This is a genomic window from Cellulophaga sp. 3_MG-2023 (genome assembly GCF_030546975.1).
Lineage (GTDB): Bacteria > Bacteroidota > Bacteroidia > Flavobacteriales > Flavobacteriaceae > Cellulophaga.
On record NZ_JAUOPS010000002.1, the window covers coordinates 865,073 to 1,088,521 of the forward strand.

Below are 223,449 nucleotides of genomic sequence, written 5' to 3' on the forward strand. Positions count from 1 at the left end.
GGTCATACCTTTTGCTTCGTCTTGTGTAAATACAGAACTGGACAAGCCGTAATCCGTAGCATTTGCTAAGCGTAAAGCATCATCGGTGTCTTTTGCTCTTGCAATAGAAACTGCAGGTCCAAAAATTTCATTTTTAAAAAGCGGGCAGTTTTCATCTACATCAACAAAAATATGTGGAGGCATATGCAATCCTTCAGCTTCACCTCCTAATGCCATTTTGTAACCTTGCTCTTTTGCATCGTCTATTAAACCCTTTACGGTGTCAAATTGATTTTGATCGATTATTGGACCTATAAAAGTATCCGGGTCGTTCATATCCAGACGTTTTAAGCCTTTTACTTTAGTTATAAACTTTTCTGTAAATTCATCATAAACTTTATCTTCTACAATAATTCTGTTTATAGCCATACAAATCTGACCTTGGTTCATAAATTTACCCCAGGCAGCTGCTTCTACAGCTTGATCAATATCTGCATCTTCAAGTACTACAAACGGACTGTTACCGCCTAATTCTAATTCAACATTTTTAATTATATCAGCATCTATCGCATTTTTACCTACTTCTCTACCTACCGGTGTTGACCCTGTAAACGAAATTAACTTTGAAATAGGATGCTTGGTAATAGCCGTACCAATTGTGCTTCCGCCACCAGGTAAAACACTTAATAAGCCTTTGGGGAAACCTGCTTCTTCAAGAAAGGAAGCAAAAATTAAACCTCCGGTTACAATAGATGTAGATGCGGGTTTTAAAACCACTGCATTACCCACTGCCAGCGCAGGACCCAAAGTACGGGCGGTTAACTGTCCCGGAAAATTCCAAGGAGAAATTAATCCTATTACTCCTAATGGCTGTCTTACTGCAAGTGATTCTTTTCCTTCTATATCTCGTGGTAGTATTTTACCTTCTACCAGTAATGGTAAATGTACTGTGCTTTCAAAAACACTTGCCACCAGCTCTGCTTCAAAATATCCTTTGGCAAGTGTTGCACCTACTTCTTTTCTTGCCCATTCTGCAAATTCTTTTTTTCGGTTCCTCACCACTTCGGCAAGTTTTTGCATCATTCTACTTTTTTCAGGAGGCAATACGGCAGCCCATTTTTTTTGGGCGATTGCTGCTTGCTCAAAAGCTTCATTAACATCATCTGTAGTTGCACTTGGTAATGTGAAAAGTTCTTCTTGATTCCAAGGGTTTATATTCTTTATAGCGGGTCCACTTCCGTCTTTCCAATTTCCTGCAACAAAAATATGCTTTGTGTAATTTGGTAATTCTTCTTGTGTTTTCATATATCGTGTTTTAAATTTTTAAATGCTCTTTTTCAATTCTAGTTCTCAATCTCATTTACAAAATAGACTTGCTGTGTACCATCAATAACAGCCTCTTTCATTATGCTATTGGTTTCTTGTGCGTATTCTTGTTTTCTGTGAAACGCACCGGCTTCTTTGTTTTTCCAATGTTCTTGAAGCACAAATTCATTATCCTTTGTACTATAAAAATCAAATCTAATATTGCCTTCTTCTGCTCTAGTTAACTCTGTATGCTTGATTAATTGTGCTATAAATTCTTCCTTATACTCTTCCTTTACTTTAAAAATGGAAAACAGTATAACTTCATTATTACTTACATCAGTTTTACTAAAATTATAAGTAGGTAAAGGTTTTTCATTGGTTAAAAACAATGTTTTAGGAGCTTCTGCCAAAGCAGATTCCACTTGGTCTGCTATGCCTCTTTTGTCAACAGCTTTGGTATGTGATTGTAATGTTTGTTTACTCTCGTTTATACCAAATACTATAAAATTGCCCGGCGTATTCTGGTCTTGATATAACTTCATTTCTAAGGTGCCTTTCTCTTTTCTGACCACGTCTTGATTTGCAAGCATTTTCTTTTTGAAGAAATCTATTTTCTCAGGTTTAATCTTAAAGGATGATAAAATGGTGATTTGTGGGTCTTTCTTCTTATCATAAACCACAGACATTCCTGTTCCTTTATTTAAAATTAAACGCATCTTAGTAGGGGTAACATCAATTTGAATACAGTCAGAACCTAAATCCATTGTTCCTAGGGTACTTGTTCTGCAAAAATATTCACCTTGCCAGTCCCAAGTTCCAGATAACTCTTGTCCATCAAAATTCCCCATAATAATCCCATCTCTTGTAGCAATAGATTCGCCTCCTGCATCGCCATAGTAGTTGTCTGCGCCTTTTAATATATACTCTTCCTTTGTGGTAATTCTATCCCACGGAACAGGTGTAAAAGCTACCAGCTTATTATCATAAAAATAGGGTGCATATATAGTTGTACCATCAGAGTTTATATCTGCTAAACCCTTAATAGAGGTATCTATTAGATAGCTTTTGGAATCGGTAAAGGTGAACAATTGCCCGGTTGGATTACTACTTGCCAGTAACGTTCCATTTATAGAAGTAACACCATCAAAAACCCCTTTTTTATCGGTAGAAGTAATAAGCTCTACTTTTTTAGAAGTAATGTCGATATTGTACAATGCCCCAAAGTCTTTGGGCTTCCATTCTTTTCTTAATAAACCTTCGCCGTTTTTAAGCCCGTAATTAGCCACAACCAAAGTGTTGTCTTCCACTAGAACACCATTTGGAAACGGAATTTTATCAGACTGTAACCATACTACCAACTTATCATTTTCAATAGTATAAATTTTACCACCGGGTACATCAGAAATAAATACTTGTCCGGTTTTCTGATTAATTGTCAAATCGTTTAAAGAACCAGCTTCATTTGCGGTATAACTTTTTGTGATGTTTCCGTTATCAAGATTTATAAGATGTACCTGCTTTTGATCGGCAACGTATAACGTGTTCTCGTAAATATCAGAGCCTGTAGGAGCTGTCAACCCAGTAACCCAATTTAAGTCATCAATTACTCCGTCTTTAGAAACACGACTTATAAAACCTGGCTCTGCACCATTGGTGTTGGAGACATACAACCACTTATGATTTGGCGATGCATATACGGATTCTGGCATTTTAAAACCGTCTAATTCCCATTTTACCACTACTGAAAAATCGTTTGTAATAACATCTGCAGTTTCATTTGCTGAAGTAAGGCTTGTTACTTTTGAGGTCGTTCCGTCTTTGAATCCAGAAAGAATGACCACAAAAAGAATTAATATAAACTGGAGTGAATTTTTCATAAAATTAGTTTTATAGGGTTACAATTACTTTTCCCACAGTTCTTCCTTTTTCTACCTCAGTATGTGCATCTGCCATCTTTTCAAAAGGGAACGTTTTATATATATGAGGTTTTATTTCTCCGTTTTCAAGCATCCCTTTTAATGTATTCATATCTTGGTCACTAGAATGCACTAGAATATTAGAAACCGTTTTATTTTCTTTTTCAGCTAAAGCTTTCTTTTTATCTGATAAATCTGGTGCTACAGTAGTAATAACTGTTCCTCCATTTCTTAAAACATCAACTGAATTTTCTAAAACTTTTCCGCCTTGCGTGTCTAGCACAAAATCTATATCAGTTAAAATATCTTCAAAATTTTGAGTATGATAATCAATAGCCTCATCTGCACCTATAGACATTACAAAATCTTTATTTTTAGCCGAAGCTGTTGTAATTACATAGGCTCCCATAGCTTTTGCAATTTGAATAGCAAAATGACCAACACCACCAGAACCAGCTTGAATTAACACTTTATTTCCTTTATTTATTTTTCCTGATAAAATTTGTAATGCGGTTAATGCTGCTAGCGTTGTTGCAGCAGCCTCTGTAAAAGAGACATTGCTAGGCATTACAGCCAAATGTGTTTCTGGAGCTGCAACAAATTCTGCATATGCATTACCAACACCAGGAAAATTGACCATACCAAAGACATTATCTCCTACCTTAAAATTGGTAACTGCCGTACCAACTTCTGTAACTGTACCAGCAATGTCCCAACCTAAAATTATTGGTCGCTCTTCACCATACATCATACCCAACATTTCATCGTTGTATTTTGGTTTAACATCTGCCGGATTTAACGAAATTGCTTTTACGGCAACCAATACTTCGTTTTCTTTTATACTTGGCTTATCAATATTATCTACATAAAGATTCTCTGGTCCGCCTGCTTGTTTTAATAATACTGCTTTCATTTTTATATATTTTTTTAATTTGTTTATTTTCCGTTTTGTTTAGCTGTAGCTTTTGGTGCTGCACCTTGCTTTAAGTCTTTATTTCTAAATTTTTCTGTTTCCGGAAGCTGAAGATTTACTTGGTTTACTTCCTGAATTTCAACTTCTAGTTTATCAAACTTAATATCTTCTAAATGCCCGCCAAGTGTTATATCTTCTGATAAAAAGTGAAAATGCATTCCCGGTATTACTATATTTCCTAGATAATCTGGTGTAAACAAACCAACTAAAGTCCCTTTTATATTTTCTCTTGTGTACATTACACGAGTGTCTAAATATTCAAATAATGACACATCTTCGTTTTCTACTTTATGAGCAGATGCCATTTTTAAATACTTAAATTCTCCTTTAATACGGTAAGCATAAAAGCTATTTTTAGAGGTTGAATATTTTTGAAGTTCTTTAGTTAAATCTTCATAAGACGTAATATTTTCAACGATAACTGTTTTTTTTGGCTGAAAATTTATCATTGTCATATTTGGAGATTCTAAGTCATTTGGAGCTTCAGCTATTCCGCCTTCGGCATCAATAGTGTAAACAACACCATCTACAGCAACCAATTCGCCTGCCAAATGATTTACTGTTCCAATACCAATAGTACCTTGCTGCACCATTTGTTGTGGAGTTATATCGCCTTCGTAAATACTATTTAATAAGGCAACAGTTGGCGCGTATTGGTGAATAGTGTTTTCTGTATGTGGGGCTAAATGGTTGCCATCTTTATCGTGAGAGTGTCCATGTTCAGATGTTGAAACTACTTCTTTTTTTGTCTGATTTCCGCAACTTGCTATAAAAGCTAGGGAAAATAATAGAATTATTTTTTTCATAATAGTGCTTCTTAGTTGATTATTAATTTCTCTTAAATTTCTTTCACAAAATTCATATACTGTTTTAAGTCACCAACAACAGCTTCTTCCATAAGTTTACCTGTTTTAACTGCGTATGGTTGATTAAAGTGAATATCCCAAACATCAGATTCTTTTCTCCAATGCTCATAAACAGCCAACGTGTCTTCTTTATCATCTACTGTGTATAAGTCAAAAAGAATGTTTCCTTTTTCCTCTTTTCTGGTATGTGTAATGTGGTCTTCAAACTGATTTAAAAGTTGACTTCTAAATGCTGTTTTTAATTTGAAAATGAAGAAGATTATAAACACATCATCTTCTGGGTTTGCAGATTTTGAGTGGTCTGGTAATGGATGTGTATCGCCTAGGAAATAAAAATCAGGTTCAGTCTTTAAGGCAGTTTTACCTACCTCCATAAGTTTTTTGGTGTGTGGCTCATTGTCGTGAGATGTAATTGCAGCTTTATCTGCCCATCGTTCATAAACAAAGAAAATGTTTTCATCATCTTTAGAAACATAGACTCTTATTTCAATGTTACCTGTTTCTTTTTTTGTAGCCTCTTGCGCTTCCTTTAATGTTTTAGCAAATGAATCTCTGTGTTCTGGTTTTGCCGTAAATTTTACTATAGTGCTTTTCATAATATGACTTTTTATGTTATTGATTTACAATACTATCATTTGTATAGTGACAAAAGTATGTATAGTATAGCAACTGCACAATAACGGTCAAGAAGTATAGTACAAAAACAAAATGCCAAATATTTGATAATCAATTAAATATAATAAAAAATATTTACTATAAAAAATATAGTTGCATACTAAATTAAAGCTCTTTAATTTTACACTTTAATAATTTTTTTTAAAAATGGACAGAAAAGAACTGTTTAAAAAGAAACCTAAGATTAAGATTAACGATAAAATATCTTTTTGCCCTACGAGTGCTGCAATGGAACTTATTGGCGGAAAATGGAAAAGCGTTATACTTACACATTTAATTGGAGATAAAAAACGGTATAACGAATTACGTAAAGAAATTCCTGGTATTACAGAACGCACACTAAGCTTACAACTAAAGCAGCTAGAAGCTGATGGTATTGTAAGCAGAAAGGTTTTTACTAAAAAGCCTCCTTTAAAAGTGGAATACAGACTTACCGAATTTGGACAAACCCTTACGCCTATTTTGAACTTAATAGTAGAATGGGGCTTACACGCTGCAGAAACTAAGGGTGAGTTTATTTTTGAAGATTAAATAAATAAAAAAAGGCTACCAAACGGCAGCCTTTTTTATTTATTTAGATAGGTAATTAAAATTTCCCATTTTCATTTTTCCAATCTGCTTTAGCAGGTATATTCTGAATAACATCCCAGTGTTCTGCTATTTTTCCTTCTTCAATTCTAAATAGATCATAAAAAGAATTATGTTCTTCTCCTAAATTACCTTCACTCACAGTAAGTACAAAATTACCTTGCCCTAAAACCATATGTATTTTACTATACTTCATAAAAATACCTTGTTGGGCCATAGACTCTAGAGCCGCACCTAATCCGGATAACTTATCTCCAATGTTAGGGTTATGCTGTATATAATTGTCACCATCAAAATACTGAGCTAATTTGCTCATATCTCCATTAACAAGTATATCTGTAACAAATTTAGCAACAAGCTCCTTATTTTCTTCCGTTTTATCTAAACCCTTAATTTCAGTGGCACCATCTATCATTGTACGTCCACTAGGATTTGGTTGCGCTGCCGTTACTTGCAAATTATCCCAATGCTCAACTATTAATCCGTCTTCAAATCTAAAAATATCAAACCCAATTTTAGGGCCAAAAAAATTATAATCTGTGTGCGTAAAAACAAAATTCCCATCTTCAAAAGCACGCACAGTATTTACTTTTGCAGAATTAGCAGGCAACGCCTTTAAGGTTTCTACAAAGCCATTTAACCCATCTGCAACATCTAAATTATGTTGTTTATAATTAGTGGGATTAATGTAAGTTGCCGGTTTTTGATCTCCTGTTTCTATAGATTTTAGCAGAGCTACTACTTTATCTTTGTTAGAGATTTGTTTTGTTGCATCGTCATCTTGACCATTACAAGATATTGCTGTAAGCCCAAGAGCTACAGTTGCATATAAAATTGATTTTTTCATAATTAATTAATTTTTTTATGCAAAGATGCAACCAGTAAATTGCTTTAAAGTGATACAAAAAATCCAAAAGATGGTAATTTTTGTCCTATATTAAAAAGTGATTATACTTTTAATTTTGGCTTAACAAAATAGCGTTCTCTTTTTTTGGTTTTGTATATGGTTAATGAAGCCATTACACACCAAATTAAATTAGAAACAAATGATGGTATGGCATTATAATAATAACAGTTTATGGCTATTAATAGTGCTCCAAAAAGATTTAAGTACTTAGCATAGTTAACGTACTTATTATTTTCTATAAGTGTAATCCCGTAAGCAAGGATTAAAAAGCCAGAACCTGACCAACCTAATACATCAATTAACAATTTCATTTTTACTAATTTGTTTCATTTATTGGGGTTAAATTATGAAGCAAATTTGCGCTATCAGGAGTTATGTATTATGATACAAATACGGCTAAAAATGGTAATTTTACGCCAGTAGTATTTTTTTTCTAAATTCGGTTGGTGTAAAGCCTTGATGCTTTTTAAAATATTTTACAAAATTTGTAGGCTCCTCAAAACCAATTCCGTAACCTATTTCTTTTACACTGTCTTCTGTATGTACTAATAATCGTTTAGCTTCTAATATTACTCTAGCATCTATCATTTGCTTTGGTGTAATATCCATAACTTTTAAAGTAGCTGCATTTAAACGTTTTTGAGTTACGTTTAATTGGTCTGCATATTTACTTACAGATTTTTGATTGATAAAATTTTTATCTAACAAGTCTCTAAACTTAATTACACAATCTATATCTGGACCTTTATTTATTTTTTTACTATGCTGATTTTGCCTTTCTCTTTCTGATAAAAGTAAAATATTTTGAAGGTAATTTCTAAGTATATCAGACTGGTAATTATCTATAGCCGTCTGTAGTTCTTCTTCAATAAACTGAAAAAGACCAGTGTAAATAGGTGTTAGTTTATTAACCTGTATGGTAGATATAGAATACAGGTCGTTAAAAAGCATATTACTTCGTAAAAACTTAGTGTCCTCATCTGTCTTACAAAAAAAATTATCTGTAAACAGTAAAACTACACCCTCTACTGCCACATCCTCATCAAAACACTGTACACTGTTTTTATCTACAAATAAGATAGAGTTTGGCTTAATGTCTATAGGATTAAAATCTACCATATGACGCGGACTGCCCTTTTTAAACCATATAATTTGATAAAAATCTGCCCTATGAGGCACTATTAATTCATCAAAAAAATTATTATACAAGTCTGCTAGGTTTACCAACTCAAACTCGTGCGGCAAACCCTCCTTAAATCCGTGTTTTTGAATATCTGAAGCCAATTGTTTATCTCTTAATCTAAAAACTCAAATGTATGCTAATTATTTTTTAGCTTAAACATTTAAAATTAAATACAAGAACAAACTTACTTCTTTAATAGAATTACTACCTTTTTAGGGATAACATTTTTAACGCATATCGTTTTCCTAGCTCTCTAACTCCATTAGAATTAAAATGCACACTATCTTTACGAACCTCACACCCTTTAGAAGATATTACGTAAGATGTTGGTATTGTTTGTGGCAAAGTGTTTACTATAGGGTTCATACTTGCACACTTACCACCTTGCTCTTCATGTACCATTTCACCAGCAAGTAAAGGAACTTTAGTAGCATCTAAATTAAGGTCTGCTAACATATTGTTGTAGATGGTTGCTACGTAAGATGGCCACTGTTTATCACCTGTATTACTTTCTCCTTGGTGTAAGAGAATACCTTTTATTACACCTTTTTTCTGAGCTTCTTTGGCAAGTTTTATTAAGTGTTTATAGGGGTTACTACCATATGCTTTTACTTTATTTGTAAACCAATCTTCTTTGTAAGTATCATCAAAATTGGTATACATATCTTTATCAAATAATCTAATATCACAACCACCAATAGCAACACTAACCAAACCTACAGAGATACTGTCTGGTAAATTTTTAATCATTGTTTTACCAAAATAATCTGCAGGAGACAAACCTGTGTAGCATTGGGTTAAAGGAGGTACAGCCGTATACCATTCCCCTTTTTTTCTTTTAAGATTATCACAATCTAAAGACTGTAATACTTTAAAACGGCTGGCCTCTTTTAAATCCTCTTCTTCTATTGTTGCAGAGCCTTCCATATTAGACTGTCCAAAACATAAATAAATATGAAAATTGGGGTCAAAATCTATAGTATTAGACTCTGTAGTGTGTGTTGTATTTTTAGTGTTAAAAGTAGTTGAAGTTGATGATGCTGGTAAAAATGCTTTGTAAAAAGTAAACAAAAATGCAGTTAAAGCAATGTACTTTATAAATGTAAATTTCATTGTTTCAATATTTTAAACACCAATAACTTCAATTATTAGTAACAACGAATGTAAAAATTTTAACAATTAAAAAATTAGTAAATTATGCGATATATTGATACTTTCATGAAATAACAAGTGTCCAAATTAAACTTTTTAAGTCAATTTGGACATTTACAAAACAGGTTTTAAGCAATTCTAATCTAACAAACCTTTGGTTTTACTCCAAAGTCCTTCTCCTTGTTTCATTAGTTCATCTCCTGCTTTTTCTAAGTTTTCTGAGCTAGTATATTTATTGTAGTTTTCTATAAAGCTTTTAAAATTATCTACAGTAGCAAACATTTCCTTAGTATATGGTACGTTTTGCTCCTCCATTATTTTTTGCCAATCTACCTTAGCCAGTAAAGAGAACATATACTTAGTTGCTATTTTACTTAAAAAATATTTATCATAGAATCCGTTTAAAACTTTTCCAGGCTCTCTATTTTCTACGTATTCTATAGACTCTCCCAATCTTGCTTTTTCGTCAGAAGAAAGCAAGTCACTTCCTTTTAATTTTTTTAATGCAGCAATTGCCTTATCATTTTTCTCTTTTTTTAGATATAAATAAGATTCAATAGACCAAATAATTTCATTATCTAATCCTATTTTTTTAGAATCTTCTAAAAACATTTCAAAATCTTCTAGTGCACGTTCCTCATCAATATCACGGTCCATCATTAACCTATCAAAACCTCTAAACAAATGATTTAACGAATGAAAACCAATATGAGTTTGCTCATTATTTAAGTTTCCCCACTCAAACATTGCTCTTGTGTATGGCAAGTCTATATCTGGGTTAGCATTTAACCAATCTATGTTTCTAGATATTTCATCTTCAGATAAATAATACAGTTTTTTCTCAAAAAACAAAAAACCTCTGTAGTATTGTAAAAGTGCTTTTATTTCTGAATCTGGCAGTAGTTCTGGCTTAGTTTTAGAGCACTCGTATAAAGACACCTCTTTACCTATATCTCTACTTAAAACTACAATTGCACTTAAAACTGAGTGCTCTATATTTTGTACATAATCTTTATCCTCTCCTTGTAAAAACTCTTGATTAGATGTTCCTTGCTTCGCATTTGCCCTAGCAAAAACCTCTAACAAAGTAGGAAACTCATCTTCATCAGTCTCCATTATAAATTTCTCCATCTTTTTATAATCTCTGTAAATAGATATATAATCTAAAACAGTTAAGCTTTCAGAATCTTTAGCGTCATACTTAGAAACCTTATCAAAAATTCTATCTAAATCTGACTTAAATTCGGCGTACTCAGGATTAATATCACTTTCTCCTGCTGAAGCCCTAATTAAAATTTTAGCAAATTTATAGGTCAAGACTTTATCAGAATCTATACTTTCAACTAGCGTTTCTTTGTCAATAGCCAATAGTTCTTCGTCAGTTTTATCTCCACCAAAACAGCTATTAAATAGTATTACAATTAATAGTAGTTGTATTTTTTTCATAGATAATTTTTAAGGTTGATGCAGTAAAGTGTAAAATTAAAAGAATAGTTTATACAATTATACCCTGTTTAACGGGATTATTAAGAGTTTCCTTCTCTAAGGACATCAGATAATTGAGTAATACCCATAACATTGACTATCTCTCCTTCTTCAACCACAAAAAGATCTTCACATAATACTTCAAGGTTATGTTTATCAGATAAGATAGCATATGCATGTAAATTCATAAAATGTGCAATATGTTCTTTATCTAGTAAATTAGAACACACAAAAATGAGTCCTTTTCTTGGTATAGAAACCAAAAGTTCTTTAGAATTTAGCATTTTATGTGCCTCTAACATATGTTTTTTACTTAGTATTTTTTCACTAGCAAGTGCAGCTATTTTAACTGATAAAATATCATACTCTATTTTTTCATCAGAGAAATCCCAAAACACAAATGGCAATTCTAAATTATCTAAATTGATTAGACTATGCTTATCAAGCATTTCGTAATCTTCTTCAGTTTTATTACTTGTTTTTAAATGAAAAATATCTACTTCTCCGTTTGCGCCCTCTTTATTTTTATCAATTATTACAAAAGCCTTTACAATAGGAGCATAAATATCTTCTGTTTTATGAAAAACTGAGACTAATTCGTCTACCAAATCTAGCTCTTGTGTTTTTTGAGAAACCAAATACGGATAAACCATAGTGTAATCCACTTTCAACTCATCGTTAGCCATCTCCTTCACCACAGATTTAACTGCTGGTTCGTCTGGCTTTTTACGCAATTTTGTTGGTTCTGCAGGGCCAAGTCCTAGAATGTTTCTTAAAAACTGTATCATATATAGTTTGGTTAATAGGTTATTTATAAAACTAAACTATATAATATTTGTAGAATACTACAGTGTGTATGTATTTCTGGTAGACTTGAACCTTTATTCGTTGTAAACGCAAGTATTTTTTAAAGTTAAAACAGACTAATTTGTCCCTTTTTTTGAAGTATAAAAAACCTGCTGTAGTGCTGGTCTAATATTTAGTGTATATAAGTTTCTGTTGGTTCTGGTTGGGTACACTCTGTTTGACAAGAAAATAAAAACCATATTGTTTTTAGGATCTGCCCAAACAAATGTTCCTGTAAAACCTGCGTGTCCAAAACTCTCTTTACTAACCTCTGGTGCAGGATATGCTTTTGCCAAAGGCAATGTGTCATTGCCCAATGTAGGCTTATCAAAACCTAAACCTCTTTTATTATTATTTTCTGGATACTGTACGCGTGTAAATTCTTTAACTGTAGCATTAGAAAAATAGCGCTTGCCATTATACACTCCGTAATTCAAATACATCTGCATAATTTTAGCCAAATCTGTTGCAGAAGCAAACAAAGCTGCATTACCAGATATACCGCCTAAAAGCGCTGCATTTTCATCATGAACAAAATTACGAGTAAGTTCTTTTCTAAAAACTGTATCTATTTCTGTAGGTACAATTGTATTAGCATACTTCTTGTTTTTAGGCAGAAAACCCATTGTATTTAGCCCTAAGGGTGTATAAAAATTTTGCTGTAAATATGTGTTATAATCTAAACCAGTTATTTGTTTTACCAATTCTGGATACAGCAGAAAAGTAAGTCCAGAATACTTGTACTTTTTTTCTTTTGATACTTTAGACCTGCTTATTTTACGGTACATTTTGTACTTAAATCTATCTTTTACGTACAAACCGTTGTATGCTTCTCTAGAGAATTTTTTGCTTGGTTTATTTTTAACAAACCTATGTTTTAGCTTCCCGTTTTTCTTTAAAACATCATTTAAAAAAACAATATAGGGAGCTAAACCTGCTTGGTGCGCTAGTATTTCTCTTAAAATAATATGTTTTTTATTTGCTTTATGCCTCCAAGGCTTCCAATAAGTACTAAAAGGCACATCTAAATCTATCTTACCCTCATCATACAGCTTCATTAAAGCTGGCAAAGCAGCTGTAATTTTAGTTACCGAAGCAACATCATAAATATCTGTTAGCTGTACTTTTTGCAAACTATCATACGTATGGTAACCATATGCTTTATGAAAAATAATTTTAGAATCTTTTGCTACTAAAAGTTGTGCTCCAGGAAAGGCGGTATTCTTAATTCCTAGTTTCATAATAGAGTCGACCTTCTTATAAACTAAAACCGAATCTAAACCCACCTTAGTTATACTAACTTTAGGTAACTCTTGTGCAAATGAAAACAGCACACTAAAAAGTAGTATTGTTAACACTATTTTAGTCTGCTGTTGTTTTTTCATAAAAAGTGTAATATTATCCTAAAATACGAATTGCATCTTTAGCAAAGTAACTGGCAATAATATTTGCACCTGCTCTTTTTATTGCGGTAAGTTGCTCTATAACTACTGCATCATGGTCTAACCATCCTTTTTCTGCTGCTGCTTTTACCATTGCATACTCACCACTAACTTGGTAAACTGCCACTGGCACATCTACTTCGTTTTTAATTTCGCGTACAATATCTAGGTAACAAAGTCCTGGTTTTACCATTACAATATCTGCACCTTCATCTATATCCATTTCCGTTTCTCTAATTGCTTCAAAACGGTTGGCATAATCCATCTGGTATGTTTTTTTATCCTTAGGTATGTCTTTTACGTCTACTGGAGCAGAATCTAAAGCATCTCTAAAAGGACCATAAAAAGCAGAGGCATATTTAGCACTATAACTCATAATACCAGTATTATGAAAACCATCATCCTCTAAAGCTTCACGTATGCTTAAAATACGACCATCCATCATATCACTAGGTGCAACAAAATCTGCGCCTGCTTCTGCATGCGATACACTCATTTCTGTTAATACCTCAACAGATTCATCGTTTAAAACTAAACCATCTTCTATAATACCATCATGACCATAAGAAGAGTAAGGATCTAAAGCAACATCTGTCATTACTAACATAGCCGGACATGCGTTTTTTACTGTTTTTACAGCACGCTGCATTAATCCGTCTGGATTTAAAGCCTCTGTTCCTTTATTATCTTTTAAGTTATCTGGAACTTTTGCAAAAAGCAAAACCGACTTTAAGCCCATTTTCCAAAGCTCTTTAACTTCTTTCTCTAACAAATCTAAACTATACCTAAAGTAATTTGGCATAGACGGTATTTCGTCTTTTACACCTTTACCTTCTACCACAAAAAGTGGCACTAAAAAATCGTCTGGAGATATAATGGTTTCACGAACCAAAGAACGTATTGCCTTGTTACTACGTAATCTTCTGTTTCTAATAATTGGATACATAATTATTGTTTACTTTAGTAGAGTCAAAGTTACTTAATATCAACCAAAAATCAAGAAACCATAGCCTTCAATTGAGTTCTATTAACAACATTTTACAATTTAAATTTACTTGGCGTACTTATCAACAAAAATTCTTAGATAATTTTGACACGCACATTAGTGACAAACACCTACATGTGGTTGCTCCTCCTGGGTCTGGAAAAACTATTTTGGGGCTAGAAATGTTAAAACGGGTAAACCAAACTACTTTGGTATTGTCACCTTCTTTAACCATTAGAAACCAGTGGAAAGACAGGATGCTTAGCTTTTTTTTAGAAGACACTAATTATACTAATTACTCTTTAAACATAAAAAAACCAAAGCAAATTACCTTTACAACCTACCAGGCTTTGCACGCTTTACATAAAGATTTTAAAAAAGCAGACAATCCTGAAACTCTAATAAATTTTATAAAGAAGAATAATATTAAAACCATTGTTTTAGATGAGGCTCATCACTTAAAAAATGAATGGTGGAAATGCTTGTTTGAAATAAAAAAGGCAGATGATATAACTGTAATATCATTAACCGCAACACCGCCTTACGATAGTGAAGCTAGTGAGGTAAAAAAGTATTTTGATTTATGCGGACCAATAGATGATGAAATTGTGGTTCCGGATTTAGTTAAAAACGGAGATTTATGTCCGCACCAAGATTATGTACATTTTTCTAAACCAGACAAAGAGCAAATAAAGCACATTGTTACCTACCGTGAAAACATTTTAAATTTTATCAATACCCTTGTAGATGATACCGATTTTAGGAATATTTTACAAGAGCATCCGTTTTACAAAAATACAGAAGAAGAGCTTGAAAATATTTATAGTAAACCACTATTTTATTCAGCTATAATTATATTTTTAAATGCCGCAAAAATAACTGTCCCAAAAGAAAAAATAGCAATTTTAGGTTTTAAGGATGATAAAATTGAGTTTCCAAACTTAAACTATAACTGGCTACAAATACTATTACAAGAACTACTTGTTGTAGAACGAGAATTACTTTTACCTTTTGAAGAAAAACTACACACCATTGAAAAAGATTTACGAAAAATTGGTGTTTTTGAGAAAAAGCGGGTAGATTTTGTTGGTGTTGAAGACTTATACAGAACATTAGCTAACAGCCCCAGTAAATTAAAAAGTATAAATGCTATTATTACTGAAGAAAGCAACAGTTTAAAAGAGAATTTAAGAGCTGTTGTTTTAACAGATTTTATACGAAAAGAGTTTCTTTCTTTTAATAGTACTAAGCTTGAAGAATTAAATAAATTAGGTGTTGTTTCTATTTTTCAATACTTACGTATAAAAAGTGAGCACAAAGAACAACTAGGTGTTTTAACTGGCTCTATTGTAATTTTACATAAAAGTGCTGTAATCAATCTAAAAAAAATAGTAAACCAAACAGAATTTACAACTAAACCCCTAGAAATTGATGAAGATTTTGTTACTATAACTTCTTTTGCCAAAGGAAAAAACACTGTAGTTTCTGCAGTTACGGCTCTTTTTGAAAACGGAACCGTAAAAATATTAATTGGCACAAAAGCATTACTTGGAGAGGGTTGGGATGCTCCTGCAATTAACACATTGGTATTGGCCTCTTACGTTGGCTCGTTTGTATCGTCCAACCAAATGCGTGGCAGAGCCATTAGAACCCAAGCTACTAATAAAAATAAAACAGGCAATATTTGGCACTTAGCCTGCATAGATCCTACAGATCCAGAAGGCGGTAAAGATTTAGAAAAATTAACCCGTAGGTTTAATGCTTTTATGGGTGTTTCTCTAAAAGGGGAGCCCTATATTGTTAATGGCTTAGACAGGTTAGGTTTGCCTTTGCAGTATTCATCAGAAATAGACATAGAACAATTAAACAAGGACACTTTTGCTATTGCAACTCAAAGAGATTTAATTACTAAAAGATGGAAAAAAGCAATTGGTAAAGGCGATGTTTTTATTAGAGAGTTAAACATTTTATACCCCTATAAAGAACCTTATACAAAACAGAAAAAATTAAAAAGTGTAAACGCTACTAAATATCTTGTTTTAGAAGTATTAATTGGCACATTTGCTATAATACCAGAGTTTATTTTAAAAAATGTTGGCATACTCTTAAGCAAGGGCGTAATGCAGTTTATATCGTTATTTTTTGGAGCTGTTTTTTTAGGTTTTGTACCTAAAGCATATAAAGCGATTAAGCTCTACTTTTTGTTTGGAAATATGGAGCGTAAAACACAGAAAATAGCACAAGCAGTATTACACTCTTTAGCAGCATTACATAAAATAACAACACCATTAGACAACATAAAACTAGAAACCGACCGCTATAGCAATGGTGTTTTTGCATTTTACATAACAGGTGCAACTACTAATGAGAGCTCTTTATTTATTACTGCACTAGAAGAAATTATTGCTCCAGTAGAAAATCCAAAATACTTAATAGACAGTAGTTCTTGGTTAAAAAGAAAGTGGAATTTACGAACCTATTACGTTGTGCCTACCATTTTTTGTAAACGTAAAGCAGAAGCTAAAAGATTTCATTTTTATTGGAAAGAGTTTGTTGGTAATTCTGCCTTAATATACACCAGAACAAAATACGGCAGAGAACAGTTAATTAAAGCAAGGCTAGCCCATATTGTGTATCAATTTAAAGACGCATCTAAAAAAGCTATTACCTGGAGATAAAAAAATAGTAAGAGATTTCTTAAAATAACTACACAAAAGTGTAACAATTTAACAAATCTGGTTACTAACCTAACAACATCACTAAAAATTAAAAAAATACATATGCTATCTATTAAAGACCTTAACAAAACGTATCCTAACGGAACAAAAGCGTTGAACAATGTAAATTTAGAAATTAGCAAAGGTATGTTTGGTCTTTTAGGTCCAAATGGCGCTGGTAAATCTAGCTTAATGCGTACTATTGCTACATTACAATTAGCAGATAGTGGCAGTATAGAGTTTAACGGTACAGATGTATTTAGCAAGCCTGAAGAATTACGTAAAGTCTTAGGTTATTTACCCCAAGATTTTGGTGTATACCCTAAAGTTTCTGCTGAGATGATGCTAAATCATATTGCAAAAATAAAAGGAATACAAAATAGTGGTGAACGCAAAGCATATGTAGCAGACTTGCTAAACAAAGTAAACCTATACAAGTTTAGGAAAAGAAATTTAGGAGATTACTCTGGTGGTATGCGTCAGCGATTTGGTATTGCACAAGCACTTATTGGCAATCCAAAATTAATAATTGTAGATGAGCCTACTGCTGGTTTAGATCCGCTAGAGCGTAACCGTTTTCATAACCTATTAAGTGAGTTAGGAGAAGAGGCTGTTGTTATTTTATCTACACATATTGTAGATGATGTTATTAATCTTTGTACAAATATGGCTGTTTTTAATGAAGGGCAAGTGCTAGTACAAGGTCATCCTATGGAGCTTACAAACTCTTTAAATGGCAAGGTATTTAGAAAAAGTATTAAGAAAGAAGAAATTGCTACTTACGAAGAAAACTACACTGTTTTATCGTCTTATTTACGTGGTGGAAACCTAAATATAAATGTATATGCAGACAATAACCCTGGAGAAGGTTTTGAGGTTATAAGTAACACTTTAGAAGACTTTTATTTTTACAGTATTAACCAAAAGGCTAAACAAACTGTGTAATTATGAAAGAGATATTTTTATTTGAACTTAAATACAGACTACGCAGACCGGTAACATACATTTACATTTTTTTAATGTTTATAATTCCGCTGTTAATTTCCGTTTTTGAGGATTCTGGAACAGCTCAATTTACTAACAGTCCTAATGCAATTGCTGGCGTTTTAGGTGGCTTAAGCATTCTTGGTTTGTTTTTTTATGCTGCAATTATGGGCGTACCAGTGTACAGAGACGAAGAGCACAAAACCGCACAGACTTATTTTTCTTTTCCTATAACAGAGAAAAATTACATTTTAGGCCGCTTTTGGGGTAGTTTTACCATAGTTACTATTATGAACATTGGCGCTATACTTGGTGCAATGATTGGTTTTACTATTGGTGCAATGCTAAACAGACCAGATTATGGTACGTATACAGACTTTGACTTTACAGCATACTTACTTCCATTTATATTTTTTCTAACGCTTAATTCGCTTTTTATTGGCGCGTTGTTTTTTAGTTTGATGACGTTTTTTAAAAGAATGTCTATTTTATATCTAGGCGGAATTTTAATCTTTATTTTAAGTAATGTGGCTGGCACATTATTAGGAGATTTAGATAGCCAATGGCTAAGTATTTATTTAGATCCGTTTGGATCACAAGCGTATAGATTTATAAAAAAATATTGGTCAATTAACGAAGTCAATACGTTATACCTGCCTATTTATGGTGAGTTTTTACTAAACCGTATTATGTGGTTTGCAGTAAGTATTGGAATTTTTGTTTTTACGTTATTCAAATTTTCATATCCAAGTTTTTTAATTCCTAAAAAGGCAAAAAAACTTAAAGAAGATACTATAGCACCACAAACTTCTGTAGCCATTGACAATATAAAACAAGTATTTTCTAAAAAAGCCAATTGGGGTAACTTATGGTCTTTAAGTAAAATTGAATTTTTATCTATTGTTAAAGAAAATGCTTTTAGAATTCTTATTCTAATTGGTATTATTTTCTCTGTATTTATAGCTACACAGTCTACACAAACATATGGCACACCATCTCTACCATTAACTCGTTTTATGGTAAAAGAGTTAAGCTCTGGCTTACTTGTTTTTTCTATTATAATACTAGTTATTTATGCTGGTGAAGCCGTGCATAGAACAAGAAACAATAAAACATTTGAGTTTTATGATGCCCTACCGGTAACAAACGCTACACTTTATATCTCTAAAATTATTGCTTTAATAGGTGTTTCTGTAGTACTTACACTAATTACCATATTGGTTGGTATGTTATACCAAACATACAATGGCTATTTTAATTATGAAGTAGGAATGTATCTTACATTTAATTTTGCAAACATATTTCCGGCTTACATAACAACGGTATTACTTGCCTTTTTTATTCACATATTGGCAAACAATAAATTTTTAGGACACTTTTTAGTTATTGTAATTTCTTTAGGTTTACCTATACTAATTGCATTAGTTTTTAAAGTGAACAACCCATTATTTATATATGGTGGTGTGCCTAGTAGTTTTTTAAGCGATTTAAATGGGTTTGGCCATTATTTAATTGGCGGATTTTGGTTAAACTTATACTGGATATTATTTAGCTGTATTTTAGCTGTAGTTGGTTACGTTTTTTGGAACAGAGGGTTTTACTCTTCATTTAAAGAAAGATTACGCTTAGCCGCTAGTCGTTTTAAAGGAAAAACAACAGCTGCATTTTTGGTTTTTACTATTGCATTTATAGCAGTTGGCGCTTATAGTTATTACAACTTACAAGTACTAAACAGTATAGGAAGTGCAGATTATAGCAATAAAATTGCGGCAGATGCAGAAAAAAAATATGCTAAATACATTAACAAGCCACATATACAAATTGTAGACCTAAAGGCTAAAGTAGATATTTACCCAGAAGAAAGAGACGTTTATGCAGAAGGTAATTTTACTGCCGTAAATAATTTTGACACTCCAATAGATACACTCTTAATGGAAGTAAAATTTGGCGTTGCAGATACTAAAATAACTAAAGTTGTTTATAACGGAAAAGAACTACAACCCTTTTTAAAAGATAGTATTTACAGGTTATTTATATACAAACTACCAAAACCTTTGCAACCAAAAGATACTGCTTCTTTAGTTATAAACACCAGAGCAATTACCAAAGGTTTTGCTAACGGATTAGAAACAAATGTATTAAATAACGGTACATTTTTTAGAGATGATATTTTTCCTTCTTTTCATTATGAAATTGCCTTAAATGACAATGGCACTCGTAAAAAGTACGATTTAGAGGAAATGGATTATCTATTGTCTCCTAGAACAGATAGTGTTGCATTGCGTAAAAATTTATTTAATGAAGATGCAAACTATATGAATTTTGAAGCCACAGTAAGCACCTCTAAAGGACAAACAGCAATTGCACCAGGTAAGCTTATTAAAAAGTGGGACAAAGACAATAGAAGTTATTTTACCTATAAACTAGGAGAAAAAACAGATTACTTTTTCAACTTTGCTTCTGCCGCTTATGATGTTAAAGAGGATAGTTGGACAGCCCCAAGTGGTAAAAAGGTAGCTATAGAAATTTATCATTCTCCTAAACATAAAAGAAACTTAGAGCATTTTATAAACGGTATAAAAGTATCTTTAGATTATAACTCTAAAAACTTTTATGAGTATCCTTATTCTATTATTAGAATAGTAGAATTCCCTGCTTACTCAACTTTTGCTCAATCTTTTGCTACAACAATACCTTATTCTGAAGATTTTGGTTTTGTGGCCGATTTTTCAAAAGCTGAAGATTTTAATTATGCATTTAGAGTAACATCTCATGAGGTAGCACACCAGTGGTGGGGACATATTGTAACACCAAGTAAAACATCTGGATCTAATATTATTTCTGAAACTCTTGCAGAGTACGTGTCTTTAATGACAATGAAAAATGAATATGGAGAAAACGGAATAAAATCGTTCTTAAAAAATTCTTTAGACTCTTACTTAAGTGCTCGCCAATTTAGCTTTAAACCAGAACGTTCTTTGCTAAATGTAGAAACTGGTCAGCATATTTGGTACCGTAAAGGTTCTATGGTAATGTATGAGCTACAAGATGTTATTGGCGAAGACAAAATTAACAGCGCTTTAAAACAATTTTTAAACGAGTATAAATACTTTAACAAAGGTGTTTATGCAACATCAGAAAATTTATATGATGCTATTTACAAAGTTGCACCAGACTCTTTAAAGTATAAGGTTACAGACGGTTTTAAAGAAATTGTTTTGTACGAAAATAAAGTTACTGAAGCTAAAACTAAAAAATTAGATAACGGCAAATGGGAAACCACGTTTACTGTAAATTCTTCTAAAATTTATTATGATGACAAAGGAAAAGAAAGAGAAACAGATACTAATATGAATTTAGTTGATATTGGACTTTTTGGACCTGATGTTAAAAATGATGAGAACGTAACCATTAAAGATCCATATTATTTTGAACTAAAATGGTTGGCTCCTGGCGAAAATACATTTACAATTGTAACAGATAAAAAACCTGAAAAAGCTGGTATAGATCCATACAATAAATTAATAGATCGTAAGTCTAGTGACAATTTAAAAGAAGTATTAGAATAAATAAAATACATTCTTTCTTAACTATTAAAACGCTCCTTTTGGGGCGTTTTTTTGTTTTTCAGAATAAATAATACATCAATATAAAAAAAAGACAACTTTTTTAAAACCCTCTTTTAGTTTTTGCCGTAGGTAAGGTCGTAATCACATATTAAAACACACAAAAATGAAATTATCTAAATTTTTAAAATCGACTTCACTAGCTATTGTTCTTTTAATTGGAGCAAACACATTTGCACAAGATAAAATGATGAAAGCTGAAACAAAAATGGTTGGCGGCGCAGAAATGTACCCATCAAAAGATATTGTATCTAACGCCGTAAACTCTAAAGACCACACCACACTTGTTGCTGCCGTAAAAGCTGCAGATTTAGTAAAAACGTTACAAGGAGAAGGTCCTTTTACTGTTTTTGCTCCAACAAATATGGCTTTTGAAAAATTACCAAAAGGTACTGTAGAGACTTTATTAATGCCAGAAAACAAAGCAACATTACAAAAGGTACTTACCTACCACGTTGTTGCAGGTAAATATTCTGCTGCAGATATAATGAAAGCAATAAAAATGGGTAAAGGAAAAGCAGAATTTACTACTGTTGCTGGCGAAAAATTAACTGCAATGGTTACTAAAGGAAAAGTACAGTTAAAAGATGTTGCTGGTAACGTCTCTACAGTTACAATTGCAGATGTAAACCAGTCTAACGGTGTTATACACGTAGTAGACACTGTAGTTTTACCAATGAAATAGTTTTTTATTAGTTTGATTGATTGTTCCCCAAATGTAAAAAGGTGTCTAAAATTATATTAGACACCTTTTTCTTTGTTATTCTTATTCTAAACCCACTCTTTAGGTGTTTTTAAAACCTGAAGCAATTTTTCTTCTTCACTACCTTTCTCTGGGGTATGATCATAAACCCATTGTACGTGCGGAGGCAAACTCATTAAAATACTCTCTATACGTCCGTTAGTTTTTAGTCCAAACAACGTTCCTTTATCGTGCACCAAATTAAATTCTACATAACGGCCACGTCTAATCTCCTGCCAATCTCTTTGTTCTTTCGTATAAGGCAATTCTTTTCTTTTTTCTACAATGGGCACATAACACGTTAAAAAGCTGTTACCAACCTCGGTTACATAATTGTACCAATCTTGCATAGACATAGCGTCTGTTGCCTTACAGTAATCAAAAAATAAGCCTCCAATACCACGCGCTTCATCTCTATGAGCGTTCCAAAAATACTCATCACAACGAGCTTTGTACTTGGCGTAAAACTCTGGATTGTGTTTATCACAAGCAGTTTTACATACGTTATGAAAATGAGTAGCATCTTCATTAAACAAATAATATGGCGTTAAATCTTGTCCGCCACCAAACCACTGGTCTACAATGTTACCTTCTTTGTCATACATTTCAAAATAACGCCAATTTGCATGCACTGTAGGGACCATTGGGTTTTTAGGATGCAATACTAAGCTTAATCCACACGCAAAAAAATTAGCATCTTTAACACCAAAATACTGTTGCATACTCTGTGGCAACTCACCATGTACACCAGAAATATTTACACCACCTTTTTCAAAAACAGCGCCATTTTCTATAACTCTAGTTCTACCACCTCCACCTTCTGGGCGTTTCCAAATGTCTTGCTTAAATTTAGCAACACCATCTACAGCCTCTAACTTAGCGGTAATAGTATCTTGCAGTTCTTGTATGTATGTATAAAATTTGTCTTTCATTTTAAATCATTGATTTATTACAATAAGTTTCCTTTTCAAAATCTCTAATATTAATAGCTATAAAAGGGACTTCTGGGAATAACTGGTATAATTTTCGTGTTATTTCTTTTGATAAGCTTGCTTTTTGCTCTTTAGTTCTGCCTTCCATAATATTAGCAAAAACGTGAATAAAAGGCTCTTGCTTGCCCCCTACCAAATAGTGTTTTTTAAAAGGATTTAAACGTACTTTTATATCTGCTTCATCAAACAAATTAGAAGCTACTGCTACAGTATGTATTGACTCTAAAACCTCTGTTGGCCTTTGCAGTTTTAAAATATCACTAGAACAATCTATAACAAAGTGTGGCATACTAATTATTTTTTAACAGCTAAAGTGTCTTTCTTTAAAATTTCTATTGTTTTTACCGTTGCTGCAGTTACAGACAAAGGTAAAACAAGAATAATACCTACTAATGGCACAAATAAAAACAGCATAAAAATGATACCATTACCAATTGCTAAACCTCTATTTTTACGCACCAGAACAATACTTTCTTTATATTTTAAATGACGTTCTAAAGTATAGTCCATATTACCAAAACCTGCGTAATATGCTTGCATTAAAAATAACAATATGGTTGAAGCTATACCAACAACTGGTATAAGGCCAAGTAGTAGAATTGGTATGGTAAATAAAATTTCTTTAACCAAGTTTCTTACATTTATACGTATACCTCTCCATAATTGCTCACTAAAAGATGTGTTTGTATGACTATGTGCCGGTACACCCGTTAAGTGTGCTTCAATTTTTTCTGATACCGGACTCATAAACGGAGCAGACAATGCCATTACAATATGCTTGTATAGCAATAAACCTATTACAACAATTATGGTTGCTCCTAAAAAATTAGATACTGTAGTAAAAACCTCTTTACCCCAATCCCAAATCCATATTTGAGCTATAAAGCCACCAATACTACCAGACAACCAAATAGCTAACAACACAACAATAGCTGCCGTTAATACACTAATTAGTATAGGTACAAGAAAATATTTCCAAAGTTTTAACTTAGAAATTAGAGCAAAAGTACCTGTATAGGCTTTTATTCCTTTTAAGATATTTTTGAGCATTTTTTTTGTTTTAAAATTCTTAGTAAACTAAGGTACAATATATACCATATTTGCAGGGTATAGTTTTATATCTTTTGCACTTACTATTTTTTCTGCAACCTTACTTTTTTCAAAAATAAAGTCTATTAATTCTACTTGGTCTTTATCAATAAAATTGAAGAAATATAATCTACCTACTGCATTATTTTGCAAATCCATAAGCTCATCTAACTCATTATTATTAGTAACTTTTTCATACAAATTGGTTACTTTTTGAGCCCAAAACACGCTTTTTTGCTTGTTTTTGGTTCGTTTTAATGAATAAGAACACAAAAGAGCATTCCACACTGCGTGCCTAAATGCATTGCCTTTATTACTTTTACTATGACCTCCTGGGTAATACGTATTGCAAAGTGCAAATGTTTGTTTTGTAGCCTTTATACTAGGAACTAACAACAATGGATGTTTAAAAAACAGCAAAGACAGTTTAAAAAACTGTCTTATGCTTAAACTTTTTATTCTGGTCCAGATTTTCACTAGTTAGCCTTATACTCTTTTACAGCATCTATAAATGCTTTTGCATTTTCTAGCGGTATGTTTGGTAAAATACCGTGACCAAGATTTACTATGTATTTGTCTTTACCAAAATCATTAATCATTTGGTGTACCATTTTTTTAATCTCTGCTGGTGGTGACAATAGTCTAGATGGATCAAAATTACCTTGCAACGTAATATTACCACCTGTTAAGTAGCGTGCATTACGTGCAGAGCAAGTCCAGTCTACACCTAATGCAGATGCACCAGATTTAGCCATATCACCTAAAGCAAACCAACACCCTTTACCAAAAGCAATTACAGGCGCTTCATCTTTTAAAGCATCTATAATTTGCTGTATATACTGCCAAGAAAACTCTTGATAATCTGTTGGAGATAGCATACCACCCCAAGAGTCAAAAACCTGAACTGCATTAACACCTGCCTTAACTTTCTCTTTTAAGTAAGCAATGGTAGTGTCTGTAATTTTTTGTAATAATTGATGAGCTCCAACAGGGTTTGTAAAACAAAACTCCTTTGCTTTATCAAAATTTTTGCTTCCCTGACCTTGTACACAGTAACATAGAATTGTCCAAGGAGAACCAGCAAAACCTATTAAAGGAATATCATCATTTAGTTTCTCTTTTGTCATTTTAATAGCATCCATAACATAACCAAGTGTGCTATTTATGTCTGGTACAATAACAGATTCTAAATCTTTAGAGGTACGAATAGGATTTGGTAAATATGGCCCAAAATTTGGTTTCATTTCTACCTCAATATTCATTGCCTGTGGAATAACTAAAATATCAGAAAATAAAATAGCTGCATCCATACCATATCTGCGTATAGGTTGCACTGTTATTTCTGATGCCAATTCTGGTGTCTGACAACGTGTAAAGAAATCGTATTTCTTTTTGATTTCCATAAACTCTGGCAAGTATCTACCAGCCTGACGCATCATCCAAACCGGTGGTCTGTCTACAGTTTCTCCTTTTAAGGCTCTTAAAAATAAATCGTTTTTTATCATATCCTCTCCCTAACCTTCTTTAAAACAGAAGGAATTTGTTTAACTTAAACTCAACTTTATAACAAACAAAAGCTAAAAACCAATAGCCAACAGCCAAGGTTAAAAGTTAGCTATAATGCTCATTTACTAAATCTATAACACTTTCTACAGTTGGTAGTTTTGCTACTCTAACATCTGAAAAATGCTTTTTTGCCTCTGCAGCAGTTGTATCTCCAATACAAAAAGCAATTGCATTGGCTTTATTTTCTTTTAAAAAGCTTTCTATACCAGACGGACTATAAAATAACACTGACTCTACGCTATCTGGTGCTTTTTTAGTATCAAACTTTGTTTGGTATGCTTCAATCTCATTAATCTTAATATTGTTTTTTTCTAAGATTGTAGGCAAATCATCTAATCTTAAATTTCCCGAGAAATAAGTTACTTCCTTTGTATCTAAGTTATCTGCTAAATAATGTGCTAATTCTGTTGCGCTTTTTTCAAAATGTGCAACAGGACCAATATTATTTTTTATAAAACGTCTTGTTTTACGACCAACACAGTAAATATTTTTAAATTGTAATTCTGAACCTGCATAATTTGTAATTACAGATTCTACCGCATTTTTACTTGTAAAAACAACGTTTTCAATTTCATTTTTAAAAAAACGAGGCGCAATTCTATTAGAGTTAATTTTTATAAAATCGTTACTCTCTACAGTTATTCCGCTTGTAAATCTATCTTTTTGGTCGTTGGTTAGCAATTTGGTAGAGTAAACAGTGGTCTTTTTATCCTCACTATGTAGTCCTTCCATTATATATTTACCACCACGCTCTAAAACAAACTCTGCAATAGTCTCTGCCAGGTCTTGATGTTTACCTAGTTTCACAACTCTGTCAGTTTCAATTTTTTTAGATCCGTCAGGACTTAAAAGTACAACTCTAAAAACTACTTGCTCGTTCTTTATATAAGCCAATGCACCAATTGGTGCAGTACAACCACCTTCTAATTTATTTAAAAATGTACGCTCTATTGTAGTACATATTTCTGTTTCTTCATGATTAATTTCTGAGCAAATAGCCAAAATATCCTCATCTATTTCCCTAGCGGCAACCATTATTGCACCTTGTCCTGGAGCAGGCACCATCCAATCTAAATTTACAGCTTCTTCTGGTCTTAAATCTAAACGACCAATACCAGCAGCAGCAAATATAGCTCCGTGCCAAGTTTCTGAATCCTCTAGCTTTTGCAAACGTGTGTTTACATTACCACGTATATCTTCAACCCTATGCGTAGGGTAACGGTTTAACCACTGTGCTTTACGGCGTAAACTGCTCGTAGCAATAACACCATCTCGTGCACCTAAAAATTCTTCGTTGTTTTTGTAAACTAACGTATCTTTTACATTACCACGTTCTAAAACAGCAGCTTGTACAATACCTTTTGGTAAAACAGTTGGCACATCTTTTAAAGAGTGAACGGCAATATCTACATCTCCTTTTAACATTGCTATGTCTAAAGTTCTTGTAAAAATACCTGTAATTCCTAACTCGTAAAGTGGCTTATCTAACTCTAAGTCTCCTGTAGATTTTACAGCAACAATTTTTGCTTTGTGACCTAATTTTTCTAGTTCAGATTTTACTCTGTTTGCCTGGTATAATGCAAGTTCACTATCTCTGGTACCAATGCGTATTATTTTGCTCATTTTGTTGAATTCAATTCTAATTGAAAAACTTTCTGTATTAAATCTAAACTATTGTTTGCATCTGTATTTTCATCTTTTAAATGATTAGCAAACTGTTTTGTAATTTTTTGTATAATACGGTCTGTTATAATATCTGCTTCTTCTAAGTTAAAGTTAGCAGCCTTTTTGCTATGAAAATCTAGCTCTTCTTCTTTAATTGTATTAAGCTTTTGCTTTAATGCTTTAATTACCGGAGCAAATTTGCGGGTCTCTAACCACTTTATAAACTCGGTTTTAATTTCATCGTTAATAGCTTCTGCCTGGGGTATAAACTGTTTTCTTTTCTCTAAAGTTTCATCTGTCATTTGCGATAAATGATCTAAATGAATTAAAGATACATTGTCTAACTCCTCTACATTATCTGCCACGTTTTTAGGAATAGAAAGATCTAAAATTAAAAGTGGTTTTTTAGTATAAATTAACTCTTTAGAAATAGTAGGTTGTGCAGCACCAGTAGCAACTATTAACACGTCTGTATTTCTAATTTCGGCCTGTAAATCTCCGTAATCCTTAACTACTAAATTAAACTTGCCAGCAACTTTTTCTGCCTTGTCTTTGGTTCTGTTTATTAAAGTTATGTGAGAGTTTTGTGTGTGTTTTATTAAATTTTCACACGTATTACGTCCTATTTTACCAGTACCAAAAAGTAAAATATTTTTATCTGATATATTTGGAACGTTTTTAATAATGTACTGTACAGATGCAAAAGCTACAGATGTTGCTCCGCTAGATATTTCTGTTTCGTTTTTGATACGTTTACTTGCACGTATAACTGCATTGCACAAACGTTCTATAAACGGGTTTGCTAAATTGTGTTTTTTAGAACGAACAAAACTTTGCTTAAGTTGACTTATAATTTCAAAATCGCCTAGAATTTGACTATCTAAGCCTGTACCTACTTTAAATAAGTGACTAATAGCATCGTTATTTTTATATACATATGCTACTTCCTGAAACTCTTCAACCGTACCCAAAGCATTATCGCACAACAATTTTATTAATTGAAATGGATGCTTTGCAAAACCGTGTAATTCTGTTCTGTTACACGTAGAGGTTACCAATAAGCCATCTATACCTTCCTCTGCTGCCTCTACTAGCAATGCATTCATTGCTTTTTCATCTAAACTAAATTTACCTCTTACAACTGCATCTGCCTTTTCGTAATTAAGACCTATAGTGTAAAAAGAGTTATGTTTAGAAATATGATAATTCTTCATTGGGAATTTTTCAAATCGGTTACAAAAATAATTCTAGCATTACAATAAAAGTAACGCTAGAGGAACAATAAGTATCGATAACCGCTTTTTACACCAACATTTACGCTAAAAAGGTGCTAAATGCTTATATTTGTTGCTATAACAATGATTTTAAGATTTCTATTTAGAACCTTTCTAAATAGGTGTGAGTTGTAATAATTTTTAATATGGAAGCAAAAAATGCCGCTAAAGGTTCATTTGAAGAAGTACTGATTGAAGACGGGTTTTACGTACTTAAAATACAAAACGATAGTATTGAAAATCAAAAAGTTGAACGTGAAATAGACAGTTCTTTCATACAGTTTCATTACTGTTTAAAAGGCAACGGAAAGTTTATTTTTAATGACAGTAGTTATGCTTTAGAGGTTTCTGAAGAAAACTCTCTTTTACTATACAACACACAAAAAGATTTACCTTTAAATTTAGAGCTAAGCCCTAACTCTTGGATGGTTTCTGTGGTAATGACAATACGTAAGTTTCATTCTTTATTTTCTAAAGAAGCAGAATATATCCCTTTTTTGAGTTCCGATTTTAAAGACAAAAAATACTACTCACAAGAAAATGTGAGTCCGGCTACAGCAATTGTTCTTAGTCAGATTATGAACTACAACCTACACTCGTCTATTAAAAGTTTATATATAAAAGCAAAGGTTTATGAACTTATTGCGCTATATTTTAATATGAGTGAAGACGCAGATATAGAACAATGTCCGTTTTTGGTTGATGAAGATAACGTACAGCGAATTAAAAAAGCAAAAGAAATTATTATTGCAAGAATGGCAGAACCACCAACGTTAGCAGAATTGTCTGATGAAATTGGCTTGTCTTTAAAAAAGTTAAAAGAAGGTTTTAAACAAATTTATGGCGACTCTGTCTACAGTTTTTTGTTTGAACATAAAATGGATTATGCACGCAAAATGTTAGAAACGGGCCAGCATAATGTAAACGAGGTTGGTTTAAAGGTAGGTTACAGTACAGCCAGTCACTTTATTGCCGCCTTTAAAAAGAAATATGGTACAACACCTAAAAAGTATCTAATGTCTTTAACTAATGGCTAATTTAAATTGGCCTTGCAACCATAACACCAATATTACTTTTTATCTTTTTAAGATAACCTACCAATGGTAATTTTGTTATCTCTACTTGCATAGACCCTGTGGAAGCGTGCAACATATGTATGCGCCCATCTTGAGCACGTATAGCAATACCTGTATGCGTAACGTCTAATCCTTTAATAGAGGTTGCCAACGCAATAATATCACCAGTTTGTATTAAGTGCTCATTAGCTGCAATATCATCTGCAGATAATACACAAAACTCGTTTTGTTTTAGTACTTCTTCAGACTCTAAAATAGTATTATAATTAACATCATCTTTTAAAAACGGATACAAATCTCTGTGTGTACCCATAAAGTTAATTTCCTTTTTAACAATTTTACCTCCAAGGTCGTTTGTTATATTTTTAACCAAGCCTTTAGTTTCATTATTAGAAATCCACTCTGTAAAGTAATGCAGTCTAGAGCCATAACCATCTAAATTACCATCTCTATATCTAATTTTTTTTAAGGCGTTAGTAAAGTCTAAAAACTTTAAATTATCTGCTCTAGAAATTAATCCAAAAGCTAAAACATTTTCTACAAAAGTGGTACAATCTAAACCTTGTAAATTAACAACCAAAGATTCTTTTTTTCCAATTTCTAGCGTTTTTGCTACATACGGAATTTCTAAAAAAGTTTTTCCTATAGCCGTTAAACTATCTCCAAAAGTATTAGATTTTGGCAAGGCCTTTATCTGCATTATTTTTGCATTAAAAGCAATACTATCTTTTGGAGAGCAGGTAATATGTTGTGCAAAAGAAACTACCGAAAATAAAAGAGTACACAGTACTATTAATTGTTTTTTCATCATCATCAAAAGTAATTAAAAATTAATAGTTGTAGTTCATAAACTGTGTACTGTAAGCATTAGGTCTATAAACTGCGGCACGTTTTCTTTCTTTTAAAATAAACTCCTCTGTAACCATATCTAAAACCTCATCTTGTGTATAAACATTGTCAAGAATTTTACCGTTATTCTGATAAAAAGGCTGATCTCCAATTTCTTCATCTTTAGGATATACTAAAAGGTATAATTTCTTAGTTTCATCATAAGTTGTTTTTTGTGAAAACTCATAATAATAACCTTCATAGATTACACCATTGTAGTATATATCTTTTGTAGTCACAAAGGCTACTTTATACTTATTGGTATTATACCTGTTTCTAATGTATATTAAGCTCTCACCTAAACTTTCTTGTGTATAATACTCCTTAGGAAAAATATTTAATTTTTCAGCAACTTTAAGCTTATTAAACAACAGCTTTCTACTTTCTGGATTAGCAGCTAAAGAATCTAAAATACCATTTGGTATAGGAGAGTTAGACCTAGCCAACAAGGCTGTATATGTTGTTTTTACGGCTGCATCATTACTTAGTAAAAGTTTGGTATAAAACCACTGTACTTCTTTTTCTTTTCTAAAAGGAAAAAGCAAAATTGCGTAATCTTCTAATGTATTATAAGCTATATTTCTAGAACCAAAACCTCTTGGTATACCATTTTTATTATCCTTTCCTAAATGTCTTTTAAGCTGAATTTTAGCATCGTTCAAAATCTGTTTTTTATACTTTTTATAACTGTTAGACTTTATATGAGAATGCAATTGCAAGCGAGCTAAAATAGAAAATATGGGTGCTTTGTATTCTTCAATAGCACTATACTCTAAAATTTTAGGGAATAAATGCTTTGCTAAAGAGAGACTATCTAAATACGGTTTAAAAATGGTATTAATTTCATAATCGTTACTCACTAGTGGCAAGTCTTTAGACATTAAATCTAGTAGCGTATGAACAGATTTCTCATTTGCTTTTGAGGCTACAGCTTGTAGTATTTTTGTTTGAGCATTAGAGTTGTTATAAGAGTCCTCATAAAAAGAAGTAAAAAAAGGTGTAACTCTACTGCTGTTAAGTTTACCCATTTCTTCAATTAAATAGGATTGTATTTTCTTTTGACTATCGTTAAAATCAAAACTAGTAACGTAATAGGCAAGTGAATCTAAGTGCTTTTCGTCAAAATTTAAAAATCGATATCCATTAAGCGCTATACTATCATTTTTACGCAATGCTTCAAAAAACAAAGGTGTTTTATCTTCTAAAAACGATTTGCCAATAACGGTATCCTTAGGTGTAAAGTTGTTTATAAATGCAGTTATAAAACCGCTAGATTTTTGCACGGTATCTACAACCGCTTTAATCTCGTACAACAAACCATCTTTGGCTATGTTCCTCACAAAAATACCTCTTGTACTAGCTGTATCTGTTAAAATCAAATTTAACTGCTCATACCCTTCTGGTGTTTTAGATTGCTGTTCTTTGTACAAAATAAAACTCTTTTTTTGATACATTTTTTTACGTAATCTCCAAAGAGAATCTACACTTGGTAGCATTAGAAAATCGTGCGCTTTATTTACTGCAACACTAATAATTTCTCCATTAGCATTTTGGTAAAGATTAGTTTTTGTGTACGGATTATAAGCTTTTGGCTTTTTTCTTCCACTATTATAACTATAATTATTTACTGAAAAACTCGGCGGCTTTACGGTAGATTTTGTTGTAAAATACAATGCGGTGTCTTTTACAAAGGTGAATTCTTTTTTATAGCTTGGCGCTTGTATGTTAAAAGAATTAAAATAAGTATTAGCAATAGCAGAGTCTTTACTAACAACACCTAACAAATAATAATTTACACCGTTTACAACCGATTTTAAAAACAGTTTTTTATTAGAAATAGAATCTAAAACTCCGCTAGACACTAGCATATTATTTTTAAAGTTCTTGTAAACTGGTTTTACTTTTAATTGCTGATAAAAACGCTTTTGAATTTGTTTTAGCTCAAACGTATCTTCCTCTATAAAACGCAAATCGTTTTGACTAACCTTTTTAAGAAAATAATAGTCATCTGTTTTTGTATTTACGCCCTGTACAAAACGATTTCCTTTTCTGTATTTATTAGTAAACGTATGGTTTGATGGCATTTGTACAGAAAAATCTTTAAAGCCAGAAGTTATCTTAACATTTTTTAAAAGATCTTTTTTTAATGTAATTGTATTAAAAATAGTATCTGAATATTGTTGCACATATGTACCCTCACCTCCCATTTTAAAAATAATAATTTCTAGTGGTGTTATATAAATTTGGTACCGTTGGTAGTCGCCATTTTTAAGTAAGTTTTTAATCTCAAAAAAGGGAACTCCGTCTTTTTCTTTCTTATTTTTTTCTAAAATTTTTCCAGGAATATTCTCAAAAAGCAACTCATCAATCTTGTCAAAATCAAAAGTTCTATCATTTTTTAAATAAGAAAAAGTAGGTATGCGGGTAATCATCACATAACTACCATTTGCCAAATCTGGCACTATATAACTTGTATTGTTACTATCTGTTACTGGATATAATTTATTAGGTAACAAAACTGTAAAAGCATCATCATCTGGAGACTGTTTTTTATAGGTATTCTGCTTAAATGTTTTAACTATTTTTTCTTTTAACTGCTTGCCTTTATAACCAACTTTAGATGTTAAGGGTTTAACAGTATAACCCTTATTACGCAAAAGCGCAATTACGCCTTTATCACCTGGCAAATGTGCTGCGCCAATACCCGTAAATACTTTATTATTTTGTAAAAGAGAATCTAACTTTACAACCATATTGTGGTTGCGTATGTAGAGCATATTTTTTAAATAATGATCGGTATAAATTCCAGAATCTAAAGAGTCAATTAAATTTATATTACGCTCTCTGTAAGCATCTTGCAATAGAAAATCCATTCCTTTTTGCTGCATTTTTTTAAGCAGCCAATCGTCTGGTTTAGCTTTCATAGGGTTTAAATTTGCCCTACCTACTAGTATTCTAGATTCTTCTAAACCTTCTAAAGCAACTATTTTTTTATTAAACTTTTGTCCCGCTTGGTATATAAACATATCTAAGTATGTTTCTTCTTCAAAATCCTGACTAAAAGAATTGGTTCTATATAGTAATCCATTTAAAATACGATCCTCAAAAGCCAAGTAAGAACTCACTTCTTCAACCTGTGGATTATTCATTAAAAAAGAGTTAGCATAAAAACCCTTTGGCACATAATTATAACGCGTAGAAGTCTGGTTCATATCATCCTCTAACCAAGTAGCTGGGTCAGACTCCAATGCAACAACATCACTCTTTAGTAAAGACTCATAAAAAACATCATCTAACCTAAAAGCTATTTTTTTGCTTACGTGCATTGTTCCGTATAAGTAAGACGTTTGCTTTAAGCCATTGCCAGAAATCTCCCAAAGCAAACTATTTTTTTCTTGAGCAAAACCTAAACAAGAAAAAAAAAGTAAAACAGAACCAATAAAAATGCGCATAAACATTTGTTTTTTTATAAAATATCAACGTAAAAATTAGTTGTAAGTTGCACTAAAAAAAATTACCGCAAAAAAAATACGGCTTAGTTAACATTACATTATGAAGATACTAAACTTTTAAAAACGATTCTAGTTATTAAAGAATAAGTATAAATTATAGTCAAATGTGTTAAAGTTGAGTTACAAGCCCTATTTTTGCATTTCTAAAGAGATACAATTGTGAAAGGAGTTTTATTAGTAAATTTAGGGTCACCAGATAGTCCAACTGCTAAAGATGTTAAACCATATTTAGATGAGTTTTTAATGGATGAAAGAGTTATAGATGCACCTAATTGGTTGCGTAATATTATTGTACGTGGTATTATTTTACGCACTAGACCTAAAAAATCTGCAGAAGCTTACAAAAAAATTTGGTGGGAAGAAGGATCTCCTCTTGTTGTAATCTCAGAACGTTTTACTGCTAAAGTAAAAGAACAAACAAAAATGCCTGTTGCTTTGGGTATGCGTTATGGTAGTATGACTATTAAAAACGGATTACAAGAACTTAAAAGCAAAGGTGTAGACGAGGTATTACTAGTTCCTTTGTATCCGCAATATGCTATGTCTTCTTTTGAAACCGTTGTAGTTAAGGCAATGGAAGAAAAAGAGCAGCATTTTCCTGAAATGAAAATTACTACATTACAGGCTTTTTATAAAAATGAAGCCTATTTAAAAGTACTATCTGATAGTATTGCTAAAAACTTAGAAGGTTTTAATTACGATCATATATTGTTCTCTTACCACGGTATTCCAGAACGTCACATAAAAAAATCTGACCCAACTAAATTTCATTGCAAAATAGATGGCTCTTGTTGTAGCACAAACTCTGTTGCACACAATACGTGTTACCGTCACCAATGTTATGAGACTACAAAAAGAGTTACTGCCCTTTTAGGTATACCAGAAGATAAAATAAGTGTATCATTCCAATCTCGTTTACCAAACGACCCTTGGTTAAAACCGTATACAGATTTTGAGTTTGAACGTTTTCCTAAAGAAGGTAAAAAGAATTTAGCTGTAATTACACCTGCCTTTGTTGCAGACTGTTTAGAGACTTTAGAAGAAATTGCTATGGAAGGTAAAGAGCAATTTACAGAAGCTGGTGGTGTAGAGTATAAACATATACCTTGTTTAAATACTGATGAAAACTGGGTTGCTGTAATGGCAGACTGGGTAAATAATTGGGAAAAAGATGGTAGCTTACCAAGCTAAATAAACTAGTGTACTAATGGAAGAATACTACCTGTATATAAAATCGCTTCACTTAATTTTTGTAATTACGTGGTTTGCTGGTTTGTTTTATATACCTAGGTTATTTATTTACCATATTGAAGCCAGTTTTAAACCTTCACCAGAAAAAGAAATTTTAACAACACAGCTTAAATTAATGACCAAGCGTTTGTGGTACATTATTACTTGGCCATCTGCAATTTTGGCTGTGTTATTTGCCCTATTGCTACTTATAATTAACCCATCATTTTTACAACTGCCTTGGATGCACGTAAAACTTGGGTTTGTTTTTTTACTGATTTTATATCATTTAAAAAATCATCAAATAGTTAACCAATTACAAAAAAACCAAATAAAGTACAGCTCCAAATTTATGCGTATTTGGAATGAAGCTTCTACGCTTATTCTTTTTTCTGTGGTATTTTTAGTAATAGTAAGGAACGCTATTAACTGGGTTTACGGTGTGCTTGGTATTTTTACCTTGGCACTACTTTTAATGCTAGGTATTAAATTATATAAGCGCATTAGAAGTAAAAATCCTAATGCATAAATTATACTACCAACACAAACCACTAGTGCATTAATTTCTTTGGTTATTAGTTTTTTTCGCTATTTTTAGAGAGACTAATTACAACCAAGAACATTATGAAACTCAATCACCTAAAAAACAGCACGTTTTTGTTGCTGCTTTTATGCATTTCTCAAATTTCTTTTGCTCAAAAAAGAAAACAAAAATCTACAACAGACCAATACCCAGAAGCTTTATATAGCAGTATGCAATACCGCTTAATTGGACCCTTTAGAGGTGGTAGATCTGCGGCAGTAACTGGGGTACCAAACAAACCTAACTTATTTTACTTTGGAGCTACTGGTGGTGGCGTTTGGAAAACCGAAGATGGCGGAAGAAGCTGGGGTAATATTTCTGACGGCTTTTTTGGCGGTAGTATTGGCGCTATAGAAGTTGCACAAAGCGATCCTAATATTATTTATGTTGGTGGTGGAGAAAAAACACTACGTGGTAATGTTTCATCTGGTTATGGAATATGGAAAACTGAAGATGGTGGTAAAACTTGGACCTCTGCTGGCTTAAGTAAAAGCAGACACATACCACGTATAAAAATTCACCCTAAAAACCCTAACATTATTTACGCTGCAGTTTTAGGTAATATATACAAACCTACAGAAGAACGTGGTGTTTATAAAAGTACAGATGGCGGTAAAACGTGGCGTAAAACACTATTTGTTAATAGCAGTGCAGGCGCTGTAGATTTAACGTTAGACCCAAACAATCCTCGTGTTTTATATGCATCTACGTGGCGCGCAAAAAGAACACCGTATAGTTTAAGCAGTGGTGGAGACGGTTCTGCTTTATGGAAAAGTACAGATAGTGGAGAAACTTGGACAGAAATCTCTAAAAACGAAGGTTTTCCTAAAGATACATTGGGGATTATTGGCGTTACTGTTTCGCCTAAAAACTCAGAACGTGTATGGGCAATTGTAGAAAACAAAGAAAAAGGCGGCCTATACCGTAGTGATGATGGCGGTAAAAAATGGACGCAAGTAAATGCTGAGCGTAAATTACGTCAACGTGCTTGGTACTATACACGTTTGTATGCAGACACAGAAGATGTTAATACTGTATATGTACTTAACGTGCAATACCACAAATCTACAGATGGCGGCAAAACGTTTAGCACATTTAATGCACCACACGGAGATCATCATGATTTATGGATAGCTCCAGAAAACCCAAAGAGAATGATTATTGGTGATGATGGTGGCGCGCAAATTACCTATGATGGTGGCGATACTTGGAGCACTTACAACAACCAACCTACAGCACAGTTTTACAGAGTAACTACAGACAATGCATTTCCGTACAGAATTTATGCTGCACAGCAAGACAATTCTACCATACGTATAAACCACAGAAGTGATGGGCGTTCTATTAGTGATAATGACTGGGAGGAAACCGCAGGTGGCGAGTCGGCACATATTGCTGTAGACCCAACAAATAACGATATTGTATACGGTGGTAGTTATGGCGGATTTTTAACTAGAAAAAACCATAAAACAGGTACAACAAGAGCTATAAACGTATGGCCAGACAATCCTATGGGATATGGTGCAGATGGGATGAAATACCGTTTTCAATGGAACTTTCCTATACTATTTAGCAAACACAACCCTAAAAAACTATACACCTTCTCTAACCACGTACATGTTACAGAAAATGAAGGTCAGTCTTGGAAATTATTAAGTGATGATTTAACTCGTAATGATCCTAGCAAACTAGTTTCTAGTGGCGGACCAATTACACAAGACAATACAAGTGTAGAGTACTATTGCACCATTTTTGCAGCTAATGAGAGTCCGCTTAAAGAAGGCTTACTTTGGGTTGGTAGTGATGATGGTTTAATACACGTATCTAAAAACGGTGGCGAAACTTGGGAGAATGTTACACCTAAAAATATGCCCCAATGGTCTATGGTAAATAGCATAGAACCTTCTGCTTTTAATGAAGGTACGTGCTATGTAGCTGCTACAAAATACAAGTTGGGCGACTTTGCACCTTACTTATACAAGACTACAGATTACGGACAAACCTGGACAAAAATAACAAACGGTATAAACAATGAGCACTTTACACGTGTAGTGCGCGAAGATCCTAAACAAAAAGGATTGTTATACGCTGGTACGGAAACAGGAATGTATATTTCTTTTAACGATGGTGCTAGCTGGAAACCTTTTCAGTTAAACCTACCAATTGTACCAATAACAGATTTAACAATTAAAAACAACAATTTAATTGTTGCTACACAAGGTAGAAGTTTATGGATTTTAGATGATTTGTCTGTATTGCATCAATTAGATGAAAATACAAAAAATGCAACATCAATATTATACAAACCAAAAGATACTTATAGAACAAAAGGCGGTAGCAGTAGCAGACCATCTAAATTAGCCGGAAGCAACCACCCAAACGGTGTAATTACGCATTTTTATATTAACAAACTAGAAGAAAACGATAACGTTAAACTAATCTATTTTAATAAAAAAGGAGATACTTTAGCTACGTTTAGCAATAAGGCCAAAGAAAAAAACAAGAAATTAAAAGTTAAAAAAGGAGGCAACACCTTTGTGTGGGACACGCGCGGAAAGGGAGCCGAGAAACTTAAAGGTATGATTTTTTGGTGGGCTAGTTTTAACGGACCAAAAGCAGTACCTGGAGATTACAACGTACAATTGGTGGTTAATGGCGCTACACAAAGTAAAGACTTTACCATTGTGCCAGACCCAAGAGCAGAAGCTAGCATTGCAGATATGCAAAAGCAGTACAATTTTATAACAGAGGTAAATGAAACGGTAAACAAAGCACATACTTCTATTAAAAAAATGCGAAAAATTACAGCACAACTTTCTGCTTTTGAAAAACAATATAAAGATACTGAAGCAACAAAAGAACTGGTAGAAAAAGCCAAAACAATGCGAGAAAAGCTAGAGAATATAGAAAAAGAGCTGTATCAAACTAAAAACAGAAGTAATCAAGATCCGCTTAACTTTCCTATAAAATTAACCAACAAATTAGCGCATATAAATAGTTTAATTGGCTTGGATGATTTTGCACCAACAGACCAAGATATTGCCGTTAAAAATGAACTAACAGCAAAAATTAATACACAACTAACTGCTTTTAATAAGGTGTTAGATGATGAAATAACCGCTTTTAATACTGCCTTTAACAACCTAAAGTTAAATTATTTATTTGTTGAAGAGTAGGCATATGTAACCCTAAATAATGTTCTAATGACACATCTATCAGAAGACGCGTACAACATAGGATCCTATAAAAGAAAATATGCGTTTGCAGAATACCCTTCTGTAAAAATTTACAAATCTTCTGATGGTAGGTCTTGGGGCAATCATCTTTTATTTGGTGATTATATAAAAATTTTAGATACCAAAATTGTAAATAATAGAGTATTTGCCAGAAGCAGAAATACCAATGGTTGGGTAAAAGTAGATGAACTTAGAAAAGAAAGGTTATTAGAGGTTAACTTTGTAGATATTGGCCAAGGAGACGGTTGCCATATTGTTACTCCAAATGATAAACACATACTTATAGATGCCGGAAAAACGGATAATATGAACCGGTATTTATCATGGCGTTTTAATTTGTATGACCATAAATCTCCCTTATCTTTTCCGTTCACAACAATTATTAGTCATTCTGATGCTGACCACTACCAAGGTTTTGGGTATGTTTTTGACAATGATAAAATAAAAATAGACACTATTTACCATAATGGTTTAGTAGAACGCCCTGGTGCTAACAGGTTAGGCACTAAAAAAGATGGCTATTATACAAATGTAATAACAACTACAGCGCAAATGCTGCACTTAATTACAGACGCTAAAAACAGAAAAGGTGCAGGTTCTACCTATTGTAAAACACTGTACAAAGTATTAAAACATAACCCTAATGTTAGTTTTAAAGCGTTAGACATTAGCGCTAATTATTTGCCCAATTATAGTAAAGAAAGCACTGTAAATAATACTAAAAACTCAATAAAAATATTAGGGCCAATTACTAAAAAAATTGAGGGTAAAGATGCACTAAAAAGTATTAACAATTTAGGAAAAGATAAAAACGGACACTCTGTTATTTTAAAGTACGAGTTTGGTAAGTCTAAAATTCTTTTAGGAGGAGATGTTAACACAGAGTTTGGCCAAATACTACAAGATTATTACAAAAATAATGCTCAGTTACATGAATTACAAGTAGATGTAGCCAAGGCTTGCCACCATGGCAGCAATCATTTTCATTATGGCTTTATACAAGCAATAAATTCTAGTGCCACAGTAATATCTTCTGGTGATGATGAAAGTTATGCTCATCCAAGGCCAGATACTATTGGTGCGTTAGGCAAATGTGGTTATGGAGAAAAACCACTTATTTTCTCTACCGAATTGGCTAGGTCTACAAAAGAAATAACGTATATTAAACTACAAGGTATTTCTAAAATGTTTGAAGACTTAAAAATCATAAAAAAGAACTATAAAGAAGAAACCGAAGAAGCGCAAAAAAAGAAGTTTTTAAAAAGTATAAAAAAAATTAATAAAGAAATAAACTCGTTTTTAACCAAATACGGAATGATTAACCTTAGAACAGATGGTGAGCGTATGATAATTGCCCAAAAACTAGAGCGTAATGCAGGCCATAGCAAATGGGACATACACAAACTAAAGTATTCTAAAACTACAAAAAGGTTTGAGCAAGAATAGTATTTTTACGTGTTAAACCTTATTTAAAAACAAGCCTTATTTAAACCAAAAAACAATGAACCTAAACCAGGTAACTGTACCCTCTTTAGATTTAACAAAGTCTATACCGTTTTATGAAAAATTAGGGCTAAAACTAATTGTAAAAGCATTACCGCATTACGCAAGGTTTGTGTGTCCAGATGGCAACTCAACTTTTTCTGTTCACCAGACAAAAGAATTGCCAAAAGGAGAAGGTATTTATGTTTATTTTGAATGCAAAAACCTTGACGAGCAAGTGAATACTATACAACAAAACGGAATTAATTTTGACCTACTACCAACAGACCAAAGTTGGATGTGGAGAGAAGCCAGGCTAAAAGATGTAGATGGAAACCAACTGATATTATTTTATGCTGGTGAAAACAGACTAAACCCACCTTGGAGAATAGAAAACTAAATTACAATTTATACAAGCCTCTTTTTAGAGGCTTTTTTATTACATATTACTCAAATTTTTATTTTCCAGTAAGAAAAGAAATATTAAAAAAAAGTTTTATCCTACAAAAAATAATTAATATATTGCTCGAATAAATAATTAGACTATGCAGCTAGCTACGTGCTTAGGTGGTTCTACTAGCGTAGTAAATTGCGTTTATTAACTAGTTGGCAGACATTTGAGCACCTAAACAGAGTAATTTAAAGACCATCCGACTTACGGAGTTTGAATGAAAAACGTAAATTGACTCTCTGAAAGTGAAGAATAAAAGCCAACAGGTCTAAAGTGGAAAGGCCACGAACTAAACAATAATGACCTTAAACTTACAGAGTTTAGATTTTTAATCATCAAAAACTAAAAAGATGAAAAATGTATTTTTTGCTCTAGCTTTTATGCTAGTAGGAACGTTTGCTTTTGCAAACGAAAACTCTTATGTATTGGATAAAGACGAATCTTTAATCAAAATCGAATCGAATTACTATAACAACATTGATATTGATGTTCAGAATTTTATTCCTTTTAAACAATGTAAAGTTAAAATAGAAGGAACTGTCAATGGTAAACCTGTGGAAGTTTCAGTTGAATTCACAGCCGATGATTGTATTGAGGGTACAGTTAAAATCCTTAAAAGTGTTATTAAAGACATAATGGACAAATAATAAATGAAAGTATTATGAAAAAAAGTATTCTATATTTATTTTTAATGACTTTTGGGTTCTCTTTTGCAGGTAATAGTGCATATAATATGAAAAAAGAGGAATCTTTACCCAAAATAAAATTTGATAACCTAACAACAGATAAATATTCATTTTCTGACAAAGAACTTATAGATTGTGCTGTTAAAGTTAAAGGAACTTTTAATGGTGTTGAAGTAGAACTAGAAGTTACTATTTCAGATGTTTCTTGGTTGAAATGTCAAGCCGTTAAATTACTAGCAAAAAAGAAAATAGCTGAAATGGCGGACAAATAATCTCTTATTTGACAAAAAGCGGAATAAATAAATATTCCGCTTTTTAAATAACTTAAATTATGATAAAAAGACATATTCTTATATTAAAAATAATACTCTTAACTGCATTAAACTTTTCTTATGGGCAAGAAAATCAAAATATTCAAGCACATTATACTTATAGCAATTACGGTACAAATCAAAAATATGATATAAAATTATTTACAGATAACACTAAAGCCATTTCAATATTTAACAAAAAAAAGAAAGATAGTGTTTCTATCAATGAAGAAGATGAAAGTGTAAATTTTAATAAAGAGTACTATGACGATGAGGGAAAAAAATTCTTCGTTGACTTAAATCAACAAGAGTTAATATTTAGAGATTTTGTATATGATGGAGAAGATAAAGCTGTTTTAGTCTCTGAAAAATTAACTAATTTAAAATGGGTACTGAAAAACAAAACCAAAACTATAGGAACTTATCAGTGTTATCTTGCTGAATTATCTTTCAGGGGAAGAACTTTTAACGTGTGGTATTATCCAAAGATAAATACCCCATTTGGTCCTTGGAAATTTTATGGTTTACCAGGCCTAATTATGTCAGTACAATCAAAAGATAAAAATATATTTATGAGTCTAGATAAATTTACAATATCTAAAAATAATAATATAGAGATTGTTAAACCATCAAACGGCGAAGAAATCACTTTTGATAAATATAAAGAATACAAAAAAAATGAAGTTCAAGAATTTGTTAAGAAGTTACAGAGTAAATTACCTCGAGGAGCTAAAGTAACAATAAATAGTAGTAATGAAAATTACAGTTTAGAAAAAGTAATTGACTAGCTTTGATTAAATTTTATAAGTTTTTTATTATAGTTATTGTTGGTTATTTACCAACAAATTTTATCTATTCACAATCCAGTAGCATTTATGGTATAGTCAAAAATAGTAAAGGAGAACCACTAAAATATTCAAGTGTAATTTTAAAAGATAGTTTATCTGAATTTATTGTTGCTTATACATATACTGATAGCATTGGAAACTACAGACTCAAAATAAATAAATCAGGCAACTTCAATTTAGTATTCTCGTTTATTGGTTATGAAACTAAAAACATACCTATAACATATTCAAAAGAGAAAAAATTAAATTTAAATGTCTTTTTGAAAAATAAGCCTATGATTTTAAATGAGGTAATAATCCAAGCAGAAAAACCAATATCCTTAAAAAAAGATACTATCAATTTTAAAACGAAGTTCTTTGTAAATGGTACAGAGCAAGTCGTTGAAGATTTACTTAAAAAAATACCAGGGCTTAATGTAGATAGCGAAGGAACAATAAAAGTAGGTAATCAAGAAATCGAAAAAATAATGGTAGATGGCGATGACCTTTTTGAAAGAGGATACAAAATTCTTTCCAAGAATATGCCAGCATATCCTATTGAAGAGGTTGAAGTACTTAAAAACTATTCCAATAACCGTTTATTAAAAGGAGTTGAGGCAAGCGATAAAGTAGCACTAAACCTAAAACTCGATGAAAAATCGAAACGCATTTGGTTTGGGAATATAGAAACAAGTATTGGGAGCAATAGTTATTATCAACTTAAAGGTAATTTGATGAATTTTGGCAAGAAAAATAAATATTACTTTTTAACCAATCTTAATTCAATTGGATATAATGCCACAGGAGATATTGAAAACTTAATTCATCCATTTCGTATGAACGAGCCAGCAAGTATCGGAGACAATCAAAGTGTAAATTCATTATTAAACCTATCTCCTAATAACCTCAATTTTAAAAAAAGTAGAACCAACTTTAATAATGCCGAGTTAGTGTCGCTAAACGCTATTTTTAATCCAATTGAAAAATTAAAAATTAAAACGCTAGGTTTTTTTAATTGGGATGAAACTAACTTTTTTAGAAATTCTACTGACATTGTATCTGTGAACAGTACAAATTTTACAAATAAAGAAGATTATCAATTACAAAACAATAAACGCATAGCTTTCGGTAAATTAGATGTTACGTACAATATCTCTAAAACTAAAATGTTAGAAGCCACAACAAAATATAACACTGGCGATTTTAACGACGCTTCTAATTTAGTATTTAACGGTAATTCTACCTTAGAAAACTTACAGCATCAGAACACACTTTTTGACCAAAAAATAAACTACACCAATAAATTTAAAGACAAAAAAGTATTTTTGCTAACAGGTCGTTTTATCGATGAAAAAACACCACAAAACTATGCTGTAAATCAATTTTTTTATGAAGATTTATTTCCTTCAAATACTACCGCAAACAATGTAAGTCAACAAAGCACTAATCAAATGCAATTTGCAGGAGTAAATGCACATTTATTAGACCGTAAAGATAATGGACACTTATTAGAATTACAGTTAGGTAACGAGTTTAGAAAAGATAAATTACAATCTACATTTTCACTTTTAGAGAACAATACCGTTTTAGAACAGCCAAACGGTTATCAAAACGAAACAAATTATCAAGTCAACGACTTGTACCTTAAAGGCAAGTACAGATTAAAAATTAAAGATTTTGGAATTGTAAGTAAACTAGATGTTCATCAACTTTTGAACCGTTTAGAAAACAATAACCTAAGCAGTACGCAAAATCCCTTTTTTATTAATCCAAGTTTAGGTTTTGATTGGAAGATTAATGATAAAAATAAAATTACGTCTTCATACTCATACAATACTACAAATGCAAAGGTTTTAGATGTATTTAGTGATTTTGTATTAACTGGTTTTCGTTCCTTTTCAAAAGGTACAGGCAGTTTTAATCAACTAGATGCTTCAAATGTTGTTTTTAACTATCAATTAGGGAATTGGAGCGACCGCTTTTTTGCAAATACTTTTATTATATACAGTAAAAATCACGACTTCTTTTCAACAAATACAAGCATACAACAAAACTTTACCCAAGCAGAAAAAATATTGATTAAAGACCGTGAGTTTATAAGTATAAATTCAAAATTAGATTATTACTTTAAATTTATTTCATCAAACTTAAAAGTAGATTTAGGCTACACAAAAAGCGAGTTTAAAAATATTGTAAACAATTCTAATTTAAGATTGGTAACGTCTAATAATTACAATTATGGTTTAGAATTGCGTTCTGGTTTTAAAGGCATTTTCAATTATCATATTGGCACTAAATGGACGACAACAGAAATAGAGACTACCATAAATAATTCTTTTACTGATAACGTTAGTTTTTTAGATTTATCGTTTATTTTCAACAAAAGCCTTGATTTTCAGCTACAATCCGAACATTACTATTTTGGAAATTTACAAACCGATAATACTTATCATTTTTTGGACTTTGATGCAAGATATAAACTCATTGAAAACAAATTGACTGTTGGTCTTACTGCCAAAAACTTATTCAATACGGAAAGATTTAGGAATTTTTCAATAAGCGATATAGAAACGTCAACGACCGAATATAGACTTTTACCAAGATTTGTGTTATTGAAATTGGAATACAGATTTTAACATTAGAACGGAATAAAAACGGCTAATAACAAAGTACCGTGGTAAAAAACAAGTAAAAACTCATTAATTTTTAACTAAAGTACTTCTATAAAAATCATCATATATTAGTCCTGATTTTGCGATAGCAAAAGCTTAGTGCTCGCCTACTTACGAATCCCTAAGCGTCGGGACTAGCGGACTTTCTTGGTCGGTAAACATTTACTAAATTAGTTGCTTAAACCACGCAATGAAATCATACACTAGACCGTTACCACACATTTGAGGAAAATCGAAACACTGAATGAAAAAAGTAGTAATAGTTGGAAGTTCGAGAAACGATGGAGATACTGCCAATCTAACAAAGAAATTGATTGAAAAATCGAAATGGGATTTAGTAAATTTAAATGATTATGAATTTAGCTATTTTGACTACAAGCACGAAAATCGAAACGATGACTATCTGAATTTAATGAAAGAAATTATAGAAAAATACGAAACGCTGATTTTTGTAACACCAATTTATTGGTACTCAATGAGTGGAATAATGAAAGTGTTTTTCGACCGATTTACTGACTTGCTAACCATTGAGAAAGAACTTGGACGAAAATTGCGTGGAAAAAAAATGGCTGTAATGAGTTGCTCAGTCGGAGAAAATCTTGGAGAGAATTTTTGGCTTCCATTTTCGGAAACTGCAAAATACTTGGGAATGAAATATGTTGGAAACTCACATACAATAGCAGGAGAAAAAAACGAATTGAAAATAACTGATTTTATAAAGCAAATTGAAAAATAAAAACGTGTGGCAACAACGTGTATAATTAATGGCTAGTTATAGCCTACTTACGAATCCCGAAGCGTCGGGACTCGTAGATTGTAAATTAGTGTTCTATTCTCTAAATTAGTTGCTTAACCACACAACTAACCATACACAAAACCGTTGGCATTCATTGGCGGAACGAACACAAAATAAAGAAATATTACTTATGAAATACAAAATTGGATTTAGATTAGATTGGTTTGAAATGGTATTTATTTTAATTATGGTATTTGTTGCTGGAGTTTTTGTTACCAGTCAAATGGATGATAAATTTATATATGTTGGTTTATTAATTATTGGAGCTGGTGGAATTTTAATTAAGAAAAGAGTGAAAATGCCTTTAAAGAATGGTAAACCTGAATAAGGAAGTGAATTGTGTGTTGGAGTAGCTCATTTAGCAGATTAAAAATTTTAAAGGATGAATTGGAAGTTTAGATTATTTTTAGATATACCATTGGGGAGTATCTAAGAAATTGGATTTCTCGGAAGCAACACTTAAAAAAGAAAAAATAACTGAATTTTTACCTTAATGCATAATTGCACATAACAATGGCTATAAATAATTGTTTGGTTCTAGCCTACTTACGAATTCCGAAGCGTCGGGAATCGTAGATTTTAAATTAGTGTTCTATTCACTAAATTAGTTGCTTAACCATACACAAAACCGTTGTAAGTAATTAAACCCAAAAATGAAAATGGAAGAAAAAATAATAGAAATAAATAAGATTAAAATAATTGGATTAATTGGACTATCTCTAATTTTCGTATTGTTAGGAATATGGGTTGCATATTATGCGCCAATTGTTAATATTGAGATACTAAATAATAATATTTTTCGAAAATCAATTGGATTTCTTTCTATAATCTTCTTTGGAGGAATGGGAATATTGATTGCAAAAAAACTCTTTGAAAATAAATACGGAATAAAAATTAATGATGAAGGAATATATGACAACTCAACCTCCATAAACTCTGGACTTATAAAATGGGAGAATATTGAAAGTATTGAAAAAAGTAAAGTCGTAAATCAAAATTTCATACGAGTAATTGTTAATAACCCGAACGATTTTATCAACAGACAAAAAAATATTCTAACAAGAAAAAACGTTGAAACTAATTTTAAAAAGTTTGGTTCACCGATTCAAATATCAACAAATGGGTTGAAAATTAAATTTGAGGAATTATATGAAATAATGACATCTGAATTGAATAAAAGAAAATAACTACTTACAACAAAGTACTGAGGTAAAAAACAAGTAAAAACTCATTAATTTTTAACTAAAGTACTTCTATAAAAATCATCATATATTAGTCCTGAATTTGCAATAGCAAAGGCTTAGTTCTCGCCTACTTACGAATCCCGAAGCGTCGGGACTCGCGGACTTTCTTGGTCGGTAATTAGTTGCTTGAAACACGCAACTACTCATAGCCGAAACCGTTACCCACAAGCAAAATCCAGAAAAATGTAGAACAAAAAATAAAGACATAATTATGAATATACATAGATTTTTACTTACTCTTTTTATTCTTACAACTGTAAATGTGTTTGCATGTGAATGCAGTTATATAAAATCCGTTGAAAAAGAATTTAAAAATGTAGACTATGTTTTAACAGGAAAAGTCATTTCTAATGAATTTTTACAAATTGTTAAAGTAGATAAAAGAAAATCTACAATAAAAACCTCTAAAACTCTTGATAAATTAGATGTTTTTAAAGGAAGTGTGTGGTCAAAAATTACTCTAGAAACTATAGAAGTCTTCAAAGGTAAAAGAAGAAAAAAAAATCAAGTTATTTATACTGGAACTAGTGGTGGAGATTGCAGTTTTTATTTTAAAAAAGGGGAAGAATATCTTATCTATGCATTTAAAGATAGTTGGGAAACTAAAGAATTAAGAGAAAGTAAAAGAAAATACAAAAATATTATTTATACAAATACTTGTACCAGAACAAAAATAATTGACAACAAAGAAATTGCAAATATTAAATTAATAAATAATTAAAAAAAGATTTGCCACTAACAATGCTAAACGTAATCCCTAGCTCTGGCCTTACTCCCTTATTCTCCTATCAGTTAATTTTTTAATACCGAATATAAATTGAAAAACCACGAATATATATTGGTGGTTACTTTAGTATAAAATAATCTTAATATTTAGACTGTTATAAATTTGAAAAGATTACAGTTATGATTAAGAGTACTCACATATTAAGCCTAGTGTTATTATTTGCTTCTTTTTCTTGTAAAAAAGTCATTACCCCACAAAAGAACCAAATTAGTAATGAAAAAAAAATATTAGCAAACGATGAAGCTTCTATAATTAGTGCGGCCAAAACAGCAACAAAAAACACAGTAGATTTAGACATAATATCTTCAAAAGGAGTATCTATTATGAGTAAGCATATAGTTACATTTGATTTTGGTCATGATAATTTTTTAGATGCGCTAGTGTTTTGGGGGTTTAAAAATAACTCAGACAATTCATTTTATAAGTCAAAAATTTTATTCTTAAGAAATAACGGGAAAGAACTAATAGCTACAGATTCTTTAACTTCTACAAGTAAATACATAATACCTTCCCAAAGCAAAACCTTTTATTCTAATAGAGGTGATGGTATTATAATTGAAAAATATTCTTCTGATGCTTACGGTAAACTATCAGATACTATTAGCAGTAGAGGAATAGTTATTTATCTTAAAAATTCATTAAATCTTGATTATATATCTACCAACGATATCAAGTTCAACTTTACAAGAACAAACCATTGGAAATACGTATCTGCAAAAAAAGGTCTTTATTGTAGAGATCAACCTGGAAAAAAAGGAAAAGTAATTCATACATTAAGTTACGGAGAAGCTGTTAACGTTATCCGAAGAACAAATAAAGAATTAACAATTTATAATGAGGATATAAATGAATACATTACTGGAAACTGGGTGTGTATAAAATTAAATACAAACAGTACATATGCTACTGAAGGTTACGTTTTTAATGGTTATTTAACAGACGACAATCCTAATTAAAACACAGTAAATAATAAAAGTTAGAACAATTTAAAAGCTAAAAATATGAATTTTAGAAAACACATATCAAAACTATATTTAATAGTTCTTTTATTTGCTTTATACTCTTGCAATAATAAAACTGAAGAACAACAACTTCAAATTAATAATTTACAAAGACAATTAACAGCTAAAGACTCTATTATTAATGTTATATCTGAGGATTTAGACAAATCGAACCATAAAATTGAAAATAGTAGCGCTGAAATTTTAACTTTAGAAAACCAAATTAATGCAGAAACTCTAATTAGTTTTACTGATGAATCTACTCCAATTATAAATACCAAAAACTTTATAAAATTTGCTTTTAAATCTCATGATCTTGATAATATAAATATTATGACAAGTATATGGAGCAGTCAAGCGTTGGTAAATAGAAAAATTCTTGGAAAAGTAAACCCCACCCTAGATGAGTTTTCTGTTGTAAATCATATCTGGAGCAGTATAGATAGGAGTCCAGAGAACTTAGAGAAACTTATAACACCTAAGGAAAAACAAGTACTTTATTTATTATTTAAAAACAACAATTTATACAAAGACTCAGGTGCGTCGTCAATAGTAAAAGCCTTATTAACTGCTTATACTGAAATAGAAAATAATGAATCTATTAGGTACGAAAACGACTTAACCAATAAAATGTATTCTCAAGACCCAGACGCAGATAACTATTGGGATGTATATGAAGAAATTGAGAATACAATTAATGATTTTGCTAGCGAAGAGGTTAAAGGTATTTTGTCTGATGAAAATTACTCTCCTAAAAAAGACCAAGGCAGTAAATTAAGCAACAGAGTGTTTTTTGTTTATTCATTTTGGATAAGAAGGTATAAAGAAAAAAATCAAACACTAGTTTATGAATTACTAAAAGAACTTCATGAAAACGTATCTAAGGAAAGCTCTAATTCTTTTTAAAATATTCCATTGTATTCATGTCCTACATTAGGCACTTAACCTCTCTACTAACCATATACGAATATGGTTAGCAAATATTAAAAAAATGAAAAAAAGAAGATTAAACATACTTACATTATTTCTATTATGTAGTTTTTGTTCGTATAGCCAAAATATAGTAGACCTATTTTATATGTTACCTGAAGAATATATAATTATAGGTAAACAAGAACGAAAATCTTTAGTGAAAAATAAAAAAATATCGGATGGTGAGATGAATCAAAATATCTTTATTGATAAAAAAAATGGTTATTTATCAATAAAGACTTCTTTCGATTCCAATATTAATACAGAAATTAGATTTGAAATGTGTTACTGGAATTTTGAAAATAAAAAACTGATTGCTATCTCTACTTATGGTGGAAATACAAGAACATATAGTTATGGTCAAAGTGATTTTAAATTTTTTATCTATGATAATGACCTAAAAATTTCAGACAAACCTATATTCAAAGAGTATTATACAAATTTAGAGGTAACAAAAAGGTTAATAATTACTGATTTTTATTCTAAAATGACTCGTAAACAAATTTTAGAATACGAATCTCTCCATCCTTCACTTACTTTTTCATTACCCAGAAAAGGAAAAAATATAGAAATCAAATATGAAAATCAAAAATCAGAAAGTGATTCTGGACCATTCTTTGATACACCTACAAAAATTTTAAAATGGAATGGAGATGGAACATTTAGCGAATAACGTTTGCTAATACCGTATGTAATTAATTACTAGTGCTCCCCTCCTTTAGAATCCCGAAGCGTAGGGACTTGCGGATTTTTTGCATATTATTTATTTGTTAACTTTATTGCTTAAACTATATAAATACGTTGCCATTAATTATGAAGAACATTATTCTAACGATTATATTTATTACTTTTTCAAACTCTACGGTTTTTGGACAAGAAAATTCTATTGTCGAAATATTAGACGAAAATGCTTTTGAAATTCAGGAAACAAACCCTAAAATCGAATTTAATAAAAGTGATAAATTGGATAGTATTTTTGAGAATGTGAGAATATTTGGATTTGGTGAGGCAACTCACGGAACTAAAGAATTTTTTGACTTAAAAATTAAGTTCTTTAAATATTTAGTAAAAAACCAAGGGGTGAAAAATTTCGCAATTGAAGCAAGTTTTGGAAATTGCATTGAGATAGATAATTTCATAAAAGGAAAAGATGCTGACCCAAGAAAATTAATACGTAAAATGGGCTATTGGATTTGGAATAACGAAGAGGTTTTATCGCTAATTGAATGGATGAAAAAATATAATATTGGTAAAAAGAAATCCGAACAACTTAATTTTTATGGAGTAGATATTATGGATGCAACTAATTCAGCGAAACTAATGTTAGATTTAGTCAAAAAAAATAATATCAAAAACAATGAGGGTTATTTAAATACTTTAGTTCATTACCAATCGAGAAAAAAATCTGAAAATTTAAAAAAGGAAGAATTAAAAAAACATTTAGAAATAATGTTTGAATTAAAACAATACATCATAAAAACTAATATTCAGAGTAAAAAATTATATTTAGGAATACAAAACTCTTTAATTCAATATATAAATTTTCGTTTAGATTTTAATCAGGAAAACAGAGATAAAGGAATGTCTGAAAACGTTAGCCAAATAATAAATACATCTGAAAATAATAGCAAAGTTTTTGTTTGGACACATAATTTCCACGTAAAAAAGAATAAAATAACTTATACAAACGATTTTTCAATGGGTCATTTTTTAAAAGAAAAATATGGAGAAAAATATTACAGTATTGGTTTTGATTTTGCAACGGGCAATTTTTATGCTATAAATCCTAAAAAAAATAAAATAGAAAAATACACTATTAAAAAACCACTGAAAAATACAAGTAGTGAATTATTTAGCAAAAGTAATTTAAGAATATTTTTTTTTGATTTTAATTCTATTTCCAAAAATAAATTAATGAATGAATTTTTGAATACAAAAATAAAGTATAGAGGAATTGGTTCTACTTATAGTCCAAAAATGGTTGAAAAAGAAAAATTACTGAATGCTTATGATGGAATTATATTCGTAAACAAAACAAATGAATCAACATATTTGAGAAAATAACTAATGGCAACAACGTTAACACACATAAATATGAGTGAAAAACTTAACAAAATTAAATTAGAAATTGATAACTACGCAAAGGACTCTAATTTAACTGAATTACAAATAGTTGAAAAATTAGAAAAATATTACTTTAATAAAAAAGTAAACGATAATTTAAAACTGTATAAAAAACGAAAGAAAAAAGTAAGTGAAATTACAAAAGACCTAAAAATATCTCCCCGAAAATTTTATGCAATTTTAGAAAAAAAGAAAATAGAGCATAAAAAATATAAAAAAGACTAAAGCAACAAGAGCAAAAGTATTCCTAAAAATTCTTCGTTTTAGTACACTTACAATGGCAATAGTTTTAAAAAGTGAGTAACAATATATGAAGTCAGAAAACGCATCTGTTTTTTATCAATCTAAAAAAGAAAAAGCTACACTATTGCTTGTGTTAACTGTTCTTCTTCTTATTTTTATAGGGCTATCTACACTGTCAGTAACTATATTTTTTAGTTTTTTTGACGACAAAACTATAACTGATGCAAAATCTATATTTTTCTTGGTATTTATGTCTGTAATATTACTTTCTCCTGTAATAATTTCAATTTATTTAGTGCTAATGATTTACAATCAGTTTAAACAAAATAAAATAATATGTACAATTAACAATAACAATGTATACTTTACTGACTACACTATCTGGATAAGAAAAACAACAACCATTCTTAATAAAAAGACAATTCCTATCTCTGATATAAAAAGTGTAGAAACTAAAAAAGTACTTTTTATAACCATTATAAAGTTAAATTTTACTTTAGATAAATACAATATGCTTAAAGGAGGAATAAACTCGTCTTTAAATAGAATATCTGATAAAGACAAAGAGCTCTTTAAAAACAAAGTTGAAACTATACATAATAACAACCAAAACCTATGAATGCACTTGTTATTGACAAAACCTTTACTAAGGAAGACTACAAAACAAACAGGCTGGCTCTTGCAGAGTATGATAACTGTACTTTTGTAAACTGTAATTTTACGGAAGCCTACCTGTCTGATGTTAATTTTATAGAATGTACATTTACAGAGTGTAACTTTACCAACGCAAAAACTAAAAACACTTCTTTTAACACCGTTACATTTAACAATTGCAAATTACTAGGTGTACAGTTTACTAGCTGTAACCCATTTTTATTGTCTTTTACTTTTAATGATTGTAATTTACAACTAGCATCTTTTTATCAGCTAATTATAAAAAAAATGCTTTTTAAAAACTGTAATTTAGAACAGGCAGATTTTTCTAAAGCAACATTAACAGAGTCCGTTTTTGATAATTGCAACTTAAAAAACACTACTTTTAGCAACACTATATTACTTAAAACCGACTTTACCACCGCCTATAACTTTAGTATAGACCCAGAAGATAATGCAATTAAAGGCGCTAAGTTTTCTAAAGACGGTTTGTTTGGCTTACTCACAAAATATAAAATTAGCATTAGCTAAATTTAATATAACAGTTTTATTTGTAACTTGTTAAGCATAAAAACATTAAAAAGTTACTTTTAAATTTGGAGACTACTTGCCTAGAATGCGGAAAAAAACTTGTTGGCAGAGCAGATAAAAAATTCTGTGAAGACTATTGCCGTAATGCCTACAATAACAAAATTAACAAAGACAGTAAAAACCTAATTAGAAACATAAACAATAGGCTGCGTAAAAACTACCGAATTTTAGATAGTTTTACTTTAACCGAAGGCAAAACTAAAACTACACGTACCAAGCTAATAGATAAAGGTTTTGACTTTGAGTTTATAACTAGCAATTACACCACCAAAAAAGGAACTACTTACTTTTTTGTGTATGACCTTGGGTATTTACCCTTAGATAATGATTATTATATGATTGTGAAACGCGAGTAGCTCTACTCCTTTTTAAACAAAAAAATAGGTATGTATTAAAATACACACCTATTTTTATAAAAGCAATATTGTAACTTGTTATGAAATTACTGTTCCTTTTTTTATTTTATTGATATATACTTGCCTACCAATTAAAATAAATATCACAGAAAAAACAAGCAATACTATTACCTTAAATAAAACTAAATTATTTTTAGGAGCCTTGTATTTAAAACTAGGAAGCTCTTTATAATCTTTAGTTGTAAAATTCTTATTTCCGTACAACATAGGTTTAAAAAAGTTACGCCACTCCTTAGAAAATTTAAAAACCTGATTTCTGTAACTTTGATAGTGACTTGTAGAGGTATGCGCTAAATTATTAAAACTTTGCTGCATAAGTATTGCTGGCGAACTATACTGCCACAATCTAACCCAGTCTTGCTGTTTTGTTAGCTGATCTTCATAAGAGCTTATTAAAGGCTTTAATTCCTCTTCTACGAGCTCTTGAGATGCAATATATTTATGCCAAAAAGAATAATTGTTATTCCCGTCTTTTGATGCATACTCAGGATGGTCTCTTAAAAAGTTATCTAGTATTTTATCTTGTTTACTAGATAACTCTTCTTTTAACTCCCTCACTTCTGTAATCATTTTAGTTCTAGATGGTATTGGGTAAAACGAGTTTGCCAACTGCCCAACTACTGCCGGAACAATTAAAATTACAAACACCCATATTGCCAATAAACTAACTGCATTTTTAGCCGAGTTATTTATTACTAAATTAACAAGCAGCACAATGGTAAACCAAAAAAGTATGTAAGCACAGACTAAGGACACTAGCTGTAAAAACGCTAAAAAATTAGCACTAAAATTATACCCAAAAATTAACAGTGTAATTGCAATAACAGCCATAGTTATTAAGGTTAACCAAAAGAACCTTAGTGCTGTTTTTTGCAATATCCATTGGTAAATAGATATTGGTTGTGACGCCAATAATTTTAAAGATCCATACTCTTTTTCTTCAGACAAAATATTGTAACTAAACGCTATAATAATTAAGGGCAAAATGTAAATAATTACAAAAGACAAATCAAAAGATCCAAAAAGCAACTGTATAGGATTTGCAAGTTCAGAGTAATCTAAACTAAAACTATCTCCATACGCACTTGGCTTTATAAAATGCGTAAAAAGATCACTTTGTCCTGTAGATATAAATGTTAAAGGTGCTGCCGGTATTGCTGCTACCCTAGGGTAATTATAAGCAACATTCATTGGAGCATTAGGCATTCTCCTTGGGTTAACACTTACCTGCAATCCTTTTTCTATAGAGTCTAGCACTTTTGCCATTGTAGCATCATTAGTATTTGCCTCTAAAACAACTTTATCTAACTGTTTTACGCGTTCATTTACTTTCTCTTTACCATTATAGCCTGCAAATAAAACTACAATTAAAAGTAGTAATGATAATAGTAAAAGCCACCTACTACGTAGCAATGACTTTAGTTCATATTTAAAATTATATCTAAACATTTTAATACTTTTTATTAGTGAAAAATAATAGTGCAGCTGTAAGCACAAACCAAATTACAAGCACAGAAAAAACACCTGTATTTTGCTTGTAGACTTCTGTAAAAGTTGGACTCTCATAACTAAACTCTTCCAACTTACTCCAAGTGTCTGCTGGCGCAACATAACGCTCGTTATATTTCGCATTTTTTTCTGTAGTACCATTTAAAAATCGTTGTACACCTACTCTATACTCTTCTGCTGCTTCTGTAAAAGCCCAGTGAGACTCATAATCTGTATTAGCAATTGCCATAGATAAAAAACGAGTTGGTAAAAAAGGTGATATAGAAGATAAAGATTTGTACACGCCACCTTGCTTTTTAGCTTTTTCTTTTAAAAGACCATAATGTTTAGCATACACCTGCGATTGGTATTCTTCTCCTTTTTGCATTAAAAATGCATTAAAATTAAAAGGCAATTTATGCACACTATCTACTTTATACTCTTTTAGTATTTGTATGCGTAACTTTTGCGATTCTTCATTCCAAGGATTATGTCCGTCTAAACCCTGCTTGCTTTCATTTGCAATTTGCTCATTAAACTCTTGGTGAGAAGGGTACGGATACTTAGCATCTGCCAAATTACTAGCTACTTTAGGCGCTACAAAACAAGCTAAAACCCAAAATACCAAGTTAATTACAAGCGCAATACCAGATTTTTTTACTTTTGATGATATAAATAATACCACATTAGTAAAAATTAAATAGTAAAGTAAATACACAAAATACAGTGCAAAAATCTCTTTCCACTCAAACAAACCAAAATCGTTTAAGCTAGTTAATGCAATAGCAGCTACAGCAAATAAAACGGTTGCAATGACCATAGTAGGTATTAGAGCTGCAAGCCATTTACCAACAAACAATTTCCAGCCTACCACACCTTGACTTTTTAGAATAAAGAAAGTATTTCCTTCAACCTCTTTTGAAAAAATATTATAACCAATTAAAATAATTATTAATGGTATAATGTATAGCAGAATAAAATCTGGTGTTAATGCTCCAAACCGAGACAATGCTGTTTGGTCTGCAGCATCACTAAAAGCAGCTTCGTTTCTATTATGTGCTTCTAAAAACACAGAAACACCTGTATATTTATCTACACCTTGGTCTATTAAAGATAAAGGAGATTTTGGTTTAAAAACATAATTGCCATAATGTGCGGCAGAATGCGGATTTTTAGCTCCTTGTGACTCCCAAACTTTACGCTCGTTTACTTTAGCTTCGTTATACTGTGCTGCTGTATTTTTATACTGTTTAAAAGTGACAAAAAACGCCACTAATGCCAATAAAAATACTATTGCTGCAGAAATTTTAAAACGTCCGTCTCTAAAAATTTCTTTTAGTTCTTTTTTAATTATATACCGTATCATATAGCTTAGTTAGTTAAAGTCATTGTTTCTAAATACACTTTTTCTAGATCTTGTAGTGTAATTTCATCATTAGAAAAATGATGCTTTAAAACGCCTTGTTTCATAATACCAATATGCGTACCTATTTCCTTGGCTCTAAAAATATCGTGTGTAGCCATAAGTATAGCTACTTTGGCATTTTTCATACTTTTTAGCAATTCACCAAACTCATTACTAGATTTAGGATCCAAACCAGAGGTTGGTTCATCTAACAACAATACTTTAGCGCCTTTTGCAATTGCTAGCGCAATACCTACTTTTTGCCTCATTCCCTTAGAAAAAAACTGCACACGCTTATTAAAAGCTTCTTGTTGTAAACCTGCCTCATCTAAAAAGTTTTTTAGCTCTGCTTTTGAAAAACTTTTACCACCTATACCAAGAAAATAATCTAAATTCTCTATAGCCGTTAGTGTAGGATAAAGCATTAGATTTTCTGGTATGTATGTTAAAAACGGCTTAGTTTTTTTGGGATTTTTCACCACATCTAAACCATTAATAAAAGCGTTACCAGACGTTGGTGTTATAAAGTTAAGTAGTAAATTAATAGTGGTAGATTTTCCTGCTCCGTTAGCACCAAGCAGACATAAAATTTCGCCTTCTTTTATTTCTATATTTAAATTATCTAAAGCGGTAAAATCACCGTATTTCTTAGTTAAATTAGTTGTTTTAATCATTTTGAATATTGTTGGTTTTATAATTTTTAATTGTGTGTTTTTTCAAAAAAATGGGATAAGAAAATAGCAATGCAGTTACTTTAGTGAATACTATAGCATATATAAATACTAGGTGTTTAGATACAACACATACCTATGCTAGCTATGTATTGTATCTAAGACACTTAATTAATTCTTTTAAAAAAATTACGCTGCTAAACTTACAGTAGGAGGTGCCCTAAGAGAGCTGTTGCTTAATAAATAGAAAAATGTATACGGTTCTACATATTCTATTTTTAAGTAGTGAGTTGCAATAGGCTCTTTTACTTTTAGCTTATTTTCATAAGCTATAATTACTTTTGTTAACTTAAATTGATGACATAAAAGACAGTCATAAATAGCAGTACTAAATTCTGCTGTCTCTACAGCCAAAGGTGTAAAATCTACCGTACTAAATTCTAATGTATTATTTGTGTGGGTATGATTATGTGGCTCTAAATATGTATGAAATACATAGCTTGCCTGACTTACCAAAAATAGCAAGCAAAAGAACAACGCAATATGTTTTTTAAAGAATTTCAAGAAATACACAAATTAGACCTAACTATAAATTTGCGTGCCAAAATAGACAATTAAACAAAGGGCATTTTTTAAATCTTGTTAATATTTTCTAAAAATTTGAGAAAATGACAACAAAAAAGAAGAATAGTAATTTATCTGCTAAATAACAGAGGTATATTTTGTAATATTATGTTAAAAATAAAGCAATAGCAAAAAATGAAACAAAAAAATGGTTTCTGGGGACAGAAACCATTCATAAATTAAGAGAAATCATAAGGTATGCTATTTATAATTTTGTCCATTTAATTTTAAAGCTGCTATTACCACATCTTTACGGCTCAATTGCCCTACTAAAATATCGTTTTTAAGCACAGGAAGCCTACGCCTGTTATGACGCACAAAAATACCTGCAGCATCAAAAATACTTATGTCCGGAGAAATAAACTCTACATCTCTAGTCATAAAATTTTCTACACTTTTGTTTAGTATTGGCTGGTTAAAATAACGACTTTCAGATATTTGTTTCATACAATCTGCCTCAGAGATAATACCAACTAAAAATCCGTTATTATCTAATACTGGTCCACCAGAAATATTGTGCTTGGTAAACAGCTCCATTACTTCTAAAATAGATTGGTCTGGACTAAAAGTTATTAACTTTTTAGTCATATAATCTTCTACTAATATTGGCGCCTCAAATTCTTTTTTTAAGGTCTTCCGCACTCCTTGAAAGCTTTTAATTCCCATAATATTTGGTTTTAGGTTAATTTTAAACTTAGTGATTTTTAATGAATTATCTAAATAAATTGCGTTAAAAGCATCAAATTTGTATAATTTTAAGGCATACAACCAGAAATACGCAACAAAATGAGCAGAATAGCAAGAATTTTAACTTTAATACTTTTACTACTAGCCATTTACTTTAGTTTTACAGCTATAATGCCAACCTATTCTGCTGATAAAGACTCGGCTCTCACAAATTTTTCTACAGACAGAGCATTAAAACACGTTGCAGAAATTGGCAAAGAACCACATGCAATTGGTTTTAAAGCACACGCAGATGTTAAAAATTATATTGTAGCAGAACTACAAAAATTAGGATTAAAAACCACCGTACAAGAAGGCTATACTGCTGGCGATTGGGGTAACTTATCTTATGCCAGCAATATTTTAGCAAAAATTAAAGGCAAAACAAGCAATAAGGCTTTGCTATTACTATCTCATTATGACAGTAACCCACATTCATCTCTTGGGGCTAGTGATGCAGGCAGTGGCGTTGCTACTATTTTAGAAAGTATACGTGCATACCTAGAGGAAAATAAAACACCTACAAACGATATTATAATTTTACTTTCTGATGGCGAAGAACTTGGCCTTAACGGAGCCGAACTGTTTGTAAATAAACATCCGTGGGCAAAAAACGTTGGTTTGGCATTAAACTTTGAGGCACGTGGTAGTGGTGGACCTAGCTATATGCTTATTGAGACCAACCAAGGTAATGGTAAACTTATTGAAGAATTCACTACTGCTAACCCAGAATATCCTGTGGCAAATTCTTTAGCTTATAGTATTTATAAAATGCTTCCTAATGATACAGATTTAACTGTTTTTAGAGAAGATGCAGATATACAGGGTTTCAATTTTGCTTTTATAGACGATCACTTTGACTATCATACCGAAAAAGATAATTATGAACGTTTAGATAAAAAGACTTTGGCACACCAAGGAAGCTATTTAATGCCGTTGTTACATCACTTTGCAGATACAGACTTATCAGCCTTAAAAACTAATGAAGATGCAATTTATTTTACCGTTCCTGTATTTAAAACAGTGTCTTACCCTTTTAGTTGGATATGGCCAATGTTTGCCATTGCTGTAGTCCTGTTTATTGTTATTACAGTACTTGGTTTAAAAAACAAAACACTAGATGCTAAAGAAATCATAGTTGGGTTTGCACCTTTACTTATTTCCATACTTATTACTGGGTTAGTGGGTTATTTTAGTTGGACTCTTTTAAAAGTTATGTATCCGCAATACAAAGATATTTTACACGGATTTACCTATAACGGGTACACATACATTGCTGCATTTACCCTATTAGCACTTGCTATTTGTTTTTATATTTACCATAAGTTTAAAAAACTTAAAACACCCAATTTAGTAGTTGCACCACTTTTTATTTGGCTGGTAATTTCTGGTTTAGCTGCAGTATATTTAAAAGGAGCTAGCTATACTATTGTACCTGTGTTTGCGCTATTGGTTTCTTTTACAATTGTTAGTAACCAAAAAAAGCCAAATCCATACCTATTGTTCTTTTTAACCCTACCCGTGATAACTATATTTACACCTTTTGTAAAAATGTTTCCTGTAGGACTAGGTTTAAACATGTTAGTTGCCAGCACAGTTTTAACAACACTTTTATTTGTTGCTATTACTCCAATATTTGGCTTTTACAAACATAAAAATAGATTGGCGTTACTATTATTTATACTAAGTTTAAGTGGTTTTGCAATGGCGCATTTTAATTCGGGTTTTACTAAAGACAACGCAAAACCAAGCAGTTTACTTTATGTTTTAGATGCAAACACCAACACTGCTAAATGGGCAACTTATGACAGTTATTTAACAAAATGGACTGCACAATATGTAGACGATACCAAAACAAGTCCAAAAGAGTTGGCCAACACAACAATTAGCAGTAAATACAACTCTAGCTTTAATTATGTTGCCAATGCTGCCATAAAAAAAGTAGCTGTACCAAAAATTGAAAAAACGCAAGACACGTTAATAAATAACAAAAGACATTTAAAAATTTGCATTACGCCACAACGCAATGTAAACCGTTTGGATATTTACAAAAACAATGTTGCATTAGAGCAAGCAATTGTAAACGGTGTAGCATTACCAAACTATTCTTTATTAGATAGCACTAGCAAATTTATGACGCATTATATTAGCAATAATAATTATACAGAAATTAGTCTAATTTTAGAACCTAACACTACTTTAGAACTTACTTTTTTTGAAGCTTCTAATGATTTGTTAACTAATGAACATTTTAGCATACCAGCAAGACCAGAAAATGAAATACCAATGCCTTTTGTTTTAAACGATGCTATACTAATTATAAAAACAGTGAAATTTTGAAAAATAAAATAGCAGTATTTGGCTGCGGATGGTTAGGCTTACCTTTAGCTACTACATTACAAAAGCAGGGATATACAATTAACGGTAGCACAACCTCTAAAGATAAATTGGCTCTCCTAGAGGAGCAGTCTATACACCCTTTTTTGGTTAATTTAAATGATGAAGATTTTACAACACAATTAGATTTGTTTTTAAGTGATGTAGAGGTGCTTGTTATTAATATTCCACCAAGAATGAAAACTGGCGATGCAAGTAACTACCTTAACAAGATGCAAATTGTGCACAAACAATGCAATATTGCAAACGTTAAAAAAGTAATTTTTGTAAGTAGCACATCGGTATACGGTAATTTAAATGGCGAAATAACCGAAAAAACAACCCCTAAACCTGCAACAAGCGCCGCAAAACAATTAGTTGCTATAGAACAGTTGTTTTTAAATGATAACAGCTTAAAAGCTACCATAATACGTTTTGGAGGTTTAATTGGTAATGGCAGACACCCAATTTATCATTTGGTAAAAAAAGACGAAGTAAGCAATGGCAATTATCCTATTAACCTAATAGATATTACAGACTGTACATCAATAATTAGTCTAATAATTGAAAAAAACTACTGGAACGAAATCTTTAATGCCGTATATCCTTTTTATCCTACAAAAGAAGAATATTATACTCAAATAGCTAACAATAAAAGACTTAAACCACCTGTATTTACTAGAAACAAGAGCGAAATTGGAAAGAAAGTAATTTCCCACAACCTTATTTCTGTTAAATTTTATGAATTTAACACATCAATATAAATAACTTTCACAACACTTTTTTAACGTTTCACAACAAAGCCATAGACCAAATGTTAATTACAGTCGTTGATTAACAGGTATTTGACGATTATTTGGTAATTTAGGAGTATCAATTAATCAAAAAATAGAATGAAAGATTCAGATATTAAATCGAAGATAGAGAACAACATCTATAGTTTAATTTCTTCTACTTGCTCACAAAGAATAGACGATCAATCTAGAGCATTACATATAGCAATTATTAAAAAACATTATAATGCTACAGATGTTACTATAGATTACTTTAGAAAAAGATTAGTGATGGATTTGGTTATAGACGATACTGTTTACAATCCCAACACTATAAATATGCACATACCTACTTTTAAAGCTAATTTTTACTATTTAGACTTACAAGATTTTTTAAAGTCGTGCATACAAAGAGATGATAGGAGTATTGCTTTTTACGCAAGCTTGTTACGGTCCTTAAATTTTTTGGACGAACATCATAAACTCCTAAAGAGTGCTTAAGTATAAAAACAAAAAAGACCGCAATTGCGGTCTTTTTTTATATTGTTACTTTAGGTATTAAAATGCGTAGTTTAAACCTAACATCCAAAAAGATTGTAATTTGTTATCTACATCATCAAAAGAAGTCGCTGTAGCTGGTGTTTGAGCTAAAGAGTAGTTTAAAGCTTCTTGCTTATTACTTCTTAATCCAAAATCAAAACCAACACCAATCATTTTCCAAAGCGTGTACCCAAAAGAGTTTGTCCAAGTTACGTTAGACAAATCTGAGCTCTTGTAGCTTTGAAACATAGATAAGTTAGACTTAAAGTTTACTGCACCAATTTTTTTAGTATAATCTGCAACTATTTTAGCACCTAAAGATGACTCAAAAACAGCATCGTTATCTGCAAATACAAAGTTGTAGTTTAATGGGTGTATAACTACTACTAAATCTTGTATTGGAGTCCAAGTAGCACCAACACCTAAATCTAAATAACCAGGATTATTAAAGTTATTTAAAATTGTAGTTCTGTATTCTGCTAAACCAGAAATTGCAAATTTCTCTGATAATTTACGCCCGTACAAAGATGTTAATGTAAATACATCTGTAGTTCCTTCAAACTTATCACTATCAGCTGGGTTATCTTTATTATCTAACTTTACCCAAGCAAGGTTTACGTTAGCAGAGTTTCTCCAGAAAAATTTATCTTGTTTTAGGTTAGCAAAAGCATTTACTGTAAAACCTATGTTACCAGAGTTGTTGTTTGGTGTTCCTTGCGCATACCAGTTGTCAAAACTAGAGATAGTACCACCAATAGTACCAAAAGCTCCTATTTTCCAACCTGGCATAGCATCTAACTTAGCTTGTATAGCTCCAATTCTTGCTTGTATAGCCGCTACAGAATCTTTTTTTACAGCTTGTTCTGCTTTTAACTCTTCTTCTGTTTGCGCAAAAGATACAGTTGCAACAAATAATAGCGCAGCTGTTAAAATAATTTTCTTCATTTTATAGTTTATTTTATGGTTTAATGAATGGCAAATGTAAGCATAGTTCTTTAAAATAAAAACCAACTTCTATTTTCTCTTGTACAACGGTACAGAAGAACAAGCCTCACCGTACATAATGCTTTTTGCAAAAGATTGCATTTTAGCAGTAGCCCATAAGTATGCATTTGGTGGCACAGGTTTATTGCTACACCCTTTTATAATTACTGGTTTATCTTTATAAACAGAAAAATCTAATTCTGATATAATAGATTGATAAACAGAAGAGTACAGCTGCTCCAAATTTCCCTGAACAATGTATTTTGCATGCGGTTGCAAGTGAGCAGTAACCAACATATATGCCCAACCTGGAACTATGGCATCTGTAGAGCAATATACAGCTACATAAGCGTTGTTGTATTGCTCCCAATTATGATTTGCTATGTGCTCCCTGAAGTCTTTTTCTTTTAAAATAAAGCCCTCAAAAAGCCAATTTTTTATATCTAAAAGCACTTTTTCTCCTTTTGGAAAGTAGTCTTCCAAGTCAAAAGTAACCAGTTTAGAACTAGCTACTCTATTAATTATTTCGTTGGATTGTGCCATAAACTATAATTTAAAACTACTTAAAACCAGTACTAATTATAAAAGGCCAAGCTCTAACTTAGCTTCTTCACTCATTAATTCTTGTGTCCAAGGCGGATCAAAAGTAATCTCTACTTCTGCACCTTTAACAAGATCTAAAGACTTCACTTTTTCTTCAATCTCTACAGGTAAAGATTCTGCAACAGGACAGTTAGGAGACGTTAATGTCATTAATATTTTAACATCGTTATCTTCATTTACAAAAACATCGTAAATTAAACCTAACTCATATATATCTACAGGAATTTCTGGATCATAAATAGTTTTTAAAACCTTTACAATTTCCTCTCCTAAATTGTGTGTATCTAATGCTTCACTCATAACTTGTATAACTATACTTATTGTTATTTTAATTGTGTTTGGTATGCAATGGCGTACATTTTTATTTGCTTTATCATACTTACCAAACCATTTGCTCTAGTAGGAGACAAATGTTCTTTTAAACCAATTTCATCTATAAAACTGGTGTCTGCGTCTAAAATATCTTTTGGGTGCTGACCACTATAAACTCTAATTAAAATAGCTATAATTCCTTTGGTAATAATAGCGTCACTATCTGCTGTAAATGTAAGAGTATCACCTTCTAAATCTGCGTGCACCCATACCTTACTCTGGCAACCTTTTATAATATTATCATCAGTTTTATACTGCTCATCTATTAAAGGTAACGACTTTCCAAGATCTATCATGTACTCGTAGCGCTGCATCCAATCATCAAACATAGAAAACTCGTCTACTATTTCTTCTTGTATTTCTTTAATTGTCATAGTTACTTTTTAATCTTCACAAAAACCGAAGAATTTATTTAAAACAAAAATACGATAACAAAGGTGCTTATCAAATTAGCGTGTAGTAATTAATTTTTATTGTAGCATTGCTACAGCTCTTTTTACACCTGCAACTAGGGCATCTACCTCTGCTGTAGTATTGTAAAAGCTAAAACTAGCTCTTACGGTACCAGGAATGCCGTAAAAATCCATAATAGGTTGTGCACAATGATGACCTGTACGTACTGCAATACCTAATTTGTCTAAAATAGAACCAATATCATAAGGGTGTATACTACCTACGTTAAAAGATATAACCGATGTTTTATTAGCTGCTGTACCGTAAATTTTAAGTCCGTCTACAGTTAATAATTGCGCTGTTGCATATTCTAGCAGCTCATGCTCGTAACCTGCAATGGCGTCAAAACCAATTGTATTCATATAATCTAGTGCAGCACCAAAAGCTATACCACCGCAAATGTTAGGCGTACCAGCCTCAAACTTATGTGGTAAATCTGCATAGGTTGTTTTATCAAAAGTAACCTCAGCAATCATTTCTCCACCACCTTGGTAAGGCGGCAATTTATTTAACCACTCCTCTTTACCATATAGCATACCTGCACCAGTTGGACCACACATTTTATGAGCAGAAACTACGTAGAAATCTACATCTAACTCCTGTACATCTGCTTTTATATGCGGTGCAGCCTGTGCGCCATCTATTAAAACTGCTGCACCCACTTTGTGTGCAGCATTTATAATTTCCTTTATTGGATTAACCGTACCTAAAGCATTAGAAACGTGATTACAAAAAACAAGCTTTGTTTTGTTAGACAATAACTCGTAATAAGCATCTAGCTCCAACTCTCCATTTAGGTTCATTGGTATTACTTTTAAAACCGCACCAGTACGCTCACACAACATTTGCCAAGGCACAATATTAGAGTGGTGTTCTAATGCAGAAACAATAACCTCATCTCCTTTTTTTAAGAGTGATGAAAAACCGTTTGCTACAAGGTTAATACCGTGTGTTGTACCAGCAGTAAAAATTACTTCATGCGCAAATTTAGCATTAAAATGATGCTGAATTGTTGCTCTTGCCTGCTCGTATTTATCTGTAGCTTCTTGAGAAAGTGTGTGTACACCTCTGTGAATATTTGCATTGTAACCACTGTAATAGTCTACAATAACATCTAACACCTGTTTTGGTGTCTGCGATGTTGCTGCATTGTCTAAATACACTAAAGGTTGCCCATTTACAGTTCTACTTAAAATAGGAAAGTCTTTACGTATTGTTTGAATATCTAGGGTTGTTTTCTGCATAATTTTTAAGCTAACAGATTTATTTTTACAAATCGAATCCTAAATTAACACCTAATTTATTAGCTATTAATTTATTAATTCTAACTTTTAATTCTGGTATACGTACACTTTCTAAAACGTTGTTTGCAAAGGCATACATTAGTAATGCTCTTGCTTCTTTTTTAGGTATACCTCTAGATTGTAAGTAAAATAAAGCTTCTTCATCTAACTGACCAATAGTACAACCGTGAGAACATTTTACATCATCTGCAAAAATCTCTAATTGTGGTTTTGTGTTAATAGTAGCTTTATCACTTATTAATATGTTGTTGTTTTGCTGAAAAGCATTTGTTTTCTGAGCAATTTTATCAACTATAATTTTACCGTTAAATACACCTGTAGCGCTATCTGCGTATATACCTTTATAATCTTGGTGACTTTCACAGTTTGGCTCTATGTGGTGCACTAGTGTATGGTGATCTACGTGTTGTTTATCTCCAATAATAGTAATTCCCTTCATGGTAGAATCTATACGCTCACCATTTTGATAAAAATTAAGGTTGTTACGCAATAACTTACCACCAAAAGAGAATGTATGTATTTTTACGTGACTACCATCTTTTTGGTCTATATATGTATTGTCTACCAAAGAAGCAGAATCTACATCATTCTGAACTTTGTAATAATCTACAATTGCATTTTTAGCTGCAAAGATTTCAGTAACACAGTTTGTTAATACCGCATTGCTAGTTAAACTCTGGTGACGCTCTATAATTTGCATTTCAGAATTTTCTTCAGCAATAATTAAGTTACGTGGTTGTAACATTAAAGCGGCATCATTACCTGTAGAAAAGTGTATAATTTCTATTGGCTTTTTAGGCACTTTATTTTTAGGTATGTAAATATATGCACCTTCTCTACTAAACGCAGTATTTAATGTAGTTAAAGACTCGTCTTTAGAAGCTACTTTGTTAAAGTAAACATCTATAACAGCTTTGTACATTGGCTTAGTTAAAGCAGAGCTCATTAAACAAATATCTACACCATCATGGGTAGTTTCAGATAAGTTAGAGCTAAACACACCATCTATAAATACTATTTTGTAAGTATCTATTTGGTGAATAAAGTACTTTTTAACATCCTTATATTCTAAAGAACTTTCTTTTTTAGGAAAGATGCTAAAGTCTATTTTTTGTAAGCTGTTTAATGAAGTGTATTTCCAAGCTTCCTCTTTTTTTGAAGGAAAACCTTTAGTTTCAAAATTTTTAATAGCCTCTGTACGTACATCATGCACAGGGTTGTGCACGTCTACGTTGTTCTCGAACGCTAAAAATGAAGAAACTAATTTATCTTTTAAATCCATATTCTTTAATATTGAGTAGTAAGTAATAAATAATGTAAGCGTTACATTATCCTAAAAATTAACTTAATACTTTTTTAAACTGCCGCTTCTTGCTTAATCCAATCGTATCCTTTCTCCTCTAGCTCTAAAGCAAGCTCTTTAGTTCCAGATTTTACAATTTTACCATTATAAAGTACGTGTACATAATCTGGCACTATATAATCTAACAAACGTTGGTAGTGTGTAATAACAACAATAGCGTTGTCTTTGCTCTTTAGTTTGTTTACACCGTTAGCTACAATACGTAAAGCATCAATATCTAAACCAGAATCTGTTTCATCTAAAATAGCTAGTTTAGGCTCTAACATTGCCATTTGAAAAATCTCGTTACGCTTTTTTTCACCACCAGAAAAACCTTCGTTTAAAGAACGAGATAAGAACTTACGGTCTATCTCTAACAACTCAGACTTATCTCTAATAAGCTTAAGCATATCTTTGGCAGGCATATCCTCTAGACCTTTAGCTTTACGAGACTCGTTAATAGCTGTTTTCATAAAGTTAGTTACAGAAACACCAGGAATTTCTACAGGATACTGAAATGATAAGAAAACACCATTATGAGCTCTTTCTTCAGGAGAAAGGTCTTCAATATTTTCTTCATTTAAAAAGATGTCTCCTGCAGTAACCTCGTAAGTTTCATTACCAGCTATAACAGAAGCCAATGTACTTTTACCAGAACCGTTTGGTCCCATAATAGCATGTACCTCACCAGCACCAACCTCTAAATTAATTCCTCTTAGTATTTCTTTGCCATCAACATTGGCGTGTAAATCTTTAATTTTAAGCATTTTATCGCTACTTTAATGTTCTTTATTTTTCTTTTCTTTTTTAGGGCGATTTTTTTATCAATCTAAAAACACCCAGCGTTTCTTTATTAGAGAAACAAGTTTATCCTACAGAGCCTTCTAAACTAATTTCTAGTAATTTTTGAGCTTCTACAGCAAATTCCATTGGCAACTTATTTAGTACTTCTTTACTAAATCCGTTTACAATTAATGCAATTGCTTTTTCTGTATCTATACCACGTTGGTTACAGTAAAAAATTTGGTCTTCACCAATTTTACTTGTTGTAGCCTCATGCTCTATCATTGCAGATTTGTTTTTAGCCTCTATGTATGGGAACGTATGTGCACCACACTCATTACCCATTAAAAGAGAATCGCACTGAGAAAAGTTACGTGCATTGTCTGCACGGCTACTAACTTGTACTAAACCACGGTAGCTATTTTGAGATTTACCTGCAGATATACCTTTAGAAATAATAGTACTTCTAGTGTTTTTACCTAAGTGAATCATTTTTGTACCTGTATCTGCTTGCTGGTAGTTGTTTGTTACAGCAATAGAATAAAATTCTCCAATAGAATTATCTCCTTTTAAAATACAAGAAGGATATTTCCATGTTACTGCAGAACCAGTTTCTACTTGTGTCCAAGATACTTTTGCGTTTTTCTCACATAAAGCTCTTTTAGTTACAAAATTATAAACACCACCTTTACCCTCTTTGTTCCCAGGGAACCAGTTTTGTACGGTAGAGTATTTAATTTCTGCATCATCCATTGCAATTAACTCTACAACGGCTGCGTGTAATTGGTTTTCATCTCTAGATGGTGCAGTACAACCCTCTAAGTAACTTACATAACTACCTTCATCTGCAACAACCAAAGTACGCTCAAACTGACCTGTACCTGCTTGGTTAATTCTAAAATAAGTAGATAGCTCCATTGGGCAACGTACACCTTTAGGAATGTAACAGAAAGACCCATCTGTAAAAACAGCTGAGTTTAGTGCAGCATAAAAATTATCTGTAGTTGGCACTACAGTACCCATATACTTACGCACCAATTCTGGATGTTCTTGTATAGCTTCAGAAATTGGCATAAAAATAATACCTTTTTCTGCTAATGTTTTTTGAAAAGTAGTAGCAACAGAAACAGAATCTACAACAATATCTACAGCAACATTTTGCAGTTTCTTTTGTTCGTCTACAGAAATACCTAATTTCTTGTACATTTCTAACAACTCTGGATCTACATCCTCTAGCGTTTTGTTAGGATCTGCCTTTTTAGGAGCAGAGTAATAGCTAATAGCCTGAAAATCTGGTTTCTCATAATGAACATTTGCCCAATCTGGTTCTTCCATTTTCTCCCAAACACGATACGCTTCAATTCGCCAGTCTGTCATCCATTGTGGCTCATTTTTCTTTTTAGAAATAGCTATCACAATTTCTTCACTTAATCCTATAGGAAAAGTATCAGATTCTATGTCTGTATAAAAACCGTATTCGTATTCTTTGGTTTCTAGCTCTTTCTTTAACTCTTCTTCTGTATATGCCATTTTCTTCAATTTACCAATGGTGTAATTTTGCTAAAGCAACTTTACCTCATTGTTTCATTTTTTCTATTTTCAGTTTCGTTATAGCGAAAAACTTTCACCACAACCACATGTTCTTTGTGCATTTGGGTTATTAAACACAAAACCTTTTCCGTTTAATCCTCCAGAATACTCCAAAGTAGTTCCTACTAGATATAAAAAACTTTTTTTATCTACTACAATTCGTACTGCGTTATCTTCAAAAACTTTATCTGTTTCTCCGGTAGTTTTATCAAAATCTAACTCGTAAGATAAACCACTGCATCCACCGCTTTTTACGCCAACACGTACAAAATCTTTTTCAGCATCAAAGCCACCTTCGGTCATTAAATCTACGACCCTCTTCTTTGCTGTTTCTGAGACTTTTATCATACTAATCTTAATTTAAATTAGACCTCCACTCAAATTTTATTTGGTTTAGTTCTAAACAATTTACAAATATAGTGTATAAGTAGGGTTTTACCATACTTCCTAACATTATTATAACGAATGATAATATAAGATTTCTCTATTTACTATAAAAGTTAAAGTATATTAAGATTCTTTTATGTGTAAAAAACACATTTTGTACAATATCCTTATTATTTTTGCAGCATGTTAGACGATAAAAATCCAAAGAGAACATCTCTTGAAGAATTAGGCGAGTTTGGTTTAATTAATCACCTTACTAAGGACTTTGCCATAAAGCAAAAATCTACCCTAAAAGGTATTGGTGATGATGCTGCTGTTTTAGACCTTGAAGATAAAAAAATGGTAGTTTCTACAGATTTATTGGTAGAAGGCGTACATTTTGATCTTAGCTACGTACCCCTAAAACACTTGGGCTACAAGGCGGTTATGGTAAACTTATCAGACATATATGCAATGAATGCTACCGCTACACAAATTACAGTTTCTATTGCTGTATCTAACAGGTTTCCGTTAGAGGCATTAGAGGAGTTATACAGTGGTATTGCATTAGCTGCAAAAACGTACAATGTAGATTTAATTGGTGGCGACACTACCTCATCTACTAAAGGAATGCTTATTAGTGTTACCGCAATTGGACAAGCTAATGAAGAAAACTTAGTATACAGAAACGGAGCAAAACCAAACGATTTACTTGTTGTTACAGGAGATTTAGGTGCTGCATATATGGGGTTACAGGTTTTAGAACGCGAAAAAGAGGTTTTTAAAGTAAACCCAAACAGCAACCCAGACCTATCTATGTATACATATATTGTAGAAAGACAATTAAAACCAGAGGCTCGTAAAGATATTGTTCCTTTACTAGATGCCTTAGGTGTTAAACCAACGTCTATGATAGATATTAGCGATGGTTTATCTTCAGAAATTTTACATTTATGCGACCAAAGTAATGTTGGTTGTAATTTGTACGAAGACAAAATACCGTTAGACCCAACTGTAATTAGCTCTTGTGAAGAGTTTAAAGTAAACAGTACAACTGTTGCATTAGGCGGTGGCGAAGATTATGAGTTATTGTTTACTATAGACCAAAAAGAATTCCCAAAAATAAAAGGTAACCCTAACTTAACTGTCGTAGGGCATATGACAGATAAGAATGAAGGAGTTCACTTAATTTCTAGGAATAATACTAAAATTCCGATTACCGCACAGGGCTGGAATTCACTTACTGAAGAACAATAACACTAAGCCGCGTGCTGCGGTGCGTGTTGGTGTTTTTTTCTGTATACTTTTTGTAATGTATTGTTAATGTCTTCTAACTCTGGGGTTAGCTCAGACAAATTACCGGTTACGTCTGTAGTTACTTGTTTTTTGCAATGTATGCACTCGTACTCATTTATATGAGATGTTACTTTTTTTGTTACCGTATAATAATGACCAAAAATTCCGCAACATAACGCGTTAAATACTGAGCCAAGAGTGGCTAAAACTTTTTTCATAGCTTGTAGGATTTAAACAATGTTTGGTGGGGACCAGGCACTGTAATTATTTTTTAAAATTTGATGAAAAACAACTTTTATTTGTCATCAGTTTTTATTTAACGTTGACTTGTTAAAAATATTGAGTCTCTGTAAATTTATTTTACCAAAAACCATTTTTTTCGATGAAATGCTTAAAAATTTATGAACAATTAGCCGTTTGACGGTAATTTATAATATCCTATCTTTCCATCATAATACAACATATACCCAATGAATAATACCAAAGAAACTCTAGTATCTGCCTTTGCATTGTTTTCGCTCTTTTTTGGTGCAGGAAATTTAATATTACCACCGTTTATCGGTTTTAATGCTGGCGATTGGTGGTGGCTTATGGCAATAGGCTTTTGTTTGTCTGCTATTTTAATTCCTATTTTAGGCATTTTTGCACACGCAAAATTACAAGGCACTATTTTTGACTTTGGCAAAAAAGTATCTACCTCCTTTGGTTTAATTTACTCTTTACTAATTTATGCCATTGCAGTTGCACTACCCTCTCCCAGAACAGCATCTGTTACCCATGAAATTGGCATTGCTCCTTTTTTTGATATACCATCTATATACACCAGTATTGTATATTTTGGTTTGGTACTGGTTTTTGCATTAAACAGATCTAAAATTTTAAATATACTGGGTAAATTTTTAACTCCCGCTATACTGTTAATACTACTAGCTATTATTGGCATTAGTATATTTTCTTTTGATTTTAATTTTGGAGCATCAACCATAAGCAATCCTTTTACGGATGGTATTTTAGAAGGCTACCAAACTTTTGATGCTATTGCAGCTGTTGTAGTTGGGGGTGTTTTAATTATATCAATTAACATAAAAAATAAAGATATTTCTTATACAGACCGCAAAGCTCTAATTAGAAATGCAGGTATTTTTGCTGGCGTAGGTCTATTATTTGTTTATGGAGGCTTAATTTTAACTGGCGCTCTAATGCACGGTAATTTTGAAACTGGTATTAACCGTACAGATTTGCTTAATGGAATTAGTAGAACTCTTTTAGGTAATGAAGGAAATAAATTTTTAAGTATTTTGGTAAGTTTAGCGTGTTTTACAACAGCTATTGGTATAGTTACAGGTACAGCAGATTTTATAAAAGACAGGTTTAACAACTCTAACAAAGCCTATACAATTACAGCCATTATTAGTTGTTTGTTGGGTATAGCTATGGGGCAATTTAATGTAGACCATATAATTGTGGTTGCCATACCTGCTTTAATGTTTATTTACCCTATTACAATAATTTTAATAGTGCTTAATGTGCTACCAGATAAATATACAGAACCTAAGGTCTTTAGAGCAGTTGTATTTACTACTATTTTATTTAGTGTACCAGACTTTTTAAACAGTATTGGCATTACAAGTGTTGCTAATTTTACAGCTGCATACCTACCATTAAGTAAATATAGCCTTGCCTGGGTTTTACCAGCTGTTATTGCATTAATTGTTGGAAATTTAACTCACAAAAAAACCACAACGGTATAATTTTTGAATTTTATTAAATATTGATAGACATCTGGTTACCATACCATTTGTTTTTTTAATAATTTTACAAACGTATGAAGAGTATTTGCAACTATTTTTTAAGAACTACCACCTTACTTACTTTTTTAGTGGTAAGTTTTAGCTATGCACAAGAAATAGAAAACAGTGCAGATGTTTTTTTAGAAGACTACTCAGACAATTTTCAGGAAGCTTTTTTTGAAGGATTAAAGCAAAAAGGAATAGAAAATTATGACCGTGCCGTTAATAGCTTTTTAACCTGCCAAAAATTAGAACCTAAAAATGCCGCTGTAGCTAATGAACTAGCCAAGGCATACATACAAGGCAAACAATATAGCTTAGCACAAGAACAGGCAGAGTTGGCTCTTAAAGTAAACCCAGACAACATGTGGTATTTACAGAGCTTGTATACCTCTTTAAAAAAGCAATATAAAAACCTAAGCCACTTAAAAGAAATAGTGCCTTATGAAAACGAAAAATTAAAAGAGAATTTAGCACACATTTTATATTTAGAGCGTAATTACAACGAGGCAAAAAATGTACTTATCGAGGTAAAAGATAGTCCGTTTAAAACTGATTTAAGTACAAAGGTGCAAGCTGCAATAGACCAAAGAGGAGCTAGTAGCAGTAGTTTTACTTTTACAAGCACCACAACAACCAACAACACAACAAAAAACACTACTACTAAGCAAACAACTAACAGCAATAGTAACTCTGCTTTTAATTATAAAAGCAGGCTAAAATTTACCTTAAAGCAAAAAAACTTTGTTTTTTTAGAAACAACGGCAAAAGAAGCCTTAGAAGCTTACCCTTCACAACCTTACTTTTACTATGCTTTAGGAGCAGCATATAATGGCAGAAAAAAACACAGAGCAGCTATAGAAACTTTAAAAACAGGTTTAGACTATGTGTTAGATGATATTAGACTTGCAGATGATTTTTACAGAGAAATTGCAGCAGCATATACAGCAATGGGTAATCCTGCTAAAGCAAATATGTACTTAATTAAAGTAAAATTTAAAAAATAAAAAATGATTAAAAATCTTCAAATAACACCAAAATTAGGACTTGTATTTGTTATTGCGGTGTTTTTTGTATCGTGTAAATCTAAAAAAGTTATTGCAGATGGTACATCAACCTTAAAAAAACTAAACACAAAAACTTTAGTAAAAAACCATTATGCAAATGCGCTAGACTTTAAAACGTTACGCGGAAGGTTAAAAATAGATTATACAGACGGTAAAGATGAGCAAGGCTACACGGTTAGTTTTAGAATGGAAAAAGACAAAGCCATTTGGATTAGCGCTACGCTTGGTGTAGTAAAAGCATATATTACACCTACTAGAGTTAGTTTTTACAACAGGTTACAAAACGAATATTTTGATGGTGATTTTACGTATTTAAGTAATTTGCTAGGTACAGAATTAGATTATGAAAAAGTGCAAAATTTGCTTTTAGGACAAGCACTTTTTGATTTACGAAAAGATAAATACAACACTACCGAATTAAACAACCAATACCAGCTAACCCCTAAAAAGGCAAACCAGCTTTTTAAAACACTTTTACAAATAGAACCTACAAATTATAAAGTTGCTGGTATGCAATTAACCCAGCCAGAAAAAAATAGAGTTTTAGATGTACAATACAAAAACTACCAAGTTGTAGATAAAAAATTGGTACCTAATATTATAGATATTTACGTAAAAGATAAAAACAAGACAGATATTATTGCTTTAACTTTTAAGAATATAGAACTAAACAAAAAGTTTAATTTTCCGTACAAAATACCAAATGGTTTTAAAAAAATTGTTTTAGAATAATTAAAATTACACAATGCGCCAATTTAAGTTAGTTACGTTATTTTTAGTACTACTCTCTACCAGTTTTTTGCTTGCACAAACAAACGAGCAAAAAGCGTTAGAAAAAAAACGTGCGCAATTACAAAAAGATATTAGAGCTATAAACCGACTTTTATTTGCTGAAACAAAGGAAAAAGGCAATGTACTAGACCAAATGGAAAGTTTAGAACAAAAAATAAACGCCCAACAGCAATTGGTTAGGATAACCAACCAACAAAGTAACTTGTTAAACCGACAAATAAATGCCAATGTGCGTAATATTGGTACACTTAAAAAGGATTTATTGACCTTAAAGGACGATTATGCCCAGATGATACAAAAATCATATGAGAACAAATCTCAGCAAAATAGACTACTATTTTTGCTGTCTTCAGAAAACTTTTTACAAGCCTACAAACGTCTTCAATATATAAAACAATATACCAATTACAGACAAGAACAAGGCATAGCTATTGTTGCTAAAACCGATACACTTAAGTTAAAAAACCAAGCTTTAATAGACCAACGTAAATTAAAAGAACAATTATTAAAAGAAAACGTTGCCACTAAAAGAGAACTAGAGAAAGAAAAAAAGGCAAAAGACATACTTTTAAGCACTATAAAAAAGAACGAAAGCAAATATACAGCTAGCATTAACAAGAAAAAATCTGAAGCTCGTAAAATAGACCAGCAGATTGAAAAATTAATACGTTCTGCCATAGTAGCTACCAATAAAAAAACTACAGGCAAAACCACAACAAAAACAAGCAGCACTAAGTTTGTTTTAACTCCAGAAGCAAAAATTGTTACCAATAACTTTACAGCCAACAAAGGCAAGCTAATTTGGCCTGTTTCAAAAGGATTTAAAAGTAAAGGCTTTGGAGTGTATAAAGATGCGGTTTACCCAGGAATTAAACACCAAAATAATGGTGTAATTATAGCTACAGACAAGGGCTCTAAGGCTCGTTCTATTTTTGAAGGTGAAGTTATAGCTGTACTTGCTGTACCTGGTGGAAATAAGGGCGTACAAATAAAACACGGTAATTACATAACCACTTACTACAACCTGTCTAACACCTATGTAAAAAAAGGAGACAAGGTTACTGCAAAACAAGAAATAGGAGAAGTTGCTACTAATAAGTTTAGCGGACAAACATTACTTAAATTCTACCTATACAAAAACGTTAGTAAGTTAAACCCAGAAGAATGGATTTACCAGCTGTAAAGTATAGATTTTATTTAGTTGTATTGATTAAAAAAAAGTTTGATTTACACATCACTTTATAATTTTAATATCCCAAGGACTGTACGTTAATTTGCTCATATACTCTTGTTTGTGCACAATTAACATTTTATCTACTCCGTTTTCTTTTATAGGAAGATACCCAAACTCATAACAAAAAAAATAGGCTCCCGTTTTAAACGGATACATATGCGTAAACAAGTCTAAGCGATAACCTAATTTTAGCAATACCTCTTTTTTAACTGTACTTTTTCCGCTTGGGCAAAAATGCGCTAGTAGGCTTCGGTTTTTTCTTAACGCACTATTTATCTTTTGTATACTTATTTCATGTAACGGTCTGTTTGTATTGTGGTACGTACTTCTGCATTCTGTATCACAAAATTTTTTATCGGACCTACCCACAAGCTCTTTATTACAGGATAAACAAAATTTCATTTTCATAAAAAGTATTATTAGACGTTTATACACGTATATAAACGCTTAAATATAAACTTTTTAACTCTATTTTATTCATTTTTACACAATGAAACCTAATATAATAGCCACACAATTGCTGAAGACCGAAGAAATTAAACCAGATTATGCACTGGCTATATCTTTAATGCACGAAAAATTACTACTTAAAAACTATAGCAAAAACACCACTAAGACTTACTTACATATGTTTAAGCAGTTTTTAAAGTATACTTACCCAATGCCTTTATACAAAGTAAGCACCGCGCACATAACACATTACCACAAGGAGCTTATTACTAAGCAAAATATTTCTGCATCATACCAAAACCAAAGTATTAATGCTATAAAATTTTATATTGAAAAAGTACTAAACTTACCAAAAGTACAGTACGATTTTTGCAGACCTAGAAAAGCTAAAAAATTACCTAAAGTATTATCGTTACATGAGGTTGATAGTTTACTTAAGTGCACGTACAATATAAAACACAAAACTATTTTTATGATTATATATAGTTGTGGCTTACGCATATCTGAATGTTTAAATTTAAAAATTGAAGACATAGACTCTAAAAATATGCGGGTGTGGATAAGAAATGCAAAGGGTAATAAAGATAGAATTACATTATTGTCACCCACTATGCTACTACAACTAAGGGCGTATTACAAGTTATATAAGCCTAAAGAGTGGCTATTTGAAGGTGTAGAAGGCAAACAGTATAGTGCATCTAGCATTAGGCAAGTTTTTAACAGATCTAAAAGAAAAGCAAACATAAATATACCTGCAACCGTACATACTTTAAGGCATTCTTTTGCCACACATTTACTAGATGCAGGCACTAATTTAAGATTTATACAGCAATTACTTGGCCATAACAGTTCTAAAACTACAGAAATTTATACTCACGTAAGTACTACTAATCTTATAAATATTACAAGTCCTTTAGAAATGTTACCTAAATAATATTATATTTGAAAGAGAAATAAACGCAATAAACTGCGTTTACTAACTAGTTGGCAATAATATGACTGAACACAACGAAAAAACGAACAAATTGAATAAAACTGAAATTCTGACAAATCTATTGTGGACAGCATTCGGAATAATTGGCGGAATTAGTTATTATTCAAAATCGGAATATTTAATTTGCGGAATTATGTCTTTAATCGGAATTTTATACGCGTACAAACTGATTAAATCAATAGCGTGAAAATGAAAAAAATACACTTTGGAAATTTGAATAAAAAGGGTCGTTGGATTTTATTACCTCTGATTTTAATTGGGTTATTTCTAATAATTAATGGAGCCTTTGATTTTATTGAATTTACAAACCCTAAAACGAATAAATATTTGAACGCAATCGGATATCTAATAGTTTTCGGATTTAGTACTCAAATGTTCTGGTATCAGAATTATGTTCAGTGGAATAAAAGAGGAATCTTAATCAGAATAAAATCTTTCTTTGGGAAAAACATAAAATTTAAAGAAATAAAATCATCTCAATTGGTTGATAAAAAGTTGATTATAACTGAAACTTATGGAAATAAAATTGAGATTGACTTAACTCACATTGTCGAATCTGATGTTACTAAATTATACGAAATAGTAAAAGAAAATACTATTGCCAACACCGTGTATAATTAATTGCTCTGTTCTTCCCTACTTGCGAATATTCCTGCGGAATATTCACGGGTTCGTACAAGTTTGCTAACTTAGTTGCTAAACCACGCAACTAACCATACACAATCACGTTCTACACCATTTGAAAAAAACATTCGTCATATCATTAATATTCGGATTTCTAATTGGACTTCAGTCGTTGTCCGCTCAAATGACGACGAAATTTAACAGCGAAATTCATAAAAACATCTATCGAATTGAAGTTGATAATTACCAGTTAGTTGAACTAATCGAATTTAAAAATGGCGAATTTAAAGGCTCATTAAATCACAAAGTATTTAAACTTAATCGAAAAGAAAAAATTAAAGATAGTGTCTTCAATAAAATTACAATTCCAAGTAAAATGGTACAATCTCTAAGATTTAATTTGAATATTGGAGGATTTGAAAACCTAAAAGATTGTAATGAAATTGAAAATTGTATTTCAGGATTGGACGGAACAACAATATTATTTCAAACTGTGAAAAAAGATTTTGAAAATAATGCTTACTACTGGGAATTGACATCAGATTACTATTATAAACAAAACGATGTTGAATTACCAAACGAAGTAGTAAAAGCGAGAAGGTTACTTTCAAAAATTAATGAGCAATTTGATTTGAACAAACAATTTCAGAACTTTTTAAATAGACTTCCGAATGGCAGATATTTATACGGAATGATAATTATGAAAAAAGGACGTAGATAAAACGGTGTAGAACAACGTATATAGCTCATAGCTAATTAGTTGATTACCTAAAGTTATGACATATTTGGAAAGTCGCCAAATTTTAAAATTTGACGATTTCTAAGAAAAAAATAAATAGTGAAATTTAAAAATCTGGCTTGTGCTCAACCGAAAAATAATCGCTACTTATCACGCTACAAGCCATATACAAGACCGTTAGCAAACATTAAAAACCAGAAATATGAGAAAATGGAATTTTAAAATGAAAACTAACCCTAAAGAGGTAGCTTCAAAGTTAGAATCTGAACTGGGTTCAATTAAAAGTTTTGTTTTCCTAATAAATGGAACTGAGGATAATTCGTTCACTTTCAAAGTTCGAAAACGTATTTTATTTGCGTGGTATTTAATATTTCATAATCACGTTTCTGTAAAAGGCAATCTATCCAAAAGCAAAGAAGAAAACGGAACAAATGTAAATATTTCATTTGACCGACATCTTCTTACAAAAGCCGTTATTCTCACATACCTATTTATTGGATTATGTTGGACAATTTTACTGTTGACTAGTGCCAATAATAGTTTTTATATGTATCTAGTTGGAGGGATTGCATTGGCAGTGGGAATCATATTATGGCTTTATGAAAGAAAGGTGTTTGACAATAAAGTTGAGGAATACAGAACTTTGATTTCAGGTATTTTGAAAGCAAAATAACGTTTGCTAACAATGGCTATATCAAATAGGGCTTAAAGTGCTGAATTTAAAGGCTTGGGCTTGTTTACCAAATCCGCCAAATCTTTTGGATTTGGCAATTAAAAAAGAAAAAATAATTACAAAACAAAAAGCTCTGGCTCGCAGACCAGACGGAAACGAAAAGTTTCCTTGCCTGCCCTACTTGCCATAGCCGAACCGTTAGCAATAATTAACACCAACTATGAGTAAAACTACAATAGAAATATTATCATATACATCATTAGTTTTAGGATTAATTTTTAGTGTTATAGCAGTAGTTTGGTGGTATATAAAAATACGTGATCGATTGAATAAAAGTGTAGAAAGCAGTCGGACTATCAATGAAATCGGAATGAAAAGTCTTTTCTATAATCTTCCATCACTTATTGCTCTATGCATATTTATGATTCCCACTATTTACTTTTTTGGAAAACTTAAACAATTCAATTACTGCAAAGATGTTATTAAAGTCAACTCCAAAAGCAGTATTGGTTTCAACGAAAATTCACCTGACTTTATTGAAGATTGTGGATGTTATAACTTGGAAGAACTAAAAAAAGAAGCATTAAAATAAACAGCAAAATGGATATAAAAAAAAGACTTTTACTTGGAGGTGCAATTTTGGTAATTTCACTAGGAATTGTATTCTTTTGGTTCAAATCAAAATTAGATGCCATCGAAAAAGATACCGATAATAGCATAGCACTTTCTCAACATATAAAATCCGTTTTTAAATCTGGTTTTCCAGATTACGAATATGAACCAAATATAATAGAATGGGAAAATAATTTTCTAGTTTTAGAGTTAGCAGCAAATGCGAACTTTGATGTAAAGTATCGTACAAAAGTAAACGAACTTTTAGGAGTAGATAAAAATTATCCAGGAAATACAATTGATAAACTTATTGTCTTAGTTAATGCTAGTATCGTCAAAGGTGTTTATGAAGATACAACGGTGGAAGCAGAACAAAAGATTTACGAACTCAATTATATTGATTTGAAATTAAAACAAATTGTACGAATTGATACCGTTTATGGACCACTACCAAAAGAATATATCAAAGAAAATGACAGAAGAGGATATGTTAGACATCCTAATGATGAGGAGATAGTTGAAAAAATTAGAACCAAATGACTATTGCTAACAATGTATATAAAAAATAGGCGAACTAGTAGCAGAATCAAGGCTTTTGGCTCGTGGCAAACTTTGTGCTTAATCGAAATTTCAGTGCTTCGAAATCGCCTACTTTTCATATACTAACCGTTAGCACCAAGCAGAAAAAAAATGGAAATAGCAACTAAAGACAAATGGAAAACTATTCCAATGGATAATCCAAAAAGACTGGATGTATCTATATTTTTAAATTTTGAGCAATTAAATAAACTAAAATTAGGGTTAGTTCCAAACCAAATGGAAGATAAATGGTTTGTTTATTTCAATAATGATAATATCTATTTTAACCGTTCTTGGACAGGTTACGAAATTTTCAAAGCAAAACTGAATCTTAATGAAAATGGTTGTGAAATAAACGAATTTAGGGTTGAACAAAATCTTGAAAAGTACAAAGAAGCAGATGATGAAAGAAATATTTACAATTTCAAAAATCATATTGAATATCTCTCAAACAGAGAAATAAATAACCCTGTAAAGAACGGACTTTGGGGTTTAGTTATTGGAGATGCACTTGGCGTTCCTGTAGAATTCAAAAGCAGAGATTATCTAAAACAAAATCCATTAACCGATATGATTGGGTTTGGAACTTACAATCAACCAGAAGGGACTTGGTCTGATGATAGTTCTTTGGCATTTTGCCTTGCAGATGAATTAACAAAAGAACTAAACCTTCAAGAAATCGGGAATAGCTTTGTTAGGTGGTTTTATGAAAATCATTGGACACCTCACGGAAAAGTATTCGATATTGGAATTTCAACAAGAGAAGCAATAATTAGGTTAAAAAAAGGAGAAAAAGCTGAATTAGCGGGAAATTGGGAAGAAAACTCAAATGGGAATGGCTCATTAATGAGAATTCTACCGTTACTGTTTGAAGTTCAGAAAATTAAAGGCCGAATAGAAAAATATGATTTAATTAAAAAGGTTTCAAGTATTACCCACGGACATATTAGGTCTTGCTTAGCTTGTTTTTATTACCTTGAAATTGCCTCTTTTCTTAGTTCTGAGATTAAATATCCAATGACAGACGCTTACAAAGTTGCAAACCATTCTCTACTAAAACTAACAGAGGAACTGGATATAAATCCTAAAGAAATAAAGTTATTTGATAGAATAACGGGAGGTAATTTAGCAAAATTGAAAGAAAATTCTATTCAATCTTCGGGTTATGTAATTCATACACTTGAGGCTTCAATTTGGTGTTTATTGACAACAAAATCATATAAAGAAGCTGTTTTAAAAGCAATAAACTTAGGAGAAGACACAGATACAACTGGAGCTGTAGTTGGTGGATTAGCTGGACTTTTTTATGGCATTAACTCAATACCTAAAGAATGGATTGAAAAAATTGTAAGAAAAAAAGATATTGAGGAATTAACTAATAAATTAAGTGACAAGTACAAAATAGCCAGGTGCTAACAATGTATAAAAAACATAGGGCATTTGTGCTAAACCGAAAGTTCTGTGCTTATTTATGGAGTCCGCTAAATATAAAATTTGGCGTTTAAAGTAAAAAAGATAAAAGCAAAATATTTATATTTAGCTAAGTAATAAACCGAAACGATAGTGCTTATCACCTGCCCTACGTTTCTTATACTTAACGTTGCCAACCATTTACCAATCACACTCTGAAAACTGAATGAGAAAGAAAAAAGCCATTAGAATACTTGAGGAACAGAAGCAAAAAGTTTTAAGTCCCGACCACCCAAATAACCAAGAATGGATTTTTGAAACTGCTTCGTATATAAAAGACTTTTTCGGATTTGAATCAACCGAATATGCGTGGATTGCACAATTTAAATGGCACGTAAAAACATTAAATACTGACTTTGCCAGTAACGAAGAAATTAGAGAAATGTTAGCCGAAAAACCGAAAAAGGTTGTTTCTTTTTTAGACAACTGTAAGCGGATTTTAGAAAACAAAGGTCTATTTAAAGAACTGAAAAACAATCTATTATCTGACAAAAGCAACGCAGCTTTAATTGGAACAATATTTACCATTTCTTCTATCGTTTTTGGAATTGGATTTTATTTCGGAACTGAAAAGACAAATAATGAACTTATTAGAACCGAAAATAAACTCGTTAAATTAAAAGATTCACTTTCTCTGATTAAGACCTTCGATTCTACCAATGGAATGACCAATGATAAAGAAAAGATTACAAAGCCCGAGAACAATGACAATTAACAGAGGAATATTTATAAACATAATATTTGATTTTAAAATTAATAATCTGAAACAAAAAACGGTTGGCAACAATGTATAACCGCAATTACGGCGGATTCGACTACGTCCGAATCCACTCGGAATTGCTAAAGTCTGTGCTAAACCGAAAAACATTAACTTTAATCCCGTAACTTCGGTTATACCTACCGTTATGTATAATATAAAAAAACAAAAATGACTGCATTTAATCAAAATAAAGTATTAGAAGAAAGAGCCTTTTATGGTCTAAATTGGGGGTATTATATGAAAGGTAATTCTGCTAAAGAAGGTAGACTACTACCATTTATTTTTTTATACAAACTAGATAAAAGAATAAAAATTATAAATTTTCAAGAAGGAGAAGATAATTTTGAAATAGCTATGAATATTCTTTCTAAATCAAACGAAGATTTTGACCAATATATTGTTGGATATCAAGGACAAATGATTTTAAGTGAAACAAAAGTTCCAAGTGACGTAATTATTGTTAAAGCTTTTGACAGGAGACAAGAATTAGGAGCATTTATTGCTCAAAAATATAGACTAACAAAAGACAGTATAATAGGAATAGTAAGAGAAGACGGTCCAATCTATATCAAAAATCTGCCTATGTCTCTTCCTCGTATCACTATTGAAGATTTAATAGAATTACCTGAATTAGGAACAAATTTTATAAAAGCTAAAAATAAAGAGAATCCTAATAAAATAGATTTGAGTATTTTAATTAGACATAATTCTGAAAATGAAATTTATTTTTATTTAAAAGATTGTCTAGGAGGTTGGATAGAAAGATTTTTAGAAGAAGATTATAGTGGCCTTTTTTTTGTAAACATAGCTCATAATGAATCTTTGAATACTCGTTTTTTAAGTTTTATTCTTAAGGATGCTTTTCAAACAATTTATACTTCAAAATTTGTACAAGACAATTTTACTTCAAAACAAATTGGGTTGACCTTTAAGGTTGATTATGGTTTTAATCATGAGGTTCTAGTAAATGAAACTACTCAAGATGCTATAAATGAAATAAATGACCTGAAGAACATATTATCAAATGTTAATACAAAAGAAAAGTAGAAAACAGAAATAAAATCTAATAAAAAATGGTGGGAGTTTTGGAGATAAATACTATACATAACAATAGCTATAAGCAATAGCTCGGGTTCGGGTTTGAAAAGCGAAAGGTTGGGTTTATTTGCTAATTTTGTTGAATAAAACATACTAAAGGCTTTTTTCACGCTACTGCCCATAGCCAAACCGTTACCCAACATTTGAAAAATGGAAACCAATGAAACATATCGTTTATATTTAAGAGATTTAGTTTATCTCTTAAAAGAACGTCACACTGAATTAAAAAATGAAATTGGAAAAGACGATTTTAAAAGTGGAATTGAATTCGGATATTATGCTATTATTGACCTAATAGAAAATCAAGCTGACTCATTTCAAATTGACACTTCTGAATTCGGATTTAACGACTTTGAAAAGTTTGAGAATAAAAAAGGAACTGAATGAAAGAAAGACCTGTTTTGATTTCAGCAATAATTCTGACTATAGTAGTCGAACTAATTTTAATGGTTTTCGTTTATAATAAAGTTGGAAGTGAAAGACTTCCTTCTCAAATTGGTCGTCTGACTTTTCAACTGATTTTAATTACGCTGATTATAACTCGGAAATCAAATGTTGCACTTTTTTTGTTAGTGGCTTATCATATTGTTTCTGGTCTTTTTGGTTTGTATTCGAAAGGCTCAACGGAATTACTAGGACAAATATTAATTGGTTTTCATTTCATAATTGGAATAATTATATATTTCCACGATTGGATTGAAAACAAAATCGGAATAAAAAACGTTGGGTAACACCGTGTATAATTAATTGCTTTGGCAAGTGCTTATTTGGAAAATTCCTTCGGAATTTTCTCGCGTTCGTTTTTGTTTACTAAATTAGTTGCTTAAACACGCAACTAACCATACACAAAACCGTTGGCAATAATTAAAACCAAATGAGAAACCTACTGATTTTATTAATGTTTTTTACTTTCAACGGACTGATTTCGCAAGAAATAATCGGAATGAAAGAAGTCTACATTGAAAATAATTTGGTTTATATAAACGCAACTGACGAACCCTTTACTGGAATTACTCAAAGCAAACGAAAAAACGGACATTTAGTTTATGAAGAGGAATATAAAAATGGAATTATTCTGTCGAGTAATTTATATTATAATGGAAAAGAAATAAGAGTTTCCAATAAAACGATATATAATCCGAATAAACCATTAGTCCTTTCAAAAGAAATTAAATATCATTTGGATGGCGAAATTTTTGAAACAACAACTTATAATGACGACGGAATAAAAATCCTTGTAGAACAATTTGAAAAAGGGAAATTAACGTATAGTTGTCAATATTTAGGAAAAAAGAAACACGGACTTCAGTTGGGTTATGGAGAAAACGGAGAGGAAATGACTTATCGATGTGAATTTATTAACGGAAAGAAAAACGGAACGGAATATTGCCTGAATGACGACGGAACTGAAACCAAAAAGGAATATCGTAACGGAAAGAAAATAAAATAACTATTGCCAACACCGTATATAAAAAATTGCTGGTGTTAGGCTAAAACAAAGGTCGTTGCACGTTTACTACGTCTGAATTTCCTTCGGAAATTCCTCGCACGCAAACACGCAACTTTCCATATACAACAACGTTAGCGGTAATTAAACGAACCAGACTGAATATTGAATATGCAAAAAAATTATCAGAAAGAATATATCAACATTTCGACTGAGTTCAGAAAGTCTAAAAACTCAAAAGAAAGCGCTGGAAAATTATTTGACTTACTCTATGAATTAGAGAAAGTGAATAGGTCTCAAAACGAAGAAAAAATACTTTCAGATATCTACTCTCTTTTAGGTTTTCATAAGTCTGCGTATGAAGTTTATGAACCAACTGCCGACTTGACAAATAGAAAAGAAACAAAAAAGCTCTACACTTTAGAACAAAAAGCAAAGTCACACGCCAATAATTTTGCAATAAAGGACATTAGGAAATTGCGTAAGAAAAAAGAACCGGTAAAACTTTTATTCGAAGATTTTGAAATTGACGAGAATGAAGAAAACAAGAACAGGTTTCTATTAAAAAATAAGGATATTGTAATTTTCAATAAGCTTGTAAAAAAAGAAAAGTTTGAAATCTACATTTATGGAAATCACAAATTTGAAGATTATATTCCAAAAATTATAGAATATATTTCTTGGCTAGGAAATTGTCAAAATGAACTCATTTACTTTTATAATTCAGAATTGAGTGGACATATAGATGAAACTGCTAATAAAGATTGGTACGACAGTTTGGATATTTTTAGAACAAGAGTTATTGTTGGACAAAATGAGAAATTATTTTCTGAAATTTCAGGTGGAGATGAATTTATGTCTGACCACATTTTAGATATAGAAACGGAAGAACGAAAAATAAAAGGAATGAGTTACGATGGATAACAAAAAAACTACCGCTAACACGGTGTATAAAACATAGCTAATAAGTGCTAAACCGAAAGGTTTCTGTATATTCGGGAAGTCCACCAAATTTTTAATTTGGCTTTTAAGATTGATAAGTTAAAAACAAAATATAAAAATTCGGCTCTGTGTTAATCCGAAAAGTTAGCGTCTTTTTACACGCTACGTTTCATACACAAACCGTTACCAACAAGTAAAAAATGACCCTAACAGATTTCACAATAAATAGTTTGAAGGAATTTATTTCTGGAGATAATGAACTTACACCATATTTAAGTGGACCAAAAATAATTAAGTTATTTAATGAAGTTGGTGTAAAAGAGATGTATGAAAAATCAGGAATGCCGAGAAACGAAAGCAGGAATGAATATATAAATACTACTCTAAAAGGTTTAAACGGAACTAAAAATATTGTTAAGGTATTCGAACTACTTTTTGACCCAAGACATTTTGTTGCTGACCCAAATAAAGACATAAATGAAGCGGTTGAAAAGATAAATCCATTATTACAACAAGATGGATATAAGTTAGAAAATATTGACGGCAAATTTAAGATTATAGGTTCCGATTTACCAGAAGAAATAGAAGTTGAAATCCATTTTGAAGAAATTCAAGCCCAAATAATAGAACAAATTAGGAGTGCTAAATTCTCAATTTGGGTTGCTGTAGCGTGGTTTACAGATAAAGTAATAGCCAGAGAACTTTATAACAAAAAAAAAGAAGGATTAAATGTTCGAATTGTAGTTCTTGACGATGAAATCAATAAAGAGTACGGAATCGATTATGAAAAACACTTTGACGCAAAAAGAGTTCCAAAAGAAGGAGCATTCGAAAACATAATGCATCATAAATTTTGTGTGATAGATTTAAAGACTGTGATTCACGGTTCTTATAATTGGACAAATAAAGCACGCTGGAATAAAGAGACCATTTCGATTGACAACAGTCGAGAACTAGCAGAAAAATTTGCAACACAATTTATTGAACTGAATAAATAACCAGTTGGTAACACTGTATAAAAAACATAGGGCGTTTGTGCTAACCCGAAAGGTCTGTGTTTATTTACAAAGTCCGCTAAATATAAAATTTGGCGTTTATAGAAGAAAAGATAAAAGCAAAATATTTATATTTAGCTAAGTAATAAACCGAAACGAAAGTGCTTATCAACCGCACTACGTTTCTTATACTGAACGTTGTAACCAATTATGAAAAAAATTCTCGTCCTATCAATATTGCTTTTCTCAATTCAATCTTTTTCGCAAGAAAGCAATGATTGTGATGATAGCATTGTGCCTTACTGGTGGAATGGAACAAACAGCAGAATTGAAGGCGAAAGTCCGACTTTAAGAAAAGCCTTCAAAGAAATTCAATTAACCGAAATTGAACCAAAAAATGGATTTATAACATTGAGGTTAAATATTTCGAAAATAGGAAACCTTTGCGATATTGAAACATTCCAAATTGACGAGAATTATAAAAGTACTGAATTTAATAATGGACAATTAGTTAAAGAATTAGAACAAATTGCCAAAGGACTTACGAATTGGAAAAGAGATAAAGATTATAAAACGTACAACCTAATCAGGCTAAAAATTAAAAACGGACGGATTGAAGAAATTTTTTAAAATATTTGGTTACATAGTTGGTGCTATTTTAGTCATTGCAATAGGTTTTGGAATCTACCTCTATTTTTGGAACGAAAATAGGATTGAGAAATCTAAAGAATTATCCCAACGAATTGAAAATTTTGAATCGCAAGACAGTGATGAATATATGGAATACTCTGTCCATTTAAACAAAGCTGGAGATTTTGAAAATGGATTCAAATATTTAAATAAAGCAGTAGAACTCGACCCAAAATTACATTTAGGTTACAGAGGTTGGATACGCTTGAGGAAAATGAGAGACTATTACAAAGCTCTCGAAGATTTTGACCAACTTGACAGTCTAACACCAAATTTTGTAGATGCGCCTTGGGGAGAAGATATTGACTTTTTGAGAGGAGAATGTTATTTCGGAAAAAAAGAATATAAAAAAGCGATTGATTTTTTTAATCGCAATATCAAAAACCAAAAAGAGGATTGGGCTGATATTCATAGTTTCGTTTATCTCGGACTTTGTGAATACCAACTGGGTAATTACGAAAAAGCGATTACAGAATTTCAAAGAGCTTTAAAACAGACTGAAAATGTTCCTGAATCCTATTTTGGAATGGCAAAAGCCTACCAAAAACTTGGGCAAATAGAAAAAGTAAAAGAAAATATTTTAAAGGCCGAAAATAGTATTCATTACAAAAGAGATGATGTATACAATGAGTTTCTTAACGAAATTTATTTGTCTGAAATATTGGAATTTAAACAAAAACTGAACAATAAATAACTGGTTACAACAACGTGTATAATTAATTGCTTTGGTTGTTGCTTATTTGGAAAATTCCTTCGGAATTTTCTCGCGTTCGTTTTTGTTTACTAAATTAGTTGCTTAAACACGCAACTAACCATACACAAGACCGTTATATTTAATAGCTCGGCATTGTTTGATACAATGCATCACTCAGATGCAAGTAATACGTAGATGGACTCCGACTCGGTTGAATAAAAAAAATTGAAGCTGATTACGGAGGGTTACGATGATAGATTTTTTAAAAAAACTTTTCTGCCTAATTAAAGCTTTAAAACTTCGCTTTATTTCTTTTTTGCCGCTAAGCTGCTCGTCTCGCCAAAAAATATAACACCGTATAAATTTAATTGCTAAATTTAAACATTAATTAAGGTCATTGCTCATTTGCTAAGCCCGAATTTCCTTCGGAAACTCTTTGCTCGCAAACACGCAACTAACCTTATACGAACCGTTAGCAAACATTTACTAAAATGTCAGCAGATTTAAAAAAATACAGTATTTCACAGGAAGAAATAAAAAAAATACCTCAAAAAAAAGGAGAGGATTCTGATTTCAAAAAATATAGCAAGGAAGGCAAATCAACAACTTGGGTTTTATTGGTTAATGAAACAATGAAGTATCTAACCCAAGTAAACTCAAAAGGTAATTTTTATGCTGGATTTATGCCTGAACCGTATTTGCTTTTTCTATCAAATTCTAAGTCATTAAACAACAAAATAAAAGAGCTTGAGAATGGATTCAAACTGAATGTGGATACAGAATTAAAAGTAAGTGAAAATTTCAAATTAAAAGTACTAAACCAAGAAGCCTACAATCAATACACATTGAACAAAGTAAGTTCCGTTATTTTCCTAATTATGTCGGTGGAATCATTCATCAATACTCTTATACCAGAGAATTTTGAGATAGTAAAAGACAAGGGAAAGGACACTAAAATTGAGATTGAGAAAAGTTACCAATTAAAAGAAAAATTTCGCGAAGTTATTCCCAGAATTAAAGAAATTACGGATACTATAGAATATCAAAATAGGTACTCGAAAATACTACAATTGAACAGAATTAGAAATAGTTTTATCCATCTAAAAACATCCTCTAATGGAAATCCATTAGACCCGTATTTAGAGGATTTCGAAAAACTAATCGCTATGGATTTGGATAAAGAACGTAAAAATATAGAGCTGCTATTAGATAGTATTAATGCGTTGAAAAACGTTTGCTAACAATGCCTAAATGTAATGCGGACTTAAGGGCTAAATCGAAAGGTCTGTGTATATTTATAATGTCGCTAAATCTTATGGATTTAGCTTTGGACAAGAAAAAATAAAACTAAACAATAAGCTTTAGCTTTGTGCGAAGACGGAAACGAAAAAGTTTCCTTGCCTCCGCACTACGCTTAGCCGAGACGTTAGCCACAATGTATGCCAACCAGCCTAAGTAAAGAAATAAGAGACATACTGAATCATCCTTGGAAGAGAGAATTACTATTTCAAGACAAAGTTAAATGGAATAAAATCTGGGCTTCATTGGATACATTCGATGATACTCAAGAGGCTATAGATTATTATCTAAAACTAGACGAGTTTGGTCCATATAACGGAGGATACCTTTTCATTTATGGTGTTTTACAAGCCATAAACTTACAACAAGATGCTTTAAACAATCTACTTACAGCATTGTCCAACAAGACAATTAACTGGAAAATTGAGTATCCTGAATTATATAAAATTAGAGAACATAGAAATGATTCAATTGGACACCCAACAAAAAGAGGAAATGATAAATCATTCCATATGATAGGAAGAAACTCAATATCAAATGGAGGTTTTACTCTTGCTTCTTATTTTCCAAAAAGTGGAGATAAATCGAAATTTGAAGATATAAATGTTATTGAGTGTATTAAATCACAAACTGAGTTATTAAAAATTATTCTCTCTAATACAATGGACAAATTAACTAACGAATTTAAAGAACATAAAAATAAATTTAAAGGAGATAAGATAAGAAATGTAATTCCTAATACATATGACTATCATATTTCTAAATTATTTGAACACGCCTATGGAGATTATCCAATAGTGGATGTTAATTTTAAAATGATTCAAGAAACTATTGATAAAATAAAAATAGAAGTTGAGAAAAGGTATTTTAAAATTAATGCTTTACAAGGGTTAGAAGACACATTAAATTTAATCACATACATTTTAAAAAGGCTTGAGAAAACATTGATTAAAAACAAAATTAGTGACGAAAATGAATTGAGAATTTTCATTCAATCTTTAAGACAAAACTCAGAAGAATTATTTGAAATGGTAGATGAAATAGACTCTGAATTTGAATAAAAACACAGTGGCTAACACCTGTATAATTTCATTGCTGGTTATATCCTGCTTACGAAAGTCCTCGCAGACTTTCTATCTGTGATTTATTTGCTAACTTTAGTGCTTAATACACGCAACGAAATCATACACAAAAACACTACTAACGAATTGAAAAAACGATTTTTACTAATACTCGGAGTCCTGATTATACTAGTTATTGGGTTTTTCCTATCTAAAAAAATCAATCTGAATCCGAATTATGAAGTCGGACAAAAAATTGATAGTCTGAACGGAGTTGCAGTTTATTATAATGGCGGAGTTGGAAATGTGGACGGAAGAGCGTTAGCAGAAGATGGTTATAATCTTGGACTGAAATACCAATGTGTGGAATTCGTAAAACGATATTATTACGAGGAACTGAATCACAAAATGCCTGACAGTTATGGACACGCAAAAGACTTTTTTAATTCACAAATCAATGATGGAGAATTAAACAAACAGCGCAATTTAAAGCAGTATACAAATCCAAGTAAATCCAAACCGAAAAAAAATGATTTAATAATTTACTCAGGAACTACTCTGAACAAATATGGACACGTTTCTATAGTATCTAAAGTAACCGAAAACGAAATTGAAATTATTCAACAAAATCCAGGACCATTCGGAAAATCAAGAGAAGCATATGGCTTGATAAATGAAGACGGAGAATGGAAAATAAAAAATGACCGGATTTTAGGTTGGTTAAGAAAATAAGGAAAAGTGCTATTTACAACTACATATAATTTATTCCTAGTTCTAGCTTATTTACGAATCCCCAAGCGTCGGGACTAGCGGACTTTCTATCTGTGATTTATTTGCTAACTTTAGTGCATTAAACACACAACTATTCTTATACAAAAACGTTAGCACACATTTAAGAAATGATGAAATACATCAAAATATTAGTTCTGCTTTTAACTTTATCTGTTTATGGACAAAATGCAACCGAAATAAAAACACCTAAAAATGCGAATGAGAAGTTTATAGAATTTATTGCAAAGAAAAAATTCTATGCGGAAAATCATTCACCAAATATATCTGATGAAAAATTGAGGCCAATATTGACCGAAAAAATCAACGAAGTCGCAACTGATTTTAAACAAATTTCGGGATCTAAAAAACCAACCGACAAGAAATATCAAGAAGCAATAAGAATTGGACTTTTAAAATTTCCGGAAATGGAATTAGAATATGATTCTGAAGACAGAGAAAGGATTTTACTTTATTTTCAGGAAATAATGGACATAGTTGGACTTCAAAGTTCGAATGGAAAGTTAAATAACTTTTATTATGGATTTGACCCAAATGAATTGAAAAAATAAAACTGCTACCTAAACAGTGTAATGCATTAGATAATTACTGAACACATAAAATAGATTGACTTTACCACTAAAATTCATACCAACAATAAATAGCCTTATAATAGGAGTATACAATCTATGTGTGAATTTAACTTAACCTTTTTTAACTTTATTATAATAGTATCTGTATTCATAGGTACTACGTTTGGGCTGTTATTAATATTTACAAAACGGATAAATAGAAAAGCGAACGTATTACTTGGTTTGGCAATGTTTATTATTATTTTATGGAATGTTTGGGTATTGAGTTTAGATTTTGAAATAAGTAATTATTTCCCGTACTTTTATTTAATACCATTAAATTATTCTTTGGCGCTTGGTCCTTTATTATATTTTTATGTCAAAAAAATAACTAATTCAAGCTATCGTATTACTAAGAAAGATAGTATTCACTTTTTGCCATTATTATTTGAGCTAATTATACATTTCATCATAAGTAGAGAAGCACTTGCAAATAATATTATTAGTGTTGAAACAGGTTCTTTTATAAAATTAATACCTATAGTTCAGCTTTTAGCAATTATTTCTATTATAACTTATAGTATTTATGCATTAAAATCAATAAAAAAATATCACTCTTGGTTAAACAAAAATTATAGTAATAGTTATGCATATAGCTTAAGGTGGTTATATAGGTTACTTGTACTATTTGCCATACTTTGGTTTTTATGGACACCTTACACAATTATAGATTATTTAGTATTTAATTTTCAATTAGGCATAAGTGATTATTACCCAATTTATATATTACTGTCTATTGTAACTATTTGGATTAGTGCAGAGGCTTTTTTAAGACCAGAAATTATATTTCTTGAATTTAACAAACAAGAAAAAGGTAATCTTGAAAAAGAAGCCCAACCTGAAGAGATTATTGAAAAAGCACTTTGGTTAAAAGAACAAATGAAAACTAATCTTTTTTATCTTAATTCAGAATTAACATTAAAATCTCTGGCAGATAATCTTAACATTCATCCAAATGTTTTGTCTAAAATAATAAACAATGGTTTGGGTAAAAACTTTTCCGATTTTGTAAATGAGTATCGTGTAAATGCTTTTATTGATAAATTAAATAGCGGCAATTATGATAACATAACATTATTGGGTATCTCTTTTGAATGTGGCTTTAATTCAAAAACAACTTTTAACAGAGTTTTTAAGAACATTAAGGGTATAACTCCTTTAGACTATAAAAAGTCAATAAAAAACACCTCTGCATAGCTTAAAATAAGTCCCATATTATAATATGGGGCTTTTGATACTTTTCTTTAGTAGTATTTTTGTTGAATCATTCAATCAAACATACAATCAAATTTATGAAATCAAATTATTACCTAATGCTTTTTGCTTGCTTAATACTATCTTGTAAGAATATAAAAAGCACAACATCTAAAAATTATCAAGTAAAAGAAATCGAGAGCTTGTATTTTTCAAAAATTGATGTTGAAAAAATTAAACTTACACCAGATAATCATACAAGTAACTTTACATTAAATAAAGATGAATTTCTAAGTATTCATTTTGCTCTAGACAAGCCTCTAATTAAAAGTCTACAACTACTAGCACCAAACCTTACAGATGAACAATTATTAGATATAGGGAATTTTCAATTTTCATTTCTAATTGATGGGAAAATAATTTATGTAGAAAACCTAAATAAAGGAGCAGGGTTAAAAGCCTCTAAAACCAAAAAGCTAAACCATACAATACGTCTTGCTGCACCAAAACAATTAGATTATTGGGGTTGGTTTATGTGGATAAAATTTATGAAACTAAGTGGTGCAGAAGATTTGCTTAGTAAAAACAGTAATACTTTAAGTATAGAAGTGAGACCCTATATTAAACAGGATGACTTAAAAGTAGGTCCTATTTTGGCTAAGGGTAGTATTAATATAAATGCTGCTAAGGTACCAATAGATAAAAGTCTAATTTCAGTACAAAAAATACAACCTAATAGTGGCTGGGAATTATCAAAAGACAATTTTAATAATACAAAAATTAAAGATTTAAATAGAAAAATAGCTAAAGGCCGTTTTGAGAATATTAATGGTATTGTAGTTATAAAAGAAAATAAACTTTTAATTGAAGAATATTTTAATGGTGAAACCAGAAATAGTTTGCACGATCCAAGATCTGTGGGCAAAACTATTGCTTCAACAATGATGGGAATTGCAATTGAAGAGGGTTTTATAAAAAATGAACACGTATTATTAAAAGACTTTTACAACTTAACATCATTTAAAAATTATAGTCCAAAAAAAGATTCTATAACTTTAAAATCCTTGTTAACAATGAGTTCTGGGCTTCTTGGTGATGATAATGATTACAGCAATCCTGGAAATGAAGAAAATATGTACCCAACAAAAAACTGGGTAAAGTTTACACTAGATTTACCTATGCAAAAAAGCAGATCTATAGGAAAAGACTACATTTATTTTACAGCTGGTGTAGTAATATTAGGAGATGTTATTCATCAATCTGTTCCTAATGGTTTAGTGTCTTATGCTGATGAAAAGTTATTTGCCCCTCTTGGTATTACTGATTACAAGTGGCAATATACACCGCAAAAAGTTGGTAATACTGCTGGTGGCATACAATTAAGAGCTATTGATTTTGCCAAATACGGACAATTATATAAGAATAAAGGGCTTTGGAATGGAAAGCAAGTTTTGAGTGAACAATGGGTTAAAAAAAGTTTAGATAAACAAGTAAAACGACCAACTGAAAATGGTTACTATGGCTATTTATTTTGGAATAAAGTTTATAAATACAACAATAAAGAATATGAAGTCTCTTATTGTAGCGGTCGTGGAGGAAATAAAATTTTTATTTTTAAAGACATTCCTTTTGTTATTGTAATTACCTCTTCTGCATACAATAGTCCTAGAGCACACGCTAATATTGATAAAATGATGAATGAATATATACTACCTGCCATCATTAAGAAAAAATAAAGTCACTAACTAACACCGTTTACAATTTCTGCTCAATTAGCAATAATTTACCAATACCTAAATTTTGGTATTGGTAAATTGTAACCTAAACCAACAATTAACATATAAAAAATTATATATCAGACTCTTATGCATCTTACATCTCTCTTACTATAGTAATTTAACAAACATTTTATTTTAATTGAAAATGACCATAAGCTTAAAATGTTAATTTAACTGTAACATTTTTATACCAATACAGTCTACCTAAAAAACAACATTATTTTATGAAAAAGGTTTTTTGGGTTATTATAGGAATTTTATCTACCCTTATTGGTTTATATCCAGTAATTTACTTTTTAATTGACAGAAGATTTGGATTATTAGCTTCTAAGACTACCGAGCTATTAAATGATATTTTATGGAACATTGCTTTTTACGGGCATATAACACTTGGAGGAATAGCTTTATTAATAGGATGGCTACAATTTAGCCATAGGTTACGTTTAAAAAAGAAGAATTTACATAAATTACTAGGTAAAGTTTATATAATTTCTGTTTTCATAAGTGGATTTTGTGGACTTTACATTGCTCTTTACGCAACTGGAGGTATTAGCAGCATATTCGGCTTTTTTTCATTAGGTCTAGTTTGGCTAACCACCACCTTTATGGGATTTAAAGCAATAAAAAAAGGCAATCTTAATTTACATATAAGGTTTATGGTGTTAAGCTACGCTGCTTGCTTTGCTGCTGTAACATTAAGGATTTGGCTTCCTATATTAACCATTGCTATGGGAGATTTTGTAAGTGCATATAAAATTGTAGCTTGGCTATGTTGGGTTCCTAATATAATGGTTGCACTAATTATTATAAAAAATAAAAACACAGAGCCAAATATTATTTTACAACAAAGCATCAACAAAGCTTAATTTATAAACTATTGCTGCAACTAATTTTATATGGCGTTAAACAGTGATTTAAAACTATAGTTATACTTATCAAGCAAAAAAGGAAATTGAATTATAAGAGAAAGTTTTATACATAATAAACTTTCTAATATTAAAAACTTACTTTATAAAAGCAAGTTTTTAATATTAGCTAGATACCCAAATAAAGCAAAGTAGTAAGTCTTTTCTAAATCATAGTAAACTCTATATTCTCTATGTCGCACTTATAAAATATACTGTCTATATAATTCTCAAATTTTGATGGTAACGTAACTTTTTTAAGCTTTTTATTACTTGCAAAACTTTGTTTTGGTATTTCTGTAATGTGCTCTGGTATAATTAGTTCTTCAAAATTATTTTCTGCAAAGCAATCGTTACTTATATTTTTTACAGATTGAGGTAAATTTAAACTAGTTAAAGCATTACCTACAAAACAAAACATTGGTAAAAATTCAACATTAGACTCAATTACAAGTTTTTCAATATTGTTACGTCCAAAGGCGCCACCACCTATTTTGTTTACTTTACTTGGTATTATTACCTCTTTTATTTCATTATCATAAAAAGCATCTTCCCCTATATATTCTAATAAGCTAGGCAATGTAACTGCTTCAATTCCTTTTTCGCAAAAAGCCTCTTTATAAATATAAAGTACAGGCTTATCATTAATATAATCTGGCATACTAATGTTTTTAGCTTCTCCTACATAATCTAAAATAGCTATACCATTGCTAAACTGTCTAAAAGCGTAATCCTCATTAACTAAATCTACAACTGATTCTTCCATAATTATTATTTTGTAATTTTTACTTTTAATTAAATTATAGAGCCGTTTAAAATCTAACAGTTCTATTAATAATTATTAAATGTAATTGGTTCTGCAAAAATCTTTTTAAAGCAATTTGTTTTCGTAGTTATTCTTTTTGTATTCGTTAATTAACTCAAAATATGTAATTTTATCCCCAGTAAAAACTACGCTATTATGATTAAAAAGAAGTCTGCAACTCTTATGGTATTAACACTACTCATAAGTATAAATATTAAGGCACAAACATTAAAAGACAGCACTATTTTTAGTTTTAAAGATGTAAACAACCTTGTAGCTAAAAAAACTAAAGAATACGGCGTAGAAAATGTACTTGTTATTGTAGATATAGACAATACCCTTTTAACCAGTAATGTAGACCTTGGTGGAGATATTTGGTACAATTGGCAAAGAGGTAAAATTAAAAATGCCATACCAACAAAAAAACAAAAAATTAAAAACTGTTTTTATGAAGATGTTATTGGCTTGTTGTACGAGCTTGGCACAATGAAACTAACAGACTCTTTAATACCCAAATACCTTAGCAACTGGCAAAATAATGGCACAACCGTATTTGCACTAACGTCTAGAAGCCCTAGATACAGAACCGCTACAGAAAGAGAACTACTAAAAAATGGCATAAATTTATCTAAATCTCCCATAACACAAATTGATGGCTCTAAAGCAGTTTACAATTATACATTGGATAGAGAAATGAGCTACAGAGACGGGCTTATGATGACCACAGGTATGAATAAGGGAGATATGATAGCGCATATATTGGGTAGAACAGGCAGGACATACAAGGCTATAATTTTTGTTGATGACTCTGAAAAAAATGTAAAAGACGTTAAGAGTAAGTTTAAAGAAAATACAGCTATAGATTTTACTGTTTTTTATTTTGATAAAATAGTTAGAGACAGAAAAATAGCAAACGGCGGTATACTTATTACAAAAAAGCAAGCAAAAAAAATGACTTCAGATTGGGAGAAGTTATCAAAAACATTAAACGATATTTTTCCTGGAAGAAATATTAAAAACAAATGCGTTAGTCCTAACTAAGCTATTTTTTTAGTTTCATCAAGTTTAATTTTATAATTTAGGAACTTTATTACACTAAAATTTACCACACAAGTACTTTGTGTGTAATTTCATGTAAAAATAAAGCCAAAACCAAATTTTAGAATTAACCACTAATGATTAACTACAGTAGAACTACCTACCTTTTATTTTTTACTTTCATATTATTTTCAGTTCATATTTATGCACAAACTATACAGTGGCAAAACACTATTGGTGGCTCTAGTAATGAGTGGCTCTTCTCTACAGAGTTAGCTAATGATGGAGATTATATATTAGGAGGCTATTCTTATTCTGATACCTCTGGCGATAAAACTGAGAATATAAAAGGAAATAATGATTATTGGATTCTTAAACTAGACAATGCAACTGGTGCAATTATATGGCAAAAAACTATTGGAGGTAATGATACAGAGTACGCAACCTCTACCAAACAAACTAAAGATGGTGGCTATATTATTGGTGGTTATAGCGCATCTAACACATCTGGCGACAAAACAGAAAACTCTAGAGGTGGTGATGATTACTGGGTTGTAAGACTAGATGCCGCTAGAAATATTGTTTGGGACAAAACATTTGGCGGTTCTGGTACAGATAGGCTTTGGAGCATAATTGAAACCCAAGACGGCGGATTTTTAATGGGAGGAGAATCAGATTCTAGTATATCTGGTGATAAGACGGAAAACGGTAGGGGTTTAAGAGATATGTGGGTGATAAAAATAGCACCAGACGGAACAGAAGAGTGGCAAAAAACTTATGGTGGTAGTGATATAGATATTTTAAAATCTATAGTTAGTTCTAATGATGGTAATTTTATATTAACAGGATTTTCTTCCTCAAATATATCAGGAGAAAAAACTGAAAATTCTAGAGGGCTACAAGATTATTGGATTTTAAAAATTGACACTACTGGCAGTATTATTTGGCAAAAAACATACGGAGGTAATAACGGTGATAGCGCATATTTTATACAAACAACGTCAGACGGTAATTTTGTAATTGGAGGAGAATCTGCTTCAAATATCTCCGGAGAAAAAACTGAAAACTCTTTTTGTAATTCTACAGATGTTTGGGTTATAAAAATAGATACCAACGGACAACTAATTTGGGATAAAACAATAGGGGGTAATAGCACTGAATTTTTTGGAAATATTAGAGAAACAAGTGATAATGGTTTTATTTTGGGTATGGCTTCTTTTTCTGAAAACACTGGCTATAAAACGGAAGCATCTTACGGCAATAGAGATTATTGGGTTGTAAAACTTAATGAAACTGGTAACCTTGAGTGGGACAAATCTTTTGGTGGTAATAACATAGACAATTTAACAACAGTGTTACAAACTAATGACGGTAGTTATACTGTTGGTGGTTGGTCTGCATCTAATGCATCTGGCAACAAAACAGAAAATAGCAATGGTTTATGGGATTACTGGATGCTTAAATTCCAGATGGATGTTAACGACTATAATCCTCCTACCAGCACAACTACAACTGTATGTTCTGGCAGCAACTTAGAGTTAACTGCAACAACTGGTGTATACTACAACTGGACAGGCCCAAATGGATTTACAAGTACTGTACAAAACCCTGTTATAAGCAATGTATCTTCAATAAATGCGGGGACTTATAATGTTACCATTTCGGACAATTCTAATTGCTCAGAAACAAAAATTATTAATGTAACCGTAACCGCTACTACAACTATAACTCCAATAAGCGACATAACTATTTGCGATGATGATGAAGATGGCTTTGCTACTTTTAATTTAACTCCAATAAAATCTAATCTTTTACTTGACCCAAATAACACAAGTGTTGATTTTTACAATGAAAACGGAGATAGAATTCTGGATACAGAATTACCGGCATACAAAAACAAAATTAGCAACCAAGAAGTTATTAAAGTAGAAGTTAATAATGCTAGTTCTTCTTGCTCTAAAAAAACAACATTTAAGCTAATTGTATCTACCATTATTGCTAATGCTACACCAGATATAATTGGGTGCGATACAGACACCAATAACATATCTGAATTTTTTGATACCTCTACAGTAGAAACAACTGTTTTAGCCGGCCAAACAAATGTAACGGTTACTTACACTAATAATAATGGTGATATATTACCTAGCCCGCTACCAAACCCCTACACAAACAAATACCCAAATGAAGAAATAATTGTAAGAGTAAGTAGTAATACTAACCCTAGTTGTTATAAAGAAACTTCTTTTAAATTAATTACTAATCCTTGTACAGATCTTAGCCTAGATTACCCACCATTTTTCACACCAAATAATGATGGTATAAACGATTTTTGGCCAAGGAAAATAAGCGCAGAGTCTATATCAATTTATAACCGTTATGGCAAACTATTAAAAGTGTTATACCCAGGGTCTCCAAAATGGAACGGAACATATAATGGCAAAAAATTGCCTTCTACAGATTATTGGTTTCTTGCTGTTTTTGCTAATGAAAAACCAATTAAAGGTCATTTTTCTTTAAAAAGATAAAAACAAATGCGTTAGTCCTAACTAGTATCTATAAACCTTATTCACAAACAACATAATCTCTTTTCTAGCGTTAATTGTGTTTAACCAATTAAACTATAATTACAATATGAAAAAAATATTTTTCACGCTACTATTTACCACACTACTATTTTCTTGTTCTTCTGACGACGACAATTCTCCAAAAAGCTTAGAAGAAACTGTTTTAGAGGGCTCTTGGCTTTTTCAAAGATTAGGAGAAACCTGTGATAATGATTACGATTTAGAAGCAGGAGATCCTTATGCGTTTAAGTTTTTAGAAAATAACACAATAGAGTTTAAAGATCCTGGTTATCTATCTAGCTCTATGTACACTATAGATGGTAATAATTTAACATTAGAGACTATTTACACCTTACCTTCTGGAAGTAAGCGAAAATTTGTAGGTAACTATACTTTTTCTGAAGATACAGGTAACTTTACAGGCACAAATACGTTTACAGCTTATAATGATACAGAAACGCAATGGACTTGCCAAGGCACAACTAGTATCTCTAGATAATAACATAAAACATATATAAATTAGCTATTCATTTGTAAAACACAAGCATATGGATAGCTAATTTTTTATAACAAAATTTTCAGGAAATAACCACCTGTTTAAAATTCTTATATTTACTACAAGCAATAAAATACTAAAATATATGAGCTTTTTAAAATCACTATTTAAATCAAAAGAAGACCCTATAAACTCTTATGAAGATTTTTGGAAATGGTTTACTCAAAACCAACAGGATTTTTACAATATTATAAAAGATAATGGAAATGTAAATAAAGATTTTTTTGAAAAACTTACACCAAAACTAGAAGAGGTTAAAGATGGTTTTTGGTTTTTAGCAGGAATGTTTGATGATAACACGGCAGAATTAATTTTAACAGCAGACGGTGTTATAAAAAACATAGTATTTGTTGAAGAGTTGGTAGCTGCAGCTCCTAAAATGAAAAACTGGAAAATAACGGCTCTTAAACAACCGTCTGATCTAGGACAGTTTGGAATTAAAATGGAAGACTATGAGTTTAATAATGAAAAAATGAACTTTTACGCTACTGAACACCAATATATGCCCGATGAAATAGATATTACTATTACCCATAAAGATTTTAACGAGGAAGATAGACCTGTAATTACAAATGGTGTATACCTTGCTTTAGATCATTCATTAGGCGAATTAAACTCTATTACCAAAATAGACAACGTAACTATTATTGACCCTAAAGATGCAGAATCTGATTTAGTTCCTTTAGAAAAGCTTAAAGACTTTTTAATATGGAGAGAAAAAGAATTTGTAGAAAAATACAAAGGCTTAAGGCATAATACAGATAACGATAGCTACTCTAGTTTAGAGGCTACTTTAAAAAACGGATTACCATTAATTGCTGTTATAAATACAGATTTACTAGCCTGGGATAGCAAAGCGTCTCATCCTTGGATTGCCGTAATGGAAATAAAATACGATGGTGATAATAATAACGGTATGCCAGACAGTGACACCTACCAATTGTTAAATGAAATTGAAGATAAAATAACAGCAGATTTAAAGGATTCTGATGGTTTTTTAAACGTAGGTAGACAAACAGCAGAATCCACCAGAGAAGTATATTTTGCTTGTATAGACTTTAGAAAACCGTCTAAAGTTTTACATAAAATAAAAAAAGAATATGAAAATATAATTGACCTAGATTTTGATATTTACAAGGACAAATACTGGCAATCTTTTAATAGGTTTATGCCTAATTAAACACTTATATTTATATAAATAGTAGATATAATTATTTTAAACAAAAAAATTCGAAATTACAACCAAATAAAATGCTATGCCAGACCTAGTTACCTTTGCTTTAAGCGTTTTTATGGGCTTTTTTGCAATTATGAATCCTATTGCTAACACGCCTATTTTTTTGAGCCTTACGGAGGAAAAAAGTAAAGAGAATAAAAAGAAAATTGCTAAAACAGCTACTATTACTGCATTTATAATTGTAACTGCATTTATTATAGCAGGTAAATATATTTTTGAGTTATTTGGCATTACAATTCCTGCTTTTAAAATAACTGGCGGTATTCTTATTTTTTATGTTGGCTTTGAAATGCTAATGTCAAAAAAATCTAAAATACACAGCAACAACACAGAAGAAGACAACAATGTAGGTATTTCCCCTTTGGCAATACCAATACTTGCTGGACCAGGAACTATTGTAACAGCAATGAACAATGTTACCAATGCCAGTTATACCCATATAGGAATAGTAATTCTTATATTTGGTTTAATGATTATGCTTACTTATTTAGCCTTTACTTTAAGTGATGTAATTGTAAAAAAAGTAGGCGATAATTTAATTTCGGTAATAGGTAAGTTAATGGGCTTAATACTTGCTATAATCGGTACAGGTATGGTTACAGAAGGTATTAAATTATCAGTATAAATAATAGTATATTTAATAAAGATAATCCACTTCTAAAATTAGTAAATGAACCTTAAAGACTTTACAACATTTTTTTCTTTACTAATTGGCTTAAACATTGCTGGATATCTTTTAAATATTGGCATAAGCCTGGTGTGGAACAAAGTATACAAACACCAATCTACCATTACAAAAAAAGAAGTCTTATCATCTATCCTAACCCTATTTATTAATATTTTAATTGCTATTCCTGGATATATTTTGTGGATAAAAGGCTTTATTGTATTTACTGATGATAGCCCTTGGCTTAGTTTTTTAATTCTGTTTCTATTTTTAGATGTTCTAATGTATGCTTTACATTGGGCATCACATAATATTAGCTTTATAAAAACAATTCACTTGCAGCATCATGAGCATACAGAGCGTTTTAATATTGTAAGCCTGTATTATATGTCTCCTTGGGAATCTATACTATTTGGCTTATTGCTAACGGTAGTTGCTTTGTTGTTTACATTAAATATTTATGGGTTTATAGCTTTTCTAATTTTTAACTGGTTTTACGGTGTTATAACACATTTAAACACAAAATTAAGTAAGCCTTACTTTTTAATATTTACTACCAATTACTTTCACAAAAATCATCACAAATTGTTTCGTAAAAACTATGGTTTTTACACTATTTTATGGGATAAGCTATTTAAAACAGATAAATTGACTTAGGTACAATCTTTACAAACACCGGTTACAATACAATTAACACCCTCTACAGCATAACCAGTAGGAGCCGAAAAATTTACAGCAATATGCAAACATTCAATAGTATCACATTTGGTACATTTAAAATGAAAATGCTGTTCTTGTAACAACTTTTCTTCACAGTTTAGACAAATTGCAAAGTACTGCTTACCATCTTCTGCTACTACTTTGTGTAAAACTCCGTCTTCACAAAATCTATTTAAAACTCTATAAACCGTTGCTCTATTTATATCAATAGAAATTTTTTGCTCAATAGCATCTCTACTTAATGCTTTGCCTGCATTTTCTAACACTTTTAAAACAGCATCCTTTGTCTCTGTATTTCTGCGTTTCTTCATTAAACAAAACTAACCAAAATTAATTAGTGCGACAAACTTGCAATAACTAATGCGACGTAGTTGCATTAGAAGCAAATTATATTATATTTGTAAAAAATTTCGGATATGAAAAGAAGAGAAAGTATTAAATTAAGTGCTTTGGCTTTAACAACTATAGCAATTCCACTATCTGTATCTGCAATTACTAAACTAAATCCTATGAGACAAAAACAAATATTTGACGTAATAATAATTGGCGGTAGTTACTCTGGTTTATCTGCCGCAATGACTTTAGGTCGCTCTCTTAGAAATGTATTAATTATAGATGCAGGCAAACCTTGCAATAGAGATACACCACATTCTCAGAACTTTATAACTCAAGACGGAGAAAAACCACACGTAATTGCTGAAAAAGCAAAGAAACAGGTATTAGCTTATAACACCGTTAAGCTAGTTTCTGATACCGCCATAAGTGCTAAAAAAGTAACAGATGGTTTTAGAATAAACACGCAATCTGGTACCACCTACAATGCAAAAAAAATAATTATTGCCACTGGCGTAAAAGACATATTACCAGAAATTAAAGGCCTTAAAGAGACTTGGGCAAAATCTGTTATTCATTGCCCTTATTGCCATGGCTATGAATTTAAAAACAAAAAAACAGCTATTTTATCTAACGGAGATAAAGCCTATCACCTAATACCATTAGTACATAATTTAAGTAAGCAGCTTACAATTATTACACAAGGCAAGCATAACTTTAGCACAGAACAATTAAAAAACATAAAAAAGAATAACATTGCTATAATTGAAAAAGAAATAATAGAGATAGAACACCAAAACGGCGCGGTTAAAAATGTAATTTATAACGATAATACTAAACAAGATTTTGATGCCATTTATGTTCAAATAGACTTTAAACAACATACAAACATACCACAAGAAATAGGTTGTGTACTTACAGACCAAGGTTATATACAAGTAGATGATATGCAAAAAACAAATATACACGGAGTTTATGCTTGCGGAGATAATACTACAAGATTTAGGTCTGTTGCAAACGCGGTACGTTCTGGTAATGTTGCTGGTTCTATGTTAAATATGGAACTTTCTCACGAAGAATTTTAGTTAATCCCCATACATTAACACCTATATGCTACTATCTAAAGCCCCAGAAATATCTGGGGCTTTATTGTTTAAAAAAAGTTTCTCTATATTTATAACTTAGTCACTTGTACAAAATTTAGTTTGTCTTTAAATGAATGAAATACAGAAACCCATAAACAGAAGCAGGTTAAGGCAACTATTAGGTAAAGAATATTTTATTTTAAAGAGAAAATATCATTGGTTGTCATCTAATAAAAAGTGGGCAACTACTAAAAGTACTACTCTATTTAACAATTCAGTTTTTAAACATCAATCTATGATTCTACGTCCGTTAAAAGATGTAGATATGTATTTACAAGAAAACAAGAGAAAGAATTTAGAAATTGCAATTAGCCACATAAATACTGTTATTATTAAACCAAATGAAACATTTTCTATTTGGAAATTAGTGGGAAGACCAACAAAGCGCAAAGGATATTTAGAAGGTTTAATTCTAAGTCAAGGGCAAATTGCTAAAGACACAGGAGGTGGCTTATGTCAGCTTGGTAACTTATTGTTTTGGGTATTTGCACACTCACCTCTTACAGTTACAGAAAGGTACAGACACGGTTTTGATGTTTTCCCTGATATTAATCGTAAAGTACCCTTTGGAGCCGGCGCAACATTGTCTTATAATTATATAGATTTACAGGTAAAAAATGAAACTGAAAATAATTTTCAGATACACCTATGGTTAGATGATACTCATTTGCACGGAGAACTAGTTTCTAAAGAAAAAATTAATGCTAATTATACTATTGAAGAGCGCAATCACATTATAAAACAACAGTTTTGGGGTGGTTATTCTCGTCATAATCAAATTGTACAAATTGAAGATATAAACGGAGAGCAAACTGAAAAACTACTAGTTACTAACAATGCTATTATGATGTACAATCCGTTTTTAACGGAACAAAAAGAGTAGAAAATTTAAGTCACCCTCTACAAATAAACGTTATAGTTTAAAAATAAAGTTGTATTTTACTAGAATGTTACAAAGTCAAAGAATACAATTTACGCCCTTAAGTACAACCTACAAAAAACCCCTAGAAGACTTGTTTTGCAAAAACCCACTTGTAATGCAAAACACTTTAAAAGGTCGTGTTTTAACAGCTAACGAGCTTCAAAAAATAGTTGAAGATGATTTTATTACCACAACAGACGAAACTGTTGGTTTCTGGTGTTTAACCAATAAAGAAGACAATGCTTTTATTGGTGTATCTGGTTTATTAAAATGTAATTATCTTGGTAAAGAAAGTTATGAGTTTGGTTTTATATTAGACGATAATTTTTGGGGAAAAGGTATTGCTACAGAAATAGGTAAATTTTGGATAGATTACGCAAAAAATGAGCTTAATTTAAACGAAATTTTAGCCACTGCAAGCCCAGAGAATCACGCGTCCAGGAGAGTTTTAGAAAAGCTAGACTTACAAATGGTACGCCAGTTTACCTCTAAAGAGCGTGGGGCAAGGTTATTATTTAGCAAAAAACTTTAGACACCAAATAGCTACTTATCTAACCATATTTTAAAGTTTTTAACCTCAAACTTGCTTACTAAAATAGGTTTTGTGCTTGCGTGTGTAACTTTTAAATGTAATTCTATTTTTTGTGGACTATGCTTTACAATTTCTTTTATCGCATTTATATGTATAATATAATTTCTATTTACCTTAAAAAAGACTTCAGGGTTTAGTTTTTCTGATATATCTCGTAACGTGTCTTTATACAAGTAATTTTCAGATGTGGTTGTAAATAAGAAGAGGTTTTTTCCTTCGCTATAAAAAAAGGCCACCTCAGCACTTTCTATAGATTTTAGTTGATGACCAGACTGTACTAAAAAGCGTTCTTGTTGTGTTTTACTATCTAAGACCTCTAATGATTTTGCAGTGTTGTAGAATGAAAAATTTTCTTTTATCTGCGTATACTTTTGTAATGCCTTGTACACATCTTTAGCTTCAAAAGGCTTAAGCAAATAGTCTATTGTAAAGTGTTTAAATACGCGTATGGCATAATCATCATAAGCAGTGGTAAAAACTATAGGAGCAGTAATATTTGTTTGTGTAAAAGCCTCTAAACTTTTACCATCACCCAAATGAATATCCATAAATACTAAGTCTGGCTGTGTACTATTAAAAAAAGACACCATTTCTTGCACAGAACTCAAATGTATTATTTTAGTTACAGGCACAACACTTTGCGCTTTTAGCAAACCAATTAAATAATCTGCTGCCAAATCTTCATCTTCTACTACAACTATAAGCATATTATTTTTTGCATAAAAATAAAAAAACCCGATAAAAATATCGGGTTTAGTTGAACAATAATTGCTCGCTGACTAACTCGTAATATTATAATTCCGGGTTATTTAATCTTGCATCCGCAGGGAATGGTAAAATGTATCGTGGGTCATTTTCACTTAACTGAAAATCTTCTCCACTTAAACTATGTGTAATTGCTTTTTGGTTACTTCTTCTTAAATCAAACCAACGGTGACCTTCAAGTGCTAATTCTCTCCAACGCTCTGTATACAATTCTTGCATAAACTCATTAGCAGACATTGCATTTATACCTGTTGTTAAACTAGTCATATGAGCACTTTGGTAACGGTTTTGCATAAATGCTAACAAGGTTGCCTTTGCATCATCTAAAGCACCTAATTTAGCTTGTGCTTCTGCCTTTAACAACACTAAATCTGATACTCTAAACGAGCACTTAAACTTTTGATCTCCACCTTTAGCTGCTTTGTAACTACTACCATCTACATTAAAGTACAATCCAAATCTTAAATCATTTGTTGTGTCATAAATAGCTAGTAAGTCATCAGAAATAAATGAACTATTTCTTACGCTAGAATCAAAAACATCTTCTAAAGCCATAATAGACTCTACAGATGTAAACGTGTTTGGCAATTCTGGAGTATCATTTAAATTAACAAGTTCTTTGTTTAATGATAAAGCTGCATTTACAGCTGTTAAAGCTGCATCACTATTATTCATATAGGTATGCACCCTAGCCTCTAAGGCTAAAATTGCTGTTTTTGTAAACCTATAATTTAAACCTGCGTCAAACTTTGTAACATTTAAAAGAGATTTTGATGTTGCTATGTCTTTTAAAACTTGACTATAAACCGCTTCTACAGACACGGGTGTAAATACCTGCTCTAGATCTATTTCTAGTGCCAACGGTACTCCTGTATCAGAACTAGCCGTAGTAGCATTATAAGGTTTGCCATAAAGATTAACCAAGTCAAAATGTGCATAAGCTCTAAGCGCATAAGCTTCACCTAGCAATTGGTTTTTTTCTTCTGAATCTTCAATTTTATCTTTACCATCTTCTATTACGTGATTGGCGTAGAAAATAGAATTATACATTTGTATGTATGGATAAGGAGCAGTTTGCGGATCGGGATTTGCATCTTTCCAAGTATAAACATCTTTGTAAGATGGAAAATCGAAACTATTTTCATCTAAAACCAATTCATCTGTTCTGTAAGCTACTCTAGATTTTTGCTCTGGAAAAATATCATAGCCTTTAGTTAAAACTGCTCTAAATTCCTCTAAACTTTCTGGTATAACTTTTCCTTCTGGTTCTATTTCCAAATAATCATCACAACTTACCATAAAAAAGGTAAGTATTGCTAGTGTGTATATATGTATTTGTTTCATAATTTAATTTTTTAAAAAGTTACATTTAAACCTAAAGCAATAGTTTTTGAAATAGGTTGTGCATAGATATTTCCGTAAGTCTCAGGATCAAAATAACCATCATAATTAGACCCAAATACCAATAAATTTTTTCCTTCTAGGTTTAAACGGAAGCTACTTATATTTAACTTCGTGATTAAGGATTTAGGAAAACTATAGCCTACGCGCATACTATTAATTCTTATATAACTCATTTCTTTTACCCAAGTATCTAATAGTGGCATAGTTTCTATTGGGTTTATACCACTAAACCACTTGTAAGCCATCCAGGAGCCATCTGCTCCAGATGTTTCCCCTACAATACCAGGTAAATTACTAGTTGTGTTTGTTGGTGACCACGCATTTAAAACTCTAGCAGAGTAATTTTGACCACGATCTATTTGTGTACCGTTATATGGCTGACGTTCTACCACAGTCTGCTTTAAATTAAAGTTAGCAGCAACTGTAAAATCTAAGTTTTTATATTTAAAAGTGTTTATGATACCACCACTATATTTAGGATCCTGATCACCAACGTAACTAAATAAATCTCTAAACTCTTCATTAGTTAAACCAGACTCTGTTATAAATCCAGGGAAAAAATCTGCCCAAGGGTCTGTTAACTTAAACAACTCTACCGCAGAGACTACCTCATCTCCACGTTTAAATAATGGGTAACCACTTTCATCTATACCAGCAGTTTTTAAAGCAAATACTGCATTTACCGGTAAACCTTCTCTAGATGGTAAAAAGCTATTATCTCTAACCTGTATTTTGTCTACATTACTTTTGTTGTGAGATATATTAATGTTTGTTGTCCAAGAAAAATCTTTGGTTACAATGTTTCTGGTAGACAAACTAATCTCATACCCTTTATTAGTAACCTCTGCCCAGTTTAAGTTTGTAAACTCAAATCCATTTTCTAAAGGCACAGAACGTAAGCCAATTAAATCTGTACTGTTACGTTTATATACATCTGCGGCAATACTAATTCTTCCATTAAACAAGCCTAAGTCCATACCTACATTGGTATTAGTTGTTTTTTCCCAACGTAACTTAGCGTTTGGTGGAGATGTTACCACAATTGTTTCTTCAGAAGTTCCTGGTAAAATACTTGTTTTGTTATACTCACCTATAACAAAAGGAGATGTGTTACGGTCTATATTACCTTGTAAACCATAAGATCCTCTAAAGCGAAGATTAGATATAACATCACTTGTTTTTAAAAAGTCCTCTTCACTAGCCAACCAAGATCCAGAAACAGACCATAATGGTAAATATTTGTATTTAGGATCTACACCAAATAAATTAGACCCATCATAACGTACGCTACCAAAAAATGTGTATTTACGATCATAAGTATAAGAACCTGTAGCGTAAAAAGACGCGTATGCATTCTCCGCTGTAGTTTTATCATAAGTTTGATACGAACTTTCATTAGCAGTATCTTCATTAGGGAAAATTATAGGCGTAGTAGTAAGAGTGTTTTTGTTATACCCAAAACCACGACTCATAATGTTGGTAAACTTAGATCGTCTAAACTCAGACCCCAATAAACCTTCTATTTCATGTTTACCAAAACTAGTATCATACGTTAATAAAGATTTCCAGTTGTACTGAAAAAAGTCTTCGTTCCAGTTTTGTATAATGCCCCCTTCTGGCAAAAAGTAATAATAATCGCTTATGCTAGAGTCATAACGCCTACTTTTTTCGCGTTCTTTTCTAGAAAAATAAGTCTCCTCTGCTGCATATTTCTCCGTACTAGTTTTATCAAACTGTAAACCTAATTGTGTAGAAAAAGTAAGATCGTTTGTAATTTTATAAGCACCATCAAAAATTGCTTTTACAGCCTGATTTTTTAAACTGTACGCAGTGTTTTCTCTTTCTTCTAAAAAGTTAAAAGGCACGTATCTACCATCTGTACCCTCTATATCTTGATCGTAATTGTAAGACCCATCTGCCGTGTAAGGAGTAAAATACGGGTTTACGTTTCTGCTATAATTTGCAGGGTTTGTAAAAGCATCTGTACCTGTTAAGTATGATTCTTTTTTAGACTGAGAAAGAAAAACAGAAGCACCAGCACTTAAACGGTCGCTAATATCAAAATTATTTTTAAGGGTGATGTTGTAACGCTCTAAACCAGTACCAATAGTAGTACCTTCTTCATCATAATAACCTAATGAAAAATAGTAGTCTGATGTATCTGTACCACCAGAAATACCTAAACTATACTGTGTGTTTACACTAGTTTGATATAGCAAATCTCCCCAGTTAGCATTGTTATTTTTTAATGCATTTATTTGAGATTGTGTAGCCGTACTTAATGAAGAAAAACCATTAGTTTGGTACGTTCCTAACTCTCCAGAATTACTTAAAATACGTGCAACCTCACCTTTATTAGTTCTAAAATCTAAATCTGTACGTGCCGCTAAACCAAGTTCAAAATCTACTTTTTGTTGCGAGTTCATAAGGTTTAACTCATCAAAATTAGGCTTTGCAGAAAAAAACGTGTTTGCAGAAAAGTTAACTCTCATTTTTCCGCTTTTACCTCTTCTTGTAGTTACAACAATAACACCATTTGCCGCTCTAGCACCATAAATAGCAGTGGCAGCAGCATCTTTTAAAATGGTAATATCTTCTATATCACTAGGGTTTAAACCAGCAATAGCATAATTACGTAATTGGTCTATATTATCTTTATCACTAAAATCTGGTACATCATTACCATCTAATGGCAAACCGTCTACAACCCACAATGGATCTTGTGGACCAGATAAAGAAGCTGTACCTCTAATTCTAATTTTTGCTGGTGCACCAGGAGCTCCGGTTTGCGTAGTAGCAACTACACCTGCAACTTGTCCTTGTAGCAATTGGTCTACGCTAGAAACACCAATCTGCTCAATGTCATCCATCTTAACCTTAGCAACAGAAGAAGTTAGTTTTCTTTTTTCTACCTTTTGGTATCCTGTTAAAATAACCTCATCTAAACTATCTACATTTTCTTTTAAAGAAATAGTATAGCTACTAGATGCTGTTAGGTTAATTGTTTTGGTTTGATAGCCTAAGTAAGAAACTGTAATCTGAGTTACTCCTATTGGTAGTTTTAATGAAAACTTACCATTAAAATCTACAACAACGCCAATAGATGTATTTTCTATGACACCAGCAACGCCAGTTTCATTGGCAATCATGTTTTTAGATACGTAAACCGATGCTCCAGGCAAAGGCATACCATCTTCTGCTCCTATTACCTCTCCGGTAATTGTTCTCGTATCCTGTGCCCACGCTGCGGTAACAGCAACAAAGAATAACGTAAAAAGGAATTTATTCATAAAAAAATTGGTATTTAGGGTTTAAAGTTAAAATTTTAGAGTGTTTTTAATACGATAAATCAAATCATTATAATGTGCCTGCGTATTAGCATCACCCTTTCGTTTCTTTTTTTGTAATAATTGTAGTACGTTTTGCAACTCTTGTCTTTTGTATGATGTTATCTCTGATGTACGCTTCATAGAGGTATAATTAATATTACGTGCCTTATTTTTTTCGTTTAAAGCAACCGAACAAAAACTACCATCTAAATGAAGATCTAGTGCAGCACTATTTTTAACTGTGGTTTTTTCCATGATCTTTTGTGTTCCAACAAGCAATACATCTACATAATTTTTTTGCACCATACGATCTACCAACTCAAGCGACTTACCCTTTTTTGTATTTCTAAAAATATGTGAACGCAAGTCTGTAAATAAGTTTTGTACAGAGTAGCGTGGTGCTTTTTCTGGGTTATATAAATTAGCTTCTACCAAACGCAACAAACGTTCGTCTTGTAAAAGATTATATAAAGCATCATACTGTAATGCTCTTGCTAAAGTATATGGTGTTTGCTCAAACGGACCAAAAGGAGAGTCTTTTATAGCATAGGTATGTTTTAAAACCGGATTAAAAAACAACCACTCTGGTAATGTAAATACGTTTTTATTTAAGTAAGCAACTGCATCTTTTTGTAATTGATAAGAAACCGGCTGGTAACTCTCTTTACCATCTCCGTGTTGTATAGTATTTAAATATACACCGCCTACATTATTTGTTACGTGTGCATTGTACATATTCCACTGTCCTATAACTCCCAAATATAATTTGCCTGTTTTGTAATAGTCTTCACCTTCTTGGTAAGTCCATTTTTCAAGATTATTAGCTACTCGTTTTAAATTTTTTAATCCGTAAGTACTAGCAAGCATTGCGTTATCTCCTAAATCTTCAGATTGCGACCTAGGATCAACAGTGTTTTTATAAGATTGTTGTTCGCCGTAAAAATAAAGCGGATCGTTATTATGACTATTTACTAGTTTTTGAAGTTCGCGTTTTTCATCAGTCTTATTTTTAAACCATTTGTATCCCCATTGAATTGCGTATGTATCATAAACTCCAATTTTTGGTGTAATTGACGTAATATTATCCTCTGGTTGCGCTACGTAGTTGTAACGAGCGTAGTCCATAATTGATGGTGCTGTACCACCCATTTTATCTGTAAACTTTTTAGAACGTAGTGAATCTACAGGGAAACTATGCGAAGCACCCATATTGTGTTTTAATCCAAATGTATGCCCTACCTCATGAGAAGATACAAACCTAATTGCTTCTCCCATATGTGCATCATTAAAAACATTACCTCTAGACTTGCTATCTATTGGTCCTGTTTGTATACGCATCCAACTTTGTAAAGATGTCATTACATTATGCCACCAAATAATATCTGCTTCAATAATTTCTCCACTTCTTGGATCTACAACAGATGGCCCCATAGCATTTGCTTGTGGTGATGCTGCATAAGTAATTACAGAGTAACGTACATCATCTATATCAAAATCTTTATCATTAGCATCTGGTTCTTTTGCTATAATTGCGTTTTTAAAACCTGCTTTTTCAAAAGCTACCTGCCAATCTTTTACACCTTGTATTATATAACTTCTCCACTGTTTAGGTGTTGCAGGATCTATATAATATACTATTGGCTTTTTAGGCTCTACCAACTCACCATTTGTATATTTCTCTACATCTTCAGCTTTAGGCTCTAAACGCCATCTGGTAATAAACTCTTGCTTTTGCATTGCTTGTTGCTTGTCATTAAAAGACCAATGCTTTTCTGTAAAGTAACCTACACGTTTATCTAATTCTCTTGCTTGCATTGGTGTTTTTGGCAACAGTACTATGTTGCTAGTTACCCCTAATGTAACGTACATAGCTGGCCCACCTTCATTAACCGTTGTGGTTAACTGAGACTTAACTACAACATTTTCTGGAAACGACTTTATTTTTTGAATGTATGATAAATCGCTTTTAACGCTACCGCCTAAACCAACATTATTAAGTACATCATTAAAGCTTTTTTCTTTACCATTAAAAACCTTATTTACCTTAATTAAAGGCGCATTTGTTTTAGGATTGTAGCTTTCAATATCAAACTTTTCTATAATAGATTCTGCAAAATTATCTTTTACAGATAAGGTTATAGCGTCATCTTTTGGAGAAGAAACCATTGGATTACTAGTTTTAACCCAAATTGTTTTGGACAGACTGTCTTTATGAAAAGTAATTAGTTTGTTTTCATAATTCATTCCTTTGTTTAAACCGTGCTCATTTATTGCTAAAGGAACCTGAGATATTTTATTTACAATTAAAAATTGTCTTGTAAAAAGGCTATCAGGAATTTCAAAATAATAATCGCTATCAGTTTTTATAACAGAGAATAAGCCTTTAGTTAAAGTCGCTTTTTCTATAAGCTTAGCATAATCTTTATACCCTTTATTTAGGCTATCTTTAGATTGTTCTTTGTCTTTTTTATTGTTTTTTTGAGCAGAAACACTAATTGTACTTCCTAAAAAAAGAATAAACAGCATTATTTTTGCTATAAATGCAAACTGATTTTTACGCATAATTATGTGATAATTTTGCCTAAAAATCTAGGTTTTACTAAATACTCACAAAAAAAGAAGAGTGAGTGGATATTATTAAGGAGTGAATGGATTATTTAATAATTATGTAAGGCAAATGACAAATGTATTGCGAATTTTTCTGATAATTTGTGAAATTATTTACATTATAATAAGCATAAATGTTTTTTAGATAGTCTATTCCAAAGTGGTTACTTTCTTGAGGAGTTGCTATTGGTTGGTAGTTATTTACAACCTCAATTTCATCTACACCTAAATTAATAGTTATTGTAAGTGGTTTAACTTTAGTTGCTGTGTTATGTTTAATTGCATTTTCTACAAGTGTTTGCAATGCTAAAAACGGAATGTAATGATCCTTTGCTAAACTAGCATCACCCAAAATAGTAACAAGCAAGCTCTTACCAAAACGCGTTTGTTGCAAATAAATATACTCGTCTAAAAGTTCTAACTCATTTTTAACCAAAGTAATATTATTTGCTGGTGGCGAAATAAAGTAACGATATAGCTTTGATAGTTTTAACGCAAAAATCTTAGACTTCTCTTTATTTACATCTATTAACATATATAAAGAGTTAAGCGCATTAAATAAAAAGTGCGGGTTTATTTGTTCTTTTAATTGCTGTAATTGTAAAAAAGAACTCTCTTTTTCTGCTATCTCTTTTTGCACAACTAACCTATTTTTTTCTTTTAACAATCGCTCTTTTTCTATGTATTGTTTTTTTATAAGCTGATTAAAAAAGTAAAAAACAAAGAGAAGTAGCATTGTAGAAATGCCATAAATTAAAAAAGTATACTGTCTAATTTTTGTAACATTTTCTTCACTAATATTTTTAGGAGAACTAACAGCTATATACCAAGAGGTTTCTTTTAACTTTAAAGGTTGCAAGTATCGAATAACATCTAACTGCAGGTACTCAGATTTTACAACGCTTGGCACTTGTTTATCTGTTGTTAAGCCCAATGTATCTTTAGGGCCAATAGAGTTAAATAAAAACACACTTTTACCAAGTAAATTTTCATCTGGGTGTAATAAAATTAAACCTTCTTTATTAAAAACATAAGCGTAGTTTATTGACTTAGAATCTACATTGGCAAAATACTTTTGTAGGTTAACCAAAGGAATATCATACCCTAAAAACAATGAGTCTTTTGCAGCATTTAGCAACGTAAGTTTATTACGCCAAACATATCCTTTATTAACTGGTACAATAACACTTTGTTTTTTTATAACTGATAAAGGCTTGTTTGCTTTTGCTACAGAAAAAACAGTGTCTTGCAGTATTGCTATAGACGTTTCTGAAGCAGATTTTTGAGTAAATGAAACTTGTTGCCAGGAAATAAGAGAGTCTAATTCTTCGGGCTGAAAAGAAACCCAAGTATTAAAATTGTTTTGAAGCTCTATTACAGATTTAGAATTTTCTACAATTGTTTCTATTCGTCCTAAAAAGTTCTCAAAACGAGTTAATTCTGAGTATACATCATCATACTTTTCTCTAAAATTACGCTTAGCAATATCTTCACTAACAATTGTAATTTCATTGGTAATTAAATAACTCAATGCCAAAGTACTAATTACGGTTATAATAACCATAACAAGGACCAAAGTAGTGTACTTAATTTTAGAAAAAAAGGCAATAAAGTTCATAAATAAAAGTAGGTGGCAATGCTTAGAGTTGCAAATAAACAAAATTGAATTTTAGAAGAGAAGATAGATTCTCTAAAATTTAAACCTTAACAAAAAACCAACATTATTCCTTACTTAAAAACTTAATTGTTCTATATTTTTGTAATACAATTAAAGTGAAATAATACACTTTACATATTTCAACCTAACACATAATAAACAATGGAAAATATAAAAGGACAAAAGGCCCTTATTACTGGTGGCAGTAGAGGCCTTGGTAAAGCAACTGCTTTGGCTTTAGCAAAAGAAGGTGTTGCAATTGCAATAACAGGAAGAAATAAAGAAACGCTTGAAGCAACAGTTGCAGAAATTAAGGCTTTAGGTGTAGATGCAACCTATGCTGTTTTTGATGTTGGCAACCAAGCTGAAGTAAAAAAAGGAATTACATCTATTTTTAATGAGTTTAAAAGCATAGATATTCTAATAAACAACGCTGGCATTGCTGCTTTTGGATCTTTTAATGATATGGAGGCAGACCAATGGGCACAAATTATGCAAACCAACGTAATGGGAGTTTACTATGTAACCAAAGAGGTTTTACCACATTTAATAGAAAAAAACTCTGGTGACATTATTAACATTTCTTCTACAGCAGGTTTAAACGGTAATGCAAATACATCTGCATACTCAGCTTCTAAATTTGCCGTAATTGGTATGTCTGAGTCTTTAATGAAAGAAGTTCGTAAAAACAATATTAGAGTAAACACACTTACACCTAGTACAATTGCTTCTGATATGTCTATAGAGCTAGGCATTGCAGACAGTAATTCTAAAGATAGTGTTTTGCAACCAGAAGACTTTGCAGAGCTTATTGTTGCTGGCTTAAAACTACCTAGAAGAGCTATGCTTAAAAACGCATCATTATGGTCTACTAATCCATAATTAACTTAAGGTATAGCGCTCCTAATATGTAGCGCTATACTTTTTTTTCAGGTTTATACCATTAATAATCTAATGACCACCAAATGCCTTTAGAGAAAAAACCAAATAAACTTGAGTCTAAAAAGAGTTTTTATAAAACTATTGAAAACCATTACAAACCAATAGTTAATGATAAAATACCAAAAAGTATATTGTCTGATTTATGCTTGTATTTAGCACACTCACTACACAAGTCATACAAAATATTAAGAAAAAAACACCCAAAGTCTAAAGACCGATATTCTACATTTAAAACAAAAGATCTACAATACCCATTTACACAATACATTATTACAGATTTTTTAAAAGAAAAAGATGCTGTAAATTACCGTACGTATTCAAAAATTATTTTTCAAATGACAGAAAATGAATTTAAAGATTACGAAAAACAAAAACACGCATACGAAACCAAATAAACTATGAAACACGCTGTAAAAAATACTACTTTATTAGTTCTTAATTATGATGATGCAATAACATTTTACACTAAAAATCTAAATTTTATTTTGGTTGAAGATGTACAACTTGGTGATGGAAAAAGGTGGGTTACAATACAAGCTAAAAACCAGACTAATTTTGGTATGGTACTTTCTCTTGCTAGTTCTGAGCTACAAAAAGCAACTGTTGGCAAGCAAGCTGGTGATGGTGTTGCTTTTTTTATGCAGACTGATGACGCCCTAAGAGACTACAACTCTTTTAGTAAAAACGGAGTTGAATTTTTACAAGAACCCGTAAAACAACCTTATGGTACAGTTGCCATTTTTAAAGATTTGTATGGCAATAAGTGGGATTTAATTCAGCCTACTGAATAATGTAATTAGGCTTTCTTTTCTTTATAAAATAGGTAAATCCAAATAATTCTAGAATACCTATAATTAAACGTACTTAAAAGTAGTGCAAAAATATTGCACCAGAAAAGTTATCAGTAATTTTGTAACTCTAAGCTGCTAAATTTCATCTATGAAAAATAAACTTCACATATTTAAAAGCGTTGCACAACACGCAAGCTTTACTAAAGCAGCAGAACAGTTATTTATATCACAACCAGCAGTTTCTAAAGCAATAAGAAATTTAGAGGACGATTATAAATGTGCCTTTTTTATTAGAAAAAGAAACTCTATAGAGCTTACCGCAGACGGCAAAGCATTTTTGGTTTACGTAAACAGAATTTTAGATATCTACGCAGAAATAGATCAACAATTTTTATATAAAGAAAAAACATACCCAGATGAAATTAGTTTTGGAGCAAGTACTACAATTGCAAACTATATTTTACCAAAAGTAATAGCTAAATTTAAAACTCAGTTTCCTAATACAAGTATTAAAATTGACAGTGAAAACTCTGATGAAATTGAAGAGCTAATTTTAAATCAGCAAATAGATTTTGGCATTACAGAAGGTAAAAACACCAATCCAAACCTACATTTTAATAAGTTTATTAAAGACGAAATTGTTCTTGTAACAAACGTAAAAAATACTACTCATAAAAAAGGACTAATTACACTACAAGAATTAGAAAATTTACCAATAATTGAACGGGAAATAGGTTCTGGCACAAAAAAAATTATTCAGCAATTCTTACACCAAAACAACATTAAAAAACTAAATACGGTTGTTACCTTAAATAGTACCGAAGCCATAAAAAACTACCTATACTACTCTAACAGCTATGCTTTGCTTTCTATAAATGCAGTTACAGAGGATTTACTACATAACAAACTAAAGGTAATAGACATTAAGGATTTTACTATAGAACGCTGGTTTTACTTTGTTTCTAGAACTGGGTACCAAAATACTACTATGAGTAACTTTGAAAAATACATTCGCTTTAACTATAACCTTTAGTTATACAACATAGCTTTAATGTTTGCAAAACAGTTATAGGTTAGCTCTAGTTTTGTATCAGATTAATATAGTTTGATATGAAAATCTTAATTACAAAAATTATATACTTCAGCATTGTTATAGCGGCAATAAGCGGATTAATAAATAGTGCAACTGCGCTAACTGTAGGTTTTATTTTTACTCTAATTTTTAAAAACCCTTTTAAAACGTATAGCCACAAAGCTATTCACTATTTCTTAAAAATATCTGTTATTGGTTTGGGTTTTGGAATGTTTTTAAAAGAAACCATACAAACAGGCAAGGATGGTTTAAGTCTTACTTTTTTTTCTATTGTGCTAACCGTAAGTTTGGGGTTAATTTTAGCCAAATTTTTAAGGATGGATCTAAAACTAGGTCATTTAATAACTTCAGGAACATCTATTTGTGGTGGTAGCGCCATTGCTGCAATTGCTCCTGTTATAAAGGCTAATGGTAAAATAATAAGTATTGCACTAGGCGTAGTATTTTTACTTAACTCTATTGCCTTATTTTTATTTCCTGCTCTAGGTCACTGGCTTGGTCTTAGTCAGTCACAATTTGGACTCTGGTGCGCTATTGCCATACACGATACAAGCTCTGTTGTTGGTGCAGCTTTAGATTACGGAGACCAAGCTCTTAAAATTGCAACAACCGTAAAACTATCTAGAACATTGTGGATTATTCCTTTGTCTGTCTTATCTATGTTTATCTTTAAAACTAAAGGAGAAAAAATAAAAATTCCTTATTTTATTATACTTTTTATCTGTGCTATACTTATAAATAGTTACCATATTTTACCCTCTTTTGCTACAACTAACATTGTTTTATACTCTAAACGTTTATTAGTACTTACATTGTTTATTGTGGGTACAACCATATCTATAAAAGATTTAAAAACAACAGGGTCAAAACCTATTATTTTAGCCTTTGCATTATGGGTTTTTATATCTGTTTTTTCATTAGTTTATATTTTGCATATGAGTTAAATAACAATTGGTATATAAACAGATTATCCAATAAATTTTCTAAAAAGCCCCTTAATTAAATCAATTTCTGCGTTATATGATGTTTTAGTTCTGCTAGCAAAGTATAATGTATTAGTAAGCTCTTTATGACCCTTCCAAAGTAATTTAACTTTACCCTCTTCAATTTCTTTTTTGCATAAAAAATCTGGAATTACAGCTAAACCTTTTGCACTACTTAAACACCTAAGTATAGAGTTTAAGTTAGGAACAATATAGTTAGGCCTAAAATCTGGCCGATGACCAAAATTATATTGCCAAAATCGAAACAAATGCTCCATATCACCAGTAGTACCATACCATTTTTCTTGCTTTAAGCAATGTTCTGCTTTAGCATATTGCTCGGTTTTAATTAATTCCTGAAAAAGCGTATCATCTACCTCACTACCACCAACCAAAATTATAGTTTCATTAGAAAATGGCTCGTAAGTAATGTTTGAAGCGTTACCCTTATGCGGAGAAATTATTAAATCTAAAATGCCTTTGTCTAAATTTTCTAGCATTTCTTGGTACTCACCAAACCTGATAATAACATTAAAAGGTAACGTAGAAATGTATTGCTCTAAAGTAATCTGAAAAGTCTCAAAACACATTCCTATACTAATTGTTGGCGTATGTTTCTCTGTGCTTTGCTTATAATTCTTTTCAGCTTCCTCTAAAATATGTAATCCTTCAGAAATTACATTGTATAATATCTTACCACGCTCTGTTGGTATCATTTTTCTTCCTGTTCTATCAAACAATTTATAACCAACATAACTTTCTAAAGAACTTAAATGTAAACTTACTCCTGGCTGAGAAATATACAATGTATTAGCTGCTTTAGTAAGTGTTCCTGTTTTATAGATTTCTTTAAAAGTTCTGTACCATTCCAAATTTACCACGAGACAAGTATTAGTATCATAATACAAATGTATAATTTATACTATTTTAATTATAGTTAAGCAAGATATAACTTTGCCATTTAATTAAAAAAAATATAAAATGAAGCATATCTTTATCATAAATGCAGGACAAAATTTTGGTCATTCTAGCGGACAATTTAATAAAACAATAACTAATGCAACTGAAGCTTTTTTTAGCAAGATGCCCAGTACAATGGTAAAAACAACTCATATTGCCAATGGTTATAACGCTAAAGAAGAAGTAAAAAAATATGTTTGGGCAGATATTATTATTTACCACACACCTATATGGTGGTTTCAAGTACCACATAATTTTAAAAAATACATAGATGTTGTTTTTACAGAAGGACACAACAATGGTATTTACAGTAGTGACGGAAGACGATCTACAAATCCGAATATAAATTACGGAACGGGTGGACTTATGCACAACAAAAAGTATATGGTTACAAGTAGTTGGAATGCGCCTAGAACAGCCTTTACTATGCCTGGTGAATTCTTTAATGAAACTAGTGTTGATGACGGACCATTATTTGGGTTTCACAAAATGAATGCTTTTACAGGAATGAATCCTATTAAAAGTTTTCACTTTCATGATGTAGAAAAAAATGCAGATATAAATAGAGATATGGTAATTTATTCGCAACATTTGCAACAGCAATTTAAAGACTAGATTTATGAAAATTTATGTAACCGCAATAATTAAGAGTAAGCCAGAGTTTACTGAAGAGGTTAAAGCTGCTTTACAAAATATGGTAGTAGAAACCTTAAAAGAAGAAGCCTGTATAAAATATGACTTACAGCAAAGCTTAACAGATAACAATACATTTATTTTTCATGAGATATGGAAGAATGAAGCTGGTTTAGATTTACACGGGCAACAACCTCATATTGCTAATTTTAAGGTTTTAGCCGCTACAAAGCTCAATGAAAAACCAGTTGTTATTAGAACAAAACTGATTTAAATAAGCCACCATTTAAACTTTTAACAGAAATTTAAAATTAAGGCTTTTGGAATACTTGTTCCAAAAGCTTTACCTTTGCCGTATGAATAAAAAAGAAACCATATTAAAAGCTGCCTTGGAGTTATTAGTAGAAAACGGTATACACGCTACACCAATGTCTGCAATAGCAAAAAAAGCAAATACTGGTATGGGAACTATTTATAATTATTTTGAAAACAAGGAAGCTTTAATTAATGCTATTTATGTAGCTATTAAAGAAGAAGAAAAACAGATCTTAGATACTGTATTTAATAAAGATTTACCTGTTAAAATTCAGTTTGAGATGTATTATAGTATTGTAGTTGACTTTTTTACTAAAAACAGACTATACTTTGGTTTTATGGACCAATTGCAAGCATCTCCAATTATTACAGCAGAAAGTAAAAATGTTGGCTACAACGCCATAGAAGGTGCTATATCTCTTCTATTAAAAGGAAAAAAAGAGCATATTATTAAAAATATAGAAAATGACGAGTTGCTACAATTTATAGGTGGCTCAATACTATCTTATTTAAGATGGATTAATTTACCTAATAACAATAATAAATCCCTTAAAAACCAAATTGACTTGGTTTGGGATGCGATTAAAGAGTAAAAAAATTTGTTTAACAATTGGAATGAATATTCGGTCCATAAAATAAAATTACACAAAAATGAAAAAAAACGTATTAATTACAGGAACATCAACAGGAGTAGGATTAGAATCTGCAATACTGTTTGCTAAAAACGGATACAAAGTATACGCTACAATGCGTAACCTTGAAAAAAGTAATGCACTAAAAGAAAGCATAAAAAAAGACGATCTAGATATAGATATTTTAGAGCTAGATGTAACTAAGCAAGAAACAATAACTAAAGCTGTAGAAACAATTATTAGCAAAGATGGTAAGTTAGATGTATTACTAAACAATGCAGGAGCAGGTTTTGGAAAAACAATAGAACAAGCAACAGAAAAAGAGATAGAATGGGTAACAAACGTAAACTATTTAGGTGTTGTTTACACAACTAAAACAGTATTGCCACATATGAGAAAGCAAAAAAGTGGCCATATAATTACTCTAAGTTCTGTAGGTGGTTTGGTTGGCCAGCCATTTAACGAATTATATTGTGGTGCTAAATTTGCGGTAGAAGGCTTTATAGAGTCCTTAGCAACCTATGTTAGTCCCAGCTTTAACATTAACTTCTCTATTATAGAACCAGGAGGAATTTCTACGGAATTTATGAATTCTGCCATAAAAAATACAGCTGTTAAAGGTGAATTTGCAACTGGAGAATATGCTCCTATTTTTAAAAAATATATGGAAGGTAACCAACAAAGAGCTAATGAAACTTCAGAAAGCACATACCAAACTCCATTACAAGTAGCAGAAGTAATTGCAGAGGTATCAAACAACGAGCAGCCTCCTTTACGAGTAAGAACATCTGCATGGGCAGAAGATTTTACCAAATTAAAGACTGCGTTAGATCCAGATGGATTGAAACAAGTACAACAAATAACAAAAACATTTTTATAGTAAAAAAAAACGGCTTGGATTAATTTCCAAGCCGTTCTTACATATACTCATCAGTATAAAAAGTACAAATAACTTATTTTAAACTATTTACAACAAAATATACTAGTTGTTATTTTTCTACAAAAATTGCTTTAAGCTCAGTTGCATCCGCTGGCTTCAATTTTCCTGCTAACACTAAACTTAATTGTTTTCTACGCAAGGCAGCTTCAAAACGCTCAACTTCTAAATCAGTTTCAGGAATTAATGCAGGTACTTCAGTTGGTTTTCCGGTATCATCAACAGCAACAAAAGTATAAATAGCTTCGTTTGCTTTTGTTTTTTCACCACTAAACCTATCCTCTATCCAAACATCAATAAAAATCTCCATAGAAGTCTTAAAAGCTCTAGAAACAGCAGCTTCTACTGTAACAACACTTCCAACAGGAACAGATCTATTAAAAGCAACATGGTTAACAGATGCCGTTACAACTATACGTCTACTATGTCTACGTGCAGCAATACTAGCAGCTCTATCCATACGAGCTAACAGTTCTCCTCCAAACAAGTTATTTAGCGGATTGGTCTCACTAGGGAGTACCAAATCTGTCATAACTGTTCTACTATCTTTAGGTGTATGCATTTTCTATTTTTTAAATTTTGCGCAAAGATACTGCGCTTTTACTTTAAAAAAGAAAATATTTTACTTTACTGAGAGCAACCAAGCGTCTGAAGATACGCTAGATTTTATTTTATTTAGGTAGTTTATACCCTCGTTAGCATCACTAAAACTAGCATAAGCAACTTGGTGCAAACCATATTTATTAACACCAACATACAATGCGTTGTAGCCTTGTTCTTTTAGCTCTTCTATTTTTCTGTTTGCATTTTTTTGCACTCTAAATGCACCTGCAATAACATAATGCTCTTGTGATGCTGGTTTAGCAATAATATCTAAAGATAAAGAAGGCAATTCTAATGGTGTAGCATCAAAAAATGTAGCTTCCTGTATACTTCTAGATATTTGCTCATTGGCATCTTGCTGTGCAACTTCTTGCATAGCAACGGTAGTATTGTAATAACGTAAACCTGTTAATCCTGTAGAAACTGCCAACAAAGCAATTGCTGCATATTTTAAATAAGGTCTAAACGCACTAGTTTTTCTCTTTTCTGGAGTAATGATAAAAGGCACCTCTTCTTCTAAAGCAACTACTTCCTCTTTTAAAACTTCTCTTGTAATTGGTGATGCTACTACGGTAGACAAACCAAAAGATGTAGTTAGGTAATTTACTTGGTTAGCTGGTATAAACTGAATTTTTTCATCTTCGTTTAGAAACAACTCACCAACAGAAGCAAACTTAATTCTTTGCCCTAATTTTAACATTCTCTTCCAATGCTCAACTTCTTTTGTCAACGCTTCTAAAGCTACTTCGTAGGTAGATTTTTCAGCCGTTGCAATATATGTTATTAACAAGCCATCGTTAGACTTTACTTGTTGGTTAAACGAAACTATCTTAGTAGGTGGCGTAAAGGTATTAGTAGCCTTATCTAATTCAGCAGACTTTTTTTGCGTTAAAAAAGCTCCAAACTCAGGTATTACAACACAGTTGTACCTATATAATAATTCTTCAATATATTGTTCTGTTCGCATTGTGGCAAATATTGTAAAAAATCATCTTGCTTTTAACATTTCACTCAACTTTTTATTAACATTTTAATTGTTGTATTTTGTGCTCAATTACAGAAAGCCTCTAAATGACTACAACAGAATTAATTGCGAATTTAAGATTGCAAAGCATTCCGAATATTGGAAGTGTTACAGCCAAAAAATTAATTGCTCATTGTGGCAGTGCTTCTAAAATTTTTAGTAGCACAAAAGCAGAACTTTTAAAAATTGATGGGATTGGCACTTTAAAATTGAAGAATATTTTTGATACAGCTCATTTAGATGCTGCAGAAGAAGAACTTCAATTTATAGAGAAAAATAATATTGAAACCTTATATTTTACAGATGCAGCGTATCCAGATTACCTAAAACACGCTATAGATGCTCCTATTTTATTGTTTAAACGAGGTAATATCGATTTAAAAAACAGAAAAATTATTAGTGTTGTGGGTACTCGCAAAATAACAAGTTACGGCACTGCTTTTTGCGAAAAATTTATAGCAGACATAGCTCCTTTAAATCCAGTTATTGTAAGTGGCTTTGCATACGGAGTAGACATTTGTATACAAAAAGAAGCTGTAAAACACGGGTTACAAACTATTGGCTGTTTGGCACACGGTCTAAACCAAATTTACCCAAAAGTGCACAGCAAATACACAGCTGACATAGAAAAAAACGGTGGCTTTTTAACCGAATTTTGGAGCACTAGTACACCAGAACGCGAGAATTTTTTAAAACGAAATAGAATTATTGCCGGTTTAAGTGAAGCCACAGTGGTTATAGAATCTGCAGAAAAAGGCGGAAGCTTAGTTACCGCAGACATTGCGCATAGCTATAATAGAGATGTTTTTGCAGTACCAGGCAGAACCGAGGACAAGTACAGCTTAGGCTGCAACAATCTAATTAAGCAGCAAAAAGCACATATGATAACTTCTGCGGCAGATGTTGTTTATTTATTAGATTGGGAAACTCAAAAAAATGAAAATCAGAATATACAAAAACAGTTGTTTGTAGAGTTAAGCGATTTGGAGCAACAAATACACTCTTATTTACAAACTGAAGGCAAACAATTGCTAGACACTATTGCTTTAGCATGCAACATTCCTGTTTTTAAAACCTCATCTACGCTATTAAATATGGAAATGAAAGGTGCAATTAGACCACTACCCGGAAAATTGTTTGAAGCCATATAAAAATTAGAAAAACACAAAGCAATTTAAATCTACTTATCTCATTAAAAAAAGACTGTTTAGTTTAACACTACGTAAATTAAACATATAAAAACCCAAAACAAAGTAGTTTACCTCTTAAAATACTCATTAAAACTACAAAGCAAGGCATTAGGTAATGAGCTCTACTCTAGAGCACAAACTAATTAGTTGGTTTTTAGTTTTTTATAAATAGAAATAAACCTGTGAAGAAATACTACTGATTTTGGTTATTTTCGTACAAAAATATAAATCATAAAATGAAAAAATTAGTAATTGCAGCAATAGCTCTTTTTATAAGCACAGCAAGTTTTGCTCAAAAAAAGAAAGACTTAATAAAGGAAGTAGCCGCTTTAAAATCTGAAGCCTCTACCCTAAAAAACGAGTTAAATGAACTTAAAAAAGCCAAAGAAGTAAACCTAAACGACAGTATACACAAGTTTAGTTATGCATTTGGTGTAGAAATAGGAAGTAGCTTAAAATCTGTAGGAGTACAATCTATAAACTATGATGTGTTCGCTGTTGCTTTAGAAGAAACTCTAAATGGTGAAGAAAAAATTACTAAAGTAGATGCTAGCGATTTAATTCGTAAAAACATTTCTGAGCATAAAGAAAAAGAAGCTAAAAGACTAAGAGCAGAAGGTGAAAACTTTTTAGCCAAGAACGCTAAAAGAGAAGGCATAAAAACTACAGAAAGCGGATTACAATACGAGATTTTAACTCCTGCTGATGGCACAAAACCTACGGCAGATGATAAAGTAGAAGTACATTATGAAGGCAAACTTATAGACGGAACTATTTTTGATAGCTCTATGCAACGCGGAGAATCTATTGTTTTTGGTGTATCACAAGTTATAAAAGGATGGACAGAAGCATTACAATTAATGTCTGTTGGCTCTAAATATAGAGTATACATTCCGCAAGAACTAGCTTATGGAGAAAGAGGAGCAGGAGGCCAAATACCTCCTTACGCCGCTTTAATTTTTGATGTAGAATTAATTTCTATTAAATAAAAAGAACCCAGTATAATAAGGGCAAAAGTTAATAACCAACTTTTGCTCTTACTCTACTTAATACCTCATTTGCAACCTTTGTTGCTTTTGCTGCTCCTATTGCTAAAGCAGCATCTATTTCTTCTAAGTTATTCATATAATACTCATACTTTTCACGAGCATCTGCAAACTTAGCTACAATAACCTCAAACAATTCTTGCTTTGCGTGTCCGTAACCATAGTTACCAGCTTTATATTTAGCACGCATTTCTTCAACCTGTTCTGGTGTTGCTAATATTTTATACAACTCAAACACATTATCACCTTCTGGCTCTTTAGGATCTTCCATTGGTGTACTATCTGTCTGGATACCCATTATTTGCTTACGCAACTTCTTATCTGTCTGAAACAAATTAATTAAGTTCCCCTTACTCTTACTCATTTTATCGCCATCTGTACCAGGAATAAATTTAGACTCCTCTTGCACTTTACCTTGTGGCAATACAAATGTTTCTCCTAATTGTGCATGAAACCTAGAAGCTACATCTCTTGTAATTTCTAAATGTTGCATTTGATCTTTACCCACAGGCACAATCTCAGCATCATATAACAATATATCTGCAGCCATTAACATTGGATAAGTAAATAAACCAGCGTTAACATCGTCTAACCTGTCTGCCTTATCTTTAAAAGAATGTGCTAAGGTTAATCTTTGATACGGAAAAAAACAGCTCAAATACCATGATAATTCTGTTGTTTGCGGAACATCGCTTTGTCTGTAAAAAACAGTTTTTTCAATATCTAAGCCAAAAGCAAGCCAGGTAGCAGCTACAGCATAAGTATTGTTACGCAATTCTTCTCCATTTTTTATTTGTGTTAGCGAATGCATATCTGCAATAAAAAGAAAAGATTCATTTTTTGGGTCGTTTGCCATATCTATAGCTGGCATAATTGCACCCAAAATATTACCTAAATGCGGCACTCCCGTGCTCTGTACTCCTGTTAAAACTCTTGCCATTTTATTTAAAATAATTGTAAAAATCAAAGGTAATGCAAATAGAAGAATAGACCAACATTTTGGTTTTTGGTTTTTTTAGTTTGATATTATTTAAAAAGTAAACTTTTTTAACCTTAGTTTTAATTAATTACTATTTTTGAAGCTATGTTCACTTTTATTAAAAACATAGGTCACCTAATTTACCGCATTTGGTTTTACATACTTGTGGCATTACCTATACTCTTATTTTTTCCGTTATTATTTATCTTTTGCATTAAAGAAAAATGGTACCCATACTTTTTTTGGTTGGCACGCAACCTTTGGGCAAGACCAATTTTATTAGGTATGGGTTGCCCGCAACAAATAAAAAGAGAACAAAAGATAGAAAAAGGAAAAAGTTATATGTTGGTTGCAAACCATACTAGTATGTTAGACATTATGCTAATGCTACGCGCTAGTAGAAACCCCTTTGTGTTTGTGGGCAAAAAAGAGTTAGTTAAAATTCCGCTATTTGGTTTCTTTTACAAACGTGTGTGTATTATGGTAGACCGCAGCAATACCAAAAGTAGAACTGCTGTATATATGCGTGCACAAAGAAGACTAAAACAAGGACTAAGTATTTGTATTTTTCCTGAAGGTGGCGTACCAGAAGAAGACGTTATTTTAGATGAGTTTAAAGATGGCGCTTTTAAGATGGCTATTGCTCATAAAATACCTATTGTGCCAATGACATTTTTAGACTGTAAAAAAAGATTTTCTTTTACCTTTTTTAGTGGAAGTCCGGGTTTATTGCGCGTAAAAATTCATTCTTTTTTTGAAACCAATGAGCTAGACGAAGAACATAAAGCAACATTAAGAGAAGATGTACGAAACGTTATACTTAAAGAGCTGCAAAGTAAAAAACCAACTGGTATATCTTTTTAAAACTTAAAGCTAAGACCACTATACACACCCATAGAAAAAGGCTGAAAATCTCCAGAAGTATTAGAAAATGTATTTAACTGATACTTAAACATTGGCTCTACACTTAGCTGCATATTCGGCGTAAACTTATAGTTTAATCCAAACCCAATATTGGTACTAAAATTAAGACTGTTTATATTATTAGACTCTCCTATTTTAGTTACTAAATTTTCCGATTCTAATGAGATAGAATCATCTACCAAAAACAAAGAACTTACACCACCAATTAAATGCACACCAAAATTACCATCTATTAGCGCATAATTAAGCTCTAAAGGAACTTCTAAATACCCAAATTGCTGTACCATTTTACCTTCTCTACTTGTGCTTTTAGCGGCATAACTAACCTCTTCTACCTTAGAATTACTAGGTTCTGAAAGTGCATCTCTATTAGTTTGTATAACAATACTCTCTGCACTTGCATTATAATCTATAGTATTAACCATACTATTACTTGCCGGATCAAATGCGGACTTAAAAAACACATTATTGGTATTATAGCCATAATCTACTTTATGCACACCAGAGCGGATACTCAATTTTTTACTTACCTCATAAGCCACAGTTACACCATAACTCATATTTACATTACCTGATTTTGAGTTAGATACAAAACTAGGATCTACAGGAGAACCATCTTTTAAAGAATTAAAATACACGGGTGCAACATTAGCTCCTACAGACCATTTGTCCGTTTTGGCAGACGCAACAGTTTCTTCCTTGTTCTCTTTTATAGCATCGTAAATAGATTTTTTACCAACAGTATCAATATCTACAACAGCTTTTTCTATTTGTTTAGACAAAAATTCTTCTTTTTTATCTTTTAAGGCCGATGAAGACTTTGCTTCAACATTATCCACATTACCAGCCTCTAAATTCTCTTGCTTAGCATTTTTATTCTTTATTGAAGCATCTGCAACACTATTAGAATATCCGTTTTGAGCATCTGAAGAACTATTAACCTCACTTTTTATATCATTGCCATTCTTCTGTGAAGCTCCAAAAGCATTAAAACGGTCATTACTCTTCTTACTTTTATTAGTTACAGCCGTGTTTTTAATAGCTAAAGTCTCCTGGCTCTTTTTAGCACTAGTTGTACCAACAACTACTTCTTCTTCAATATTTAAATCTGAGTTAGTTTTGCTAGAGCCTTCTCCTTCAAATCTTCTAGAATCTTTATTTACAACCTCAACATCAGTTTTAGGTAACACCTGCTCTGTGTCTGTAATAGTTGGTAGTGTTGCATCATCAGCCTTAAAAAAAGGTTTTATTGCAAAAAACAACAACGCTAAAGCAGCTGCAATTCCGCCAAGCTTCCACCAAATAGGAATTAAAAACCTGTCTTTTTTCTTTTGATCTAAAGACGCATTAAGCCGTTGCCACACTTTTTCGTCTGGCATATCTCCAAAGTCCTTAAACTTATCTTGGAAAAGCTTGTCTAAATTTTCTTTACTCATTTTATATAATATAAACTACATACAATTACCATTGCAGAAGACAAAACAGCACTATTGCTACTACTATTTTTAATTTTGTTTTTTCTATTTTACCCTTTAAAATTTGTCGTGCTCTAGCCAAATTAGACTTAGATGTCCCTGCTGTTGTACCCAACAAATCTCCTATTTCCTTGTGCGTATAGCCGTCTAATACATATAAATTAAATGTTGTTCTGTATTTGTACGGCAACTCTTGTATATAACCTAGTAAAACAGACAATGAAGGTGAATTTTCGCCCACCTCTATTTCTACAGGCTCTTCTATCTCCTCTTCTTGTTTAATTGCCACATAGCTCTCTTTTCTATACTTCTGTAAAACAGTATTTACAGTAATACGCTTTATCCAACCGTCAAAAGAGCCATTAAATTTAAACTGACCAATTTTATCAAAAATGGTCATAAAACTATCGTGTAAATTATCTTCTGCCTCAACTTTGTTTTTAGAATATTTTAAACAAACACCATAAAGCATAGGTGCGTAATGGCGATAAAGTTGCTCTTGCGCAGCTCTATTACCCTTTACACAATTATGTATAGTTTCGTTTAAGTCCAATAAAGATATACTAGTTGGTTATAAATATTTTATTCGTTTACTGGTACCGCAATCTCTATGTACTGGTCTTCACCATCTGAGTTTTGTCCTGTCCAGAATTTAAATAAATAATCTTCTTTATAAATTACTTCAAAGTCAAAAGAGACCTCTACCTCTTCTGTACTTTCTTGGCAATCATTACTACCAGTTAACTCTGTACCAATTGGGTACACTTCACGCTCTGTTAGTTGGTGTTTATGAATATCAAAACCCTCAAAATAAGTACAAGTATTTGGACTCGCATAGGTAACAAAAATGGTATACTTTTCTCCAAACTCAAAAGCTTCAGGAACCTCTGCACTTATTACCTCTAAATTTACATATTTAAAATTAGTATTATCATCATCATCTAAAGAACAAGCCGTAAAGGAAAAACTCGCTATCACAAGCATTAAAATACTTAAACTTTTTTTCATCTGTAATAAAATTAATAGTTACTCCTTAGATGGTTTATAAACAGTAAGGTTGCGTTAGAAACAACAAAATCCCGAAAAAATCGGGATTTTGTAGAATTTTCCTTCTAAAAGCAAAAGGAATTGTAATTTTTGTATAAAATTATTCAGCAAGAGCCTTAATAGCATCTTTAATTTTAACCTCTAACTCTTCAAGCAATTCTGGGTTATCTGCTAATATATTTTTAACAGCATCCCTACCTTGACCAAGTTTAGTATCGCCATAACTAAACCAAGACCCACTTTTCTTAATTATTTCGTACTGCACACCTAAATCTAAAATTTCTCCCACTTTAGATATACCTGCTCCATACATAATATCGAACTCAGTAGTTCTAAATGGTGGTGCAACTTTGTTTTTAACAACCTTAACACGTGTTTTGTTACCTAAAACATCACCATCTGTGCTTTTAATTTGTGTAGACCTTCTAATATCTAAACGTACAGAAGCGTAAAATTTTAATGCATTACCACCAGTAGTAGTTTCTGGGTTACCAAACATAACTCCAATTTTTTCTCTTAACTGGTTAATAAATATAACAGTACAATTAGTTTTACTAATAGAACTAGTTAACTTACGTAATGCTTGTGACATAAGTCTTGCGTGTAATCCCATTTTAGAATCACCCATTTCACCTTCAATTTCACTCTTAGGCGTTAAAGCAGCAACAGAATCCACAATAACTATATCAATAGCACCAGATCTAATTAAATTATCTGCAATTTCTAAAGCCTGCTCACCATGGTCTGGCTGAGAAATAATTAAATTATCTATATCTACTCCTAATTTTTCTGCATAAAAACGATCAAAAGCGTGCTCTGCATCAATAAATGCTGCAATACCACCTGCTTTTTGCGTCTCTGCTATAGCGTGCAACGTTAATGTAGTTTTACCAGAAGATTCTGGACCGTATATTTCTACCACTCTACCACGTGGATAACCGTTTACACCTAAGGCAATATCTAAACCTAAAGATCCGGAAGAGATAACAGCTACATCCTCTACAACTTTATCGCCCATTTTCATTACAGCACCTTTACCGTAAGTCTTATCTAGCTTGTCTAAAGTTAATTTTAACGCTTTTAATTTTGCTTCTTTTTCGTTGCTCATTTCTAATAGTGTTTGTACCGCTAAATTACCACTTCTTTTGTCATAATACAATGCCAACGCAACCTTTTTACCAAAGCTGCATCTACAAGGTGTGTTCACCTTCAATCCTAAAACGAAGGCGCCCTAGGATTCCGTTATTCTAAGGCAAAATTATTTTTTCTGCTTTGTTGGTTAAGTAGAAAAAAGCATCTAAAAAGGACCTAACTATGTGTTAAGGTCCTTTTTTGTTGCCTAAAAGTGTAATAGTTTTTACCTTTGCCGCTATTCTTTAACTTAATAAAATTAGTATAGCATGCAACTGTACAATACATTAAGCGCCAAGGAAAGAGCAGCCCTTATTGAAGAGGCTGGTAAGGAACGCCTAACCATTTCTTTCTACAAATATGCGCACATAGGCAACACCTCTTTATTTAGAGATCACCTTTTTATTACCTGGGACCAGATGGATGTTCTTGGTCGTATTTACGTAGCCACAGAGGGTATAAATGCCCAATTATCTGTTCCTGCAGAAAATTTTAATGCCTTTAAAGAGCATTTAGATAGCATTACTTTTTTAGAAAATGTACGATTAAACATAGCTATTGAACAAGACAACATGTCCTTTTTAAAGCTAAAGGTAAAAGTGCGTAATAAAATTGTTGCAGATGGTTTGAACGATGATTCTTTTGATGTTACAAACAGAGGAGTGCACGTTAATGCTGAAAAATTTAATGAGCTTATTGAAGATCCAAATACTGTTTTGGTAGATATGCGTAACCATTACGAGAGTGAAATTGGTCACTTTAAAAATGCTGTTACACCAGACGTGGACACTTTTAGAGATTCTTTAGATATTATAGAAAACGATTTAAAAGACCATAAAGAAGACAAAAAACTAGTAATGTATTGCACAGGTGGCATCCGCTGTGAAAAAGCCAGTGCATACTACAAACACAAAGGTTTTAAAAACGTATACCAACTAGATGGTGGAATTATAGAATACACCAGACAAGTGAATGATAAAAACTTAGAAAATAAGTTTATTGGCAAAAATTTTGTTTTTGACCACAGACGAGGAGAACGCATTACTGATGATGTAATTGCAAACTGCCACCAATGCGGGGAACCTTGTGACGAGCACGTAAATTGCGCTAATGAAGCTTGCCATTTATTGTTTATACAATGTAAAAAATGCGCTGCAGAGATGAACAATTGCTGCTCTACAGAATGTAAAGATATACACGCATTACCTTTTGAAGAACAAAAAGAATTGAGACGCGGAAAAACCGTTAGCAACAAAATATTTAAAAAAGGAAGATCTGAAGTTTTAAAATACAAAAAGTAAGACTTTTACAAACTCAAAAATACATTTTAAAGGCAGTTAAAATCAAGAGATTTTAACTGCCTTTTTTAATTAAAACTGACTCATTCTTAAGGCTGAATTTTCAATTTTACATAATTAACATTATGCAATAAAGTACCTCCTTATTATTTTCAACTTAAAAATAGTATCTTTACGGTTAAGTAAATTAATATGAACCTTTTTTGACAGAAAGCAGCTTTGTTTTTTTAGTCAAATCAATATATATAATATGGGTTGTAGCAGTTGTTCAACTGGTAAAGACGGCCAACCAAAAGGATGTAAGAACAATGGTACTTGCGGAACAGATGGCTGTAATAAATTAACGGTTTTTGATTGGCTTTCTAATATGTCGTTGCCAAACGGCGCAGAGCCTTTTAATTGCGTAGAGGTACGCTTTAAAAACAGTAGAAAAGAATTTTTTAAAAATACAGATAAGTTATCTCTTGCAATAGGAGACTTAGTAGTAACCGAGGCCAAATCTGGTTATGATGTTGGTATGGTAACACTTACAGGCGAGCTTGTTAGAGTTCAAATGAAAAAGAAAAAAGTTGCTATAGATAGTGAAGATGTTTTAAAATTATACAGAAAAGCAAACCAGAAAGATGTAGACACATGGCAAAATTGCAGAGATCGTGAAGAAGCCATAAAAAAACGCGCTAGAGAAATTGCAATTGCATTAAAACTGCAAATGAAAATTTCTGATGTAGAGTTTCAAGGAGATGGCTCTAAGGCTACATTTTACTACACCGCAGAAGATAGAGTAGATTTTAGACAGCTGATAAAAGATATGGCAAAAGCATTTTCTATTCGTATAGAAATGCGTCAAATTGGATACAGACAAGAAGCACAACGCTTAGGAGGTATTGGCTCGTGTGGCAGGGAATTATGTTGCTCTACTTGGTTAACAGATTTTAGATCTGTTAGTACAGCTGCAGCTCGTTACCAACAGCTTTCTTTAAACCCACAAAAACTTGCTGGACAATGCGGCAAGCTTAAGTGCTGTTTAAATTATGAGTTAGATGTATACATAGATGCCTTAAAGGACTTTCCTGGTCAAGACACAAAAATATTTACAGAAAAAGGAGTTGCTTATTGTCAAAAAACCGACATTTTTAAGGAGATGCTATGGTTTTCATACAAGGATGATCCCGCTAACTGGCATATGCTTACCAAGCACCAAGTAAATGAACTTGTTGCCTTAAACAGACAAAAAGAGAGAATTACTAGTCTAGAAGATTATGCTGTAGAGGATGTAATTGAAGAAAAAGCAATGGTGTTTGAAAATGTTGTTGGCCAAGACAGCTTAACACGTTTTGACAAGCCTAAAAAATCTAACAAAAAGAGGCGCAACAATAACAATAAAAAGCGCAACAACAACAACAACAACAACAACAACAACAACAACAACAACAACAACAACAACAACCCTAAAGGTAAAAGGCCAAAACCAAAATCAAAGCCTAACCCTAACAACAAGGAAAATAACGCCAAAAGCCCGGCTAAAAAAAGACCTGTTGCAAACAAAAAAAATAACAACCCAAATAGCAACAACAACACTAACAAAAAAAGACCCACAAAAAATGCTAAGAAATAGTTTTATCATTTTTTTACTTGTACTCTTAGGAGCTTGCAACTCTAACATTGTAGAAACCAAATACAAGGCAACCAAAAATGGTGTCTGGAATAAAGATGAACCCGTAGATTTTTCTTTTAATGCCCCAGATACAATAAACAGATATAATGTTTTTATCAATCTAAGAAATGACAACACATTTCCTTACAGTAACTTATTTTTAATATCAGAATTAAGTTTCCCAAATGGAACCATTATAAAAGATACTTTAGAGTATCAAATGGCACAACCAAACGGCGAATGGCTAGGTAAAGGCAATGGCAGCGTTAAAGAAAATAAACTATGGCTTAAAGAAAACATCGTTTTTCCAGAAAACGGCGTATATACATTACAAATATCACAAGCTATGCGTAAAAACGGAAGCGTTAATGGCGTAGCAAATTTAGAAGGCATCACAGATGTTGGGTATCAAATAGAAAAAATTAAAGAATAGCAATGGCAAAGGCTGTAAAGAAAAAAGAGAGTAAACCATTTTTAAAATTTGTAAAATGGTTTTGGATATTATTTGTAGTAGGTATAGTTTCTGCCGTACTAGTATTTCTGCTAGCATCTATGGGTGCATTTGGAGAATTACCAGATTTTGAACGTTTAGAAAACCCACAAACAAATTTAGCTAGTCAAATTATATCTTCTGACGGAGAACTTTTAGGTAAGTATTATTTAGATGATAACAGAACAGATGTTGCTTATGACCAACTACCAAAACACTTGGTAGACGCCCTAGTTGCAACTGAAGATGCTCGTTATTTTGAACATTCTGGTATAGATGCACGTGGTACCTTAAGAGCATTTTTCTATTTAGGAAAAAAAGGTGGAGCTAGTACCATTTCTCAACAATTAGCTAAACAATTATTTACCGGCTTAGCTGCTAGAGGATGGCAACGTTACACTCAAAAAATTAAAGAATGGGTTATTGCAACTCGTTTAGAACGCCAATACACAAAAGAAGAAATTATAGCTATGTACTTTAACATCTATGATTTTGGCAACAATGCAGATGGTATACGTTCTGCTTCTCGTATTTACTTTGGCAAAGAACCTAAAGATTTAGATGTTAAGGAATCTGCTATGTTAGTAGGTATGTTTAAAAATTCATCTTTATACAACCCTACTCCTAAAAGAAACCCAAAGGGAACTTTAAACCGCAGGAATGTAGTTTTAGCACAAATGGCCAAATACGGCTACATTACCCAAAAAGACAAAGACTCTTTACAACAAATACCATTAAGCTTAAACTTTTCTCCTGAAAACCACAAAGAAGGTCTTGCCACATATTTTAGAATGTACTTGCAAGGTTTTATGAACGACTGGGCGAAGAAAAACCCTAAACCAGCTTTAAAAGGAGAAAGAGAAAAATGGAATCTGTATTTAGACGGATTAAAAATCTACACTACTATTGATTCTAGAATGCAAAAAAATGCAGAAGTAGCTGTAGAAAAACACATGACAAAACTACAGGCTGAGTTTTTTGTTCAAAACACACCTGAACGCAATAAAAATGCTCCGTTTTTAGACCTAAATAAGAGCGAAATTAATAGAATTTTAGAACGAGGCATGAAATCTTCTGACCGATGGAGAGCTATGAAAAGAAATGGCAAATCTGAAAAAGAAATGAGAGCCATTTTTGAAAAGCCAATTCCAATGAAGGTTTTTAGCTGGACAAGCAAAACAAAAAACAAAGACACAGTAATGTCCCCTTTAGACTCTGTTAGGTATCACAAATCTTTTTTAAGAACAGCAATGATGTCTATGGAACCACAAACAGGACATGTTAAAGCTTGGGTTGGCGGTATAAATTACAAGTATTTTCAGTATGACAATGTGTATAGTGGATCTAGACAAGCAGGTTCTACATTTAAACCATTTGTTTATGCTGCCGCTATAGACCAATTACGTTTATCTCCTTGTGATTCTATTATGGATACACAACATTGTATTGCTGCTGGCAAGCACGGCAATACAGATGCTTGGTGCCCTAAAAATTCAAATGGTAAGTATTCTGGAGAAATGATGACACTTAAAAAAGCTCTAGCAAATTCTGTAAACTCAGTTACAGCAAAACTAATAGATGAAGTTGGCCCTGTTCCTGTAGTCCAAATGGCAAAAAAATTAGGTATTACTAAAGAATTACCAGAAGTACCATCTATTGCACTAGGTACTGCAGATATGAGTGTGTATGAAATGGTTGGCGCATATGGTGCTTTTGCAAACCAAGGTGTTTATGTAAAACCAGTAATGGTTACAAGAATTGAAGATAAAAACGGCACTGTTTTATATGAATACACCCCACAAACAAAAGACGTTATGAGCAAAGATGTTGCCTATGCCGTTGTAAACCTAATGGAAGGTGTAACCAACGAAGGCTCTGGAGCCAGACTTAGATCAGGTCATTCAAACGCAAAATTTTACGAAGAAGTTATGACTGGCCACCCATATAAACTTAGCAATCCTATAGCTGGTAAAACAGGAACTACACAAAACCAAAGTGATGGTTGGTTTATGGGTATGGTGCCAAACCTAGTTACTGGAGTTTGGGTTGGTGGTGAAGATAGAGCAACGCACTTTAAAGGCATTAAATATGGACAAGGAGCTACTATGGCCTTACCAATATGGGGAATGTATATGAAAGCAAATTATGCAAACAAAGATTTAGGCATATCAGACAAAGCATTCACCAAACCCAAAAACCTATCTATTAACGTAGATTGTGCTAAGGTTAGAAAAGAAATGCAACAAGATCAGCGCGTTGATGACGATTTAGAAGATCTTGATTTTTAATTAATTCTTATTTAAAATGATTAGAAAAACAGTAGCAAACGTTAAAGAAGCACTTAAAGGCGTAAAAGACAATATGACTTTTATGGTTGGTGGTTTTGGCTTATGCGGCATTCCAGAAAACGCAATATCAGAATTGGTTGACCTGAATGTTACAGGCATAACTTGTATATCTAACAATGCAGGTGTAGATGATTTTGGTCTTGGTTTATTACTTCAAAAACGTCAAGTAAAAAAAATGGTATCCTCATATGTAGGTGAAAATGATGAGTTTGAAAGACAAATGCTAAGCGGTGAGTTAGAAGTAGAATTAACACCACAAGGCACCTTAGCAGAAAAATGCAGAGCTGCGCAATCTGGCTTCCCTGCATTTTACACCCCTGCTGGCTACGGTACAGAAGTAGCAGAAGGCAAAGAAACAAGAGAGTTTAACGGCAAAATGTATGTTTTAGAGGAAGCCGCTAAAGCAGACTTTGCTTTTGTAAAAGCTTGGAAAGGTGATGAAGCTGGGAACCTTATATTTAAAGGAACTGCTCGTAACTTTAATGCAGTAATGTGTGGCGCAGCTACAATAACTGTTGCAGAGGTTGAAGAGTTACTACCAGCAGGAAGTTTAGATCCTAATGAAATTCACGTTCCTGGTATATTTGTGCAACGAATTTTTCAAGGAAAAGACTATCAAAAAAGAATAGAACAACGTACTGTTAGAGCTTGAGAGTAATACAAAAATTGCTTATGAAACTATCGTATAGATGTCCTTCTTGTAAAGCAACAAATTACTACACACCAGTAATAGCAACCAGAGGAGATTTGCATATGAAAATTGGTGATAATTTTGACACCAATTGTAAAAATTGTAACTCTAAGGAAAAAGTACACATTAATAAAATTACAGCAGTACAAGACAAAAGGTTAATAGTTATAGGAGCTATAATTGGTCTTATAACCGCAATAATTTTATGGTCTATTTTTGGAGCTATTGGAACAGTTGCATTTGGAATTCCCATAATTTTTATGTCTGTAGAAAGTAGCGCAACTAACACCTTTAACAAATATATGATAAGACGCAGGTAGCTTATCAACTTAAATAATATTCAATTTTATAGTAACTATTATGCTAGATAAAAACGGAATAGCTAAACGTATAGCAAAGGAAGTACAAGACGGGTTTTATGTAAATCTTGGTATTGGTATACCAACGTTAGTAGCCAATTTTGTAAATAATGATATTAGTGTTGAGTTCCAGAGTGAAAATGGCGTATTAGGCATGGGGCCTTTTCCTTTTGAAGGCGAGGAAGATGCTGATATTATTAACGCCGGCAAACAAACCATTACAACGCTTCCTGGAGCTTCTTTTTTTGATTCTGCCACTAGTTTTGGAATGATAAGAGGACAACACGTAGACCTTACCATTTTAGGCGCTATGGAAGTTTCTGAAAACGGAGATATTGCCAACTGGAAAATTCCAGGTAAAATGGTAAAAGGTATGGGGGGCGCTATGGATTTAGTTGCTTCTGCTGAAAATATTATTGTTGCAATGATGCATACCAACCGCGCTGGCGAATCTAAATTACTAGACAAATGTACATTACCATTAACAGGCGTTGGTTGTGTAAAAAAGATAGTAACCAACCTTGCCGTTTTAGAGGTTACAAAAGACGGTTTTTTACTTTTAGAACGCGCACCAGGGGTGTCTGTAGAGGAAATTAAAAAAGCCACAAAAGGAACATTAATTATTAATGGCGATGTTCCTGAGATGGATATTTAAACAAAAAAATAGGCGCTTGCAACAAAAAAAAGCCATTTTACAACAATTGTTTTACAATTTTAAAGTATGCACATATATTTACATTGTATAAAAGCTTAACCTTAAATTACAACTTTAAACAATATAACTATGAGTACCCAAATTTATCCTACAACACAGAAAGTAATTTACAAGAAGAACTTTTTTTCTGGAATTATTAGCCTAACAAAAAAACTATTTATGATATCATAAATGAGTTTAAAGCAAATACATTAAAAGGAGCTGCATTTAAAATGCCGCTCCTTTTCTATTTTAAAACAGTTTTCAATAACAGATTTTTTACACTAAAAAGACAATACACCCTTTTACTACCTTCAATATAAAGAGAAATAAGAATTACCTACCTTTTATACACACAAACTTCATTACATCATAAAATAGCCTTAAAACGCTTGATTATTTTACCTAGAGGATATAACTTAGTATAAAATTCAGTTAAAATGAAAAAAATCACACACACAACACTAATACTAGCACTTCTCTTATTTGTTACATCTGTTTCTGCACAAATTCCAAAAGACCACAACAACAGAGAGCGCTTACTAGGCAAGATTAGCAAGTCTGATTTAACACAAAACTCATTTGCAAATTGGTTTACACCTAATTATAATGACTATAAGGTAGACACAAAAACACTAAAAACAATAAAAGAAGATTTAAAAGAATACAAAATAGTTGCTTTTATGGGCACTTGGTGCGGAGATAGCAAAAGAGAAACACCTCCTTTTTATAAAATACTAGAAGCCGCTAACTTTCCCATGGAAAATTTTAGCATAGTGGCTGTAGACAATGCAAAAAATAACTACAAAAAAAGTCCTGGAGGAGAAGAAAAGGGATTAAACATTACACACGTTCCCACGTTTATTTTATACAAGAACAATAAGGAAGTTAACCGAATAGTAGAATCGCCCGTAATAAGCCTAGAAAAGGATTTAAAAGCTATTGTAACAGGCAGTACTTACATTCCAAATTACGCTGATTAAAAAGCAAAACATAAAAAATCCCAAGCTGTACATACAACTTGGGATTTTTAATTTTATTTAAATAGTTACGCTGTAACTTATTTTAGCTTATCCTTTAATGTTTGCAGATAAAAATTCACGGTTCATACGTGCAATGTTCTCTAAAGAAATTCCTTTAGGACATTCTACCTCACAAGCACCTGTATTAGTACAGTTACCAAAACCTTCTAGATCCATTTGAGCAACCATATTTTTAACACGGTCTGTTGCTTCTACTTGTCCTTGTGGCAATAAAGCATACTGAGATACTTTAGCTCCTACAAACAACATAGCCGAAGAGTTTTTACAACTTGCAACACAAGCACCACACCCAATACAAGTTGCAGCATCCATAGCTTCATCTGCAGCGTGCTTAGAAATAGGAATTGCGTTAGCATCTTGTGTATTACCAGAAGTGTTTACAGATATATAACCACCTGCGTGTTGTATACGATCAAAAGCACCTCTATCTACAACTAAATCCTTTAATACAGGAAATGCAGCTGCTCTAAATGGCTCTATTGTAATAGTATCACCATCTTTAAACATACGCATGTGTAATTGACAAGTAGTTACCCCTCTATCTGGTCCGTGAGCTTCACCATTAATGTACATAGAGCACATACCGCAAATACCTTCGCGACAATCATGATCAAAAGCTACTGGCTCCTCACCAGAGTTAATTAACTGTTCGTTTAAAACATCCATCATTTCTAAGAAAGACATATGTTCTGAGATCTCAGTCACCTTATAATCGACCATCTGACCTTTAGATTGAGCATCTTTTTGACGCCAAATTTTAAGTGTTAAATTCATAATGTCTATCTTATTTGTATGAACGTTGTTTTAATTCAATTTCGTTAAACTCAAGGTCTTCTTTGTGTAAAATAGCATCTCCAGGTTCTCCTTTATATTCCCAAGCAGAAACAAAAGCAAACTCTTTATCATTACGCTTAGCTTCACCCTTTTGCTCACCATCTAACTCTACAGACTCTTCTCTAAAGTGACCACCACAAGACTCTTCTCTTTCCAAAGCATCTTTTGCAAACAACTCTCCTAGCTCTAAGAAATCTGCTACACGACCAGCCTTCTCTAATTCGCTATTTAATTCATTAGCATTACCAGGAACACTAACGTTTTTATAAAAATCTTCACGTAATTCTTTAATCTCTACCATTGCCTCTCTTAACCCTTGTGCGTTACGAGACATACCACATTTCTCCCACATAATATTACCTAATTTCTTATGGTAATAATCTACAGAATGAGATCCTTTATTATTTACAAAGAAGTTAATTTTATCTGTCACTTCCTTTTCAGCAGCATCAAACTCTGGTGTATCAGTAGGAATTTTACCTGTTCTAATTTCGTGAGAAAGATAATCTCCAATTGTATAAGGCAAAACAAAATAACCATCTGCTAAACCTTGCATTAAAGCAGAAGCTCCTAATCTGTTTGCACCGTGATCAGAAAAGTTTGCTTCACCAATACAGTATAAACCGTCTACAGTAGTCATTAAGTTATAATCTACCCATACACCACCCATTGTATAATGTACCGCTGGGTATATCATCATTGGAGTTTTATAAGGATCTTGATCTACAATTTTCTCATACATCTGAAAAAGGTTACCGTATTTAGCCTTAACTATTGCAGCACCTAACTCATATATCTTATCTGCAGAAGCATTAGCTATATTATGAATTTTAGCCTGCTCTTTACCATATCTTTCAATAGCAGAGGCAAAATCTAAATAAACAGCTTCACCAGTTGCATTAACACCGTAACCAGCATCACAACGTTCTTTTGCTGCTCTAGACGCAACATCACGCGGTACTAAGTTACCAAATGCAGGATATCTTCTTTCTAAGTAATAATCTCTTTCATCCTCAGACAAATCGGTCGGCTTTTTCTTGCCTTCACGAATTGCTAAAACATCATCCATATTTTTAGGAACCCAAATACGACCATCATTACGCAAAGATTCTGACATCAATGTTAATTTAGATTGATAGTCTCCTGAACGCGGAATACACGTTGGGTGAATTTGAGTATAACAAGGGTTTGCAAAAAATGCTCCCTTTTTATGTATTTTCCAAGCAGCAGTTGCATTAGAACCCATTGCATTTGTAGACAAGAAATAAACGTTACCATAACCACCAGAAGCAATTACAACTGCGTGTGCAGAATGACGTTCTATTTCTCCTGTAACTAAGTTACGAGCAATAATACCACGCGCTTTACCTTCTATTTTTACAACATCTAACATTTCATGACGATTGAACGGTGTAATTTTACCACGTGCAATTTGTCTGTTCATTGCAGAATATGCTCCTAATAATAACTGTTGTCCTGTTTGTCCTTTAGCATAAAAAGTTCTAGAAACTAATACTCCTCCAAAAGAACGGTTATCTAATAATCCGCCGTAATCACGTGCAAAGGGAACCCCTTGTGCTACACACTGATCTATAATATTGGCAGAAACCTCAGCCAAACGATAAACGTTTGCCTCACGAGAACGGTAATCACCACCTTTAACCGTGTCATAAAACAAACGGTAAGTAGAATCTCCATCTCCTTGGTAATTTTTTGCTGCATTTATACCACCTTGTGCCGCAATAGAGTGTGCTCTACGCGGAGAATCTTGGTAGCAAAATGTTTTTACATTGTAACCTAACTCTGCTAATGTAGCAGCAGCAGAACCACCTGCCAAACCAGTACCAACAACAATAACATCTATGTTACGTTTGTTAGCCGGGTTAACTAAATCTATATGGTTTTTATAATCGGTCCACTTAGTTTTAAGAGGGCCTTTAGGTACTTTAGAATCTAATACAGACATATGATACTATATTATTAATGATTAAAATAATGAAAAAGGGCTATAAAAATAAATCCTAAAGGAAGTATTATAGCATAAGCCTTACCAAAAGCCTGAAGCTTTTGTTTTCTCATAGAGCTAACTCCAGAAGATTGAAACGCAGAACTAAATCCGTGCATAAGGTGTAAAGATAAAAACACAAATGCCAAAACATAAGCGCCAACTCTTAATGGGTTAACAAACTTGTGCGTTAGCTCTTCGTAATAACGAAAGCCTTCGCCATCTGCTAATAATCCAGACATATCGCCTTGGATGTATTTTGTGTCTATTTCTGGTAACCAGAAATCAATAAAGTGAAGCACCAAGAAACCTAGTATAGCCAAACCGCTATAAATCATATTCCTACTCATCCAGCTAGAATTAGCTGCTCCATTATTTTTAGCATATTTTACTACTCTTGCTTGTCTATTTTTAAATTCAAGAATAAAGCCCATTATAAAATGATACATTACTCCAAAAATTAAAATCGGCTGTAATAAATACTGCACAGCCCAAAAAGTACCCATAAAATGAGAGGCCTCATTAAATGCGTTTGGACTAAATACCGATAAAATGTTAATAGCAAAGTGCTGAAGTAGAAAAAACATTAAAAATAAAGCAGAAAGTGCCATTGCATACTTTCTACCAATTGAAGATTTAAAAAATCCGCTCATTTGTTGTTAGTTTTTGTTCTACAAATTTACGACGCAATTAAGTTATCAACAAACTTTGCCCTGATTATGTAGCATATTTAGAATTAATTTAAAGAAAGTTAGAGTAACAATTCTCTTAATTATTATTTTTGACCGATATTCATAGAAAATTATTAAGATCTAAAAGATGGACATTGGGCTACTTTCTGTTAGTATGGCAGTATATTCTACCCGTAGAATTGCACAAGAAGCAGAAAAAAGAGGGCATTACATAGAGTTAATAGACCACACTAAGTGCTCTGTTAAACTTGGTGCAGATACACCCAAAGTATACCTTAATGAAGAAGACATTACAAATGAGTTTGATGCTATAATTCCTAGAATAGGAAACAAGGTAACAAGACACGGTGCTGCTGTTGTTAGAGAGTTTGAGTTAAATGGTGTTTTTACCACTGTAAAATCTTTAAGCATTATAAAAGCCCGTAATAAAGTAAAAACATTACAAATTATGTCTAGATGTGGTGTTCCTATTCCAGAAACATTGTTTTCTATAAATCCAAATAATATAGAATCTCAAATAGCATTACTTGGAGGAACACCCGTAATTATTAAACTGCAAGAAGGCACACAAGGTCTTGGCGTAATATTAGCAGAGACTAAAAAATCTGCCAAGTCTATTATAGATACGTTTTACAAGATGGATACGAGTATTCTAATTCAGAAGTTTATAGCAGAATCTAACGGAGAAGATATTCGCATTTTTGTTGTAGGCAACAAAATTGTTGCTAGTATGAAAAGAACTAGCGAAGCAGGTGAGTTTAGGTCTAATGTACACAGAGGTGCAACTGCACAAATGATAGAGCCAACAGCTTTTGAATGCAAAATAGCACTTAGAGCAGTTAAACAATTAGATTTAGGAGTTGCTGGCGTAGATTTAATACGATCTAAAAACGGTCCTTTGTTAATAGAGGTAAATGCATCACCTGGCTTAGAAGGTATAGAAAGTGCCACAGGAATTAACGTTGCAGAGAAAATTATAGAATACGTAGAGAAAAATGCATTTAAAAGAAGAAAATAAAACCATTACTATTGGCACAGAAAGTGTTAAACCTGGACAAGAGAAACTGGTAAGCATAAAGATAGATAGACTACCAACAGGTACAATTATAGATATTCCTATTTACGTATTTAACTCTAAAAATCCGGGACCAACTTTATTGGTGCAAGCTGGTTTACATGGCGATGAAATTAACGGCATAGAAATAGTACGCAGAATGTTAGACAAAAAGTATTTTAATGTTGACAAAGGGAGCATTATTGCTGTACCAATTTTAAATATTTTTGGATTTATACATTTTTCTAGAGAGCTACCAGACGGTAAAGATGTAAACAGAAGTTTTCCTGGCTCAAAATCGGGCTCATTAGCAAGCAGAATTGCGTATCATTTTTCTAGAGAAATTTTTCCTCAGATAGATTTTGGTGTGGATTTACACACAGGTGGTGGCAGAAGGTCTAATTATCCCCAAACAAGATATACCGCAGCAGATACAAACAGTAAAAAGTTAGCCACTATTTTTAATGCTCCTTTTACATTTTCATCAGACCTTATACCTAAATCTTTTAGAAAAACGGCTTTTACAAAAGGGATACCAACTATTGTATATGAAGCCGGTGAAAGTATGCGTATAGATGAATATTCTATTCAACAAGGTGTACAAGGTATTTTAAATATTCTGCATCACTTTAATATGCTAAATAAACCAGAAGCATTAATAGCAGAAAAAGAAGAAACAGTTTATTTAACCAACAGAAAATGGTTACGTGCACCAACAGCCGGAATGTTTTTACCAAAAATTAAAAATGGCAGCGACATAAAAAAAGGAGCTGTTATTGGCATTGTTACCGATGCTTTTTCTAAACGAAATAAAGAAATAAAAGCACCATTTACTGGTTGTGTTTTTTGTATTAATCACCAAGCTGTAGTTAACCAAGGGGAAGCCCTTTTTCACATAGGAGAATTAGCTTAATTAGGGCTAATTCTTCAATTTTAACGCCAACATCTTCAATTTTTAATTTCGTTTTTACAAACTAATCAGTCTGCTTATGCAATTAATTCAAGCTTCATCAATTTAAAACGTGTATTTTATCGATCTTAAACTGTATTCCCACAGGTTATATCTCCTCAGTCAAAATATATCAAAACAACAAACAAACTAGTTGGTTTGTTAACGAACATCTGTTATTAAGAATAATTACAATTAATAACCTTTACTTAAAGTGTTAACGTAAAGACAAAATTAAGGTAATACAAACACCATAATGATTTAACAATATTGGTTGCGTTGTATAATAGTTTTGCCCTCGAGAAATAATAACCAACAACACTTTAAAAATGTACAAAAAATTATTAGTTAGGGCATTTGCATTTTCCTTAATAGGAGCAAGTATTATTAGCTGCGATCCTGAGGACGGAATTGACGGAACAAACGGAAAAGATGGTATTGACGGAATTAACGGTCAGGACGGAGAAGATGGTGAAGACTTTACACCTACTGCATCTATATTTGAAAACAAATCTAATATGAAGCCATTAATTGCCCTAGATGGACAATTTAACTTTGTAGAAGCATACTCCTTAGTAAGCTCTAGTGATGAGTTAAATTTTAACGGAACAGACTTTAGAATTGGTGGGGGCGCAGATGGTGCCGGACTAATTAAAAACGGAGAAGGATATGAGTATGTTGTAAATTTTGAAGATCATTTTGCTGTTGCAAGACTATCTTTAGATAAACAGTTTAATATTACAGATGCTACATATTTACTAAACTCTAGCGTTGCAGATTTTGCTCGCCAGTGTTCTGGCACAATGTGGGAAAAGGAAATTCACGGAGGCACAAAAGATTTGTTTTTATCTGCATCCGAAGCTTTTAATTTTGATGTAAAAGGAATAGACCCACTAATAGAAACCCCTACACCAACTGCTGATTTTGGCTTAGATGCATTGGGTGAATTTGCTTGGGAAAATGCTACACCATTACCACAAGGTGCATACGCAGGGCAAACTGTAATAGTTGGTGGCGATGATGATTCTTCTGGTTCTGAAGGTCAGGTTATTATGTACCATTCTACTGCCGGTGATGCAGATTTAACAGGAGGTAAAATATATGTTTTACGCTTAAAGCAAGTGTCAGATGGCGCTGGTGCAATTATGGATGTAGCAGCAAATACGCAATACAACGAGGGCAACCTAGATTTTAAAGAAACGTATGATGTAGAATTTGTTGAAATAGTAAACGGTTCTAGCTTAACTATTGATGAAATGGAAACAGCTTGTAATAACGTTTTTGCATCTCAGTTTATGAGAGTTGAAGACGTAGATTACCAAAAAGGGAGTGATGCAAATGCTAGAAACGTATATTTTGCAGTTACAGGCCGTGGACCAGGAAGAGGCACATATAACGATTGGGGTACAGTTTACAAGTTAGAACTAGACTCAACTAACCCATTAGAAGGTAAATTAACGCAAGTTATAAGTGGTAATACAGATACAAATAATATGGATGGTAATTTAGCAATGCTACAAAGTCCAGACAACATTTGTGTAACAGAAAACTATATTTACACACAAGAAGACCCTAACTCTTTTAGCAGAGGACACGCTGCTTATATTTATCAGTCAGATTTAGAAGGAAACAACTCTAAAAAAGTACTAGAATTAGTTGTTAGAAACGACTTAGCTATTGATAAAACTACTGGCTTAAGTGGCGAATTTGGTTCTTTAATAGATATCTCTGATAAAATAGGCGAACCAGATACATTTATGCTAGCCTTACAGCCTCACTACTGGAAAAGTAATGATTTTGCTGGTGTAGACGGCGGAACTCAATCTTTACAACACCCTTGGCTAGGAGACACACCTTACCTAGAAGGATCTCAAATTGTAATAATAAAGGGGTTACCTAGATAAAAACAACACATATTTTTACTAAAAAGATCCCTGTATCATCTGGTACAGGGACTTTTTACTATAAAACCACAACAAATGCTTAAACACAGTTTTAAAATTATAGCTGTTCTATTTTTACTAATCTCCTCTTGCAAGCAGAAACAAGGTTACACCAAAACCATAACACCTGAAGATGTAAACTGGCAGCCGGCCCAAGAATATTACTTGGAGCAAATGACATTAGCCACAAATTTAATAGACTCTTTAAACACATTAAAGATTGATGACTCTATTGCAAAGCCTTTATTTTTTAAACTACGATTAGCTTTTAAAAAAGCAGAACCCTATGCAGGTGTTTTAAATTCGTCTGTAACACATAGAGCCAATGGCCCTGCTTTACCAATTTATAATGATGACAGCGGCAGAATAGTTGCCCCTATTGGCTTACAAAAAATTGAAGAATCTTTATTTACTGAAGAAGGCAACCAAAAAGACTTTTTAAGAGAACTCTATTACCAAAAAGGCTTTTTAAACAACTTAAAAGAAAATATTAAAAAAAGAGAATTAACACCTAAACGTTTTTTTATTGGCACACACCAACAATTAATGCGTATTGTTAGTTTGGCATTAGCAGGTTTTGACACTCCCGTTACAGGGCAAAGCATAACAGAGACTGCAGTTTCTTTAAAAAGCTTACATAAAGTATATCAATTATCATTGCAAGACTTAATTATATCTAACAATGAGCAGCTAGATCGTGATTTTTCAAAAAACATACAAAGGGCGGTAAAATATATTAATAAAAATACTGACTTTGCCTTATTTGATAGATACACGTTTATAAGGGACTATCTTAATCCAATTACTAGAAACTGGGTAGAAATAAGAAAAACATCAGAACTTTGGGATGGAAAAACAAATGCTTATCCTTTTAATTTTGATGCTCCAACTTTTTTTGAAGAAGACAGCTTCAATACCAATTACTTTTTAGATGTGAATGATAGAAATCCGTCTGAAGAAAAAATTGCACTAGGTAAAAAGTTATTTTTTGATAAAAACTTATCTAATAATCAAACAATGTCATGTGCTACCTGTCACCTACCAAGCAAAGGTTATGCAGATGGTTTATCTTTAGGCAATGACAACAACAAAGCTTTATTACAAAGAAACACCCCTACTTTATTAAACAGTATATATCAAAAAGCTTTTTTTTGGGACGGTAGAGCAAATACAATAGATGACCAAATTAGCGCTGTTTTTAAAAACGACAAAGAGTTTAATACAGATGTGCATCGTTTTTCTGGAAACATACTAAAAGACACCACTTACTCTAAATTATTTAAAAATGTTTTTGGCGTTGTACCCAATAGTAATCGAGAAACAGTAAGAGCAATATCTGTTTATGTATCTACACTAATTGGTTTTAATTCTAGGTTTGATAAAGATATGCGTGGCGAAACAAGCAATTTTACCACTCAAGAAAAAAATGGTTTTAATTTATTTATGGGAAAAGCTTTATGCGCAACTTGCCATTTTGTACCACTAACAAACGGCACAGTACCGCCTTTTTATAAAGAAACCGAAAAAGAAGTTATTGGCGTGCCAAAAACAAGCAAAAACAAAGCTTTAGATAACGACAGAGGATTTTATTGGGTATTTGAAGAAGACATACATGACAAAATGTTTAAAACACCAACTATTAGAAACATTACACTAACAGCACCATATATGCACAATGGTATTTACAATACTTTAGAAGAAGTTGTAAATTTCTACAATTTAGGAGGAGGAGGAGCAGGTTTAGGTTTTTCTTTAGAGCACCAAACACTACCTTTTGATGAGCTTAATTTATTAGAAAGCGAGCAAAAAGACTTAATTGCATTTATGCATACACTAACCGACAATTCAGTTGCAGAAAAGAATTAAAAAAAAGCCAAGAAATTTATCTTGGCTTTTTAAAAATATAGCAATTGGTATTTTATTGTATTTCAAAAGAGGTAGATGCCGATCCGCCATTACCAGATAATTCAATTTTATAAGTTCCTTTTGGCAAATACGTTTTACCGTCTTTAGCCTGTGTTAATTGTGCTTTATTCTTTTTTAAGTAGTTTGATTTTCCCGTCTTAGAAAAAGCAACATCGTAAGAAAGCACATTAAATCCTTTTTCACCATCTACAGTAACAGCACTAACTTCTATGTTATTCATAGTTAAAATACGAGCTTTAAAACTACCGCTTTTAGCTGCGTAAAAATTAACATCTACCCCTGGCGTATTTGGTCTAAACCTTGTTGAAGGAGCATTACCCCATCTACCTGAAAACTTAATACTTTCTGGTTTAAACAAGTGCAATTTATTAGACAACATTGCAGGAGTCATTTTTTGCAACTTAGCAATATTTGCCTTGTAAATACTTCTACCGTGCGTACCTACCAATAAATCTTTAGCTGTAGGCTGTATTACCAAATCATGCACTGCAACTGCCGGCATACCATTAGTAAACAATTCCCATGTTTCTCCCATATTAAAAGTAACATACAAACCGTTATCTGTACCAACAAACAATAAGTTTTCATTTACAGGATCTTCAATAATTACATTTACAGGAGATGCTGGTATGTTTTTACCAATGTTCTTCCAACTTTTTCCATAATCATTACTTAGGTAAACATACGGCGTATAATCATCCCACCTATACCCATTTAAAGTTACATATACACGCTCTTGTTTGTGTGCAGAAGCTACAACTCTAGAAACCCAAAGCTCATCATTATTAAGGTTATCACTTATTTTTTCCCAAGTAGCGCCACCATTTTTAGTAAGTTGTATTGCACCATCATCACTACCAGTATATAATACTCCAAACTTAAAAGGAGATTCTGATATTGTAGTTAACGTACCATAAGCAACATTTCCTTTTTTACCACCATTAGTTAAGTCACTAGAAATAGTTTCCCAGTTATCTCCTTTATTAAATGAACGGTGTAACTTATTACCTCCTAAATACAAAATATCCTGATTATGAGAAGATAGTAAAATTGGTGTTTGCCAGTTAAAGCGATATGGGCTTTCACCTAAATTATGCTTAGGTTGAATGTATTTTTGCGAATCGTTTTCCCTATCTATTCTAAAATAGTTTCCAAATTGAAAACCTGTATACACAATATTTGCATTTCTGCTATCTACTTGTACCTGCATACCATCGCCACCCATTAAACTTTTCCAAGGGTAATGACCTGTTTGGTGCCACCTAACACTTTCTCTGGCGTTATTTGCTCCAACCCAAACACCATTATCTTGCAAACCACCATACACATTGTATGGTTTTTCATCATCTACGTTTATAGCGTAAAACTGACCAACAGCTGGTGAATTATTTTTAATCCAGCTTTTACCATCATCGTAAGATATGTTTATACCTCCATCATTACCATTAATTAAATGCCCTTTTAAATCTGGGTTAATCCATAAAGCATGATGATCTGAGTGCACATTGGCACCATCTATATTATTAAAAGTTTTACCACCATCATTAGATTTAATTAAAGGCACACCAGCTAAGTAAATCTCATCTTTATTTTTAGGATGAACCCTAATTTGAGCAAAATAATATCCATAACTATAAAATAAATTATCTATATGCTCCGTATTTGTTTTTTTCCAGGTTTTTCCTGCGTCATCACTTCTAAAAACTTCTGCGCCAACAACAGGAGTATCAAACAACATAGAATTAGCATCTTCTAAATACTTAGCAATATCTATAGGTTTTACAGTACCAACACGCACCATTTGCTTAACGTTTGGTGCTCTATGTTTTTCATGAAAACCATTTGTCTTTAAAAAGTTATTAAGTTTAGAATCTGACAACGCTAAAAACTCCTTAGTAGACATTGTTTTAAAATCATCTTTTACTAAATCATTAGATGCATTTTTCTTTTTTGCCACGGCAGGTCTTCTAAACTGACTATCGTGCACAGCGTAAACAGTGTTTTCATCAAAAACAGCTAGTCCAATTCTACCTACACCTTCACCAACAGGAAAACCACTTTCTTTAGTTGTAATTTTGGTCCAGCTACTACCACCGTCAACACTTTTATATATTGCAGAGTTTGATCCGTTACCAGAAAAATTCCAAGCTTTACGGTCTTTTTCCCAAGCAGCTGCGTATTGCACACTAAAGTTTGTTGGCACCATAGCAACGTCTATAATACCAGTAACATCATTTACAAAAAGTGTTTTTTTCCAAGTTTTACCACCATCTATAGTCTTGTATATTCCACGTTCTTTATTAGCAGAATACAAATGACCTGTTGCTCCAACAACAACTTCATTACTATTTTTTGGATTAATTAAAATTCTGCCAATATGATGAGCATCTACCAAGCCCATATTTTGCCACGTTTTGCCTTTATCTGTAGACTTTAACAAACCAACACCAGCATAAGAAGATCTAGAAGAGTTATTTTCCCCTGTACCAACCCAAATTACACCTGTTTTCCAATCTACAGCAATATCTCCAATATTTTGAGTACTTGCACTGTCCATTACAGGAGTAAAAGTTGTGCCATTATTATTTGTATACCACAAACCGCCAGAAGCATATGCCGCATAAAACTCTGTTGGCTTGTCTGGGTTTACAGAAACGTCTACAATACGCCCGCTCATAACCGTAGGACCAATATTTGTAAATGCAATGTTTTTAACTATAGAAGATTCTTGCATTTGTTTCTTTTGCTTAAGTGCACCTTCTACAACATTCTGGGGAGTTGCCGCAGGTTGCGCCCAGCTTAATGCACCAGATAGCAAAAAGCAAAAAGATAAAATTTTTTTCATTTTTTAGGTTTTAGTTCGTTAGGTTTTGTTCTCTTAATTAGTCTTTGTTTTTAACCTACGGAAGTTATAAATAAAGGGCGTTATCCCAAAATAATTTTTATCTACCTAAAAACATATGTCTTTAATTATAGTTTGATGCTTTAAATACGTTAAAAGGAGGCTAAAAAATACCTTTTTCTATGCATCAAAATAGATATTCATTACTTTTGGTTGCATCTTGTAATTTTATGCGATTTTGCCACTAAAATTTCAATATAACAACCTGAAAAATTAAGAAATGAAGTACAATCAAATCGATTCTAAATTATTCGTAAAAAACCGCAAAAAGTTTATGGCTCAAATGAAGCCAAAAAGTATTGCCGTTTTTAATTCTAATGACATTTACCCAATTGGCGCAGATAGCGCAATGCCTTTTGAGCAACATAGAAATATTTTTTACTTAACTGGTGCAGATCAAGAAGAAACTATTTTAGTTCTTTTTCCTGATGCATTAGATAAAAAACACAGAGAAATTTTATTTGTTCGTGAAACCAATGCACATATTGCCATTTGGGAAGGTGAAAAACTCACCAAAGAACGTGCAACAGAAGTATCTGGTATAGAAACTGTTTATTGGTTAACAGACTTTGATAAAGTTTTCTTTGATATAATGACAGAAGCAGATACTGTTTATTTTGATACCAACGAACATTACAGGCAAGCTGTAGAAACAGAAACAAGAGAAGATCGTTTTATAAAAAAATGTAAAGCAGATTACCCTGCTCACCAATGGGCAAAGAGTTTTCCAATAATGCAAAGCATAAGAGGTGTTAAAGAGCCTGAAGAATTAGCATTAATGCAAGAAGCTTGTAATATAACAGAAAAAGGTTTTAGACGTTTATTAGGCTTTGTTAAGCCTGGTGTTTGGGAGTATGAAATTGAAGCAGAATTGCTACATGAATTTGTACGTAACCGTTCTAAAGGATTTGCATACACACCAATTATTGCCTCTGGCTACAACGCAAACGTATTACATTACATAGAAAACAACCAACAATGTAAAGATGGCGATGTTATTCTAATGGATGTTGCAGCAGAATATGCAAACTACTCTAGTGATTTAAGTAGAAGTATACCAGTAAGTGGTAAGTTTACTAAAAGACAAAGAGCTGTTTACGACGCTGTTTTACGTGTTAAAAATGACGCAACAAAAATGCTTGTTCCTGGAACACTTTGGGCAGAATACCATAAGGAAGTAGGTAAACTAATGACTAGTGAATTATTAGGTCTTGGCTTGTTAGACAAAGCAGACGTACAAAATGAAGATAAAAACTGGCCAGCATACAAAAAGTACTTTATGCACGGTACAAGTCACCATATTGGTTTAAATACGCATGATTACGGAGAATTAAAAACTCCTATAAAAGCAAATATGGTATTTACTGTTGAGCCTGGCATCTATATTCCTAATGAAAACTTAGGTATTAGATTAGAGGATGATGTTGTAATACAAGAAAAAGGAGAGCCTTTTAACTTAATGGCAAACATTCCTATAGAAGCAGAAGAAATTGAAGAATTAATGCAAGCTAAGTAGCATTAAAATTTGTTTTAATAGTAAAACCTCTTCCCGCTAAAGGAAGAGGTTTTTTTATACTTAATCTTTATCTTCTTCAAAAGCTGTATTTGCGTAGTTACTGTACTTGTTTTCAGAAACCACAAACTCAACCCTTCTGTTTTTTAATCTTCCTGTTTCACTATTGTTAGTTGCCAACGGAATTGCATCTCCATGTCCTTGCCACTTGATACGGTCAAAAGTTAAACCGTTATCCAATAAAAACTCACCAACGGACTTGGCCCTATTTAAAGAAAGTAACTTATTGTACTTAGCATTCCCTTCATTATCTGAATGCCCAAATATTGTTACGTTTAATTGCGGATTTCTTTTTAAATGCCTAACTAATTCTCTTAATTGACCTTTAGCCTCTGGATTAATTATATAACTATCAGAAGTAAATAACAAGTCTTTAATTACATAAATCTCATCTACATTTATACTTTCATACTCCTCAACAGAAACATTGTCTACATAATAATATGAAGCTTTACGTAACCTTTCATTAACAATCTTGGTCCTAGTTCTTTTGTCTCTTTTAAAATTACCTAGAGTTATAAAAGACTCTGTCCCATTTGCTATAAAAGTAATAGATACATTTGTCCAAGTTCTGTTATTAACATATCCGTTAGCAGACCTTACTCTTAATAGCTTTATTTCCTCTGAGTTATTTACATAATCTATTGCTATACTTTTTTTGGTACTCCATTTTGGAGCTCTTTCTGTAAATAATATTTGAAATTCATCTACAGCTAATCCCGCCTTATCTGCTAGGCTAACCATAAATGAAACTTTATATTTTTTTCCTTTAATTAATGTTTGAGATAAAGATCCGGTAATGTACTCCCTATAATTATCTGGGCCAAGCATATAAAACCCTGCAAAAGCTTTGCCGTCATATACTTGTTGTCTTCCTATAAAGTTATGATTGGTACTCATTTCAGGACTACAATCACTATAATAATCTGTACTACCATCTGATGGTGTACGCCAGTCTGAAACGTCTTTTTGAAAATTACCTGGTCTCTTAGTACATTTTGTGGCAAATTCAAAACTTGGGTTTTTTACCAGGTTCTGCGCATTTGAGTTTATAAAAACCGTAAATAAAAATAAGTAGATAATGTTTTTGTAAGTAAGTTTTGTTTGGGGAATTGTATGCATAACTAAACATTTGGGGTTTGGTGTTCACGTGCTAATTAACACATATTTATTTGACCCTAAGCAATTTACACTACACATTGTTGTAGAAAGCGTAATTTTTGTATGTGAATTACTAAAAAAACGAGGTGTAAAAAAACACAAAAAACCCCATAAAAAGCAATTTTACGGGGTTTAAATGCAATATTTTATATCAAAAATTTATTCTAAAACAGAGTAATCTCCTATACTAATTGTCTCGTAATTGCCATTGTATTTTACGTGATTACCAACCATTGCATTATCTAAATTTGCATTTTCGATTTTGCTATTAGTTTGTATTAGGCTATTTTTTATGGTTGAATTTTCTATAACCGTATTATCTCCTACAGAAACGTATGGCCCAACAGTAGTATTTTTAAGCACTACATTTTCTCCTATGTAACAAGGTTCTATAATGTTAGCATTATCTAATGTTACAGATTTAGAAACCAATGCTTCTCCGTCTTTTTCTAAAAAGCCTAACATACGCATATTGGTTTCTACAGTAACATTTTTATTTCCACAGTCCATCCATTCATCAACCTTACCAGAAACAAACTTTTTACCTTTTTGCATCATTTGCTTAATACCATCATTAATTTGGTATTCACCACCATTAATAATATTATTATCTAAAACGTGTTGCAATTCATTTTTCAAAACAGCAACATCTTTAAAATAATAGATACCAATTACAGCTAAGTCAGACACAAATTGCTCTGGTTTTTCAACCAACTCTATAATTTCATTTTTGTCATTTAATTTAACAACACCAAAAGCTTCTGGTTTTTCCACTTGTTTTACCCAAATAACACTATCTGCAGTTTTATCTAAATCAAAATCTGCTCTAATTAATGTATCTGCATATGCAATTACAGCAGGGCCACTTAAAGAGTCTTTAGCGCACATTATAGCGTGCCCCGTACCCAAAGGTTGGTCTTGCCTGTAAATAGAAGCTTTAGCGCCTAAACTCTCTGCTAAAGCAGTTAAACTAGCAATAACATCATCACCAAAAAAAGCCGGATCACCTAAAATAAAAGCAACCTCTTCAATTGGTTCATCCAAAACCTTTGCTATATCACTAACCAAGCGGTGCACAATTGGCTTACCAGCTATTGGTATTAATGGTTTTGGAACTGTTAATGTATGTGGTCTAAGACGAGAACCTCTACCCGCCATTGGAACTATAATTTTCATTTTTTTCTTTTTTTAAATCTAAGCACAAATTAATGCGCCTATATTAATAATGGTTTATGTTTATATTATTTTTTACTTAGTGCCTGTACTACCAAAGCCACCTTCGCCTCTAGCTGTTTCAGACAACTCATTTACCTCTACCCACTCTGCTCGTTCATGCTTTGCGATAACCAATTGTGCAATACGCTCACCGTTCTCAACTTTAAAATCCTCATTAGATAGATTTACCAAAATTACACCAATTTCACCTCTATAATCTGCATCTATAGTGCCAGGTGCATTTAAAACAGTAACACCTTTTTTGGCTGCTAAACCACTTCTTGGGCGTACTTGCGCCTCATAACCAACTGGCAACTCTATAAAAAGACCCGTTTTAATAATTGCTCTTTGTAAAGGTTTTAACGTAATAGATTCTAAAATATTGGCTCTTAAGTCCATCCCAGCAGAAGCCATAGTTTCATAACTAGGAGTTTCATGAGCCGATTTATTAATTATTTTTATTGTCATTTTTTCTTTATTATTTTTCTTAATACTTCATTTTCCATTTTATACACTAAGCCTACAAATAAGAGTAGAAAAGCACAACCCACCCAAAGGTTTCTGTCAAAAATGTAAAAAGACAAAATTGATAACACCACTGATAAACTAAAATAAAATACTATTTTACGCATATTATATGGTATTGGGTAATTTTTTTTGCCGTACCAATAAGATAGCACCATCATACTACCATAAGCTAAAACTGTAGCTATGGCAGAGGCCATATAACTTAATGTAGATATAAGTGCCACATTAACAACTATAGTCACAATGGCTCCAATTACAGATATAAAAGCACCGTAACGCGTTTTATCTGTAACCTTATACCAAACAGATAAATTATGATAAATTCCTAAAAAGAAGTTTGCTAAAACAATTAATGGCACCACTTTCATTGCCTCCCAATACTCAGAGTTGTCTACAAACATTAGTTTTAGCACATCAGCAAAAACTACTACTCCCAATAAAATTACACTGCCTAATATTACAAAGTAATTGGTAATTTGCGCATATGCTTTTTGAGGATTTTTAGAGTTAGAATGACTAAAAAAGAAAGGTTCTATTCCCATTCTAAATGCTGTAGCAAAGAGAGTCATAAACAAAGCCAATTTGTAACAAGCAGCATATTTACCAACCTCAGATTCGGCTATGTCTTCTGGCAGAAGCCATTCCAATAAAATTTTATCAAAAACTTCATTAATTGTAAACGCTATACCAGCTAATAAAACGGGCCCTGCATACTTCATCATAGAACGCCACAATACTTTATCAAAAACATATTTGCTTTTAAGATATAAACCCAACATTAAAATTAATGTTACCCCACTTGCAATTAAATTTGATATAAATATATATGAAATTTGAAAGTCTTCTTTATAAATTGATGTTAAGATAGAATCTGTATTACCAACAACAAGCTTAGGTAACAACAATAAGAAAAAGAGGTTTAAGCCAAGATTGATGCAAATGTTCACAATTTTTATAATTGCATATTTCATTGGTTTCTCTGTAGCTCTAAGCCATGCGAAAGGAATAATTACTAAAGCATCTAAAACAAGAATAAAAATTGCATAAGAGATAAACTCCTCCCTAATACCAGCAAAACTTGCTAAAGGATTTTTTAATATTAATGCTATTACAAAAAAAGCTAAGGTAGAAACAGCTATAGAAATAAGCGATGTAGAAATTACCTTTTCTTTGTCTTCTGATTTATGGTAAAACCTAAAAAAAGCAGTCTCCATACCGTAAGCTAAAAACACATTAAAAATTGCAAACCAAGCAAAAATAACAGAAACCTGACCATAAATATCTGGATCCATTACGTCTGTATACACACGCACCAAAAGGAAGGACAGCATTCTAGGCAACACTGTTGCCAAACCATACACAAAGGTTTGCTTAAAAAGTTTTTTAAAAGGATTCAATAGTGTTTAATTAGAGTATAAAAGTAGTTATTTATACCCTAGCAAGCAAAGTGTTATTCTTTTGATCTAGTAGGGTAAATTAAAGCTTGTTTGTGCTTTATACCTGTTATCTTAACATAGTTTATTACATCGCCTTTATAGTAGCTTAAAACAGCTTCATCATAAGCCAACTCAAACGGAAAGTCTTTTTGTAATTCTTTTGTTGCAGGCGAGTTTCCAACTTCCTCTTTTGGATCTGCATGCATTACCATATCTTTAGGGGGCATAGCCTTTTTAGCCAACATTGTTGCTACAACAAATTTTTGACCTTCTTCATCCTGTATTTTAACATAAGATTGTTGACCTCTAAAAAAAAGAGAGTTTACTCTATAACCATCTAAATTAGCAACAGGTATCTTTACTTCTACACCTGCTCCTGACTCTTCTTTACCTCCATACCAATCTTGGCAATATGCCGTTCCTATTTCAAAAGGAGCAGAATCAACTAAATTCTTTTGAGAAGAACAACTGCTTAACATTCCTAAAACTACAAGTATACTAAAGATTGAATTTTTCATAATGGGGGTGTTTTTGATATTTATAAAGATACAATGACAAATTTAATGCCAAGTATTTCTTTTAAAAGATTTCAAAAAAACAAAAACCTCACGAGAAGTGAGGTTTTTAGTTCTATTTTTCGTCTAGATACGTAATAAATCAGACTTACACCTTAAATTTATTTTAATATCTAAGATTAAAGCATCTTAAATTTTAGTTGTTTAACGCTTCTGCACCACCAACAATTTCTAATATTTCATTAGTAATAGCTGCTTGTCTTGCTTTGTTATACGTTAATTTTAACTGGTCTCTAAGCTCTGTTGCATTATCTGTTGCTTTGTGCATCGCAGTCATACGAGCACCGTGCTCACTAGCAAAAGAATCTCTAACACCTTTATACAATTGTGTTTTTAAAGACTTTGGTATTAATTGCTCTACAATTTCTTTTTCAGAAGGATCGTAAATATAATCTGTTGCATTACTAGAAGTTTCTTTTTCTGATGCTACAGCTACAATTGGTAAAAACTGTTCTGTCATTACTATTTGCGTAGCAGCATTTTTAAACTTGTTGTAAACAACCTCTATTTTATCATAAGTACCATTAACAAACAACTCCATTAAATCCTCTGCAATTTCAGAAATATTATCAAAAGTTAAATCGTCATAAACCGTACTGTGGTTTGCAATTACGTTGTAATTTCTAGAAAGAAAATCGTTAGATTTTTTTCCTATTGCAAGAAACTCAACTTCTTTACCTGCATATGTATTTTCTGCAAGAGAAACACTTTGCTTAAGAATGTTAGAGTTAAAAGCACCACATAAACCACGGTTAGAAGTTATGGAAACTATTAAAACCTTTTTAATTTCTCTTTCCTCAGAAAACTTACTACCAGAATCCGCATCTAAATTAGCACTTAAGCTCTGTAAAAGCTCTGTTAATTTATCAGAATAAGGCCTCATTGCAGTAATTGCATCTTGTGCCTTCTTTAACTTAGCTGCAGATACCATTTTCATTGCGCTGGTAATCTGCATCGTTGAAGATACTGATGCTATTCTGTTACGTATTTCTTTTAAGTTTGCCATTTTTTCCTCTCCTAACCTCTCCAAACGAGAGGGATTGATTAGTCTAATTAAAATTCCCTTGTCTTATTCTCTTTAAAGAGAACCAAGAGAGATTATGCTCTATATTTTGCTGAAAGATCTTTACAAACAGCTACTAAAGTATCTGTAACCTCGTCAGTTAATTTACCAGACTTTAAAGTATCTAAAACATCTCTATGCTTAGCATTTAAAAACTCAACATATTCAGCTTCAAACTCTTTTACCTTTTCTACTGGCACGTCTTTTAACAAGTTTTTAGAACCTGCATAAATAACTGCCACCTGATCTTCTACAGTGTAAGGATCGTTTTGAGCTTGCTTTAAGATCTCTACGTTACGCTTACCTTTTTCAATCACATTTAAAGTAGATGCATCTAAATCTGAACCAAACTTAGCGAAAGCTTCTAGCTCACGGTATTGTGCTTGATCTAATTTTAAAGTACCAGATACTTTTTTCATTGACTTAATCTGTGCGTTACCACCAACACGAGATACAGAAATACCTACATTAATTGCCGGACGTACACCAGAGTTAAATAAATCTCCATCTAAGAAGATTTGCCCATCCGTAATAGAAATTACGTTTGTTGGGATATATGCAGAAACATCACCTGCTTGAGTTTCAATAATTGGTAATGCAGTTAAAGAACCACCACCTTTTACTATTGGCTTTAAAGACTCCGGTAAATCGTTCATATCTTTAGCAATAGCATCATCATTAATAACTTTTGCAGAACGCTCTAATAATCTAGAGTGTAGATAGAAAACATCACCAGGGTAAGCCTCACGTCCTGGAGGACGACGTAATAACAAAGATACCTCACGGTAAGCAACTGCTTGTTTAGATAAATCATCAAAAACAATTAAAGCTGGTCTACCAGTATCTCTAAAGTACTCACCAATAGAAGCACCTGTAAAAGGAGCATAAACTTGCATTGCAGCAGGGTCTGATGCATTTGCAGCTACTATTGTTGTGTAAGCTAAAGCACCTTTTTCTTCTAGTGTTTTAGCAATTAAAGCTACTGTAGAAGCCTTTTGACCAACAGCAACATATATACAATATACAGGCTTACCTGCATCGTAAAATTCTTTTTGATTTAAGATAGCATCAATACAAACTGTAGTTTTACCCGTTTGTCTATCTCCAATTACCAACTCACGCTGACCTCTACCAACTGGAATCATAGCATCAATTGCCTTAATACCTGTTTGTAATGGCTCTGTAACTGGCTCTCTATAAATAACACCAGGAGCTTTACGCTCTAAAGGCATTTCATAAGTTGTTCCTGCAATAGGACCTTTACCATCTATTGGGTTACCTAAAGTATCTACAACACGACCAACAATACCTTCACCTACTTTTACAGATGCAATACGGTTTGTACGTTTTACAGTAGAGCCTTCTTTAATCCCTATTGAACCACCTAATAATACAATACCAACGTTATCTTCTTCTAAGTTAAGTACTATACCTTCTAAACCACCTTCAAATTCTACTAATTCTCCGTATTGAGCGTTAGCTAATCCGTAAGCGCGAACAATACCATCACCTACTTGTAATACTGACCCAACTTCATCTAAAGATGCGCTAGCGTCAAATCCTGATAACTGTTGTTTTAAAATTGCTGATACTTCAGCGGCTTTTACTCCTGCCATGTTGTTTTAATTAATATTTACAAAGTCCGTAGTATATACCAAAGACTATAGACTGTTTGAAAATTCTCTTTTTAAACTATTTAATTTATTAGCTACACTTGCATTGTATTGCAAATCGCCAATTCTTAATACAAAACCACCAATAATACTTTCGTCTATAACATTTGTTATAGCTACTTTTTTACCAGTTAACTTTGCTAATTGCTCTAAAATTTTTGCTTCTAATTCTTTAGTTAAAGTTACTGCTGTGGTTACAACTGCAGTTTCTTCTCCTTTAAGCTTTTCATTTAAAACAATATAGTGCTGAGCAACTTCTTTTAAAAGTGACACTCTTTTATTATCTACTAGCAAAGAAATAAGTCCCTCAGAAATACTATGACTCCCTGCAAAAACAGCTAACAAAGCATTCTTTTTTATAGCTCCTTTAACCACAGGGCTACCCAATAGATCTTGAAGTTCCTTGCTGTCTGAAATTGTTTGTACAACAGAATGCATGTCTTTTTCAACTGCATCTGTAGCCTTAGTTTCAACCGCTTGGTTTAAAATGGCTTTTGCATATCTAATAGCTGCTCTAGACTCGTTCATTTTCCCTTATTAGTTTAGCTTAATATCGCCTACCATATCTTCAACCAACTTAAGTTGCTTGTCATTATTAGACAATTGCTCCTTAATAACTTTTTCTGCTATTTGCACAGATAAGTTAGCTACTTGGTTTTTAATATCTGCTACCGCTGCTTTCTTTTCACTATCAATAGTAGCTTTTGCTTGTGCAATTAATTTATCGCCTTCTATAATAGACTGCTCTTTTGCATCTGCAACAATTTTTTCTTTTATTTCGCGAGCTTCTTTTAACATAGCATCACGCTCTGCACGTGCTTCTTGCAATAACCTTTCGTTATCTGCATGCAAGTTCTGCATTTCTTTACGTGCATTTTCTGCCTCTTCTAAAGCACTTTTAATGCCATCTTCTCTTTCATTTAAAGAGTTCATTATTGGTTTCCATGCAAACTTAACCATTAAGAAGATAAGTACTAATAAAATTATTAGCAACATGAAAAACAAGCCAGGCGAAAAATCGTTTAATAACTGATCCATTATAAAATATAAATTATATTCTTTTTGTTTTTTGTTTAATTACAAACACATCCTGTAACCAACCGTTACAGGAATGCGATTGTTGTTTTTGTCCTTAAGCTTTTCCTAAGATCAAAGCACCGAAAGCTAAACCTTCTAATAATGCTCCGATAATAATCATTGCTGTTTGGATTTTTCCAGCTGCCTCAGGTTGACGAGCAATACCTTCCATTGCTTTACCACCGATTTGACCTAAACCGATACCACCTCCGATAACGATTAATCCTGCTCCAATTAAATTGTACATAGTAATTGATTTATATTAAATTAAACAAACTCTTATTCTACTCTAAAAATTAATGATGATCATGCTCTTCTACAGCCATACCAATAAACAATGAAGATAACATTGTAAAAATGAAGGCTTGTAAAAACGCTACTAGAATTTCTATCAAAGAAATAAATAACGTTAAAAAGAATGATACACCTAAACTACCACCAACACCCAAAGCTTCTCTTGCTGTAAATGTTACAGCAACTAAGCCCATAACCACAGCGTGACCAGCAGTAATGTTAGCAAATAAACGAATTAATAAAGAAAATGGCTTAGTTAGCATACCCAACACTTCTATTGGAATTAAAGCTATTTTCATTAAAACTGGCACACCTGGCATCCAGAAAATATGTTTCCAGTAATCTTTATTACCACTAAATTGTACTATAAAAAATGTAAATAAGGCTAAACAAACTGTTACTGCTATTTGACCTGTAACATTAAATCCTATTGGAGTTAAGCCTAATAAGTTTAATATCCAGATAAAGAAGAATACAGTTAACAAAAAGCCCATAAACTTACGGTAATGCTTTTCTCCAATATTTGGTCTTGCAATTTCATCTCTCACGTATAACACTAAAGGCTCTAAAACACGACCAAAACCTGTTGGAATTGGACTCTTTTTATACCCTCTAGCTAAAGAGCCAAAACCCCAAAGCATTAATAAACCAGCTAGCAAAATACCTACAACAGTTTTAGTGATTGAAAAATCCCAAACCTTGTGTGCATTTGTAGCGTGGTGCTTATCGTCAAAAGAAACTGTAGCCGCTCCTTCTTCTAACTCATATATTTTACTATGAATTTTTGTAAGCTGAACTCCATCCTTGTTTACGATAACATGACCGTCATCGTTATGATGAAATTCTGAAGACATAAAAGTCTTAAGACCTTTGCTTGTCCAAACAATAACTGGTAACGGAAAACCAAAGTGCTTACGCTCCCCTGCATCATTTGTATATGAATACAAAGTGAAGTCGTGTGAATCTGCTAAGTGATGGCTAATGTAAGCCTGAATCTCTTCGCTACTATTTACTTGTGAATCATTTTCTTGTGGCTCATTGTTGTCGTTCGCAAAAGAACCCAAACTAAACACAAGTGCCGTGACTAAAATAATTTTACTAAAAAATGTATTTCGCATATTGCTTAAAAAATATCGGTCTCTAAAAATCGGTGCAAATGTACGCTTTTCTATCAAAAAGAAAAAAACCTTTTTTTGATTATTTTAACACAAGCCAAAAAGCGCAACAAATAAGTTTGTTAGTCTAAGTTTTTGAGCACTTTAGCAATAAAAAACGTCTCTACCAGTAAACATATGCTGTACGGGACAAAAAAAGAAGCAAATTCTGTTAGATTTATATTATCATCTGCATTAAATGATGGGTAAAAAAGCATAAAAAAGAAAAGAAATTTTATGGCACTACCAATAATAAAAAAAATACCTAATTGTGTTTTAAACTGATTTCTTAACAGATAAATGATTGTAAATATTACAGTTACCAACACAAAATTAATCACATAAGAAAGTACAATCTTATTATCAAACAAAGGTTTTTGCATATCATCTAACACTAATAAGTGCACACCAAAAGCTACTGCTAATGAAATAATAATTGTAGAGAAAAAGTAGATAAGCAACTTATGATTTGCCATTAGAATTTTATTTTTTTTAATTGTGTAACAACTGCAAAAATAGAAATTGCTACACCAGATAGTGTAGCAATTACAGTAAAAATTTCGTTATTTATATTATAATGCGCATCTAACCACACACCAGCCTTATGAGCTAAGTAAATAATAGCTCCCATTTGAAAAGCAATACCAGAAAGCATTGCTGCATTTTTTAAATGATTAGGCTTATTTTTATTAGGAAGCTTTGGAAGTTCCACCAGCTGCAGCTTGTTTAGCTCCTGATAAAGCACCATTTTTACCTCCCATAACACATGAAGCATTAAATGTTGCTCCAGGCTCCACAGCTAGCTTAGAAACAGAAACTGTACCCTCTATAACTGCTGAAGATTTTAATGATAATAAATCTGACACCAACAACTCTCCGTTAAAACCACCTTCTATGTCTGCATTAACACACTCTACTTTACCGTGTATGTAACCATCTTTGCCAATGACTACCTTTCCAGATGTTTTTACGTTACCATCTAACTTACCGTCTATTCTAAAATCAGCTTCTGAAACTATATCACCTTTTATTTTGGTGTTTTTTCCAATTCTGTTAGGCTGGCCGCCCATATCTACAACATCTCTAGGTTTACTCTTATCTGAAAACATATTTTTTTTACGGTTTTGGAGTTAATAGTGTGTTTTTATACTCGTTTAATTTTTTATGCACTTGTACAACTTTATAGTTGTTGGATAAAATTACAAAATTCTGATGACCAACCTTGTAATCTTTATTGTTTTTTAATAATTCTGCATATCCTAACGCAAATTCTTCTGATGCAAACCCATGCACCACAACAAATTGCTGCTCTAAATTGTAAATATCTTTAGACGCTTTATTTTTATATTTTAAATCTTCAATAGACTTTTTCACTAACTCTAATAGGTCGTTTGCAGCGGCATCATTACTTCTACTAAAAGGAAAAACAACTTTCCAAGTCCCCTTTACATTTCCTGATTGATTTACAAAATCTGAATTTTCTAATTTAGGAATCTGAAACTTAATCATTTCCTGAGCTCTTTTACCCTCTGGATTGTTTGGATAATTTAATGCCACATAGTTTAAGCCTTCTTTAAAAGCTTCAAAGCCTTCAATTCTTCCCGTAGCCATTGCTTTTAGCATCTCAAACTTAGGTGCAATTTCATCTCCTGTATACCTATTAATATTTTCTTCTGCACCTGTTATAACCTGCAAATATTGTTGATTTTGAAACATTTTATACAACTTTGTATACCTTGCATCTGGTGTATCTGTGCTACCTTCTAAAATAGCTTGCGGATTTAACAACACTTCTGCATACCTAGATCCTTTGTGGTTGGCTATAATATCTTGCTTCATTGCTGAAGCTAAATTACTGCCAGACTCTTCATAAATCTTATACAAATTATATTTTGATGGTAATATTAAACGCTCTTCTGGGTTAGACTTTAAAACCGTCTCTAACTTGCCAGCAGCCAACAAATTCTCTTTAAATTTCTCTTTATATATTAGCCCTAATTGGTAATTAGCAAAATTTCTTTCTTTTTTTAAGCTATCAATTACAGTAACATCTGTAGGTAGCTTATCCATATAATAACTTACCTTGTACTCTTGCCCTTCTTCTGCTAACACATCTGTATTGGCATTAGCTATATCTGTATCTTCAGTCTGTATTACAATGTTTTTATTAGACCAACGCCAGTTATCTTCTAACTTACGAGAACCCCAAGCTGTTTTAAAATCGGTTTTACCGTAGCCTAAACTTGTAACGTTATAAAAGTAAAACTTTCCTTTGTTTTGTTTCCCTGCCTTCGTATTTGCAAAAGCCGCAATTCCTGCATTTTGACGTTCTTTTTCTTTTTTTGCAGCCGCTTCTTCTTTTGCTTTTTTATCAGCAATATATTTTTCAAAATAAGCAACCTGTTTGTCTTTTGGCAAACTATAAATTGTAACCACACTGTCTGTATATTGCACTATATCCTCATATTTTACAACATCCTCTAAATTGTCTAACTTCTTTTTTATTAACCTGTGTTTTTTACTTGTCTCTACTAAATTAGTAAGCGTGCTATCAAAATAAGCGCCTGCGATTTTGTAGTTATTTTCATCAAAATAAAACTCCCCTAAATTCTCGTAATTAAGCGCATTTAATCTGTTATCGTTTGTGGTAGCGCGCAAAGACTTATCAAAATAAACCAAAGCCATACTATCTTGTGCTTGATTTAAAAAGAACTGTGCTTTTTGCCTGTATATTTTATCTAAAAACGGTCTGTTTTCTCTGTTCTCTTCTAAATCTGTTAAATACTCAAACATTTCTTCTTTGTTGTCTGCAGTAACAGTTGTGTTCATTATTTTTTGCAAATGCGCATTAATAAAGTACACACGAGGAGATTTTCTGTTTAAATCTATAATTTTATTAAAAGCATAATTGGCACTATCTTTTTTATTAAGCTGATTATACAATTGCCCAATAATAAAATAATACCGTCCTTTTTCTTCTTGTTTTTTTGTGTAAACAGACGCTCTTTTTAATTGCTGAATTGCAGTGTCTGGAGCATTTAAATTAATATATGCCTGTGCCATAACAGCTCTTGCATCTGCATATTCTTGGTCTGATAAATCGTCGTACTTAAAAAGTTTTTTTAAGTTTTTAATGGCAAGTTCTTCATTTTCTAAACGTACATTGGTTTTTTCTCTCCAAATACGCGCCTCGTTAAACTTGTCACTTTGTATGTAATTTTTAAGCACATAGTTAAATGCTTCTTGTGCCGGAATAAAACGCTGATCAAAATAACGGGCTTTACCTAAAAGCAAAAAAGCCTCGTCCGTTTGCGGATTACGCTCCCTGTCTTTAATTACCATACTGTGTTTTTGTATGGCTTTAGTTGCTTTTTCTTCAGCAATAACAAAGTTTGGATTGTTATTTTCCGAGTCTAGTTTTACATCATCTGTAACCTCCAAACGCTCTATTGGCAATAAATCCCAGTAATTATCTTTGTAGTTGGCATTTAACTCTTCTCTGCCTTTTTCAAAAGCAATATTACCATTGTAGAGTACATTAAATTTAGTATTTAATGCATGCCACTCTCTGTTTACAAAGGCGTTCTTTTTAGTAGAACAGGCATTAAAAACTAATGCCGCTAGCGCTACTGTTCCTATAATTTTAGTTTGAAGCTTCAAAATTGTATCTATTCTTACCTAAACAAAACAGAAAAACCGCACTATTATTATGTTTAAGGTGCATAAATTTACTATTTATTTTTTATTATCTAGTTTGATGAGCTGCTGAAAGAAAAAGACCCATCAATTTATACACAAATTGACAGGTCTCTATTTCATAAAATAACAGCTTTGTAATAACTGAAACTATTTATTCTTCGTCTTCAAAAACAGCAACTGCTGCGTCTGGTGCTTCTGCTCCAGAGAAGAAAATTTCTAATTCTTTTAATGTAGCAGCAGATGTTTTTATATCTTTTATCAACTCACCTTTATCTAGCACCACAATACGCTCACAAACCTCTGTAACGTGACTTAGATCATGACTAGAAACCAATACTGTTGTATTTTGATTTGCTGCTAAATTCTTAATTATACCTTTTAGTCTTATTTGCGTAGTAGGATCTAAATTTGCAAAAGGCTCATCTAAAATAACAACCTCAGGACTACCAATAAAAGAAGCTACAATACCAGCTTTTTTCTGATTCCCCTTAGATAAATCTCTTAAATACTTTTTCTGATTTAATATTTCTCCGTGAAAAAAATCTTCAAAACTATGTACTAGCGCATCTACATCTGCTTTGTTTTGCCCTCTTAACTCACCTATAAAATAAAAGTATTCTTCTGGTGTTAAGTAACCAATTAAAAAAGATTCATCTATAAATGCAGACGTAAAAGGTTTCCAGGCTTCACTAGCATCTACCTGCACATCATTATTAATAATATTACCCGTAGAAGGCTGAATAAGATCTAGCAGCAAGCTAAAGAATGTTGTTTTACCTGCTCCATTATTACCTACTAAACCAAAACATTGGCCTTTTGGAATTTCTAAATTTTCTATATTTAAAACCGTAGCTGTGCCGTATGTTTTTGTAAGGTTCTGTGCTTTTATCATGGTTTTTATTTTTTATGGTTATACTCCTTTTACAGAGTTACTTTTTATGCTTTTTGTTTGTATGCGTGTATAGTTTTATATTTCTCTTTTTTGTAGATTTTTTCAATCTTATCAAAAACTAGATTTCTAAATGCCATTCCTAAAATACCTGCTGCTGCAACAAGTATGTAACCTGTTGTTGCATTTACTAAGTAATATCCTGCAGCAAAAATGACCATTGGCAATATTAATTTAGGAAGCGATAATAACATTGTTTTCATATTAAAAGCCTGCTTGTCTCCAAATGCTTTTTTATTAGACGTTAAGTCTATTGGCATTTTTATAAAAGCACCTCCTAACAATACTAAGTGCGAGTTTACACCTATATTATAAATAGCACCTACTAATACCGCTAAGTATGCGTTTATGCCAAAAAACAAATAAAATGAAGCCAAAACAGTACTAACTAGCGTTGCAATTACTACTAAATACCATTTTGAGGTTATGTAGTCTCTGTATTTAATATTCTGACTCATCATTAACTGGTAATAAGCACTATCCCAACTTGGCACAAACTGTCCAAATGTGAATAAAAATCCGCCTGAAACAAATATTCCGCCAAATATTTGCCAAACAGGTCCGTCATAAACCTCTACTACTCCAGAGCCAAATAACAAGCCATAAAACAAAAATAGAAAACTCATTAAACCAGCTGTTTTAGGTCTCTTATTTCTTTTTATAAGTTTAATATCATTCTTTAAAAATGTTCCTGTATTTCCAAACCTATCCAAGAAAGATAAATCTTCTGTTTTAGCAACGGTTTGTTTGCCTTTTAAACCTGCATCTAAATACATGTTCTTTTTAAAATAGCTAAATGCCGCAAAGTACAAACCTACCAAGGCTACCCAAGGCAAAGCAACCATCCAAGGTGCATTATATAAACCATTAAAAAATGTTGCTGTGTAATTAGTAATATCAAAAATACCAAAGTACTGACAAGCACCTAAGGCAACAAAAATTGCAATTACAGGGTAAAAAACACTGTCTTTATTATTAACTAAAACATTAATAAAATTGCTGCAATAAATAAGTGCAAAAATACCAAAGTGCCAAGCTACAACGCCAAGCGGATTATAGCCCTCTTTTAACAAAACAACAGAAAATGGTAAAAAGAAAAATGCGTAACCCCAATTAAAAAAGGAAGCCACAGTTTTACCTAAAGAATAATTTACAACTTGTCCTTTTTTTAATGGTAAATAAAGTAAAGGCTTAATATTAGTTACAGGCATTTTCTGTATCATATACCTAATTAGTAAATCTAACACAAAAAGGTATATCATATATTTATTTACTATCTCTAAAGGGTCTCCTATTTCTGCTTTTTCAATAAGATAATAAGAGCCAACGCCCATAAACAGAAAAGCAACTATAAAATACAGTGCAAAAAAGCCCATAAATATTTTAAGTGCCAAGTTGGTTTTAAAAGAGGCTGACCTAAAAAAGGACTTCCATTGAAGGCTTAAAAAGTGTTTTAACATAATTTAAGGTTGATTAATTATATTTTGTTAGTGGCAACAAATACTAATTTGTTACACTATTTTAAATTAAATTGTATTCTGGATACGTTTCTTCTAACAATTCTTGAGCTTTGCTAGGCATTACATAAGCTGTAATGTAAAAAGTTAAACATAACAAAGTAGCAGCAATGGCAATAAGTGCCAACCAGTAACTATGAAGCTCACTAAAATTAAAGCGCATAGCGTTTAGAATATTAAAAACATTAGTAAATGTTAACACAGAAAAACCATTTCTGGTATCGCCAATCATAGCTTCTAGCATAAATACCTTTTCTTTTTTCTGCTTTTGTGTTTTCTCTTTTTTTCTTCTTTTAAATTGATGGTAAAAATCTACAGCTACTAAAATTAGTATTGAACCCATTAATACATATGATGCTTGCTTTAAATGAAGTACCAGAAAAAAGCCCATAAAAATTGCAATAGTGGTTAACAGCTTTGGCAACTGAAACCACTCTTTAACAAACCTAAAAAGTATTTTTCTGTAACGTTTGTTCATAGCTTTTTGGCGTTTTTCTACAACATCCATAAAACCAAAAACACCAAATTTTTTAAACTCAACCCCTAAAGCATCATCAAAAGATAGATTTGGATTTTGTTGCCATTGTTCTTCTATACCATTACTTAAATGATCTACTAGCTCGGTCTGCAAATCATAATGCACTACATAATGTTTGCGGGTAAATGCGTATAATTCTTCTATTTGTTCTTTAGTTAGTTTCATATTAAGCAATAGCATAATGGTTGGTATATTTTTTATAAAGATCTAGAATCACCGCAATAAAAGCAGTAGACAGCCCCAATAAAAGTGCAAAAAACAAGCTAAAATAGTAGTCGTTTGTAATTACAGATTTTTCATTAAAAAAAGGGTGTTGAAAAGCGTTATATAATTGAAAAATCAAAGTAAGCATAAGTCCAGCTCTTTCAATTCCAGAAAAACGTTGCTTACGCTTTTTTAGCACTAAAATGTAATATACTAGTATAGTAATTATTAAAAAACCAAATGGTACAAATTTTAGAAACTTCTTTTCTCCTAAAGGAAAAAACTGTATTAAAAGAAAAAAGCTAGCTATCATAATACAGATATTTAATGGCGCAATAAACTTTTTAAAAAGCAATTTAAGTACTATTTTATCTGTAGTTTTTTTAAACTGCTTATTGTACTTTAATAAATCTTTTTTATGCACAACCATATACGCTTTAAAAGCGTCATAAAACGTAAGGTTTTCAGCTTTCATATCTTCAGATACCGCAGTAGCAACATGGTCTACCATTTCTGTTCTGACATCTGTAAACATAATATCAGAATTTTTAAGATAGGTGTCTATAAATTGTATATTTTCTTTGTTTAATTTCATATCGCTACTCTATACTCCATTTAGGGTTTACCAAATTTTGCATACTACGTATAAACTCCTCTAACTCTGCCAATCTGTTAACGGTTTCTTTTTCACCTGCTTCAGTTAGCTTGTAATATTTACGCAAACGATTATCAACCTTTGCAACCTCAACATCTAAAAGTCCTTCCGCTTCTAATTTATGTAAGGCTGGGTATAATGCACCTTCCGTAATTTTAAGTTCTCCTTTGGTTAACTCTTTTACTTTTTGTGTAATTTCATATCCATACATCTTGCCTTTTTCTTCAAGCAACTTTAAAATAATAGTATTTAAACTACCCTTGTATAATTTAGAATTTCCCATTTTTTTGTTCTCTTATTTTGCTCTTAAAACAAACATCACCTATTTATATAGCAACTTTTAGCAGTAAAATTGCTTTCACGAATATATACATAATTTTCTTATGCATAAGATTTCTATGTATTAAATTTTAGTGAACTAGGTTTTTTATCAAAAGGGCAATGTGTATTTTTGTAGAAAATATTTTTTTTATGAATCATTTTCATCCGTTAACGGTACAACATATAAAGGCTTTAACTCCTAGTTCTGTAGCAATAACATTTGCTATTCCTAAAGACTTAATTCAGACTTTTAAGTTTATATCTGGCCAATACATTACTATAAAAAAAGAAATTAAAGGTAAAGAATTACGTAGAGCGTATTCTATTAGTTCTTCTCCTAAAAAAGATTGTATTACCATTGGTGTTAAAAAGGTAGATAATGGTGGCTTCTCTGACTATGCACATTCTAAACTTAAAGAAGGTGACGTTTTAGATGTTATGGCTCCAGAAGGTAGGTTTGTTTTTAAACCTACAGATGCCGTTAAAAATGTTGCCGCTTTTGCCGCTGGTAGTGGTATTACACCTATTATTAGTATTGCCAGGTCTGTTTTAGACAGCAATCCAAATAATAAATTTGTTTTAGCATACGGTAATAAATCTTTTGAAGAAACAATGTTTCATACAGATTTAGCAAAGCTTCAACTAGAATATAATAACCGATTTTTTGTTCACTTTATATACAGTCAAGAGCAAGATGAAAACTCAATTTTTGGCAGAATAGACAGGTCTACAGTAAACTATATTACCAAAAACAAGCATAAAGATATTGCTTTTGATGATATTTACTTGTGCGGACCAGAAGCTATGATTAATACAGTTTCTGATACTTTAAAAGAAAACGAAGTTAGCGAAGACAAAATACATTTTGAGCTTTTTACAACTACAGAAATTAAAGATGAAATGCCTGTAAAAGAGGGCGGACAAACATCTGTTACTGTTACTGTAGATGATGAAGATTTTACTTTTGAAATGGATAAAAGCACCATTGTATTAGATGCTGTTTTAAAAGAAAATATAGATGCACCATACTCTTGTCAAGGTGGCGTATGCAGTAGTTGTATTGCTCGCGTTACAGAAGGTAAAGCAGAAATGGTTAAAAACCAGATTTTAACTGATGGTGAAATTGAAGACGGACTTATTTTAACGTGCCAAGCACACGCAACAACACCGACTTTAAAAGTAGATTTTGACGATGTTTAAAAGCTAGTTAATTAAAATAGACAAAGCTGTTCTGTAAAGAGCAGCTTTTTTTGTTTTAAAGTGGTTGTTTTAGTTCTTTTTCAAAAGACCTACAAGCGGCATCATAACCAATAACAAAGGCTTTTTCTATGCCTTTACGGTCTAGCAACCCAATACGTTCTATTTCACGAGACTCTAATAATAAATTACAGGCGCTTAATTTTTTCTTTGCTGATGCGTATATCATTAAACCTGTAACCCTACCCGTAAGTTGCAGTGAGTTTTTAAGGTCTTTTTGGTCTAACCTACCCACGATAGACACATTACTGCCAATAATATAATCGCAAGTATTTAATAATGGCTCCAAAGGAAAATTATTCATTATACCACCATCTGCATATAAATTACCATTAATTTCTATAGGAGAAAAAACAGGAGGTAATGCTGCAGAAGCTAACATTGGTCTAATTAACTCTCCCTGACAGAAAAATTCTTCATCACCATCCTGAAGATTTGTAGCTACAATATGTAATTCTTTTTTTAAGGCCGAAAAAGCATTCTCTGGAAAGTATTTGCCAAACACATCTATATACTTTTCCGTATCTAAAAGTCCGGCTTTTGCAATGGTTAAAAAATGATAATGAAAAAGAGGTGTTTCTTTAAAAAAACGAAGCATATCATCAATAGAGTTTCCATTAGCGTACAAAGCTCCTACAAGTGCACCTACGCTACTACCAGAAACTCTGCTTGCGGTTATACCAAACTCGTTCATTGCTTTAATTAAGCCAATATGTGCCATACCACGAACACCACCACCAGAAAGCACAAGACCAATAGATTTTGATGTAGTAATTTTAGCCTCCATTTTACCTGTTTTTTATCAAATTTACTATAAAATGCCATTACAAAGCACTTCTTTTTTTAAACCGATTAGTTTGTAGACTGCCTTTTAAGACTATTTAGAATATCAATTTAGTGCAATCAACCAAAAAAAGCCAACGCTTATAGACATTTTATATTGTTTGACGGCTTTATAAAATAGAAGAACCAACTACATAGTTGGTTCTTCTATTTATTTAAAAAAATTAAAAAGTACTTAGCTCACAAGAATTTCACGTGATTCATTAAGTAATTTTATTCTTTTTTCTAATCTTATTTCTAGTGGTAATTGTGCTAAACCTATAATTCTACGCAGTATTTCTATTGCCATAAATTTATAACAAAGTACATCATCTAAATCTGCCAAAGACTTATATCTTTTTACAGCTTTTTCAATAATTATTGATGATTGATTTGCCATTTTTAAATGCGCTAACATAACACCAATTTCAAACTCAGCCTTACCAAAAAAACAAAACTCAGGATCTATAATTTTTAAGCCACCTACGGTTGCCAACCAACTACCCGGAAAATAATCGCCATGCAATAAAATATCACCATCCTCCAAATACAAATCTCCTAGTTTTTTTATCTCTGCCTTTAATACATTATCTGCCTTTAAGCGGTTTGCCTCTTTTTGTAAACCGGGTAATATATCATCTAGATTAATACCATTATTAACTGCGTATGGGTAATTAAATATGTGCTCGTGATTTAACTTGCGCATTTTAGTGTTGGTAATTATATGCGTCTGGGTTTCTGTAGTAATACTTGTATGCAAACAAGCTGCAAAGTCTATGACTGCAAATAAATCTTCCTCTAAAAACTCTTTTCCTAATTGGTACAGATATGTAAAATCAGACCCATTACCAAGATCCTCCATAACCATAACGCTATTATCCTTGTCTAAACCAATTAGAGTAGGCATCATAGCTTTTAAACTAGGTACACTTTCTATAACCTCATAAAACTCTGCCTCACGCAATACTCGCTCTGCTGGCGCAGCTACTTGCGGGTACTTTTCTACATAGTCACGACTTTGTTTTACTATAAAAGATCTTGTTTCTGTTAGTATACGCAGCGTAAAGTTCATATTTCCTTCGCCAGGCTTTTCTACAGCAACAATGGACTCGTTTTCTTTTAACCAATCTTTACTTTGTAAATACTTAGTTAAATCCTCTATGTTGTTGTTTAATTTAATCACTTTGCTAGTTTTTAAATGTTGCCATTAATTTTTGATGATATCCAGGTACTACATCATAACAATATGTTACGGATGCGCCACCTTCTTTGGTACACAATAAATAAGATTTGTAAACCTCATTATTGTTATCTTTTACGGTATCGTCTAAATTAATCTCTAAACGCGCTTGTAAAGGCTCTGCTATTATGTCTTGCGGAGCTATAATGTAATGACTCGCCATAACATCAAACGGATTAAAACCGTCGGCTCCTTGATTTTTCCACTGCTCTATCCAAGGTTGTGATGCTGTTGCCAACCATTTCATCCCTGGAGTGGTATTTTTTAGTACCTCCAGATCTTCTTGCTTTACCCAAACCTTACTAGAGATTTCATACGGACAAAAAACAAGTGGCACATTGCGCTCTAATAATATACGAAAAGCAGTATTATCTAAATCAAAATTTAAATCCTTAGCTAAAACACCTTTGTTTCCTATTTTAAAATAATCTAAAGGCGTTCTGCGACCAGCAACTAAAACAACCTCAACAATTTGAGATTGCAACTCTGGGTATTTTAATAACAACAAACCAACATTAGTAGCAGGGCCAATTGCCAAAATAGTTAATGGCTGCTTTTTTAATGCTACAGCCATAGCCTCTACCGCATCATTAGTTACCACACTGTCTAAATTTATTGCTGTACTTGCACCTTTATAAACCTTAATTTTTTGTGCTGCAAACTCCTTACTTATATAGTTGCCAATAGCAAAAGCATTTTCTACGCTATTGTTACCAAAAACAGTACTTAGACCATTAATTTTTACATTATCTGCTTGTAATAATTGTAAAACCGCATAACCATCATCTACATCAGAATAGCCAGGTTTTCCTATATTCTTTTTTCCAACAGCTAAATCTGCGTCTATCCAAACTTGTTTTACTCCGTTTACAATTCCCTTTGGCTTTGCTTTGTCTGTAGCTTCTTTTTTTGGCTCTTGCTTTACTTCAGCTACAACATCTTTAGCTTGCTCTTTACAAGCCAAAAACATTACAAACATTAGTAAAATACCAATTAGTTTAATTTTTTGTTTCATATTTTTTATTTTATTTTTCCCACCAGCCTTTACTGTTTATATTATCTCCTCCAATACGCTCCACAGCTACTTTATAATTTTCACTATTTGTTGCTTGTTCAGATTCTGGATACAAATACCGAACGGGATATTTATCATTATTAAAGTTATCTGGACCAGCCTCTAAATTTGGAATTCCTGTTCTACGTACATTAAACCAAGCCTCGTGACCAACATTAATTAAGCTTAACCATTTTTGAGTTAGTATTTTTTCTAAATCATTTGCAGTACCATCTAATACTATTTCTGTTCTTGTAAAATAGTCTGTAGGCAGCACAGTATTATAATACTCAAAACTAGCTGTTACTGCATTTTGGTAATACATATTTGCATCTCCTGTAATATAACCCCTTGCTGCTGCTTCAGCAAGTGCAAATTGCACTTCTGAATACTGCATATATTGTGCATCTATACCATCTGCAACATCTCTAAAAATAGACCCAAATAAAGATATGTTATTTAAGTCTATACCATTTGCATTTATGGTACTACTAGATTGTCCGTTTTGTAATCCTTTGTATTCTGGCGTAGCAGAATTTTTACTTGCCTCTGTAGGCTTATAAAGCACTGCAACACGAGGATCATCCCATGCAGTTAATACAGTTTCTACTGTTTTTGTCATTGTATGCTCTTGGTACAACCCTAAAGCTGCGTTAAACATAGGAAACTGGTTAGGAGCAGAGGCCAAATAAGGCACTACAGCGTTGTCTGCATTAGACCGCATTAATTTACCAGAATCTGCTAAAGTTTGTAAATCTGTAAAGTCTGTTGTTCTTTTACTAATACGTAATAAGTAACGTACTTGAAGCGAGTTTGCAAAACGCACCCACTTCTCTAAATCTCCTTGAAACATAATATCACCCTGAATAACGTTATTTGTATTTTCAAGCGTATTAACAGCTTTTTTAAGTACTGCTAATATTCCTATTTCTGGATCTGTATAAATACTTTCTTGTGTATCATACTTAGGAGAAAAAGTACCTTCTAAAGCTGCTACTGCTTCTGTGTAAGGCACATCATTCCAAAGGTCTGTTAACTGAGAAAAAAGGTAACTCTGCATGATATCACCAACAGCCACGTAAGCATCGTTTGCCGCTGGTGAGGCTTTCATCGATTTAATATCTGATAATAATCTAAAAATAGCACTCCAATACTCACTATTAGATCCCATTTCATAACGATCTATACGCTCAAACTCTATACTTGCTGCAAATTGCGCTAAATAATTAGCTTGCCTAAACCCTTGTTGATACGCGCTAAGGTCTGATGATACAGAAACCACATTGGTTAACAAAAACTGTGGATCTACACTTTCTGGCGCATTAGGGTTGGTGTTTTTTTCTTCAAAATCGTTAGTACAAGCAGTAAAAACAATGCTTGCTACTGCTGTTGCTACAAATAGCTTTATATATTTTTTCATCTTTTTTACTTCTTAAAATTCGGTTTTTAAACTCACTCCAAAGCTTCTGGTAGACGGGTATGAAAAATCTTCTACTCCGTATGTAATGCTCTGTTCTTGTAATGCATTTAGCTCTGGATCAAAATGTGGGTTCTCTGTAAACAATAATAAATTACTACCTACCAAACCTATTTTTATTTTATTAAAACCTATGGCATCTACAATTTTTGCAGGAAAATTATAGTATACACTTACTTGTCTTAATTTTACATAAGAAGCACTGTAAAGCGCACTTGCCTCGTTACCACGATCAAAAAATGCATTGTTGTAAGCTTGGGCTGCCACTACTGTAGTATTTGGTGAGTATTGCGGATTATCTGCTGTACCTGTATTTACAACGCCGACACCAATAATACCAGATTCTCTACCCTCTAATGTTTCTTTTAAAACTCCAGATGTACTACCTAAGGCCTTTGTTCTAGAAACAATGGTTCCGCCTTTACGCCAATCGAACAAAAAGGTAAAATCTAATCCTTTGTATGAAAATTTGTTATTAAAACCCATTGTAAAATCTGGATTATAATTCCCTAGTAAACGTAAGTTGGGATCTTGAACAGGAAACCCGTTAGAGTCGTGCACAATTTGCCCATCTACCTCAACAAAACCAGTACCGTACATATCACCAACACGACCATCTTTTTTTGCAATGTAAAAAACGGAGTTAGATCCGCCACCACCAGAAAAGATATTTGCCGTACCAGTTACAAACTGGTCTACACCACTTGGCAACTCCTTAACCTTACTTCTAAACGTTGAAAAGTTAACTGAACTCTGCCATTGAAAATCGGCATTTTTAATTACTGTACCACTAAGTAAAAGCTCTAAACCTGTGGTTTGTACTTTACCACCGTTTTCGTTAAAACTACCAAAACCACTAGATTCTGATATTGGCCTAGATATAATTTGATCTACACTTGTATTTTGGTACGCTGCAGCATCTAATTGCAACCTACCATTAAAAAACCAGGCTTCTAAGCCAGCTTCATACGCATTAAGACGTTCTGGCTTTAGATTTGCATTTTTTAAAACCGTCTCATTAGTTACTCTAAAATTAGAACCATAGTTCTGGTTAAATAAGAAATTTTGAGTGTTTTGGTACGGGTTGGTATCATTACCAACACTAGCCGCACTAAACCTAAAATTTAAGTAAGAGATTGGCTCTGGTAATTTTAAAAGGCTACTAGCTACAAAACTTAGTCCGGCAGAATAATACCCAAACGAATTGTTATTAGATGGTAATGTACTGCTCCAGTCGTTACGATAGGTAAGGTCTAAATACAAAGCATCTTTATAAGATAAATTACCTGTACCATAAACACTATTAATTCGTTTTTCAAACAATCTACTATCTCCCTTAAGCGGAGTTCTAGAATTTGCTAAGGTATAAATACCAGGCAATGCTAGTTGTGAAGCTTCAGCATAACTGTATTTAATTTCTTGATCAAACCTATTTGCACCTACAGAGACTGTATACTTTAAATCATCGCTTATAGCATCTTTATAAGACACCAAAATATCTGTATTTAATTCTCTAAAGCTAATATCATCTTCTCTAAAAGAGCCTTGCGGGTTAGCATTTGTACTCACCGCTCTTCTAAACTCGCGTTTGTCTGCATACGTATCTAAGCCAGCACGCACTGCAACATTTAGTTTATTTGTAATATCATAAACAGCAGAAACATTACCTAAAACTCTATTTTTATTAAAGCTGTTGGTGTTTTCGTTAACCGTTAAATATGGGTTTGTAAGCCATAAGTAATTAATATCATAATGCTGCACTCCCTCCTGACCTGCTTGCCAGTAATTTTTTAAAGCAGAAACATCTGCCTGCCTACCTGTCCAGTTAAAACCATACAAAGGATTCTCATAACCATAACCAAGGTTTGGCCTGTTACCACTACGTGTATTTATATAATTTACAAAAGCGTTTACATTTAATTGCTCTGTTAATTTCTGATGTAGACTAAGCGAAATACCATCACGATCTAAGTCAGTATTTGGCACAATACCTTCATTTCTTAAGTTACTATAAGATAATCTACTACTTCCGTTTTCGCCTGAAGAGTTAATGGCTATATTGTTTTGTTTGGTAATACCAGTTTCAAAAAAATTACGCACATTATTTGGGTTAGACACCCAAGGAGTTGCAGTTATTGGGGTAAAACTACCATCTGCATTTGTACGTGCAATAACATCACCAGCACGCACAGGATTGCCGTTAATATCTACAGAAGGACTGTTAAACTGATTAACCAATAAGCCTTGATCTAATCTTGGTCCGTAGCTACTTAAACCACCATCATTAACACCAGCTCCTTTACCGTTCTGAAAAGAATATTGACCGTTAGAACCACCACCGTATACATTTTGGTAATCTGGTAAGGTAAGTAAGGTTTCTACCGTAAGCGAATTACTTGTTGTAACACCAAAACCTTTTTTGTTTTTACCGCGTTTTGTAGTAATAACTACAACTCCGTTTGCAGCTCTTGCCCCATAAAGTGCAGCAGAACCAGCACCTTTTAATATAGAGATTGATGCAATATCATCTGGAGAAATTTCAGAACCACCGTTTCCAAAATCTACCTCTTGCAAAGCACCGTTGTTTACCAAGTCACTCGTAATTTGCTCATTACTAATTGGCACACCATCTACCACAAATAATGGCTGGTTGCTTCCGCTTAAAGAATTTTCCCCACGGATAACAATTCTAGATGAAGAACCCACACCAGAAGAACCATTTGTAATTTGAACTCCTGCCACTTGCCCTGCTAAACTGTTTACCACATTAGTTAAAGTAACCTCTGTTAATTTATCTGATGATACTCTTGTTACAGCAGAAACAAGCGATTGTTTTTCTCTTTCTATACCCAAAGCAGTTACTACAATTTCTTTTAACTGTTCGTCTGATGGCATTAGTGTAATACTCGCCGGAAAATTACCGTTAGTAATAGTAATTTTTTTGCTTGTAAACCCTATAGACGACACTTGTATTAAAAAACTAGTAGAGCTAGTTTGCAATGTAAAGTCACCATCTATGGTTGTAGTTGTGTAATTTTCTTTGCCTATTTCTTTTACCGTAGCAAAAGGTATTGGTTGGTTGTCTGTATCTAATATTTTAGAAGTATACGTATTTGATTGTGCAAATACCGTTAAGGCAAATAGCTGCACTACAGCTATTATAGCTATTTTCATATTTAAGTGTAATAAAGTTGATAAATTATTTTATAAGCAAGTACAACCAATTATAGTTACAATTGGTTTTTACTCATAAAAATGCCGATTTAAATAATTTATAAACTAGGAGGACCTCTACGTAAAAATGAAGATGTGTAAAAAGAAGAAACTATATTGTTGCTTGTTTTTATTGCTTTTTTAGATCTCTGACTTAAATAAGCAATTATAAAACTAGCTAAAACCGAATTAGGATTTGCACAGGCGTATTCTATAGCTGATACCTTTGTATCTATATCCTGAAGCGTCTCCAAAACCGTGAAAGGTACATTTTTGGCAACAGCCAAAGAATGTATTTTATTAGATAATTTAGAAGTTAACCAGGGTAGGTTTTTAAAAGCGTCTTCATTAAAAATACTTTTATGAACTCCAAACAAGTATATACCACCATCTATAGACGGCCCAAAAACTACTTTTTTAGTAGCCATTGCATCTACGGCTTGCTGTATATGACTTGCTGTTAAATTTGGTGTATCATTACCAATAGATATTACATTGGTATAGCCTTGAGTGTACAAACTTTTATAAGCGTTAGTATAACGCTCTGCAAAAGTGTTGCCGTGTTGCTGTGTTTCATCTAACCAAACAACGTCTACACTACTTTTATTTGCAACCTCTAATGTGTTCTTAATTAATAAGTCAAAAAACTGAGTAGAGACTTCTTGTTTTTTACCACCAAACAAAGGTTTCCTTTCTGCTTCTATTTTAGCGGAAAGAGAAAAAACTAATAAAACAGTTTTGTTCCGGTTTGGTTTCATTGTGGTTGCTTGGTCGTTAAAAAATAGAAACCTTAATTTCTTTTATAAAAATAACATAGATTTTTTTAATTAGACACTTTTTGTAAGACTAATACTATAATTACAACACAAAAGCAGCTAATTTTTAGATTTATTGCATCTTTTACACAATAATAAAACAAACTAAGTAGTTTATATAGTTATGTAAACTATATTTTTATTTTCAATACTATGTAGTTTATCGTTCCACAAACCATTTATAACCCATAAAATATATTTTGATGCAAAAAAGAGAACCTTGCAACAAACTAACTAGTCTTTTTACAACAAAAAGAAGCTAAAATGGAAAAGAACTTAAAACGCATGGCTACAATGCAAAGAATGCAGTCTGTTGGCCTAGAAATATTTTATAAAAATGGGTATTATGATACCAGTGTAGATGATGTTTTAAAAGAACTATCTTTATCTAAAGGTGCGTTTTATTATCATTTTAAATCTAAGGAAGAATTTTTTATAAGTATTCTACAGAATATTATTTTCCCTAAAGTATATAGCGAGTTAATTGCTCCTTTTGAAGGACTAGAAAACCCTGCTGTAATTTTAGACAAATGCTTTGACAATGCTCTTGAAACGGCAGAACACAACCAATTAGACAATGGCTTTGTATTAAGTAATTTTATGACGGAGTTTAGTGGTAAAAACGAAACAATTGTAAAGCTCCTTAAAGAAATGTTTAAGGTGTGGGAAGTAAATTTGATTACCAATTTACAAAAAGGCAAAACAGATGGCTATATAGACCGCCACGTAGATAGTGAAGCTGTTGCTAGCTTTTTAATGTCTTCCTATATGGGTGTGCGTTTATTAATGGTAGAAGGTAATGCTAAGTTACTTCGTTACAAGTACATTCAACAATTGCGTAGTTATTTTAAAACTATTGCTGTGAAGCGGTAGAAATGTTTATGCTAACACAAACTACCCAACAACCTCCAAAACCTTTTTCACAACATCATCTGGCAGTATGGTTTCCATAGCTTTTTCATAACTTGGCGGAAATTTATTACCATAAACAGATGTTGGTATAAGTGGGTATTTGTCTCTGTTTGCTAGCAATGCATTTGTGCTTTGTTGTGCAAATGGATAAAAACCAGCAAATGGGTGTGTAACTCCCCAAAGTGTTATTGTAGGTACCGCAAACATTGCGCTTAGATGTGCGTTGCCACTATCCATAGCTAACATAACATCTAAATTAGAAATTAAAGAAAGTTCTTCTTTAAAACTTAGTTTTTTAACCACAGAAACACAATTGCTGTAACCTTGTTCCCATTTTTCTAAAACTTCTTTTTCTTTATCTCCTCCTCCAAAAAGAACTATTGTATAAGTGTCTTTTTCATTTAACTTATTTACCACTTTTTCCATAAGTTCTAAAGGGTACGTTTTACCCTCAAAAGCAGCAAATGGTGCAATTCCTATCCACTTTTTTGGTTCTTTTGGCAGTAATGCAATAGCAGTATCAGATAATTTTTCTTTTTCTAAAGCACAAGAATCGTCTAGCTTAATGGGAAATCCTAATTTACCAAAAACAGAAACGTAACGTTGCTGCGTAGTTTGTAGTTGTTTAAAAACTTTGTTTTTACTTGCTGTTAGCGCTTTTTTATCGGCTCTGCCTTTATCAATTTGTATAAAAGGAATACCAGATAATTTAAAAAAATGTTTAAGAATATTAGAACGTAAAACGTTATGAATATCTGCAACTGCAGTAACATTCATTGCTTTTAACTCTTTAAATAATTTATAGAGTCCGTTTACACCTTTATGCTTACCTTTTACCTCTGCTTGGTATACTTGTACGTTGGGCAATTGTGCAAACATTGGTGTAAAAAATGCCCGAGTTAAGACTGTAATTTTTAAAGTAGGGTTTTGTTGCAATAGTCTTTTTACCACAGGAACAGTCATTGCAACGTCTCCCATTGCAGACAACCTAATTATTAAAATATGGTCCTGAGGCTTATTTTCCACGAAGCACTGGGTTTAGCTCGTCATCATTATACATTTTCATCTGCTTGTATACTTTCATATACTTGTTACCGGCTTCAATATCTGATATTAGTTGATCTATTGCTGTAGATAAATCTTTTTTCTGCTCTAATAAAACAGAAAGCTTAGCGCTACATTTTTGTTTATGCTCATCAGAAGCATCTGTTCTAGTTGCTTCTTCTTGCATGTGATATACTTTTAAAGCAAGAATAGATAACCTGTCTATAGCCCAAGCCGGACTTTCTGTATTAATGGTTGCATTGCCTTTTACTTGTACCGATTGGTATTTATTTAAAAAGTAACTATCAATGTATTCCACCAAATCTGTCCTATCCTGATTGCTAGCATCAATCATACGCTTTAATTTTAAAGCACTTACAGGATCTATATTTGGATCTCTAATAATGTCTTCATAATGCCATTGCACAGTGTCTATCCAATTTTTACGGTATAATAAGTGTGCTATTTCATCCTTTGGATATGGATTTTCAAAAGATTGATACACATCATCTAAAATGTGGTATTTATCTATACTTTCGTTAAATATTTTAAAGGCAAAATCACTAAACATACTGTAAAATTTTAGGCAAATATACCAATTTTACTTCAGTAAAACCTTAAATACAAATACCGTTATTGGGACTAAAATAGCTATAAAAAGGTTTAGCTCTTTAAAACGAGGTTTACGTAAAATTTCTATATAATTGGTAAGAAACACTGCTGCAGGAAAAAAGGTAATCATTATTGGAAAATAACCCAAGTTAGTCTCAAACAAAGTTATAAAAATACCTATGGTAAAAGATATTGCTACAAGTCGCATACTTGCTAAACGGCCAACACCTATTTTGCCAATTTTTATGCTGCTAATGACACCTACAATAATTACAACTATTAAATACACTATGGTTGCAGAACTTTTGCTCCACTCTTTAAACATATCTGCATCTAGTTTTAATGTAAAAATGTAATGCTCTACGATAAAGTTTAAATTACCCGTAGCTGCTAATACCGCCGAAACTATTAATGAAACTGCTACAAAAGCTGATAAAGGTAAAAACCAGTTTCTTATATTTTTAGGCTCATAAATATAAATGGCTATAAATACCCAAATTAAATACAGCAAAGCCCAATCATAAAACAGGCTAGCAATAATAATCCACATTGAAGCATCAAAAATTTTATATTTAATTTCCTTTAAAGATTTTAGGCTTAAAATTTTTCTGGTTGCTAAAACAATAAAAAAACTGCAAAAAATACCGTTAGTATCTGTTAATGAAGCTGGGAAAAAAACACATAATAAGGCATAGAAAAGGACCGCAAAAGAGTTTACTTGAGTAATTTTATTGCGTTTTACTATAAAATTGACAAGAAAAATAGTAAAAAACAGTACTAAAACTACACCAACATTTATACCAATTAACTCGAGTGAAAACAAGACATTACCCCCTAAAAAACGAGCCATGCCAAAGAATACCAACAGTAAAGTAAGTACAATTATGTAATTAATAGGTTTTGTTTTGCTAAAAAAGCTTGAAATCATCTAGAGTTTTTATATTTTTGCAGGGTAAATATACATATAAGATGAAAACATTTTTTAAAGCAATAGAGGATTTATTTGTTGATGTACTTTTTGCTCCTTTAGATTTACTAAGAGCATTAGAATTAGAAAACTGGTGGGCAGCAAATACGCTTAACTGGGTTTTTATGATTATTGGAGCAATAGCAATGGTATATTGGATGTTACAACTTAAAGAGCACTCTAATAACAATGAAGAAGATAAGAGTGTAAATGCACATTCTTACATAAAAATTTAAATATTTATTTGGCTGTACCGGCTAAAACCTATTTACTTATATAAGAAAACCCAACTAGCTACTATTGTAGTTACTAGTTGGGTTTTTATTTTTTAGTTAGCTAACTTCTTTTACAAGTCAAAACCTAAGTCTTTTCTGTAGTTTATTTTATCAAAATGAAGCTTTTCTACGTTTTTGTATGATTGTGCTAAAGCATCTTTAAAATTAGTACCAAATGATGTTACTGCCATTACACGACCACCGTTAGTAACCACTTTACCACCATCTAATTTAGTACCTGCATGAAAAACAATAGAACCTTCTACTGTGTCTAAACCTGTAATTTCTTTTCCTTTTTCATATGCTTCAGGATAACCACCAGAAACTGTCATAACTGTAGTTGCCGTACGCTCATCAATTTTAATATCTATAGCATCTAATGTTTGGTTACCTACAGCTTCAAAAACCTCAACTAAATCGTTTTGTAAACGTGGTAATACAACTTCTGTTTCCGGATCACCTAAACGTACATTATATTCAATAACCTTAGGCTCTTCTCCTACTTTTATCAGTCCTATAAAAATAAAACCTTTGTATGGTAAGTTATCCTTTACAAGTCCATCTACCGTTGGTTTTACAACTTGTGAGTGTATTTTACTCATAAACTCATCACTTGCAAAAGGAACAGGTGAAATAGCTCCCATACCACCTGTATTTAAGCCTGTATCTCCTTCACCAATACGTTTGTAATCTTTAGCTGTTGGCAATACTTTAAAGTTTTTACCATCTGTAAGTACAAAAACACTAAGCTCTATACCATCTAAAAACTCTTCAATAACAACAGTTGTACTAGCGTCTCCAAATTTAGAATCTACCAACATAGAAGCAAGTTCTTTTTTAGCTTCATCTAAATCTTGTAAAATTAAAACACCTTTACCTGCCGCTAAACCATCTGCCTTTAGTACATATGGAGCCTTAAGGGTTTCTAAAAACTCTTGTCCGTCTGCCAATGTATCTGCTGTAAAACTTTTATATGCCGCAGTAGGAATGTCATGACGCATCATAAATTCTTTAGCAAAATCTTTACTACCCTCTAAAGTTGCAGCTGCCTTTTGTGGCCCTATAACAGGAATATTTTTTAGGTCGATGTCGTTTAAAAAGAAATCATGCACACCATTAACCAAAGGGTCTTCTGGACCAACTACAACCATATTTATTTGCTCTGCAAGAACAACTTCTTTTATTGCTTGAAAATCGTTTACACCAATTGGTATATTTTTTGCTATTGAAGCAGTACCAGCATTACCAGGTGCCACAAAAAGTTTATTTAGCTTTTTACTTTGATTAAGTTTCCAAGCAATAGTGTGTTCTCTACCGCCAGAACCAAGGATAAGAATGTTCATATTGTAAAAGTTTGCTCAAAAATACAGTATGACGATTTAATATCCTTTAAAAAAAAGAAAAAAGAAGTGAGAGTATAGATCGCTGCGCTGTAAGAAACAAGTTGCAAGACAAAATTCTTTACTCTATTCTCTAGGTTCTTTTCTCTTGACTCTTTATTTAGAAAAATCTCTGTGTTCTTTGTCTTGTAATTCCTCAGGAGATAACGACTTAAAGTAGTCGAAAACAATTTTTAGTCCTTCTTCCCTAGAAACTTTAGGCTCCCAACCCAACAATTCCTTTGCTTTAGTAATATCTGGTTGTCTTTGCATTGGGTCATCTGTTGGTAAAGGCTTGTAAATTACCTTTTGCTCTGTACCAGTAAGTTTAATAATTTCTTCTGCAAATTCGCCTATAGTGGTTTCATGCGGATTACCAATGTTAACTGGGTAACTATAATTACTCATTAGAAGCCTGTAAATACCCTCTACTTGATCATCTATGTAACAGAAAGACCTTGTTTGCTTTCCGTCACCAAACACCGTTAAATCTTCTCCTCGTAAAGCCTGACCCATAAATGCTGGTACAACACGACCATCGTTTAGTCGCATTCTTGGACCGTAGGTATTAAAAATCCTAACTATACGCGTATCTAGTCCGTGAAAACGGTGGTAAGCCATTGTAATAGACTCCATAAAACGTTTAGCCTCATCATATACGCCACGTGGTCCAACCGGACTTACATTACCGTAATATTCTTCGTTTTGCGGATGCACTAATGGGTCTCCGTACACCTCTGAGGTGGAAGCTACCAAAATAGTAGCGTTTTTTTCTTTTGCTACTCCAAGCAAATTATGTGTACCTAACGCACCAACCTTTAATGTCTCAATAGGAATTTTTAAATAATCTATAGGACTTGCTGGTGATGCAAAATGTAATATATAATCTAGTTTACCAGGAATATGAATAAATTTAGAAACATCATGATGCTGAAACTCAAAATTTTCTAATGGAAAAAGGTGCTCAATATTTTTTAAATCTCCCGTAATTAAATTATCCATTGCAATTACGTAGAAACCTTCTTTAATAAACCTGTCGCATAAATGAGATCCTAAAAATCCTGCCGCTCCAGTAATAAGTACTTTTTTCATTCTATATTTTAATATGCTTTTTCTTCTCCAGAAACAGCGTTAAGTACGGTTTGTACTATAATTTTTAAGTCTAAAAATAAAGACCAGTTTTCAATATAAAAAATATCAAACTTTGTTCTGTTTAAAATGTCTTCGTCTTTTTCTATTTCTCCTCTATACCCTCTTACCTGTGCTAAACCAGTAATACCCGGCTTAACAAAGTGTCTTACCATATATTTGTTTACTTTATTAGCATACTCACTAGTATGCTTTACCATATGTGGTCGTGGACCAACAACAGACATAGACCCAAATAATACGTTATAGAACTGAGGCAACTCATCTATGCTTGTTTTACGTATAAATTTACCTACTTTGGTGATACGCATATCGTTTTTAGTTGCCATATGATTATCCGCATCCTTATTTGGCGCCATAGATCTAAACTTATAGCAGTAAAATTCTTCATTATCTATACCGTTTCTTTTTTGTCTAAAGAAAACAGGACCTTTGGACTCTAAAGTAATTATAATAGCCATTAAGGGCACAAGCCAAGACAGCAGAAAAATCACAACCAGTAATGCAAAAACAAAATCAAATAACCGTTTTACAAATGCATTTATACCTTCATGCAAAGGGATTTCACGTAAAGAAAGCACTGGTATATAATCATAGTACTCGAACTTTAGTTTCTTTGAAAAGATGTTTTTATTATCTGGTATAAACTTTAGCGTTTTTAAATTATTATCAGCAAAGTTAATAAGGTTAGTCATTTCCTTATTCGTTAATTCTGACACCGAACAATAAATTTCATCGATATTATTATTGGAGATATAATCAAAACTACTGTCCAAATTAAAATCCTCGGACTTTGTTGAAAACTGTTTAAAAAACTGAAAACCGTATTCTACACGTTCTTGAAAAACCTTTACAAGCTGATCTGCCTTTTTGTTTTTTCCAATAACAACAACATTTCTTAGGTTCCCTTTAATTCGCTTTCTGTAGCTCATTAAAATATAATAATTAGCAAATTTAATTATTGATATGACTAAACCTACATACAAAAAATATTTACCCAACTCTAGCCTACTTATATTTGGCTGCTTAAAGAAACCTATAAAAGCATAAAGTATTAAAAAGAAAAATACAAATTGTGTAAAAAGTAATTTTAGTATTCTAGTTGCCTTACTATACCTGTAAACCTCGTAAAAATTACTTTTTAGCGATAGTATAACCCAAGCACACGATAGGTAACAATGAAATAGTAATGCATTCTCAAAATTAATAGGCAAGTAAAAAGCTAGTAGATTTATAATAAGTAAATCTAGCCCATATGACAATGGAATTAATAAAGAAGAAAATCTGTGTTGGTTAGATAGCATTTAAAAGGTTATATGTTTTTGATTTCTTTAGCAAAAGATTTCAGAATATTTTGACTTTGAAATTTATTTAAAATATAGCTTTTTGCATTATTCCCCATCTCATTGTTCTTATGCTTATTCTTAATAAGAATCTCTAACTCATTCATTATCCTTTCAACATTTGATTTTGATTCATAAATACCTCCTTTACTTTCATCTATAATTTTTTTAACTTCCGACTCTGGATTCCCAGTTACTAAAGATGGTTTTCCACTACACATCATTCCAAGCAACTTAGAAGGCATTACCGTATCCAAAATATCTTCCTTCTGAAATAATATATGTAAATCTGCACTATTTAAAAGGTTTGGTAATTCATTATAAGGTACTGGTGAAAAATAATTCACATAATGATATTTTTTAATGTTCTCCAAAAGCCACTCCTTTTTAGAGCCGTCACCAACAACAACAACATCTACTTCATCAGAGTTAAGTAAACCGATGAATCTAATAAAAAATTCCCAATCTTGTTTTTCTCCAATATTACCGGAATATAATATTTTAAACTTTGTGGAATTTAAATAAGAGTGTTTTTCATTTTTAACCTCTTTAAATTTTTCGACATCAATCCAATTTGGGAAATAGTGTATAGGTGTAAGAGCGTCCGTCTTTTTTTTAAGCTTATCGAGCATAGAAAAACTAATACTACTTGCCACATCTGCCTTTGAGAACAACCATTTCTCTAACTTAAACAGAATATTAAAAATTACTTTCTTTGTTATTCCAGTTTTATTTGATTTAGCAATTCCTGCTTGTAAAGCAGCATCAAATTCAAAATCCTGTACATGAATCCATAGTTTTGCTTTCGTTTTTCTTTTAAGTAACCAGCCCAATAAGATACCAGATGTAAAGGGAACTACCACTATAATTATATCAGTCTCTCTAATTTTTTTTAAATTAAAAAGACTTCCAAATGTAAAATCTAATAAATGGATTATTCTTTTTAAAAAGTTTGGCTTGATAGGAACATACTGTTTGTACCTATAAATATTTATATTATTTCTTTTTTCAACGATAAAATTTTTATACGAACTATACTCTGGATTGATCTTCCACTGGGGATAGTAAGGAAAGCCAGTGATTACATCAACAAAAAAACCATTTTTTGACAAATAATCTGCCATTTCTGTTGAATATAAACCAATAGCTGTGTCTTCCGGATAAAAATTTATTCCAATTAGGGTTATTTTAGTACTCAATATTTCTTCTTTTTATAACCTTTGCAGGACTGCCAATGCAGATTTTTCCTTTAGGTAAATTTTTAAAAACACTACTTCTTGCTCCAACTACTGTACCTTTCCCAATTGTTACACCAGGTCCGACATAGACATCTGTTGCTAACCAACATTCATCTTCAATAATTATTTTTTTAGCATATATTGGAAAATCAATCTTTGAATGATCGTGCGATCCGGTGCAAATGTAACTTTTTTGAGAAACGACAGTGTTGTTTCCAATAAAAATTTCCCCTAAAGAATATAGCACAACATCATCACCAATCCAACTATTATCACCTATTTTAACTTTCCACGGGTAGGTAATACTAACTGAAGGTCTAATAATAACATTTTTTCCAATTTGAGCTCCAAAAAGCCTTAATAAACATCTACGCCACCCATACATAAGTTGAGGAGAAGGCTTAACAAAAACGGCTTGAATTACCCACCATAATTGCACAATAAATTTCGATCTTCCTCTAAAATTGATTGGAGTTTTATACTTTGACAAGTCCTGCATATGATTATTTATTTGAATTATCGTAAAAAAAATAGTTAGACAAAAAGGAAAAAAAAATCACACCAGTTTGCCTTTCTAATATATTTTCAGTAAAAAAGAGAATTATAAAGAATATTAGAATTTGAAAAAATAAAGTATCATTTTCCGATAAAGACTTTTTGAGATAAAAAAAGAGTTGAAGTAAAAAAACTACCAAACCAAGAAAGCCTATGCTCAAAAGCACCCCTAAATACTGATTATGGGTATTATATTTATTTTTTGATAGTATTTTTGCTTTTCCTTTATAGCATTCTATTAATGCATCTTTTGTATCACCTATTCCCTGTCCAAAAAGTAATTTCTTATTTATTACACTAAATGAACATTTGTATATTGAATACCTAATACTAGTAGAATTGTTCTCATTTACAACTTCATATGTCTCTGGTAAAATTAATTCCGAAAATCTCTTTATAATTGAACTTTTTAAATTAAACAAAACAACAAGAAAGAGTATTACACCTATTATTATTACCTTATAATTTACCTTTCTTGGACTTGTTCTCTTGTAAAAAAGATAGCATACAAAAGAAAACAATAATGCAATTATTACTCCTTTCCGAATTAATAGAAACAAAACATAAATATTTATCACTAAACCTATCAAAAGCAATAATCTAAGTATATAGTTTTGCTTTAAAAAAACATTAAATATGAAAATAATTGTCACAGCTATTAACATAGAGACATAAATAGGGTGCTCGCTTAGATAATACATCCCGTTTAAGTAAGACAAACAATAACTTAAACTTTTTTCTCCTGAAAAAAAACCAAGATGAGCAAAATAAAGAATTATACTTGCAGAATATAGGGTAGTGGATATTATAAAAAGATTAAGGAATTTTCGCTTAATTTCTTCCTTGGGTCTTAAGCCTAAATAAACTGATTCTAAAGCAAAAGGCACCAGCAATAAGGATAATGTTGTTTCAATTTTTCTAAACCCAATTCCTAAGTTATCACTATAGAATAAACTGATTAAATATATTATAAAAACAGAAGAAAACAAAAGAGCATATTTGAATCCTTTAATTTTTTCCTTTTTATGTATAATTGAAAAAATGGAAGATCCTATCAAAATTACAACTGGCGCTCCTTTAAACTTTGCTGGAATTAAAGGAAATAATGAAAATGCAATTATTGATAGAAAAAACAATCTATTTGCTAGATTGAAAATAAATTCCTTATTGTTAGATTTTAACATTAACTTTTGTAATAACAAATTTTGCGCCTTACTAAACTAGACATTTCCTACAAAGAAACCTAAATACTTTCTATAAAATATGACATGCGATATACTAATAGATAAACTTATGCAACCAAAAAATAAAAGGTTGCAAAACAATAGATTTTATATAAGATTATAAGCATGAAATACTGAAGCCAAAAGAGTAAATTTAAATCAAAATATTCTCTAATCCAAGATTCTTTTACTGTTAACAACACAAAGCTATAAATACTAGAGTAAATAATAATTTACGTTTGAAAAATTTTATTTAAAACTTTAATCTTTAAAATAGAACTTTCAATTCACATTTTTTGTTTTTCTAATCCTAAGCTTTAGGAATAATAATAATATATAAGTGTAATAGATGTATCTAAAAGATGATCTCAAGTTGTACTCAAAGGAATATACAATGTACATTACAAACAAGATAACAACTAAGAAACCCTGCATTCTTTTACCCATTGAAAAAAACAATCTAGTTTTAAAATCGAAATAAGCAACTATACATCCTAAAATAGAGTAAAATATAAAAGTAAAAAAGTATCCCATCGTAAAAACCTCTCCATTAGATGAATAGGGAACTATTGGATAAATACGCATTTTTCCTGCTATATCATACCACCCTGCAATATTACCGGTAAGTGGATTTAAGCTGACTATAATATTACCCCAATTAGACTCATTTAAAACCATCGTTTTTGCAGAAACAAAAACACCAAATATAAATGAATAATAAACGTTAAACTTAATACTATCATATAATTTATTTTGAGCACTAAACAGACTAGAAATATAAGGATAGATACCATGACTTTCCAATCCGCGCAGGGTCATTATATATGAAAGAAAGAAAAAAGCTACAATTAAATTTGCAAACAAAGTAATTTTGTTTCTTAAAGTGTCTCCTTTAGATTGAAAAATTAAAATGACGTAAATAACTAAGTATAGAAATGAAATTCTAGAGCCTGTACCTGTTGCAAAAATAAGTATAACTAAAAAAGCTAATATACTTAACAACTTCTTTTTATCAAATAACATTGCCAATAAAACAGTGGAAACAAAACCTAGCAATTTATTTAATGTTTGGAGAGTTCTGCTTTTATCTATTAAATATGTTTCTCTGTAAAATATTTGGCTACCATATGTTAACCCATAAAGAATAATTATTATTACAAATAGACTTATAAGAACACCATTAATTTTGTTAGGTAATTTATATTTAACAAATAGAACTTTGGAAAAAGACTGATTAAAAAATCTCTTGGTTTTTTTACTTACAAAATCATAATATATTAGTACTCCAAAACAAAATGCAACTAATCCTAATATATGAAATTTTATAGCTTCTAAAAAGAATTTACTTTGAATTGAGTCAAGATCAAATAATGATATTTTATAATCATAAAAATAATAGTATACAACAGACAAACTAATTGATATTATATAGAATAATAAGTACAAGTGTATCTGACTAAGTAAATAAAACTTTACTATTCTTTTAATCAAAAATAATTCGATAAATAGTATAACTATTAATAATATCATATTTTTTTAGAGACCTTTGCCAATATTAATAATTCTAAATAAAACAGCAATAATAAAAACTTCTTAGAATCAAAAACGTTTATTTATTTTTCTAAAATAGTAATAACCAACAATAACTAAAATTAACTCTGTAAATGTAACTACAAACGCCATACTATAAATTCCAAAAAACTGAACAAATATTAAATTCATTATTACATTAAATAACCCGCCAAAAATTAATATATTCATTCTCACTTTATACCGCTTTATTGCAGGAAAATATAACATATTATATAACATATTTAAGCCTGAAAATACAGAAATAAAGCTTAAAATTTTAAATACATTACCATAACTTGTTATTAAAGTATCATCATAAACAATAGATAAAATGTCACTTGCAAAAAACAAAATTACTACCGTTATAATAGTGCTTATTAAAAAAACAGGTGGCATTAATTTTTTAATAATTTGAGACTTTTTATCATCTTCTTGTCTTGCCACCCATGGATATAATGCTTGGTATAACGGTACGTATACATTTTTAACTGCTAAAATAAGTTTCTCCATACTAGAGTATACGCCAGCAATAATATTTCCTGAAAATAAACCAAGTATAAAAACATTACTAGCAGTATATAGACTTGTCGCAAAATTTGAAACGAACAAACTAGAACTATCTCTAAATAACTGCTTAATTAAGCTGAATTTTGGAATTCTAAAATTAATATATCTAAAACCCATCACAAAACCAATACATCCAGACACAATGAATCCTAACGAATTATATATAGGGACTTTATAGTAATCTGACTCTTCTTTTATTAAAATAAAAACCAATAGTGTAAATATTAGTTTTGCCAAAATGTTGATAAATGTCACTACTTTCATTTTTTCTATACCTTGAAAAAACCAAACAGGAAATAGTGCCTGCCCAATAACAACCCCGAAACTATACAAGTAGACCTCTGCATCAATACTAAACCTAGAATAAGTGTTAACTATTATATAAAGTAAGCCAAATGCAATTACTATTAAAGCTACTTTTATAAACATTACAGCCAAAAATATTTCTCCTGTTTTTGTTTTATTATTTCGTGCTAATGATATTTCTCTTGTACCACTTATATTAAAACCAAAATCTACGAAAACTGTCAAAAAAATAGCTAATGACTGAGCAAACATTACAAGCCCAAATTTTTCAGCTCCCAGCGTACGTACCAAAAAAGGCAATATTAATAACGGGAGGATATAATTTGCACCTTGTAAAACTAGTAATGACAAAAAATTTTGGGCTACAATTTTTTTATCTCTATCCTTTAATAATTCAAATATCTTGTCTATCAGTTTCATTAATTACTATTTAGTTTCTTTGAAAAAGTAAACAATGCCTTTCCTACAATTATATTTCCCTTTTTATTAGGATGCTGATCATCCAACATTAAATTTTTATTCTTAAAAAAACTATAATCACCTATATTCTCAGGTATAGAATAATAGAAAACCTGCGAATTAATCATTGAAATATGACAGCGAATTTCCCTGTATTTTGGCATAAAAGTATTCAAATAATCCTTTGATTCGTTAGGTTCAACTAGGATTATTTTACAATTTGGAGCGCCGTATCCTATATCTGCAATATAGTCTTTTAAGTTTCTTTCAAAAACTCTAGGTTTAACTGTTTTTCTATCGTTCATACCTGCATTCAAAATATAGAGCGTTGGTTTTAAAATTCTAAACCATTCCCTTCTAAAATCCCTATCTAGATTAGCTATATCATTCATTTTCACTCCACCTTTAGCTAAAGAATTTACAATATCTTTTTGACAACTTTCATTTTTAAAGTAAACTCCAAAAAGAGCTACTTTACCATATATATTATAAACATTGAGACTTGAAGAATTTTGACTAAAAATCTCGACATAACCAATTCCAAGACTCTTAGATTCCGTATTAATAAAATAGCCCTTTGAGTCTTTTTTATTTCGTGTTACTGAAATCTTAAAGGTTCCTCCATCTGGCTGTTTTAAATAATAAAGTCTTATTTTTCTATTATAATTTAACTTAGAAATATATAAAATACATTTATCATTATTACCATTATTCGTGAATAATCCTTTACCATCAACGCTTAGCCTTTTAGGAAATGTACCATATGTAAAATCTGATGAAAACCATTTCATCCCTTTTGATACAAAGGAACTTATTCCTAAAGCTTTAATATCAGCATAATTAATTGGAAGATAGCCAACCCTAGGAAGGTCCGAATTTAAAAAAAAAAAGTCCCGATAAGAACTGCCACCAGCCCCTTCTGTCAAAGAGTCTATCCCTAGAAAAATATTATTAGCTTGGATACAAGTTTTTCTAGACTCATCAATATCAGAAGACAAATTAATTAGTAACCCAAAACAGATTACAAAATATTTTAGAACTCCTTTTATCATAACTATTTCTTTAAAATCTCAGAAAGTTTATTTATGAAATCTTCAGGTTTATAGTTACTCTTTACATAATGATGGTTTTTAATCATCATATCTTTGTAACTTTCTAAATCAGTTCCTATCTCTCCAAGCTTTTCTGCTATTTGTTCTGGATCTTTTTTATTAACAATATATCCGTTTTTATTTGTACAAATATCTAGTATTCCCGCATGATCAGTAGTTATTACAATATGACCAGTAAGCATAGCTTCTAATAACGCAATAGGCTGACCTTCCATTTTATAATAAGTAGGTAATACAAAAACATTTGAAGCTAAATAAGCATCTATCTTTTCCTGACCTCTAACTGGCTTGAAATATTCTATGTTTGGATTAGAGTTTAAATAGCTAAATATTTTATTCTTATGCTCTAGGTCTATACCCCCAATAATTTTTGCCTTGTATACAATTTCTTTGTCATTCAGTATTTTTAGAGCTTCAAGTACATCAAAAATACCTTTGCCCTCCATTAAATTACTTAAAAATAGAATATTCAAGCCTTCTATGTTAACAATATCCTTTTCTTTAATATCTTTTAATGTGTTCTCCACGAAGTAAGGTATCCAGTATATTCTGTCTTCGTTTAAAAAAGGAGTTAGATTACCTTTCAATAACTCTGAAGATACAATACCTTTATCTGCTTTAGAAAGTATATAATGAAATAGTTTTTTCTTAAAACCAGAAAGCAGATTATATTGTGTCTTTAAGTAATTGCCATGTACATGGATAACAACTTGTTTCCCTAAAACTTTTGATAACAAAATAAAAGGAGCATCCTTTAGAACTCCAAAAAAAGTTAATCCTATAGCTACATATATTATGTCAGCTCTAAATATTTTAAAAGCTTGAAAATACTGACGTACATAAAAAAAAAATTTCTTGATTGAAAATTCCCCAATTGCTTCATTGAACTTCGGGTAAGCCCTATTAATATGCATAACATCAAATACTTGCTCTTCATTTAATTTAGCTAAAACCAAATCATTTACGATGCTACAACCAGTTACTGGGGGAGAAATAGGACCTATAAGTAATACTTTTATGTCTTTTTTATTTGTATTCATTTTTATTTTCGTGAAAGAGTTTAATAAATGTATCCCCCATAGAGCCTATTGAATAGTTTTCTTTACATGTTTCGCTTATTTGATAACGTTTGTCAATCCAACATTCTTTTTCCTTATATATAGATAAGATTTTATCTTTAAAATCTTCCAAATTATCTGTTTCAAAATAGAGTGCATTTTCATTCTCAATAATTGCCTCTATTTCTGGAGAATGATTTTCATTTTTTGAAACTAACATTGGCACTCCAAAACCAAAACTTTGTGTAACAGATAAACCTATATATCCTGGAGAGACGCTAAACAGTGACTTTGAGTAATAGTCTGACAGCCTTTTGTAATCTGATATATGACCTGTTAAAATCACCCTATCTTCAAGCTTGTGATCAATGATATACTGTTCCAAACTTTTTTTCTCTTCACCATCTCCTACAAAAATTAAATTCACACTTTTATTTAAATCTGGTAAGGCTTTAAAAAAAGCCTCTAATAAAAGTTTAGGTTTCTTTGAACTAGTAAGCCTTCCAACATATATTAAATTATTTATGCCTTGTTTCTCTATCAAATTAACATTCATTTCATTTTTAAAATATAGTGCGTTGGGCGCATAATTTACTTTCAAGTGCGGTTCTGCACTAACTAATTCTTGCTTCTGAGACTTAGTATACACAATGATGCTATCTCCCATATATCTCATTATTTTCCGAAGCTTATCTGATTTGCTATGGCTTCCGGATCGTGGCCATGCATGTCCCCACAATATTGTTTTCTTTTTAAATATTTTTCGTATAATTAAAACAATCCAATTGGAAATTATCCTTGGATTCATTTCCATTACTAAAACATGACATTTTAAAACATCTTGCCACATACCGCCTTGTATTAAAAAAGATCTTTTAAATAAAAAATAATTCTTAATTTCCTTAAAACCAGATATACCAGTATCTGTCTTTACTGTTGTTTCAAAATATTCAAGACCAGCATAAACTGCAAACTTATCGCCAAACTCTTTTTTTATATAACTATATAACTTTGCCCTATAATCTGGAGCTACAGTTTGTAATATTATGTATTCTTTCATCTAGATAATAAAGTTATTCTTAATAATAAGGAAACATTCATTGTTATTTTAAATTTTACTTAACCTAAGGACATCTTCAATTAATTTTGATTGAATTAACAAATTATCCCATTCTTTATCAAAAGTTTTTGTAGAAACTAAATCAATAAAATAGGAAATCATATTAACGAAATGATCATCCTTAGGCAATTCAATTTCTTCCTTATAGCCCTGCTTTTCAAGTATAATTGTAGGTTTAAAATCTGCCTTAGCAGTAAAAGCTCTAGTTGAAGTTATCTTCCCCTTACTTCCCCATACTTCGTAGTTACACTGATAGAAATTATCAAAACCAAAAGCTACTTCTGAAAAAATATCTTTTTCTTTATTAACCAAAAAAGCACCTCCAAACCAATCTACATCCAACTCATTATTCATTTTCAAAAAAGCGGACTTAACTTCAAAACCATTACCCATTATAAAAGAAGAAGCTTTTAACACATATGCACCTGCATCTAAAAGGGAGCCTCCTCCTAACTCTTTTTTATATCTTATGTTTGAACTTCTATCAAATGTAGGGAAGCCAAAAGAACTTCTAAAAGATCTTATTTCTCCTATTTCATTATTATTTATTAAATTAAAAATATATTGATGTTGAGAATGGTGTTGAAATTGAAAATTTTCAACTACAGCAACATTTTTTTTCTTAGCAAGAGCTATTAGTTCTTGCGCTTCTATATAATTGTTGGTTGCTGATTTTTCTACCAATACATGCTTACCTAATTCAATTGCCTTTTTAACCCATTGATAATGTAGTCCTGTAGGCAAAGGAATATAAACAAGCTGAATATTTTCTGTATTTAATAAATTATCATATCCTTCGACTATATCGCATTTGAGATGCCTGGTTTTTGCTTTTACATTATTCAAATTTCTGGTAGATAATGTAATCTTAGCAGTACTGTCATTTCTTAAAATAGCAGGTATAACAGATGATATAGCAATATTTGCACAACCTAAAATTCCCCAATTCATAATTAATATTTTTAATTTAAGTATGTTATAGCTGAAATTAAACTACGTGCTTGAATATTCACATAATTATTGAACACTATAAACTTTTTTAACTGATTTAAAGTCAACCATGTAAAATTTTCTGGCACTTCATTTGAAAAAGTATCACCTACTTCTACAATAATGTTCCTATTTTGTTCTCTATAAAACCTTCCACCTTCTTCTGATTGATAAGTATCAAAAATAACTTTGTTACTTTTATTTAGCACTATATCTAAAAATGGGATTCTCTCCTTTTCCTTACTATTTTTAGAGTACGCGCTACTACATTGAACGGTAGGTGCTAGTTCTAAAACATCAAAATTTCCCGCTTCCAATTTAGCCTGTACTAGAAAATGAATAATTCCATCAATATCCTTTATAATGAAAGCACAAATACCTTTATCACATGGCTCAATAAGTGGTTGATCCCAAGAAGAGACTTCTCTATTTCCAATTTCAACATTTACTCCAATAACTCTAAAAAAACGATTATCTATGTGTTCTATAACTCTATCAGTCACTTTCCAGTGCTTTAAATTCATTATGGACTTTTTATTTATAGACAAGTCGTATTTAACTTTTTTAGCAGTTAACCAATAAATAATTTGATTAAATGAGAACAACGATTTATCCTGCACTAATGCAGATCTTAGCATTTTATATCCAATTGAACTTTTATCCCCATTCATTATATTGTAGAAATCAATCGTTTTAGCTGAGTAGTCTCCAAATGAAATACCTGAAATCACTGTTCTAGTATCCATATTTATAATATTATCCTTTCCCATTAGAAATTTTATTTGACCTAGCGTTAGCCACCTAAAATCCTCTAAAGGTTTAATATCTTTATTTACTTTTATTATTATATTTCTATTTCTCTTCTTAAAGAATCGCGCTCCTTGTTCAGACTGCAATTGATCTACTAATATTTCTTCACTAGTTGCATTAACAAAGTAATCTAAATAATTTGGAGTCTTTCCTCCATGCACTTTAGTGTAATTACTTTTTGTTGCCTGTATGGTCGGCGAAAGCTGAACATAATTAACATTTCCCGGTTCAATTTTAGTCTGAATTAAGAAATAAAGAATCCCATTATACACTTTTGTGATAAATCCTAAATAACCTATCTCTGGTTGATTAATTATTGGTTGATCCCAAAATTTTCTCTGACCATAATTAGTATTAATCTCTAAACCTTGGATAGAGAAAAATTTATTAGAACTATGAACAACAGATCCATTTTGTCTATCTAAACTCCAATTATTCATCTCATCGAAAGCAATTCTTTTAATACTAACGTTTACCTGATCGTTTCTTTTTTTTACCCAATTTAAAATATCTTCTGTTGAATTAAATGGGTTATTCAGAGTTAAAGCTGATTTTAAAAATAAAAATTCAATTTCTCTTTGTTTAGATATATGATTCACTTTTATTACATTAAAGATTATTTATCCACTTAAGAAGTGAAATTTGGTTAGGTCTTACAAGTTCATCTATTTTTGATGAATCGAATATAGTATCTCCACTTTCAACTGCTAGTGCTAATTTTGGCCATTCAGTATGTTTTATACCAACTTCATATTTATCTGAAATAAGGCTAGCTATTTCTAGCAAAGAATATGTTTCCCCGCTTATATTGTAAGTTTCAAAATTACTCACTTTTAATTCTGAAACATTTATTATCTGATGTGATATATCCGAAATATAGGTGAAAGTTCTCCTAAGCTTTCCATCTCCATATAGAGTAATTGGCTTATTGTTTTTAGCTTGAGACAAGAAAAAACCTAGAGTGCCATAAGAATAATCTTCACTTAATATATTTCCATATGGAACACCTATTCTAAAAACTACAAAAGGAATATTATAATAATTACCAAACATTCTTAAACACTCTTCATTATGAAATTTATTTAAAGCATAAATTGTTTTAAATTCTTTTTCAGCAGTTTCAGATAAAGAAATGTTACTAACTCCCTTGTATACTAATCTAGTAGATGGAAAAATAATCTTTGGCCGTACTCCTTGCTCTTTTATACACATTAACAAGTTTAGTAGGCCCTTTTCGTTAACATCTATAAATTTTCCAAAATTTTCTAAAGATATATGAGTTCCTGTAATACCTGAAAAATAATAAATAAAGTCTACATCAAAATTTATTCTCTTTAAATCTTTTATTTCAACTATATCTATTTTGCCATAACTGTCTAAGTCACTAATAAAGGAATTATCATTCACATCAAATCCAGAAATAAAATAGTTCTTTGATTTTAAATCACTAACGATGTGGCTACCAATGTATCCATTACACCCGAAAAATATAACTTTATTTACTTTTTCCATAAACTCAAGATATTCAAATCAAATTTTTTAAATAATCTCCATAACCACTCTTCCCATACTTTAAAGCCAGTTTGTTTAGTTGTTCTTCATCAATATAGCCACTTCTATATGCTATCTCTTCGATACAACTAATCTTAAAACCTTGCCTTTTCTCAATTACCTTAACAAACTCAGATGCTTCGTGCAATGAATCAAAGGTACCTGTATCTAACCAAGCCGTACCCCTACTCAAAAGTCCCACTTCCAATTTTTCTCTTTCTAAGTATTTTTTGTTTACGTCAGTAATTTCCAATTCACCTCGACTACTTGGCTTCAATGATTTAGCTATTTCAATTACATCATTATCGTAAAAGTATAAACCAGGCACCGCATAATTGGATTTCGGAACCATTGGTTTTTCTTCCAACGACAATGCCTTGTAATCCTTGTCAAATTCTACAACTCCGTATCTTTGAGGGTCTGCAACGGGATACGCAAAAATAACCCCTCCTTTAGGTTTTATTTTTGATTTTAACAGCTTTGGCAACTCTGACCCATAAAATATGTTATCTCCTAGAATTAACCCTACACTATCACTCCCGATAAAAGATTCTCCTATTATAAAAGCTTCGGCTAGCCCATTTGGTCTTTCCTGTATTTCATATGTAAAAGAACAACCCAAATCTGAACCATCACCTAATAAATCTTTAAGTAAGGGCAGATGTAATGGAGTTGATATAATCAAAATATCTTTAATTCCAGCTAGCATTAATATTGACAAAGGATAATAAATCATCGGTTTGTCATATACAGGTAATAATTGCTTGCTAATTGTTATCGTTAAAGGATAAAGTCTTGTTCCTGAACCACCTGCCAAAATAATTCCTTTCATTATATAGGGTTTTAATTATTATATTGAATATTATAATACTCTTTATATTTACCTGAAGTTACATTTTTTAACCACTCTTTATTTGACAAATACCAATCTATTGTTTTTTCTAAGCCCTCTTTAAAAGTTACAGATGGCTCCCAACCTAATTCTTTATTAATTTTTGATGCGTCTATAGCATAACGCAAATCGTGACCTGGTCTATCTTTGACGTAAGTAATTAATTTTTCACTCTCACCAATAGGCCTATTCAATTTAGAATCCATTTGCTTACACAATAGTTTTACTAAATCGATATTTTTCCATTCGTTAAATCCGCCTATGTTATACGTTTCTGTATTCTTGCCTTTATGAAAAACTAAATCTATAGCTCTGGCATGGTCTATTACATACAGCCAATCTCTAGTATAATTACCATCGCCATAAACAGGTAATGGCTTATTGTTTATTATATTATTAACAAATAGTGGAATTAACTTTTCTGGAAAATGATTTGGCCCATAATTGTTAGAGCAATTGGTAATTACATAAGGCAACTTATATGTTTCTCCGTATGCTCTTACAAAATGGTCTGAACTTGCTTTAGAGGCTGAGTAGGGCGAATTAGGATCGTACGCCGTAGACTCTGTAAATAAACCCGATTCACCTAAAGCACCGTACACTTCATCAGTACTGATGTGATAAAATCGTTTACTTTGTAAGTCATTTTTCCAATAATCTCTGGCAGCATTAAGCAAATTTACGGTTCCAATAACGTTTGTTTTTACAAAAGCCATAGGGTCTGAAATAGATCTATCTACATGTGATTCCGCTGCTAAATGAATAACTCCATTAAAATTATATTTTTGAAAAATACTATTTATAAATTCTTCATTTGTAATATCGCCTTTTATAAACGTATAATTTGGCAATCCTTCTATATCTGATAAATTCTCTAAATTACCAGCATACGTTAGGGCGTCTACGTTATAAATATGATATTTTGGATATGACTGCACAAATCTCCTAACCACATGAGATCCTATAAAGCCCGCTCCACCAGTAACAAGTATTTTCATAATCCTTTATTATCTTAATGTTGTTATTTTCTTTTTCTAACTAATTAATGTTCACAATATACCAGTTGTATAGTGAATTAATACCCTGCTCTAAATTAACATTATGTTTCCAACCTAAATTATTAAGTTTGGTAACATCTGTTAGTTTTTTCATTGTTCCATCGGGCTTACTTGTATTAAAAACAAAATCTCCCTTATAACCTACTGTTTTTGCAATTAATTGGGCTAACTGAGCTATGCTTACGTCTTCACCAGTTCCTATATTTATGTGAGTGTTTCTTACCTCTTTAATGTCCTTTACTACATCTCCAAAATCCCTTTCCTCCATAATATACACACACGCATCTGCCATATCTTCTGACCATAAAAATTCTCGTTTAGGCTTACCGGTTCCCCAAATCTCTACACTAGCTTTAGATTGGTTTGACACCACGCCAAAGTCTGATAAAACTTGTTCTATTTCTTCCTTAGAGGCAGATCCGTTTATACCTTTTATTGGTAACTTGTTTAGATCTGAACTGATATAATCCCAGTTTTTATCTTCTAATGCTTTACCTAAGGCTACTTTTCTAATTAATGCTGGTAAAACGTGTGACTTCTCTAAATCAAAATTATCATTAGGACCGTACAAATTTGTTGGCATTACAGAAATAAAGTTAGTACCGTACTGTAGGTTGTAACTTTCACACATTTTTATACCTGCTATCTTTGCTATTGCGTATGGCTCATTGGTATATTCTAATGTATCTGTTAATAAATAGTCCTCTTTCATTGGTTGAGCACAGTTTTTTGGATAAATACATGTGCTACCTAAAAATAACAACTTCTCTACATTGTGTTTGTAAGACTGATGGATTACATTGTTCTGGATCATCAGATTTTCATAAATAAAATCTGCTCTGTAGGTATTGTTAGCCACTATACCTCCTACTTTGGCTGCTGCTAAAAATACGTACTGAGGCTTCTCTGTCTTAAAAAAATCAGACACTGATTCTGTATTAGTTAAATCTAACTCTTTATGAGTTTTAACTACTAAATTATGATATCCCCTACTCTTTAAATTTTTAACTATGGCACTACCTACAAGACCTCTATGACCGGCTATATATATTTTTGAACTCTTATCCATACTACTCAAAGTAATTTAAAATACGGTAACCTCCGTCTTTTAAATACTGCTCTTTTTGCATTAATTTTAAATCACTCTGTACCATATCTTTTACTAAATCTGGAAGGTCATACTCTACTGTCCACCCTAATTTTGTCTTTGCCTTGGTTGGGTCACCAATTAATAGCTCTACCTCTGTTGGTCTAAAATATTTTGGATCTACTGCTAATACCTCTTTACCTATTTCTAATTGGTATTCTGGATTATTACATCTTACAACATAAGCCTTTTCGTCTACACCACTTCCTTTAAACTCTAACTCTATGCCCGCTTCTGCAAAACTCATTTTTACAAACTCTCTAACTTTTGTAGTTTTACCAGTAGCTATTACCCAATCTTCTGCCTCATCTGCTTGTAATATCATCCACATCATTCGAACATAATCCTTAGCATGCCCCCAATCTCGCTCTGCATCTAAATTCCCTAAATAAAATTTATCCTGCAGTCCTAGCGCTATTTTAGCTGTAGCTCTTGTTATTTTTCGAGTTACAAATGTTTCTCCTCGGATAGGTGATTCATGATTAAATAAAATACCATTACATGCATACATATTATAAGCCTCTCTGTAATTTACTGTTATCCAATATGCATACATTTTAGCCACAGCATAAGGGCTTCTTGGATAAAAAGGAGTAGTCTCTGACTGCGGAACTTCCTGGACCTTTCCATACAACTCTGAAGTTGATGCTTGATAAATTCTTGTTTTATTTGACAAACCCAACATACGTACTGCATCTAATATACGTAAGGTTCCTATACCATCTGCATTGGCTGTATACTCTGGAACCTCAAAAGATACGTGTACGTGACTCATTGCTGCCAAGTTGTATATTTCATCTGGCTGTATCTCTTGTATTAACCTTATTAGGTTTGTACTGTCCGTCATATCACCATAATGCAGAATAAAATTTCTATCTTCTATATGAGGATCTTGATATAAATGGTCTATCCTATCTGTGTTAAACAAAGAAGACCTTCTTTTTAAGCCGTGTACTTCGTATCCCTTTTTTAATAAAAACTCACTTAAATATGCGCCATCTTGGCCCGTCACTCCTGTTATTAAAGCTACTTTCTTGTCTGACATAGTTATGGTGTATTATTTTATAGTTGTGTTATAATTGTATATAAATTAGTCTTAACTATTACCCTCGCCAATTCTGTAATATACAAAACCAATTTCATGAAGCTTATTTTTATCTAGCACTCCTCTGCCGTCAAAAACAAAGGCTGGTTTGTGCATATTATCATAAATACGCTGCCAATCATATGCAACAAACTCTTCCCATTCTGTTAAAATAGCAATAGCGTGCGAGTCTTTACAAGCCTCATATGCATTATCACTGACTTCTAACCTATTATTTACCTCATCGGTTTCAATAGACCCCAAATAATTAACATCAACATAGATTTGAGATTCTTTTACCTTAGGGTCCCAAACTGATATTTTGGCTTGTTCTAACAGTAATTCCTCTGCCACATATATTGCAGGAGACTCTCTAGTGTCATTTGTATCTTTTTTAAACGCCCAACCTAAAAATGCAATTTTCTTATCTGAAACAGTGTTATATAGCGTTTTAACAATATTATGTGCAAATCTTCTTTTTTGATGGTCATTAAGAGTAATAACTTGCTCCCAATAATCTGCTACTTCGTTTAAACCATAGGATTTAGCTATATAAACTAAGTTTAGAATGTCTTTTTGAAAACAAGAGCCACCAAAACCGACAGATGATTTTAGAAATTTTGAACCAATACGACTATCCATTCCTATTGCCTTAGCAACTTCTTCTACATCTGCTCCTGTAATTTCACAAAGCTCACTCATAGCATTTATAGAAGATACTCTTTGCGCTAAAAAGGCATTCGCAGTTAGTTTAGATAATTCTGATGACCATAAATTAGTGGTTAAAATTTTATCTTTAGGCACCCAGTGAGCATAAACATCCACCAAAGCTTGTACTGCTTGTTTTCCTTTTTCAGTTTCTTGTTGTCCACCTATTAACACTCTATCTGGATTGGTTAAATCTGAAACAGCCGTGCCTTCCGCTAAAAACTCTGGATTAGATAGTATTTCAAAATTAACATCATTACCAGTGTGGTCTAATATATTTTTAATTGCTTGCGCAGTTCTAACTGGTAAAGTCGACTTTTCAACCACAATTTTATCGGACGTAGCTACGCGTGCTATTTGTCTTGCACATAGCTCAATATATTTTAAATCCGCAGCCATACCTTTTCCCTTTCCATAGGTTTTTGTTGGCGTGTTTACAGAAATAAAAATCATATCTGCCTCGTCAATAGCTTTATCAATGTCTGTATCAAAAAACAAGTTTCTTCCTCTTGCCTCTGCAACCACATCAGATAAACCGGGCTCGTATATCGGGATATTAAACACATCAGGATCATTCCACTGATCTATTCGTTTCTGATTTAAGTCAACAACTGTAATTCCAATATCTGGACACTTTTGGGCAATAATAGCCATTGTAGGTCCCCCAACATATCCTGCTCCTATACAACAAATCTTTTTTATCACTTTCTGTTTTTTTTATTGCAACCTAAACTAGTTACACAAAAGTGTACTGTTTTTAGGTCTTTTAGCAAAACTACGATAATTATTAGCCCTTACAAGCTTTGTAGTCTTATCTAACTGATTATTTTTTAAAATTTCCTCGGCAAAACCAAACCAAGTCATTGGTTTATTATCCGTAAAATGCTTTACACCAAAACTTTTATTATTAGAATTAACTAATTCCAAAATATATTTTGCTAGATTATTTGCATTTGTAGGACAACCTGTTTCAGTATCTATAACGACTAAATCTTCTCCCATTTTAGCCTTATTCAAAATGGTCTTATAAAAATTATGTCCAAATTCTGAATACAACCAAGATGTTCTTACGATAAAATATTCTTCTAGTATTTCTTTAATATAGTTTTCCCCCTTTAATTTGGACTTTCCATACTCATTAATAGGATTCGTTATGTCCGATATTACATAAGGAGAACCTTTTCCTCCATCAAAAACATAATCTGTTGATATATGAAACAATATAACGTTATGCTTTTTACACTCTTTTGCAATATTTTTAACTCCCTCCCCGTTAATAAAATGGGCCTTTTCTGGAGTTTTCTCTGCTTGTTCTACATTGGTATATGCAGCACAGTTTATACAGTAGTCGAACTCGTTTTTATCAAAAAAAAGTTGTAATCTTTCTCTATCGGTTATATCCAGTTCATCCGAATTACAAAAAGTGAATTCTAAATTAGAATAAGCGTTCTTTAACACTTGTATACACTGCCCTAATTGACCATTTGCTCCAGTTACTAAAATTTTAATCATACCAAAAGCTCTTTCAATGTTGGTAAAGTCAAGTCTTTTTCTGAAACTTTAATTTCCTCGGGACTAACTTTCCAATCAATATTTAAAGTTGCATCGTTGTATATTATACCACCTTCAGATTCTTTGTTATAATAGCTATCACACTTATACAAAACCTCAGCAGTATCACTAAGAACAGAAAATCCATGAGCAAAACCTTTTGGTACAAATAACTGTTTTTTATTTTCTGAAGACAATTCAACTGAAAAATATTCTCCGTAGGTTTTAGAATGGGGCCTTAAATCTACCACCACATCTAAAATAACACCTTTTAAGACATAAATTAATTTAGCCTGAGCGAAATTCCCCTTTTGAAAATGCAAGCCTCTTACAACTCCCCGTAATGAAAACGATTGATTATCTTGAACAAAATTAACTTTTTGACCTAAAACCTTATTAAATCGATTGTTATTATATCTTTCAAAAAAATAACCTCTAGAATCATTAAATAATATTGGTTCTAAAATTAAGCACCCTTCTAGTCCTGTGTTTTTGACTTCCATGACTTTTCTTCATTCTTACTTTTATATATTTTCAATATTATATTAAGCTCTAACAACAACAAAAACACTAACAATATGGATACTAGTAACATAGGCAACAAAAACTTATATTGATTTTCAATTCCACCTAACTTGGATCCCCTTGTTGGAAAATCAGAAATTACATTAAGAATCGTAGCTTTATTGGCCTTTTCTAGATTCAAAGCTACTATTTTTTGCTTTAATTCATCTCGTTCCTTTAAAAGCTCTATCTCTTTATTTTTTCCTCCTCCATTATCTGCCAAGCTAATGTTAGTACCTCCTATTTCTTTTGAGGCTTCTTTAACCATTACATCTTTATATAACTCTTGAAGCGAAATAATTTCATTTAATTGCTGATTGTATATCTCTTCTTGAAAGCCAATATTTTTATCATTTGTAGCCTTCTGTTCCTTAAAATAAGTATTACTAGAAATAGATTTAACAATAGCTGGTTGTGCTTTTTTAGCAACAATACTATTTGTACTAACTAAACTTATTTTATGAAAACGAGCATCAAACGTATTAAAATTTTCCAAGTAAGCTTCAAAATCCAAATTTTTAACAGTTGTAGAGTCTAATTCCCTTATAAACTTATCAAACAATAAAACTTTCTGATTTTCATCTGAATAGGATTCTATTTCAAACTTTTTGATACTAGCAGCTTCACCTGTTGTAATTTTAAGTGCGTTAGCTAAAGTAATAGAGTCCTCTGCTTTAGCCAGTTCATTGTAAAAACTAACATTATTGTATAGCTGTTGCACACTATTAAAATTAGGCTCTACTACCATACTAGATATGTATTTTTGGTCATTTTTGATATCCAAAAATATACCCAAACCAATACCTAAAACTCCGGCTATTACAAATTTTACAAAGTGCTTTTGAATAAATAGTAAAAACAACATCATAACGTGAAAAATTCCTTTAAATATACTTGCTATAAAAACAAATAATTTTTTAAAAGCATTCCCTATTAGCTGAAATAACTGACCTAAATCTATCTCTTCTGAGGATTGTTGTGGTTGCTGGTTGTTACTCATTATTATGAATTAAATAATTGTTTTAATATTTTATCTGTAATTAAATAAGTTGGCTTAACTCCCGTTGTACCTAAACCTCCTGACGCCAATGTACTTCCTGTTTCTAAAGGATTATCTGAAGCATAGTATGCATAACGCACTTTAACATCTTCTTTAATACTTTTACGTATTTTAGATGCAGCCTGAATTGCTTTTTGGTAGTGAACTCCTTCCATTTCTAAACCAATAACACCCCAAGTAGAATCTTTAAAGAATTGCAATATATTTTTATTTTGCAATGACGTACCTAAAACGGTTACCATTGTACCCTCTAAAACCTTTAATCCGTGCCCCTCAAAATCGGCAGCAGAAAGTTCATTTTTAAAAGGGTAATTGTCTGCTGTTCCTTCAAAAATATGAGCAGTAGCAATCATAATATCGCCCTTGCCACCTTCTAAAATTCCGGCTTTACCCATGATAGAAACCGACTCAACATTTAAAAACTCCTTAACCCCTTCTTTTTCATAAGGTTTTAAAAGCTCATCTATAGTTTCGTAAGCCTGTTCTCCAAATGCATAATCCATTACAAAAATAACAGGTTTTTCATCGTCTTTTAATCCTTTTGGAAGATCAAAACAACATGCTTTATCTCCAAACTTAGCCGAATCAAAAATCTGTACATCAATATTTGTTCCAGATGTATCGTTCAAAGAAATCATTCCGTTTTTCTTAGCGTAAGCTGTAACTTTAGCCCTTAGTTTATCATTTTTAGACTTACTTAAATCTTCGTAAATTTCTAAACTATCTTTTGAATTTGGATACTCTTTAGCCAATGCTTTTTTAGCAAATAAAGAGTTCATTACACTGTGCATATTTGCACTAATAATGTGTATTGGTCTGTGTAAAATTCCGTTTGCCTCTAAAGTCTCTTTAATGGTTAATGCCCATAAATCTCCGTGAATATGATGACCTAAACGCTCACGTAAAACAGGACTAAATGTAATTATTCTTTTATCACCTAATGTTTCTTCTTCTATAGCAAGTTTACCCATCCAATAAATGGTGCGTAAAAACTTTTCTGGGTTTTCTTTTGTAGCAAATACTTGGTGCATTGCTTTAACCTCTACAAAAGATCTTCCCAGTATATTTGCAGTGTAACTTAATGCTACTTCTAACTCTGCTTGTGATAACTCATCAGACTCTAAAGCCGTTTCTAACTTAGTCCAATCTCTTATTGTTTTCTTTGTATCTTCAATTAATACACGTTTGCATATCTTTTCGGACTCTATAAACAAAAAAGTTAAGTGTGTTAGAATATCATAAATATCAGATCTTCCTCTGGTAATTACAATATTCATTTGATCTTCATCTATACGGTAACAATCTCTTCTTCTTTTCGCCGGAATTATAGCTTTAAAGTGAGATTCTCCATAACCTTCATCTGAAGTTAAATTTATGTATCTACACTGTTCTATCCCCTCTGGAAGACGTTCTAAAACGTATGTTAAACCGTTTAATTCTGATTTTTCTTCTCCTACAGAACCATAAATCTCTGGTCGTAGTTGTAACAATGCATTACGAAGTGTTTCTCCTGAAACACCCATTGGCTTGTAAAATCCTCTATTAAACAAGTGTCTCATTGTTATATACAAACGCTCTATGGCATTTGTAGACTCCTGTGCTCTGGTTGTATTTATTATCTTATTCATATTTCTTCTTCATTGCAAATCTACATAAATTAACACTATATTGTTAAGGTAGATACGTTAGTTTACAGTAAATTCTTTCAATCCTTCAGCCAATTTTCTATCGTTAGACAAACGTTGTACTTTATTTTGACCTCCAAACTTACCAATACTTACCATATAATTTTTAAATCCGTCTTTCTGCACTTTTGCTATTTTTAAGGTTTGCAGCACCTTTCCGTCAATTAGATCAAAATAATAACTATTCTGTTTTTGTAAAGATTCATCTATTATTTCAATAAACAAACTCATATCACTTGGCTCTTTTTCAAACTCTACAAACCACTCATGGTAAGGCAACTCATTATCACTTGTAATTGTTTGTGGCGCAACTGTAAACTCATTAATTCTGGCATCGGTTGCTTTAATTGCTGTTTGCATTGCCTGTTCTACTTCTTTAGCTATAACGTGTTCACCAAAGGCAGATATAAAATGTTTTATTCTTCCTGAAACAATTACTTTATAAGGTTTTGTAGAAATAAACTGAACGGTATCTCCTAGGTTATACCCCCATAAACCGGCATTTGTAGAAATAATCATTACATAATTTACTCCTATTTCTATGTCTTTTAGTGTGATGCGTTCTGCATCATCTTCATAAAAATCATCAGCCTTTATAAACTCATAAAATATGCCTGAATTTAAAAGTAATAGCATTCCGTTTTCTTGCTGAGAATTCTGGTATGCAAAAAAGCCTTCACTTGCAGGAAAAAGCTCAATACTATCTACCTTACGACCAATTAAATTCTCAAATTTTGCACGGTAAGGTTCATAGTTTACACCACCATAAATAAAAAGCTGAAAACCATTAAACAAGTCGCCCACCTTTTTACCTGTATCCGCTTGTAATTTTTCAAAATACATTTGCACCCAAGATGGTATACCAGCAATTACGCTCATATTTTCATCTTTAGTTTCCTCTACAATTTTATTTACTTTGGTTTCCCAATCTTCAATACAATTGGTATCCCAACTTGGCAGTCTGTTACGCTGCAAATACTTTGGCACATAATGCGCAGAAATACCTGATAAACGACCTAGTTTTACTCCATTTTTCTCTTGTAAAATAGGGCTTCCCTGTAAAAATATCATTCTACCATCAACAAAATCTGCTTCGCCTGTTTCATGAATATAACTTAAAATAGCATCTCTAGATGCTTCAATCTGGTATTTAATAGATTCTTTTGTTATAGGTATATATTTTGCTCCTGATGTAGTCCCAGATGTTTTTGCAAAATACGCAGGTTTGCCAGGCCAAAGTACATCTGCATTACCAGCCACAACCTCGTCAACATAGTTTTTTAATGCCTCATAATCTCTTACAGGAACATTTTTAACAAAGTCTTTATGTGTTTTAATAGACTTAAAATTATGGTCTTTACCAAACTTAGTATTGGAAGCCTTTTGTATTAACTGCTTAAACACTTGCTCTTGAGTTTCTACAGGGTTAGAAATCCACTTAGCGTTTTTAGCTACTATTTTTTTAGCAAAAATTTTTGCTGCAAAAGATTTTAAAGACATAACTTAATTATTTAAAATCTATATAATTAGTAGGATTCACAGAGGTACCATTGCTCCACAATTCAAAATGCAAATGTGGCCCAGTGGTTAATTCTCCTGTATTACCTATGGTTGCAATAACTTCACCTGCTTTTACAATTTCTCCCTGAGTTTTATGTAAAGCGCTATTGTGTTTGTAAACAGACAAAAGATTGTCTTTATGCTCTATAATTATTACGTAACCTGTTTCTGTAGTCCAATCTGCAAATATCACGGTTCCTTGTGCAACAGATTTTATAGGACTGTCTTTTGGTGCAACAACATCTACCGCAAAGTGTTTTTTATCCTTATCATACCCCTGAGAAATTGTTCCACTTACAGGTGAAAATAATACCAAAGAAGATTCTGTTTTTGTATTACCAAATAAATTGTATTTATCTTCTAAAGCAACTTGTGCTCTTAAATTTAGGTCTTCTTTAATAGGACTAAGATCTACTGTGCTAGGATCTATTTTTACTTGCTCAAAAAGCGAGTCCCTATTCATTTTATTATTGGCAACATCACCGCTTAAAACCATACGTATGTTAGATAAATACTTATTGGTATAATTTAAAACATTTACTAGCGAGTCTGTTTTATATGTTAATTCTGTAGCTTGTTTTTTTAATTTAGTAGAAGAGTAACCTGGTATATATTCTCTCAACGGAGTAAAAGCTATAAGTACAGTTGTTAAAGCAATTAATACAAAAGTAGAAATCCACCCTAAAACAAAAACATTAAGCCTACTAAGCTTAAAGGATATTTTTTCTTCAAAAGTATCTTCGTTAAGAATAACCAAACGATACTTATTTAAAAGCTTACGTTTAATCTCCTTTCTTTTTTTATTATCCTTTGCCATAACAAACAAATATAAACTTTAGAATTTTATTACCCTAACAAAAAAAGGGTTCTAAGTATCAAAATTAAGTTAAATAGCCCTAAAACATTCTGTATAAACACAAAAAGTAATTCTATTACTAATATTAACATTGTTATAGTTACTTTTTATTACCTTTGTTATTCAAAATTTATTATTATGATTTCATCAAATATTATGTTAGCCATACCAGGTGGTGCATCTATAGCACTTATAGTTGTTGCGGTTTTATTACTTTTTGGAGGTAAAAAAATACCTGAATTAATGCGTGGTTTAGGAAGCGGAATTAAGGAATTTAAAGATGCATCTAAAGACGATGATTCTAATGACAAGCTAGAAGAGAAAAAATAAGTTACCATATACTTTATTTTAGAACCCTGCACTTTGTGCGGGGTTTTTTGTTTTTAATAACATTTTAAACCTTTAAGGGTAGTGTATTTCGTCGATGAAAAGTGCTTTTAACAGAACTTCCTTTATTTTTTAGCACCTAAAAAAAATAGCCATACAACATAAAAATAACGTTTAACTACATTTAATCAGTCAGTTACAACATATTATGCTTAACCACAAACCCTTACAATAGTTTTGTGGCAACCCCAAAATATTAATTAAAATGAAGTGTATTACTAATGAAGTTTTTAACTATAACTTATCACACCTATGCAAAATCTTGTATCGAAAAAAGTTTCAAGACTATTTTTAACTTATCTAACAATGTTATTTATTTTAGCATTATCAACAACGGTAGTAAATGCTCAAATAAACAATAGTAATTATAGAATAGACTTAAGCTCTACAGATATGGGTCCCTGTGGAGGAAACAATGACGGTAGAACAACCGTTGGTGTATATGCAAAACAATCGACCTTAAATACCTTCAAAATTTCATTTGACCTACCCGATGGCATTACCTACAAGCCTGGTAGTTTATTAATAACCAACCAAACTGGATCTGGCGGATTTACAATCTCTGAATTTGATATAAGCAATCTTAATAGTCCTACCTTTAGTATAGAGAAACCTAGTAATGCAAACTGGCAAGCTCTTGATTTTGTAGAGTTTGATTTTGAAAAAACGGCTAGTTGCGATGCTGTACAGTTATCTTATAGTGGAGGATTGTTTAAAGATTCGCACACTATAACCTATATAGATGGTTCTACCGCAGAATCTGATACAGATAACGATTTAACCATAAACTCTTACTCATTACAAAGAGCTTATTTAGCAGTAGAAAACATTGCTACAGAAAACTTGTATGTAGGAGAATCTACTACAAGGCCTATACAAATTACTAATTCTGGTAACGGAAGTATAGAGTCTTTTGAACATGTTGTTACAATATCTGATGAACTTATAAGTACTTATACATTATCTTATAATGGTACTTTATTAAACCCAACAACTATTTCTGGAAACAACTATACTTATCTAATTAATTTAAATGATGCTCCTTTTGCTGGTCAGGTAGGTAATGGAGATAACAAATTTGATAACGAAACAATAATACTACAAGAATATCTAGAATTAGCCAGTTGCCAAGCAAATCAATACTCAAGGCATAGCCCTAGATGGGGGTGTACAAACGGAACTTATTGCCAAATTGGAGCTACAATTCCTGGCTCTGTAGTATATATTGAAGAATTTACAAACTTAACTTTACAAGAAGTAAATAACCCAAGACCAAGATGGGATGCTCCAGTTACCTATACATATTCTGTTAGTAATACTAGTAGCAGTACACCGTCTTATAATGTTAATATAAATATTGGTTTTACAGACGACGATAGGTTTTCTACTGTTGGTTTTAACCCAATGTCTGGTGATGATAATAACACAAATAGAATATTGTCTAACTTTAGATTTACCGGAGGCAGCCAAATTAATCCTCAACGTTGGCCTTCTACTATTCCTGGCGGATCTGGCTTAGGTTCTCACCACATTGCATCAAACTATCTAACAACAGATCCAGACGGACCTGGAGGTTTAGATGATTTAGATGGTGATGGGTATTATGATGATTTACCAGCAGGTGAATCTACAGAAATTAACGTTGATATGGAGATGGATCCCAATGATCCAACTTGTAATGAAGGGTTTTCTATATATGTAAACGATATAGATTTACATATAGATACTTGGTCTGTAACATCTTGTGGTAGTGATACAATGTCTTCTAGAGAAAATATGGATTCTCAGTATATAGAAAGAGAAAGTTTATATAACTATGGGTCATCAGAAAGTTATGATCTAGATATGATTGAAGGGTCTGTCTTTAGAGTTGGCTTTACAGGAAATTTTGTAGCTAGTGAAGAAGCTCCAACATGTAATGGTGTAGAAATGTTCACAAACAATGTAAACACCAGCTACTTGGCAACACTAGAAGTACCAACAGGTATTACATTAGATGTTAGTGCAGATAGTAGATATACGCAAACAGGCAATATAATAACATTTAGAGAAACCAACTTAGCAGATTTTATGATAAACTCTAAGGAACTAGTAATACCTGTAGAGTTTGCAATAACTATAGATTGTAGTGTATATACTGGTCCTTCTAATATACAATTACCTTTTACATCTTCTTATGAAAGTAGCTGCTACACAACAAGCTTACATTGTGGTTCTTTTGAAGCTGTAACACACTGTTCTAATAGTGGTTGCGTAGGACCAACAACAACCAGTTTTAATGCAAACAGAGAAACTGCTGGTTTTACAGATGCAAGTATGTCTACTAGAGTAACTTTAGACCCAAATACGCACGCTACTAATTACTATATGCCTAAAGATCAAATGGTAGTTACTAGTGAAGCTAAAATGGTAAACGATGAACGCGATAATCTTTATTTTGAGATGCGTTATGTTACAGAAAATGGTGTTAATATGGATGATATTATTACCTATGAAAACGGAACAATTACTATTAACGATATATCAACCGGTACTCCTCAAACGTTTCCTTTAACCGTAGCTCCAACTATAACCAAACAAGGAACAAACAACCATTTTGTAACAGTAGATTTATCTAGCTATAAAACATTAATTTCACCTACCTATATATACGGTCAAGGTTTTGAAGAAGATGAAATATCTGTAGAGCTACATTTTAGATTTAAAGATGAATTCCCTCAAAAAGCAAGACTGTATAATTTTAATAATTTTCAAGGTAGATTTTACAGTTTAGATGCTACTTCTACAGAAATTGGTTGTGAAGTTTTTAATGAAACGGCTTTCTTTTTTCAAGATAACATATATGCAAGAACTAAAGATAGAACTGTTGATGGGTGCTCTAATGTAAACCTTACAGCTAGTATTGTTCATTTTTCTAATTTAAGCGATAAGTTTCCTAATGAATTTAGGCCAACATGGCTTTTTAAATCTGCAACAGTACAAATACCTGATGGTATGCATTTTAACTCTCAAGTTCTAAGTTCTTTTTTTGCAAGAATAGATCCTAGTAATGAATACCCTACAGGTTCAAATGGCGGATTTGATTTTTCTTTATCTGGTAATATACTTACTATAACACCAGGGCCTAACTTTAAACATAACGATCAAGGAGCTCGAGATTACTCAGAGCTTCTAGTAAATATTTCAGGAACAAATTCTGCACACGGATCCAATCCTTTTACAGTTAGTTACACTTACGATGAATTTGCTCATTCTGATTTTCCAGAAGAGATAACAACAAGTGACACTAAAAATTTTACATACCTTACACCAGATTACGAAATAAGATCTGACAACTCAATACTTGTTGGTAACTCTTTAATTGAAAGTTTTGAAATTGAAATATGTAAACATGATTTTGAAGAAACAAACAATAACTGGTTAAGAGTAGACACTGGTTTAGACTTTACCATTAGCAACGCCTATTTAGTAGATGGTGGTACAGAAACACCCTTAAACTTTACAACTTCTAACCAAGTTACTTATATAGAATTTGGAACTATAGAAGAAGGTAACGTTACATGCAAAAACATTAGGTTTGAAGGTACTTATACTGGAAGCTCTGATAAGGAAATTAGAGTTTCTCATAACTATGACTGTATAGATTACCCTACCAATTACGATGCTACAACTTATTTTAATGAAGAAATATTAACCTTAACACCTGTAGACGCTGCTATTCAGTTACAAATTTTACAGCAACCTACTAGCACAGTTGGTACTTGTGAAGCTTATGAAGTTATATTAGAATCTAGAAATGCTGGAGAAGCAGACTTAATTGATCCAATAATAAATTTTGATATTCCTGGAGATGTAAGTGCCATTACAATTAATTCTATTACTATAGAATATCCTCAAAACTCTGGAAATATACAAACCATAACACCTACTATTGTTGGTAACAATGTTTCTATAAATTTACTAGATCACACTCTTATATCTGCAAATAATGGCTTGCTAGGCTCACTAAATTCTAATAGTTTAGATGAACAAATAGCTATAATTAGACTAAATTTAAGTCCGCAATGTAATTACGTATCAAACACTGGTACTACTTATATAGTTACAGGTAACAGTCCTTACGGCGGTATGGCTAATGGTAGTAATAGTAGAATTGCTGCAGAACCAATAATAATTACAGGAGCAGAACCTCCTTACAGTACTAATACAACTATTTTAAACTCTCCGAGTTTTAATGGTTGCGAAATAGAAACAGTATCTGCAGAAACATATATAACAGGAGGTGTAACGGGGAATTCCGATTTTATTAAAGTAATTTTGCCTGCTGGTATAACTTATGTAGATGGTTCTTTAAACTCTACAGGATCTGTAAGTGTAACCTTTATTTCTAAAACACTTGTTAACGACCAAGAAGAAATAACTATTGCTTTGCCACAAGGCGCTAGTGATACTGATGTTATTGCATATAATTTTAACATCCAAAGTACAGGCTTTATATGTGAAGGTAATTATGATATTGATTTAAGCACTTATGTTACTGTATCTGGCTTATCTTGTTCTGGTGTTTCTTGTGGTGATACAGAAGTAATTACTGGTAATACTAGCACTACAGTTCAAGTTACTAAAGGATTCTTAGAAACTTCATCATATACTCCTACTGCTAGTTACGTTATAACAAGCACAGATACTTATTACAATATAATTATTGGTTTAGAAAACACAGGTACAGAAGATTTATCTAGCGGAATTAATTACAATGTATATTGTGCAGACGCATCTGGTGTAAAAACAGGAAATTCTATTTATACCGGATTTCTTTCTCAAGCAATTCCTTCTGGTGGCTCTATAGAAGAAAATATAGAATTTAGAACAACAGAATTTTGTGGTGCAAATAGCAATATAGTTGTAGAGTTTTCACCAAGTAACTCTAATTGTTTTTGTACAGAGTTATTACTTAGTATGACTAGTGCACCATCTAATAATTATTCTGATTTAGAAATAGATATGACATCTAATGTTAGTTCTGCTAATCCATCAGATACTATTATTTTCTCAATTGATATTGAAAATTTAGGAGCTATAGACGCTACAAATATTCAATTACAAAATGTACTAGCTCCTGGTTACACTTTTGTTAGTGCTACTAACGGAGGAGTATTAACAGGAAATACAATTACTTGGCCTAATTTTGACTTAGAAGATTTAAACACTACTACATTTAGTTACACGGCTACTATTAATAACCCAAGTGGTATAGCAGATGAGTATACTAATATTGCAGAAATTACGCAAGTAGACCAAATAGATCCTGATTCTACTCCTAATAATTTTGATGGTATAGATTCTCTAGAAGATGATGAAGCTGTAGTTTCAGTCTCTTTACAATCGTCTGATATTAGTATGGTTAAAAGACTATCTGCTAGCTCTAACCCTAATGCTATTGTTGGAGAGGTTATTAGTTTTGAAATTGAAGTAACTACTTCTTCTGC

The 223,449-nt window shown here is 31.9% G+C and carries 209 protein-coding genes (1 of these 209 running past the window's edge); 98 read left to right on the forward strand and 111 right to left on the reverse strand.

Features of this window, described 5'->3' with window-relative positions; translation table 11 throughout:
- The 5 genes in view from Q4487_RS08730 to Q4487_RS08750 are tightly spaced (at most 38 nt apart) and all read right to left on the reverse strand, a layout consistent with a single transcriptional unit that may run on beyond the window.
- Positions 1-1,284: the 5' portion of an aldehyde dehydrogenase family protein gene (locus tag Q4487_RS08730; RefSeq protein ID WP_303540021.1), read on the reverse strand. It extends 207 nt beyond the left edge of the window; only the first 1,284 of its 1,491 coding nucleotides appear in the window; its start codon is at positions 1,282-1,284; its stop codon lies off the left edge, out of view.
- A gap of 38 nt (positions 1,285-1,322) precedes the next feature.
- Positions 1,323-3,164 carry an antibiotic biosynthesis monooxygenase gene (locus tag Q4487_RS08735; RefSeq protein WP_303540019.1) on the reverse strand — a complete coding sequence of 614 codons (1,842 nt, stop codon included), beginning with the start codon at positions 3,162-3,164 and terminating at the stop codon, positions 1,323-1,325.
- 10 nt (positions 3,165-3,174) lie between these two features.
- A complete protein-coding gene (locus Q4487_RS08740) occupies positions 3,175-4,116 on the reverse strand; it encodes an NADP-dependent oxidoreductase (RefSeq protein WP_303540017.1) in 942 nt (313 codons plus the stop codon).
- Positions 4,117-4,139: 23 nt separating this feature from the next.
- Positions 4,140-4,982 (reverse strand): acetolactate decarboxylase, encoded by an 843-nt coding sequence (budA, locus tag Q4487_RS08745; RefSeq protein ID WP_303540016.1) that lies wholly within the window; start codon positions 4,980-4,982, stop codon positions 4,140-4,142.
- A gap of 32 nt (positions 4,983-5,014) precedes the next feature.
- Positions 5,015-5,638 (reverse strand): putative quinol monooxygenase, encoded by a 624-nt coding sequence (locus tag Q4487_RS08750; protein WP_303540014.1) that lies wholly within the window; start codon positions 5,636-5,638, stop codon positions 5,015-5,017.
- A gap of 226 nt (positions 5,639-5,864) precedes the next feature.
- Here Q4487_RS08750 and Q4487_RS08755 point away from each other — a divergent pair, with 226 nt between their 5' ends.
- Positions 5,865-6,248 (forward strand): helix-turn-helix domain-containing protein, encoded by a 384-nt coding sequence (locus Q4487_RS08755; RefSeq protein ID WP_100894179.1) that lies wholly within the window; start codon positions 5,865-5,867, stop codon positions 6,246-6,248.
- A gap of 55 nt (positions 6,249-6,303) precedes the next feature.
- On the opposite strand, the gene Q4487_RS08760 is transcribed toward Q4487_RS08755, so the two are convergent.
- The 8 genes from Q4487_RS08760 to hemB form a co-directional block, all read right to left on the reverse strand.
- Positions 6,304-7,152, reverse strand: coding sequence for a nuclear transport factor 2 family protein (locus tag Q4487_RS08760; RefSeq protein ID WP_303540010.1), 849 nt, complete (start codon positions 7,150-7,152; stop codon positions 6,304-6,306).
- 101 nt (positions 7,153-7,253) lie between these two features.
- Entirely contained in the window at positions 7,254-7,523 is a 270-nt protein-coding gene (locus Q4487_RS08765) for a hypothetical protein (RefSeq protein WP_100894181.1), read from the reverse strand.
- 100 nt (positions 7,524-7,623) lie between these two features.
- Entirely contained in the window at positions 7,624-8,496 is an 873-nt protein-coding gene (locus Q4487_RS08770) for an AraC family transcriptional regulator (RefSeq protein ID WP_303540008.1), read from the reverse strand.
- A 103-nt stretch (positions 8,497-8,599) separates the two neighbouring features.
- Positions 8,600-9,508 (reverse strand): sialate O-acetylesterase, encoded by a 909-nt coding sequence (locus tag Q4487_RS08775; RefSeq protein ID WP_303540006.1) that lies wholly within the window; start codon positions 9,506-9,508, stop codon positions 8,600-8,602.
- Positions 9,509-9,685: 177 nt separating this feature from the next.
- Positions 9,686-10,993, reverse strand: coding sequence for a short-chain dehydrogenase (locus tag Q4487_RS08780; protein WP_303540004.1), 1,308 nt, complete (start codon positions 10,991-10,993; stop codon positions 9,686-9,688).
- Between the two features lie 80 nt (positions 10,994-11,073).
- A complete protein-coding gene (locus tag Q4487_RS08785) occupies positions 11,074-11,820 on the reverse strand; it encodes a hypothetical protein (RefSeq protein WP_303540002.1) in 747 nt (248 codons plus the stop codon).
- Positions 11,821-11,955: 135 nt separating this feature from the next.
- On the reverse strand, positions 11,956-13,263 hold the full coding sequence (locus tag Q4487_RS08790) for a serine hydrolase (RefSeq protein ID WP_303540000.1): 1,308 nt from the start codon (positions 13,261-13,263) through the stop codon (positions 11,956-11,958).
- A 13-nt stretch (positions 13,264-13,276) separates the two neighbouring features.
- A complete protein-coding gene (gene hemB, locus Q4487_RS08795; RefSeq protein WP_100894187.1) occupies positions 13,277-14,266 on the reverse strand; it encodes a porphobilinogen synthase in 990 nt (329 codons plus the stop codon).
- A gap of 71 nt (positions 14,267-14,337) precedes the next feature.
- On the opposite strand from hemB, the gene Q4487_RS08800 reads away from it, so the two are divergent.
- From Q4487_RS08800 to Q4487_RS08815, 4 genes are all read left to right on the forward strand, one after another.
- Positions 14,338-16,983 (forward strand): DEAD/DEAH box helicase family protein, encoded by a 2,646-nt coding sequence (locus Q4487_RS08800; protein ID WP_303539997.1) that lies wholly within the window; start codon positions 14,338-14,340, stop codon positions 16,981-16,983.
- A gap of 102 nt (positions 16,984-17,085) precedes the next feature.
- Positions 17,086-17,967 carry an ABC transporter ATP-binding protein gene (locus Q4487_RS08805; RefSeq protein WP_100894188.1) on the forward strand — a complete coding sequence of 294 codons (882 nt, stop codon included), beginning with the start codon at positions 17,086-17,088 and terminating at the stop codon, positions 17,965-17,967.
- 2 nt (positions 17,968-17,969) lie between these two features.
- On the forward strand, positions 17,970-21,575 hold the full coding sequence (locus Q4487_RS08810) for a M1 family aminopeptidase (protein ID WP_303539994.1): 3,606 nt from the start codon (positions 17,970-17,972) through the stop codon (positions 21,573-21,575).
- 163 nt (positions 21,576-21,738) lie between these two features.
- Positions 21,739-22,317, forward strand: coding sequence for a fasciclin domain-containing protein (locus Q4487_RS08815; protein WP_303539992.1), 579 nt, complete (start codon positions 21,739-21,741; stop codon positions 22,315-22,317).
- Between the two features lie 86 nt (positions 22,318-22,403).
- On the opposite strand, the gene hemF is transcribed toward Q4487_RS08815, so the two are convergent.
- The 7 genes from hemF to hemA all read right to left on the reverse strand — a co-directional run bounded on the left by hemF (position 22,404) and on the right by hemA (position 28,900).
- Positions 22,404-23,306, reverse strand: a complete 903-nt coding sequence (gene hemF, locus Q4487_RS08820) for an oxygen-dependent coproporphyrinogen oxidase (RefSeq protein ID WP_303539990.1) — start codon at positions 23,304-23,306, stop codon at positions 22,404-22,406.
- A gap of 1 nt (position 23,307) precedes the next feature.
- Positions 23,308-23,655 (reverse strand): 5-carboxymethyl-2-hydroxymuconate Delta-isomerase, encoded by a 348-nt coding sequence (locus tag Q4487_RS08825; protein ID WP_303539987.1) that lies wholly within the window; start codon positions 23,653-23,655, stop codon positions 23,308-23,310.
- 5 nt (positions 23,656-23,660) lie between these two features.
- Entirely contained in the window at positions 23,661-24,416 is a 756-nt protein-coding gene (locus Q4487_RS08830) for an EI24 domain-containing protein (RefSeq protein ID WP_303539985.1), read from the reverse strand.
- 27 nt (positions 24,417-24,443) lie between these two features.
- Positions 24,444-24,932, reverse strand: coding sequence for a hypothetical protein (locus Q4487_RS08835; RefSeq protein WP_303539983.1), 489 nt, complete (start codon positions 24,930-24,932; stop codon positions 24,444-24,446).
- A complete protein-coding gene (gene hemE, locus Q4487_RS08840; protein ID WP_100894195.1) occupies positions 24,932-25,960 on the reverse strand; it encodes a uroporphyrinogen decarboxylase in 1,029 nt (342 codons plus the stop codon). The genes Q4487_RS08835 and hemE overlap by 1 nt, the downstream gene beginning before the upstream one ends.
- Before the next feature lie 106 nt (positions 25,961-26,066).
- Complete coding sequence (gene hemC / locus Q4487_RS08845) at positions 26,067-27,644, reverse strand: hydroxymethylbilane synthase (RefSeq protein WP_303539980.1); 1,578 nt, start codon at positions 27,642-27,644, stop codon at positions 26,067-26,069.
- The gene (gene hemA / locus Q4487_RS08850; RefSeq protein ID WP_100894197.1) at positions 27,641-28,900 is read right to left on the reverse strand and encodes a glutamyl-tRNA reductase; all 1,260 of its coding nucleotides are present in this window, start codon (positions 28,898-28,900) and stop codon (positions 27,641-27,643) included. Before hemA ends, hemC begins: the two co-directional genes overlap by 4 nt.
- Positions 28,901-29,106: 206 nt before the next feature.
- Between hemA and Q4487_RS08855 the strand changes: the two genes are divergently transcribed.
- Positions 29,107-29,997, forward strand: a complete 891-nt coding sequence (locus Q4487_RS08855; protein ID WP_100894198.1) for an AraC family transcriptional regulator — start codon at positions 29,107-29,109, stop codon at positions 29,995-29,997.
- Between the two features lies 1 nt (position 29,998).
- Here the strand turns inward: Q4487_RS08855 and Q4487_RS08860 are convergent, their stop codons facing one another.
- On the reverse strand, positions 29,999-30,850 hold the full coding sequence (locus tag Q4487_RS08860) for an N-acetylmuramoyl-L-alanine amidase-like domain-containing protein (protein WP_303539976.1): 852 nt from the start codon (positions 30,848-30,850) through the stop codon (positions 29,999-30,001).
- 16 nt (positions 30,851-30,866) lie between these two features.
- On the reverse strand, positions 30,867-34,376 hold the full coding sequence (locus Q4487_RS08865) for a TraB/GumN family protein (protein WP_303539975.1): 3,510 nt from the start codon (positions 34,374-34,376) through the stop codon (positions 30,867-30,869).
- Between the two features lie 219 nt (positions 34,377-34,595).
- Between Q4487_RS08865 and hemH the strand changes: the two genes are divergently transcribed.
- From hemH to Q4487_RS08970, 21 genes are all read left to right on the forward strand, one after another.
- Positions 34,596-35,627, forward strand: a complete 1,032-nt coding sequence (hemH, locus tag Q4487_RS08870) for a ferrochelatase (protein WP_303539974.1) — start codon at positions 34,596-34,598, stop codon at positions 35,625-35,627.
- 16 nt (positions 35,628-35,643) lie between these two features.
- Positions 35,644-36,195: a CopD family protein gene (locus Q4487_RS08875; RefSeq protein ID WP_303539973.1), complete on the forward strand. Its 552-nt coding sequence runs from the start codon at positions 35,644-35,646 to the stop codon at positions 36,193-36,195.
- A 95-nt stretch (positions 36,196-36,290) separates the two neighbouring features.
- Positions 36,291-39,425: a glycosyl hydrolase gene (locus Q4487_RS08880; RefSeq protein WP_089118354.1), complete on the forward strand. Its 3,135-nt coding sequence runs from the start codon at positions 36,291-36,293 to the stop codon at positions 39,423-39,425.
- A gap of 27 nt (positions 39,426-39,452) precedes the next feature.
- Positions 39,453-40,931, forward strand: coding sequence for a ComEC/Rec2 family competence protein (locus Q4487_RS08885; protein WP_303539972.1), 1,479 nt, complete (start codon positions 39,453-39,455; stop codon positions 40,929-40,931).
- Positions 40,932-40,986: 55 nt separating this feature from the next.
- Complete coding sequence (locus tag Q4487_RS08890) at positions 40,987-41,367, forward strand: VOC family protein (RefSeq protein WP_144709166.1); 381 nt, start codon at positions 40,987-40,989, stop codon at positions 41,365-41,367.
- Positions 41,368-41,768: 401 nt separating this feature from the next.
- Complete coding sequence (locus Q4487_RS08895; RefSeq protein WP_303539971.1) at positions 41,769-42,065, forward strand: hypothetical protein; 297 nt, start codon at positions 41,769-41,771, stop codon at positions 42,063-42,065.
- Positions 42,066-42,079: 14 nt separating this feature from the next.
- A complete protein-coding gene (locus tag Q4487_RS08900; protein ID WP_303539970.1) occupies positions 42,080-42,376 on the forward strand; it encodes a hypothetical protein in 297 nt (98 codons plus the stop codon).
- A gap of 59 nt (positions 42,377-42,435) precedes the next feature.
- Complete coding sequence (locus Q4487_RS08905; protein WP_303539969.1) at positions 42,436-43,203, forward strand: GLPGLI family protein; 768 nt, start codon at positions 42,436-42,438, stop codon at positions 43,201-43,203.
- A gap of 5 nt (positions 43,204-43,208) precedes the next feature.
- Positions 43,209-45,878 carry a carboxypeptidase-like regulatory domain-containing protein gene (locus Q4487_RS08910; RefSeq protein ID WP_303541284.1) on the forward strand — a complete coding sequence of 890 codons (2,670 nt, stop codon included), beginning with the start codon at positions 43,209-43,211 and terminating at the stop codon, positions 45,876-45,878.
- A gap of 280 nt (positions 45,879-46,158) precedes the next feature.
- Complete coding sequence (locus Q4487_RS08915) at positions 46,159-46,650, forward strand: flavodoxin family protein (RefSeq protein ID WP_303539968.1); 492 nt, start codon at positions 46,159-46,161, stop codon at positions 46,648-46,650.
- 190 nt (positions 46,651-46,840) lie between these two features.
- Positions 46,841-47,038, forward strand: coding sequence for a hypothetical protein (locus Q4487_RS08920; RefSeq protein WP_072303733.1), 198 nt, complete (start codon positions 46,841-46,843; stop codon positions 47,036-47,038).
- A 325-nt stretch (positions 47,039-47,363) separates the two neighbouring features.
- A complete protein-coding gene (locus tag Q4487_RS08925) occupies positions 47,364-47,897 on the forward strand; it encodes an STM3941 family protein (protein ID WP_303539967.1) in 534 nt (177 codons plus the stop codon).
- A 268-nt stretch (positions 47,898-48,165) separates the two neighbouring features.
- Positions 48,166-48,675 (forward strand): hypothetical protein, encoded by a 510-nt coding sequence (locus Q4487_RS08930; RefSeq protein ID WP_303539965.1) that lies wholly within the window; start codon positions 48,166-48,168, stop codon positions 48,673-48,675.
- A 185-nt stretch (positions 48,676-48,860) separates the two neighbouring features.
- Positions 48,861-49,697 carry an SH3 domain-containing protein gene (locus Q4487_RS08935; protein ID WP_303539963.1) on the forward strand — a complete coding sequence of 279 codons (837 nt, stop codon included), beginning with the start codon at positions 48,861-48,863 and terminating at the stop codon, positions 49,695-49,697.
- A gap of 45 nt (positions 49,698-49,742) precedes the next feature.
- Positions 49,743-50,648 carry a hypothetical protein gene (locus Q4487_RS08940; protein ID WP_303539961.1) on the forward strand — a complete coding sequence of 302 codons (906 nt, stop codon included), beginning with the start codon at positions 49,743-49,745 and terminating at the stop codon, positions 50,646-50,648.
- A gap of 85 nt (positions 50,649-50,733) precedes the next feature.
- Entirely contained in the window at positions 50,734-51,387 is a 654-nt protein-coding gene (locus Q4487_RS08945) for a hypothetical protein (RefSeq protein ID WP_303539959.1), read from the forward strand.
- 140 nt (positions 51,388-51,527) lie between these two features.
- A complete protein-coding gene (locus Q4487_RS08950; protein ID WP_303539957.1) occupies positions 51,528-52,778 on the forward strand; it encodes an erythromycin esterase family protein in 1,251 nt (416 codons plus the stop codon).
- Positions 52,779-52,808: 30 nt separating this feature from the next.
- Positions 52,809-53,063, forward strand: coding sequence for a hypothetical protein (locus tag Q4487_RS08955; protein WP_100894213.1), 255 nt, complete (start codon positions 52,809-52,811; stop codon positions 53,061-53,063).
- An 85-nt stretch (positions 53,064-53,148) separates the two neighbouring features.
- A complete protein-coding gene (locus Q4487_RS08960) occupies positions 53,149-53,700 on the forward strand; it encodes a hypothetical protein (RefSeq protein ID WP_303539955.1) in 552 nt (183 codons plus the stop codon).
- Positions 53,697-54,266, forward strand: coding sequence for a pentapeptide repeat-containing protein (locus Q4487_RS08965; protein WP_303539953.1), 570 nt, complete (start codon positions 53,697-53,699; stop codon positions 54,264-54,266). The genes Q4487_RS08960 and Q4487_RS08965 overlap by 4 nt, the downstream gene beginning before the upstream one ends.
- A 65-nt stretch (positions 54,267-54,331) precedes the next feature.
- Positions 54,332-54,682, forward strand: coding sequence for a hypothetical protein (locus Q4487_RS08970; protein ID WP_303539950.1), 351 nt, complete (start codon positions 54,332-54,334; stop codon positions 54,680-54,682).
- A 78-nt stretch (positions 54,683-54,760) separates the two neighbouring features.
- Here the strand turns inward: Q4487_RS08970 and Q4487_RS08975 are convergent, their stop codons facing one another.
- The 5 genes from Q4487_RS08975 to Q4487_RS08995 form a co-directional block, all read right to left on the reverse strand.
- Positions 54,761-56,191: a DUF3526 domain-containing protein gene (locus Q4487_RS08975; RefSeq protein WP_303539948.1), complete on the reverse strand. Its 1,431-nt coding sequence runs from the start codon at positions 56,189-56,191 to the stop codon at positions 54,761-54,763.
- Position 56,192: 1 nt separating this feature from the next.
- Positions 56,193-57,596, reverse strand: coding sequence for a DUF3526 domain-containing protein (locus tag Q4487_RS08980; protein WP_303539945.1), 1,404 nt, complete (start codon positions 57,594-57,596; stop codon positions 56,193-56,195).
- Between the two features lie 5 nt (positions 57,597-57,601).
- Positions 57,602-58,309 carry an ABC transporter ATP-binding protein gene (locus tag Q4487_RS08985; RefSeq protein WP_100894219.1) on the reverse strand — a complete coding sequence of 236 codons (708 nt, stop codon included), beginning with the start codon at positions 58,307-58,309 and terminating at the stop codon, positions 57,602-57,604.
- 186 nt (positions 58,310-58,495) lie between these two features.
- Positions 58,496-58,870: a hypothetical protein gene (locus tag Q4487_RS08990; RefSeq protein WP_303539941.1), complete on the reverse strand. Its 375-nt coding sequence runs from the start codon at positions 58,868-58,870 to the stop codon at positions 58,496-58,498.
- A gap of 261 nt (positions 58,871-59,131) precedes the next feature.
- Positions 59,132-59,596 carry a CBS domain-containing protein gene (locus Q4487_RS08995; protein ID WP_100896789.1) on the reverse strand — a complete coding sequence of 155 codons (465 nt, stop codon included), beginning with the start codon at positions 59,594-59,596 and terminating at the stop codon, positions 59,132-59,134.
- A 120-nt stretch (positions 59,597-59,716) separates the two neighbouring features.
- Between Q4487_RS08995 and Q4487_RS09000 the strand changes: the two genes are divergently transcribed.
- The 3 genes from Q4487_RS09000 to Q4487_RS09010 all read left to right on the forward strand — a co-directional run bounded on the left by Q4487_RS09000 (position 59,717) and on the right by Q4487_RS09010 (position 63,306).
- Entirely contained in the window at positions 59,717-61,996 is a 2,280-nt protein-coding gene (locus Q4487_RS09000; protein WP_303539938.1) for a M28 family peptidase, read from the forward strand.
- A complete protein-coding gene (locus Q4487_RS09005; RefSeq protein WP_303539936.1) occupies positions 61,993-62,796 on the forward strand; it encodes an NAD(P)H-binding protein in 804 nt (267 codons plus the stop codon). The genes Q4487_RS09000 and Q4487_RS09005 overlap by 4 nt, the downstream gene beginning before the upstream one ends.
- A 129-nt stretch (positions 62,797-62,925) precedes the next feature.
- Positions 62,926-63,306: a hypothetical protein gene (locus Q4487_RS09010; protein ID WP_100894223.1), complete on the forward strand. Its 381-nt coding sequence runs from the start codon at positions 62,926-62,928 to the stop codon at positions 63,304-63,306.
- Between the two features lie 57 nt (positions 63,307-63,363).
- Here the strand turns inward: Q4487_RS09010 and Q4487_RS09015 are convergent, their stop codons facing one another.
- The 9 genes from Q4487_RS09015 to Q4487_RS09055 all read right to left on the reverse strand — a co-directional run bounded on the left by Q4487_RS09015 (position 63,364) and on the right by Q4487_RS09055 (position 71,124).
- Positions 63,364-64,290, reverse strand: coding sequence for a DUF3078 domain-containing protein (locus Q4487_RS09015; protein WP_100894224.1), 927 nt, complete (start codon positions 64,288-64,290; stop codon positions 63,364-63,366).
- 69 nt (positions 64,291-64,359) lie between these two features.
- A complete protein-coding gene (locus tag Q4487_RS09020) occupies positions 64,360-64,872 on the reverse strand; it encodes a DUF2480 family protein (RefSeq protein WP_303539931.1) in 513 nt (170 codons plus the stop codon).
- Between the two features lie 36 nt (positions 64,873-64,908).
- A complete protein-coding gene (locus Q4487_RS09025) occupies positions 64,909-65,232 on the reverse strand; it encodes a DUF59 domain-containing protein (protein ID WP_303539929.1) in 324 nt (107 codons plus the stop codon).
- Between the two features lie 23 nt (positions 65,233-65,255).
- Positions 65,256-65,678 carry a SufE family protein gene (locus Q4487_RS09030; RefSeq protein WP_303539926.1) on the reverse strand — a complete coding sequence of 141 codons (423 nt, stop codon included), beginning with the start codon at positions 65,676-65,678 and terminating at the stop codon, positions 65,256-65,258.
- Positions 65,679-65,774: 96 nt separating this feature from the next.
- Complete coding sequence (locus Q4487_RS09035; RefSeq protein WP_303539924.1) at positions 65,775-67,001, reverse strand: aminotransferase class V-fold PLP-dependent enzyme; 1,227 nt, start codon at positions 66,999-67,001, stop codon at positions 65,775-65,777.
- Positions 67,002-67,026: 25 nt separating this feature from the next.
- The gene (gene sufD, locus Q4487_RS09040; protein WP_100894229.1) at positions 67,027-68,343 is read right to left on the reverse strand and encodes a Fe-S cluster assembly protein SufD; all 1,317 of its coding nucleotides are present in this window, start codon (positions 68,341-68,343) and stop codon (positions 67,027-67,029) included.
- Positions 68,344-68,417: 74 nt separating this feature from the next.
- Positions 68,418-69,170 carry a Fe-S cluster assembly ATPase SufC gene (gene sufC / locus Q4487_RS09045; RefSeq protein ID WP_303539921.1) on the reverse strand — a complete coding sequence of 251 codons (753 nt, stop codon included), beginning with the start codon at positions 69,168-69,170 and terminating at the stop codon, positions 68,418-68,420.
- A 100-nt stretch (positions 69,171-69,270) separates the two neighbouring features.
- On the reverse strand, positions 69,271-70,716 hold the full coding sequence (gene sufB, locus Q4487_RS09050) for a Fe-S cluster assembly protein SufB (RefSeq protein WP_100894231.1): 1,446 nt from the start codon (positions 70,714-70,716) through the stop codon (positions 69,271-69,273).
- A gap of 78 nt (positions 70,717-70,794) precedes the next feature.
- Positions 70,795-71,124, reverse strand: coding sequence for an iron-sulfur cluster assembly accessory protein (locus Q4487_RS09055; protein WP_100894232.1), 330 nt, complete (start codon positions 71,122-71,124; stop codon positions 70,795-70,797).
- Positions 71,125-71,346: 222 nt separating this feature from the next.
- Here Q4487_RS09055 and thiL point away from each other — a divergent pair, with 222 nt between their 5' ends.
- A complete protein-coding gene (gene thiL / locus Q4487_RS09060) occupies positions 71,347-72,399 on the forward strand; it encodes a thiamine-phosphate kinase (protein ID WP_100894233.1) in 1,053 nt (350 codons plus the stop codon).
- Positions 72,400-72,401: 2 nt separating this feature from the next.
- Here thiL and Q4487_RS09065 read toward each other — a convergent pair whose 3' ends face one another.
- Positions 72,402-72,656, reverse strand: a complete 255-nt coding sequence (locus Q4487_RS09065; protein WP_303539911.1) for a hypothetical protein — start codon at positions 72,654-72,656, stop codon at positions 72,402-72,404.
- Positions 72,657-72,908: 252 nt separating this feature from the next.
- Here Q4487_RS09065 and brnQ point away from each other — a divergent pair, with 252 nt between their 5' ends.
- From brnQ to Q4487_RS09085, 4 genes are all read left to right on the forward strand, one after another.
- Positions 72,909-74,189 (forward strand): branched-chain amino acid transport system II carrier protein, encoded by a 1,281-nt coding sequence (gene brnQ / locus Q4487_RS09070; protein WP_303539909.1) that lies wholly within the window; start codon positions 72,909-72,911, stop codon positions 74,187-74,189.
- A 74-nt stretch (positions 74,190-74,263) separates the two neighbouring features.
- Complete coding sequence (locus tag Q4487_RS09075; RefSeq protein WP_303539907.1) at positions 74,264-75,235, forward strand: lipopolysaccharide assembly protein LapB; 972 nt, start codon at positions 74,264-74,266, stop codon at positions 75,233-75,235.
- 3 nt (positions 75,236-75,238) lie between these two features.
- The gene (locus Q4487_RS09080) at positions 75,239-76,027 is read left to right on the forward strand and encodes a DUF4292 domain-containing protein (protein ID WP_303539904.1); all 789 of its coding nucleotides are present in this window, start codon (positions 75,239-75,241) and stop codon (positions 76,025-76,027) included.
- Between the two features lie 13 nt (positions 76,028-76,040).
- Positions 76,041-77,270: a murein hydrolase activator EnvC gene (locus Q4487_RS09085; protein WP_303539901.1), complete on the forward strand. Its 1,230-nt coding sequence runs from the start codon at positions 76,041-76,043 to the stop codon at positions 77,268-77,270.
- A gap of 51 nt (positions 77,271-77,321) precedes the next feature.
- Here Q4487_RS09085 and Q4487_RS09090 read toward each other — a convergent pair whose 3' ends face one another.
- Positions 77,322-77,729, reverse strand: coding sequence for a hypothetical protein (locus Q4487_RS09090; RefSeq protein WP_303539900.1), 408 nt, complete (start codon positions 77,727-77,729; stop codon positions 77,322-77,324).
- An 82-nt stretch (positions 77,730-77,811) separates the two neighbouring features.
- Between Q4487_RS09090 and Q4487_RS09095 the strand changes: the two genes are divergently transcribed.
- From Q4487_RS09095 to Q4487_RS09210, 24 genes are all read left to right on the forward strand, one after another.
- Entirely contained in the window at positions 77,812-78,705 is an 894-nt protein-coding gene (locus Q4487_RS09095; protein WP_303539897.1) for a tyrosine-type recombinase/integrase, read from the forward strand.
- A gap of 249 nt (positions 78,706-78,954) precedes the next feature.
- On the forward strand, positions 78,955-79,386 hold the full coding sequence (locus Q4487_RS09100) for a hypothetical protein (protein ID WP_303539895.1): 432 nt from the start codon (positions 78,955-78,957) through the stop codon (positions 79,384-79,386).
- Between the two features lie 187 nt (positions 79,387-79,573).
- Complete coding sequence (locus tag Q4487_RS09105; protein ID WP_303539893.1) at positions 79,574-80,110, forward strand: hypothetical protein; 537 nt, start codon at positions 79,574-79,576, stop codon at positions 80,108-80,110.
- 220 nt (positions 80,111-80,330) lie between these two features.
- Positions 80,331-80,801: a DUF423 domain-containing protein gene (locus Q4487_RS09110; protein WP_303539891.1), complete on the forward strand. Its 471-nt coding sequence runs from the start codon at positions 80,331-80,333 to the stop codon at positions 80,799-80,801.
- A gap of 37 nt (positions 80,802-80,838) precedes the next feature.
- A complete protein-coding gene (locus tag Q4487_RS09115) occupies positions 80,839-80,991 on the forward strand; it encodes a hypothetical protein (RefSeq protein WP_303539890.1) in 153 nt (50 codons plus the stop codon).
- Between the two features lie 30 nt (positions 80,992-81,021).
- The gene (locus Q4487_RS09120) at positions 81,022-81,393 is read left to right on the forward strand and encodes a hypothetical protein (protein ID WP_303539888.1); all 372 of its coding nucleotides are present in this window, start codon (positions 81,022-81,024) and stop codon (positions 81,391-81,393) included.
- Positions 81,394-81,401: 8 nt separating this feature from the next.
- Complete coding sequence (locus Q4487_RS09125; protein WP_303539886.1) at positions 81,402-81,953, forward strand: hypothetical protein; 552 nt, start codon at positions 81,402-81,404, stop codon at positions 81,951-81,953.
- Positions 81,954-82,103: 150 nt separating this feature from the next.
- Complete coding sequence (locus tag Q4487_RS09130) at positions 82,104-83,408, forward strand: ADP-ribosylglycohydrolase family protein (protein ID WP_303539884.1); 1,305 nt, start codon at positions 82,104-82,106, stop codon at positions 83,406-83,408.
- A gap of 220 nt (positions 83,409-83,628) precedes the next feature.
- Complete coding sequence (locus Q4487_RS09135) at positions 83,629-84,177, forward strand: hypothetical protein (RefSeq protein WP_303539882.1); 549 nt, start codon at positions 83,629-83,631, stop codon at positions 84,175-84,177.
- Positions 84,178-84,390: 213 nt separating this feature from the next.
- Positions 84,391-85,269 (forward strand): hypothetical protein, encoded by an 879-nt coding sequence (locus Q4487_RS09140; RefSeq protein WP_303539880.1) that lies wholly within the window; start codon positions 84,391-84,393, stop codon positions 85,267-85,269.
- A gap of 201 nt (positions 85,270-85,470) precedes the next feature.
- A complete protein-coding gene (locus tag Q4487_RS09145) occupies positions 85,471-85,707 on the forward strand; it encodes a hypothetical protein (protein WP_303539878.1) in 237 nt (78 codons plus the stop codon).
- Positions 85,704-86,051, forward strand: a complete 348-nt coding sequence (locus Q4487_RS09150) for a hypothetical protein (RefSeq protein ID WP_303539877.1) — start codon at positions 85,704-85,706, stop codon at positions 86,049-86,051. Before Q4487_RS09145 ends, Q4487_RS09150 begins: the two co-directional genes overlap by 4 nt.
- Positions 86,052-86,263: 212 nt before the next feature.
- Entirely contained in the window at positions 86,264-86,770 is a 507-nt protein-coding gene (locus tag Q4487_RS09155; protein WP_303539875.1) for a hypothetical protein, read from the forward strand.
- Between the two features lie 168 nt (positions 86,771-86,938).
- Positions 86,939-87,691: a hypothetical protein gene (locus Q4487_RS09160; protein ID WP_303539873.1), complete on the forward strand. Its 753-nt coding sequence runs from the start codon at positions 86,939-86,941 to the stop codon at positions 87,689-87,691.
- 218 nt (positions 87,692-87,909) lie between these two features.
- A complete protein-coding gene (locus tag Q4487_RS09165; RefSeq protein WP_303539871.1) occupies positions 87,910-88,707 on the forward strand; it encodes a phospholipase D-like domain-containing protein in 798 nt (265 codons plus the stop codon).
- Between the two features lie 207 nt (positions 88,708-88,914).
- Entirely contained in the window at positions 88,915-89,334 is a 420-nt protein-coding gene (locus tag Q4487_RS09170) for a hypothetical protein (RefSeq protein ID WP_077405338.1), read from the forward strand.
- Positions 89,318-90,088, forward strand: a complete 771-nt coding sequence (locus tag Q4487_RS09175; RefSeq protein WP_077405341.1) for a tetratricopeptide repeat protein — start codon at positions 89,318-89,320, stop codon at positions 90,086-90,088. The genes Q4487_RS09170 and Q4487_RS09175 overlap by 17 nt, the downstream gene beginning before the upstream one ends.
- 491 nt (positions 90,089-90,579) lie before the next feature.
- The gene (locus Q4487_RS09180) at positions 90,580-91,329 is read left to right on the forward strand and encodes a hypothetical protein (RefSeq protein WP_303539865.1); all 750 of its coding nucleotides are present in this window, start codon (positions 90,580-90,582) and stop codon (positions 91,327-91,329) included.
- A 198-nt stretch (positions 91,330-91,527) separates the two neighbouring features.
- Positions 91,528-92,448: a hypothetical protein gene (locus Q4487_RS09185; RefSeq protein WP_303539863.1), complete on the forward strand. Its 921-nt coding sequence runs from the start codon at positions 91,528-91,530 to the stop codon at positions 92,446-92,448.
- Positions 92,449-92,595: 147 nt separating this feature from the next.
- A complete protein-coding gene (locus Q4487_RS09190; RefSeq protein WP_303539861.1) occupies positions 92,596-93,180 on the forward strand; it encodes a CHAP domain-containing protein in 585 nt (194 codons plus the stop codon).
- Between the two features lie 167 nt (positions 93,181-93,347).
- Positions 93,348-93,788, forward strand: a complete 441-nt coding sequence (locus Q4487_RS09195) for a DUF4844 domain-containing protein (RefSeq protein WP_303539859.1) — start codon at positions 93,348-93,350, stop codon at positions 93,786-93,788.
- A 435-nt stretch (positions 93,789-94,223) separates the two neighbouring features.
- The gene (locus Q4487_RS09200; protein ID WP_303571883.1) at positions 94,224-95,045 is read left to right on the forward strand and encodes an AraC family transcriptional regulator; all 822 of its coding nucleotides are present in this window, start codon (positions 94,224-94,226) and stop codon (positions 95,043-95,045) included.
- Positions 95,046-95,140: 95 nt separating this feature from the next.
- On the forward strand, positions 95,141-96,778 hold the full coding sequence (locus Q4487_RS09205; protein WP_303539855.1) for a serine hydrolase: 1,638 nt from the start codon (positions 95,141-95,143) through the stop codon (positions 96,776-96,778).
- Between the two features lie 266 nt (positions 96,779-97,044).
- Positions 97,045-97,686 (forward strand): DUF2306 domain-containing protein, encoded by a 642-nt coding sequence (locus Q4487_RS09210; protein ID WP_303539851.1) that lies wholly within the window; start codon positions 97,045-97,047, stop codon positions 97,684-97,686.
- Positions 97,687-97,891: 205 nt separating this feature from the next.
- Here the strand turns inward: Q4487_RS09210 and Q4487_RS09215 are convergent, their stop codons facing one another.
- Positions 97,892-98,491, reverse strand: coding sequence for a leucine-rich repeat domain-containing protein (locus tag Q4487_RS09215; RefSeq protein WP_303539849.1), 600 nt, complete (start codon positions 98,489-98,491; stop codon positions 97,892-97,894).
- 195 nt (positions 98,492-98,686) lie between these two features.
- Here Q4487_RS09215 and Q4487_RS09220 point away from each other — a divergent pair, with 195 nt between their 5' ends.
- The 6 genes from Q4487_RS09220 to Q4487_RS09245 all read left to right on the forward strand — a co-directional run bounded on the left by Q4487_RS09220 (position 98,687) and on the right by Q4487_RS09245 (position 105,252).
- Positions 98,687-99,571: a DUF2608 domain-containing protein gene (locus tag Q4487_RS09220; RefSeq protein ID WP_303539847.1), complete on the forward strand. Its 885-nt coding sequence runs from the start codon at positions 98,687-98,689 to the stop codon at positions 99,569-99,571.
- 134 nt (positions 99,572-99,705) lie between these two features.
- Positions 99,706-102,096 (forward strand): T9SS type B sorting domain-containing protein, encoded by a 2,391-nt coding sequence (locus Q4487_RS09225; protein ID WP_303539845.1) that lies wholly within the window; start codon positions 99,706-99,708, stop codon positions 102,094-102,096.
- 106 nt (positions 102,097-102,202) lie between these two features.
- Positions 102,203-102,634 carry a hypothetical protein gene (locus Q4487_RS09230; protein WP_303539843.1) on the forward strand — a complete coding sequence of 144 codons (432 nt, stop codon included), beginning with the start codon at positions 102,203-102,205 and terminating at the stop codon, positions 102,632-102,634.
- 142 nt (positions 102,635-102,776) lie between these two features.
- Entirely contained in the window at positions 102,777-103,871 is a 1,095-nt protein-coding gene (locus Q4487_RS09235) for a DUF695 domain-containing protein (RefSeq protein WP_303539841.1), read from the forward strand.
- Positions 103,872-103,947: 76 nt separating this feature from the next.
- The gene (locus Q4487_RS09240; protein ID WP_303539839.1) at positions 103,948-104,553 is read left to right on the forward strand and encodes a MarC family protein; all 606 of its coding nucleotides are present in this window, start codon (positions 103,948-103,950) and stop codon (positions 104,551-104,553) included.
- A 45-nt stretch (positions 104,554-104,598) separates the two neighbouring features.
- Entirely contained in the window at positions 104,599-105,252 is a 654-nt protein-coding gene (locus tag Q4487_RS09245) for a sterol desaturase family protein (RefSeq protein ID WP_303539838.1), read from the forward strand.
- On the opposite strand, the gene Q4487_RS09250 is transcribed toward Q4487_RS09245, so the two are convergent.
- The gene (locus Q4487_RS09250; RefSeq protein ID WP_303539836.1) at positions 105,249-105,626 is read right to left on the reverse strand and encodes a Fur family transcriptional regulator; all 378 of its coding nucleotides are present in this window, start codon (positions 105,624-105,626) and stop codon (positions 105,249-105,251) included. The genes Q4487_RS09245 and Q4487_RS09250 overlap by 4 nt on opposite strands.
- A gap of 105 nt (positions 105,627-105,731) precedes the next feature.
- Between Q4487_RS09250 and Q4487_RS09255 the strand changes: the two genes are divergently transcribed.
- The 3 genes from Q4487_RS09255 to Q4487_RS09265 all read left to right on the forward strand — a co-directional run bounded on the left by Q4487_RS09255 (position 105,732) and on the right by Q4487_RS09265 (position 108,247).
- Positions 105,732-106,733, forward strand: coding sequence for an NAD(P)/FAD-dependent oxidoreductase (locus tag Q4487_RS09255; RefSeq protein ID WP_336622655.1), 1,002 nt, complete (start codon positions 105,732-105,734; stop codon positions 106,731-106,733).
- 130 nt (positions 106,734-106,863) lie between these two features.
- The gene (locus tag Q4487_RS09260) at positions 106,864-107,676 is read left to right on the forward strand and encodes a VanW family protein (RefSeq protein WP_100894275.1); all 813 of its coding nucleotides are present in this window, start codon (positions 106,864-106,866) and stop codon (positions 107,674-107,676) included.
- A gap of 64 nt (positions 107,677-107,740) precedes the next feature.
- Positions 107,741-108,247 carry a GNAT family N-acetyltransferase gene (locus Q4487_RS09265; protein ID WP_303539831.1) on the forward strand — a complete coding sequence of 169 codons (507 nt, stop codon included), beginning with the start codon at positions 107,741-107,743 and terminating at the stop codon, positions 108,245-108,247.
- 11 nt (positions 108,248-108,258) lie between these two features.
- On the opposite strand, the gene Q4487_RS09270 is transcribed toward Q4487_RS09265, so the two are convergent.
- From Q4487_RS09270 to Q4487_RS09290, 5 genes are all read right to left on the reverse strand, one after another.
- Positions 108,259-109,014: a LytTR family DNA-binding domain-containing protein gene (locus tag Q4487_RS09270; RefSeq protein WP_303539829.1), complete on the reverse strand. Its 756-nt coding sequence runs from the start codon at positions 109,012-109,014 to the stop codon at positions 108,259-108,261.
- Positions 109,015-109,099: 85 nt separating this feature from the next.
- Positions 109,100-110,416: a RagB/SusD family nutrient uptake outer membrane protein gene (locus Q4487_RS09275; RefSeq protein WP_303539826.1), complete on the reverse strand. Its 1,317-nt coding sequence runs from the start codon at positions 110,414-110,416 to the stop codon at positions 109,100-109,102.
- Between the two features lie 11 nt (positions 110,417-110,427).
- Positions 110,428-113,766: a SusC/RagA family TonB-linked outer membrane protein gene (locus tag Q4487_RS09280; RefSeq protein WP_303539824.1), complete on the reverse strand. Its 3,339-nt coding sequence runs from the start codon at positions 113,764-113,766 to the stop codon at positions 110,428-110,430.
- A gap of 27 nt (positions 113,767-113,793) precedes the next feature.
- Complete coding sequence (locus Q4487_RS09285) at positions 113,794-116,367, reverse strand: zinc-dependent metalloprotease (RefSeq protein WP_303539823.1); 2,574 nt, start codon at positions 116,365-116,367, stop codon at positions 113,794-113,796.
- Between the two features lie 91 nt (positions 116,368-116,458).
- Positions 116,459-118,030 carry a histidine kinase gene (locus Q4487_RS09290; RefSeq protein WP_303539820.1) on the reverse strand — a complete coding sequence of 524 codons (1,572 nt, stop codon included), beginning with the start codon at positions 118,028-118,030 and terminating at the stop codon, positions 116,459-116,461.
- Positions 118,031-118,231: 201 nt separating this feature from the next.
- Between Q4487_RS09290 and Q4487_RS09295 the strand changes: the two genes are divergently transcribed.
- The 5 genes from Q4487_RS09295 (at position 118,232) to Q4487_RS09315 (ending at position 121,839) form a co-directional block, all read left to right on the forward strand.
- The gene (locus Q4487_RS09295) at positions 118,232-118,951 is read left to right on the forward strand and encodes a 3-ketoacyl-ACP reductase (RefSeq protein WP_303539818.1); all 720 of its coding nucleotides are present in this window, start codon (positions 118,232-118,234) and stop codon (positions 118,949-118,951) included.
- A gap of 83 nt (positions 118,952-119,034) precedes the next feature.
- Entirely contained in the window at positions 119,035-119,406 is a 372-nt protein-coding gene (locus Q4487_RS09300; RefSeq protein WP_303539815.1) for a hypothetical protein, read from the forward strand.
- A 3-nt stretch (positions 119,407-119,409) separates the two neighbouring features.
- Positions 119,410-119,802: a VOC family protein gene (locus Q4487_RS09305; RefSeq protein ID WP_303539813.1), complete on the forward strand. Its 393-nt coding sequence runs from the start codon at positions 119,410-119,412 to the stop codon at positions 119,800-119,802.
- Between the two features lie 148 nt (positions 119,803-119,950).
- Complete coding sequence (locus Q4487_RS09310; RefSeq protein WP_303539811.1) at positions 119,951-120,835, forward strand: LysR family transcriptional regulator; 885 nt, start codon at positions 119,951-119,953, stop codon at positions 120,833-120,835.
- Positions 120,836-120,912: 77 nt separating this feature from the next.
- The gene (locus Q4487_RS09315) at positions 120,913-121,839 is read left to right on the forward strand and encodes a YeiH family protein (protein WP_303539809.1); all 927 of its coding nucleotides are present in this window, start codon (positions 120,913-120,915) and stop codon (positions 121,837-121,839) included.
- A gap of 23 nt (positions 121,840-121,862) precedes the next feature.
- Here Q4487_RS09315 and Q4487_RS09320 read toward each other — a convergent pair whose 3' ends face one another.
- Entirely contained in the window at positions 121,863-122,759 is an 897-nt protein-coding gene (locus Q4487_RS09320; RefSeq protein WP_303539808.1) for a LysR family transcriptional regulator, read from the reverse strand.
- A gap of 100 nt (positions 122,760-122,859) precedes the next feature.
- Between Q4487_RS09320 and Q4487_RS09325 the strand changes: the two genes are divergently transcribed.
- From Q4487_RS09325 to Q4487_RS09340, 4 genes are all read left to right on the forward strand, one after another.
- Positions 122,860-123,453 carry an NAD(P)H-dependent oxidoreductase gene (locus Q4487_RS09325; protein WP_303539806.1) on the forward strand — a complete coding sequence of 198 codons (594 nt, stop codon included), beginning with the start codon at positions 122,860-122,862 and terminating at the stop codon, positions 123,451-123,453.
- Between the two features lie 4 nt (positions 123,454-123,457).
- Complete coding sequence (locus Q4487_RS09330) at positions 123,458-123,745, forward strand: putative quinol monooxygenase (protein ID WP_303539804.1); 288 nt, start codon at positions 123,458-123,460, stop codon at positions 123,743-123,745.
- A gap of 82 nt (positions 123,746-123,827) precedes the next feature.
- On the forward strand, positions 123,828-124,379 hold the full coding sequence (locus tag Q4487_RS09335) for a TetR/AcrR family transcriptional regulator (protein WP_303539802.1): 552 nt from the start codon (positions 123,828-123,830) through the stop codon (positions 124,377-124,379).
- A gap of 58 nt (positions 124,380-124,437) precedes the next feature.
- The gene (locus Q4487_RS09340) at positions 124,438-125,298 is read left to right on the forward strand and encodes an SDR family oxidoreductase (RefSeq protein ID WP_303539799.1); all 861 of its coding nucleotides are present in this window, start codon (positions 124,438-124,440) and stop codon (positions 125,296-125,298) included.
- Between the two features lie 109 nt (positions 125,299-125,407).
- On the opposite strand, the gene Q4487_RS09345 is transcribed toward Q4487_RS09340, so the two are convergent.
- The gene (locus Q4487_RS09345; protein ID WP_100894293.1) at positions 125,408-125,917 is read right to left on the reverse strand and encodes an acyl-CoA thioesterase; all 510 of its coding nucleotides are present in this window, start codon (positions 125,915-125,917) and stop codon (positions 125,408-125,410) included.
- A gap of 60 nt (positions 125,918-125,977) precedes the next feature.
- Positions 125,978-126,925 (reverse strand): SPOR domain-containing protein, encoded by a 948-nt coding sequence (locus Q4487_RS09350; protein WP_303539796.1) that lies wholly within the window; start codon positions 126,923-126,925, stop codon positions 125,978-125,980.
- A gap of 104 nt (positions 126,926-127,029) precedes the next feature.
- Between Q4487_RS09350 and dprA the strand changes: the two genes are divergently transcribed.
- Together dprA and Q4487_RS09360 are read left to right on the forward strand one after the other, a co-directional pair.
- Positions 127,030-128,133 carry a DNA-processing protein DprA gene (gene dprA, locus Q4487_RS09355; protein WP_303539793.1) on the forward strand — a complete coding sequence of 368 codons (1,104 nt, stop codon included), beginning with the start codon at positions 127,030-127,032 and terminating at the stop codon, positions 128,131-128,133.
- A gap of 275 nt (positions 128,134-128,408) precedes the next feature.
- A complete protein-coding gene (locus Q4487_RS09360; protein ID WP_303539791.1) occupies positions 128,409-129,161 on the forward strand; it encodes an FKBP-type peptidyl-prolyl cis-trans isomerase in 753 nt (250 codons plus the stop codon).
- A 28-nt stretch (positions 129,162-129,189) separates the two neighbouring features.
- Here Q4487_RS09360 and trpS read toward each other — a convergent pair whose 3' ends face one another.
- Entirely contained in the window at positions 129,190-130,158 is a 969-nt protein-coding gene (gene trpS, locus Q4487_RS09365) for a tryptophan--tRNA ligase (RefSeq protein WP_303539788.1), read from the reverse strand.
- A 144-nt stretch (positions 130,159-130,302) separates the two neighbouring features.
- On the opposite strand from trpS, the gene Q4487_RS09370 reads away from it, so the two are divergent.
- Positions 130,303-131,061, forward strand: a complete 759-nt coding sequence (locus Q4487_RS09370) for a 1-acyl-sn-glycerol-3-phosphate acyltransferase (protein WP_100894298.1) — start codon at positions 130,303-130,305, stop codon at positions 131,059-131,061.
- Here Q4487_RS09370 and Q4487_RS09375 read toward each other — a convergent pair.
- The 4 genes from Q4487_RS09375 to recA form a co-directional block, all read right to left on the reverse strand.
- Positions 131,058-132,557, reverse strand: a complete 1,500-nt coding sequence (locus Q4487_RS09375) for an outer membrane beta-barrel protein (protein ID WP_303539785.1) — start codon at positions 132,555-132,557, stop codon at positions 131,058-131,060. The genes Q4487_RS09370 and Q4487_RS09375 overlap by 4 nt on opposite strands.
- Positions 132,558-132,582: 25 nt before the next feature.
- Positions 132,583-133,149 carry an RNA polymerase sigma factor gene (locus tag Q4487_RS09380; RefSeq protein WP_303539783.1) on the reverse strand — a complete coding sequence of 189 codons (567 nt, stop codon included), beginning with the start codon at positions 133,147-133,149 and terminating at the stop codon, positions 132,583-132,585.
- A gap of 29 nt (positions 133,150-133,178) precedes the next feature.
- Entirely contained in the window at positions 133,179-133,604 is a 426-nt protein-coding gene (locus Q4487_RS09385; protein WP_100894301.1) for a hypothetical protein, read from the reverse strand.
- A 139-nt stretch (positions 133,605-133,743) separates the two neighbouring features.
- On the reverse strand, positions 133,744-134,751 hold the full coding sequence (gene recA, locus Q4487_RS09390; protein WP_100896793.1) for a recombinase RecA: 1,008 nt from the start codon (positions 134,749-134,751) through the stop codon (positions 133,744-133,746).
- Between the two features lie 292 nt (positions 134,752-135,043).
- On the opposite strand from recA, the gene Q4487_RS09395 reads away from it, so the two are divergent.
- From Q4487_RS09395 to Q4487_RS09430, 8 genes are all read left to right on the forward strand, one after another.
- Complete coding sequence (locus Q4487_RS09395) at positions 135,044-136,075, forward strand: rhodanese-related sulfurtransferase (RefSeq protein ID WP_303539777.1); 1,032 nt, start codon at positions 135,044-135,046, stop codon at positions 136,073-136,075.
- 247 nt (positions 136,076-136,322) lie between these two features.
- On the forward strand, positions 136,323-137,687 hold the full coding sequence (locus tag Q4487_RS09400) for a regulatory iron-sulfur-containing complex subunit RicT (protein WP_303539775.1): 1,365 nt from the start codon (positions 136,323-136,325) through the stop codon (positions 137,685-137,687).
- Positions 137,674-138,159 (forward strand): gliding motility lipoprotein GldH, encoded by a 486-nt coding sequence (locus Q4487_RS09405; protein ID WP_100896794.1) that lies wholly within the window; start codon positions 137,674-137,676, stop codon positions 138,157-138,159. Before Q4487_RS09400 ends, Q4487_RS09405 begins: the two co-directional genes overlap by 14 nt.
- Before the next feature lie 2 nt (positions 138,160-138,161).
- Positions 138,162-140,504, forward strand: a complete 2,343-nt coding sequence (locus tag Q4487_RS09410; RefSeq protein ID WP_303539770.1) for a penicillin-binding protein 1A — start codon at positions 138,162-138,164, stop codon at positions 140,502-140,504.
- 16 nt (positions 140,505-140,520) lie between these two features.
- Positions 140,521-141,216: a CoA transferase subunit A gene (locus Q4487_RS09415; RefSeq protein WP_303539768.1), complete on the forward strand. Its 696-nt coding sequence runs from the start codon at positions 140,521-140,523 to the stop codon at positions 141,214-141,216.
- A 20-nt stretch (positions 141,217-141,236) separates the two neighbouring features.
- Positions 141,237-141,575: a hypothetical protein gene (locus tag Q4487_RS09420; RefSeq protein WP_100894306.1), complete on the forward strand. Its 339-nt coding sequence runs from the start codon at positions 141,237-141,239 to the stop codon at positions 141,573-141,575.
- Between the two features lie 40 nt (positions 141,576-141,615).
- Positions 141,616-142,269 carry a 3-oxoacid CoA-transferase subunit B gene (locus tag Q4487_RS09425; RefSeq protein ID WP_100894307.1) on the forward strand — a complete coding sequence of 218 codons (654 nt, stop codon included), beginning with the start codon at positions 141,616-141,618 and terminating at the stop codon, positions 142,267-142,269.
- Positions 142,270-142,748: 479 nt separating this feature from the next.
- Positions 142,749-143,291: a thioredoxin family protein gene (locus Q4487_RS09430; protein WP_303539764.1), complete on the forward strand. Its 543-nt coding sequence runs from the start codon at positions 142,749-142,751 to the stop codon at positions 143,289-143,291.
- A gap of 87 nt (positions 143,292-143,378) precedes the next feature.
- Here the strand turns inward: Q4487_RS09430 and Q4487_RS09435 are convergent, their stop codons facing one another.
- The 3 genes from Q4487_RS09435 to Q4487_RS09445 are packed head-to-tail and all read right to left on the reverse strand — an operon-like array spanning position 143,379 to position 146,843.
- A complete protein-coding gene (locus Q4487_RS09435; RefSeq protein ID WP_100894309.1) occupies positions 143,379-144,125 on the reverse strand; it encodes a succinate dehydrogenase/fumarate reductase iron-sulfur subunit in 747 nt (248 codons plus the stop codon).
- A gap of 10 nt (positions 144,126-144,135) precedes the next feature.
- The gene (locus Q4487_RS09440) at positions 144,136-146,151 is read right to left on the reverse strand and encodes a fumarate reductase/succinate dehydrogenase flavoprotein subunit (RefSeq protein WP_303539761.1); all 2,016 of its coding nucleotides are present in this window, start codon (positions 146,149-146,151) and stop codon (positions 144,136-144,138) included.
- A gap of 14 nt (positions 146,152-146,165) precedes the next feature.
- Positions 146,166-146,843 carry a succinate dehydrogenase cytochrome b subunit gene (locus tag Q4487_RS09445; protein WP_100894311.1) on the reverse strand — a complete coding sequence of 226 codons (678 nt, stop codon included), beginning with the start codon at positions 146,841-146,843 and terminating at the stop codon, positions 146,166-146,168.
- 166 nt (positions 146,844-147,009) lie between these two features.
- Between Q4487_RS09445 and Q4487_RS09450 the strand changes: the two genes are divergently transcribed.
- From Q4487_RS09450 to Q4487_RS09465, 4 genes are all read left to right on the forward strand, one after another.
- Positions 147,010-147,900: a RimK family alpha-L-glutamate ligase gene (locus tag Q4487_RS09450; protein ID WP_100894312.1), complete on the forward strand. Its 891-nt coding sequence runs from the start codon at positions 147,010-147,012 to the stop codon at positions 147,898-147,900.
- Positions 147,878-148,849, forward strand: a complete 972-nt coding sequence (locus tag Q4487_RS09455) for a succinylglutamate desuccinylase/aspartoacylase family protein (protein WP_303539756.1) — start codon at positions 147,878-147,880, stop codon at positions 148,847-148,849. The genes Q4487_RS09450 and Q4487_RS09455 overlap by 23 nt, the downstream gene beginning before the upstream one ends.
- Before the next feature lie 365 nt (positions 148,850-149,214).
- Positions 149,215-150,789, forward strand: coding sequence for a hypothetical protein (locus Q4487_RS09460; RefSeq protein ID WP_303539753.1), 1,575 nt, complete (start codon positions 149,215-149,217; stop codon positions 150,787-150,789).
- Between the two features lie 75 nt (positions 150,790-150,864).
- Entirely contained in the window at positions 150,865-152,694 is a 1,830-nt protein-coding gene (locus Q4487_RS09465) for a cytochrome-c peroxidase (RefSeq protein WP_303539750.1), read from the forward strand.
- 52 nt (positions 152,695-152,746) lie between these two features.
- Here Q4487_RS09465 and Q4487_RS09470 read toward each other — a convergent pair whose 3' ends face one another.
- Positions 152,747-155,599 (reverse strand): glycosyl hydrolase, encoded by a 2,853-nt coding sequence (locus Q4487_RS09470; RefSeq protein WP_303539748.1) that lies wholly within the window; start codon positions 155,597-155,599, stop codon positions 152,747-152,749.
- Positions 155,600-155,876: 277 nt separating this feature from the next.
- On the opposite strand from Q4487_RS09470, the gene Q4487_RS09475 reads away from it, so the two are divergent.
- Positions 155,877-157,172, forward strand: a complete 1,296-nt coding sequence (locus Q4487_RS09475; RefSeq protein WP_303539746.1) for an aminopeptidase P family protein — start codon at positions 155,877-155,879, stop codon at positions 157,170-157,172.
- Between the two features lie 60 nt (positions 157,173-157,232).
- Here Q4487_RS09475 and Q4487_RS09480 read toward each other — a convergent pair whose 3' ends face one another.
- The 20 genes from Q4487_RS09480 to Q4487_RS09575 form a co-directional block, all read right to left on the reverse strand.
- The gene (locus tag Q4487_RS09480; RefSeq protein ID WP_303539744.1) at positions 157,233-158,351 is read right to left on the reverse strand and encodes an OmpA family protein; all 1,119 of its coding nucleotides are present in this window, start codon (positions 158,349-158,351) and stop codon (positions 157,233-157,235) included.
- 198 nt (positions 158,352-158,549) lie between these two features.
- A complete protein-coding gene (locus Q4487_RS09485) occupies positions 158,550-159,566 on the reverse strand; it encodes a sugar phosphate nucleotidyltransferase (protein WP_303539742.1) in 1,017 nt (338 codons plus the stop codon).
- 72 nt (positions 159,567-159,638) lie between these two features.
- The gene (gene dut, locus Q4487_RS09490) at positions 159,639-160,073 is read right to left on the reverse strand and encodes a dUTP diphosphatase (RefSeq protein ID WP_100894321.1); all 435 of its coding nucleotides are present in this window, start codon (positions 160,071-160,073) and stop codon (positions 159,639-159,641) included.
- On the reverse strand, positions 160,070-161,530 hold the full coding sequence (locus Q4487_RS09495) for an oligosaccharide flippase family protein (RefSeq protein ID WP_100894322.1): 1,461 nt from the start codon (positions 161,528-161,530) through the stop codon (positions 160,070-160,072). The genes dut and Q4487_RS09495 overlap by 4 nt, the downstream gene beginning before the upstream one ends.
- Before the next feature lie 53 nt (positions 161,531-161,583).
- Positions 161,584-162,087: a hypothetical protein gene (locus Q4487_RS09500; protein WP_303539738.1), complete on the reverse strand. Its 504-nt coding sequence runs from the start codon at positions 162,085-162,087 to the stop codon at positions 161,584-161,586.
- 193 nt (positions 162,088-162,280) lie between these two features.
- A complete protein-coding gene (gene atpG / locus Q4487_RS09505) occupies positions 162,281-163,150 on the reverse strand; it encodes an ATP synthase F1 subunit gamma (RefSeq protein WP_303541280.1) in 870 nt (289 codons plus the stop codon).
- A gap of 92 nt (positions 163,151-163,242) precedes the next feature.
- Positions 163,243-164,823 carry a F0F1 ATP synthase subunit alpha gene (atpA, locus tag Q4487_RS09510; RefSeq protein ID WP_100894324.1) on the reverse strand — a complete coding sequence of 527 codons (1,581 nt, stop codon included), beginning with the start codon at positions 164,821-164,823 and terminating at the stop codon, positions 163,243-163,245.
- A 45-nt stretch (positions 164,824-164,868) separates the two neighbouring features.
- Positions 164,869-165,408 (reverse strand): ATP synthase F1 subunit delta, encoded by a 540-nt coding sequence (gene atpH, locus Q4487_RS09515; RefSeq protein ID WP_303539734.1) that lies wholly within the window; start codon positions 165,406-165,408, stop codon positions 164,869-164,871.
- A 9-nt stretch (positions 165,409-165,417) separates the two neighbouring features.
- Positions 165,418-165,918, reverse strand: coding sequence for a F0F1 ATP synthase subunit B (locus tag Q4487_RS09520; RefSeq protein ID WP_100894326.1), 501 nt, complete (start codon positions 165,916-165,918; stop codon positions 165,418-165,420).
- Positions 165,919-166,012: 94 nt separating this feature from the next.
- Entirely contained in the window at positions 166,013-166,204 is a 192-nt protein-coding gene (atpE, locus tag Q4487_RS09525; protein ID WP_013620961.1) for an ATP synthase F0 subunit C, read from the reverse strand.
- A gap of 49 nt (positions 166,205-166,253) precedes the next feature.
- On the reverse strand, positions 166,254-167,369 hold the full coding sequence (gene atpB / locus Q4487_RS09530) for a F0F1 ATP synthase subunit A (RefSeq protein ID WP_100894327.1): 1,116 nt from the start codon (positions 167,367-167,369) through the stop codon (positions 166,254-166,256).
- Between the two features lie 119 nt (positions 167,370-167,488).
- Positions 167,489-167,881 (reverse strand): DUF6168 family protein, encoded by a 393-nt coding sequence (locus tag Q4487_RS09535; protein ID WP_303539729.1) that lies wholly within the window; start codon positions 167,879-167,881, stop codon positions 167,489-167,491.
- Positions 167,881-168,117, reverse strand: a complete 237-nt coding sequence (locus tag Q4487_RS09540; RefSeq protein ID WP_232732594.1) for an AtpZ/AtpI family protein — start codon at positions 168,115-168,117, stop codon at positions 167,881-167,883. The genes Q4487_RS09535 and Q4487_RS09540 overlap by 1 nt, the downstream gene beginning before the upstream one ends.
- Complete coding sequence (locus Q4487_RS09545; protein ID WP_100894329.1) at positions 168,095-168,514, reverse strand: polymer-forming cytoskeletal protein; 420 nt, start codon at positions 168,512-168,514, stop codon at positions 168,095-168,097. Before Q4487_RS09545 ends, Q4487_RS09540 begins: the two co-directional genes overlap by 23 nt.
- 7 nt (positions 168,515-168,521) lie before the next feature.
- Positions 168,522-171,065 carry a hypothetical protein gene (locus Q4487_RS09550; protein WP_303539725.1) on the reverse strand — a complete coding sequence of 848 codons (2,544 nt, stop codon included), beginning with the start codon at positions 171,063-171,065 and terminating at the stop codon, positions 168,522-168,524.
- A gap of 190 nt (positions 171,066-171,255) precedes the next feature.
- Positions 171,256-171,996 carry an ABC transporter ATP-binding protein gene (locus Q4487_RS09555; RefSeq protein ID WP_100894331.1) on the reverse strand — a complete coding sequence of 247 codons (741 nt, stop codon included), beginning with the start codon at positions 171,994-171,996 and terminating at the stop codon, positions 171,256-171,258.
- 44 nt (positions 171,997-172,040) lie between these two features.
- Positions 172,041-173,513, reverse strand: coding sequence for a DUF5687 family protein (locus tag Q4487_RS09560; protein WP_303539722.1), 1,473 nt, complete (start codon positions 173,511-173,513; stop codon positions 172,041-172,043).
- A gap of 61 nt (positions 173,514-173,574) precedes the next feature.
- Positions 173,575-174,273 (reverse strand): hypothetical protein, encoded by a 699-nt coding sequence (locus Q4487_RS09565; RefSeq protein ID WP_303539720.1) that lies wholly within the window; start codon positions 174,271-174,273, stop codon positions 173,575-173,577.
- Between the two features lies 1 nt (position 174,274).
- Positions 174,275-174,907 carry a hypothetical protein gene (locus tag Q4487_RS09570; RefSeq protein WP_303539718.1) on the reverse strand — a complete coding sequence of 211 codons (633 nt, stop codon included), beginning with the start codon at positions 174,905-174,907 and terminating at the stop codon, positions 174,275-174,277.
- Positions 174,908-174,911: 4 nt separating this feature from the next.
- Positions 174,912-175,250 (reverse strand): PadR family transcriptional regulator, encoded by a 339-nt coding sequence (locus tag Q4487_RS09575; protein ID WP_038505492.1) that lies wholly within the window; start codon positions 175,248-175,250, stop codon positions 174,912-174,914.
- A gap of 188 nt (positions 175,251-175,438) precedes the next feature.
- Here Q4487_RS09575 and Q4487_RS09580 point away from each other — a divergent pair, with 188 nt between their 5' ends.
- Positions 175,439-176,488, forward strand: a complete 1,050-nt coding sequence (locus Q4487_RS09580; protein ID WP_303539714.1) for a ferredoxin--NADP reductase — start codon at positions 175,439-175,441, stop codon at positions 176,486-176,488.
- A 55-nt stretch (positions 176,489-176,543) separates the two neighbouring features.
- Here Q4487_RS09580 and Q4487_RS09585 read toward each other — a convergent pair whose 3' ends face one another.
- The 6 genes from Q4487_RS09585 to Q4487_RS09610 all read right to left on the reverse strand — a co-directional run bounded on the left by Q4487_RS09585 (position 176,544) and on the right by Q4487_RS09610 (position 185,109).
- Complete coding sequence (locus Q4487_RS09585) at positions 176,544-177,332, reverse strand: patatin-like phospholipase family protein (RefSeq protein ID WP_303539712.1); 789 nt, start codon at positions 177,330-177,332, stop codon at positions 176,544-176,546.
- A gap of 231 nt (positions 177,333-177,563) precedes the next feature.
- Positions 177,564-178,550 carry a phosphotransferase gene (locus Q4487_RS09590; protein ID WP_100894338.1) on the reverse strand — a complete coding sequence of 329 codons (987 nt, stop codon included), beginning with the start codon at positions 178,548-178,550 and terminating at the stop codon, positions 177,564-177,566.
- Between the two features lie 4 nt (positions 178,551-178,554).
- Entirely contained in the window at positions 178,555-179,622 is a 1,068-nt protein-coding gene (locus Q4487_RS09595; RefSeq protein ID WP_303539708.1) for a nucleoside hydrolase, read from the reverse strand.
- 10 nt (positions 179,623-179,632) lie between these two features.
- Positions 179,633-181,081, reverse strand: a complete 1,449-nt coding sequence (locus Q4487_RS09600) for a SusD/RagB family nutrient-binding outer membrane lipoprotein (RefSeq protein ID WP_303539706.1) — start codon at positions 181,079-181,081, stop codon at positions 179,633-179,635.
- A gap of 12 nt (positions 181,082-181,093) precedes the next feature.
- Entirely contained in the window at positions 181,094-184,312 is a 3,219-nt protein-coding gene (locus tag Q4487_RS09605) for a SusC/RagA family TonB-linked outer membrane protein (protein ID WP_303539704.1), read from the reverse strand.
- A 98-nt stretch (positions 184,313-184,410) separates the two neighbouring features.
- A complete protein-coding gene (locus tag Q4487_RS09610) occupies positions 184,411-185,109 on the reverse strand; it encodes a DUF2064 domain-containing protein (protein WP_303539702.1) in 699 nt (232 codons plus the stop codon).
- 321 nt (positions 185,110-185,430) lie between these two features.
- Between Q4487_RS09610 and Q4487_RS09615 the strand changes: the two genes are divergently transcribed.
- The gene (locus Q4487_RS09615) at positions 185,431-186,039 is read left to right on the forward strand and encodes a TetR/AcrR family transcriptional regulator (RefSeq protein WP_100894343.1); all 609 of its coding nucleotides are present in this window, start codon (positions 185,431-185,433) and stop codon (positions 186,037-186,039) included.
- A 21-nt stretch (positions 186,040-186,060) separates the two neighbouring features.
- Here Q4487_RS09615 and Q4487_RS09620 read toward each other — a convergent pair whose 3' ends face one another.
- Genes Q4487_RS09620 through Q4487_RS09630 form a run of 3 tightly spaced genes read right to left on the reverse strand, consistent with a single transcriptional unit; the run spans position 186,061 to position 188,662 of the window.
- Entirely contained in the window at positions 186,061-187,056 is a 996-nt protein-coding gene (locus tag Q4487_RS09620; protein ID WP_303541276.1) for a glycosyltransferase family 9 protein, read from the reverse strand.
- Between the two features lie 37 nt (positions 187,057-187,093).
- A complete protein-coding gene (locus Q4487_RS09625) occupies positions 187,094-187,693 on the reverse strand; it encodes a DUF4254 domain-containing protein (protein WP_100894346.1) in 600 nt (199 codons plus the stop codon).
- 30 nt (positions 187,694-187,723) lie between these two features.
- Positions 187,724-188,662: a hypothetical protein gene (locus tag Q4487_RS09630; RefSeq protein ID WP_303539692.1), complete on the reverse strand. Its 939-nt coding sequence runs from the start codon at positions 188,660-188,662 to the stop codon at positions 187,724-187,726.
- Between the two features lie 41 nt (positions 188,663-188,703).
- On the opposite strand from Q4487_RS09630, the gene Q4487_RS09635 reads away from it, so the two are divergent.
- Positions 188,704-188,937, forward strand: coding sequence for a uracil phosphoribosyltransferase (locus Q4487_RS09635; RefSeq protein ID WP_100894348.1), 234 nt, complete (start codon positions 188,704-188,706; stop codon positions 188,935-188,937).
- A gap of 110 nt (positions 188,938-189,047) precedes the next feature.
- Here Q4487_RS09635 and purD read toward each other — a convergent pair whose 3' ends face one another.
- From purD to Q4487_RS09760, 25 genes are all read right to left on the reverse strand, one after another.
- A complete protein-coding gene (gene purD / locus Q4487_RS09640; RefSeq protein WP_303539689.1) occupies positions 189,048-190,319 on the reverse strand; it encodes a phosphoribosylamine--glycine ligase in 1,272 nt (423 codons plus the stop codon).
- 153 nt (positions 190,320-190,472) lie between these two features.
- Positions 190,473-191,447: a UDP-glucuronic acid decarboxylase family protein gene (locus Q4487_RS09645; protein ID WP_303539687.1), complete on the reverse strand. Its 975-nt coding sequence runs from the start codon at positions 191,445-191,447 to the stop codon at positions 190,473-190,475.
- Between the two features lie 8 nt (positions 191,448-191,455).
- Positions 191,456-192,808: an undecaprenyl-phosphate glucose phosphotransferase gene (locus Q4487_RS09650; RefSeq protein WP_303539684.1), complete on the reverse strand. Its 1,353-nt coding sequence runs from the start codon at positions 192,806-192,808 to the stop codon at positions 191,456-191,458.
- Between the two features lie 8 nt (positions 192,809-192,816).
- Complete coding sequence (locus tag Q4487_RS09655; protein ID WP_303539681.1) at positions 192,817-194,046, reverse strand: WcaI family glycosyltransferase; 1,230 nt, start codon at positions 194,044-194,046, stop codon at positions 192,817-192,819.
- Positions 194,036-194,584: a putative colanic acid biosynthesis acetyltransferase gene (locus Q4487_RS09660; protein WP_303539679.1), complete on the reverse strand. Its 549-nt coding sequence runs from the start codon at positions 194,582-194,584 to the stop codon at positions 194,036-194,038. The genes Q4487_RS09655 and Q4487_RS09660 overlap by 11 nt, the downstream gene beginning before the upstream one ends.
- A gap of 4 nt (positions 194,585-194,588) precedes the next feature.
- Positions 194,589-195,824, reverse strand: coding sequence for an O-antigen ligase (locus Q4487_RS09665; RefSeq protein ID WP_303539677.1), 1,236 nt, complete (start codon positions 195,822-195,824; stop codon positions 194,589-194,591).
- A 321-nt stretch (positions 195,825-196,145) separates the two neighbouring features.
- Positions 196,146-197,276: an O-antigen polymerase gene (locus tag Q4487_RS09670; protein WP_303539675.1), complete on the reverse strand. Its 1,131-nt coding sequence runs from the start codon at positions 197,274-197,276 to the stop codon at positions 196,146-196,148.
- Between the two features lie 186 nt (positions 197,277-197,462).
- Positions 197,463-198,728, reverse strand: a complete 1,266-nt coding sequence (locus Q4487_RS09675) for an oligosaccharide flippase family protein (protein WP_303539673.1) — start codon at positions 198,726-198,728, stop codon at positions 197,463-197,465.
- Positions 198,728-199,819 (reverse strand): SGNH/GDSL hydrolase family protein, encoded by a 1,092-nt coding sequence (locus tag Q4487_RS09680; RefSeq protein WP_303539671.1) that lies wholly within the window; start codon positions 199,817-199,819, stop codon positions 198,728-198,730. The genes Q4487_RS09675 and Q4487_RS09680 overlap by 1 nt, the downstream gene beginning before the upstream one ends.
- Positions 199,820-199,821: 2 nt before the next feature.
- A complete protein-coding gene (locus tag Q4487_RS09685; RefSeq protein ID WP_303539670.1) occupies positions 199,822-200,919 on the reverse strand; it encodes a glycosyltransferase family 4 protein in 1,098 nt (365 codons plus the stop codon).
- Positions 200,906-201,997: a glycosyltransferase gene (locus Q4487_RS09690; protein WP_303539667.1), complete on the reverse strand. Its 1,092-nt coding sequence runs from the start codon at positions 201,995-201,997 to the stop codon at positions 200,906-200,908. Before Q4487_RS09690 ends, Q4487_RS09685 begins: the two co-directional genes overlap by 14 nt.
- A gap of 48 nt (positions 201,998-202,045) precedes the next feature.
- Complete coding sequence (locus tag Q4487_RS09695) at positions 202,046-203,008, reverse strand: Gfo/Idh/MocA family protein (RefSeq protein WP_303539665.1); 963 nt, start codon at positions 203,006-203,008, stop codon at positions 202,046-202,048.
- A gap of 11 nt (positions 203,009-203,019) precedes the next feature.
- Positions 203,020-204,456, reverse strand: coding sequence for an NDP-hexose 2,3-dehydratase family protein (locus Q4487_RS09700; RefSeq protein ID WP_303539663.1), 1,437 nt, complete (start codon positions 204,454-204,456; stop codon positions 203,020-203,022).
- Positions 204,457-204,466: 10 nt separating this feature from the next.
- Positions 204,467-205,369 carry an NAD(P)-dependent oxidoreductase gene (locus Q4487_RS09705; protein WP_303539661.1) on the reverse strand — a complete coding sequence of 301 codons (903 nt, stop codon included), beginning with the start codon at positions 205,367-205,369 and terminating at the stop codon, positions 204,467-204,469.
- Positions 205,370-205,382: 13 nt separating this feature from the next.
- Positions 205,383-206,240, reverse strand: a complete 858-nt coding sequence (rfbA, locus tag Q4487_RS09710; RefSeq protein ID WP_303539659.1) for a glucose-1-phosphate thymidylyltransferase RfbA — start codon at positions 206,238-206,240, stop codon at positions 205,383-205,385.
- Positions 206,241-206,251: 11 nt separating this feature from the next.
- Positions 206,252-207,298: a dTDP-glucose 4,6-dehydratase gene (gene rfbB / locus Q4487_RS09715; RefSeq protein WP_303539657.1), complete on the reverse strand. Its 1,047-nt coding sequence runs from the start codon at positions 207,296-207,298 to the stop codon at positions 206,252-206,254.
- 40 nt (positions 207,299-207,338) lie between these two features.
- On the reverse strand, positions 207,339-208,427 hold the full coding sequence (locus Q4487_RS09720) for a GDP-L-fucose synthase (RefSeq protein WP_303539655.1): 1,089 nt from the start codon (positions 208,425-208,427) through the stop codon (positions 207,339-207,341).
- A 1-nt stretch (position 208,428) separates the two neighbouring features.
- The gene (gene gmd / locus Q4487_RS09725) at positions 208,429-209,550 is read right to left on the reverse strand and encodes a GDP-mannose 4,6-dehydratase (RefSeq protein WP_303539653.1); all 1,122 of its coding nucleotides are present in this window, start codon (positions 209,548-209,550) and stop codon (positions 208,429-208,431) included.
- A 51-nt stretch (positions 209,551-209,601) separates the two neighbouring features.
- Positions 209,602-211,002 (reverse strand): UDP-glucose 6-dehydrogenase, encoded by a 1,401-nt coding sequence (locus Q4487_RS09730; protein WP_303539651.1) that lies wholly within the window; start codon positions 211,000-211,002, stop codon positions 209,602-209,604.
- 27 nt (positions 211,003-211,029) lie between these two features.
- On the reverse strand, positions 211,030-211,809 hold the full coding sequence (gene rfbD, locus Q4487_RS09735) for a dTDP-4-dehydrorhamnose reductase (protein WP_303539648.1): 780 nt from the start codon (positions 211,807-211,809) through the stop codon (positions 211,030-211,032).
- Positions 211,806-212,351: a dTDP-4-dehydrorhamnose 3,5-epimerase gene (gene rfbC, locus Q4487_RS09740; RefSeq protein ID WP_303539646.1), complete on the reverse strand. Its 546-nt coding sequence runs from the start codon at positions 212,349-212,351 to the stop codon at positions 211,806-211,808. Before rfbC ends, rfbD begins: the two co-directional genes overlap by 4 nt.
- Entirely contained in the window at positions 212,327-213,412 is a 1,086-nt protein-coding gene (locus tag Q4487_RS09745) for a hypothetical protein (protein ID WP_303539643.1), read from the reverse strand. Before Q4487_RS09745 ends, rfbC begins: the two co-directional genes overlap by 25 nt.
- Before the next feature lie 2 nt (positions 213,413-213,414).
- The gene (locus Q4487_RS09750; protein WP_100894373.1) at positions 213,415-215,100 is read right to left on the reverse strand and encodes a hypothetical protein; all 1,686 of its coding nucleotides are present in this window, start codon (positions 215,098-215,100) and stop codon (positions 213,415-213,417) included.
- Positions 215,101-215,157: 57 nt separating this feature from the next.
- Positions 215,158-216,657, reverse strand: coding sequence for a GH3 auxin-responsive promoter family protein (locus tag Q4487_RS09755; protein ID WP_303539640.1), 1,500 nt, complete (start codon positions 216,655-216,657; stop codon positions 215,158-215,160).
- Positions 216,658-216,664: 7 nt separating this feature from the next.
- Entirely contained in the window at positions 216,665-217,534 is an 870-nt protein-coding gene (locus tag Q4487_RS09760; protein ID WP_100894374.1) for a M23 family metallopeptidase, read from the reverse strand.
- A gap of 177 nt (positions 217,535-217,711) precedes the next feature.
- Here Q4487_RS09760 and Q4487_RS09765 point away from each other — a divergent pair, with 177 nt between their 5' ends.
- Both Q4487_RS09765 and Q4487_RS09770 read left to right on the forward strand, forming a co-directional pair.
- Positions 217,712-217,903 (forward strand): twin-arginine translocase TatA/TatE family subunit, encoded by a 192-nt coding sequence (locus tag Q4487_RS09765; RefSeq protein WP_013620918.1) that lies wholly within the window; start codon positions 217,712-217,714, stop codon positions 217,901-217,903.
- Between the two features lie 363 nt (positions 217,904-218,266).
- Positions 218,267-223,449 (forward strand): DUF11 domain-containing protein (locus Q4487_RS09770; protein WP_303571884.1); only part of this gene is annotated, 5,183 nt, incomplete at its 3' end.

Excerpts from the sequence above, each read along its gene's own strand:
- Q4487_RS08775 (WP_303540006.1), bottom strand. The coding sequence starts at position 9,508 with ATGAAATTTACATTTATAAAGTACATTGCTTTAACTGCATTTTTGTTT.
- Q4487_RS09360 (WP_303539791.1), top strand. The coding sequence starts at position 128,409 with ATGAAAAAATTAGTAATTGCAGCAATAGCTCTTTTTATAAGCACAGCA.
- Q4487_RS09675 (WP_303539673.1), bottom strand. The coding sequence starts at position 198,728 with ATGAAACTGATAGACAAGATATTTGAATTATTAAAGGATAGAGATAAA.
- dut (WP_100894321.1), bottom strand. The coding sequence starts at position 160,073 with ATGACAATAAAAATAATTAATAAATCGGCTCATGAAACTCCTAGTTAT.
- rfbC (WP_303539646.1), bottom strand. The coding sequence starts at position 212,351 with ATGGAAGTCAAAAACACAGGACTAGAAGGGTGCTTAATTTTAGAACCA.
- Q4487_RS08955 (WP_100894213.1), top strand. The coding sequence starts at position 52,809 with ATGAGTGAAAAACTTAACAAAATTAAATTAGAAATTGATAACTACGCA.
- Q4487_RS09220 (WP_303539847.1), top strand. The coding sequence starts at position 98,687 with ATGATTAAAAAGAAGTCTGCAACTCTTATGGTATTAACACTACTCATA.
- Q4487_RS08825 (WP_303539987.1), bottom strand. The coding sequence starts at position 23,655 with ATGCCACACTTTGTTATAGATTGTTCTAGTGATATTTTAAAACTGCAA.
- Q4487_RS09690 (WP_303539667.1), bottom strand. The coding sequence starts at position 201,997 with ATGAAAGAATACATAATATTACAAACTGTAGCTCCAGATTATAGGGCA.
- Q4487_RS09265 (WP_303539831.1), top strand. The coding sequence starts at position 107,741 with ATGTTACAAAGTCAAAGAATACAATTTACGCCCTTAAGTACAACCTAC.
- Q4487_RS09660 (WP_303539679.1), bottom strand. The coding sequence starts at position 194,584 with ATGCAGGACTTGTCAAAGTATAAAACTCCAATCAATTTTAGAGGAAGA.
- Q4487_RS08855 (WP_100894198.1), top strand. The coding sequence starts at position 29,107 with ATGGAAGCAAAAAATGCCGCTAAAGGTTCATTTGAAGAAGTACTGATT.
- Q4487_RS09575 (WP_038505492.1), bottom strand. The coding sequence starts at position 175,250 with ATGGGAAATTCTAAATTATACAAGGGTAGTTTAAATACTATTATTTTA.
- Q4487_RS09315 (WP_303539809.1), top strand. The coding sequence starts at position 120,913 with ATGAAAATCTTAATTACAAAAATTATATACTTCAGCATTGTTATAGCG.
- Q4487_RS09665 (WP_303539677.1), bottom strand. The coding sequence starts at position 195,824 with ATGTTAAAATCTAACAATAAGGAATTTATTTTCAATCTAGCAAATAGA.
- Q4487_RS09570 (WP_303539718.1), bottom strand. The coding sequence starts at position 174,907 with ATGAAATTAAACAAAGAAAATATACAATTTATAGACACCTATCTTAAA.
- atpE (WP_013620961.1), bottom strand. The coding sequence starts at position 166,204 with ATGTACAATTTAATTGGAGCAGGATTAATCGTTATCGGAGGTGGTATC.
- Q4487_RS08760 (WP_303540010.1), bottom strand. The coding sequence starts at position 7,152 with ATGAAAAAATCAATTTTATATGCAACTGTAGCTCTTGGGCTTACAGCA.
- Q4487_RS09445 (WP_100894311.1), bottom strand. The coding sequence starts at position 146,843 with ATGAGCGGATTTTTTAAATCTTCAATTGGTAGAAAGTATGCAATGGCA.
- Q4487_RS09195 (WP_303539859.1), top strand. The coding sequence starts at position 93,348 with ATGATGAAATACATCAAAATATTAGTTCTGCTTTTAACTTTATCTGTT.
- Q4487_RS09435 (WP_100894309.1), bottom strand. The coding sequence starts at position 144,125 with ATGAATTTAACACTTAAAATTTGGCGTCAAAAAGATGCTCAATCTAAA.
- Q4487_RS08960 (WP_303539955.1), top strand. The coding sequence starts at position 53,149 with ATGAAGTCAGAAAACGCATCTGTTTTTTATCAATCTAAAAAAGAAAAA.
- Q4487_RS08925 (WP_303539967.1), top strand. The coding sequence starts at position 47,364 with ATGAAAATGGAAGAAAAAATAATAGAAATAAATAAGATTAAAATAATT.
- Q4487_RS08965 (WP_303539953.1), top strand. The coding sequence starts at position 53,697 with ATGAATGCACTTGTTATTGACAAAACCTTTACTAAGGAAGACTACAAA.
- Q4487_RS09035 (WP_303539924.1), bottom strand. The coding sequence starts at position 67,001 with ATGCAGAAAACAACCCTAGATATTCAAACAATACGTAAAGACTTTCCT.
- Q4487_RS08740 (WP_303540017.1), bottom strand. The coding sequence starts at position 4,116 with ATGAAAGCAGTATTATTAAAACAAGCAGGCGGACCAGAGAATCTTTAT.
- Q4487_RS09215 (WP_303539849.1), bottom strand. The coding sequence starts at position 98,491 with ATGGAAGAATCAGTTGTAGATTTAGTTAATGAGGATTACGCTTTTAGA.
- Q4487_RS08865 (WP_303539975.1), bottom strand. The coding sequence starts at position 34,376 with ATGCGCATTTTTATTGGTTCTGTTTTACTTTTTTTTTCTTGTTTAGGT.
- Q4487_RS08945 (WP_303539959.1), top strand. The coding sequence starts at position 50,734 with ATGAAAAAAAGAAGATTAAACATACTTACATTATTTCTATTATGTAGT.
- gmd (WP_303539653.1), bottom strand. The coding sequence starts at position 209,550 with ATGTCAGACAAGAAAGTAGCTTTAATAACAGGAGTGACGGGCCAAGAT.
- Q4487_RS09080 (WP_303539904.1), top strand. The coding sequence starts at position 75,239 with ATGATTAAAAATCTTCAAATAACACCAAAATTAGGACTTGTATTTGTT.
- Q4487_RS09135 (WP_303539882.1), top strand. The coding sequence starts at position 83,629 with ATGAGAAAGAAAAAAGCCATTAGAATACTTGAGGAACAGAAGCAAAAA.
- Q4487_RS09370 (WP_100894298.1), top strand. The coding sequence starts at position 130,303 with ATGTTCACTTTTATTAAAAACATAGGTCACCTAATTTACCGCATTTGG.
- Q4487_RS09100 (WP_303539895.1), top strand. The coding sequence starts at position 78,955 with ATGAAAAAAATACACTTTGGAAATTTGAATAAAAAGGGTCGTTGGATT.
- Q4487_RS08805 (WP_100894188.1), top strand. The coding sequence starts at position 17,086 with ATGCTATCTATTAAAGACCTTAACAAAACGTATCCTAACGGAACAAAA.
- Q4487_RS09415 (WP_303539768.1), top strand. The coding sequence starts at position 140,521 with ATGATTAGAAAAACAGTAGCAAACGTTAAAGAAGCACTTAAAGGCGTA.
- Q4487_RS08920 (WP_072303733.1), top strand. The coding sequence starts at position 46,841 with ATGAAATACAAAATTGGATTTAGATTAGATTGGTTTGAAATGGTATTT.
- sufD (WP_100894229.1), bottom strand. The coding sequence starts at position 68,343 with ATGGATTTAAAAGATAAATTAGTTTCTTCATTTTTAGCGTTCGAGAAC.
- Q4487_RS09325 (WP_303539806.1), top strand. The coding sequence starts at position 122,860 with ATGAAGCATATCTTTATCATAAATGCAGGACAAAATTTTGGTCATTCT.
- Q4487_RS09630 (WP_303539692.1), bottom strand. The coding sequence starts at position 188,662 with ATGATTTCAAGCTTTTTTAGCAAAACAAAACCTATTAATTACATAATT.
- thiL (WP_100894233.1), top strand. The coding sequence starts at position 71,347 with ATGTTAGACGATAAAAATCCAAAGAGAACATCTCTTGAAGAATTAGGC.
- hemA (WP_100894197.1), bottom strand. The coding sequence starts at position 28,900 with ATGAAGAATTATCATATTTCTAAACATAACTCTTTTTACACTATAGGT.
- Q4487_RS09155 (WP_303539875.1), top strand. The coding sequence starts at position 86,264 with ATGAAAGAAGTCTACATTGAAAATAATTTGGTTTATATAAACGCAACT.
- Q4487_RS09310 (WP_303539811.1), top strand. The coding sequence starts at position 119,951 with ATGAAAAATAAACTTCACATATTTAAAAGCGTTGCACAACACGCAAGC.
- Q4487_RS09620 (WP_303541276.1), bottom strand. The coding sequence starts at position 187,056 with ATGGGAGACGTTGCAATGACTGTTCCTGTGGTAAAAAGACTATTGCAA.
- Q4487_RS09085 (WP_303539901.1), top strand. The coding sequence starts at position 76,041 with ATGCGCCAATTTAAGTTAGTTACGTTATTTTTAGTACTACTCTCTACC.
- Q4487_RS08900 (WP_303539970.1), top strand. The coding sequence starts at position 42,080 with ATGAAAAAAAGTATTCTATATTTATTTTTAATGACTTTTGGGTTCTCT.
- Q4487_RS09705 (WP_303539661.1), bottom strand. The coding sequence starts at position 205,369 with ATGGAAAAAGTAAATAAAGTTATATTTTTCGGGTGTAATGGATACATT.
- atpH (WP_303539734.1), bottom strand. The coding sequence starts at position 165,408 with ATGAACGAGTCTAGAGCAGCTATTAGATATGCAAAAGCCATTTTAAAC.
- Q4487_RS09285 (WP_303539823.1), bottom strand. The coding sequence starts at position 116,367 with ATGCGTAAAAATCAGTTTGCATTTATAGCAAAAATAATGCTGTTTATT.
- Q4487_RS09260 (WP_100894275.1), top strand. The coding sequence starts at position 106,864 with ATGAATGAAATACAGAAACCCATAAACAGAAGCAGGTTAAGGCAACTA.
- Q4487_RS09555 (WP_100894331.1), bottom strand. The coding sequence starts at position 171,996 with ATGATAAAAGCACAGAACCTTACAAAAACATACGGCACAGCTACGGTT.
- Q4487_RS09420 (WP_100894306.1), top strand. The coding sequence starts at position 141,237 with ATGAAACTATCGTATAGATGTCCTTCTTGTAAAGCAACAAATTACTAC.
- Q4487_RS09720 (WP_303539655.1), bottom strand. The coding sequence starts at position 208,427 with ATGGATAAGAGTTCAAAAATATATATAGCCGGTCATAGAGGTCTTGTA.
- Q4487_RS08750 (WP_303540014.1), bottom strand. The coding sequence starts at position 5,638 with ATGAAAAGCACTATAGTAAAATTTACGGCAAAACCAGAACACAGAGAT.
- hemF (WP_303539990.1), bottom strand. The coding sequence starts at position 23,306 with ATGAAAGACAAATTTTATACATACATACAAGAACTGCAAGATACTATT.
- Q4487_RS09345 (WP_100894293.1), bottom strand. The coding sequence starts at position 125,917 with ATGCATACACCTAAAGATAGTAGAACAGTTATGACAGATTTGGTACTC.
- Q4487_RS09680 (WP_303539671.1), bottom strand. The coding sequence starts at position 199,819 with ATGATAAAAGGAGTTCTAAAATATTTTGTAATCTGTTTTGGGTTACTA.
- Q4487_RS09625 (WP_100894346.1), bottom strand. The coding sequence starts at position 187,693 with ATGTTTAGTGATTTTGCCTTTAAAATATTTAACGAAAGTATAGATAAA.
- Q4487_RS09330 (WP_303539804.1), top strand. The coding sequence starts at position 123,458 with ATGAAAATTTATGTAACCGCAATAATTAAGAGTAAGCCAGAGTTTACT.
- Q4487_RS09350 (WP_303539796.1), bottom strand. The coding sequence starts at position 126,925 with ATGCGAACAGAACAATATATTGAAGAATTATTATATAGGTACAACTGT.
- Q4487_RS09160 (WP_303539873.1), top strand. The coding sequence starts at position 86,939 with ATGCAAAAAAATTATCAGAAAGAATATATCAACATTTCGACTGAGTTC.
- Q4487_RS08995 (WP_100896789.1), bottom strand. The coding sequence starts at position 59,596 with ATGGGAATTAAAAGCTTTCAAGGAGTGCGGAAGACCTTAAAAAAAGAA.
- atpB (WP_100894327.1), bottom strand. The coding sequence starts at position 167,369 with ATGCGAAATACATTTTTTAGTAAAATTATTTTAGTCACGGCACTTGTG.
- Q4487_RS09185 (WP_303539863.1), top strand. The coding sequence starts at position 91,528 with ATGCCAACCAGCCTAAGTAAAGAAATAAGAGACATACTGAATCATCCT.
- Q4487_RS09745 (WP_303539643.1), bottom strand. The coding sequence starts at position 213,412 with ATGAGTAACAACCAGCAACCACAACAATCCTCAGAAGAGATAGATTTA.
- Q4487_RS08930 (WP_303539965.1), top strand. The coding sequence starts at position 48,166 with ATGAATATACATAGATTTTTACTTACTCTTTTTATTCTTACAACTGTA.
- Q4487_RS09535 (WP_303539729.1), bottom strand. The coding sequence starts at position 167,881 with ATGGCAAATCATAAGTTGCTTATCTACTTTTTCTCTACAATTATTATT.
- Q4487_RS09585 (WP_303539712.1), bottom strand. The coding sequence starts at position 177,332 with ATGGAGGCTAAAATTACTACATCAAAATCTATTGGTCTTGTGCTTTCT.
- Q4487_RS09580 (WP_303539714.1), top strand. The coding sequence starts at position 175,439 with ATGAATCATTTTCATCCGTTAACGGTACAACATATAAAGGCTTTAACT.
- Q4487_RS08780 (WP_303540004.1), bottom strand. The coding sequence starts at position 10,993 with ATGAAAAAAATACAACTACTATTAATTGTAATACTATTTAATAGCTGT.
- Q4487_RS08810 (WP_303539994.1), top strand. The coding sequence starts at position 17,970 with ATGAAAGAGATATTTTTATTTGAACTTAAATACAGACTACGCAGACCG.
- Q4487_RS09240 (WP_303539839.1), top strand. The coding sequence starts at position 103,948 with ATGCCAGACCTAGTTACCTTTGCTTTAAGCGTTTTTATGGGCTTTTTT.
- Q4487_RS09025 (WP_303539929.1), bottom strand. The coding sequence starts at position 65,232 with ATGAGTGAAGCATTAGATACACACAATTTAGGAGAGGAAATTGTAAAG.
- Q4487_RS09125 (WP_303539886.1), top strand. The coding sequence starts at position 81,402 with ATGGATATAAAAAAAAGACTTTTACTTGGAGGTGCAATTTTGGTAATT.
- Q4487_RS09610 (WP_303539702.1), bottom strand. The coding sequence starts at position 185,109 with ATGAAACCAAACCGGAACAAAACTGTTTTATTAGTTTTTTCTCTTTCC.
- Q4487_RS09105 (WP_303539893.1), top strand. The coding sequence starts at position 79,574 with ATGACGACGAAATTTAACAGCGAAATTCATAAAAACATCTATCGAATT.
- Q4487_RS09405 (WP_100896794.1), top strand. The coding sequence starts at position 137,674 with ATGCTAAGAAATAGTTTTATCATTTTTTTACTTGTACTCTTAGGAGCT.
- Q4487_RS08890 (WP_144709166.1), top strand. The coding sequence starts at position 40,987 with ATGAACCTAAACCAGGTAACTGTACCCTCTTTAGATTTAACAAAGTCT.
- Q4487_RS09245 (WP_303539838.1), top strand. The coding sequence starts at position 104,599 with ATGAACCTTAAAGACTTTACAACATTTTTTTCTTTACTAATTGGCTTA.
- budA (WP_303540016.1), bottom strand. The coding sequence starts at position 4,982 with ATGAAAAAAATAATTCTATTATTTTCCCTAGCTTTTATAGCAAGTTGC.
- Q4487_RS09400 (WP_303539775.1), top strand. The coding sequence starts at position 136,323 with ATGGGTTGTAGCAGTTGTTCAACTGGTAAAGACGGCCAACCAAAAGGA.
- Q4487_RS09485 (WP_303539742.1), bottom strand. The coding sequence starts at position 159,566 with ATGAAAATTATAGTTCCAATGGCGGGTAGAGGTTCTCGTCTTAGACCA.
- Q4487_RS09010 (WP_100894223.1), top strand. The coding sequence starts at position 62,926 with ATGAAAGATTCAGATATTAAATCGAAGATAGAGAACAACATCTATAGT.
- Q4487_RS09130 (WP_303539884.1), top strand. The coding sequence starts at position 82,104 with ATGGAAATAGCAACTAAAGACAAATGGAAAACTATTCCAATGGATAAT.
- atpG (WP_303541280.1), bottom strand. The coding sequence starts at position 163,150 with ATGGCAAACTTAAAAGAAATACGTAACAGAATAGCATCAGTATCTTCA.
- Q4487_RS09250 (WP_303539836.1), bottom strand. The coding sequence starts at position 105,626 with ATGAAGAAACGCAGAAATACAGAGACAAAGGATGCTGTTTTAAAAGTG.
- Q4487_RS09595 (WP_303539708.1), bottom strand. The coding sequence starts at position 179,622 with ATGAAACAAAAAATTAAACTAATTGGTATTTTACTAATGTTTGTAATG.
- Q4487_RS09635 (WP_100894348.1), top strand. The coding sequence starts at position 188,704 with ATGAAAACATTTTTTAAAGCAATAGAGGATTTATTTGTTGATGTACTT.
- Q4487_RS09280 (WP_303539824.1), bottom strand. The coding sequence starts at position 113,766 with ATGAATAAATTCCTTTTTACGTTATTCTTTGTTGCTGTTACCGCAGCG.
- Q4487_RS08895 (WP_303539971.1), top strand. The coding sequence starts at position 41,769 with ATGAAAAATGTATTTTTTGCTCTAGCTTTTATGCTAGTAGGAACGTTT.
- Q4487_RS09450 (WP_100894312.1), top strand. The coding sequence starts at position 147,010 with ATGGACATTGGGCTACTTTCTGTTAGTATGGCAGTATATTCTACCCGT.
- Q4487_RS09475 (WP_303539746.1), top strand. The coding sequence starts at position 155,877 with ATGAAGTACAATCAAATCGATTCTAAATTATTCGTAAAAAACCGCAAA.
- Q4487_RS09300 (WP_303539815.1), top strand. The coding sequence starts at position 119,035 with ATGCCTTTAGAGAAAAAACCAAATAAACTTGAGTCTAAAAAGAGTTTT.
- Q4487_RS09295 (WP_303539818.1), top strand. The coding sequence starts at position 118,232 with ATGGAAAATATAAAAGGACAAAAGGCCCTTATTACTGGTGGCAGTAGA.
- recA (WP_100896793.1), bottom strand. The coding sequence starts at position 134,751 with ATGAGCAACGAAAAAGAAGCAAAATTAAAAGCGTTAAAATTAACTTTA.
- Q4487_RS09335 (WP_303539802.1), top strand. The coding sequence starts at position 123,828 with ATGAATAAAAAAGAAACCATATTAAAAGCTGCCTTGGAGTTATTAGTA.
- Q4487_RS09520 (WP_100894326.1), bottom strand. The coding sequence starts at position 165,918 with ATGGATCAGTTATTAAACGATTTTTCGCCTGGCTTGTTTTTCATGTTG.
- Q4487_RS09120 (WP_303539888.1), top strand. The coding sequence starts at position 81,022 with ATGAGTAAAACTACAATAGAAATATTATCATATACATCATTAGTTTTA.
- atpA (WP_100894324.1), bottom strand. The coding sequence starts at position 164,823 with ATGGCAGGAGTAAAAGCCGCTGAAGTATCAGCAATTTTAAAACAACAG.
- Q4487_RS08815 (WP_303539992.1), top strand. The coding sequence starts at position 21,739 with ATGAAATTATCTAAATTTTTAAAATCGACTTCACTAGCTATTGTTCTT.
- Q4487_RS09455 (WP_303539756.1), top strand. The coding sequence starts at position 147,878 with ATGCATTTAAAAGAAGAAAATAAAACCATTACTATTGGCACAGAAAGT.
- Q4487_RS09180 (WP_303539865.1), top strand. The coding sequence starts at position 90,580 with ATGTCAGCAGATTTAAAAAAATACAGTATTTCACAGGAAGAAATAAAA.
- purD (WP_303539689.1), bottom strand. The coding sequence starts at position 190,319 with ATGAACATTCTTATCCTTGGTTCTGGCGGTAGAGAACACACTATTGCT.
- Q4487_RS09170 (WP_077405338.1), top strand. The coding sequence starts at position 88,915 with ATGAAAAAAATTCTCGTCCTATCAATATTGCTTTTCTCAATTCAATCT.
- Q4487_RS08980 (WP_303539945.1), bottom strand. The coding sequence starts at position 57,596 with ATGATACGGTATATAATTAAAAAAGAACTAAAAGAAATTTTTAGAGAC.
- Q4487_RS09110 (WP_303539891.1), top strand. The coding sequence starts at position 80,331 with ATGAGAAAATGGAATTTTAAAATGAAAACTAACCCTAAAGAGGTAGCT.
- dprA (WP_303539793.1), top strand. The coding sequence starts at position 127,030 with ATGACTACAACAGAATTAATTGCGAATTTAAGATTGCAAAGCATTCCG.
- Q4487_RS08940 (WP_303539961.1), top strand. The coding sequence starts at position 49,743 with ATGAATTTTAGAAAACACATATCAAAACTATATTTAATAGTTCTTTTA.
- Q4487_RS09560 (WP_303539722.1), bottom strand. The coding sequence starts at position 173,513 with ATGTTAAAACACTTTTTAAGCCTTCAATGGAAGTCCTTTTTTAGGTCA.
- Q4487_RS08790 (WP_303540000.1), bottom strand. The coding sequence starts at position 13,263 with ATGAAAAAACAACAGCAGACTAAAATAGTGTTAACAATACTACTTTTT.
- hemB (WP_100894187.1), bottom strand. The coding sequence starts at position 14,266 with ATGTATCCAATTATTAGAAACAGAAGATTACGTAGTAACAAGGCAATA.
- Q4487_RS09340 (WP_303539799.1), top strand. The coding sequence starts at position 124,438 with ATGAAAAAAAACGTATTAATTACAGGAACATCAACAGGAGTAGGATTA.
- Q4487_RS09500 (WP_303539738.1), bottom strand. The coding sequence starts at position 162,087 with ATGAAAAATTCAATCTTTAGTATACTTGTAGTTTTAGGAATGTTAAGC.
- Q4487_RS09030 (WP_303539926.1), bottom strand. The coding sequence starts at position 65,678 with ATGACAATTAAAGAAATACAAGAAGAAATAGTAGACGAGTTTTCTATG.
- Q4487_RS09430 (WP_303539764.1), top strand. The coding sequence starts at position 142,749 with ATGAAAAAAATCACACACACAACACTAATACTAGCACTTCTCTTATTT.
- Q4487_RS08735 (WP_303540019.1), bottom strand. The coding sequence starts at position 3,164 with ATGAAAAATTCACTCCAGTTTATATTAATTCTTTTTGTGGTCATTCTT.
- Q4487_RS09225 (WP_303539845.1), top strand. The coding sequence starts at position 99,706 with ATGATTAACTACAGTAGAACTACCTACCTTTTATTTTTTACTTTCATA.
- Q4487_RS09425 (WP_100894307.1), top strand. The coding sequence starts at position 141,616 with ATGCTAGATAAAAACGGAATAGCTAAACGTATAGCAAAGGAAGTACAA.
- brnQ (WP_303539909.1), top strand. The coding sequence starts at position 72,909 with ATGAATAATACCAAAGAAACTCTAGTATCTGCCTTTGCATTGTTTTCG.
- Q4487_RS08975 (WP_303539948.1), bottom strand. The coding sequence starts at position 56,191 with ATGTTTAGATATAATTTTAAATATGAACTAAAGTCATTGCTACGTAGT.
- Q4487_RS08985 (WP_100894219.1), bottom strand. The coding sequence starts at position 58,309 with ATGATTAAAACAACTAATTTAACTAAGAAATACGGTGATTTTACCGCT.
- Q4487_RS08860 (WP_303539976.1), bottom strand. The coding sequence starts at position 30,850 with ATGATGATGAAAAAACAATTAATAGTACTGTGTACTCTTTTATTTTCG.
- Q4487_RS09460 (WP_303539753.1), top strand. The coding sequence starts at position 149,215 with ATGTACAAAAAATTATTAGTTAGGGCATTTGCATTTTCCTTAATAGGA.
- Q4487_RS08765 (WP_100894181.1), bottom strand. The coding sequence starts at position 7,523 with ATGAAATTGTTAATTGATGTATTAGGTTGGTCAGGTTCTGGCTTTTTA.
- Q4487_RS09755 (WP_303539640.1), bottom strand. The coding sequence starts at position 216,657 with ATGTCTTTAAAATCTTTTGCAGCAAAAATTTTTGCTAAAAAAATAGTA.
- Q4487_RS09395 (WP_303539777.1), top strand. The coding sequence starts at position 135,044 with ATGCAACTGTACAATACATTAAGCGCCAAGGAAAGAGCAGCCCTTATT.
- Q4487_RS09305 (WP_303539813.1), top strand. The coding sequence starts at position 119,410 with ATGAAACACGCTGTAAAAAATACTACTTTATTAGTTCTTAATTATGAT.
- Q4487_RS09465 (WP_303539750.1), top strand. The coding sequence starts at position 150,865 with ATGCTTAAACACAGTTTTAAAATTATAGCTGTTCTATTTTTACTAATC.
- Q4487_RS08785 (WP_303540002.1), bottom strand. The coding sequence starts at position 11,820 with ATGATACAGTTTTTAAGAAACATTCTAGGACTTGGCCCTGCAGAACCA.
- hemC (WP_303539980.1), bottom strand. The coding sequence starts at position 27,644 with ATGAGCAAAATAATACGCATTGGTACCAGAGATAGTGAACTTGCATTA.
- Q4487_RS08875 (WP_303539973.1), top strand. The coding sequence starts at position 35,644 with ATGGAAGAATACTACCTGTATATAAAATCGCTTCACTTAATTTTTGTA.
- Q4487_RS09255 (WP_336622655.1), top strand. The coding sequence starts at position 105,732 with ATGAAAAGAAGAGAAAGTATTAAATTAAGTGCTTTGGCTTTAACAACT.
- Q4487_RS08885 (WP_303539972.1), top strand. The coding sequence starts at position 39,453 with ATGACACATCTATCAGAAGACGCGTACAACATAGGATCCTATAAAAGA.
- Q4487_RS09015 (WP_100894224.1), bottom strand. The coding sequence starts at position 64,290 with ATGAAGAAAATTATTTTAACAGCTGCGCTATTATTTGTTGCAACTGTA.
- Q4487_RS08915 (WP_303539968.1), top strand. The coding sequence starts at position 46,159 with ATGAAAAAAGTAGTAATAGTTGGAAGTTCGAGAAACGATGGAGATACT.
- Q4487_RS09145 (WP_303539878.1), top strand. The coding sequence starts at position 85,471 with ATGGAAACCAATGAAACATATCGTTTATATTTAAGAGATTTAGTTTAT.
- Q4487_RS08755 (WP_100894179.1), top strand. The coding sequence starts at position 5,865 with ATGGACAGAAAAGAACTGTTTAAAAAGAAACCTAAGATTAAGATTAAC.
- Q4487_RS09375 (WP_303539785.1), bottom strand. The coding sequence starts at position 132,557 with ATGAGTAAAGAAAATTTAGACAAGCTTTTCCAAGATAAGTTTAAGGAC.
- rfbD (WP_303539648.1), bottom strand. The coding sequence starts at position 211,809 with ATGATTAAAATTTTAGTAACTGGAGCAAATGGTCAATTAGGGCAGTGT.
- Q4487_RS09765 (WP_013620918.1), top strand. The coding sequence starts at position 217,712 with ATGATTTCATCAAATATTATGTTAGCCATACCAGGTGGTGCATCTATA.
- Q4487_RS09410 (WP_303539770.1), top strand. The coding sequence starts at position 138,162 with ATGGCAAAGGCTGTAAAGAAAAAAGAGAGTAAACCATTTTTAAAATTT.
- Q4487_RS09055 (WP_100894232.1), bottom strand. The coding sequence starts at position 71,124 with ATGATAAAAGTCTCAGAAACAGCAAAGAAGAGGGTCGTAGATTTAATG.
- Q4487_RS09230 (WP_303539843.1), top strand. The coding sequence starts at position 102,203 with ATGAAAAAAATATTTTTCACGCTACTATTTACCACACTACTATTTTCT.
- Q4487_RS08935 (WP_303539963.1), top strand. The coding sequence starts at position 48,861 with ATGATTAAGAGTACTCACATATTAAGCCTAGTGTTATTATTTGCTTCT.
- Q4487_RS08905 (WP_303539969.1), top strand. The coding sequence starts at position 42,436 with ATGATAAAAAGACATATTCTTATATTAAAAATAATACTCTTAACTGCA.
- Q4487_RS09205 (WP_303539855.1), top strand. The coding sequence starts at position 95,141 with ATGAAATCAAATTATTACCTAATGCTTTTTGCTTGCTTAATACTATCT.
- Q4487_RS09480 (WP_303539744.1), bottom strand. The coding sequence starts at position 158,351 with ATGCATACAATTCCCCAAACAAAACTTACTTACAAAAACATTATCTAC.
- Q4487_RS09750 (WP_100894373.1), bottom strand. The coding sequence starts at position 215,100 with ATGAATAAGATAATAAATACAACCAGAGCACAGGAGTCTACAAATGCC.
- Q4487_RS09210 (WP_303539851.1), top strand. The coding sequence starts at position 97,045 with ATGAAAAAGGTTTTTTGGGTTATTATAGGAATTTTATCTACCCTTATT.
- Q4487_RS09440 (WP_303539761.1), bottom strand. The coding sequence starts at position 146,151 with ATGTCTGTATTAGATTCTAAAGTACCTAAAGGCCCTCTTAAAACTAAG.
- Q4487_RS09165 (WP_303539871.1), top strand. The coding sequence starts at position 87,910 with ATGACCCTAACAGATTTCACAATAAATAGTTTGAAGGAATTTATTTCT.
- Q4487_RS09140 (WP_303539880.1), top strand. The coding sequence starts at position 84,391 with ATGACTGCATTTAATCAAAATAAAGTATTAGAAGAAAGAGCCTTTTAT.
- Q4487_RS09150 (WP_303539877.1), top strand. The coding sequence starts at position 85,704 with ATGAAAGAAAGACCTGTTTTGATTTCAGCAATAATTCTGACTATAGTA.
- Q4487_RS09290 (WP_303539820.1), bottom strand. The coding sequence starts at position 118,030 with ATGAACTTTATTGCCTTTTTTTCTAAAATTAAGTACACTACTTTGGTC.
- sufC (WP_303539921.1), bottom strand. The coding sequence starts at position 69,170 with ATGCTTAAAATTAAAGATTTACACGCCAATGTTGATGGCAAAGAAATA.
- Q4487_RS09645 (WP_303539687.1), bottom strand. The coding sequence starts at position 191,447 with ATGAAAAAAGTACTTATTACTGGAGCGGCAGGATTTTTAGGATCTCAT.
- Q4487_RS08880 (WP_089118354.1), top strand. The coding sequence starts at position 36,291 with ATGAAACTCAATCACCTAAAAAACAGCACGTTTTTGTTGCTGCTTTTA.
- Q4487_RS09095 (WP_303539897.1), top strand. The coding sequence starts at position 77,812 with ATGAAACCTAATATAATAGCCACACAATTGCTGAAGACCGAAGAAATT.
- Q4487_RS09650 (WP_303539684.1), bottom strand. The coding sequence starts at position 192,808 with ATGCTATCTAACCAACACAGATTTTCTTCTTTATTAATTCCATTGTCA.
- Q4487_RS09760 (WP_100894374.1), bottom strand. The coding sequence starts at position 217,534 with ATGGCAAAGGATAATAAAAAAAGAAAGGAGATTAAACGTAAGCTTTTA.
- Q4487_RS08950 (WP_303539957.1), top strand. The coding sequence starts at position 51,528 with ATGAAGAACATTATTCTAACGATTATATTTATTACTTTTTCAAACTCT.
- rfbB (WP_303539657.1), bottom strand. The coding sequence starts at position 207,298 with ATGAAAATACTTGTTACTGGTGGAGCGGGCTTTATAGGATCTCATGTG.
- trpS (WP_303539788.1), bottom strand. The coding sequence starts at position 130,158 with ATGGCAAGAGTTTTAACAGGAGTACAGAGCACGGGAGTGCCGCATTTA.
- Q4487_RS09090 (WP_303539900.1), bottom strand. The coding sequence starts at position 77,729 with ATGAAAATGAAATTTTGTTTATCCTGTAATAAAGAGCTTGTGGGTAGG.
- Q4487_RS09235 (WP_303539841.1), top strand. The coding sequence starts at position 102,777 with ATGAGCTTTTTAAAATCACTATTTAAATCAAAAGAAGACCCTATAAAC.
- Q4487_RS08830 (WP_303539985.1), bottom strand. The coding sequence starts at position 24,416 with ATGCTCAAAAATATCTTAAAAGGAATAAAAGCCTATACAGGTACTTTT.
- Q4487_RS09385 (WP_100894301.1), bottom strand. The coding sequence starts at position 133,604 with ATGAAAAAAAGTTTAAGTATTTTAATGCTTGTGATAGCGAGTTTTTCC.
- Q4487_RS09470 (WP_303539748.1), bottom strand. The coding sequence starts at position 155,599 with ATGAAAAAAATTTTATCTTTTTGCTTTTTGCTATCTGGTGCATTAAGC.
- Q4487_RS09065 (WP_303539911.1), bottom strand. The coding sequence starts at position 72,656 with ATGAAAAAAGTTTTAGCCACTCTTGGCTCAGTATTTAACGCGTTATGT.
- Q4487_RS09685 (WP_303539670.1), bottom strand. The coding sequence starts at position 200,919 with ATGAATACAAATAAAAAAGACATAAAAGTATTACTTATAGGTCCTATT.
- Q4487_RS09605 (WP_303539704.1), bottom strand. The coding sequence starts at position 184,312 with ATGAAAATAGCTATAATAGCTGTAGTGCAGCTATTTGCCTTAACGGTA.
- hemE (WP_100894195.1), bottom strand. The coding sequence starts at position 25,960 with ATGATAAAAAACGATTTATTTTTAAGAGCCTTAAAAGGAGAAACTGTA.
- Q4487_RS09275 (WP_303539826.1), bottom strand. The coding sequence starts at position 110,416 with ATGAAACAAATACATATATACACACTAGCAATACTTACCTTTTTTATG.
- Q4487_RS09000 (WP_303539938.1), top strand. The coding sequence starts at position 59,717 with ATGAGCAGAATAGCAAGAATTTTAACTTTAATACTTTTACTACTAGCC.
- Q4487_RS09545 (WP_100894329.1), bottom strand. The coding sequence starts at position 168,514 with ATGTTTTCAGATAAGAGTAAACCTAGAGATGTTGTAGATATGGGCGGC.
- Q4487_RS09270 (WP_303539829.1), bottom strand. The coding sequence starts at position 109,014 with ATGCTTATAGTTGTAGTAGAAGATGAAGATTTGGCAGCAGATTATTTA.
- rfbA (WP_303539659.1), bottom strand. The coding sequence starts at position 206,240 with ATGAAAGGAATTATTTTGGCAGGTGGTTCAGGAACAAGACTTTATCCT.
- Q4487_RS09695 (WP_303539665.1), bottom strand. The coding sequence starts at position 203,008 with ATGAATTGGGGAATTTTAGGTTGTGCAAATATTGCTATATCATCTGTT.
- sufB (WP_100894231.1), bottom strand. The coding sequence starts at position 70,716 with ATGGCATATACAGAAGAAGAGTTAAAGAAAGAGCTAGAAACCAAAGAA.
- Q4487_RS09565 (WP_303539720.1), bottom strand. The coding sequence starts at position 174,273 with ATGAAACTAACTAAAGAACAAATAGAAGAATTATACGCATTTACCCGC.
- Q4487_RS09615 (WP_100894343.1), top strand. The coding sequence starts at position 185,431 with ATGGAAAAGAACTTAAAACGCATGGCTACAATGCAAAGAATGCAGTCT.
- Q4487_RS09075 (WP_303539907.1), top strand. The coding sequence starts at position 74,264 with ATGAAGAGTATTTGCAACTATTTTTTAAGAACTACCACCTTACTTACT.
- Q4487_RS09600 (WP_303539706.1), bottom strand. The coding sequence starts at position 181,081 with ATGAAAAAATATATAAAGCTATTTGTAGCAACAGCAGTAGCAAGCATT.
- Q4487_RS09020 (WP_303539931.1), bottom strand. The coding sequence starts at position 64,872 with ATGGCACAATCCAACGAAATAATTAATAGAGTAGCTAGTTCTAAACTG.